Here is a 178,928-nt window from a genome sequence, read left to right on the forward strand (position 1 = left end):
GCCCCCCCCGCGGGGGGCGGCGGGGCGGGCGGGGGCCGGCCCGGGCGGGGCCCCGCGCCCCGCCCGCCGCCCCCGCGCGTGGGCGGCCCCCCCCGCCCCCCCCCCCCCCCCCCCCCCCCCGCCGGTCCGCCGGGCGCCGTGACCGACGAAGAGCGTGACGAAGGGAGTGTTTATCGTCAGGCAGACGACTATGATCACGGCATGCCGCCCTACGACCCGTCGACCTTCCCGCCCTTCGCTGTCACCGTCGATCTGGTCGTGCTCACGGTGCGCCGTCATGCGCTCTGTGCCCTGGTGGTACGCCGAGGTGAGACGCCGTTCCAGGGCAGATGGGCGCTGCCCGGCGGTTTCGTCAGAGCGGACGAGGACCTCGGCGCCGCGGCGGCGCGCGAGCTCGTCGAGGAGACCGGGCTGTGTGCGCACGATCCGGCGACTCCGGCGGTCGGCAACGGAGCTCACCTCGAACAGCTCGCCACGTACGGGGACCCCGCGCGCGATCCGCGCATGAGGGTCGTCAGCGTCGCGCACCTCGCTCTGGCCCCTGATCTGCCCGCTCCGCGGGCGGGCGGTGATGCGAACAGCGCGCGCTGGGCGCCCGTCGAGGACCTGCTCGGGCCGGAGGGGGGCTATGGGCGGGACGGCGAACGCCAGGCGCCGTTGGCCTTCGATCACGCCCGGATCCTGGCCGACGGCGTGGAGCGGGCCCGCTCCAAGATCGAGTACTCGTCCCTGGCCACCGCGTTCTGCCCGCCCGCGTTCACTGTGGGCGAGCTGCGCCGGGTGTATGAAGCGGTGTGGGGCGTAGTGCTCGATCCGCGGAACTTCCATCGCAAGGTGACGGGCACGCCCGGCTTCCTGGTGCCCGAAGGCGGCACGACCACCAGGCAGGGCGGGCGCCCCGCCCAGTTGTTCCGGTCGGGGTCGGCCACGGTGCTGAATCCGCCGATGCTGCGGCCTGAGGTCTGACTCCTGCCAGGCCCGGTGGGGGCGGGTGCTCAGGAACGCCGTGGATCCAGCCTTGCGCTAAAAGTCTGATATGTCGGGTTATCTTGCTGCGGTACCTTCTGCCGTCGAGCGGCCTCACCTCCTGCGAGAGAAGCGATGCTCCAGGCCATCGGACTCACCAGCGCCCGCCACCGCGGACTTCCGCCCGCGGTGGACGACCTCACGTTCGAAGCGGGACCCGGATGCGTGACCGCGCTGCTGGGTCCTCCCGGTTCCGGTAAGACCTCCGCGCTGCGGCTGATGCTCGAACTCGAACCGGGGCGCGGCATCACCTACTTCCGGGGCAGACCGCTGCATCGCGTGGCCCAGCCGGCCCGGGAAGTGGGAGTGCTGCTCGGGGACGTGCCGGGGCACCCCGCCCGCACCGCCCGTGGACAGCTCCGCATGCTCTGCGCCGCTGCGGGAGTGGCCGCGTCCAGGGCCGACGACCTGCTCGACGCCGTCGGCCTCGTCGAGCTGGGGGACCAGCGCATCGGCACGCTCTCGCTGGGCATGGACCGCAGACTGGCCCTCGCCTCCGCGCTGCTCGCCGATCCGCACACGCTGATCCTCGATGAGCCGACGGAAGGGCTCGGCGCACGGGAGGCCGGCTGGCTGCACGGGATGCTCAGGTCCCACGCAGATCAGGGCGGCACGGTCCTGTACACCACGCGGGATCCCAAGGAGGCCGCTCGGTTGGCCGGGCGTGTGGTGACCATCGAGGCGGGACGCCTCGTCGCCGATCAGGGCGTCGCGGACTTCTCCCGCACCCGTCTGCGTCCTCGGGTCGCGGTCCGCTCCCCGCACGCGGCCCGCCTGGCCGCGATCGTCAGCCGCGAGGCGCGGGCCGCCCGGCGCTCCGTCGAAGTCGTCACCGAGGCGAGCAGCAGCCGGCTTTCCGTGTACGGCAGCAGCTGTGCGGAGATCGGGGACGCGGCGTTCCGCCACGGACTTCCCGTTCATCAGCTCGCCGACGAGGTTGGCGACACCGCTTCCGCCTCCGGCCCTCGCGGTGACGGACGCGGTGCCGACGCGGGGATCGGCGCAACCGGCGCCGAACCGGAGGCCGCCGCGGACAGCTCCGAGCCTTCGGCGCATCCGGTTGCGACCTCGGGTGGGGCCGCCCTGCCGCCGCCGATCAGGCGGCGTCCGGCCCGCGGACCGCTGCGTCCGGTGCGTTACGAACTGCGTCGCCTCTTCGGCGTCCGGACCACGACCCTGATCGTCGCCGTCTCCCTGGTCGCCTCGGCCGTTCTGTCCGTCCTGCTCGCACGCGACGGTCGCACCCCGCTGCCGCACGTCCTGGCCGCCTGGCCCTCGCTGCTGCCGCTGCCCCCTGCCGCGCTCGGCGCCGGGCTGCTCGGCGCCCTCTCCTTCGGTGACGAGTTCCGTTACCCGACGCTCGCCGCCGGCCGCGGGACCGTCCCCCGCCGGATGGGGATGCTCCTCGCCAAACTGGCCGTGTCGGCGGGTGTCGCCCTGTTGCTGGCACTGCTTGTCGTGCTCGTCTCGACCGAGTCCCTCCGTCTCGTGTACGGCGGGGACTTGGCCCGGGTCCCCTCGAATGCGGTGTCACTGGCCGTGAGTTGGTCGGGCCTGACGGTCGGCTGCGCCTGGGCCGGGCTGCTGGCTGCCGGGATCTTCCGTGTCACAGCGGCAGGCGTCGCCGCCGTACTTGCCGTACCCGTGCTGATGGTTCCACTCATCCAGGCGGTGCCGAAGGCGCCGACCGCCCGTTCGATGAGCGGACTTCCGGGCCGGCTCAGGGAGCTGGCCTGGCCCCAGTGGCCGCATGAGGCGGACCGGTGGGTGCTGGCCTTGGTGCGGGTCGTGGCACAACCCGTGGGAACCGCGCTGATGCTGTCGTTGTCGGTCCTTGTCTGCGCGTATCTGTTCACGAGCCTTCGCGGCAGAGTGCGTTGGTGATCGCTGAAGGGGCTGTGAACCTGCCGAGATCCACAACTCCATTGGAAATGCCCGTTTTATACCAATAAGGCGTCAATTGGGAGGCAGGTGCCGATCACCCTTTCGTGTGCTTTTCACCAAAGACCTCAAGGGGTGGCTGAGCCGCGCCGACAAAGGATGCGTGAGTACCCTTGCGCACACCATGATGACCGCCGCCCGCACCGCCGACACCGGCCTGGCCGGCCCGGGCGAACTCGACCGTTTCACCCACGGGGATGCTCCGGCCGGCGAGCGTGCCGTCGGCCGGCCCTGGGGCGGCCCCGATACAGAGCTCGGCCGTGTGAGCCGACGGGGATCGGCCAGCCGGGGCCGCGGCCTGCACGGCCAACTTGTTCAGCAGCTGGGCCAGATGATCGTTTCCGGTGACCTCGGCGCCGACCGGCCCCTGGTCCCGGAGGAGATCGGCCAGCGATTCGAGGTCTCCCGCACCGTTGTCCGGGAGTCGCTGCGTGTACTGGAGGCCAAGGGCCTGGTCAGTGCCCGGCCCAACGTGGGCACCCGGGTCCGGCCGGTCAGTGACTGGAATCTACTCGACCCCGACATCATCGAATGGCGCGCTTTCGGCCCGCAGCGCGACGACCAGCGCCGCGAGCTGGCCGAACTCCGATGGACGATCGAGCCCCTTGCCGCCCGGCTGGCCGCCGGTCACCAGCGTGACGATCTTCAGCAGCGGCTCGGGGACATGGTCGAGATCATGGGACACGCGCTCGGACAGGGCGACGTGATCACCTGTGCCCGCGCCGACGCGGAGTTCCACTCCCTGCTCATCCAGGCCGCGGGCAACCGCATGCTGGAACACCTCTCCGGCATCGTTTCGGCCGCCCTTCAGGTCTCGGGCGGCCCGGTCACCGGTTGTGACCGGCCCAACGACGCATCGCTCGGCCATCACGCCCGCATCGTCGACGCCCTGGCGACCGGTGACTCCGCGGGCGCCGAGGCGGCCATGCGCCAGCTGCTCGCCGTCCCGGTGGAGCGAGTGGTGCCGGCGCCGCGCGAGCACTGACTGCGGCGCCGTCAGGGTGTACGGACCACGTGTCGTCGGACCCCCGCGGTCCGGCGGCACAATTGTGGAGGGATGTCACCCCTGGTCTTGTTCGTCGCAAATGAGGTGTGACTCGGGCCACGCGGATCGGGCGTAACACTCCTCGAAACAGCGCGATGACTTAAGAGGTGACCGCCGCAGAAGGAATACAGCAGCCGTTGAGTGCGCTGTGCAGTTCTGAGGCCTAGCCCGCGCCGTCGGTACATACCCAGCCCGACGGTCGTCGGCTCCAGCCCTCTCAGGGCCGGGCCGGAAGCCGTTTCCATCGTTCCGAGAGGTTGTTCGTGTCGGCCAGCACATCCCGTACGCTCCCGCCGGAGATCGCCGAGTCCGAATCTGTCATGGCGCTCATCGAGCGGGGAAAGGCTGATGGGCAGATCGCCGGCGACGACGTGCGTCGGGCCTTCGAGGCTGACCAGATTCCGCCAACCCAGTGGAAGAACGTTCTGCGCAGCCTCAACCAGATCCTCGAGGAAGAGGGTGTGACGCTGATGGTCAGTGCCGCGGAGCCGTCGAAGCGCGCCCGCAAGAGCAGCGTCGCAGCGAAGAGCCCGGTCAAGCGCACCGCCACCAAGACTGTCGCGGCCAAGACGACCGTGACGCGGACCGTCGCGGCCACTGCCGCCCCGTCGGCCGAGACCGTGGACGCGGTGGCCGATGACGCCGCCGCGGCCGCGCCCGCGAAGAAGGCGGCAGCCAAGAAGACCGCTGCCAAGAAGACCGCCGTGAAGAAGACGGCGGCCAAGAAGACCGCGTCCAAGAAGGCCGGCAAGCAGGACGACGAGATCCTCGACGGCGATGACGCGGCCGAGGAAGTCAAGGCCGGCAAGGGTGAGGAAGAGGAGGGCGAGGGCGAGAACAAGGGCTTCGTCCTCTCCGACGACGACGAGGACGACGCACCTGCGCAGCAGGTCGCCGTCGCCGGCGCCACGGCCGACCCGGTCAAGGACTACCTGAAGCAGATCGGCAAGGTCCCGCTCCTCAACGCCGAGCAGGAGGTCGAGCTCGCCAAGCGCATCGAGGCGGGTCTGTTCGCCGAGGACAAGCTGGCGAATTCCGACAAGCTCGCTCCCAAGCTCAAGCGCGAGCTGGAGATCATCGCCGAGGACGGCCGCCGCGCCAAGAACCACCTGCTGGAGGCCAACCTCCGTCTCGTGGTCTCGCTGGCCAAGCGCTACACCGGCCGCGGCATGCTCTTCCTGGACCTGATCCAGGAGGGCAACCTCGGTCTGATCCGTGCCGTCGAGAAGTTCGACTACACCAAGGGCTACAAGTTCTCCACGTACGCCACCTGGTGGATCCGTCAGGCGATCACCCGCGCCATGGCCGACCAGGCCCGCACCATCCGTATCCCGGTGCACATGGTCGAGGTCATCAACAAGCTCGCGCGTGTGCAGCGTCAGATGCTCCAGGACCTGGGCCGTGAGCCCACCCCGGAGGAGCTGGCCAAGGAACTCGACATGACCCCCGAGAAGGTCATCGAGGTCCAGAAGTACGGCCGTGAGCCGATCTCCCTCCACACCCCGCTGGGTGAGGACGGGGACAGCGAGTTCGGTGACCTGATCGAGGACTCCGAGGCGGTCGTTCCGGCCGACGCGGTCAGCTTCACACTCCTCCAGGAGCAGCTGCACTCGGTGCTCGACACCCTGTCCGAGCGTGAGGCGGGCGTGGTCTCCATGCGCTTCGGCCTCACCGACGGGCAGCCGAAGACGCTGGACGAGATCGGCAAGGTCTACGGCGTGACGCGTGAGCGCATCCGGCAGATCGAGTCCAAGACGATGTCCAAGCTGCGCCACCCGTCGCGCTCGCAGGTCCTGCGCGACTATCTCGACTAGGTCGCTCAGTCACGTGGGTCGAGGGCCCGGATCCCATGGGATCCGGGCCCTCGTGCTGTGCGGGTGCAGGTGCGGGTCCGGGGCGACGGAATGACTCTGGGTAGGCAAGGTCCTCCACAGAGTCAGGAGTACGTATGTCCCGTACCGTCGTCCGCACCATGACCGGCGCGCTCGCCCTCACTGCCGCAACGGCTGTGATACCGCTCGCGTCGCCTGCCCCGGCAGTCGCGGACAGCATCGTCATCGGCGGCCAGCCCGCTCATGTCAAGGACAGCCCGTGGGTGGTGGCGCTCTCCAGCCGTGACCGGTTCGGTGGTACCCGCGCCGGCCAGTTCTGCGGAGCCGTCCTGGTCGGACCGAAGAAGGCGCTCACGGCCGCGCACTGCCTGAGCCGGGAGGCGCTGGGCGTCGATGTCGGCCAGGTGCGTGATCTGCGGATCATCTCGGGCCGGGACGAGCTGAACGGCACCGGCGGCAAGGAGATCGCGGTGAGCGGGACGTGGGTCAATCCCGGTTTCGACGCCAGTACCAACAGCGGTGACGTCGCGGTGCTCACCCTCGCCGAGGCGTTGCCCGAACAGAGCGTGATCTCCATGGCCGGGGCCGGTGACTCCGCGTACGACTCGGGTACCGCAGCGACCGTCTACGGATGGGGCGACACGACCGGCAACGGTGACTATGCGTCGTCGCTCCGTTCCGCCAAGGTGACTGTGCTCCCGGACAGCTCGTGCGAGCGGGCCTACCCCGGGGGCGTGAGCGGCGCGTACGACGCCTCTGCGATGCTCTGCGCGGGCGAACCCCAGGGCGGGTACGACGCCTGCCAGGGAGACAGCGGAGGGCCTCTGGTGGCCCAGGGGAAGCTTGTCGGGCTCGTGTCCTGGGGGAACGGGTGCGGTCGCGCGGGCAGCCCCGGCGTCTACACGCGGATTTCCGCCGCCATCGAGTGGATGGAGGCCTCCGGCTGACCGGCGCGGACCGAACGGGTACGAGAACGGGCGACTTCCCCTGGGGGAAGCCGCCCGTCGGCCGGTGCGGGACCGGCCCCTGGCTCGTCGTGGATGCGAGGTGTCAGTGTTGTTCCTCTTCGGCGGCTTGGGCCTGCACGGCCGTCAGTCGGTCCGTCTCATCCTGTATTTCCGCGGCGATCTTCTTGAGTTCCGGCTCGAACTTGCGACCGTGGTGGGCGCAGAAGAGCAGTTCACCGCCGCTGATGAGGACGACGCGCAGGTAGGCCTGGGCGCCGCAACGGTCACAGCGGTCTGCTGCGGTCAGCGGGCTCGCGGGGGTCAGAACAGTAGTCACGTCGCCTCTTCTCTAGCTCGACGAGCTGTCGTACCAGGGTCAACATCCAACCAGGCCGAAAACGTTCCCGCTCGTGGCATTTCTTCGAAACTTCTTCTCAGGATGGCTGTCTGTTGCCGGTTCGCGGCGAATGTGCCGTATTGCGTGGCGCTACGGTTTCGCGTTGCTTGTCTTGGTCGGTCCCACCGGCTGGCTTGCCGGTTGTTCATGAGGACGTGCCCGGAGCCTAAATGGTTCATGCCTGGAAGGGAACGTGATGTGCGCGTCACTCAAAGGAGGGATCGAACGTGTATGCGAGGCTGGACTAGTGTGAGGGTTCTCCGAGGGTGGCGTTACATCCGCTCTACCAGGCCTCGGTACCCTCTCAGCGGCGACCGAAGCCGAGCCCGTTACCCACTGGGCCCCAAATGAAATTCAGCGAGGAGCGAACCGCGTGACCGCCGATACGTCCGTGCCGTCCACTGCGCTGCTGACCGGAGCAGACCGAGACGGTTCCAACTACACCGCGCGGCACCTGCTCGTACTCGAAGGGCTCGAAGCGGTTCGCAAGCGCCCCGGCATGTACATCGGGTCCACCGACAGCCGCGGTCTCATGCACTGCCTCTGGGAGATCATCGACAACTCCGTCGACGAGGCCCTGGGCGGTTACGGTGACCACATCGAGGTGATCCTGCACGAGGACGCCTCCGTCGAGGTCCGTGACAACGGGCGAGGCATCCCGGTCGACGTGGAGCCCAAGACGGGGCTCTCCGGCGTCGAGGTCGTCATGACCAAGCTGCACGCGGGCGGAAAGTTCGGCGGCGGCTCCTACGCCGCCTCGGGCGGTCTGCACGGCGTGGGCGCCTCGGTCGTCAACGCGCTCTCCGCGCGGCTGGACGTCGAGGTCGACCGCAACGGCTCGACCCACTCGATCAGCTTCCGGCGCGGCGTTCCCGGCATCTTCACGGAGCAGGGGGCGGAGAGCCCGTTCGACCCCGCCAACGGGCTCCGCAAGACCAAGCGGATCCCGAAGACCCGTACCGGCACCCGTACGAGGTACTGGGCCGACCGGCAGGTCTTCCTGAAGGAAGCGAAGCTCAACCTGGAGACTCTGTACCAGCGCGCCCGTCAGACGGCGTTCCTGGTGCCTGGCCTCACCCTCGTCGTCCGCGACGAGCGAGCGATCGATGGCGCGCCCGTCAGCGAGGAGACCTTCCACTACGACGGCGGCATCAGCGAATTCTGCGAGTACCTGGCCCAGGACAAGGCGGTCTGCGACGTCCAGCGGCTGACGGGGCAGGGCACGTTCAAGGAGACCGTGCCGGTCCTGGACGAGCGGGGCCACATGATCCCGACCGAGGTCACCCGCGAGCTCGCCGTGGACATCGCACTGCGCTGGGGGACCGGCTACGACACGGTCGTCAGGTCCTTCGTCAACATCATCGCCACCCCCAAGGGCGGCACCCACGTGTCCGGATTCGAGCGGTCCGTGACCAAGACGATCAACGAGACGCTGCGTTCCGCGAAGATGCTGCGCGTCGCCGAGGACGACATCGTCAAGGACGACGCGCTGGAGGGCCTCACGGCCGTCGTGACCGTACGGCTGGCCGAGCCGCAGTTCGAGGGGCAGACCAAGGAGGTGCTGGGCACCTCGGCGGCCAACCGGATCGTCGCCAACGTCGTGTCCAAGGAGCTCAAGGCGTTCCTGACCTCCACCAAGCGTGACGCCAAGGCCCAGGCCAGGGCCGTCCTGGAGAAGGCGGTGGCAGCCGCCCGTACCCGGATCGCCGCGCGCCAGCACAAGGACGCGCAACGCCGCAAGACCGCTCTGGAGTCCTCCTCCCTGCCGGCGAAGCTCGCCGACTGCCGCAGTGACGACGTGGAGCGCAGCGAGCTGTTCATCGTGGAGGGCGACTCCGCGCTCGGCACCGCCAAGCTGGCACGGAACAGCGAGTTCCAGGCGCTGCTGCCGATCCGGGGCAAGATCCTCAACGTTCAGAAGGCATCCGTCTCCGACATGCTGAAGAACGCCGAGTGCGGGGCGATCATCCAGGTCATAGGAGCCGGGTCCGGCCGGACCTTCGACATCGACGCCGCCCGCTACGGCAAGATCGTGCTGCTGGTCGACGCCGACGTGGACGGCGCGCACATCCGGATCCTGCTGCTGACGCTCTTCCAGCGGTACATGCGTCCCATGGTCGAGGCGGGGAGGGTCTTCGCCGCGGTGCCCCCGCTGCACAGGATCGAGCTGGTCCAGCCGAAGAAGGGGCAGGACAAGTACATCTACACGTACTCGGACAACGAGCTGCGCCAGCGGCTGCTGGAGCTCCAGCGGAAGAACGTCCGGTACAAGGACTCGATCCAGCGCTACAAGGGTCTGGGCGAGATGGACGCCGACCAGCTGGCGGAGACGACGATGGACCCGCGCTACCGCACGCTGCGGCGGATCAACATCGGCGATCTGGAATCGTCGGAGAAGGTCTTCGACCTGCTGATGGGCAACGAAGTGGCGCCCCGCAAGGAGTTCATCACCAGTTCCGCGGCCACGCTGGACCGCTCGCGCATCGACGTCTGAGCCCCCGAGCCCCCGCGTTCTCCCCGGCATTCCCGCCGGACCGGGCCGTTGTCTCCACCCACGGGTGGAGACAACGGCTCCACCCGTGCTCCACCCCTGAGCCGATCCCCTGAGGAGGCTGTTTCCGTAGCGTCGGAGTGACAGAACTTTCCGCACTCGGAGGCGTCATGCACGGGCTCGTCAATGTCCTGGTGATCATCGCGGTCATCGCGCTGGTCGTCCTCCGCCAGTGTTCGGCGCAGCAGATCTCGGGTGACCGTCGCTGGTGGGTCCTGCCGGGTGTGCTGCTCGTCATGGCTCTGCGCGAGCCCGGACTCGTGGATCCGCGTCACGAGGCGCTGTCCTTCGTCGTCCTGGGTGCCGAACTGGCGGTGGGACTGGTCACCGGTGCCGGCTGGGCGTGGACCACCCGGCTCTGGCGTGCGGAGGACGGGGTGCTGTGGAGCAAGGGCACCAAGGCGACCGTGTATGTCTGGACCGGAGGGCTGATACTGCGAGCGGCCCTGTACGGGCTCGCCGCAGCCATGGGCATACATCAGGGCGGCCCGGCCCTCATGATGGCTCTCGCGGCCACTCTGCTGGTGCGCAGCGGTGTGCTGGCCCTGCGCGCCGCCGGGATGCCGCAGCCGTACCCCGACCCTGCCGGAGTCGCGTCGTTCCGGCCGGCCTGGAAGGACCGTGTGTGACCCCCGCTGCCTGGACGAGCTGGCCGTCGAGGGAGGCGCTCTCGTGGGAGAGGCACTCCCGTTCACGGGCCGTGATCGGCTGGTCCGTGAGGGTGGGGCTGCTCACTCTGATGCTCTGGGGGACCTTCGCGGGCGGCTCGTTCGGACCGTGGGAGATCGTGGTCGCTCTGGCAGGGGTGGCCGGCTGCGCGGCAATCGCCGTGGCCTTCTTCCGGACCAGTCTGGAGAACCGCCTCGGGCCCTCGCTCGGTCTGCTGTCCCTGCTGATGCTCGCGGCGTTCGGCGCGCAGCAGGCGGGGGCGGGAGTGCCCGCGGCGGTGCTCTGGTGCGGCTGCGCCGTCACCGCGTTGGAGCGGCTGCCGCTCTCGGCAGGGGTCCCCGCCACGGTCGTGGCGCTCGGTATGTACGCCGTGGTGAACACCGACGACTGGATGGGCACGGCCGCGACCACGGCCGGGCTCTGCCTCGCGGGGTACGTGCTGCGTCTGGACGCCGAAGCCCGCGGAAACGCGCAGCGGCTCCTGGCCCAGGAGCGGGCGGCCCGGGCGGCGGAAGCCGAAACGGCGGCGCTGGACGAGCGGTCCCGGATCGCCCGGGAGATCCATGACGTGCTCGCCCACAGCCTTTCCGCGCAGTTGGTGCACCTGGAGGCGGCGAGGCTGCTGATCGAGAGGGAGCCGGCGGGGGAGTTCCGGGACCAGGTCCTGCAGCGGGTGGTCGCGGCGCGTTCCATGGCCCGTGAGGGGCTCGCGGAGACCCGGCAGGCGCTCTCCGCCCTGCGCGGCGAGGTTTCGCCGGTGGAGGATTTCCTGCGGCAGTTGGTGGCTGCCGAGCCGGTCGAGGTCAGGGTGGAGGGTGAACCGCGGACGCTGACCGCCGAGGCCTCGCAAGCGGTCCGGCGCGTGGCGCAGGAGGCGCTGACCAATGTGCGCAAGCACGCGCCGGCGGCCAGGGTGCTGATCAGGCTGGAGTACCAGCCGGACGCGATAGCCCTGGTGGTCAGCGATTCGGGAGGGGACGGTGCCGGGGGAGAGCTCGCTGTCAGTGGCTCCGGCTACGGTCTGCTGGGGATGAGGGAGCGCGCCGAACTACTGGGCGGCAGTCTGGAGGCCGGTCCCGGCGAGGAGGGGTTCGTGGTGAGTCTGCGAGTGCCCGCGTGACCGCGCGGGTGGTGGTCGCCGACGACCAGTCGGTAGTGCGTGAGGGAATCGTGATGCTGCTGGGTCTACTGTCCGGGATCGAGGTGGTCGGATCGGCGAAGGACGGCGAGGAGGCCGTTGCGCTCGTGGCCGAACTTGCCCCGGACGTCGTCCTGATGGACCTGAGGATGCCCCGCTGCGACGGGGTGGAGGCGACGCGCCGCATTCGCGCGGAATTCCCCGGCACGCAGGTCGTGGTGCTGACGACCTTCGCCGACGACGACTCGCTCTTTCCGGCGCTCCGGGCGGGAGCTCGTGGCTATCTGACGAAGGACGCCGGGGGAGACGAGATCGTGAGGGCCGTCCAGGCCGTGCTCTCGGGCGAGGCGGGGCTCTCGCCCACCATTCAGCGCCGTCTGCTCGAGCAGGTGACCGCGGAGCCCCTGACGCGCACGGGGAGCGGTGAGCCGGAGCTGCCCGACGGGATGACTCCGCGTGAGGCCGAGGTGCTCGTCCTGATCGCCGAGGGGATGTCCAACGCGGAGATCGCCCGCAGTCTCCACATCTCGCAGGCCACCGTGAAGAGCCACATCAACAACCTGTTCGCCAAAGCGGGGCTCCGCGACCGGGCCCAGGCGGTGCGCTATGCGTACGTTCGAGGGCTCGCACGGCCATCCGGGACATCCTTCACCTGAAGAGGTGAAGTCCGGGTATTGAAGTGCCCGGGATCTTCCCGATCTGCCCATTCTTGGGTACGCGGCCGAAGTGGTCCGTGGACAAGGGGAGTTGTTCGGTGGAGAAGGAAGCAGGGCGCGAAGCTGCAGGAATGCGGCTCGACGACCCGTGGTACGACGCACTGGCCTCCGGATGGGGGGAACTGGACGGTACGGGAAGCTTCGCGCCCGTCGCGGTGCCCGGCCCCGCCGTACCCGGGCACGGCCACAGCGCGGCGGAGATCTATCTGGAGGTACAGCGCAGCGAAGCCTTCCAGGAAGTGCGCCGCCGGTACCGGCGGTTCGTCGTCCCCGCCACCCTCGCCTTCCTGCTCTGGTACCTCGCCTATGTCGTCACCGCGGTCACCGCTCCCGGTCTGATGGCCCGCCCGGTGGCCGGCGCGGTCAACGTGGCCATGGTCGCGGGACTCGGGCAGTTCCTCACCACGTTCCTGCTCACCGGGGCTTACGCACGCCATGCGCGGCTGCGCAGAGACCGGGCCGCGCTCGATCTGCGCTGGGACACCCAGGAGATGACGCGGGGGATCGGACGTTGAGCGGGAATCACCAGACCCTGGCGCTCCTGCTGTTCAGCGCCTTCATCGCCGTCACACTCGGCATCACGACCTGGGTGGGCCGCAACCGGCAGGGATCGGCCGAGGAGTTCTACGCGGGCGGCCGCCTGTTCTCCCCCATGGAGAACGGTTTCGCCATCGCCGGCGACTACATGTCGGCCGCGTCGTTCCTGGGTATCTCCGGAGTGATCGCCCTCTACGGCTACGACGGCATGCTCTACTCGGTCGGCTTCCTGGTCGCCTGGCTCGTCGTCCTGCTGCTCGTGGCGGAACTCGTCCGCAACTGCGGCCGGTTCACCCTTGCCGACGTGGTGGCGGCCCGCATGGCGGAGCGCCCGGTCCGGATCGCGGCGGGGACGTCGTCCGTCACCGTCTCCGTGCTCTACCTGGTGGCACAGATGGTGGGCGCGGGAAGTCTCGTCGCCCTGCTCCTCGGCGGGACGAGCGGTGCCGCGCGGTCCTGGACGGTCATCGGTGTCGGGGCGCTCATGGTGGTCTACGTGTCGCTCGGCGGAATGCGCGCCACCACGTGGATCCAGATCGTCAAGGCCGTACTCCTGATGGCGGGCACCGTCGTGCTCACGGTGTTGGTGCTGGTCCACTTCCACGGCAACTTCAACGAGTTGCTCAACTCCGCCGCCGACCGCAGCGGCTACGGGAAGGAGTTCCTCTCGCCCGGGCTGCGCTACGGCGGTAGCTGGACGGCACGCATCGACTTCATCAGCCTGGGACTGGCCCTGGTGCTGGGTACGGCGGGTCTTCCGCACATCCTGTCCCGCTTCTACACCGTGCCGACGGCCCGTGCAGCCCGCAGGTCCGTCGTCTGGTCCATCGGTCTCATCGGCAGCTTCTACCTCATGACGATCGTGCTCGGTTTCGGAGCGGCGGCACTGGTCGGATCGGCCGAGGTACGGGAGTCGAATCCCGCCGGGAACACGGCTGTTCCGCTGCTCGCCCTGGTTCTCGGCGGCGGTGAGGGCTCGACGGGGGGAACGATTCTGTTCGCCGTGGTCGCCGCAGTGGCCTTCGCGACGATCCTGGCCGTCGTCGCCGGTATCACCCTCGCCTCGTCCGCCTCCGTCGCCCACGATCTCTACGCCTCGCTCAGGAGGCAGGGCTCCCGGCAGTACAGCGAGGTCGCCGTGGCCCGGGTCGCCGCGGCCGGGATCGGGGTGGCCGCCATCGGGCTGGGGCTGCTCGCCCAGGACCTGAACGTGGCATTCCTGGTGGGCCTGGCCTTCGCGGTCGCCGCGTCGGCGAACCTGCCGGTGCTGCTCTTCTCGCTGTTCTGGCGGAAGTTCACCACGCGCGGGGCGGTCTGGTCGGTCTACGGCGGCCTGATTCCCGCCGTACTGCTCGTCCTGCTCTCCCCGGTCGTCTCGGGCAGCTCCACCTCGCTGTTCCCCGGGGTGGACTTCCAGCTCTTCCCGCTGGAGAACCCCGGTCTCGTCTCCATCCCGCTGGGCTTCCTGGCCGGGTGGATCGGCACGGTCACCTCGACCGATCCGCCGGACGAGGCCAAGCACGCGGAGACCGAGGTGCGTGCGCTGACCGGGGCCGGCGCGGTGTGACGGGCGCGGCCCGCGCAGGCACGTCACCAGGCCGTGGCGAGCCAGGCCGCCACTGCGGCGAGCGCGACCAAGGCGGCGTTGAGACCGGTCTTCTCGGCCTCGTTCCGGGACAGGTGCAGGGCGGCTGCCGACACCTGGAGCACGAGCAGGCCGAGTGCCGCCACCATCGCGAGGACGGGCGCGATTCCCGTCAGCGGCGGCAGCACCAGACCCGCCGCACCAAGAATCTCGACGACGCCGATGACCCGGACCAGCCACATCGGGACCGTGTCCACCCAGCCCATCATGGGCGCCAGTCGCTCCTGGCTCCGGGCGGCCTTCTTGCCCCCTGCGTACAGGTAGAAGGCCGCCAGCAGCCCGGCGACGATCCAGTAGGCGATCTCCATGTTCGACCTCCGTCATGGTTACGTCTTGTAAGCAGGCACATGATCGGTGACTATCGGAAGGCTTACAAAGGCACACGGGTGTGCGTGGCGAACAAGGGACGCCGATGTCGAAGTACCGCCACAGCTGCCTCATCCGCGGCGACGGAGGCCGGGCGATCCGCGGAATCCTGGATCGCATCGGCGACAAGTGGACCCTGCTGGTCGTCGCCACCCTCGACGGCGAACGCATGCGCTTCACCGAGCTCCAGCAGCGCGTCCCCGGCATCTCGCAGCGCATGCTCACCCGCACGGTCCGGCACCTGGAGCGCGACGGCCTGGTGTCCCGCACCGTGTTTCCCGAGGTCCCGCCGCGGGTCGAGTACGAACTCACCGCGAGGGGCCGCACGCTGATCGAGCCCGCCGTGAAGCTGGCGGAGTGGGCCGTCGACAACAACTCCGGCATCGAGCTGAGCCAGAGCGTCTACGACTCGGAGCATCCCAAGACGTAGGGCCCGGACGCCACGGTCATCGGCTCCCGGCAACCCACGCATAACGGTGTTCGGGGCGCCCCGTCTCGCCGTACCGCAGGGTCAGCCGGACGCGTCCGGACCGTTCCAGCAGCTTCAGATAGCGCTGGGCCGTCTGCCGGCTCATCCCGGCGCTCTCCGCGATCTCCTGCGCGGAGAGCGGGCCGCCGGCGTCGCGGAGCGCGTCGCGGACGAGTTCGGCCGTCGTGGCCGAGTGCCCCTTGGGCAGATCGGGCTCGCCCGCCGCCCACAGGGCGCCGAACAGCCGGTCCACCTCCCCCTGCTCGGCCTCGCCGCCGTTCTCCAAGGTGCGGCGCAGCACGGCGTACGCCTCCAGTTTGGTCCGCAGCCCCGCATACGTGAACGGCTTCACCAGGTACTGGAGCGCGCCCTGACGCATGGCCTCCTGGACCGTGGCGACGTCGCGCGCAGCCGTCACCATGATCACGTCGGTGCGGTGGCCTAGGCTGCGCAGCTCCCGCACCACGTCCAGCCCGCTGCGGTCGGGCATGTAGTGATCCAGCAGGATCAGGTCCACCGGGCCGCTTTCGACCGCGGCCAGCGCGTCGGCGGCGCAGTGCGCCTGCGCGGCCACGCGGAAGCCGGGCACCTTCGAGACGTACGCCGCGTTGATCCGTGCGACACGGACGTCGTCGTCGACGACCAGGACCTCGATCACTGCGCCGCACCCGCCTTGTCGGATTCCGCTTCGGTCATGGCATCGGGGAGTACGACGGTGAACGCGGCCCCGCCCTCGTCCGCCGTGTCCACCGCCACGCTGCCGCCCTGCCGCTCGGCCAGCCGCCGCACCAGCGCGAGCCCGAGGCCGCGCTTGCCGTGCGCCGGAAGTTCCTTGGTCGACCAGCCCTCCGTGAAGATCGAGTCACGCTCTCCGGGCGGGACGCCGGGGCCGCTGTCGCGGACCCGCAGCACCACCGTACGGCCCTCGGCGCGCAGACCCACCTCGATCAGGGCGCCCTTCGATCCGGTGGCCGCGTCCGATGCGTTGTCGACCAGGTTGCCGACGATCGTCACCAGCCCCCGCGGGTCGACGAGCCGGTCCGGAAGCAGGCTGCCGGGCGCCATGCGCAGGGCCACACCGCGCTCCGCCGCGACCGTCGCCTTGCCGACCAGCAGCGCGGCGAGCAGCGGGTCACGGACCTTCTCGGTGATCTGTTCCGCGGTGGCCCGGTGGACGCCGACGACCTCGGTGACGAACTCCCTCGCGTCCTCGTGCAGCTCCAGCTCCAGCAGGCCGAGGAGGGTGTGCAGCCGGTTGGCGTGCTCGTGGTCCTGGGCGCGCAGGGCGTCGATCAGCCCGCGGGTGGAGTCGAGCTCGCGGCCGAGGTGTTCGAGCTCCGTGCGGTCGCGAAGGGTGACGACGGCACCTCCGTCGGCCGTCGGCATACGGTTGGCGAGCAGCACCCGGCTGCCGCGCACGGTCAGCAGGTCCTCGCCCGCCACGTCGCCGGCCAGCACATCGGTGGTCCGCCCGGTGCCGAACACCTCGGCCAGCGGACGGCCGGACGCCTCGGGCCCGACCCCGAGCAGTCGTTGAGCCTCGTCGTTCAGAAGGCGGATGCGGCCGCTGCGGTCGAGCGCGACGACCCCCTCGCGGATGCTGTGCAGCATCGCCTCGCGCTCCGTCAGCAGCGCGGCGATGTCGGAGAAGGCGAGGTCGTGGGTCTGCCGTTGCAGGCGCCGGGAGATCAGATAGGCGGCGAGCGCCCCCACCGCGAGCGCCCCGCCCGCGTAGGCGAACAGGCCGGGTATCGCCGCGAGGAGCCGGGCGCGGACGTTGTCGTACGCGATGCCGACGGAGACCGCACCGGCGATGTGCCCGGACCCGTCGCGCAACGGAACCTTGCCCCGGGCCGAGCGTCCGAGTGTGCCGCTGTCGATCTCCATCACGTCCCGGCCCGCGAGCGCCTTTCCTGGGTCGGTGGACACGATCCGCCCGATCCGGGCACGGTCCGGATGCGACCAGCGCACCCCGTGGCGGTCCATCACGACGACGTACTCGGCTCCTGTGGCTCGCCTGATCCGCTCCGCGGCGCTCTGGACAGGGCCCCGGGGCGCCGGGTCCGTGGTGAGCAGCGCCTCGGCGATCTGTGGCTGGGCGGCCGTGCTCTGTGCGATGGCCAGAGCCCGGCGCATCGCCTGGTCGTCCAGTTGTGCGCTGAGGGGTGCCAGAAAGAGCCCGGTGGCGAGTACGGTGACGCCGGTGGCGATGGCCAGCTGCATCAGCAGTACCTGCGAGAAGACCCGCCGGGGCCATCCGAGCCGGCGCGGCCTCCTGGGCGGGGGCGGTGGGGCGCTCATCTCAGAGACGGTAGAGGGCATTCCGGTGCTTTCCGAAATTCGTCTCGTTTCCAGATCCACGCAATCCGCTTGCGCTTCTTGCGCTAATCTTGCGCACATGACGCGACGACTTGCTCAGGTGGCACAGAAGGTTGGAGTCAGCGAGGCCACGGTCAGCCGGGTACTCAACGGCAAGCCGGGTGTCTCCGACGCCACGCGGCAGGCCGTCCTGTCCGCGCTGGACGTCCTCGGCTACGAGCGCCCGACCCAACTGCGCGGTGAACGGGCCCGTCTGGTGGGGCTGGTCCTGCCCGAGCTGCAGAACCCGATCTTCCCCGCCTTCGCCGAGGTGGTCGGCGGTGCGCTCGCGCAGCAGGGCCTCACTCCCGTCCTGTGCACCCAGACCAAGGGCGGGGTTTCCGAGGCGGACTACGTCGAGCTGCTTCTGCAGCAGCAGGTCTCGGGCGTGGTGTTCGCCGGTGGCCTCTACGCCCAGGCCGACGCCCCGCACGATCACTACAAGGTGCTCGCCGACCGGAAGATCCCCGTCGTCCTGATCAACGCGGCCATCGCCCATCTCGGCTTCCCGTGCGTCTCGTGCGACGACTCCGTGGCCGTCGAGCAGGCCTGGCGCCACCTTGTCTCGCTGGGCCACGAACGCATCGGTCTGGTGCTCGGGCCCTCGGACCACATGCCCTCGCAGCGCAAGCTGACCGCCGCCCGGGCGCTCGCCGAGGCGTCGGGCGCGAGCATCCCGGACGAGTGGGTGGCCAGGGCGATGTTCTCGCTGGAGGGCGGGCAGGCGGCCGCCACGCGGCTGCTGGACCAGGGGGTCACCGGATTCATCTGCGCCAGTGACCCACTTGCTCTGGGGGCGGTCCGGGCGGCCCGCCGCCGGGGCCTTTCGGTGCCCCAGGACGTATCCGTCGTGGGCTACGACGACTCGGCGTTCATGAACTGCACCGAGCCGCCGCTCACCACCGTCCGTCAGCCGATCGAGGCCATGGGCAGGGCCGCCGTCGAGCTGCTCTCCGTGCAGATCGGCGGCCGTGCGGTGCCGTCCGACGAGCTGCTCTTCGAGCCGGAGCTGGTGGTACGGGGCTCGACGGCACGGCCTCCGCGCAACGCTTCCCGCTGAGCGTCGTGATTTTGCGCCACGAGGAGCGTCTATTGCGATACGGCGGTGGGTAGCGGCTGGGGCGGCTGGGGGCCGGTGTACTGACCGCTGGGGCGCATCCGCAGCGGGCGCTCCCCGTACTCCTCCAGCGCGTGCGCGATCCAGCCCGCTGTGCGGGAGATCGCGAACACCGTCTCGCCCGCTTCCACGGCCATGCCCGAGGAGACGGACAGTACGGCGAGCGCCAGATCCACATTGGCGTGCAGGGGGGCGTGCCGGGCGGTCGTGGCGACGACGTCGCGGGCGGCTGCCAGCGCGGGCGCGGCCCGCGGGACCTCGGTCAGCAGCTCGAACAGGGTGCGGGCCCGGGGGTCCTCGCCCGGGTACAGCCGGTGGCCGAGCCCCGGTACCCGGCGCCCGGTACGCAGATGGTCCGCGACCACCGGAGCCGCCCCGCCCCGCTCCAGGACCTCGGCCAGCATGCGGTGCGCCAGCCCGCTCGCGGCGCCGTGCAGGGGGCCCTCCAGCACCCCGAGCCCCGCCGAGACCACGGCGTACGGATGGGCGCGGGCGGAGGCGGCGACCCGCGCCGCCAAAGTGGAGGCGGCCAGATCGTGGTCGATCAGCAGCCCCAGCGCCGTGTCCAGTACGGCCAGCGACGCCTCGTCGGCCGGGCGGCCGGTGAGTTTCGGCCAGAGTTGACGTGCGAGGCCGGCGGGCGCGGCCCCTTCCGCCGCCTCCCCGCCGCCCTCCGCGACCGCCGGCAGCGCGGCCGCCAGCGTCGGGATCAGGCTCCGGGCGCCACCGAGCACCGCCTCGCGCGACAGGTCGAAGCGGAGCGGATCTGCGGCCGCCGCCGCGACGACCGCCACGCGCAGCCGGTCCGTCGAGCCGCAGTGCGGCGGCAGCGCGCCGACCGCCCGGCGGGCCGCGGCGAGCGCATCGGCCGGTGCCGTGAAGCGGATGCCGGGCCGCAGCTCCCCGGTCCAGAGCCACTCCGCGACCTCTTCGTACGCGAAGTGCCGGGCCAGCTCCGTGGCGTCCACGCCCCGGAAGAAGTACCGGTCGCTCTCGATGAGCGTGATGCCGGTGGGGAACGACAGCGCGCCGGCCGGGGCGGTGGGCTCCCTTCGCCCTGTGCGCCGCGCCAGGGCCTCGACCTCCGCCGCGTCGAACGTGCTGCCACGCCCGCCCGAGGCGCGATTGCTGCTGAGCTGGCCCCGGCTCACGTACGCGTACACCGTCTCGGGCTTCACTCCCAGGCGTTCCGCCGCCTCCCGGGTGGTGAGCCGCTGCGCCGGGGGCTCGCCGAAGCCGGTCGCGCCTGCTTGATCCGTCATGCTGTCCACCGTATCCATATTGATTCAATCAACATTGACAGAACTCAAGTCAAGCATGGACAGTCAAATCAATGTCAACAGTCGCCGGAATGTCCACGAAATGTGCGTCCACCGGCCTGTCCGTCACCGCACTGTCCATGGAGGAAGCAATGACGACCACCACCACAGCGCCGCTCGACGTCCCCCGGGGCCTCGCGGGTGTCGTCGTCACCGATACCGCACTCGGTGACGTCCGGGGCCGCGAGGGCTTCTATCACTACCGGCAGTACTCGGCGATCGAGCTCGCGCAGACCCGCAGCTTCGAGGACGTCTGGTACCTGATGACCGAGGGTGAGCTGCCCGGCCCGGCTGCCCGCGCCGACTTCGCCGCCCGTACGGCAGGGCTGCGCCGCCTGCCCGCCGAGGTCCGCGACGCCCTGCCCGCCATAGCCCGTGCGGGCGCCGCGGCCGGCCCCCTCGCGGGGCTGCGCACGGCACTCTCCCTGCTCGGCGCCTCGGCCGGCTTCCTGCCGGTGTACGACATCGACGCGGACCGGCGCCGCAGCGACGCCCTGGTCGCCTGCGCCGCCGTCCCCACCGTGCTGACCGCCCTGCACCGGCTCGGCCGGGGCCTCGAACCGGTGGAACCGCGCGACGACCTGCCGTACGCGGCCAACTACCTCTACATGCTGACCGGTTCCGTACCGGACGCCGACCGGGTCAGGGCCGTCGAGCAGTATCTGATCTCCACCGTCGACCACGGCTTCAACGCCTCCACGTTCACCGGCCGCGTCGTGGCCTCCACCGGCGCGGACATCGCCGCCTGCCTGGTGGCCGCCGTCGGCGCGCTCTCCGGGCCGCTGCACGGCGGTGCGCCCAGCCGCGCCCTCGACACGCTGGATGCCATCGGCACCCCCGACCGCATCGACGGCTGGATCCGCGAGCGGGTGCTGGCCGGCGACCGGATCATGGGCTTCGGACACCCGGTCTACCGCACCGAGGACCCGCGGTCCCGCATGCTGCGGTCCATCGCCCAGAGCTTCGGCGGCCCGCTCGTGGACTTCGCCGTCGAGGTGGAACGGCAGGTCGAGGCGATCCTCGCCGAACTCAAGCCGGGGCGCGAACTGCACACCAACGTGGAGTTCTACGCCGGAGTGGTCATGGAGCTGTGCGGGCTGCCCCGCCAGATGTTCACCCCGACCTTCTGCGCGGCGCGGGTCGTCGGCTGGAGCGCCAATATCCTGGAGCAGGCGGAGGACTCGAAGATCATCCGCCCGGCGGCCCGCTACATCGGTCCGCCCCCGCCCCAGCCGGTCCCGGCAGTCTGATACCGCAGGAAGGCCCCCGTTGAACGCGTCGCCCCCGCCCCGCATCCGGCAGATCCCCGTCATCGTCCTCGCGGGATTCCTCGGATCCGGCAAGACGACGCTGCTCAACCATCTCCTGCGCCATCGCGCGGGGAACCGCATCGGCGTGATCGTCAACGACTTCGGGTCCATCGAGATCGACGCCATGACCGTCTCCGGGCAGGTCGGCTCGACCGTCTCGCTGGGCGGCGGCTGTCTGTGCTGCGCGGTCGACGCGAGCGAACTGGACACCTACCTGGAGACCCTGACCCGGCCCGCCGCCCGCCTCGACGTGATCGTCATCGAGGCGAGCGGGCTCGCGGAACCCCAGGAACTCGTCCGGATGCTCCTGGCCAGCGACAACCCGCACATCCTGTACGGGGGACTGGTCGAGGTGGTCGACGCCGCCGAGTTCGGGGCGACCCGGGAGCGCCACCCGGAGATCGACCGGCACCTCGCCGTCGCCGACCTCGTCGTGCTGAACAAGACGGACCGGGCCGGTGAGGAGGAGCGGGCGCGCATCCGCGAGGCCGTCGCGGCGACCGGCAGCACGGCGGCCGTCATCCCCGCCACGTACGGACGCATTGATCCGGAGCTGCTCTTCGACCCGGCGCTGCGGCCCGACGGCGAGGAGAAGGCGCGGCAGCTCACCTTCGAGGACCTCTACCTGGAGGAGCGCGCGCCGGAGACGGGTGAGGAGCACGGAGGTCACCTGCACACGGCGTACGAGAGCATCGACTTCACCTCCGACGTGCCGATGGACCCCCGCCGGCTGATGGAGTTCCTCGACTCCCGGCCCGAGGGCCTCTACCGGATCAAGGGCTACGTCGACTTCGGCACGGGCGACGCGGACCACGCGTACGCGGTGCACGCCGTCGGCAGGTTCCTGCGGTTCGCCCCCAGGCCCTGGACACGTGGCGAGGCGCCCCTGACCCGGCTCGTGCTGATCGGCTCCGGTATCGACGCACAGGCCCTGCGCAAGGAACTGGCAGGCTGTCGCGCACCGGGGGAGCCGTCAGGGGAGCCGTCGCGGGAAACGGCGCAGGACGCCGCACATGAGCGATCCATGTGGGGCGTCCTGCGGTACGTGCGACAGCCCGGCGACGACGAGACGTGACGCCGGGCCGGCTGCCTACACGGGGCCGGCGATCACCGCGACCGGGCTCTCCAGCGGCGTCCCCGAACCGTCGCGCCGCGGATCGGGCTCGGGCAGCGAGGCCGGCGTGCCGTTCTTCTGCGCGGCCCTGGCCGGCGTCGCACCCGCCCAGGCGAACACCAGCACGTCCTCGCCCTTCAGGAACCGCTGGCAGCGCACCCCGCCGGTGGCCCGGCCCTTGCGCGGGTACTGGTCGAACGGCGTGAGCTTGCACGTCAGCACCGAATCGTCCAGCGTGCCGTGCGAACCCGCGACCGTGAACACCATGGCGTCCACCGCCGGATCCACCGCGGCGAACGAGAGCACCTCCGTGCCCTCCGTGAGCTTGACGCCCGCCATACCGCCGGCCGGACGCCCCTGCGGACGCACCTGCGCCGCCGGATACCGCAGCAACTGCGCGTCCGAGGTGATGAAGACCAGGTCCTCCTCGCCCGTCCGCAGCTCCGCCGCGCCGACGATCCGGTCACCGTCCTTGAGGCTGATGACCTCCAGTTCGTCCTTGTTCGCGGGATAGTCGGGCACCACGCGCTTCACGACGCCCTGCAGGGTGCCGATCGCCAGCCCGGGCGAGGACTCGTCGAGCGTGGTGAGGCAGACGACCTCCTCGTCCGCCTCCAGCGTGAGGAACTCCCCGACCATGGCCCCGCCCGACAGGTTGGGCGCCGCATGGGTGTCCGGCAACTGGGGCAGATCGATCACCGCGAGCCGCAACAGCCGCCCGGTCGACGTCACCACGCCAACATCACCGCGCGCCGTGGCCGGCACCGCCGACACGATCACGTCGTGCTTGGCGCGCTTGGCGTCCTCGGCGAAGACGATCGGGTCGTCGTTGGCCGTACGTGCCAGCAGACCGGTCGAGGACAGCAGCACCCGGCACGGGTCGTCCGCGACCTCCAGCGGCACCGAGGCGACCTGCGAACCGGCCGACTCCAGCAGGACCGTGCGCCGGTCGGTGCCGAACTTCTTCGCGACCACGGCCAGTTCCGTGGAGACGAGCTTGCGCAGCTCGGTGTCCGACTCGAGGATCGCGGTCAGCTCGGCGATCTCGGCGTCGAGCCGGTCGCGCTCGCTCTCCAGCTCGATCCGGTCGAACCGGGTCAGCCGGCGCAGCGGCGTGTCCAGGATGTACTGGGTCTGGATCTCGCTCAGCGAGAAGTGCTCGATGAGCCGCTCCTTGGCCTGGGCCGAGTTGTCGCTGGAGCGGATGAGGCGGATGACCTCGTCGATGTCGATCAGGGCGATCAGGAGGCCCTCGACCAGGTGCAGCCGGTTGCGGCGCTTGGTCCGCCGGAACTCGCTGCGCCGGCGCACCACGTCGAAGCGGTGGTCGAGGTAGACCTCGAGGAGCTCCTTGAGACCCAGCGTGAGCGGCTGTCCGTCGACCAGTGCCACGTTGTTGATGCCGAAGGACTCCTCCATCGGCGTCAGCTTGTAGAGCTGCTCCAGCACGGCCTCGGGGACGAACCCGTTCTTGATCTCGATGACCAGACGCAGTCCGTGCGAACGGTCGGTGAGGTCCTTGACGTCGGCGATGCCCTGGAGCTTCTTCGCCGAGACCAGGTCCTTGATCTTGGCAATCACCTTCTCCGGGCCGACGGTGAAGGGCAGTTCGGTGACGACCAGGCCCTTGCGGCGCGGAGTGACGTTCTCCACGGTGACCGTGGAGCGGATCTTGAACGAGCCGCGGCCGGCCGCGTAGGCGTCCTTGATGCCGCCGAGGCCCACGATCCGCCCGCCGGTCGGCAGGTCGGGACCGGGGACGAACCGCATCAGGGTCTCCAGGTCCGCGCCCGGATGCTTGATCAGATGCCGGGCGGCGGCGATGACCTCGCCCAGGTTGTGCGGCGGCATGTTGGTCGCCATGCCGACGGCGATCCCGGTCGCGCCGTTGACCAGGAGGTTCGGGTAGGCAGCCGGCAGAACGACCGGCTCCTGCTCCTGGCCGTCGTAGTTCGACTGGAAGGCGACGGTTTCCTCGTCGATCGACTCCGTCATCAGCGACGTCGCGTCGGCCATCCGGCACTCGGTGTACCGCATGGCGGCCGGCGGGTCGTCGTTGCCGAGCGAGCCGAAGTTCCCGTGCCCGTCGACGAGGGGTAGCCGCATGGAGAACGGCTGCGCCATCCGCACCAGCGCGTCGTAGATCGACGCGTCGCCGTGCGGGTGCAACTTACCCATGACCTCGCCGACCACGCGGGCGCACTTCACGAAGCCGCGGTCCGGGCGCAGGCCCATCTCGTTCATCTGGTACACGATGCGGCGGTGCACCGGCTTCATGCCGTCACGGGCGTCCGGCAGGGCCCGTGAGTAGATCACCGAGTACGCGTACTCGAGGAAGGAGCCCTGCATTTCGTCGACGACGTCGATGTCGAGGATCTTCTCCTCGAAGTCGACCGGCGGCGGGGTCTTCGTGCTGCGGCGGGCCATCGCTGCTGCGACTCCTTCACGGATTCTGTTCGGGCAACCTCAGGTTCTGACGCGCACCATTGTGGACCGCCCCACTGACAACGCGGACCTCGACCCGTCCCAAAGGGCGTTCTCCACCCGTCCCGAGGCGGTCGGAACCCTCTTTCCCGCTAACTTACGCGGCACGGGAACTTCGCCAGGTGCCGGTGCGCTTGCTTACAGTGGCAGGTCTCGCAGTAAAACCAGTATCGCGATCGAAGGGACGTACATGCCCATGGGTCACACGGCCACAGCCCAGGCCGGCTCCGGCGGCTTGACAGCGACCGAGCACCGTCTGGCCAACGGCCTGCGCGTGGTGCTCTCCGAGGACCATCTGACCCCGGTCGCCGCGGTGTGCCTCTGGTACGACGTCGGTTCGCGCCACGAGGTCAAGGGACGCACCGGTCTGGCTCACCTCTTCGAGCACCTGATGTTCCAGGGCTCCGGCCAGGTCAAGGGGAACGGACACTTCGAGCTGGTGCAGGGCGCAGGCGGCTCCCTCAACGGGACCACCAGCTTCGAGCGGACCAACTACTTCGAGACGATGCCGACGCACCAGCTGGAGCTGGCCCTGTGGCTCGAGGCCGACCGGATGGGCTCACTGCTCGCCGCGCTCGACGAGGAGTCCATGGAGAACCAGCGCGACGTCGTCAAGAACGAGCGCCGCCAGCGCTACGACAACGTCCCGTACGGCACCGCGTTCGAGCGGCTGACGGCGCTCGCGTACCCGGAGGGCCATCCGTACCACCACACCCCGATCGGCTCCATGGCCGACCTGGACGCCGCGACACTCGAGGACGCGCGGACCTTCTTCCGTACGTACTACGCGCCCAACAACGCGGTGCTCTCCGTCGTCGGTGACATCGACCCCGAGCAGACGCTCGCCTGGATCGAGAAGTACTTCGGCACCATCCCCTCGCACGACGGCAAGCAGCCGCCGCGGGACGGCGCGCTGCCCGAGATCATCGGCGGCCAGCTGCGCGAGGAGGTCCGCGAGGAGGTCCCGGCGCGTGCGCTGATGGCCGCCTACCGGCTGCCGCACGACGGCACCCGCGAGTGCGACGCCGCGGACCTCGCGCTGACCGTCCTGGGCGGTGGCGAGTCGTCCCGGCTGCACAACCGCCTGGTCCGCCGCGACCGGACGGCCGTCGCGGCCGGATTCGGGCTGCTGCGGCTCGCGGGGGCGCCCTCGCTAGGCTGGCTGGACGTCAAGACGTCCGGTGGCGTCGAGGTGGCGCAGATCGAGACCGCGGTCGACGAGGAGCTGTCCCGGTTCGCCGAGGAGGGCCCCACGCCCGAGGAAATGGAGCGCGCTCAGGCCCAGTTGGAGCGCGAGTGGCTGGACCGTCTCGGTACCGTCTCGGGCCGCGCCGACGAACTGTGCCGGTTCGCCGTGCTGTTCGGTGACCCGCAGCTCGCCCTGACCGCCGTGCACCGCGTGCTCGACGTGACCGCGGAGGAGGTCAAGGCGGCCGCCAGGGCCCAGCTGCGGCCCGACAACCGGGCGGTGCTGGTCTACGAGCCGGTCGAACCCGCCGCCGAAGAGGCGGACGAAGCCGCCACCGACACCGACGCGCACGAAGGAGCGGACAAGTGACCGACGCTGCCGCGACTGGAGTTTCGATGGAGTACCACCCCCAGCCCGCCCCCGGCGTGGCCAGGCCCTGGGCCTTCCCCGCGCCCGAGCGCGGCTCTCTGCCCAACGGCCTCACGGTGCTGCGCTGCCACCGCCCCGGCCAGCAGGTCGTCGCGGTCGAGATCTTCCTCGACGCACCGCTGGACGCCGAGCCCGAGGGCCTGGACGGGGTCGCCACGATCATGTCGCGCGCCCTGTCCGAGGGCACCGACAAGCACAGCGCCGAGGAGTTCGCCGCCGAGCTCGAGCGCTGCGGCGCCACCCTGGACGCCGACGCCGATCACCCCGGCGTCCGGGTCTCCCTGGAGGTTCCGGCCTCCCGGCTGGCCAAGGCCCTCGGCCTGGTCGCCGAGGCGCTGCGGGCACCGGCCTTCGCCGACAGCGAGATCGAGCGGCTGGTGGGCAACCGCCTGGACGAGATCCCGCACGAGCAGGCCAACCCGGCCCGGCGTGCCGCCAAGCAGCTCTCCAAGGAGCTCTTCCCGGCCACGGCCCGTATGTCGCGGCCGCGCAAGGGCACCGAGAAGACCGTGGCCCGGATCGACTCCGCGGCCGTGCGTGAGTTCTACGACGCCCACGTGCGCCCGTCCACCGCGACCGCCGTGGTCGTCGGTGACCTCACGGGCATCGATCTGGATGCCCTGCTCGCCGACACCGTCGGTGACTGGTCGGGCAACACCGCCGAGTCCCGCCCCGTTCCGCCGATCACCGCCGACGACACCGGCCGTGTGGTGATCGTCGACCGTCCCGGCGCGGTGCAGACGCAGCTGCTGATCGGCCGCATCGGCGCCGACCGGCACGACAGCGTCTGGCCGGCCCAGGTGCTGGGCACCTACTGCCTGGGTGGCACGCTCACCTCCCGGCTCGACCGGGTGCTGCGCGAGGAGAAGGGCTACACCTACGGCGTGCGGGCCTTCGCCCAGGTGCTGCGCTCCTCGGCCCCGGACTCCGCCTCCGGGGCGACGGGCGCCGCGATGATCGCCATCAGCGGTTCCGTGGACACGGAGTCCACCGGCCCGGCGCTGGAGGACCTGTGGAAGGTCCTGCGGACCCTGGCGGCCGAAGGGCTGACGGACGCCGAGCGCGAGACGGCCGTGCAGAACCTCGTGGGTGTCGCCCCGCTGAAGTTCGAGACGGCGGCCTCCGTCGCGGGAACCCTCGCCGACCAGGTCGAACAGCATCTCCCGGACGACTACCAGGCGCACCTCTACGCGCGCCTCGCCGACACCGGCACGGTGGAGGCGACGGCGGCCGTGGTCAACGCCTTCCCGGCGGACCGGCTGGTCACGGTGCTGGTCGGGGACGCCGCGCAGATCGCCGACCCGGTCCGGGCGCTCGGCATCGGTGAGGTGTCGGTCGTCACCGGCTGAGCCGAGCGGCCACTTCGCCCGATACCGGGGCAAGCGGAAGAGTGCGCGGAAGCGTGGACGGAAGGTCCTGGCGGAGTGGCATCCACCAGGACCTTCCGTTTTGCCTGCTTTGTGGGAGAGGTTGCCTGTCTGCCCTGTGGGATGCGCGACAAAACGGCCTGTCCGTTTGGTGGGGGGAAGTGCCCCGGCTTAGCGTCGGCCCGGCTGTCCGTCACTCGTATGCCGCATCCGCGACGTACCGGGCAGTCATCGCCGAGTCCCCGTCAGGCGTGAGCCCGGGGAGCCGGGGACCCACGCAGTCCCTGGGGTGAATCGGATGCCGGTGCCTCGTACGAGGCGCAGGGATCCGTAGGAGACCTTCCTGCTCCGAACCCGTCAGCTAACCCGGTAGGCGAGAAGGAAGGAAAGGAACCAGCCACTTCATGGCGTTCACCCGTGCCACCGGGAAGCACCGTGCCCCGGGCCGTCTGACGCGCAGCGGCGCGAAGGCCGTCGGCGTCGCGACCCTGGCCACCACCGGCGTCATCGGCGGACTGGCATCCCCGGCCCTCGCCGCGGACACCGAGACCCCCGCCGCCGGCGAGACCGGCCTCACCCAGGTCATCGCCATCCAGAACGTCCTCGCCGACCGGATCGACGCACAGGCGGCCGCGCAGCAGCACCAGGCCGACGTCGCCGAGAAGAAGGCCAAGGACGAGGCCGAGGCCGAGAAGAAGGCCGAGGCGAGGAAGATGGCGGCCGCGAAGGCCGAGGCCGCAGCGAAGGCGAAGGCCGCCGCCCGCGCCGAGGAGGCCCGCGAGAGCGCCGCCCGCGCGGCCCGTTCCGCCGAGCGCGCCCGGCTCGGCTCCTTCCAGCTCCCCGTCGCCGGTTCGTACGTGAGCACCGGCTACGAGTCCAGTGGCTCGCTCTGGTCCTCCGGCAGCCACTCCGGCATCGACTTCCACGCGGCGTCCGGCAGCTCCGTCGTCGCCGTCGGCGCCGGTACGGTCGTCGAGGCCGGCTGGGGCGGCGCGTACGGCAACAACATCGTGCTGCGGATGACGGACGGCACGTATACCCAGTACGGCCACCTCTCCTCGATCGGCGTGTCCGTCGGCCAGAGCGTCGCCGTAGGCGAGCAGATCGGCCTCTCCGGCTCCACCGGCAACACGACCGGCCCGCACCTCCACTTCGAGGCCCGCACCACGCCCTCGTACGGCTCCGACATGGACCCGGTCGCCTATCTGCGCGCCCACGGCGTCTCGGTCTGACCGATCCGAAGCCCGTTCGGCGAAGGCCCTGGCATCATGCCGGGGCCTTCGCCGTGTCCGATCCGCACCGGTCCGCGAGGCTCCGCACCCGTCGTGCCCGAAGGGCCCCGGGCCAAAAGATATTCATGAATTTCCACCCGCCGTCGGAAATGCGACCGCATTGCAATAGAGTCGCAGGACAGGCGTCGATCGGCCGTGTTTCACGGGGATTAAGGCGGAGGTTCGGACATGCGCATTCCGGCGCATTCGGTATGCACGGCAATCCGTGAAGACATCGTCTCGGGTGTCTTCGAACGCGGCAGCCGACTCACCGAGGAGGTGCTCGCACGTCGTTACGGGGTCTCCCGTGTCCCGGTACGGGAAGCGCTGCGCACCCTGGAGTCCGAGGGGTTCGTGGTCACCCGCAGGCACGCCGGAGCCTGCGTCGCCGAGCCCACCGAGCAGGAGGCCGCCGACCTCCTGGAGGTCCGGACGCTGCTGGAGCCGCTGGGCGCGGCCCGGGCGGCCCATCGCCGTACGGACGCACACCTCAAGGTGCTGCGCGGCCTGGTCAGGCTCGGCCAGGAGCGCGCCCGCCGGGGCGAGGGCGAGGACCTGCGCTCCCTGGGCGCATGGTTCCACGAGACGCTCGCACAGGCATCCGGCAGTCCCGGCCTGATCGCGCTGCTCACCCAGCTGCGGCACAAGACCGCCTGGATGTACGCGATCGAGCATCCGGTCCGTCCGGCCGACTCCTGGGCCGAGCACGGGGCCATCGTGGATGCCGTGGCGCGCGGTGACGCGGAGAGGGCGAGGTCCCTGACCGCCCAGCACGCGGAGCGGGCCACCGCCGCGTACCGGCTGCGCCACCCCGGTCGGGTGAGAACTTCGCAACATGCCGTAAACACCCCGAGCGGCCGGCATTAACAATTGCGCCGTATACAAAGAAGAGGAATTCAGCCGGGTCTTCTTCCTGCTGCCCGAATTCATCTCTGCGGAGCCGTTCGGCGACCCCTGTCGCTTTACGGAACACAAAAGAGCCGCGGCTCCCGGTCAAGGGTGCCGCGGCTCTTTCGCAGGAATTCCCGCGGTCGTGACCTGTCGGGATCAGACGGTCTCCGGAAGCTCGTCGAGCCCCTCGGCGACCAGCTTGGACAGACGGTCCAGAGCGGCTTCGGCGTTGTCCGCCTCGGAGGCGAGCACGATCTCCTCGCCGCCCTGCGCGCCGAGACCGAGCACCGCGAGCATGGAGGCCGCGTTCACCGGGTTGCCGTCGGCCTTGGCGATGGTCACGGGGATGCCGGAAGCCGTGGCGGCACGGACGAAGATGGAAGCGGGGCGGGCGTGCAGGCCCTCGGCCCAACCGACGTTGACGCGGCGCTCAGCCATGGTTCTGCCCTTCACGAATCAATGGTTGTCTAGACCAGTCTCTCATGCAGTGCGCGGTGCTCCGGCCGACCCGCGGACCGCCTTTCCACCCGCGCCGCACCGTCGCCCGGCCACCCTCAGACTGCCCCGGCCCCGGCCCCCACGCGACCGCTGCCGGAGCCGTACGCTTTGCCCATGCAGCCCTCTCCGGAGCAGAGTCCGCATCACGCCTACCCCGATCACTGGGAGGCGGACGTGGTGCTCCGCGACGGTGGCACCGCGCGCATCAGGCCCATCACCACGGACGATGCCGACCGGCTGGTCAGCTTCTACGAGCAGGTCTCCGACGAGTCGAAGTACTACCGCTTCTTCGCTCCCTACCCCCGGCTCTCCGCCAAGGACGTCCACCGCTTCACCCATCACGACTACGTCGACCGGGTGGGACTGGCCGTCACGGTGGGCGGCGAGTTCATCGCCACCGTCCGCTTCGACCGGATCAACGCCCAGGGCAGGCCCGCGTCCGCGCCGGCCGACGAGGCGGAGGTCGCCTTCCTCGTCCAGGACGCGCATCAGGGCCGCGGCGTCGCCTCGACCCTGCTCGAACACATCGCGGCCGTCGCCCGCGAACGCGGCATCCGGCGGTTCGCCGCCGAGGTGCTGCCCGCCAACAACAAGATGATCAAGGTGTTCCGGGACGCCGGGTACACCCAGCAGCGCAGCTTCGAGGACGGCTCGGTCCACCTCACCCTGGACCTCGAACCGACCGCCGAGTCCCTCGCCGTCCAGCGCGCCCGCGAACAGCGCGCCGAGGCCCGGTCCGTGCAGCGGCTGCTCGCCCCGGGCTCCGTCGCCGTCATCGGCGCCGGCCGCACCCCCGGCGGTGTCGGCCGTACGGTCCTGCGCAACCTCCTGGGCGCCGGCTTCACCGGCCGCACCTACGCCGTGAACAGCGCGTTCGCCGCCGATCAGGCCACGATCGACGGCGTGCCCGCCCACCGCTCCCTCGGCGAGATCGGTGAACCGGTCGACCTCGCCGTCGTCGCCGTACCGGCCGACCGGGTGCCCGAGGCCGTCGCGGACTGCGGGGAACACGGTGTCCAGGGGCTCGTCGTCCTGTCCGCCGGCTACGCCGAGTGGGGGGCCGAGGGCCGCGAACGCCAGCGCGAACTGGTGCGCCAGGCCCGCTCGTACGGCATGCGGATCATCGGCCCGAACGCCTTCGGCATCATCAACAACTCCGAGGCGGTCCGGCTCAACGCCTCCCTCGCGCCCGAGCGGCCCGCCTCCGGGCGCATCGGCCTGTTCACCCAGTCCGGCGCGATCGGCATCGCCCTGCTCTCCGGGCTCTACCGGCGTGGCGCGGGCCTCTCCACCTTCATCTCGGCCGGCAACCGAGCCGACATCTCCGGCAACGACTTCCTCCAGTACTGGTACGAGGACCCGGACACCGACGTCGCCCTGCTGTACCTGGAGTCGCTCGGCAACCCCCGCAAGTTCACCCGCCTCGCCCGGCGGACCGCCGCCGTGAAGCCGGTCGTCGTGGTGAAGGGCGCCCGGCACAGCGGCTCCACGCCGCCCGGCCACGCGGTCCCCGTGAGCCGGATCCCGGACGCGACGGTCTCCGCGCTGATGCGGCAGGCGGGCGTGATCCGCGTCGACACGGTGACCGAGATGGTCGACGCGGGCCTGCTCCTCGCCGACCAGCCGCTCCCGGCCGGTGGGCGGGTCGCGATCCTCGGCAACTCGGAGTCCCTCGGGCTGCTCACGTACGACGCCTGCCTGGCGGAGAGGCTGCGCCCGCGCCCGCCCGTCGACCTCACCACGGCCGCCACCCCGCAGGACTTCCGGGACGCGCTGGCCGAGGCGCTGGCCGATGACGGTTGCGACGCGGTCGTCGTGACCGCGATCCCGTGGGTGGGCGAGAACGGCGAGGCGGAGACGGGCGACGGAGAGGTCCTGGCCACGGCCCTGCACGCGGCGGCCGCGACCGGTCCGGCCAAGCCGGTGGCCGTGGTCCATGTGGAGATCGGCGGCCTCGCGGAGGCGCTGGCCGCCGCGACCAGCACGGTGGCGCAGCAGCGTCCGGCAACGGCGTCGCCCGCCATCGGGGTACCGGGGCGCCCCGCGGGCCGTCCGGCCACCGCCCCGGCGGCCCCCGCCCCCGACAAGGCCGCTGACGGCGACAAGGCCGCTGACGACCCCGCCCCCGACGCCCCCCGTACCGTCGGACGGATCCCCGCCTATCCCGCCGCCGAACGTGCGGTCCGGGCGCTCGCCGAAGCCGTGCGGTACGCCCAGTGGCGACGCCAGGCCGCCGTACCCGGAAAGGTGCCCGAGTTCCTCGACGACACCATCGACGAACCGGCCGCGGCCGCCCTCATCGACACCCTGCTCGGCCGGGACCCCGATCCGCGCGGCAGGCCCCTGGAGCACGACGAGGCCCGTGAACTCCTGGCCTGCTACGGCATCACGGTCCGGCCCACCCTCCCGGCCCCCGGCCCGGAGGAAGCCGTGGCCGCGGCGGCGCGGCTCGGCTACCCGGTGGCGCTGAAGACGACCGCACCCCATCTGCGTCACCGGGCCGACCTCGGCGGAGTCCGCCTGGACCTCGACGGCGAGGCCGCGCTGCGCCGGGCGTACGGCGAACTGACCGAGCTGCTCGGCAAGCCCGCCGAGCTCCGGCCCGTCGTGCAGTCGATGGCCCCACGCGGCGTCGACACCGTCGTGCGGGCCACCATCGACCCGGCGGCCGGCGCCGTCCTCTCCTTCGGCCTGGCGGGCGCACCCTCGGAACTCCTCGGCGACACCGCGCATCGCCTGGTCCCCGCCACCGACCGCGACGCGGCCGAACTGATCCGGTCCATCCGGGCGGCTCCGGTCCTCTTCGGCTGGCGCGGCTCGGCGCCCGTGGACACCGCCGCGCTGGAGGAACTGCTGCTGCGGGTCTCGCGGCTGGTCGACGACCACCCCGAGGTGGTCTCCATCGCCCTGGAACCGGTCGTGGTCGCCACCCACGGCCTGACCGTCCTCGGAGCGAGCGTCCGGCTCTCGCCGCCCCCGGCCCGGACCGACCTCGGCCCCCGCCGGTTGTCGAACTACTGACCTGCGCCGCCTGCCGTCCCCGTCCTGCCGGGGGCGGCAGGACGTCCCCGGCAGCCATCAGCCCCCCGTAGGATGGTGCGTATGGCTAAGACCGGTACGACGACCCAGGGGCTGCGCGCGGCGATCGAGCGCAGTGGCTACTACCCGGCCCTCGTGGCCGAGGCGGTGGAGGCCGCCGTGGGCGGTGAGCCGGTCGCTTCGTACCTGGTGCACCAGGAGACGACCTTCGACTCCAACGAGGTGCGCAGGCACGTCACGGTGCTGGTGCTCACGGACACCCGCTTCGTCGTCAGCCACACCGACGAGCAGAACGCCGACACCAGCTCCCCGACGCCGTACGCGACCACCTCCACCGAGTCGGTCAAACTCGACCGGATCTCCTCGGTCGTGGTCAGCCGGGTCGTGGCCAACCCGGAGAAGTACGTCCCGGGCACGCTGCCCCGCGAGGTCGTCCTGACCATCGGCTGGGGCGCGGTCTCCCGGATCGACCTGGAGCCCGCCGCCTGCGGCGACCCCAACTGCGAGGCCGACCACGGCTACACCGGCAGCTCCACCGCCGACGACCTGAGCCTGCGGGTCAGCGAGGCCGGTGACGGCCCCGACACCGTGCGCCAGACCCTCGCGTTCGCCCAGGCACTGTCCGAGGCCACGGCCGCGACCGCGGCGGCCGGCCGCTGATGGCCCACCCGGCCTGGCAGGACCCCGTACTCCTGCCCGTCGATTCCGCCCCCGTGCCGGAGTACGGCAGCGGCTCGCTGGCCGATCTGCTCCCCACCCTCGTCGCGGGACAGGGCGTCCCCGGTTTCACCGCGGCGATCCCCGAGCTGACCCCCGCCGACCGCAACTGCGTCTTCCTGATCGACGGCCTCGGCTGGGAGCAGATCAAGGCACACCCGGACGAGGCGCCCTTCCTGTACTCCCTCCTGCCCACCTCACGCGGTGGCACGGGCCGCCCGGTCACCGCGGGTTTCCCGGCCACCACCGCGACCTCGCTGGCGTCGGTCGGCACCGGGCTCCCGCCGGGCGAGCACGGCCTGCCCGGCTACACGGCCCGCAATCCGGAGACCGGCGCGCTGATGAACCAGCTCCGCTGGAAGCCGTGGACCCCGCCGAAGGTCTGGCAGCCGTACCCGACCGTCTTCCAGCTGGCCGACGCCGCCGGAGTGCGTACCGCCCAGGTCTCCGCCCCCACCTTCGAGCAGACCCCGCTGACCAAGGTCGCGCTCAGCGGCGGCTCGTTCCTCGGCCGGCTCACCGGTGAGGAGCGCATGGACGTGGCCGCCCAGCGGCTGGCCGCCGGTGACCGGTCCCTCGTCTACACGTACTACAGCGAGGTCGACGGCAAGGGGCACCGCTTCGGCGTCGACTCCGACGCCTGGCGCGGTCAGCTGATGTACGTCGACGGACTGGCCCGGCGCCTGGCCGAGCAGCTCCCGCCGCGTTCGGCGCTGTACATCACCGCCGACCACGGCATGATCGACATCCCGTTCGACGAACAGTCCAGGATCGACTTCGACGAGGACTGGGAGCTGCGCGCCGGCGTCGCGCTGCTCGGCGGCGAGGGCCGCGCCCGCCATGTCTACGCCGTCCCGGGCGCCGAGGCCGATGTGCTGACCGTCTGGCGCGAGGTGCTCGGCGAACAGTTCTGGGTGGCGAGCCGTGACGAGGCCGTCGAGGCGGGCTGGTTCGGCCCGCGGGTCGACGACCGGGTGCGGGGCAGGATCGGCGACGTGGTCGCGGCCGCCCACGACGACGTGGTGATCACCGCGTCCGTCAACGAGCCGCACGAGTCCGCGATGGTGGGCATGCACGGCTCGATGACCCCCGTCGAGCAGCTGGTCCCGCTCCTCGAAGTGCGTACCTAGCCCCTGCCGCCCCGTTCCGCCCCCTCCCGGCCCATTCCGAAAGGTGCTCAACCCCTCATGCCCGAGCTTGTGTTCTTCTCCGGAACGATGGACTGCGGAAAGAGCACGCTGGCCCTCCAGATCGGACACAACCGTTCGGCGCGTGGGCTCCAAGGCGTGATCTTCACCCGCGACGACCGGGCGGGGGAGGGGAAGCTGTCCTCCCGGCTGGGCCTGGTGACGGAGGCGGTCGAGGCCTCCGAGGGCATGGACCTGTACGCGTACCTCGTCGGCCAGCTCTCCCAGGGCGGCAGGGTGGACTACGTGATCGTCGACGAGGCGCAGTTCCTCGCCCCGGAGCAGATCGACCAGTTGGCCCGCGTCGTGGACGACCTGGAGATGGACGTCTTCGCTTTCGGCATCACGACGGACTTCCGTACCCGGTTGTTCCCTGGTTCGCAGCGACTGATCGAGTTGGCGGACCGGATCGAGCAGCTGCAGGTCGAGGCTCTCTGCTGGTGTGGAGCCCGTGCCACGCACAACGCGCGGACCATAGAGGGCGAGATGGTCGTCGAGGGGGCGCAGGTCGTGGTCGGTGACGTGAACCGTGCGGTGGGCGAGGTCGGTTACGAGGTTCTCTGCCGTCGCCACCACCGGCGCCGAATGACTGCCGCGTCCGCTCGCGTGGGCGCGCTGTCCCCGGACGTCCTCCCCGTGTCATCCACCTGACCCCAACTCATCGCTCCGGCAACGAAGTGGATCCCCGTCCGGCTCGGCCGTGCAGCCGACCCGCCTACGATCGACCGATCATGTCAAGGCTGTCGATGGCCGCGGGGGACAGTACCGAGTCCGTGAGGTCGGCCAGCGGCATCCAGCGGACCTCGGCAGTTGATCCGTTGCTCTCGGTGACCTGCACCGTGCCGGGCTTGAGGTCGATGCGATAGAAAAGCCCCACGAGGTGCCAGTGCACACCGAGCCGATGGGCTGTGTAGCTGCGCGCATCGACCAGGTCGGAGTCGAGGACTTCGAGTCCGGTCTCCTCGTACAGTTCGCGCACCAGCGTTTCCTGCGGCTGCTCGCCGGGGTCGATCCCGCCGCCCGGGAGGTGCCACAGACCGGGGAGGAACACGGGTGAAGCCTCCGAGAGCCGGGTCAGCAGCAGTTGGTTCTCCATCGTGGCGATTCCGTACGCCGAAATGCGCGAGCGTGCCTGCTCTGCCATGGCCCAACTCCGAGGATGGTGCGGTGTGTCGGTGAACTTCCATTGCCGGAAGTCCTTCTGATCATGGGACTGTACGGGTCGGTGGCGGAGGAGCCTCGCGGCCCGTTGTGGGCAGCGTGCTCAACCGCGATACTCATCCTCGATGTCGGCGATCCGGCGCAGGAGGGTGGCGTCATCCGGGGCCCTGACCACGTAGGAGTCGAGGAAGTCCGTGGAGTGGCGCACACCGCCGTGGCCGTTACCGGCGCCGCCGTGGGTGAGGTGTTCCACGATGCCCGGTGCGGTGAATCGCTGCGGATCGATGGTGCGGTGTGTACCGCCGCCGGGATGGAAGGCGATGAACCCGCAGGTGCCGCCGTCCTGGGCAGCCGGGGCGGAACCCAACGAGATGTCGAGGCCGGCGTCAATCCTGATCTGTGTTTCGGTGATGTTGAAGCCGTACTGCCACTCGGTCACCGGTGGGATGATGCCGCCGGGGGGCGCCCGGCGACCTCGCAGAAGACGAGCCGGTCCTCGGGCGTGTGGAACAGTTCCAGGTGCGTGGTCCCGTCCCTGATGCCCAGCGCCGAGAGGACTGACTCGTTCAACTCGTTGATCCGCTTCGACAGCTCACCCTCGCTTACCAGGACCGTGCCGAAAATGCTGCCCGGCGCATAACTGGCGGGGTCGGCAAGGTACTTGCCGATGCTGGTGAACCTGATCTTCCCGTCCTGCGCGACTGAGTCGCAGTGGTAGATCCGGCCGGTTACGAGGTCCTCCAGCTCGTAGTGCCCGCCGGAGAGGTCGAGGCGAGCGACCACGCGACGGGCATCCTCCAGGGTGTCGACCATGTAGAGATCCTTGGCAGCCAGACCGCGCCGGCTCTTGATGACCTTGCGGCCGAGGCGCCAGTCGAGCCCTGCCAGGTCTTCCGGGGTGTCGAGTGCGATGAATTCCGGAACGGCCGCGGCGTCGGCAGCACGCACGGCCTCCTTCGTCTTCAGTTTGTCGCGGAAGAGCTCAGCGGTCTCGAACGGCATGCCAGGCAGACCGAACCTCGAACGCATCTCGGCCGCCAGCAGTACCGCCCGTTCATGCCACAGGAGCGTTCCGCACCGAGGGTTTCCGTAGCAGCTCGACTCTGACCGTGCCGTAGTCCGCCGGCCGAAGCGAGAGGACGCCGCCGAGGGGCGCCACCGCATGGTCGGCGCGGCCTGTCCGGCCCGCCGGTCTGCTGGTTACCGCCAGGGCGCCCGGGGTGCGTACCCCGGGCCGGTGAACGTACGGCTCAGCGCCCCGCCGACCGCACGATCGTGAACGCCGCGCCCTCCGGGTCCGCGACCGTGGCCACCCTGCCACTGGACCCTTCCCTGGGCGGCTGGAGGATGTGCCCGCCGAGCTCCACCACGCGCTGCGCGGCCGCGTCCGTGTCGTCCACCTCGAAGTACGTCATCCAGTGCGGGCCCCGGTCGCGTGGCAGAGCGTGGCCGACGCCGTGCAGCGAGGCCACCGGACGGCCGTCGAGGTGGAGGGTCTGGTAGTCGAAGTCGGCCGAGACGACCGCTTCGCTCTCGTAGCCGAAGACCGCCTGGTAGAACTTGGCGACCGTTGATGTCTCCCGGGTCACCAGCTCGTTCCACACCGGGGTTCCCGGAGCTCCCGCCAGCGCGCTGCCCACGTGCGCGGCCGCCTGCCAGATCCCGAACACGGCCCCGCCCGGATCGGAGGCGATGGCCATCCGGCCCGCCTCCCCTGCGTCGAGCGGTCCGACACCGACCGTGCCGCCGCAGGCGCGAATCGTCTCCGCGGTGAGGTCGGCGTCGTCGGTGGCCAGATAGGTCGTCCAGGCGATCGGGAGGTGCCGGTCGGGCGGCAGTTGGCCGATGCCGGCGACCTCCTTCCCGTCGATCAGCGCCCGGACGTAGGGGCCGAGCTGTTCGGGCCCGGGCCCGAATTCCCAGCCGAACAGTTCGGCGTAGAAGTTCTGGGTGGTGTGCAGGCCATGCACGATCAGGCTCACCCAGCAAGGTGTTCCGGGTGTACGCCGAGCGGCAGCCTCGGTCATCGTCACACTCTCCTCGGACCATCGTGGTGGCCGTACGGGGGAACGGGGCCGGCGCGCCGTTGTGCGGTACGGGATGTGTACGCCCCGTGCAGATGCTTGCACCACCAGGCGCGTGAAGCGTCCCGGCCGCGCCGCATTTTCCGTGATCTCGACAGAGGATGTCCGGTTTGTGATGATACGTCCGTCTCGGCGTTGTTACGGGTGTGCCGGCCCCTGCGCGCGGATGGCGCGCACGAAGCCCATCATCACCGCATCCGAACGCGCGAGCGAGTCGGCGGGGCTCGTCACAGGTCCCGATCCGCAGGAGGAGGCCGACGGGCCGGCGCGGGGGCCGTCGCTTCCGCCGGGACAGCGCGCGAGGGCCCGTACGCGGCTGCGTACGGGCCCTCGTCATGCTGCTGTCACCCGGACTCTCTCAGTCCTGCTTCTTGCGGCGGGTGCCGAAGACGATCTCGTCCCAGCTCGGCACCGCGGCGCGGCGGCCGGGCCGGACTCCGTCCGCCTCGGCCTGCCGGTCCGTCGTCCCGGTGAGCCGGTCGCGGTGACCGGCTACCGCGCGCGGCATCAGGACGTCCGCGTAGGCGGAACCCGCGCCCGCCGAGGCCGCGGGGGCGGGCGGCTCCTCCGCCTCCGGCTCGTGGACGGCGGGTTCGAGCGCCGGGGGCTCGGGCGGTGCGGGCCGTTCCGGTACGACCATGTCGCCGCGGAAGCTCGGTACCGCTTCCAGCAGGCTGGTGAGCGAATCCCGCTCGCTCGCGGTGACCCCGCCGATGCGCTCCTCCGGCTCCGGCGGCGGAGGCGGCGCGGGGCGCTCCATCTGCCGGTCGAGGGCGCGGTCCAGCGGCCGGTCGCGCGGCAGCCGTGCGATCCGGGGGACGAACGGGAAACTGGGCTCGGGCGCGGCGACGTCGTCGGTCTCGCCGATCAGCGAGCGTGCCTCGTCGTCGACGGCCTGGACCAGCCGGCGCGGCGGGTCGTAGGTCCAGCTCGCCGAGTGCGGCTCGCCGGCGACCCGGTACACCAGGAGGACCTCCCAGGTGCCGTCGTCGCGGCGCCACGAGTCCCACTGGACGGTTTCCTTGTCGGCGCCGCGCAGCAGGAGGCGCTCCTGCACCGCCTCGCCGAGTTGTGGGCCGGTGCCGGTGTTCTCGCCGGGACGGCGCACGGGAGTCTTCCGGGCCCGCTCGGCCATGAAGGCGCGCTCCGCGAGCACAGGGCCCTCAAAGCGGCGGACACGGTCGACCGGAATCCCGGCGAACTGAGCGACCTCCTCCGCGGAGGCACCGGCTCGTATCCGGGCCTGGATGTCGCGGGGGCGGAGGTGGCTCTCCACCTCGATCTCGATCTGGCCGAGCCGCGCGCGGTCGTTGCGCACGGCGGCTCGCAGCCGCTCGTCGATCGGAAGCGTGTACTCCGTGCTGTCCGCAGCCTTGAGCACCAGTCGTGTGCCGTCGTTGGAGACGGCCACGACACGCAGTTCGGGCATGGGGACCTCCCGGGTGGTGCCTGCCGACGTCACGTGCGTCGCTGCTTCCGCTAGTCGAGTGTGGCCTGCCCGGGTGCAGCCTGCCACAACATTGCCGTGTTGCCCGGCGTGTCGGGCGTGAGCCCTTGATCGCCGGTATGACACGGTGACCTCTTGTGCAACGCAAAGTAACCGATGGTCACTCAGCGTAGCTGGCCCCCGTGCGATGCCGCGGCGCCGCCGGATCGAGTGCCTCCTTCGGCCCCCTCCCGAAGGTTCCGGACTTCCGTGCGGGAGTCCGGCCCCAGGGCTCGCCACAGTACTCCATTCGGGCCATGGGGGTGGACCGCCGCGCCGCCGAACTTCTCGTGAAGCACGGGAGTTGAGGTACCCGGTTGGAGGCGGGATGACCGCAATGCGTGTCCTGCTTCACAGAATCACCGCAAGCGGAACTATCCGCTTCGCTCAAATGTCCCTTGTTGTTGCATGGTGGGAGAGATGTCAACCAAGGGCTGGAAATGGTGCAGAAGCCGGAAAGTGACAGAGAACCCAGAGAAAGGCGGATAGATCTGAGCCTGCCCCAGGTGGCGGGCAGTGCGGTGGCGGCGGTCGCGGCGGCGGTGGCGGCCTCCCAACTGGGCGTGTACGGGACGATTCTCGGCGCCGGAGTGATGAGCATCGTGGCCACCTGCGGCGGCTCGGTCTTCCAGCACTTCTTCCGCCGCACGGGGGAGCAGATCCGCGAGGTGACGGTCCAGGTGAAGCACCCGGGCCGTGAGGTGACGGTCCACACGCGTCAGACGCGTGACGGCGGGGACCCGGACGCGGCGTGGGAGAGCGCCGGGACGCGGGTGGCCCTGCGCGAGGCCGCCGGATCCGCCGACGCCACCGCGATGCTGCGACCGCTGGACGCCACGACCGTCCTGCGGCCGGTGGACGCCACGACCGTGCTGCGGCCGGTGGACGCCACGACCGTGCTGCGCAAGGTGACCGCCGACCCGGACCGTACGCAGCTGATCCGGTCCGTCGCCGGAACCCGCCCGGTCGCGGCCGTCCCCGCGGCGCCGTCGCCGCAGGACGACGAGTTCACGGAGGCGACCACACACGGAACCCGGGTCCGCGGCTGGAGGCGCTCGGCCCTCGGGGCGGCCGTGGTGTTCGTCGTGTCGATGATCGGGATCACCACGTTCGAACTGGTCTCCGGCAACGACCTGAGCGGCGGTCAGGGGACCACCGTCGGCTCCGTCGTGCGCGGCGACCGGAGCTCGGGTGGTTCCTCCGACCCGGCGCCGTCCAGCGGCACCGGTCAGGACGAGAACGCCACGGAGCCGGGCCGGGACAACGGCACGGCGCCCGGCGCGGACCCGCAGGACGGGCAGAGCACGAGCCCGGATCCGGACCGGGGCGGCGCCTCCACGGCCGACCCGACGCCCACCCCCACCCCGACGGAGTCCGCCGGGAACGGCACGGCTCCCTCGGCCGAGCCCACTCCGGCGGCCACGGGCGACGGCAACAGCGCCGCCCCCGCCCCGACGGACACCGGCAGCGCCCCGGCACAGGAGGGCGGCGCACCGGCCGGCCCCGACACCGGGGAGTGAGCGGTCCGGGCGGCACCTCTCGCCGGACGCCGTCGGCCTCCGCCCACGACCGGGCGGGGGCCGACAGCGTCCGGCGTCAGTCGCCCAGGACCCGGCGCAGGTAGTCGTTGGCGAACAGCCGGTCCGGGTCGAGCCGGTCCCGTACGGCGGTGAACTCGCCGAAACGCGGATACACCCCGGCGAGGTACGCGGCGTCACGGGTGTTGACCTTGCCCCAGTGCGGGCGTCCGCCGTGCGCGGTCATGATCCGTTCGACCGCCGTGAAGTACGCCTGGTAGGGCGTGCCCCGGTACAGATGGACGGCGATGTACGCGGTCTCCCGGCCCGAGGCCGTGGAGAGCGCGATGTCGTCCGCGGGGGCGGTGCGCACCTCTACCGGGAAGCTGATCCGCAGCGGCGAGCGGTCCACCATCGCCTTGACCTCGCGCAGCGCCTGGACGGCGGCCTCGCGCGGCAGGGCGTACTCCATCTCCACGAACCGCACCCTGCGCGGGCTGGTGAAGACCTTGTACGGGATGTCGGTGTACGTACGTGCCGACAGGGCCCGGCTGGAGAGCTTGGCGATCGAGGGGATCGTGGCGGGAACCGCCCGGCCGAGGGAGCAGGCGACCTGGAAGACGCCGTTGGAGAGGAGCTCGTCCTCGATCCAGCCGCTCACCTTCCCGGGCGGGGCCGCGGGGCCCGCGCTCCGGTTGTTGCGCTTGGTGTTGCAGTTTCCCGTGTGCGGGAACCAGTAGAACTCGAAGTGTTCGTTCTCGGTCACCAGCTGATCGAAGTCCGCCGTGACCGTGTCGAAGGTCATCGGCTCCTCACGGGCCGTCAGCAGGAAGACCGGCTCCACGGCGAAGGTGAGGGCCGTGATGACGCCCAGCGCGCCGAGCCCGATCCGGGCGACGGCGAAGATCTCGGGGTTCTCGGTCTCCGAACAGGTCAGCACCGTGCCGTCGGCGGTGACCAGTTCCAGGGCGCGGATCTGCGCGGATATGGACGCCGAGTCGCGGCCGGTGCCGTGGGTGCCGGTCGAGGTGGCCCCGGCGACCGTCTGCTCCATGATGTCGCCCATGTTGGTGAGCGAGAGCCCCTCGCGGGCCAGCGCGGTGTTGAGCCGCTTCAGCGGGGTGCCGGCCTCGACGGTCACCGTCATCGCCGCGCGGTCGAGGTCACGGATCCCGGTGAGCAGATCGGGGCGGATCAGCAGCCCGTCGGTGGCGGCGGTCGCGGTGAACGAATGGCCGGTGCCGACCGGCTTCACCTTAAGACCGTCCTCGGACGCCCTTCGGAGCGCCTCGGCGAGTTCGTCCACGGAGGCGGGGGACACGGCCCGTACCGGGCGGGCGGTGACGTTCCCCGCCCAGTTACGCCACGCGCTCGTCGTCGTCCGTGCGTAGGTGTCGGTCATCTTCCCCGCGCCCTTCCGTAGGAACCGGCCCTGTGAGCCGGCGGTACCCCAGGATCGCCACCGCGGCCGCGAGCGCTCCCGCCACGGCGGGCACCGCGTACCCCGCCTTCGCCCCGGACGCGTCGACCACCCAGCCGGCGGCCGAGGAGCCGAGCGCCACGCCTACGGCGAGCCCGGTGCTGGTCCAGGTCATGCCCTCGGTCAGTCTGGTGCGCGGTACGTGCTGTTCGACGAGGGCCATGGTCGTGACCATCGTCGGTGCGACGGAGAGACCCGCGACAAAGAGCGCCACGGCCAGGAACGGCAGGTTCCCGGCCAGTTGGAGGGGGATCATACTCACGGCCATCGCACACACTCCCACCAGCCACCGGGTGGACGGCCGGCCCTTGAGATGCAGCAGGCCGAACAGGGCCCCGGCCAGACAGGACCCCATCGCGTAGACCGCCAGCACCAGGCTCGCCGCGGCCTTGTGGCCCTGCTCCTCGGCGAAGGCCACGGTCACCACGTCGACCGCCCCGAAGATCGCCCCGGTCGCCACGAAGGTGACCACGAGCACCTGCAGCCCGCGCGAGCCCAGCGCGGAGCCGGTGGTGTGCCGGGCATGCGGATGCGGCACCGGTTCGGTGGCCCGCTGGGCGGTCAGCCAGAACACTCCGACCAGCAGGAACCCGGCGGCGAGCAGCGGACCGGCCTCCGGGAACCAGGCGGTGGAAAGGCCGATGGAGATGATCGGGCCGAAAATGAAGCAGACCTCGTCGACGATCGACTCCCACGCGTACGCGGTGTGCAACTGCCGCGCCGAGCCGCGGTAGATCTCCGCCCAGCGCGCCCGGACCATCGACCCGACGCTGGGCACACACCCCGCACCCGCCGCGAAGACGAACAGGGTCCAGTCCGGCAGCCGCTGCTGCGCGCAGACCAGCAGCCCGGCCACGGCCGCCAGCGCGACGAGTGTCACCGGACGCAGCACCCGGCGCTGTCCGTACCGGTCGACCAGCCTGGACACCTGCGGCCCGACCACCGCGGCCGACATCGCGAGCGTCGCGGAGAGCGCGCCGGCCAGCCCGTACCGGCCGGTGAGCTGGGAAACCATGGTCACCACGCCGATGCCCATCATGGACAACGGCATCCGGCCGAAGAAGCCGGCCGAGGAGAACCCCTTGGCACCGGGGGCGGCGAAGATCGCGCGGTAGGGACTGGGCAAGAGGGGCTCCGCTACGGCGTGATCACACGCGATGTCAGGGGTGAACGTGGCCGATACAGCTTACGGGCGGGCCGCCGCACCGGACAGCGCCATACCCGGCGGCACCACGGGGCGGATGTCGGTGGGAGTGGGGCCGCGGGCGGGTGGCAGGATCGACGGCATGTCCGATCTGCGCGATCCCGCTCCCTACGACGCCCTGCTGCTGCTCTCCTTCGGAGGCCCCGAAGGCCCGGACGAAGTGGTTCCGTTCCTGGCGAACGTGACCCGCGGCCGGGGAATCCCCGAGGAGCGGCTGAAGGAAGTCGGCAAGCACTACTTCCTCTTCGGCGGCGTCAGCCCGATCAACGCCCAGAACCGGGCGCTGCTCGACGCCCTGCGCAAGGACTTCGCGGAGCAAGGACTCGATCTGCCGGTCTACTGGGGCAACCGCAACTGGGCGCCCTACCTGACCGACACCCTGCGCGAGATGGCCCGGGCGGGGCACCGCCGCATCGCCGTCCTGGCGACCAGCGCCTACGCCTCGTACTCCGGCTGTCGGCAGTACCGCGAGAACCTCGCCGAGTCGCTGGCCGTCCTGGAGGCCGAAGGGCTGTCGGTGCCGCGCGTCGACAAGCTGCGCCACTACTTCAACCACCCCGGCTTCGTCGAGCCGATGGTGGACGGCGTCCTCGCCTCACTGGCCGAGCTGCCGCAGGAGGCGCGGGCCGGCGCGCACCTCGCCTTCACCACCCACTCCATCCCCACCGCGGCCGCGGACACCTCCGGCCCGGTGGAGGCACACGGCGACGGCGGCGCGTACGTCGCCGAGCACCTGGACGTGGCCCGCCTGATCGTGGCGGCCGTGGCGGCACGGACCGGCGTCGAGTACCCCTGGCAGCTCGTCTACCAGTCGCGCAGCGGCGCCCCGCACATCCCGTGGCTGGAGCCCGACATCTGCGACCACCTGGAGTCGCTGCACGGTGACGGCGTCCCCGCCGTGGTGATGGCACCCATCGGGTTCGTCTCGGACCACATGGAGGTCCTGTACGACCTCGACACCGAGGCCACGGCGAAGGCGGCGGAGCTCGGGCTCACGGTGCGCCGGTCGGCGACGGTCGGTGCCGATCCGCGGTTCGCGGCGGCCGTACGCGACCTGGTGCTGGAGCGCGCCGCCACCGAACAGGGCCTCGGCCGGGAGCGGTGCGCGCTCGGGACGCTCGGGCCGAGCCACGACCTCTGCCCGGTCGGCTGCTGCCCGGCCCGGGCGCTCAAGCCGGCCGCCGCGGGCGCCGACAGCCCGTACGCGTAGAGCGATTCGACCCTTACCCCTCACACCCCTGGGAGCGCCGTGACCGACCCCCTGCTGCCCGAACTGCTCGACCTCGCCCTGGACGTCGCCCGCCGCGCCGGTGCGCTGCTGCGCGACGGCCGCCCCGCCGACCTGGGAGTGGCGGCGACCAAGTCCAGCCCGGTGGACGTCGTCACCGAGATGGACATCGCCGCCGAGAAGCTGATCACCGGCTTCCTGTCCGAGCGCCGCCCGGACGACGGCTTCCTCGGCGAGGAGGGTGCCAGCTCCGAGGGGAGCAGCGGTATCCGCTGGGTGATCGACCCGCTCGACGGCACCGTGAACTATCTCTACGGCCTGCCCACGTGGGCCGTCTCCGTCGCCGCGGAACGCGACGGCGAGCGGATCGTGGGCGTGGTGGAGGCCCCGATGCGCCGAGAGACCTACCACGCGGTCCTCGGCGGCGGTGCGTACGCAAAGGGCGGGGCCTACGGGGAAGGCGCCCGGCTGCGCCACCGGCCGGCCCCGCCGCTCGACCATGCGCTCGTGTCGACCGGCTTCAACTACGTCGCCGACGTCCGCGCGCACCAGGCGGACGTGGCGCGCGTCCTCGTCCCGCGGCTGCGGGACATCCGCCGCGGCGGTTCCGCGGCGATCGATCTCTGCGACGTCGCCGCCGGCCGCCTCGACGGCTACTACGAGCGCGGCCTCCACCCGTGGGACCTCGCGGCCGGTGACCTCATCGCCCGGGAGGCGGGCGCGCTGACCGGCGGCCGCCCCGGACTGCCCGCCGACGGCGGACTGACGGTGGCCGCGGCCCCCGGAGTCTTCGAGCCGCTCCAGGCCATGCTGGAGGAACTGGGAGCCTGGCACGACTGACCCCACCCCCGGCCCGCCCGGGCCTGCGAGAGGCGCTGAGCGGGCCGTGGGCGTCACCGGAACCGAAAAGGCCCCGCGGATGCGGATGCGGCATCGCGGGGCCCTCTCGTGACGGCTCAGACGCTTGTGGCGCCGATGTGAACACCGTGCTCGGCAGCGAGACGGTGCAGGTCGTCCAGCTCGCCCTGCTCGACATCCACAAGGAAGTCGTCGCCCGTCTCGCGGGCCTTCGTGAGGTCGGACTCGGTGGTCTGGATGCGTTGCAGCAGACCAGCGGTGAAAGCGTCCATGAAGCGCCCCCTCATCGTGGGTCGGTGGCACGGGGGTGTGCCCGGGTTTCCCTCCGCCGAAGCGGTAGGGCGGGTGATCACGCACTCTCCGGGGGACGGAGGGGCCTGTGGCACGCCACATACGAGACGTGATCGCGGGTGTGAATTCGTCCTCCCCGGCCGAACCCTCAGAGAAACCTCAACTGGCCCGGGAATCCTCCGAATTCCCGGAAGCCGCAGGTCGGGCAGCACCGTCTTACCGCCGGTTTATACGCGTAACGGGCAGGATGGAGCCGCACAGGCCGTGCCGAGACGCGGTCCGGATCATGGATCACGGGTCCGTCCGGACGCTCCGCCGGTCTGCTGAGAGCGTTGTGCAGTCCCGCTTGAAGTAGTTCTGCTGTGAAGTTCCGCTGTGAAGTTCTGCTGTGAAGTTCTAAGGAAGGAAGCGCCGTGCGCGTACTCGTCGTGGAGGACGAGCAGCTGCTCGCCGATGCGGTGGCCACCGGATTGCGCCGTGAGGCCATGGCCGTCGATGTCGTGTACGACGGTGCCGCGGCCCTGGAGCGCATCGAGGTCAACGACTACGACGTCGTGGTCCTCGACCGGGACCTCCCCCTGGTGCACGGCGACGACGTCTGCCGCCGGATCGTCGAGCTGGGCATGCCCACCCGGGTGCTCATGCTCACGGCGTCGGGGGACGTCAGCGACCGCGTGGAGGGACTGGAGCTCGGTGCGGACGACTATCTGCCCAAGCCCTTCGCCTTCAGTGAGCTGACCGCCCGGGTCCGGGCCCTCGGCCGCCGTACGACGGTGGCCCTGCCGCCCGTCCTGGAGCGCGCGGGAATCAAGCTCGACCCGAACCGCCGCGAGGTCTTCCGCAACGATCAGGAGGTACAGCTCGCTCCCAAGGAGTTCGCGGTGCTGGAGGTCCTGATGCGCAGCGAGGGCGCCGTCGTCTCGGCCGAGCAGCTCCTGGAGAAGGCCTGGGACGAGAACACCGATCCGTTCACCAACGTCGTCCGGGTCACCGTCATGACCCTGCGGCGCAAGCTCGGCGAGCCGCCGGTGATCGTCACGGTGCCCGGCTCCGGCTACCGGATCTGACGCCCGTGCCCACCGTCCCGCCGCCCGCGGCGGCGCCCCCCAAGCCCACCTGGGAGCCCAAGCAGCAGGAGCCCCCGTACCCGTGGCTGCGCCCGACCATCCGGATACGGCTCACGCTGCTGTACGGCGGCATGTTCCTGATCGCGGGCATCCTGCTGCTGTCGATCATCTACATGCTGGCCGCCCAGGCCCTGCATGTGGGCAGCGAGCTGCCGTTCAAGATCGCCAACGGGCAGGTGACCAGCGAGGTCTGCAATCTGCCCGACAAGGCGACCCCGGACGACTTCAACGCCGCCATGAACGCCTGCGTCAACCACCAGCGCCAGCAGGCTCTCGACACGCTCCTCAACCGGTCGCTGCTGGCCCTCGTGGGCCTGAGCGTCATCGCCTTCGCCTTCGGCTACGCCATGGCGGGGCGGGTGCTCTCGCCGCTGGGCCGGATCACCCGCATCGCCCGCAGGGTGGCCGGAACCGACCTGTCCCGCCGCATCGAGCTGGACGGGCCGGACGACGAGCTCAAGGAGCTCGCCGACACCTTCGACGACATGCTGGAGCGGCTGGAGCGGGCGTTCACCGCACAGCAGCGGTTCGTGGGGAACGCGTCGCACGAGCTGCGCACCCCCCTGGCCATCAACCGCACGCTGCTGGAGGTCCACCTCTCCGATCCCCAGGCACCCCCGGAGCTCCAGCAGCTGGGCAAGACCCTGCTGGCCACCAACGAACGCAGTGAGCAGCTGGTGGAGGGCCTGCTGCTGCTCGCCCGCAGCGACAACCAGATCGTCGAGCGCAAGCCCGTGGACCTGGCCGAGGTGGCTTCCCGCGCGCTGGACCAGGCGCGGGGTGAAGCGGAGGCGAAGGGCGTGGAGATGCGCAGCGAGCTGGCCCCGGCCGTCGTCCAGGGCAACGGCGTCCTGCTGGAGCGGATCGCGCTCAACCTCGTACAGAACGCGGTGCGCTACAACGTCCCTGCGGACGGCTGGGTGGAGGTCAGCACCGAGCTGATGCCGGGGCAGGCCCTGATGGTCGTCACGAACACCGGACCCGTGGTGCCGGCCTACGAGATCGACAACCTCTTCGAGCCCTTCAGGCGGCTGCGTACGGAGCGAACGGGCAGCGACAAGGGAGTGGGCCTCGGCCTGTCGATCGCACGCTCCGTCGCGCGTGCTCACGGAGGCCGTATCATCGCGGAGCCCCGCGAGGGCGGTGGTCTTGTGATGCGCGTCTCACTGCCCGTCTGAGAGGCCGGGCGGGGCGAGATGCACACAGATTATTTTTGTTCGCTTTGAGCGGAATTTTCGGGACTCGGTCCCGGAGGGGCCGTGTGCGATCGATCACAGGAGCGATTTTCCGTCCATCCACGCTCCGTGATCAGGGATCCCTCCGGAAATCCGGCAAAAGTCGGGTTTTCGGGGGCCGATATCACGGGAAGTACACGGGGTGGTGCTGGCAAACAGCACCGCTGGGACCGTGTACGGTCCCCATCGCCACCCAAGCCGATCACTCTCGAGCGGTCCTTTTGGGTGTCGATTGAGTAACAGACCTTGATGTGAGGCAAAATCTCCGCCTCGGGTCGGGCACAAGTCCGGCCTCTCACGCGTTACGTGCGCTGAGACACCGCAGACACCCAGAGGGGGAGAGCGACAAATGGCAACGGATTACGACACCCCACGCAAGACCGACGACGACGTCGATCAGGACAGCCTTGAAGAGCTCAAGGCTCGCCGGAGCGACAAGACGGCGTCCGCCGTCGACGTCGACGAATTCGACGCGGCCGAAGGACTGGAGCTGCCCGGCGCAGACCTGTCCAACGAAGAACTGGCCGTAAGGGTCCTGCCCAAGCAGGCCGACGAGTTCACCTGCATGAGCTGCTTCCTCGTGCACCACCGCAGTCAGCTGGCCCGCGAGAAGAACGGCCAGCCGATCTGCCGCGACTGCGACTGAGGTCCGGTCGGCCGTGGCAGGGGACACACCGTTCCGGAAGCGGCGCCGCCGGCGCAAGGACGGGCCGGAGGTGCAACAGGGCGGTACAGGCCCGGCAGAGGGCGTAACAGCGCCTGCCGAGCGGTCCGCCCTGCCACCCACGCCGGGCGAACAGGACGACGAGCGAGGCCGGCCGGCCTCGCTCGAAGCAGTCGAAGCAGCTGTCGCGGCCATCGAGGCGGCTGCGGAAGTCGGCACGGCCGACAGGGCCGGACAGGCCGACAGGACGGAGCCCGTGACCGGGGCAGGCCGTCTGAAGTCAGTGAAACGGGGCGTACGCAAGGGCGGGGAGAGCGCCAAGGCGGCGATCGGTCATATCGCCGACCTGATCATCGATACCGCTCCCCGCGTCCCTGTGCGCGACCTCACCACCCTGCGCAGGCAGTTCCCGGGCCTGGGGCCCGATGAGATCGCCGACCGGCTCATCGCCGGTGCGAGCAGGGGTACCGCGACCGTCGGCGCCGGAATCGGCGCGGCGGCCATGATGCCCGTTCCGCCCGCCATGCTCGCCGAGCTGGCCGCGGAGATCACCGGTGTGGCCGCGATCGAGATGAAGCTCGTCGCCGAGCTGCACGAGGTCTACGGGCTGCGCCCGCCGGGCAACGTCGCCCAGCGCTCCACCGCCTACCTCGCGTCCTGGACGGAGGAGCGCGGTATCGACGTCGCCCACCCCACGACGGTCAACACGGCGCTCGGCGGCCAGATGAAGCGCGAGCTGCGCCAGCAGATCATGAAGCGCACCGTGCGCGATCTGCCCAACCTCGTCCCGTTCATGATCGGCGCCGCCGTCGGCGCGATGATGAACCGGCGCGACACCAGAAAACTCGCCGAACGGGTCAGGAAGGACCTGCGCGAGCGGCAGGTCTCCTGGGACCGCCTGACGGAGCTGCCGCCGCTGGAACGGCCCGAGCGCCCGTACAAGGCCCTGCCCGAGAGCCCGGAGAGCCCGGACGATTCGAAGGACTAGGTCCGGGCCCCCTCCCGATCAGGCCGGGTCCGCCGCCTTCAGGGCCGCCGCCAGCGCCTGCGGCTCGCGGGTCGACAGATAGACGTACGGAGTCGGGTCCTCGGGATCCGTGACCTCCACGCGCAACGCCGTGGGGATGTAGCTGCGCAGCAGCATGAAGGCCCGGGTGTCCGCCTTGTGCGAGCGCCAGGCGCGCGCCTCCTCGGCGTCCAGCACCTCGGCCTCGCCGAGGGCCGACACGGGGATCCGCGCGTCGCCCGCGACGAGGGCACCGGCCACCACCCGGATCCGGGCGGAGCCGTACGAACTGACCGCGACCGCCGACAGGGCGGTGCCGCCCGCGAGTCCGGCGAGCAGCGGCAGGGTGCCCAGCGGGAGGAGCATCAGCGCGCAGGCGATGCCGACCAGGGCGGCGATCAGCCACCACGAACGGGGTGCGGTGAGACGTTCGTCGAACGGCGGGGTGGAAGGCTGCATGAACCCAAGCTTGGCACGGCGCGACCTGCGGGTACCCGCGCGGGTAAGGTCTGCGGCTGTGAGTGGAACATCTGCGGCTCTGAAGCCCCCCGCCGACGCGGTGAAACCGGTCCGGCATCCCGACGCCCCGGCACCCGGCGAGCTGCTCGGCGCGCACTACGAACACTGTTTCGGCTGCGGTGACGGACAGCCGCACGGACTGCACCTCCAGGCGCGGGCCGGCGAGGGCGTCGGCGTCACCGCCGAGTTCACCGTGCAGGCCGCCCACCAGGGGGCCCCGGGCCTCGCCCACGGCGGAGTCCTGGCCACCGCGCTGGACGAGACGCTCGGCTCGCTGAACTGGCTGCTGCGCGTGATCGCGGTGACCGGACGGCTGGAGACCGACTTCGTCCGCCCCGTACCGGTGGACACCGTGCTGTTCCTGGACGCCGAGATCACCGCCGTGCACGGCCGGAAGATCTACTCCCGGGCGACCGGCCGGATCGGCGGCCCGGACGGGCCCGTCGCGGTCCGCGCCGAGGCCCTGTTCATCGAGGTCAAGGTCGATCACTTCATCGACAACGGCCGCCCGGCCGAGATCCGGGCGGCGATGGCCGACCCCGACCAGGTCAAGCGGGCCCGCGCCTTCGAGGTGAACCCCTGATGCGCCACCCTGTGGACGTCCTGATCCGCCGGGTCGACCCGGACGTGCCGATCCCGTCGTACGGGCACCCCGGCGACGCCGGGGCCGACCTGGTCACCACCGAGGCCGCCGAGCTGGCGCCCGGCGAGCGGGCCGTACTCCCCACCGGGGTTTCGATCGCCCTGCCGGACGGGTACGCCGCGTTCGTGCACCCCCGATCCGGCCTCGCCGCACGCTGCGGAGTCGCTCTGGTGAATGCCCCGGGGACGGTGGATGCCGGGTACCGTGGAGAGATCAAGGTGATCGTCATCAATCTCGACCCGCGCGAGTCCGTGCGGTTCGAGCGGTTCGACCGGATTGCCCAACTGGTCGTGCAGCAGGTCGAGAAGGTGCGCTTCCACGAAGTGTCGGAGCTTCCCGGTTCGGCGCGGGCCGAAGGGGGCTTCGGGTCCACCGGCGGTCATGCCGCCGTTGATGTTGATGGCTGATGTTGATGGCGTCCGGGGCGGGGTTCCCCAGGGCGGGAACAGCTACGCTTCGGTCGAATCCGACCGGGAAGGAAAGTGACGTGTTCGGACGTCGCAAGAACAGTGGTTCCGCCGATGACACGGCGGACGAAGCGCGCGAGGCCGAGCAGGTCGTCGACGAGCTCGATGACGCCGAGAGCGGATCGCGCCGGACGAACCTTCCGCCCGCGCCGCGGCCGGACGGCCCGTGGGACATCGACGAGGTCTCCCAGCCCGGCGAGGGCCGGGTCGACCTGGGCGGCATCTTCGTGCCCGGTGTCGAGGGCATGGAGCTGCGCGTAGAGGTCGCCGGTGACGCGATTGTCGCCGCCACCGTCGTGCTGCGCGACAGCGCGATCCAGTTGCAGGCCTTCGCCGCCCCCAAGAAGGAGGGCATCTGGGGCGAGGTCCGCGAGGAGATCGCCTCCGGCATCACCCAGCAGGGCGGCATCATCGACGAGGTCGAGGGCCCGCTGGGCTGGGAGCTGCGCGCGCAGGTCCCCGTACAGCTCCCCGACGGGGCGAACGGCGTGCAGATGGTGCGGTTCGTCGGCATCGACGGTCCGCGCTGGTTCCTGCGCGGAGTGATCTCCGGCCAGGGCGCCGTGCAGCCGGAGGCCGCCGGTCTCCTGGAGACGGTCTTCCGGGACACCGTGGTCGTCCGCGGCGACGGCCCGATGGCCCCGCGCGACCCGATCGTCCTGAAGCTCCCCAACGACGCCCAGATGGTTCCCGAGGGCGTTCAGCAGGAGGAGCAGGAGGGCTCGAAGTTCTCCGGTGGCATGGCAGGCCTCCAGCGCGGCCCCGAGATCACCGAGGTGCGCTGACCCGCACCCCGTAAGCAACGGCCGGTGGCCCGTACCCCTTTCGCAGGGGTGCGGGCCACCGGCTTCTTGGCGTCCGGGGGCGGCGCGGCGCATCGGCCGTATGGGGCGCGTATCGGGCACGTACAGGCGCCGTCAAGGCCGGGCCCGTCCCCGTAAGGAAGGCATCAACGCAGGTCACAGGGGCGCCGACGGGCGGTTTGCTCATGAGGTCCGAGAAATCCGCACCTCATCCAGGAGCATCCGATGGCCGACCTGGCCTTCGTCGTCACCACGATCGCGGTCTTCGCGCTGGTGGCACTCATTGCCAAGGGGGTGGCGAAGCTGTGACTGCCGAAAACGTCGCCGGCCTCGTCGTGGCCGTAGCCCTGCTGGGCTATCTCGTCCTCGCCCTTCTGTACCCGGAGAGGTTCTGAGCCCGATATGAGCCCCGTCCTCGCAGGCGTGCTCCAGGTACTCGCGCTCGTCGTGGCGCTCGGTCTGGCGTACCGCCCGCTCGGTGACCACATGGCCCGCGTCTACACCTCGCCCCGCCATCTGCGGGCCGAGAAGTGGATCTACAAGGCCATCGGCGCGAACCCCGACACGCAGATGCGCTGGCCCGCCTATCTGCGCGGTGTTCTCGCCTTCTCCGCCGTGAGCGTCCTCTTCCTGTATCTGCTGCAGCGGCTCCAGGGCTCCCTGCCCGGCTCGCTCGGCTTCGTCTCGATCGACCCCGACCAGGCGTTCAACACGGCGGCCTCGTTCGTCGCGAACACCAACTGGCAGTCGTACTACGGCGAGCAGGCCATGGGCCACGTCGTGCAGACCGGCGGCCTCGCGGTGCAGAACTTTCTCTCGGCCGCCGTCGGCATCGCCGTCGCGGTGGCACTCGTACGTGGCTTCGCTGCCACCCGCAGCGGTGAACTCGGCAACTTCTGGGCCGACCTGGTCCGCGGCACCGTGCGGATCCTGCTGCCGATCTCGGTGATCGGCGCCCTCGTGCTGGTGGCGACGGGAGCGATCCAGAACTTCTCCGGCATCCACGAGGTCGGCCAGTTCACGGGCGGCGCGCAGCAGTGGAACGGCGGCGCAGTCGCCTCCCAGGAGGTCATCAAGGAGCTGGGTACGAACGGTGGCGGCTACTTCAACGCCAACGCGGCCCACCCCTTCGAGAACCCCAACGGGCTCTCCAACCTCTTCGAGATCTTCCTCATCCTCGTCATCCCGTTCGCCCTGACGCGCACCTTCGGCCGCATGGTCGGCTCGCTCAAGCAGGGGTACGCGATCCTCGCCACCATGGGCGTCATCTGGCTCGGCTTCACCGCGCTGATGATGTGGACCGAATTCGCCCACCACGGGCCCGCGTTCGACATCGCGGGCGGGGCTATGGAGGGCAAGGAGAACCGGTTCGGCGTCGGCGGCTCGTCCATCTTCGCGGTGGCCACCACCCTCACCTCGACCGGTGCCGTGAACTCGTTCCACTCCTCGTTCACCGGCCTCGGCGGCGGCATCACGATGCTCGGCATGCAGCTCGGCGAGATCGCTCCCGGCGGCACCGGCTCCGGCCTCTACGGGATGCTGATCATGGCGATCATCGCGGTGTTCATCGCCGGTCTGATGGTCGGCCGCACGCCGGAGTACCTGGGCAAGAAGATCGGTACCCGCGAGATCAAGCTCGCCGCCTGCTACATCCTCGTCACCCCGGCCCTGGTGCTCTGCTTCACCGCCGTAGCGATGGCCCTGCCCACGCCGGGCAACTCGATGACCAACTCGGGTGCGCACGGCTTCTCGGAGATCCTGTACGCCTACACCTCGGGCGCCAACAACAACGGTTCGGCGTTCGCCGGGCTCAACGCGGACACCCAGTGGTTCAACACCACGATCGGACTCGCGATGCTGCTGGGCCGGTTCCTGCCCATGGTGTTCGTCCTGGCCCTGGCCGGCTCGCTCGCCGAGCAGCGGCCCGTATCGGCGACCGTCGGCACCCTCGGCACCCACAAACCGCCCTTCAGCGGACTGCTGGTCGCCACCATCATGATCATCGCCGGTCTGACCTACTTCCCGGCCCTCGCCCTGGGGCCGCTGGCCGAGGGGCTGGCGTCATGACCATCCGTACGAAGCAAACCGCCCGTACGAAGCAAACCATCGGTACGAAGCAAACCGTCCGTACGAAGCAAGAGGACGCGATGTCCACAGTCGATCCGGCCCGCGCACCGCACCAGGACACTCCGGCCGGGCCCGCTTCCGAAGGGCGCGTCGGCGCCGGGCTGTTCGATCCCCGGATGCTGATCGCCTCCTTCCCCGACGCGATACGCAAGCTCGACCCACGGGTGATGGTCAAGTCGCCGGTGATGTTCGTGGTGCTGGTCGGCTCCGTGCTCACCACCGTGCTCGCGGTGCTGGATCCCACCGACTGGTTCGGCTGGGCGATCGCCGTCTGGCTGTGGTTGACGACGATCTTCGCCAACCTGGCGGAGGCGGTCGCCGAGGGCCGCGGCAAGGCCCAGGCCGACACCCTGCGCAAGGCCAAGACCGACACCGTCGCCCGCCGGATCATCGGCACGAACGAGGAGCGGATCCCCGGCACCGAGCTGCGCGTCGGCGATCTGGTCGTCTGCGAGGCGGGCGACATCATCCCGGGCGACGGAGACGTCGTCGAGGGTGTGGCCAGCGTCGACGAGTCCGCGATCACTGGCGAATCGGCCCCGGTCATCCGGGAGTCCGGTGGCGACCGCAGCGCCGTCACCGGCGGAACGAAGGTGCTCTCCGACCGCATCGTCGTCAAGATCACCACCAAGCCGGGGGAGACCTTCATCGACCGGATGATCGCCCTGGTCGAGGGCGCGGCCCGGCAGAAGACGCCCAACGAGATCGCCCTGAACATCCTCCTGGCGTCCCTCACCGTCGTCTTCCTGCTCGCCGTCGTGACCCTGCAGCCGTTCGCGATCTACGCCGGCAGCGAGCAGTCCATGATCGTGCTGGCCGCGCTGCTGGTCTGTCTGATCCCGACCACCATCGGCGCACTGCTCTCCGCGATCGGCATCGCCGGCATGGACCGTCTCGTCCAGCGCAACGTGCTCGCCATGTCCGGACGCGCCGTCGAGGCCGCCGGTGACGTCTCGACGCTGCTGCTCGACAAGACCGGCACCATCACCCTGGGCAACCGCCAGGCGGCGGAGTTCCTGCCGGTCGCCGGCGTGACGGAGGCCGAACTGGCGGACGCCGCCCAGCTCTCCTCGCTGGCCGACGAGACGCCCGAGGGCCGGTCCGTGGTGATCCTCGCCAAGGAGAAGTACGGTCTGCGCGAACGTCACCAGGGCGAGCTCGCACACGCCGAGTGGGTGGGGTTCACCGCCCAGACCCGTATGTCGGGCGTGGACGTCGACGGACACAGGGTCCGCAAGGGCGCGAGCGGATCGGTCGTCGCCTGGGTGAAGGAGCGGGGCGGCAGCGTCTCCCCGGACGCGCAGGCCCTCACCGACCGCATCTCCGCGGCCGGCGGCACCCCGCTTCTGGTGGCCCGCCAGGACGCGGAGGGCGCCCGGGTCCTGGGCGTCATCCACCTCAAGGACGTCGTCAAGGAGGGCATGCGGGAGCGGTTCGACGAACTGCGCCGGATGGGCATCCGTACGGTCATGATCACCGGCGACAACCCGCTGACCGCGAAGGCCATCGCCGAGGAGGCGGGCGTCGACGACTTCCTCGCCGAGGCCACCCCCGAGGACAAGATGGCCCTCATCAAGCGCGAGCAGGCGGGCGGCAAACTCGTCGCCATGACCGGCGACGGCACGAACGACGCCCCGGCGCTCGCCCAGGCCGACGTCGGCGTGGCCATGAACACCGGAACCTCGGCCGCCAAAGAGGCCGGGAACATGGTGGACCTGGACTCCAACCCCACCAAGCTGATCGAGATCGTGGAGATCGGCAAACAGCTGCTGATCACCCGCGGAGCGCTGACGACGTTCTCCATCGCCAACGACGTGGCGAAGTACTTCGCGATCATTCCCGCGATGTTCGCCGTGGTCTACCCGGGCCTGGACAAGCTCAACATCATGGACCTGTCCTCGCCGCGGTCCGCGATCCTGTCCGCCGTGATCTTCAACGCGCTGATCATCGTCGCGCTCGTGCCGCTCGCCCTGAAGGGCGTCCGCTACCGGCCCAGCGGCGCCGACTCGATGCTCCGGCGGAACCTCGGCGTCTACGGGCTCGGCGGCCTGATCGCCCCGTTCATCGGCATCAAGATCATCGACCTGATCATCTCCCTCATCCCCGGAATCGGCTGACCTGCCATGAACAACTCCGTAGGAAACTCCGCCCGACTGCTCTGGGCGGGACTGCGCGCCCTGCTCGTCCTCACCCTGGTCTGCGGCGTCCTCTACCCGCTCGCCGTCACCGGCGCCGCCCAGGGACTCATGCCCGGACGTGCCAACGGCTCCGAGGTCACGGCAAACGGCAAGGTCGTCGGCTCCGAACTCATCGGCCAGCGCTACGACCTGCCCCTGAAGAAGGGCCAGGAGACCGCGGCCCCCGACCTCAGGTGGTTCCAGCCCCGCCCCTCCAACGGCCTGGGCACCAACAGCGTCAACACCCAGTACTCGCTCATCCTCTCCGGCGCGACCAACCGCTCCGGCGACAACGAGGAACTCATCGACTGGGTCACCGCCGCCAAGGCCGCCGTCGTCAAGGACAACTCCGTCCCCGGCCACCCCGTCAGCCCCTCCCAGGTACCGGCCGACGCCGTCACCTCCTCCGGCTCCGGCCTCGACCCGGACATCTCACCGGCCTACGCCCAGCTCCAGGTGAACCGCGTCGCCGCACGCAACCACCTCGGCACGAAGCAGGTCGAGAAGCTCGTCGACCAGCACACCGACGGCCGCATCCTCGGCTTCGCCGGCGAACCGCGGGTCAACGTCCTCCGGCTCAACATCGCGCTGCGCGCCCTCGTGGACGGCACGGGAACGCGCTGAACGCACCGAATGCCCGGGTCCGCCGCCACCGCCGGACCCGGGCATTGCCCGGTCCTCGGTCGCATGCACATACTGGCGGCCGACGGCCGAAGGACACATGGGGGAGCGACATGACCGAGAGCACTGCCGCCACGGGCGCAGGCGGGGACGGCGGCACCGGCGTCGCCGAGCGGCCGATGGTCCGGATCGAGGACCTGCACTGCTCCTACGGCTCCGGCGCCGGAGCCGTGCACGCGCTGCGCGGGGTGTCCTTCGAGGTGCCGCGCGGTGAGCTCGTCGCACTCAAGGGGCGCTCCGGCTCCGGCAAGACGACGCTGCTCAACCTGGTCGGCGGCCTCGACACCCCCGACAGCGGCCGGATCACGGTGGACGGCACGGACCTCTCCTCGCTCGGCGAGAACGGGCTGCTGGAGCTGCGCCGCGACCGGGTCGGCTTCATCTTCCAGTCGTTCGGGCTGATCCCCATCCTGACCGCGGCGGAGAACGTCGGCGTACCCATGCGGCTGCGCAAGGCCGATCCGCGCGAGCGCGAGGAACGCGTCTCGCTGCTCCTCTCCCTGGTCGGTCTCGCCGACCACGCCGCCCAGCGCCCCGGCGAACTCTCCGGGGGCCAGCAGCAGCGCGTGGCGATCGCCCGCGCCCTCGCCAACCGGCCCGCCCTGCTGATCGCCGACGAGCCCACCGGACAGCTCGACGCGGAAACAGGCCTCGCGGTGATGGAACTGCTGCGCGCCGTCGTCCGCGGCGAGGGCGTCACCGCACTCGTCGCCACCCACGACGCACAGTTGCTCGGCCTCGCCGACCGGGTGCTGGAACTCGGCGACGGGCACATCATCGAGCACTGACGGGGCGCCGATCCCCTCCGGTCAGGGCATCAGAATTGCGTCAATACGGACCTCAACCGCACTCCACGCCCGAAATGCCGGAAATCCGAGGAGTAGTTTCGACAGTGGCTGCCGCATGGGCCGCCGTCGGTCCCGGTGGACAGAGCCGGACAGGGAAGACAATGGAGCCATGGCGCGCGGCAAACTTCGGATCTACCTCGGTGCGGCACCCGGCGTCGGCAAGACGTACGCGATGCTCTCCGAGGCGCACCGCCGGGTCGAGCGGGGCACCGACTGCGTCGTCGGCTTCGTCGAGCACCACGACCGCCCGCGCACCGAGGTCATGCTGCACGGCCTGGAACAGATCCGGCGCCATGAGATCGCGTACCGCTCAGCCGTCTTCACCGAGATGGACGTCGACGCCGTCCTGGAGCGGGCCCCGGCCGTCGCCCTGGTGGACGAACTCGCGCACACCAACGTGCCGGGCTCCCGCAACGCCAAGCGCTGGCAGGACGTCGAGGAACTCCTCCAGGCCGGCATCGACGTGGTGTCCACGGTCAACATCCAGCACCTGGAGTCCCTCGGGGACGTCGTCGAGTCCATAACCGGCGTACGCCAGCGCGAGACCGTGCCCGACGAGGTGGTCCGCCGCGCCGACCAGCTCGAACTGGTCGACATGTCGCCCCAGGCGCTGCGTCGGCGGATGGCGCACGGCAACATCTACAAGCCGGACCGGATCGACGCCTCGCTCTCCAACTACTTCCGCCCCGGCAACCTCACCGCCCTGCGCGAGCTCGCCCTGCTCTGGGTCGCCGACCGGGTCGACGAATACCTCCAGCAGTACCGCGGCGAGCACAACATCCGCACCACCTGGCAGGCCCGCGAACGCATCGTCGTCGGTCTCACCGGCGGACCCGAGGGCCGTACCCTCATCCGCCGTGCCTCCCGCATGGCGGCCAAGGGCTCCGGCAGCGAGATCCTCGCCGTCTACATCGCCCGCAGCGACGGACTGACCTCGGCCTCGCCCAAGGAGCTGACCGTCCAGCGCACCCTCGTCGAGGACCTCGGCGGCACCTTCCACCACGTCATCGGCGACGACATACCCGCCGCGCTCCTCGAATTCGCCCGGGGCGTCAACGCCACCCAGATCGTCCTCGGCTCCAGCCGCCGCAAGGCCTGGCAGTACATCTACGGACCCGGCGTCGGCGCCACCGTCGCCCGGGAGTCCGGCACCGACCTCGACGTCCACATCGTCACCCACGACGAGGTAGCCAAGGGCCGCGGCCTGCCCATGGCCCGCGGCGCCAGGCTCGGCCGGGCCCGCATCATCTGGGGCTGGCTCGTCGGCGTGGGCGGACCGGTCCTCCTCTCCCTGCTCCTCAAGGGCATGGAGAACGGCCCGGGGCTCGCCAACGACGTCCTGCTCTTCCTCTTCATGACCGTCGCCGCGGCCCTGCTCGGCGGGCTGCGGCCCGCCCTCGCGTCGGCCGCCGCGGGATCGCTGCTGCTGAACTACTGGTTCACCCCACCGACCCACACCCTGACCGTGCAGGACCCCGAGAACTTCGTCGCCATCGTGATCTTCTTCGCGGTGGCGGTCGCCGTGGCCTCCGTCGTCGACCTCGCGGCCCGGCGCACCCATCAGGCGGCCAGGCTGCGCGCCGAGTCGGAGATCCTCTCCTTCCTGGCCGGCAGCGTGCTGCGGGGCGAGACGACCCTGGCCGCGCTGCTGGACCGGGTCCGCGAGACCTTCGGCATGGAGTCCGTCGCGCTGCTGGAGCGGCAGAGCGACGTCGATCCGTGGACCTGCGCAGGCAGCGTGGGCCCGGCGCCTGTCGCCCGGCCCGAGGAGGCCGATGTGGACATGCCCGTCGGCGACCACATGGCCCTCGCCCTCTCCGGCCGGGTGCTGCCCGCCGAGGACCGCCGCGTGCTCGGTGCCTTCGCCGCCCAGGCCGCCGTCGTCCTGGACCGCCAGCGCCTGGTCGGCGAGGCCGAGGAGGCCCGCAGGCTCGCCGAGGGCAACAGGATCAGGACCGCACTGCTGGCCGCCGTGAGCCATGACCTGCGGACCCCTCTCGCGGCCATCAAGGCCGCCGTCAGCTCCCTGCGCTCCGACGACGTCGCCTGGTCCGACGACGACGAGGCCGAACTCCTCGAAGGCATCGAGAACGGCGCCGACCGCCTCGACCACCTCGTCGGCAACCTCCTCGACATGTCCCGCCTGCAGACCGGCACCGTCACCCCGCTGATCCGCGAGATCGACCTCGACGAGGTCGTGCCCATGGCCCTGGGCGGCGTCCCCGAGGACAGCGTCGAGCTGGACATCCCCGAAACGCTGCCCATGGTTGCCGTCGACCCCGGACTGCTGGAGCGGGCCGTCGCCAACATCGTCGAAAACGCCGTCAAGTACAGTCCCGACGGCGTACGCGTCACCGTGGCCGCCAGCTCCCTGGGCGCCCGGGTCGAACTCCGGGTGGCCGACGGCGGCCGGGGCGTTCCCGACGAGGCCAAGGAACGCATCTTCGAGCCCTTCCAGCGCTACGGAGACGCCCCGCGCGGTGCGGGAGTGGGCCTGGGCCTGGCGGTGGCCCGCGGTTTCGTCGAGTCCATGGGCGGCACGCTGGACGCCGAGGACACCCCCGGCGGCGGCCTCACCATGGTCCTGACCCTCAAGGCGGCCTCTGGATACGTTCCGGTCAGCCCCGACCTGCCCGCACGCGTCACCTCATGACCGCCTCACGATCCACTCACGATCCACCTCACGAACCGCCTCACGATCCGCCTCATGATCCGCGGAGAACTCGGCATGTCCACGTACAGCAGAAAGGCAGGACCGCGATGACCCGGGTGCTTGTGGTCGACGACGAGCCGCAGATCGTACGCGCCCTCGTGATCAACCTGAAGGCGCGCAAGTACGAGGTCGACGCGGCGCCCGACGGGGCCACCGCGCTCCAGCTCGCCGCCGCGCGCCACCCCGACGTCGTCGTCCTGGACCTGGGGCTGCCCGACATGGACGGCGTCGAGGTGATCAGGGGCCTGCGCGGCTGGACCCGGGTGCCCATCCTGGTGCTCTCGGCCCGTCACACCTCCGACGAGAAGGTCGAGGCACTGGACGCCGGGGCCGACGACTACGTCACCAAGCCGTTCGGCATGGACGAGCTGCTGGCCCGGCTGCGCGCCTCGGTGCGCCGCGCCGAGCCCGTCGGCCAGGACGGGGGCGACGAGGTCGTGCTCGTGGAGACCGAGGGATTCACCGTCGACCTCGCCGCCAAGAAGGTCCACCGCGAGGGGCGCGACGTGCGGCTCACCCCCACCGAGTGGCATCTGCTGGAGGTCCTGGTCCGCAACAGCGGCCGGCTGGTCAGCCAGAAGCAGCTGCTCCAGGAGGTCTGGGGGCCCTCGTACGGTACCGAGACCAACTATCTGCGGGTCTACATGGCCCAGCTGAGGCGCAAGCTGGAGGCCGACCCCTCGCACCCCCGGCACTTCGTCACCGAGCCCGGTATGGGCTACCGCTTCGAGCGCGCCTGAGGGCCCGAGGACGGCCCCCGTGTAACCCGTTCGAGTGAGACGGCGGCCACCCTCCAGGACCTCCGGAGACCGGTACCCTTCGGGTATGAGTGCCGTACCCCGATTCGAGAAGACCCAGAAGGCCGAGCGGCCGTCCGGGCGCTTCCGGCGCATGCTCGACCGGCTCTCCAGCTCCCAGGAGGACCTGGAGTGCGAGGAGCTGGAGGAGGACTCGCAGGCATCGGGATGCACCCGGATCTCCGAGTGCACCGACCGCCAGATCGTGAAGGTCACTGGTACCTTGCGGACGGTCACCCTGCGACCGCGCGCCGGAGTGCCCGCCCTGGAGGCGGAGCTCTTCGACGGCACCGCGCCGCTCGACGTGGTCTGGCTCGGCCGCCGCTCCATCGTGGGCATCGAACCGGGCCGCAAGCTCATCGCCTCCGGCCGCATCGCCATGAGCCACGGGCGCCGGGTGCTGTTCAACCCCAAATACGAACTCCGACCGCTCGGCAAGGAGTAGCCGGTGACGTCTCTCGACAAGCCGACGTCCGATACGGACCGCACCACAGACCAGCAGGAGGCCGACGCCAAGGCGGTCACCGAGGCCGCGCTCTTCGAGGCCTTCGGCGGCATCCGGGGCATGGTGGAGACGGTCCTGCCCGGACTGCTCTTCGTCACGATCTTCACCATCGACAAGAACCTCACGAACTCGGCCATCGCGGCCGTCGCGGTGTCGCTGGTGCTCGTGGCCGTCCGGCTGATCCGCAGGGACACCGTCAAGCACGCCTTCAGCGGCGTCTTCGGTGTGGCCTTCGGTGTCGTCTTCGCGAAGATGACCGGCAACGCCAAGGACTTCTACCTCCCGGGCATGATCTACACGCTCGGACTGGCCCTGGCCTACCTCGTCACCACGGTCGCGGGCCTCCCGCTGATCGGACTGATCCTGGGCCCGGTGTTCAAGGAGAACCTCTCCTGGCGCACCCGGAACCCCGGCCGTAAGAAGGCCTACGCCAAGGCCAGCTACGCCTGGGGACTGATCCTGCTCGCCAAGTGCGCGATCCTCTTCCCGCTGTACTGGTGGGCCGACACCACCCAGTTCGGGTGGGTCCTGATCGCCCTGAAGATCCCGCCGTTCCTGCTGGCGGTCTACCTCACCTGGGTCTTCCTCGCCAAGGCGCCGCCGCCCATCGACGTCTTCGCCGAGATGGAGGCCGAGGAGCAGGCCGAGAAGGCCCGTAAGGCGGCCGCCGCCGAAGCGGCCCGCGGCCAGGACTTCTGAGCCACGCACCGGATGTGAGAGGGGCCTGTCACCGCCACCGGCGGTAACAGGCCCCTCGTGCGTGGAGCGTCGCTGCTCAGCTCTCCGGGTCGCCCCGGCGCACCGACAGCAGGTCCTCCAGCTGCTCCTCGCGCGCCTGGGCGGCCACGAACAGCAACTCGTCCCCGGCCTCCAGGGTCTCCTCGGTGCTCGGCGTGAGCACGCGCTGCCCGCGGATGATCGTGACCAGCGAGGTGTCCTCGGGCCAGGCGACCTCCCCGACCTGCGTGCCCGCCAGCGCCGACTCCGGCGGCAGCGTCAGCTCGACCAGGTTGGCGTCGCCGTGGCTGAAGCGCAGCAGTCGGACCAGATCGCCGACGCTCACCGCCTCCTCGACCAGGGCCGACATCAGACGCGGCGTGGAGACCGCCACGTCGACGCCCCAGGACTCGTTGAAGAGCCACTCGTTCTTCGGGTTGTTCACCCGGGCGACGACACGCGGCACGCCGTACTCCGTCTTCGCGAGCAGCGAGACGACCAGGTTCACCTTGTCGTCGCCGGTCGCCGCGATCACGACGTTGCACCGCTGCAGCGCCGCCTCGTCCAGCGAGGTGATCTCGCAGGCGTCCGCCAGCAGCCACTCGGCCATCGGCACCCGTTCCACCGAGATGGCGGTCGGCGCCTTGTCGACGAGCAGCACCTCGTGCCCGTTCTCCAGCAACTCGCCCGCGATGGAACGGCCCACCGCGCCGGCCCCGGCAATCGCGACACGCATCAGTGACCGCCCTCCTCGGGGCCCTCGGCGAAGGCCGCCTCGACCTTCGCGATCTCGTCCGTACGCATCATCACGTGGACGAGGTCGCCCTCCTGCAGCACCGTCTGCGACGACGGCAGTATGGCTTCGCCCAACCGGGTGAGGAAGGCCACGCGCACGCCCGTCTCCTCCTGGAGGGTGCTGATCTTGTGGCCGATCCAGGACGGCGTGGTGTGCACCTCGGCGAGCTGCACCCCACCACTCGGATCCCGCCACAGCGGCTCGGCGCCCGAGGGCAGCAGCCGGCGCAGCATCTGGTCCGCGGTCCAGCGCACGGTGGCGACCGTGGGGATGCCGAGGCGCTGGTACACCTCGGCACGACGGGGGTCGTAGATCCTGGCCGCGACGTTCTCGATGCCGAACATCTCGCGCGCCACGCGGGCCGCGATGATGTTCGAGTTGTCGCCGCTGCTCACCGCGGCGAACGCGCCGGCTTCCTCGATACCCGCCTCGCGAAGGGTGTCCTGGTCGAAACCGACCCCCGTGACGCGACGGCCGCCGAAGCCGGATCCGAGGCGCCGGAACGCCGTGGGGTCCTGGTCGATGACGGCGACCGTGTGCCCCTGCTGCTCCAGGGTCTGCGCGAGAGCGGCCCCCACTCGCCCGCAGCCCATGATGACGATGTGCACCTTGCGCCTACCTCGCAGTCCTGATCGTCCGGCTGACCTGCGAAAACACCCTGCTCACACTCATTTCTCGGCTGGCCGGGCAAACAATGGGGCAACGGTTCGTCCCGTTGCCCAGGATGAGCTTAAGCGGCGCCGGGTGCGTTGCCTCATTCGAGTGTGCTCATCCCGTGGGCACTGTGGCAAAGGCGACGTCCCCCAAAGTGTTCGGGCAGGCCTTCGAAGAACGTTCGACGAGTGTTCGGAGGGCGTTCGGAGTGCGATTGAGGGGCTTTTGAGAGGCCGCAGGTGCAAGGATTCCGTTAAGGATTTCGTGGCCTTTCCGGCCGAGTGCAGGAGATTGCGGGGCCACGGGGGTGGTGCGTGGGCTGCTCCCATACGGAACCCTTACGATCCTCAGCGTGTCCAAACTGACCGACGTGCCCAAACGGATCCTGATCGGCCGGGCTCTGCGCAGCGACAAACTGGGGGAGACGCTTCTCCCCAAGCGCATCGCCCTCCCCGTCTTCGCGTCCGACCCGCTGTCCTCGGTGGCGTACGCACCCGGGGAAGTCCTCCTGGTGCTGTCCATCGCGGGCGTGTCGGCGTACCACTTCAGCCCGTGGATCGCGGTCGCCGTCGTGGTCCTGATGTTCACCGTCGTCGCCTCGTACCGCCAGAACGTGCACGCGTACCCGAGCGGCGGCGGCGACTACGAGGTCGCCACCACCAACCTCGGCCCGAAGGCCGGACTGACCGTGGCCAGCGCCCTGCTGGTCGACTACGTCCTGACCGTCGCGGTCTCCATCGCCTCCGGGGTGGAGAACCTCGGCTCCGCGATCCCGTTCGTCGTCGAGCACAAGACGGCCTGCGCCGTCGCCGCCATCGTGCTGCTGACCCTGATGAACCTGCGCGGCGTCAAGGAGTCCGGCAAGCTCTTCGCGATCCCGACGTACCTCTTCGTGGCCGGCGTGTTCATCATGATCATCTGGGGCGCGTTCCGCGGACTGGTGCTCGGCGACACCATGCACGCCCCGACCTCCGACTACACGATCAAGGCCGAGCACGGGGGCCTGGCGGGTTTCGCCCTGGTCTTCCTGCTGCTGCGCGCGTTCTCCTCCGGCTGTGCGGCCCTCACCGGTGTCGAGGCCATCAGCAACGGCGTGCCGGCCTTCCGCAAGCCCAAGAGCAAGAACGCCGCCACCACCCTCGCGGCGATGGGCCTGCTGGCCGTCACCATGTTCTGCGGCATCATCGGGCTGGCCATGGCCACCGACGTCAAGATGGCCGAGAACCCGGCGAAGGACCTGATCAACAATGGCTCCCCGGTCGGCTCGTCCTTCGTCCAGGACCCGGTGATCTCCCAGGTCGCCGCCGCGGTCTTCGGCGACGGGACGTTCTTCTTCGTGATCCTCGCCGCGGCCACCGCCCTCGTCCTCTTCCTGGCCGCCAACACCGCGTACAACGGCTTCCCGCTGCTCGGCTCGATCCTGGCCCAGGACCGCTATCTGCCGCGCCAGCTGCACACCCGCGGCGACCGGCTCGCCTTCTCCAACGGCATCGTGCTGCTGGCCGGCGCCGCGATCCTGCTGGTCGTCATCTACGGGGCCGACTCGACCCGGCTGATCCAGCTCTACATCGTCGGCGTGTTCGTCTCCTTCACGCTCAGCCAGACCGGCATGGTCCGGCACTGGAACCGGCACCTGCGCGCCGAGAAGGACCCGCTCAAGCGCCGCCACATGATCCGCTCCCGCGCGATCAACACCTTCGGCGCCTTCTTCACCGGCCTGGTGCTCGTCGTCGTCCTCGCCACCAAGTTCACCCACGGCGCCTGGGTCGCGCTGCTCGGCATGGTGATCTTCTACGGCACGATGACCGCGATCCGTAAGCACTACGACCGGGTCGCCGCGGAGATCGCCGCCGACGAGACCCCGTCCGACGAGACCGTCCGGCCCTCCCGGGTCCACTCGATCGTCCTGGTCTCCAAGCTCCACCGTCCGACGCTGCGCGCACTCGCGTACGCGAAGCTGATCCGCACGGACCACCTGGAGGCGCTCTCCATCAGCGTCGACCCGGCCGAGACGAAGGCGCTGAAGGAGGACTGGGAGCGGCGCGGCATCAACGTCCCGCTGAAGATCCTCGACTCGCCCTACCGCGAGGTGACCCGCCCGGTCATCGAGTACGTCAAGGGCCTGCGCCGGGAGAGCCCGCGCGACGTCGTGAGCGTCTACATCCCGGAGTACGTCGTCGGCCACTGGTACGAGCACCTGCTGCACAACCAGAGCGCCCTCAGGCTCAAGGGCCGGCTGCTCTTCACCCCGGGTGTGATGGTCACCTCCGTCCCCTATCAGCTGGAGTCCTCCGAGGCGGCCAAGAAGCGTGCCCGCAAGCGCGCGGACTGGAGCGCTCCGGGCTCGGTGCGACGCGGCCCCGTGGAGCGCAAACACAAGGAGCCGACGCAGAAGGGCTGACCCGCGGCATCCTCTGCTCCTGGTAAGCGGCGGGACGACACCCACGTAGACTCGTAGGTTGTTGTCCGGCCGCTTTTCCTTTTGCGCCGTTGTCTTGATCACCTTCTCTCTCTGGAGCCACCCCCTCATGCAGAACGAATCCACTTCGCCGCAGACCGGGGAATCGCAGGCCGAGGAGACGCAAGCCGACGGGACGCAGGCCGACGGGACGCAAGCCGACGGGACGCAGGCCGAGGAGGCGCAGGCCGAGGAGGCGCAGGCCGGGGACTCGCTCGTGGGGCAGGAGTGCGAGGTCGAGGTCGGCCCGGTTGCCCACGGCGGCCACTGCATCGCCCGCACCGCCGAGGGCCAGGTCCTGTTCGTACGCCACGCGCTGCCCGGCGAGAAGGTCGTCGCCAAGGTCACCGACGGCGCCACCGACTCCCGCTTCCTGCGCGCCGACGCGGTGCGGATCATCGAGGAGTCCAAGGACCGGGTGAAGGCCCCGTGCCCGTTCGCCGGCCCCGGCAAGTGCGGCGGCTGCGACTGGCAGCACGCGAAGCCCGGCGCCCAGCGACGGCTCAAGGGCGAAGTGATCGCCGAGCAGCTCCAGCGGCTCGCGGGCCTCACCCCCGAGGAGGCGGGCTGGGACGGCACCGTCATGCCGGCCGAGGGCGACAAGCTCCCGCCGGGCGAGGTGCCCGCCTGGCGCACCCGCGTCCAGTACGCCATCGACGAGGACGGCCGCGTCGGCCTGCGCAAGCACCGCTCGCACGACATCGAGATCATCGATCAGTGCCTGATCGCCGCCCCCGGCGTCTCCGAGCTCGGCATCGAGAAGCAGGACTGGCCCCAGATGGCCACGGTGGAGGCCATCGCCGCCACCGGCTCCAACGACCGCCAGGTCATCCTCACCCCGCGCGAGGGCGGCCGCCTCCCGCTGGTCGAGCTCGACAAGCCCGTCTCGGTCCTGCGCGTCGACGAACGCGACGGCGGAGTCCACCGCGTCCACGGCCGCGGCTTCGTCCGCGAGCGCGCCGACGACCGCACCTACCGCGTCGGCTCCGGCGGCTTCTGGCAGGTCCACCCGCAGGCCGCGGACACTCTCGTCCGCGCTGTGATGCAGGGCCTGCTGCCCCGCAAGAACGACATGGCGCTCGACCTCTACTGCGGTGTCGGCCTGTTCGCCGGCGCCATCGGCCAGCGCATCGGCGAGAAGGGCGCGGTGCTCGGCATCGAGTCCGGCAAGCGCGCGGTCGAGGACGCCCGCCACAACCTCAAGGACCTGGAGCGGGTCCGCATCGAGCACGGCAAGGTCGACCAGATCCTGCCCCGCACGGGCATCACCGAGTGCGACCTGATCGTCCTGGACCCGCCGCGCGCGGGAGCCGGCAAGCAGGTCGTCAAGCGCCTCTCGACCCTCGGGGCACGCAAGATCGCGTACGTGGCCTGCGACCCGGCGGCGCTGGCGCGGGACCTGGCGTACTTCGCGGAGGGCGGCTACAAGGTGCGGACGCTGCGGGCGTTCGATCTGTTTCCGATGACGCACCATGTGGAGTGCGTCGCGATCCTTGAACCGGTCGCGAAGGGTGCCTGACCTGCGGGTTTGGTTGATGTGCGTTATGCGCGCTGTGGGCGTTACGGGCGATATCTTGACGCTGAAATGACGCTCTGCGGGGTGTCTTGACGCTCGCCTGCCGCTCGTTCTGATGGGCCATCAGGTGCATTGCACCGCTGGTCAGGCGGCCTCCTGACTGTGCGGGAGGGGCAACGTGCCGGAAATTTCGTGGTGCTGAGCGGTCCCACTCAGCCACCTGTGCAGAGTGCCAGTAGGTTCTTCGTCTGCCGGTGGTAGACAGCGTCCACCGCTTCTGAAATGCAGAAACGACTGGAAGTGCTAGGCGGGCCCGGCCGCCCGGCCCACGCACGGCACGCACGGCACGGTCGGCCTGGCGGACGGGACGGAGGCCGAGACCAACCAACTCCCCGCTGCCCAGCGGCCTGCGCTGGGGCGGGCCGTCGCTGGCGTGCTGGGAGCACCCTGCCGGGCGGCCGCCGCCGCCGCGTCGCCACCGTGGTGATCGCCGAGGTAGTGGTGGGCGCCACGCTGCACCGGACTCTGTGGTTCGTGCGGCTGCGCGAGGACCTCCTCCCGCTCTCGGACAGGTGGAGGGGGCGCCACGGTGAATGTGCTGCCCTTTTTCTCTTCTTGCGATCGAAGGACTGTGCGCGGGGCCGCGTCTGCGAAACGAAGGCCGAGCCCCGGTTAGCCGGCCGGATCGGCCTCCGGCCGCAGCTGCTGCAGCTCCGTAATGGCTTTGGATCGCCGGTCGTTCGCCTTCTTGCCCGCGCGTCGCCGACCGATCTTCCGGTACTTCTCGACCTGCTCGGTGGAAGACCAGTCGTTGGTGATCTCCTTGATCTTCCCCGGCCGAGTACCCGAGCCGGCCGAGGTCGGTGGGGACGCCGGCGCGCAGCCCGTGCGACGTCACGTCGCCGGCCACGTCCAGCTTCACGCGCCGCGCCAGGTGCTTGACCGCCTCGTTGACGGCGTGCGGCGTCATGCCCCACGCCTTTTTGCTCACCGGCCCGATGGTGCCCCACTGGTCCACCCGACGCAGCAGCGGCAGGTGCGGCGCGCGCTGGCCATGCTCCTGCAGAGCGGTGATCCACCGGTGCAGCGCGGACACCGCTTTCGGTTCGTCGATTTCGTACTCGCGGCCGGCGTCGGTCTTGTCGTTCTTCGACGTCCACTTCCGTACGACCGCCAGTTCGTCGCTGACGAACTCCACGCTGGCGATGCTGAACTTGGCCAGCTCCGAGCGACGCCCGCGGCAGTAGTAGCCCGGGTAGCAGATGACCTCGTCGCGCAGCCCGCCCAGGGTGTCTGGGCAGCCGTCGACCATCTGGATGAGGCGATCCATGTCGATGGGCGGAGCCGACCGCGGGCTTCGGCCGCTCTCCGCCTGCTCGTGCCGGGCGTCGGCGTAGATCTTCAGGGCCTTCGCGGTGGGCGGCCACTTCTCGTGCCCGGCCCGGGCGTTCATGTCGACGATGGCCGCGATCGACAGCCGGATCGTGTCGTGCCCGATCTGCTTCCGGCGGAGTTGAGAGACGTACGAGACGAGGTTCACCTCCGTGGTGCGCGGCCCCGGTTTACGGCCGCGGGCGACGCACCAGCCCTGGCCCGTCCCGCTACCTGCGTGAGGCCGATCGCATCCACATAGCCGACCGGCTGCGGGAGAAGGCCACGGTCCGCGCGATCGCCGCCGAGCTGGGCCGCAGCCCGTCCACCATCAGCCGCGAGATACGCCGCAACCGGCACCTGGGCAACGACCAGTACCGGCCGCACGCCGCCCAGGCCCGCGCCGGTACCCGCCGGCCCCGCCCCAAGACGGGGAAGATCGGCCAGAACCCCGAACTGCGGGACTTCATCCAGGACCACCTGACCCTGCGCTGGAGCCCCGAGCAGATCTGCAACGCTCTTCGCACACGGTTCCCCGACCGCCCGGAGATGCACGTGACCCACGAGACGGTCTACCAGGCCCTCTACGTCCAAGGACGCGGCGAACTACGACGCGAGCTCACCCAGGCCCTGCGGACCGGCCGCGCCCGTCGCCGCCCTCACCGCCAGGCAGCCAAGCGCCAGCCCCGGTTCACGACCCCGATGGTCATGATCAGCGACCGTCCGGCAGAGGCCGACGACCGGGCCGTCCCCGGCCACTGGGAAGGAGACCTCATCATCGGCAAGAACAGCGGATCAGCGATCGGCACCCTGGTCGAACGCAGCACCCGCTACCTGATGCTGGTCCACCTGCCCGGCGACCACAGCGCCGAAAGCCTCCGCGACGCCCTGACCGACACCGTGAAATCCCTGCCGCCACACCTGCTACGGTCCCTCACCTGGGACCAGGGCTCCGAGATGGCCGCCCACCACGCCTTCAGCATCGCCACTGACATCCCGGTCTACTTCTGCAACCCCGGCAGCCCCTGGCAACGCGGCTCGAACGAGAACACCAACGGCCTGCTCCGCCAGCACTTCCCCAAGGGCACCAACCTCGCCACCCACAGCCGCGAGCATCTCGACACCGTCGCCGCCGAACTCAACAGCCGCCCACGCAAAACGCTCGGCTGGGAAACCCCAGCCGAGCGCCTGTCTAAACTGCTCGCGGCCTGATCAACCGACCACGTGTTGCAACGACCCCTCGAATTCGCCACCAGGGTGGGGCCTTCCCGTGGCCGCCGCGCTGTCGCTGGACCGGTACAGCCGAAGTTCTGCACTGCTTCAGGATCTTGATGGCTGGGCTCGTGTCGTAACGAACGAAGAGTGCTGATCAGTCGCCGGACTTCACGGGCTCCAGCTTGATGCTGAAGTGTCGGAGGATCGGGGACTGGCCCGTAACCCGGTAGCCATGGACCGATTCAGGATTCTTCGCGATATCTGCCAGGGTGGCGGCAACGTGGTCGTAGTGGCTGCGGGTGTAGACCCGTCGGGGGAGAGCCAGCCGTACAAGTTCGTAGGGCGCCGTCTTGACAGGGTTGCCGTTCTCGTCCTCTTCACCGAGGTACAGCGACCCCAGCTCTGCCGAGCGGATGCCTCCGCGCAGGTAGAGCTCGCAGACGAGTGCGGTGCCGGGGTACTGGTGCGCGGGGATGTGGGGCAGGAGGCGCCCGGCGTTGACGTAGAGGGCGTGCAGACCGGCGGGTTCCACGATGTCGACGCCGGCCTCGCGGATGCGCGCGGCGAGATGGGCGGCTATGTCGGCACGCTCGGCGAGGTAGGCCGGCTCGGTCACTTCGAGGAGGCCGCGGGCCATCATCTCGAGGTCACGTCCGGACAGACCGCCGTAGGTGGTGAATCCTTCGGTGGCGATGAGCAGACCGCCGCACCGCTCGGCGAGTTCGGCGTCCTTCAGGCCGATGAAGCCGCCGATGTGGACGATCCCGTCCTTCTTCGCGCTCATGACGCAGCCGTCGGCGAGGCGGAAGGCTTCCTCGGCGACCTGGCGCGGGGTGCGGTCGGCGTAGCCGGGCTCGCGCTGGGTCACCAGCCAGGCGTTCTCCGCGAACCGGGCCGCGTCGAGGATCATCGGCACGTGGTGACGGCGGCACAGTTCGGCGGTGCGGTGCAGGTTCTCCATGCTGACCGGCTGGCCCCCGCCACCGTTGTTGGTGATGGTCATCAGCACGGCCGCAACGGGCGTCCGGTCCGCGTTCTCCAGGGCCTGTTCGAGGGCGATCAGGTCGATGTTGCCCTTGAACGGAAAGTCGCTGTCGAGGTCCTTCGCCTCGGCGCAGGGCAGGTCGTACGCCGTGCAGCCGGTCAGTTCGACGTTGGCGCGGGTGGTGTCGAAGTGCGTGTTGGACAGCACACTCGTGCCAGGCCGCAGGAGCGAGGAGAAGAGGATGCGCTCGGCCGCGCGGCCCTGGTGGGCCGGCAGGATGTGGGGGTAGCCGGTGAGTTCGGAGACGACCTCGTGCCACCGGTAGAAGGAGCGGCTGCCGGCGTAGGACTCGTCGCCCTGCATTCCGGCGGCGAGCTGGTCTGCGGAGATGGCACCGGTCCCGGAGTCGCTCAACAGGTCGATGGTGACTTCGTCGGCCCGCAGCTCGAAGGGGTTGTAGGCGACCCGCTTCAGTGCGGCCTCGCGCTCCTCCCGGGTGGTGAAAGCAAGAGGTTCTACGACCTTGATGCGGTAGGGCTCCACGTGACTTCCTTCTGTGCGGTGTGCGGGTTGATGTGGCCGATGGACTGGTGACCGAGGTCCAGGACGCTCTGGGAGCGTTGCGCAGGCATCGAGGTACCCCGCGGGTACTGCTCCTGCGGTGGCCGGACGCGGTAGGCCTCGGAACTCAGGTAGGCGGTGAGCCGGGGCGGCCGGTTGCGCTCGTACACGAGGGCCAGGTAGGCGATCAGCCCCACGCCGTCGGCGAGGGTCCGCTGTGTGAGCGCATCCAGGCTTCGGTTCAGGACGGTGGGGTCCAGGCCGGCCCGGGTCAGCAGGGCTGTGGCGCGAGCGAGGGTCTCCTCGTCGTCGCGCACGTAGTCGCGAACGGGAATGTGGAGCGTGAAGCCGCTCGGGTTGCTGTCGCCTTCGGTGAAGGAGTGGCAGGTGAGCGCCGGCCGCCGCACCAGCCGCAGGGTGTCGTTTCCGCCGCGCCCGGACGGCGCGAGGGAGCCCGCGGCCGCGTGGAAGAAGTGGCGGATGTCGGCCGCTGTGGCTCCGGAGGTACGGCTGAGCGCGCAGGCGTCATCGGCTGACATACGCGGGTGTCTCACGTAGACCTTGACGCGGGGGGACGTCCAGGCGCCCAGGTCCAGGGCGAGGAACGGATAGCCGGCTGCCGGGGGCAGTTGCTCGAAGGCCTGGTCGTAGCCGAGCCGCCGCAGTGCCTCGCGCACGGTGCGGGCCGCGTTCTCCGGGCCGGAGGCGGAGGGGTTCAGGTAGACCTTGACCCCTGGGACCCCTCCGGCGCGCAGATCGAGCGCATACCACAGGGCCAGGGGGCCCTGGGCCGCAGCGGGGAAGAACAGGTCGGCGAGGGCGTCGAGCTGGTCGGTGGCGAAGCCCCAGCGGGCGCCCATTGCGCGGATGGCCGCAAGCCCGGCGCGGCCGCTGTCGACCATGTCGCTGTGGGCCCACCCGGGATCCACGAGCACGCGCAGGGCCGGGGTGGCGTCCGCAGCGCCGGCGAGGGAGAACTCGACGGGGGTGTGGTCATCGGAGAGGAAGGTGGGCGAGGCCGGCGGCAGGGACAGCGGCCGGTGGGCGGCGCCTGCGAGGGAGTCGGTCAGGACCTGTCCGTACAGCTCGGTGTCCGCCTCGCTCAGGCCCACCGTGGCGCCCAGGCGCCGCAGTTGACCGAGTACGTGGTCGCCGAGCGTCGTCTCACCGGGGCTGGTTACCGGTATGCCGGGGCCCGGGCGGGAGGTCATCGTGTGCCTCGCACGTCGTGGCGCGTAACGCGTCTGGACGGTGAGGGAGTACGGGGACGTGCTCCGCCGACAAGGGAGGGGACGAGGGAGTATCTGCTGCCGGGAGCAGCGGGTATTCGGTCCTGCGTCCGGTCGGGGTCGCCGCCCCCGCACGGGTTCCGTCTGCTGGGGGTGGTGCGCCGTGGGCCCGGTCGGGCGCTTGCGGATGGGGGCGCGGAGATGCTTGCGAGGTCCACTGGCTCTCCTTCATCTTGTGTCACTCCAGACACTCCGCGCCGTCCTACCCAGGAAGTTGATCTTTCATGCAGGCTGCGTCAACTGCCTGTGTCACATGCATCACAGGGTGTGGGCTACTGGCCCGTCAGCCAGTTCATGAAGCTGCTCCAGCGCCCCGCTTTGCCGGTGGGCTGCGGCGCCGCGGGCGCGGGTGCGGCCGCGACGGGGGGTGCCTGGTAGCGGGGCACGGCCGTCGGCTCCGGTGCGGCCGCGGCGCGTGGGGTGACTGCGCTGAACCGGACGGGCAGGGAGGCCAGGGCCCGGTTGAAGGGGCCGGGCCGCCAGGCGAGGCTGTCCGCGGGGACGGCGAGTTCAACGTCGGGCAGGGTGTTGAACAGCGTCTCCAGGCCCGTCAGGGCGATCAGCCTGGCCGGCTCCTTCGACGGGCAGGCGTGCGGGCCCGCGCTCCAGGCGAGGTGACCGCGGGTGTCGGCACCGCGGTCCGCGAGCGCCGTGTTGGCGGCGCCGAAGGACACCAGCACCAGGTCACCGGCGCGCACCTTGTCGCCGGCCACGTCCGTGTCGACCACCGGGTAATGGGGCGCATAGTTGGACATTGGCGCATTGCGCCACAGAGTGTCGTCCACAGCCTTGTCGAACTGCCCCAGGCGCGCGAACTCCTCGTTGGTCAGCATCGTGTAGAAGGCGTTGCCGATCAGGTTGCCCTCCGGCTCGCCGCCCGCACCGAGGAGCAACACCAGCGTGTGCGCCAGTTCCTCGTCGTTCAGCTGCGCCGGATGCTGCATCAGGTAGGACGTGACGTCCTCCCTGGGCTGGGCGCGCTTGAGCGCCACCAGCTCGCTGACCGCTCCGAGCAGGACCTGGCTGGCTGCCTCGGCGTTGACTCCGTCGAACATGCCGGAGATGCCGAACAGCACCCGGTCGCCGATCTCTGCCGGGCAGCCGAACAGCTCGTTGAACACGTACAGCGGGAGCTGCTGGGCGTAGTCGCGGAGCAGGTCGGCGCTGCCGCGGGCGCTGAACTGGTTGATCAGGTACTGGGCTGCCTGGCTGACGATCCGGCTGAGCCGCTTGTTGCTGACGCGGGCGAAGGAGTCGGTGATGGCCTGCCGCAGCCGCACATGCTCGGCGCCGTCGGTGAACATCGCGTTCGGCCGGTAGCCCAGCAGCGGCAGGACCGGGCTGTCGGGGCGGATGCAGCCCTCAGACAGTGCACGCCAGCGGCGTGAGTCCTTGCGAAAGGTCGTCGAATCCTGCAGCAGTTCCAGAGCCGCGTTGTAATCGGTCACCAGCGTCGCCTCCACGCCGGGGGCGATGGTGACCGGAGCGGTGGGGCCGAGCTCGCGCATGTAGCGGTAGTACGCGTGCGGATTGGCAGCGAACTCCGCGCTGTCCAGGGGTATGCGCTGCCCGCTGCCGTGTGCGGGGCAGCCGGGCGGAGGTACAGAGGGGGTTGTCATGCGTGCTCCAGGTCGGCGCGCTCGTGCAGATAGCGGACCAAGGTGATCAGGGCGTCGACGGACGACTTCTCGTCGCGTGCGTCGACGGTGACGACGGGGGTGTCGGGCAGCAGGTCGAGCGCCTCCCGGACTTCCTCCGGGGTGTGGACCGTACTGCCGTCGAAGTGATTGATGGCCACGGCGAAATCGAGGCCGTAGCTCTCGACCAGATCCATGATGTCGAAGGAGTCGGCCAGGCGCTCGGGGTCCACCAGGACCAGGGCGCCCAGTGCTCCGCGGGCCGTGTCGTCCCACAGACTCACGAAGCGCTGCTGTCCGGGGGAGCCGAACAGATACAGAACGATGCGCTCGCTCAGCGTCAGCCGGCCAAAGTCCAGGGCGACGGTGGTGGTGGTCTTCCCCTGAACCCCTTTGAGGTCGTCGACGCGCTCCGAGAGCGTCGTCATCCGCTCCTCGGTGGACAACGGCGTGATCTCTGAAAGTGAGCCGATCAGGGTGGTCTTGCCGACGGCGAAATGCCCGACGACCAGGATTTTCACTGCAGTCTGCTGAGCGCCGCTGGGCACGTAGGCATCCTCAGACAGGGAGAGCCTTGAGGCCATCGAGCACCTCCTTGAGCAAGGCCTTGTTGGTGGGACGGGCCGAGGGCACCGGCGCCCGGGTCACGAGATAGCCCCCCTCGGCGAGGGAACTGAGCAGCACCCTGACCACCCCGAGCGGCAGCTGGGAGTGCGCGGATATCTCAGCGACCGAGAGGTAGCCAATAAGGCACATCTCCAGGATCTGCTGCTCCTCGGGCGAGAGCCGCTGGGGGCGTTGCTGCTTGTCGTTGGCCGTCGTAACGAGAGTGATGAGGGCGAACTCGCCCTCATCAGGCAGGTCACGGCCACGGGTGATGACGTAGGGGCGGACTAATTCTCCGGCCTCGGACACGAACTCGGGCTCGGGACGGCCGGGTTCCGTCATGAGGTGACCGTGTCGCCGCGAGGGCCGGTCGACATCGCCTTGCCCAGCCGGCTGACCAGCTGCTGCATCCGGTACGTGATGTCCTGCATGTCGACCTCGGCCGACGCGGCCACGGCAAGGTAGCTGCCGCCGCCCGCAGCGTTCAGGAACACCCAGCCCCCGTCGAACTCGATGAGGGTCTGGCGCCAGTTCGCTCCGTGCTCACCGCAGAAGAAGCTGACAGCCCGGCTGAGTGACTGCAGGCCGGAGACGGCGGCGGCCACCTTGTCGGCATCGCCCCTGTCAATCTCCGCAGTACGGGACATCTGGAGGCCGTCGCCAGAAATCAGGACCGCGTGGAGAGCATGCGGAATCTGCAGCGCGTCCTCAAGCATCCAGGACAGTTCGTCGCTCACGGGGCATCGAATCCTTCGTGTGAATCGGCAGTGCTATCACCTTCGGCGGCCGGTACCCCCGCACCTCGGCCGCTGAGAGTGCCGCGCTGAAACGCACCCATGGCCGCCACCCGTGCCTCTGCTGACCGGGCCGGCGGCGCTTCATCAGACCTGCGGCCGCCGTCCGGCACGAGCGCCATGCCGCGCTTGTTCCGTCGCCGGGGCAGCCCGCCCTCTGTCGCCGCAGGAGCCGAACCGCGGCTCGCGGCAGCGGCATTGACTTCTTGCGTGGTAGTGGGCGTCTTGGGCTCGGGCATCTCGGTCAACAACTCCTTCGGCACCATCACCACTGCGCGGACGCCGCCGTAGGGAGAGGTGCTGTCGATGGCGACCGTGAACCCGAACCGCGCACACAGGGCACCGATCACCGCGAAACCGAACGCGGGAGGGTTGCCGAGCTCCGAAACGCTCACCGCAGACCCGCTGGAGAGCAGAGCGGTGGCGTTTGTCCGTTCTTCCTCGCTCATGCCGACACCGGCGTCGTCGATCACGATGCAGATGCCCCGGGGCACCGTCCGCACCTCGACCTCGACCATGGTGGACGGCTCGGAATAGCTGGTCGCGTTGTCGAGCAGCTCGGCCACCGTCAGCGCGATCGGTTCGACGGCACGGCTGGTCACCGCGAAATCGACCCGTGAGGCGATTTCGATGCGCTGGTAGTGCCGGATACGGCCCTGCGCTCCGCGGATCACGTCATAGACCGACGCAGCCTCCCGCTGCCGGCCAAGCCACCCGCCGCACAGCACAGCAATGGACTGTGCACGCCGGTTGAATTGCGAGTTCATGTGGTCGATGTCCAGCATGTCCCGCAACAGGGCCGAGTCGCCGTACTTCTTCTGCAGCCCGGAGATGGCCCGCTGCTGCTCCGCGGCGAGGCCTTGAAGGGTCCGCATGGCCGACTTCAGTACGGTGTTCGTGGCCTCCTCCGCCTCTTCCTTAGCCTGGCGGACCACCTCGTCGTAGCCGCTGCGCAGCTCGGTGACGGTGGACTCGAGGTCGGCGGCCCTGCCCTGCGATGCGGTCAGCTCACCCTGAAGGCCCAGCTTTTGACGACGTAGCGCCTTGATCGTTTTTCGCTGGCGAGTGATTACCGTGGCGGCGACAGCGACGCCGACGGCAAGCGCCCAGACTGTCGGATCCTGCCAAAAATTCGTCATGTGACTCTCTATTGAGCGGCTGTAGTCCAGCTCTAGAAATCTGTCCAAGCGGACCCTCGGCTGTGGGCAGACGTCACCGCCCGGAGAGCCCCCCTGGCTGTAGCCATGCCAAGGCGAAAGCTCACGTGGCATGTGCACGCGAGCGTATCACCAGACGATCATGAGGCTCTGTCAAGTCCGCCACGTCGTTGTCCCGTTGGTGAAAAATGCATGTTCATGCCAGTGAGGAGGGTGTGCCTGCGAGGTGGAGGCCCACAGTGGCGGAGCGCGCACCATGCCGCTCAGTCGTGTGGCACCTGGGTTCTTGCAGCTCTGCGGCGCATCTCGCCTTGTAGCGGGCTGACGCGGCGATACAGGGCAGGGCGAGTGCCATCCGACCAGTAAGCGTTCCCAGGGCACAAGATGGCCGATTCGAGAGCGGGCTACGGACAGCGACGCGAGCTGCGACTCAGGGCAGGTGACCGCATTCCCGCCCATGGCCCGCCCCGGCGGGCGCAGCGCACGCGTACAGCAGTCCGTCCATGCGGCGGTAGGTGCACTCGTAGGGGAGGTGGGCCGCGACGCGCTCACGGTCCCGATGGTGGCCACTCGGGCGGGCGTGACCCCCTTCACGATCTACCGTCGCTGGGGCGACCTGCAGGAACTCCTGTCCGACATGGCCGTCGAACGACTGCGCCCGGAAACGGATCCGGCCGCTCTCGGAAGCCTGCGGGCCGATCTCGACGCGTAGGCGGAACAGTTCCTCGACGAGATGGCCTCGACGCCCGCGCGCGCCTACATCCGGGACGCCCTGCTCGGCGACCCGGACGGCACCAATGCCGGTCGGTGTTCGGCGTATGCCGCAGAGCAGATCGACGCTGTGTTGGCCCGTGCGGTGCAGCGGGGGGAGCCGGTGCCCGAGAGGGAACTGCTGATCGACCGTGTCGTGGCGCCGATCATGTACCGCATCCTCTTCCGCCCGGGCCGGCTGGACGCCGCATACGCGCGCGAGCTCGTGACGAATGCCGTGTGCGCGCTGCAGATCGAGGCCAGCGCTCGCCCCACCCGGGCCGCAGCCCCTGGTCGCTCGAAGAAACCCGACAGCTGACCACTTCGCCCATCGGGCGGTCTGGCCATGACGCTCGACGTGCGTCGGCCGTCTCGATGCAGCTCTGCAGGCTGCCGGACGGAATCCTGGGTGCGCTACGTGCTGCGGCCTGGGGAGGGCGTTACCGCCTCTCGACGACAGGAGCAGATACCGAAAGAGGTACGGGGCGAGGGGGCTTTGGGGTACACCCGATGAAGCGTCGGAGCAAGTCGGAACGGAGTCGGCGCTGTGCTGGGATGGGGCAGCTCGCCTCTCGCCCATGCCGGCGGGCTCGACCTCAAGGGCTTGCTCGCATATTCACTGCCATACGCCGCCCTTCTTCTCCTGCGCGGCATGTGGCAGAGCCTGTCCGGTCGGTTCCGGGTGGGCGTGGCGGTCGTCGTGGTGGGGGCCGTGCCAGTCGAGGCACAGCACGGTGGCGTCGTCGGCCAGGCGGCCGTCGAAGGCGTCGGTGACCGCTGTTGCCAGGACGCGCACGACCTCGCGGGGGTGTTCGCAGGCGGTGTCAAGGATCAGGCGGGACAGATCGACGGAGTCGGCCTGTCGCTCCTGCATGCCGTCGGTGTAGAGCAGGAGACGGTCGCCGGGGTGCAGGTCGAGGTCCTGGATGCGGTAGGTGGTGCCGCCGGGTGCGCCGAAGAGCAGGTCGACGTCCAGGCGCACCTCTTTCACTGCGCCGCCGCGCAGGAGCAGGGGTGGGGGGTGTCCGGCATTGACGAGCTGTGCGCCGGTTCCGTCCAGGGCGACGCGCAGGAGCTGGCCGGTGGCGAGAGTGTGGTTGCCGTGCCGGAGGAGGGCCTGGTCGATCCGGCGGGCCTGCTCTGCCAGGTCGGCGCCGTCTCGGCGGGCGCCGCGTGAGGCGTTGACCAGGAGGGTGGCCATGAGTGCTGCGTTGACGTCGTGGCCCATGGCGTCGGTGATCGACAGGTGCAGGGTGTCGTGGTCGAGGGTGTAGTCGTAGGTGTCCCCGGCGGCGGATTCGGCGGGTACGAGGGACGCGGCGAGCGTGAACTGTGCGGCTTCGCAGGATGGTGCGTCGGGCAGGAGCTGTCGCTGGATTTCGGCGGCCAGGCTGAGCGGGGTGGCGCGCTGGCCCAAGCGGTAGAGGTCGGTGAAGCGGCGGTCGGTGACGATGATGTACGCCAGCGCGTGAGCGGCCTCGCGGACCTCTTCCAGGATCTCCTCGCTGACGTGCGGCAGGGACAGCTCCAGCACCCCGATGGTGTCGCCGCGATTACTCACCGGGGCAAGTACCCGCTTTCGGTGACCGGTGTCAGGGACCTGCACCAGTTCCTGGGCCTGCAGCACTCGGTCGTACACGCTGCCGGCCAGTTGGATACGACCGGCGTGGCGGTCGGACTGCGAAGCGGTCTCGTCGCTGACCCGTACCACCTGCTGGCCGACGACATCGACGAACAGGAACGACACCGCCCGCGCGTAGAACCGGTCGCGCAGATTGCGTGCCACCACAGCGAGAGACGCCCCCGGCGCTGCGTCCTCCGCTGCGGCGAGCAACTTAGTCAGCCCGGACGAGTCTCTCGGCATCGTCACCTCCCAAACGTTCCCATACGCACGCTCCACCCCTGACCGTGGGCACCGCGCGGCGAATCTCTCACCAGTTCCACCTTGCGCCCTTTCAGGACAGCAGGCGCGCTCAGCCCCTCGCATACGAGAGCAACTGCCCGCCTGCCTGCTCGCGAATCGGCGGGACACGAGCACTGGGCGGGCATCTCCCGCTGCCCTGGTCCAGGCGGCCGGCAGAGGCCGCTGAGGGAGTCCCGAACGACGGCAAGGCGCGGATGGTGGAAGCGGGGCGGGGCGGAGGGTGGCCTGGATCTACTCCGCCGGCGCCCCGGAGTCAGAGTCCTGCTCCGTCTTCCGTTGCGTCGAAGGCTGCGCGTGCGCGTGCGATGGCGGGCAGGTTCGCCGAAGCCCACGCCAGCAGCACGTCGATGGGAGGCCGAAGAGACTTGCCGAGTGGCGTGATCCGGTACCTGACCGCCACTGGGCGGGTGGAGAGGACCTCGCGCTCGATCACACCGTTTCGTTCGAGTCGCCGAAGTGTCGCGGTCAGCGACTTCTGCGTGACCTGGGGGATGGCCCGGCGTAGTTCGTTGAAGCGGCACGGGCGCTCGCAGAGCTCGTTGAGGACGCTGAGCGACCATTTGTCGAGGACCTGGTCGAGCAGTTCGCGGTGCGGGGCGTCGATGCGGAGTTCGTCGTCGGTATCCATGGCGAAACCTGGTCTCGTTGAAGTGTCCTTTTTCTACTAGGTAGCTTACGGATACCTAGTTGAGGAGAAGCAGCCATGACTGTTCAGCACTTCACGCCGGAAGGCATGCTCCAGCCGGCCCCGTACCACCACGTCGCTGTGGGCACAGGGACGAAGCACGTCCACGTCAGCGGGCAGATCGCACGCCAGGCCGACGGGACTCCGGTCGCTCCCGGCGATCTGGCCGGGCAGGTCGCCCAGGCGCTGCGCAACACGTCCGTCGGGCTGGCGGCCGCGGGCGCGTCATTCGCGGACGTGCTGCGCCTGACGTTCTATGTAACCCGGTGGAGCCCGGAGAAGATCGGTGACTTCATGACCGGCGTGGAATCCGTTGCCGATGAGATCGGGCTCCGGCTTCCTATGCCGCCGGCGTCCCTGATCGGGGTCGATGTCCTCTTCGAGTCCGATGTGCTCGTCGAGGTCGAAGCAACGGCGCTGCTCGACTGATTCCGAGGCAGGTGCATTCCGGGTTCGTCCGGGTTCGTCTTGACGCGGTTGCCCTGAAAGGGGAGGCGGTGGCCGGCCCGGTCTCTCGGACCATCCCGAATCCGTTATTGACCCCGCAGGACTCGGGCGAGCCATTCGGTTCGGGTTCGCCGGGCCGCGGCCGAGATGTGTGCCTGCGGATACAGGGCATCGAATCCGTGGAAGCCGCCTGCCCGGACGTGGAGTTCGGCCTGGCCGCCGGCAGCCCGGATGCGAGTGGCGTAGTCCGTGTCCTCGTCGCGGAAGACCTCGGCGGAGCCGGTGTCGATGTAGGTGGTCGGCAGGCCCGCGAGATCGTCGGCCAGGGCGGGTGAGACATATGCGGGTACCTCGTCATCGGTGAGGTCGCCGAGGAGGCAGCGCCATCCGAATCCGTTCATCTCGCGGGTCCGGACACCGGGCGCGTTCGAGTACTGGAGGCTGGATGCGGTGGTGTTGCGGTGGTCAAGCATGGGGCCGATCAGGACCTGGGCGGCGATCGCCGGGGTGCCGAGGTCTCGGGCCAGCAGGGTGACGCCGGCGGCGAGGCCGCCGCCCGCGCTGGCACCCGCGACGATGATCCGGTCGGGATCGATGCCCAACTCGGCGGTGTGGGCGGCGATCCAGAGCAGTCCCCGGTAGCAGTCGTCGACCGGGACGGTGCCGGTGGCCTCGGGCGCGAGCCGGTAGTCGACGGAGACCACGACGGCGCCGAACTCCTCGCCGACTGCTCGGCCCCGGGGCTCAGCCGGCGAATTCCTTGACGCCGAGGGCGAAGTCCCAGTGGCCGACCCCGTTGCCGGCGAGGGCCACTGTGACCAGGCCCATTCCTTCCAGCCAGTGCGCCATATTCAGGGCGCCGACGTCCAGTGGGCGCAGCCCGAGGCTCTCGATGAATGCCGCCACGCCCGCCTTGGCCTGCGCATCGTCGCCGGCCATGAAGACGTTGGGGCTGCCCTTCTCCAGGACGTTACGGAAGATGGTGTTGAACGCCTTCACCACGGCGGTGCCGGCCGGGGCCACCTTGGCGACTTCCTGCGCGATCGAGGTCTCCTCGCTGTGGGCCAGTCCGTCGAACGTGGAGTTGAAGGGGTTGCTGATGTCGACGATGACCTTGCCTTCCAGAGCGTCTCCGTACGCGGTGACGACCGGGACGACGCTGTCGTACAACAGGGCCGTGATGACGAGGTCCCCGGCCGGGACGCCGCCCCACTTGCCTGTCGTCGCGCCGCCGCCCAGGGCCTTGGCCAGGGCATCGGCCTTGGACTGATCACGGCCCATGACCTCGACGGTATTGCCGCCCGCCACCGCGAGCGTGGCGATGGTCCGGGCCATGTTCCCCGTACCGATGAGAGTGATGCTGCTCATGATGTGTGCTCTCTTCCTGTACTTGTGGTGTCGCTCTGTCTCGCACCTCCGGCTTGTCCTGCGCCGGTGGGCCGGACTGCGTGAACCTGGTCAGATGGCGGTGGTGCCGCCGTCGGCGACCAGTTCCAGGCCGTTGACGTAGCTGGAGTCGTCGGAGGCGAGAAACAGGGCGACGGCGGCGATTTCCTCGGGGCGGCCCATCTTGCCGCGGGGGATGAGGGACTCGAATGCGGCCTTGGTCGCCTCGTCGAACAGTTCTTCCTGTTTGGCGGTGGAGACCTGGCCGGGGGTCAGGACGTTGACCCGGATCCTGCGGTCGCGCAGTTCGTTGAGCCAGACGCGGGCCCAGGCCTGCTGGACGGCTTTGCTTCCCGCGTAGAGGCTCCAGCCGGGGAAGGCACCGAGGGAGGCGTTGGATCCGGTCATGAGGATCGAGCCGTTGTCGTTGATCAGCGGCAGTGCCTTCTGCACGGTGAACAGGGTGCCGCGCGCGTTCAGCGAGAATGCGCGGTGGAACTGTTCCTCGGTGATCTCGCCGAGGACGGCAGGTTCGCCCATCCCGGCGCTGGCCCACAGCACGTCGATCGAGCCCTTTTCCCGCTTGACGGTGTCGTACAGGCGGTCCAGGTCGTCGAGGTCGGCCGCGTCACCCTGGACGGCGGTGACGTTGCGGCCGATCAGTTGGACGGCCTCGTCCAGTGCTTCCTGCCGCCGGGCCTGGATGAAGACGTGCGCTCCTTCCTCTACGAACAGTTTGGCGCCGGCCAGTGCCATGCCGGTGGATCCGCCGGTGATCACCGCGACCTTGCCTTCGAGCTTTCCCACGATCACTCCGTTGAATTGATGGGTGTCCGGAACGGTCCGATTCTTAGGTACACCAAGTTGTGTATTTAACGTACTCGGCGGCCGGTCGGGGCGCAAGCTACGTATACCGATCGGTACCGAAGCTGTCGTGGGGCGAGCGGTGCGCCACGCCTGGGGCGCCGACGGTCATCTGGGCCGCTCTCGCCTTGCGGAACTGTCCGCCATCGCGGTGGGTGCACGGTTCAGGCGCACGTACGCTGCGCTGTTTGCTCATGGCGGCGGACGGCCGACCCGGCGCGGGCTATGTAGACCGATCTGTACCGAACGGTCTAGGGTGGAGGCATGACGGAGTTGGAGAAGGGCCCTCTGGGCCGGCGCCGCGGCAGGGGTGCACGCGAGCGCATCCTCGGCGCGTCACAGCAGCTGTTCCGCGATCAGGGCATCAACCGCACCGGCATGGACCAGCTCTGCGCCGTGGCCCAGGTGTCCAAGCGCACGGCCTATCAGCACTTCACCAGCAAGGACGAACTCGTCGCCGAATACCTGCGCCGATTCGATCCCGAAGTCATGCCCGGAGTGTTCGACCGCACCGATCTCACGCCCCGCGAACGACTCCTCGCCGCCTTCGAGATACCCGCGTCCACGCCCCTGTGCCCCTACATCGCGGCGGCCGTCGAACTCCACGACCCCCAACACCCCGCATCGCAGTACGCACGCGACTACAAGGCCGCCATCGCCGCGCGGCTCACCGAAACCGCCCGCGAAGCAGGCGCCGCCGACCCCGAACAACTCGGCGAACAACTGGCGCTGCTCATCGACGGCGCCTCGGCCCGCACCCGAGTCCTGAACAGCGACTCCTTCCCGACCGCCGCCGCCATTGCCGCCGTCCTCATCGACAACGCCATCCCCGCATCATCTCCTCGATAGCCAAGCGCTGACCGCGGAGCCGGCGGATCTGCTCCCGTTCCGGCGGGAGGTCAACGACGGCCCGATCGTGCCGGAGGGGCCGGTGGATCCGGCCGTTGCGCCGGAAGGGGGCGAAGCGAGGGAATTGGCCAATGACTCACTCGCCCGGCTCAGCCGTGCGCCGCCTCCGGCAGCAGCAGTCCGGTCGAGCTCGTCCACTGCCGAGCTTTCGGTGAGCAGCGCACCCGGTCCGCGTACCGGCCGCGACCGCTTCGTGGGTCACTGACGCAGGTCTGGCCCTCTCCGTCCACCCCGGCGCACAGCAGGGTGAGGCTCTCGTGGCCGGTGACCCGGTCGAGCGCGCCGGTCGGCTCGTCGGCGAAGACCACCAGGCCCGCCGCCTCGGCGCCGTCCGCGGTCACACGGCTTCGGACGATCGCGCGGGCGCCGTTGAAGGCGGACCGGAACAGCCATGGCCACACCAGGTCAGCGACAGCGAGAAGGGTCGCCGATGGCCGGGAGTCACCATTCAAAGACCGTCGGCTCACCACATAGTGGCACTAACCAGACAACTGCTCTGGTTCCTGTCCGGGAGCACCGCCGCCACGGCACAATGGCGGGCGATGACCAGCACCACCGCTCCAGGCTCCGGGCCGGACGGGTTCAGCCCCTTCGCCCACCTCACCGTGCAGAACACCGCCCTCTACCGTCAGGTGATGCGGGCGTTCGTCATGGCCAAGGAACACTTCGCCGTGCATCTGCGCCCCGAGGACGTGTACGCCGCACTGCCCGGGGAGGTGCGGCCGGCTGAGCTCGACGGGGTCGTCAAGGCACTGGACAAGCTGGTCGAGTGGGGGAACCTGCGGGCCGACCCCGACACCGGACGGGTCAGCGCCGTCGAGGACTTCTACCGCAAACGCTTCATCTACCAGCTGACCCGGGCCGGGGAGGCGGCCGAGGAAGCCCTTGCCGCCTATGACGAGGCGCTCGGGCGGCGGGGCGCCCTCCAGGCCATCGCTCTGCACGACATCGTCACGCAGCTGCGAGCCCTTCTCGTGCTCACCGCCGACGAGCAGCCGGACCCCGGCAAGACGTACCTCGCGTTCGACGCGCTGGCGAGCCGGTTCGCCGCGCTCGCCGACAACGCGCGCGCGTTCATGAGCTCGTTGCAGCGCACCATCGACCTGCACGAGGTGGAGGAAGCGGTCTTCCTCGCGTACAAGGACCGCCTCATCCAGTACCTGGAGCGCTTCATCCAGGACCTGATCACCCTGGGCGGGCGCATCGCCCAGCTCATCCTGGAGCTGGAGGACTCGGGCAGGATCGAGGTCCTGCTCAGGGCCGCCGCCGGTCGGGAGGCGGCCGACGCCGCACCCGAGGACGCGGAGCCCGCCGCACAGCAGGCATACGCTCACTGGGCCGGACGCTGGGACGGGCTCGCGGTGTGGTTCCTCAGCCGCAACGGCCGCGAGTCGCAGGCCAGACTGCTGCGTGGCCGTGCGCTGGGCGCGATTCCGCAGATGCTGGCCGTCGTCCGTGTGCTGGGGGAACGCCGAGCCGGCCGGTCGGACCGTTCCGCCGACTTCCGCACACTCGCCCGCTGGTTCGCCGAGGCCCCCGACGACGCCTCGCGGCACCAGCTGTGGCGGGCGGCCTTCGGGCTCCACCCCGCCCGGCACCTCACGGCCGACGCGGACACGCTGGCCGCCCGCCTGGCCGCACCGGTGCCCGCAGCCACTGCCTGGTCCGCCGCGGAGCCGCTGCGGATCAGCCCCCAGCTGCGCCGCACCGGAAGTTACGAGCGTCGCGGCAAGCCCCGCAAGGTCGAGGACCGCCAGGAGCGACGTCGCCACCTCGCCGAGGTGGCGGCCAAACAGGTGGCCGAGATCGCCGCCGCCCGGGACCACCTCGTCACCGACGGCGCGGTCAGGCTGTCCGAACTCGGTGAGCTCGACCCGGTGTCCTTCGGGCTCTTCCTCCAACTGCTCGGTGACGCAATGGCCACCTGGCGGCCCGGTATGCGGCAGACCGTGGCCACCAGCAACGACGGCTCCATGGAGATCAGGCTCAGCGCTCTGGCCGAGGGACCGGCGGCGGAGATCCGTACGCCGTCGGGAACGTTCCGCGGGCCTGACCACCTCATCGAAATCATCGACCTGACCGACGGCGACGGGCCGGTGTACGGAGGAAGCGCACGATGACCACGCCACCGGCCGAAGTGCTCGACGGGCAGCGCGCCGCCGAGCTCCGCAAGGCCGCCCGCGCCCTGCTGAAACAGCCACTGCTCCTGGCCCATGGCAAGCACGCGGATGAGTTCCGGCTCGTGCGACGGCACGCCTCCGAACTCCGCGAGTGGTTCGACCGCAACACCGGCTGGCCGCTCCACGTGGACGCCGAAACCGCCCGGCTGCGCAAGATCCCCGGCGTGCTCCACGACTCCACACACCCCGCACGCGAGGTGACCCGCGCCGCAGCCCCCTTCACCCGTCGCCGCTACGTCCTGCTCTGTCTGGCCCTGGCAGCCCTGGAGCGCGGCGAGTCCCAGATCGCTCTCGGCCGTCTCGCCGACCAGGTCGTCCTCGACGCCACCGATCCCGGGCTGGTCGCGGCGGGCATCCACTTCACCCTCGACCGCCGGGACGAGCGCCTCGACCTCGCGGCCGTCGTACGGCTCCTGCTCGACCTCGGCGTGCTGCGCCGGGTCGCCGGAGACGAGGACGCGTACGTGAACGGGGCGGGCGACGTGCTCTACGACGTCGAACGCCGGGTACTGGCGGGGCTGCTCGCGACCCGTCGTGGGCCCTCCACCGTGCAGGCAGAGGCCACCGCCGACCGAATGGCGCAGCTCGTCGCCGAAACCGCCCTCGACAGCGAGGAGCTCCGCTTCCGCGCGATGCGGCACGCACTCACCCGCAGACTTCTGGACGACCCGGTGCTCTACTACGACGAGCTGAGCGACACCGAACTCAGCTATCTCACCAGGCAGCGGGGGTTCCTCACGGCCCGGGTGGCCGAACTGACCGGCCTGGTACCAGAGATCCGGGCCGAAGGCATCGCCATGGTCGACCCCGAGGACGACCTCACCGACGTACGGATGCCCGAGCAGGGCACCCACGGCCACATCACCCTGCTGCTCGCCGAGTACCTGGCGCGGGCGGACCGGCCGGTCACCACCCACCAGCTCACCCAGCGGGTGCGGGAACTCGCCCTCGTGCACGGCACGTTCTGGTCGAAGGCCGCGCGGGAGCCGGGCGCGGAGGCCGAGCTCGTCGAGCAGGCCGTCGCCCGGCTCGCCGCCCTCGGCCTGGTCTCCCGGACCGCCGACGGGGCCGAACCCCGCCCCGCGCTCGCCCGCTACGCGGTCGGCGAACCCGTCGTACTCGAACCAGGCACACCCGGCAGCACACGCATGCCGGCACAGCGAAAGGCCGGTCAGGCGTGACCAACCCGCTTCCCGAGCCCCTCCGTACCCGCTGGCAGCCCCTGCGGATCGGGCTCGTCGACCTCTTCCACTACGACGTGGAGGAATTCCACTTCCGTGACGGACGACTGCTGCTGCGCGGTAACAACGGCACCGGCAAGTCCAAGGTGCTCGCGCTCACCCTGCCCTTCCTGCTCGACGGCGACCTGAGCCCGCGACGGGTGGAACCGGACGGTGACCCCGGAAAGCGGATGGAATGGAACCTCCTCCTCGGCGGTGAACACCCGCACACCGAGCGCCTCGGCTACACCTGGATCGAGTTCGGCAGACTCGACGCGAGCACCGGGGAGAGCCACTTCCGAACCCTGCTGTGCGGACTGAAAGCGGTGAGCGGACGCGGGATCGCCCGGCACTGGTACGCGGTCACCGACCGGCGCGTCCAGCACGGAACCGGTGCACCCGTGGAGGGGTTCCTCAGCCTGGTCGACGCCACCGGCACAGCCCTGACCAGGGACCGCCTCGTCGAAGCCGTCGCCGGCCACGGCATGGTGTACGACCAGGCCAAGACCTACCGCAGAGCTGTGGACGAGGCCCTCTTCGGGCTCGGCGAGCAGCGGTACGGCGCCCTGGTCGACCTGCTGATCCAGCTGCGCCAGCCCCAGCTGTCCAAGCGCCCCAACGAGGCGGCCCTTTCCCGCGCACTCACCGAGGCCCTGCCACCGGTGGACCAGGCCGTGATCGCCGACGTGGCCGAGGCGTTCCGCTCACTCGACGAGGAGAAGACCGAACTGGCGGCCGCCTCCGCGGCGGAACGCGCCGCCGCCGGCTTCCTGGAGCACTACCGGCGCTACGCACGCGTCGCCACCCGCCGCCGCGCCCGGCTGCCACGCGCCGAGCACTCCCGCTACGAGCAACGCCAACGGGACCTCGCCGAGGCGCAGGCCCAGCAGGCCGGGGCCGAGGAGGAGCGGCAGGCGGCAGCCGACCTCATCGCGAGGCTGGAGGAGCAGCAGAACCGGCTTCGCGCCCAGGACGCGGCCCTGCGGGAGAGCCCCGAGATGCGCAGCGCCAGAAATCTGGAGCAGGCGCACTACGAGGTGGAGCGCACGGCGCGTGCGGCCGAGCGGGCGGACAGCGACCGGGACCAGGCGGCGCGGCTGCACCACAAGGGCCTGGAGCGCCTCGGCGCCGCCGAGAACCGGCTACGGGCCGCTGACCGGCACGCGCAGGACACCTACCGGCAGGCGGCCAAGGCCGCGGACGCCGCCCGGGTCGTCCTGCCAGGTGACGGCCTGTCCGACGACGGACTCGCCCCGAGTGAACTGCGAAGCGCCGTCGACGAGTCCGTGGAGCGGGGCCGGCGTGCGCTCACCCATGTGACGGGTCTCGCCCGGACCGCAGCGCGCGCCTCGCAGGAGCGGCGCTCGCTGGCCGTCCGGCTGGACGAAGCCGATGCCGACCATTCCACGGCTGCGGCGGAGCTCGGCCTGGCCGAGGAGGACGTGGTGCGCGCCGGACGGGCGCTGCTGGACGAGGTCCGCACCCGCGCCCGTGGCTGGACCGAACTCGCCTATGCGGATGAACCCGGCCTGCTGGACGAACTCCAGGAATGGGTGGGCCGTCTCCACGGCCCGTACCCGGCGCGGGCCGAGGCCGCGCGCGCCCACAGCGCGACATCCGCGCGGCTGGCCGAGCAGGCTGCCGCCGCCGACCGGCGCCGGGCCGAACTCACCGGGCAGGCCGACGGGCTGCGACAGGAACTGACCGCGCTGGTGGCCGGCGGGCGACGTCCGCCGCAGCCGCCGCGCACCCGCACCCCCGGTCTGCGCGAGCGACTGACGGGCGCCCCCCTTTGGCGGCTGGTGGACTTCGAGCACGGGCTCTCCGAGAAGGACCGCGCCGGTCTTGAGGCCGCCTTGGAGGCGTCCGGGATGCTGGACGCCTGGGTGCTGCCCAACGGCACGGTTCTCACCGCCGACAGCCACGAGGTGCTGCTCGCTCCGGCCGGAGCTCCGCTACCGGGCGCGTCGCTCGCGCACCTGCTGCGTCCGGCCGTGGACCACGGGGACTCCGGGGCCGCGGCCGTGGGCGAAGAGACCGTGGCCCGGCTGCTCGCCTCGATCGGCACAGGGCGGGAAGCCGGTGCGGTGGGCGCCGGGCAGGGGGGCGCCGGGCCGGAGAACGAAGCCGCAAGCTGGGCCGCGGTCGACGGGCGCTTCCGGGTCGGTGCGCTGACCGGCCGGTGGGCCAAAGCCGCCGCCGAGTACATCGGTGAGGGCGCGCGGGAAGCTGCACGGCGGACCCGTATCGGCGTCATCGAGGCCGAACTCGGCGTCATCCAGGGCGAACTGGAGACCCTCGCGGAACTGGCCGCCACGGTGGCCGCTCGCCGCAGGGTGCTGGACGCGGAGGTGGCGGACGTACCCGACGAGACCGCCCTCACCCGCGCGCACGCGCGGGCGGCCGCCGCCGCAGACTCCCTGCGACGGACCGGTGAACGGCGCGAGGAGCGGGCCGCCGCCCTTCTGGAGGCGGCCGAGCGGAGCGAGTCGGCCGCGGCGGGGCTCGCCCGGACCGCCGAGGACCTGAGGATGCCCGCCGACGAGGAAGGTCTGACTGCGGTACGTGAGGCACTCGGCGCCCTCGCCGAGGTGCTGGCCGCCCTCTGGCCCGCCCTGCGGGAACGCGGCGAGGCCGGCGGCCAGGTCGCGGACGAGCGTACCGAGGCCGGGCAGGCCGCCGAGCGCGCCGCAGAACTCACGGAGCGCGCGAAGGAGGCGGAGCAAGAGGCGGCAGCGGCCGACGAACGCTTCACTACCTTGCGTTCCACGGTCGGCGCCGCCGTTGATGAACTCCAGCGCCTGCTGGCGCAGACCGCGGAGGCGTCGCGCACGTGCGAGAGCGAGCAGCAGGCCGCCCGCCGGCGCCATGCCGAGGCCGACCGGGCGGCGGGCAAAGCCGAAGGCCGTATCGAGCAGTTGCATGAAGGGCTCCGGGAGGCGGCCGAGGCGCGTACGGAGGCGATTGCCGCACTCCAGCGGTTCACCGCTACCGGGCTGATGGCCGTGGCGGTGCCCGACATCGAGGTGCCCGCCGTGGACGACGGCGCATGGGCCGCCACCCCCGCCATCGCGCTGGCCCGCGCCATCGACGCGGCACTGGCCTCCACCGACGACTCCGACAGCGCCTGGGAACGGGTGCAACGCCGGCTCAGCGAGGAGTTCAAGACCCTCCAGGACACCTTGTCCCGGCACGGTCACCGGGCGTCCGCCCGGATGGTGGAGGACGGCATGGTCGTCGACATCACCTACCAGGGCCGCGAACACGCCGTACCGGACCTGGCCGCGGCACTGGCTGTCGAGGTCGGCGAACTGGCCCGCATCCTGTCCGCACGGGAACGGGAGATCCTGGAGACCCACCTGGTCACGGAGGTCGCGGGGACGCTCCAGGAGCTGATCGGCGCGGCCGAGCGGCAGGTGCGGGACATGAACGTCGAACTGGAGGAGCGGCCGACCTCCACCGGCATGCGGCTGAGGCTGGTGTGGCGCGCATCCCGCAAGGCCCCCGCCGGGCTCGCCCCGGCCAGGGAGCGGCTGCGCCGGTCGGCCGACGTCTGGACCGCCGAGGACCGCGCGGCCGTGGGTGAGTTTCTCTCGGAGCAGATCGCCCGCCAGCACACCGACGACGCCTCGGGTAGCTGGCTGGACCACCTCACCGCCGCACTCGACTACCGGACCTGGCACGAGTTCGGCGTCGAGCGGCACCAGCAGGGCCGCTGGATCCCGGCCACAGGACCCGCCTCCGGAGGCGAGCGGGCGCTCGCCGTGTCGGTGCCGCTGTTCGCCGCCGCGTCCTCCCACTACGCGAGTGCGGGCAGCCCTTACGCACCACGCCTGGTCACCCTCGACGAGGCGTTCGCCGGAGTGGACGACGACTCCCGCGCCAAGTGCCTGGGCCTGCTGCACGCCTTCGACCTCGACGTCGTGATGACGAGCGAGCGCGAGTGGGCCTGTTACCCGCAGGTGCCCGGCATCGCCATCGCCCAGCTGTCGCGGATCGACGAGGTTGCGGCGGTGCTCGTCACCCGGTGGGAGTGGGACGGCACACGGAGGTGGCGCGGTGCGGATCCGGTGGGGCGGGAGCACGCGGTTCCCGCACCCCGTGCCGAGGCGGCCGACGCGTCGGAGCCCCTGTGGAACTGACCCCCGCGAGCCCCGTGACGGCGGCCGTGACGGTGACGGTCGACGACGTACGGCTTCGCAGACTCCTCGGCGCACCCGGACTTGCCTGGCTGGTCGACCGTGCGCGCCGACGCCTGGAGCGCGGGCAGCCACTCACCGGACCGGTATCGCTGAGCTCGCCCACGGCGGACCAGCGGATGGCGGCGGAAAGGCTGTTGGGGCGAGCTCCGGGTGGTGGGCGGTCCTTGTCCGTGCGCCTCGACACGGTGGACGACCTGCTGCGCCGCTCCGGCATCAGCCCGGAGGGACTGGCCGCCGCCGTGGTGGCGCTCACCGGCCCGGTCACCCTCCTCGGCCAGGCGCGCGCCGAGGAGCAGCGGGCCTGGGCGCAGGCGTACGCCCCGCTCGAAGCCCTGGCGGACGAGGTCCCCGCACTCCGGGGCTGGGCCGAACGGCTCCGCAACGACGGGCTGGTACGGCGCCTCGCGGGCACCCCCACCGCCGCCGCCGAGCTGCTCGGTTGGACCACCACCATCATCCGGGCCCTGCCGGCGGAGCCGCCGGTGTCGCTCCCCGCGTTCGCCTCCCGGCTCCTGGGCAGTGCCCACGCCCTGGACGACGGGACTCCGCTCAGCACCCTCACCCTCTCCGGCATCCGGGCGCTGACAGGGGCCCTCGACGCAGGCGGTGCGCAGGGGCGGCGCGAGGCGTGGGCATCGGTGGGCCTGCTGCGCGACGAGCTGTCCTCGACCGTGCTCGCCCTGAATCTGCGGGGCACTCCCGCCCTGGACTGGATGGCGGACGCCGGCGAGCCGGCCGTACTCACTCTGCGGCAACTGACCCGGTGCCCGCCCGGCTCGGCGCCGCCGACGGTCCGGATCTGCGAGAACCCGGCGGTGCTCGCCGCGGCCGCCGACACGTACGGCACGCGGTGCGCGCCGCTGGTCTGTCTCCAGGGCCAGCCGTCTGCCGCCGCCCTCGTCCTCCTAGGCCATCTCCACGTGCACGGCAGCCGCTTCCGCTACCACGGCGACTTCGACTGGGGCGGCCTACGGATCGCCGCCGCCCTGCTGCGTCGGATCCCCTGGACCCCGTGGCGCTACACCGCGGCGGATTACCGCACCGCCGTGTGCAACCTGCCATCCGGCCCGCCCCTCACGGGGGTGCGGGCCGACGCCCCGTGGGACCCGGATTTGCCGGACGCGTTGCAGGAGGCGGGGGTGCGGGTGGAGGAGGAGGCGGTGTTGGGGGATCTGCTGTTCGACCTCGGGTGAGATGAGCCACGGCTCCCGACCGTGCTGCGACGCGGTAGGCGCGCACCGGTTATGCATGCACCCCGCATCATGGGGCGTCTTCTTCAGCCCGGTCGGCCTGTGGGGATCCTCGTATGTCGCCGACACTGAGGCCGGTACGGCTGCGGGCGTTGGCCTCGGCGACGCGGGCGCTCAGCAACTCGGCGGGGCCGAGCAGCCGTAGGCGGGCCGGGTCCGCGTCCCACTCGCGGCCACCGCCGAGCGGGCGGAGCTGGAGGTAGGGACCCTCGTGGCCCATCACCAGGCCCACCCGGCCGCTCCCCACGTCACGCACGGCTGTTCCGACGCGAGGGACGCCGTCGTCGGTCACCTGGTCGCTCCGTTCCTGATCACCGCGGCGAGGGCGTGTGCCACGGGGGCGGAGCAGACGCCGAGGTGGACGAGTGCGTAACCGGCCGGCCGGGCGCTGCCGTCGCCCTCCACGTCCCGCCACGGGGTGCGTACATCCATGGCGGGCAGCTGGATTCCGGCTCCACTCAGCGCAGTGGCGAGTGCGTCGCGGGCATCGACGGCCTCCTGGATCTTGGCCGTTGTCACGTCGCCCGAGTGGGGGACGGAGGCGTTGGCCCGGGGCGTCCTGCGGGGGAGGGACGGCTGCGGCGAGAGCGGCGTCATGGGGGCTCTTCCTTCGGTTGTTCTTTCGTGGATTCCTCTGCCTGGCCACGCACCCCGGTATTACGGTGCGTGAGGGGCTCGATACGAGAATGGCCCGGTCAGGGGTGGGACACACCGAGAGCGCGGGGTGCTTCCCCGGCCGGTGAGCCACGTTCCACACGTTCCACGGAGGACGCGATGCCGACGAGGCGGGCGGTCACAAGCCGCAGCAGGGAACCACGGGCACGGTTCGCGGAGGAGCTGCGGCGCCTGCGTACCGCGCGCGGCGACAGTCTGCGGCAGCTCGGCGAACGGCTGGGCTGGGACTGGTCGTTGTTCGGGAAGATGGAGAAGGGCGAGACGGTCGGCGGCCCGGAGGTGGTGCAGGCGCTGGACCAGTACTACGAGACCCCGGGGCTGCTGCTGGCCATGTGGGAGCTGGCGATCAGCGACCAGTCACAGTTCAAGGAGCGGTACCAGCGCTACATGGCGCTGGAGGCGGAGGCTACGAGCTTGTGGCACTTCGCGGTGAGCGTGCTGCCGGGGCTGTTGCAGACGCCGGGGTACGCGCGGGAGCTGCTGGCGTCCGGCGGATTCAGCGGGGTACGGCTGACGCAGCAGGTGGAGGCGCGGATGGGGCGGCGGGGCCTGCTGGAGGGAGAAGGTGCGCCGCCGTTCCGGACGATCCTGTCGGAGGCGGCTCTTCGGACCGCATTGCGGAGCACGGAGGAGTGGCGAGACCAGCTCGAGTATCTGTCCGAGATGACAGAGCGGCCGAACCTGACGCTTCAAGTGCTCCCGCAAAGTGCCGGGTTGCATGGGTTGTCGAGTACTGACGTCTGGTTTCTTCGACTGCCGGACAGTCGTACTGTGGCGTACACGGAACATGGGTACGGAGGGGAACTCCACGAGGAAAGCGTTGCGGTGGAGCGCATGCAACGTGCGTACGATGCGACGCGTGACCTGGCGCTTTCCCCAGCCGAGTCTCAGAAATTCGTCCTGCGCATGTTGGAGGAACTGCCGTGCGATCCATCGACCTGAGCGCCGCGACCTGGCGCAAGAGCAGCTATAGCAACCAGGATGGTGGCGCCTGCCTCGAGATCGCTGATGACTTCGCAGCCGTTGTCCCCGTGCGTGACAGCAAGAACCCTCACGGCCCCGCCCTCACCTTCACCGCGACCGACTGGTCGTCCTTCGTGTCCGCAGTGAAGGACGGCTCCGTGGGCGCCTGAGCCGCCCACCGCGCGAGACGGCCCCGTTGGCCGGTGACCCGTCGACGGGGCCGTCGGCATTTCGGCGCGAATGCCCTCCTCGCGGGGCAGGCAGGTCGAGTTTCGGCCCGCTCCCCGTATTCGCGCATGTCAAGCGGCACAAGCCCCTGACGGTCTCCTATCCGGAGCGTTAGAGTGAACCTTCTGTGAAGGCGTGACGCGCCCCCACGAGAGCGGCGCGAGAGGGTGACGCGGAAAACATGACTGAGGTGCCCACGCAAATCGGCCGGTACACGGTCGAGCGGGAGCTGGGCGCGGGGGGCATGGGGCAGGTGTACCTGGCCTACTCGCCGGGCGGTGACCCGGTCGCCGTGAAGGTGATCAGGAACGACAGGCTCGACCAGGCGACCCGAGCGCGCTTCGAGAAAGAGGCGCTGATCGCCCGGACGGTCGTCGGGACCAACCGGGTGGCCCGTTTCCTCGACGCCGATCCGTACGCCGACCGGCCATGGATGGCCGTCGAGTATGTGCCCGGCCGTACCGTTCAGGAGCAGGTGGAGAGCGCCGGAACCCTGTCGGTCCCGCTCGTGGCCAGTCTCGGCGCGCTGCTGGCCGAGGGCCTGGAGGCGGTACACGCCGTCGACCTGCTGCACCGCGACCTCAAGCCGCAGAACGTCATGCTCGGTGAGTACGGCCCCATCCTGATCGACTTCGGTCTCGGGGCTTTCATGGACGCGGGCAAGAACACGCTCACCCAGGAAGGCATGATCGTCGGCACGGTGCGCTGCATGCCGCCCGAGCAGGCGCTCGGCCGCTCCCGGGTACAGGCTCCGGCCGACGTGTACGGCCTGGGCACGGTTCTGTTGTACGCGGCGACCGGCCGCTACCCGTACGAGGGCAACGGCTGGCCCGCGATCGTCGCCAAGGTGACCGACGAGTCCCACCCGCCGGACCTCTCCGGGCTGCCGGGGGTGCTCGTCCCACTGGTCACAGGCATGTTCGCCCACGCTCCGGAGGACCGGCCCAGCCTCACCGAAGTCACTGCCCAGTGCGTGGAGCTGATCAAGGGCTCAGGGTTCACGCCGATCGAGGCGCGGTATGCGCTGATCGACGTCTCGGCCCAGCCCGGGAAGGCCGGGGAGAGCTGGCCGGGTCCTTCGCCGGCAGTGTGGGAGCGCATCACCACGCAGTACGTCGACGTGCTCGACGTGCACACCCCGGTCGTGGACGAGGAAGGTCTGGACAGCCCGCTGGACCGCCCTGATCGCATCGACTCGCCTGACGACGAGGAGCAGCCGTCGTCTCCGGTCCCGGCGGGGGGCGACGCCGAGCTTCCCGTCGCGCCGCCGGGCAAGGCCCGAGCCGGTGAGCAGACGCCCCGCCCCACGGATCGGATGTCACCCGAGCCCCGCCGCAGACCCGGCCGGAAGCCGGCCTCGCAGAAGGTGGCCGAGGAACTGAGGGCCAGATACGCGATGCAGGCGGCCCTGTAGCGGGTCCGAGCGGGCGGCACCGGTGTGCGCCCGCATTGCTAGGGGGGAAGTGGGCGGGACGCCCGGCGCCGCTGCGCCGCCGCCCGTGGCACGCGAGAACTATGTGGAAGAAGCGGTGGGGAGCGGTATGCGGGACATCAGGGACGATGAGGAAGCGGAGCGGTTCGTGAGCGGTTCGGCGGCGGTCGGTGTCGCGGCCACGGGGCAGGGGACCTTCGACTCGGTGTCCCGCGAGCTGGTCGCGGAGGATGCTTCCGCCGACACCCCGGCCGGTTCCGTGCCGGGCTCGCACCGCCCCAGGTTCGCCCCCGGCTCCCAGGTACTGGTCCGCGACGAGCAGTGGCTGGTGAAGAAGGTCGCCGACACACCGCACGACGGCTGGATGGTCGAGGTCACCGGCGTCTCCTCCCTCGTGCGCGGCACGGACGCCGTCTTCTACGAGAAGCTCGACCACATCGAGCCGCTCGACCCGGACCGGACGCGTCTGGTCCCCGACTCCTCCCCGAACCACCGCAAGGCGCGCCTCTACCTGGAGGCGGTCATCCGCAAGACCGCACTGTCGCAGACCGAGCAGGGGCTCGCACTGGCCGACAACTTCCTCATGGACCAGCAGACGCACCAGCTCCGCCCCGCTCAGCTGGCCCTGTCCATGGAGAACCCCCAGCCCCGCGTGCTCGTCGCGGACGTGGTGGGCCTCGGCAAGACCCTGGAGATCGGCATCATCCTTGCCGAGCTGATCCGCCGGGGCCGTGGCGAGCGCATCCTCGTGGTGACCCCGGCGCATGTCCTGGAGCAGTTCCAGCGCGAGCTGTGGACCCGCTTCTCCATTCCGCTCGTCCGCCTCGACTCCACCGGCATCCAGCGGATCCAGCAGGACATCCCGGCCGGCCGGAACCCGTTCGCCTACTTCAAGCGGGCGATCATCTCCGTGGACACCCTCAAGAGCGACGTCTACGCCCACCACCTGGAGAACACCGAATGGGACGCCGTCGTCATCGACGAGTCCCACAACCTGGTCAACAAGGGAACGAAGAACAACGCCCTTGCCCGCCTCCTGGCCCGCCGGACCGACGCCCTCGTCCTTGCCTCCGCCACCCCGCACAACGGCGAAGGGGAGTCCTTCGCCGAACTGATCGGCATGCTGGACGAGGCGGCGATCGCGGACCACTCCGCTTACGACGTGAAGGACCTGGGGCACCTCTACATCCGGCGCACCAAGACCGACCCCGAGGTACGCGATTCCCTCAAGGGCGTCTGGGCGGACCGCGGCCCGTCCCAGCCGGTGATCGCCAAGGCCACCGCGAAGGAGACGGCCGTCCTGGAGGAGCTGGCCGCGCGCTGGATTCCGCGCGACCGGGCGGCCTCGTCCGTGTGCGTGGACTCGATGGTCGCCTACAACCTGCTGAAGGCGTTCCTCTCCTCCCACCGGGCCCTACAGGTCTCGATCGAGGCACGAGTGAAGACCCTCGACAAGCCCCTGAAGGGCCGCAGGGGTCAGGACCCGGCCAAGCTGGAGGCCGCGCGAAAGATCGAGCGCGCGGCGATCGTCGACCTGGCGCGCGTCGCGGGCGATCTCGGCGACGACGACTCGGCGAAGCTCGACGCCCTGGTCGAGGCGCTGAAGGAGATCGGTGTCGGCCCCGGATCGGACACCCGGGTCGTGGTCTTTTCCGAACGCGTCCCCACCCTGAAGTGGCTGGCCGAGACCGTCCCGGCCCGCCTCGGCTTCCGCCCGGCGAAGCAGCTGGAGCAGGGCGAGAAGAAGACCAAGCCGTGGAAGGCGTACGGCGGGGTCGTCGAGGTCATGCACGGCGACGCGACGGGCGAGGACGAACAGAAGCGCATCGTCGAGGACTTCGGCCTGCGCACGACACCCGTACGGCTCCTGTTCACCGGCGATGTCGCCTCCGAAGGCGTCAACCTGCACCAGCAGTGCCACCAACTGATCCACTACGACCTGCCCTGGTCGCTGATCCGCATCGAGCAGCGCAATGGCCGCATCGACCGGTACGGGCAGGAGAAGAAGCCCCAGTTCCGGGCCCTGGTGCTCACCAGTGACGTGGAGTGGCGCACCGACGACGAGACCGGTGAACCGCTGCCGCTGGACGACCGCCTGGTCGGCGCCAAGCTCCTCGCCCGCGAGGAGGAGGCCCACCGCATCGAGGGCACCGCGGAGGCGGTCACCGGGATCTACCGGGCGAAGGAGGAGGACGACCGGCTGACCCGTGACCTCATCGCCGGTCGCACCGTCGAGGAGTCGATCAAGCAGTCCTCGGCGGGCGGAGGCGTCAAGGCCGTGCTCGGTCGTCTGATGGGCAACGTCGGGGCGAAGAAGAAGACGGACGACGTGCCGCGTGCCACCGTCCCCAGCCTGTTCGGCACGGGCGGCGGTACAGACGCGACGTCCGGCTACTTCGACGAGGCCCTCCGACAGGTCTGCCATCCCATCAGCCCGGACATCGCGCTCAAGCTGCGGCGTGAGAAGGACGGCACGATCGCCTTCGAGCCGCCGTCGGATCTCCTTCACCGGCTGAAGGCCCTTCCCAAGTCGTATCTCACCGAGCAGCAGATCCTCCCCACGGCGAACAAGGAAGGCCGCATCCGCCTCACCTTCGACAAGGGCCTCGCCGCCAAGCGGCTCAAGGTGGCCCGTGAGGACTCCGCCAGCCAGTGGCCCAACGTCAGTTACGTCTCCGACGTGCATCCCGTCCTGGACTGGGTCACCGACAAGGCGCTCGCGGCGCTCCGCCACGACGAGGCGTTCGTGCTCGCTTTCGATCCCGACCACGACAAGGCGGCCGATATCGATCCGGAGCTGGCCGCCGCACTCGACGGCCCCGTCTATCTGCTCCAGGGCATCTACTCGAACAAGGCCGGGCGTCCCACCGTCGTGGAGTGGATGGCCGTCACCGGTCTCCCCGACGCCCCCCGCGTCCACCGGATCGATGACGCCTTCCTCGCTGCCTGCCGGGTGGGCCCCAGCATGCCGGGCCGTGCCACCCCGGTGAACCTCGGGCTCCTCCAGTCGCGCGTGCCGGACGCGGTCGCCGAGGCCCGGCGCTTCCTGACCGACCGCGAGGGCGCGTACGCGCGGGAGATCGATGCCGTTCTCGCTCCGTACGAGAAGCGCGTCACGGAGTGGCAGCAGACGGCGCTGTTCACGCCGGCTGCCCGCCGATCGTCCAAGGTCAAACAGGACGTCGACCTCACAGCGAGCAGGCGCAAGACGCTGGTCCGGTCCCTGCGAACCTCCGGCGCGCCGCTGCTGCGGCTCCTCGCCGTCCTCGAACCTCTTGCCGCCACGTCGGCATCGCGGCCCACCGCCGTACCCGCCGAGACCGCCACGCCCGACGCCGGAGAGACGACCGCCCGATGAGCACCGACTTCGATTCCTTCTCCAACCGCGGCGAGTACCTGTCCGCGCACTACTTCGCCGAGCAGCTCGCCGACGGCCTGAAGAAGGGCGTCTTCGCGGCCTGGGCGGACCGTGAGTCCGACGAGAACGACGACCGCGTCACGCCGCGCGTCGCCCTGCGTGGCCTGCGGTCCGTCTACCTCGACGAAAAGTACCGCGGGTTCTTCGCTGAGCAGGCCAAGGCGGACACCGAGGAGGACGAGCGCCCCGACGCAGTGGGCTACGAGAAGTTCTTCCACACCTACCAGGACGAGGAGTGGAGCGAACGCGTCGAGGACTGGCACCGCAAGGTGCTCGCCGCCCTCGGATATGCACAGGCGGGTGCCGAGTCCGGTCCGCGCGAGCTGACCGTCCACCGGGCCGGGCGCGAACACACCGTCCCCGTCGCCTGGCACGGCGACGGCATCGTCGCCGTCGACTGCGGCTGGTCCGCGAGCAACGACACCGCCCTGGACGCCGACTCCTACGGCCGTTTGCTGCACCCGGTGCGGACGGTGGGCAGCGGCGAGACCTACGAGTCGGGGTACGCACTCGCCACCTGGCTGTTCCAGAGCGAGCTGGGCGGCGAGGGCGGCAGCGCCCCGCGCTTCGTGCTGCTGCTCTGCGGCGGCGTGATCGTCCTCGCCGACCGGCAGGCGTGGGGCGAGGGCCGCTACCTGGCCGCCAATCTCGACGCCGCCCTGGAGCGCTACGACCGCAGGCAGTCCGGCGAACTCGCCACGATCGCTGGCCTGTTCAGTCACGACGCACTCGCACCGGCCGAGGACGGCAAGGGCCCCGCCATCGACGCCCTCGTCAAGGCGTCCCGCGACAACGCGGTCGGCGTCTCCGGCGAGCTGCGCCAGGGCCTCCAGAAGTCCGTCGAGATCATCGCCAACGAGGTCCTGGCCCGCCTGGAGGAGACGGGTCTCGAACCGCGCGACCTCGAAACGCCCGGAGACCCCTTCGCACGGCAGCTCACCCGCGAGGCCCTGCGCTACCTCTACCGGGTCCTGTTCCTCCTGTACGCCGAGGCCCGCCCCGAACTGGGCATCCTCCCGGCCGACGACGGGACCTACGAGGCCGGTTACTCGGTGGCCCGCCTCCGCGACCTCGTCGAGCGGGACGCGCAGCTGACGGACGAGACGGCTCGCCAGGGATTCCACCTGCACGCCTCCCTCGACCTCCTGTTCAACAAGGTCAACTACGGCCACCGGCAGTACGGCACCGAGCCCTGGGACGAGCATCCCGAAGACGACGCGGAGACCCGCAAGAAGAAGGCCCGGCAGCGCAGCGAGGGCCGCGGCCTGCGCTTCGAACCCCTGCGCAGCGAACTTTTCGAACCGGCATCGGTGAGACTCATCGGCCTCGGCACCCGCGACCCGCGCCGCGACGAGGAGGGCCCCGAAGGCCCGGCCTGGCTCGACCTGCGGCTGCGCAACAGCGCCCTGCACGAGGTGCTGCGCCTGCTCACCATGAAGAAGGCCAAGCGACGCGGCGAACGCGGCGGCTTCATCTCGTACCGCAACCTCGGTATCAACCAGCTGGGTGCGGTCTACGAGGGCCTGATGTCGTACACCGGCATCATCGCCGAGGAGGAACTGAGCGAGGTCGCCAAGGGCGGTGACCCGGAGAAGGGCTCCTGGCTGGTCCCCTCGCACCGGCTCAAGGAGTACCCGGAGAACACCCGGGTCGAGTACGACGAGCGGGACCGGGAGGAGAAGGGCCTGCGCGGGCCGAAGAAGTACCCGGCCGGGACCTTCGTCTACCGTCTCGCCGGCCGCGACCGGGAGACCTCGGCCTCGTACTACACCCCTGAGTCGCTGACCCAGGTCACCGTCGAGCTGGCGCTCAAGCACCGTCTGGACCAGGAGAAGGACGCCGAGGGGAACGTCGTAAAGACGCGGGCCTCGGAGCTGCTGAAGTACCGCATCTGCGAGCCGGCACTCGGTTCCGGGGCGTTCCTCAACGAGGCGATCAACCAGGTCGCCGAGGAGTATCTGCGGCGACGGCAGGACGAGTTGGGTACGTCGATCCCGACATCCGAGGCGCTGACGGAGAAGCAGAAGGTCAAGGCGTACATCGCGCTACACAACGCGTACGGCGTAGACCTCAACTCGACGGGAGTCGAGCTCGCCGAGGTGTCGTTGTGGCTCAACACCATGCACCCGGGGATGCGGGCCCCGTGGTTCGGGCTTCACCTGCGGCGGGGCAACTCGCTGATCGGTGGGCGTCGTTCGGTGTACGCGGCGGGGGATGTCGCGCCGTGGAAGGGCAAGGCGCTCTGGCTGAACGCCAAGGGCACCCAGGCGCCGACCCCGCTGCCGTTCCGGAACAACGAGGCGGGCGGGGAGTGGCAGCCGTTGCCGGACGGGGCGGTGCACCAGTTCCTGCTGCCCACGCCTGGTTGGGCGGCGGTGACGGGTGCGAGCGGCGACGCGAAGAAGCTGCTGGGTCAGTTGGCGGGGGACGGTGTCGACCGGCTCAAGGACTGGAAGAAGGGCATCCTCCAGAAGCCGAAGCGGCGGCTGAACGCCAAGACGGGCGAGCCGATCCTTGTGGGGAAGACGGGCCGCGAGACGACCTCCCAGTACACGAAGTTGAGGGATGCGGCACGACGTGCGGAGTTCCTGTGGTCGCTCGTCGTCAAGCGGATGGAGCTGTCGGAGCGGGAGATCGCCCGGACCGTCGAGGTGTGGGGAGCGGAGCCGGAGAAGGACGGGGAGTTCTCGTTCCTGCGCCAGGCTGCGGGCGGCGCGGCGGAGGACAGCGGCGCCCGGCTGTCGAAGGAGAAGGTGTACGCCGAGCTCTTCAAGGCCGTGGGGTCACCGTACTGGCGGCTGAAGCAGGTCATGGACGCCTGGTGCGCGCTGTGGTTCTGGCCGACGGGTGAGGCTGCGCTGCTGGATGGCAGTGCGTCGGAGTACGACCCGAAGGAGGCGGTGAACGCTGCCGAGCTCCTGGGGGAGATGTTCGGGGCCGCGGGGCCGGTGGGCGGCGATGAGGAGCTTGTGACGGGGGAGCGGCCTGAGGCTGGTGCGGTGGATGAGCCGACGCGCCTGGACGTTGTTCCGGTGGCGCGTTTCACCGAGCAGACCACGCTGTTCGCGACCGAATCCGGCGTGCAGGAATCGCTGCTCTTCGCGGACGCCGGGGGCGACGTGGGGGCGAGCAAGCCTGCCCCGGCGAAGCCGAGGAAAGCGTCCGCGAAGCCCACCCCGCGCGCCTGGCGGGACGCCATTCCGTTGGTGGACCTCGATGACTGGATCGACTTCCTGGAAGCGATGCTCGGCACGGTCGAGATCGACGAGAACGACCTGCTCACGGATTTCGCCCACCTCGATGCGCTCAAGGACTTTGAGCTGAGCCTTCCGTACCTGCTGGGGATGGACCTCAAGCATCCGGAGGAGCGGTTCCCGTGGATGCGGGTGGTCACCGACATTGCGGAGGAGCAGGGCTTTCTGCACTGGGAGTTGGACTTCGGGCTGGCCTTCGCGGAGGGCGGAGGGTTCGATCTGCACGTGGGCAACCCGCCGTGGGTCGAAGTCTCGTGGAACGCCGAGGCCAGTTTTGCTGAGTTTGAGCCGATCATGGCCCTTGGCGACAAGCTGACCCAGGAGCAACAGGAGAAGATCGAGTCGAAGGTCCTTGCCGAAACGCGACAGCGGAATCAGATTCTTTGGGAACTTTGTAGCGACGACGCTGTGGCCGCTTTTTGCGCCTCCGGTGCAACATTCCCCTTGCTCGCAGGAACTGCTGCTCACCTTCATACTCGCTTTATGGTGCAGACGTGGAACCACTCGAGCGAGCACGGGACGGTCGGCCTCGTACATCCCGATGGGCATTTGCGTGGCAAGCGGACTGGTCCGATGCGCGCTGAGGCCTACCACCGGCTGCGTGTTCACGGAGCATATGTAAACGTCGGCAACTGGGCTTTCCCGCAGCCGGTCGGGCACAAAAAGGACTTCGCGACAAATATCTATGGTCCCCGGCAGGGAATCAACTTTAAGCATCTGAGTTACCTGTACCGGGCCGAGGTCCTCACCGAGTCCCTGCGTCACGATGGCAGCGGCCCCGAACCGGGTATCAAGCACGACGGCGGATTCGACCGGCGCCCCCATCGCGCCCGCATCATCGACGTCAACCTCGACACACTCGCCCGTTGGCATGTACAGCAGGGCAACACGCTGCCGGTTGAGCAGACGGACGTCATGTACCCGCTCACGAGGAGTGAGGAGCAGGCAATCGAAGCCATGATCAGCTACCCGGTACGGTTGAAGCCTGGCGAGATCAGTATGAGTACTGGTTACCACGAAGCCAACGACCGTGACGCCGGATTCGTGGAGTGGGGCAATGGGCGCCCCGAAGGTTGGGGCGAGGCAATCATGCACGGCCCGCACCTTGGGCCTGCCAACCCGTTCCACAAAGAGGATCCGAATCTCAGCTCTAGCGGCAAGCGCATCGACCTCACAAATATTTCCGTCTCCTTTATCCCGGCTACCAAGATGATCCGTAACTGCAGCAGAGAGAAGTTCGAGTCGAAGGAGAGTGCGTGGAAAGACTGGCAGGGAACTTCGCATGCGCAGCACTATCGCCTAGCCTTTCGTCGTCGTAACGACGGGAAGACGGAACGCGTTCTCAACGCGGCAGTTATCCCCCCCGGTTCGACGCACGTGAACGCTGTGCACACCTTGGCGTTTGCGGACTATGCGCAGTTGCTCTTGACTTCGGGTTTCTGGGCGGCCATTCCCCAGGACTATGTGCTAAGGGCATTCGGCATCGGAGATCTCTACGAGAGTGCCGCTCTGCGACTGCCTGCGCCTGGCATTGAGGATCACCCGCTACGTACAGCACTCCTCCTCCGCGCAGCCCGCCTGAACTGCTTGTCGGACGCTTATTCCCCTCTGTGGGGGAATCAATTTAATTTGGAATGGTTGCAGGAGCAGTGGGTCTGCAAATGGCCTGGCCTCGCACCTCTTTCTGGTGTCAACGAGACTTGGACTAAGCGCACTGCACTGCGCACGGAGTACGCCCGCCGCGCGGCTCTCGTTGAGATCGATGCTCTTGTGTCTGTATGGATCGGCATGACCGCCAATGCTCTTGTTGCGGCCTACCGTGCACGCCTCTCGGTGCTGTCGGAGCGGGAGGATCAACTCTGGTTCGATGCAGAGGGGCGTCAACTGGCCGCTAATGCCGGTGCGTACGGGATCGGTCAGGTCAAAGAGAACTGGCAACAGTACGAGGCCTACATGGCCGACCCCGCCTTCAAAGCCCACCAGGAAGACCCCACCACCAACCCCGCCCCCCAGACCCCCGTCCCCGACGGCTACACCGCCCCCTTCTACAAGGCCGACCGCGAGACCGAGATGCGTGCGGCGCACGCCTACTTCCAGAAGCGCCTCGACGCCGCCGTGGCCGCCGGCGAATGGGACCCGGTCACCCAGGAGGTGCCCAAGCCGTGAGGCCGACGCTCGAAGCGGAAGGGCTCAAGGAGAGCCTGCTCCAGTACCTGTCCACCACCTACGCGCTCACTGACGAGGGCGCGCGGCAGGCGTTGCACCGATTCCTGGGGGACGACAACTCCGGCATGTTCCGGGGGCCGTTCCTTCGGCTGCGTACCCCGTTTGTCGATGCGGACCCGTCCTGGGAGGAGTACCTGGACTGGCGGCGCACCGACGGCTGGAAGCCGTACGCGCATCAGGCTGTCGCCTTCGAGCGGCTGTCCTCCGCCGGCGGCCGTACGCCCCGGCCGACGCTCGTCACTACCGGTACCGGGTCCGGCAAGACGGAGTCGTTCCTCTACCCCGTGCTCGACCATTGCGCGCGCGAGCGGGCGGCAGGGCGTGGCGGGGTGAAGGCCGTGTTCCTGTACCCGATGAACGCGCTCGCCACCGACCAGGCGCAGCGCATCAACGGCCTGCTCAGCGAGCACCCCGAACTGGGCAAGGTGCGGGCCGGGTTGTACATCGGTGACCGGGCGTCCACCCGGTACGGGCGGGTGTTCACCGACCGGTCCGACATGCAGGTGACGCCGCCGGACATCCTGATCACCAACTACAAGATGCTGGACCTGTTGCTCCAGCGCGCTGCCGACGCCTCGCTGTGGGCGGACGCCGACATCCGCTATGTGGTGGTCGACGAGTTCCACACGTATGACGGCGCTCAGGGCACCGACGTGGCGATGCTGCTCCGTCGGCTCGCCTCCGCCGTCGGGGCCTCGGAGAAGGGGCGCCCGCTGGGGCGCATCTGCCCGGTTGCCACCTCGGCGACCCTCGCGTCGGGGACGGACGCCGACGGAGTGCGGCAGCTGCTCGACGTGGCGACCGAGGTGTTCGGTACCGAGTTCCTCGCCGACTCGATCATCGGGGAACAGCGGCTGACCGTCGATGAGTTCGTGCCGCGTGCCGATTACGACCCCCTCGTTCCCACTCCGACTCCCGACGAGCTGGCGGCGCTGCCCGACCCCACGCTCGGCGAGGAGGAGTTCGCCGCGCTCGCCGAGGCCGTCACCGGTAGCAGGGACACCGACCCGCACGCGCTCGGCCGGGTCCTGAAGCGGCACCCGCTGACCTCGGCCGTGCTGCACGCCCTGGACGGGCAGGTGCGTCCCGTGCCCGAGGTCCTCGACCTGATGTGGCGCAGTGGCGCGCAGTCCTGGGGGCGGACCATCACGCTGCGTCCCGAGGTGGCGGCGAAGGCGCTCGCCCGCTTCGTCGCCCTGCTGTCCGTGGCCCGTGACCCGGCGTCCACGCCTGAGAAGCCGCGCCCCTTCGTGCAGGTCGAGGTGCACCAGTGGGCCCGGTCCGTGTCCCGCCTCGTACGGGGCGTGTTGCCGTGGCCGAAGGCCGAGTTCCAGTGGGACGCGGCCGGCACGCCGGAGACCTCCGAGGGTGGAGCGGTGCACACCGCGCCGGTGACCACGGCGACCGCCGGGCAGACCGCGAACCTGTTCCTGCCCGCCGTGTACTGCCGTGACTGCGGTCGCTCCGGCTGGGCGGTCTTCACTCCGGAGTCCGACGACCTGGACGTTGAGGTCGACACGCACAAGATCCGGCGGGCCTCGGTCAGCCAGGACAAGATGCGGGTCCGCAACCTGATCGCCGCCACCGAGGGGGAAGCGAAGGAGGGATCCGGGGCCTCGCCCATGGAGGGCGCGGGCCGCGCCGCCGGGCGGGCCGACGCGAACGCGCTCAGCGTGTCCGGGGCCGGGCAGCTCCGTGTCCTGGACGGACCCAAGCGCAGGCTGCGGCTGCCGGACCCGGTGGGGGACTACGACCCTGAGACGGGCAGCCCCCGCCTCGCCGGATCCGACTCCGCGTTCGTCCTCGTGTTCCTGGGAGAGACCGCGACCCGCGCCGCCGAGGACGACTGGTGCCCGGCCTGTGGCTCGCGCAACACGATCCGCTTCCTCGGCACCGGCGCCGCCGCCCTGGCCGCCGCCTCCGTCACCCAGCTGTTCACCGGCGGGGAGCTCGACGAGGAGCAGGGTGAGACGAAGACCCTGATGTTCAACGACTCGGTGCAGGACGCCGCGCACCGGGCGGGATTCGTGGCGAGCCGTTCGTACACCTTCTCGCTGCGCGCCCTGTTCAAGAGCCACCTGTCCGAGGACAGACCGACCGCGCTGAACGACCTGATCGCCGACGTGGTCGACGCGACCACCGACCGTACGACGCTCGCCGCCGTCGTTCCCACCGACCTGCACGACTTCAAGGGCGTGAAGCGGCTGTTGTCCGGCGAAGGCCAGGGTGGTGACCACAAGACCTGGGAGCTGATCGGGGAGCGGTTCGCGTTCGAGGCGCTGATGGAGTTCGGGTTCCGGTCCCGTAACGGCCGCACCCTGGAACTCACCCGGACCGCCGCCGCCCAGGTGCGCATAGCCGATCCGGCCGCCGCCATCGAGCTCGTACGTACCGCGCACACCTCGCCGTACGGAAAGGGCGGCCAACTGCCCGTTCCCGACGCACTGGAAGACGCGCGGTACCTCGGCTTCCTGCGGATCTTCCTGGAACGGCTGCGGACCCGGGGCGCCATCGGCCACCGCTGGCTGGACGGATACCTGAGGGAAGCCGGCACCAGCCGTTACTACATCTGGGGCAAGCGGCCCGCCGGTATGCGGGCCTTCCCCAAGGGCATCGCCGCACCCGTGTTCCTGCTGAGCGCGCCGAAGACCAAGAGCGAGTTCGACTTCGCCACCGGACGGCTCTCCTGGCCCGAGCGGTGGGCGCAGCGCAGCCTCGGGCTGCCGCGCGAGCAGGCCGCCGAATTCTGGTCCCGGCTGCTGCCCGAACTCGTCGCCGCCGGACTGCTCGCCGTACGCACGCCGGAGGACAGCAGCCTGCGGATCTACGGGCTCAAGCCGGGCGCCGTCGACGTACAGCTTCTGAAGGACGGCGAGGTCAACGAGGCGTTCGTCCGCTGCCCCTCCTGCTTCTGGGAACAGACCGTCCACCCCGGGCTGCTGCCCCAGTGGGACGGCCAGAAGTGCCCCGCCTACCGCTGCCGCACCGGACGCCTCGTCGCCGGAAACCGGCCCGAAGGACTCGGCCGGCACCAGCGCGACCGCGACTACCGCGAGGACTACTACCGCAGGCTCTACCGCAAGGCCGGCACATACCAGGTCATCACCGCCGAACACACCGGCATGCTCACCCGGCCGGAGCGCGAGCGGGTCGAAGCGGCGTTCCGTGACGGCAGCGGGTTCAAGGACCCCAACGTGCTGTCCTGCACCCCCACCCTGGAGATGGGCATCGACATCGGCGACCTGTCGGCCGTCGTGCTCGCCGCGCTGCCCCGCCGCGCCGCCAACTACGCCCAGCAGGTCGGTCGCGCGGGCCGGCGCACCGGCAACGCCTTCCTCCTCACCATCCCCGACCGCAGCCGCCGGGACCTGTACTACCTCGACCAGCCCCGCGACATGATCGCCGGGCAGATCGTGCCGCCGGGCAGCCACCTGTCCGCCATCGAGATCCTGCGCCGCCAGTACCTCGCCCACCTCCTCGACCTCGCCGCGCGGGGCCGGCTGAAGCGGGCCGACGGACGGCCGCTCGCGGCGATCCCGCACGACGCGCCCGCACTGTTCGGCCCCTCCGGATACCTCGCCGATCTTGTGGAGGCCGCGCTCAGTGGTGCCGACGAACTCGTCGAGACGTTCCTCGGCCTCTTCCCCACCGGCGTCAGCCCCAAGGCCGCCGACGATCTCCGTGCCTACGCCGGACGCGGGCTGCGCGGCGCCGTAGAGGAAGCCGGACGGCAGTGGAAGCGCGGCGAGGACGAACTCCGGCGCAGGCTGAAGTTCATCGACGAGGCCGTCCACGAACTCCACGAGAACGACGACGAGCAGCGCATCCGCAAGGTCGAGCTCGAAGCGGAACACCGGGCAGTCGGCAAACGTCTGATGAAACGCGGCCTCACCACCGCACAGCAGGCCCTCTGCGACCTCGGGCTGCTGCCGAACTACGCGCTCATCGACTCCGTCACCACCCTCAACGCCACCCTGTACTGGCCCGACGGCACCGACCCGAAGACCGGCCGGGAACGCTTCGACTCCAAGATGCGCCCCTACGACCGGCCCCGCCGCTACGCGCTGTCCGAACTCGCGCCGGGCAACACGTTCTACGTCAACGGCTACAAGCACCAGATCACCGGCATCGAGATCGGCAGCTCCACCCGGCCCGACTGGACGCCCTGGCGCTTCTGCCGGGATTGCGGCTACGTCCGCACCGAGAACGCCGCCGACGACCGCACCCCGTGCCCGCGCTGCCACAGCACCGGCATCGCCGACGACGGGTCCTGCCTCCACCAGGTGATCGAACCCACCGTCGTCACCTCCCGCGACAAGCGCGACGACGCGCGGATCGGTGACGACAGGGACGACCGCGAACAGCGCTTCTACACCGTCGTCGACGCGGTCGACATCCCGGCCGAGCACATCGAGGCCGGGGCGTCCTGGCGGCACACCCGGGAGACCTTCGGCGTCGACTACTCCCGTAAGGCCGTCATCCGGAAGATCAACGTCGGCCCGCTCCGGTTCGACGCACGCGCCGAGGACGAGCTCGCCGGACACGACATCCGACTGGCGCCCTTCCACGTCTGCACCGCCTGCGGAGCGGCCACCGCCGACGGCAAACCCGTCTTCGACCACGACACCGACGCCCTCGACACCTCCGCCGTGCACAACCCGGCCGTCAAGCACCACCAGCCCTGGTGCCCGCTGCGCCGGGGCAAGAAGGGGCCGGACGCCCCGAAGCAGGAACCGGTGCTCCTCGCCCACCAGCTCACCACCGAGGCCCTGCGCATCCTGCTCCCGGCCGCGACCGTGCTCGTCGACGAGAAGGTCCACTCCTTCCGGGCCGCGCTGCGCCTCGGTGTCGACCGGCACTTCGGCGGTGACCCCGCCCACCTGGACACCACCCTCGCCAGGATGCCCGACAAGGCCACCGGTGAGAAACGACACTTCCTCGTCCTGTACGACCGCCTCCCCGGCGGTACCGGCTACCTTGACCGGCTCACCCGCCCCACCGCCTTCCGCGACACCCTCGCCGAAGCGCGCGCCGTGCTGTTCAACTGCCCCTGCAAGAACGAGGGGCGCCGCGCCTGCCACCGCTGTCTCCACCGCTACGCCGAGGAACGTCACCAGGACGAGGTCTCGCGCCGCGAGGCCCTGGAGATCATCAACAGCCTCCTCGGCCCCGTCGACGAGAACGGCCGCCCGCTGACCGACGACGAGGGCCGGGCCATCGACCACTGGCAGGTCGCGGACGTCCCCACGACCGAGGCGATCGGCCTGGACAAGCAGGTCGAGTCCGACCTGGAGGCCCGCTTCCTCACCGCCCTCCGTACCTGGAGCGACGGCCAGGACGACGCCTCCCTGGAGGAGAGCGGCACACACAGCGGCAACCTGCGCTTCACCGGATCCACGGCGTGGCGGCTGACCGCCCAGCGGGACGAGGAGTTCACCCGCACGGACTTCACCTTCGAAAAGACCAACGGCACTCCCCAGAAGGTGCACGTCTTCCTCGACGGTCACCGCTACCACGCCACCCGTGCGCACAACCGCATCGCGCCCGACTGCAGGAAGCGGGACGAGCTGCGGGCCGGCGGAGCACTCGTCTTCCAGATCACCTGGGACGACATCGAGCTCTTCGAGACGGGCGAACGCGCCAAGGCCCGTCCGGTATGGCCGCCCTACCGACGCACCGGGCAGGACGCCGCCAAGGACCTGTACGAGCAGCTCGGGGGTGAACGCGCCGAACTCGCCGGGGTCGTCTTCGGCAATCCCATCGACACGCTCCTCGGCTACCTCCGCGACCCGTCCCGCACCCGGTGGGGGCGGCGGGCCGAAGCTCTGGTCGGCGGGCTCCTCAGCGACCCCGAACCCCTGGCGCAGAACGTCGACCGCGCGCAGGCCCGCGCAACGCTGCGCGGCGCACTCCGTTCCCTCGCGAGGGGCGCGAGCCCGGAGGACGACGTCGAACCCGTTGCCGAGAGCGGGGAGATCCTCGTCCTCCACGCCACGGACGAGCACGGCCTGCCGCTGCTCTACACCGTCGACCCCTCCGGCGGACCGGACGGGACCGCCGGAGTCGGCTGGGGCGCCATCGCCGTACTCGACGACCACGACGGCGACCAGCTCGGCACCGCCACACACAAACTCCGCTGGCGGTCCTGGCTCTACTGGTCCAACCTCCTGCAGTTCCTCGCCTTCACCGGCGGCGACGGCGTACAGCTCGCCACCAGCCTGGCCGCCGACTTCCCCGTGGACATCCTCCGCGTCGGAGGCGGCGTCGGCGAACTGGAGACACTCATTACCCGGCTGCACCCCGATACGGCTGCGGCAGACCGGGCGGAGAGAGGCCCGACGGCTCCGGCGGAGACCACGGGGCCGGCGGCAGAGGCCGGCCGCTTCCCGGCCACCTCGTCCCCAGGATCCTCTGTTGCCGAGCAGGCACTCGAAGGCCTGCTCCGGGACGCGGCCTGGGACGAGGACATCCTCGAACTCCTCGAAGAGGACGAGCCCGAATCCGACCTCACCCGGCTTGCCAGGAAGCTCGCCGCACGAGGCAAGAAGGCCCCGGTGTTCGGCTACGAACTGGGGGAGCGCGGCTGGCAGGCCGACTTCGCCTGGTCCGGCCATGGCATCAAGATCGCGGTGGTGGTGGACGCCGACGGCCACGACGGCGAGGAACGCCGCAAGCGGGACGATGCGTACACCGGGGACGGCTGGACCGTACGCACGGCCGCCGACTGGCTCGACCACCTCGACACCCTGCTCACCCTGCTCCCCGACACGGAAGGTCCGACCCGCCGATGACCGCACGGCTCAGCCTGTACGAGAAGGCCGAACAGGAGCTGTACAAGCTCGATCGCTCGGTCAAGGGCAAGTTCTACGACTTCTCCCACCGCTTCCGGCAGAACCCCGATCACCCCGGCCTCGACCTCAAGCCGCTCAAGGGCGACGGCCGCGTCTACCGGGCGAAGATCGACCAGTCCTACCGGGCGCTCCTCGCCAAGATCGGCATCGACGGCGACGGCCATGAGAAGTGGCTCGTCGTCGCCGTACGACACCGCAGGCACGTCTACGAAGAACTCTCCGTCGCGATCAACCGCATCACGGGGGAGATCGAGTTCGTCGACCTCTCGGTGGTCGGCCAGAGCGTTCTCCAGCGGGCCGGAATGACGCTCACCCCGGCTGAGCGACCCGAAGCCGGAGACGAGCCGGAGACGCCCGCTCCTGTACCGGCCACGGCAGAACCGGCGGCGATCACGCCCGAGGTGCCGGAGGCCGAGCCACTCCTGGCCGGTCTCGCCCCGGACGACCTCCGGAAGCTCGGCGTCGCCGAACAGCTCATCGGTCTCGCCCTCGCGGTCACCGGGAGCGAGGAGCTCGACGCCCTCGTTTCCGGTGCCCCGCTCCTCACCAAGGACATCCTGTACGGTCTCGCCGCCGGTCTCACCCTCGACGAGGTCCGCAAGGAGATCACCGCACCCGTCGAAGTCGAACTCGACGAGTCCGAGCGGCAGGACCTGGACGCGGCGCTCGCCCGTACCACCGTCACCACCATCGACGACGCCCTCAAGGACGTCCTCGAAGAGGGCGACTTCCGCGCCTGGAAAGTCTTTCTCCACCCCGCCCAGGCCAAGCTCGTCGACCGCCGCCACAGTGGCCCCTTCCGCGTCTCCGGCGGGCCCGGCACCGGCAAGACAATCGTCGCCCTGCACCGGGTCAAGCACTTGGCCGAGAGGCTGCCCCCCGGCCACAACAAGCCGATCCTGCTCACCACCTTCACCAAGAACCTCACCACCGACCTGCGTGCCCGCCTCGCCTCACTCCTCGAACCCGAGCAACTCGCCCGCATCGACATCACGCACATCGACCAGCTCGCCGCCCGTGTTCTCAGCGAGAACACGCTTTCCGGCGCAGGGAAGCAGCGCATCTCCGACAGCGTCGCCCTGAACACCCTCCGCCAGATCCTCGTCGAACTCGACGAGAAGCGCTGGGACGCCGAATTCCTCTACGAGGAATGGGAGCAGGTGATCCTCGGCCAGTCCCTCGGTACCCGCAAGGCGTACTTCGACGCCCGTCGAGCGGGACGCGGCCACTCCGTCAGCCGTCCCGACCGCGCCCGGATCTGGAAGATCCTGGAGCAGTTCACCGCCCGCCTCGACAAGGACAACCGCGAAACCTGGGGCCAGGCCGCCGAACGCGCCGCCCGCTTCGAGATGCAGCGCGCTTTCAAGATCAACGACCGTCAGGAGCACAAGGAAGAGATCGGCGGGAGGGATCTCATCCATCGAGACGACAGCTCCGGCATGTACTACCTCGGTCACCGCTACCAGCACGTCGTCGTCGACGAGGCGCAGGATCTCCGCCCCGCTCACTGGAAGATGCTGCGAGCCATGGTCGCCTCCGACGAGGACGACATGTTCATCGCCGGCGACACCCACCAGCGCATTTACGACCAGCAAGTCACCCTGGGCACCGTCGGAGTCCACATCCGGGGCCGCGCCGCCCGACTCACCCTCAGCTACCGCACCACCCGCGAGATCCTGAACCGCGCCATGGAAGTGGTGAACCCCAAGAGCGCCCAGATCACCTTCGATGACCTCGACGACGGCACGGACAACCTCGACGGCTACCGCTCGGTCCTCCGCGGCCCGGCTCCGGAGCTCGTCCCCTGCGATTCCTGGGACGACGAACTCGTCCAGCTCGCTGCCGCGCTCAAGACCTGGCGAGACGAACTCGCCACCGGCGGAGTCAACGGCAGACCTCGCGACCCGCGCGGCACCATCGCCGTTTGTGTCGCCGACCGCGAGGCCGCCAACCAGGTCATGTACTACCTGGCGACCGAGGCCGGCCTCACCGTCGCCGAACTCACCAAAGACGGCGTCAAGGGCGACGGCGACATCCACGTGGGCACCATGCATCGCTTCAAGGGCCTCGAATACCAGAAACTCGCCATCATCGGTGCGCGGGACGGCGTCATCCCCCGCGCCTCCCTTGTCCAGCGCTACCGCGATACCGATCCGAAGCGTCTTGCTCGCGAGGAACTGAAGGCGCGCTCCCTGCTCTTCGTGGCCGCCACCCGAGCCCGCGACACCCTGCGCATCAGCTGGCACGGGAAGGCGAGTCCGTATCTGCCGAGGTAGTAGGTGAACGCGCTCCGTCGGCGGATTCGCCGTGCGCAAGAAGGCCGCTGCTCCGCCGCGTGCGCGAGAATCGCTCTGGCCAAGCATCGGCAGGCACTGCCCGTACACACCGTTCCACTTCGGTGCAGCCTGCAAAGGAAAGAGAGGATCCGGCGGACGCTGGGCTTCTTCCGGGAGCGGGGCCGGTCAAGGAGCCTAGGAGCCGCCGAACCTGTCGTTCTTGCCGCATGAGGTTCGCGAGAGCCTGTGGGAGACCACGGAGCGCCGGATCACGGCCGGTAGGGTGAGGAGCCAGGACGGACGGACAGAGTGACCCGGCACGACACGAGGGCGAGGGCGACGGACGACATGGCCGCGCTGGAGGACAGCAGCCAGAGGCGCACGCGGGACCAGCGGTCGGTCTACGAGCGTTACCAGGAGGTGCCGGGGGATCTCCCTACCCTGGACGAGCTTTTCGGTCGGGAGACTGCCTCCGACGGGCAGCCCACGGACGTCGAGCGGGAGGCCACCGAGGGTGGTGTCGACGAGATCACTTCGCCTTTCGACCCCGAGCACATCGACATCGAGACCCGCACGACCACAGTCGACCTGCTGATCTCTCGGCTCCGCAACGAGATGATCGACCTCGCGCCCGACTTCCAGCGCCGGGCCGGTATCTGGACCGACGAGAAGCAGAGCCGCTTGATCGAGTCGCTGCTTCTGCGCATTCCCATCCCGTCCTTCTACGCCGCCGAGCAGAAGGACGGCAGCTGGGCCATCGTGGACGGCATCCAACGCCTCACCTCCATCGCTCGCTTCTTCGACGCCGAGACGGTGAACGCGGCACCGTTGACGTTGAAGGGGCTGGAGTACCTGCGTAATTTTGCGGGGGCGGGCTTCCACGACCTCTCCGGCAAGCTTCAGATCCGGCTGCGCGAGACCGAGGTCGTCGTCCACGTCATCAGGCGCGGCACCCCCGAGCCGGTCATGTTCAACGTCTTCGCCCGTATCAACACCGGCGGTGAACCGCTCACCCGCCAGGAGATCCGGCACGCCCTCATCCCGGGCCGCTCCAGAACCTTCCTCGCGGAACTCGCGGCGTCCGAGGAGTTTCGCAGCGCCACCGGTTACAGCGTGGTCGGGGACCGGATGGCCGACCGCGAGATGGTGCTTCGCTTCCTGGCCTTCCGGCTCACACCTCCGGATGGATACCAGAACGGCGACTTCGACGGATTCCTGGGCAAGGCCATGCACCGCATCAACCGCTTCGTACCCGCGGAAGAGGCACAGCTGCGGAACGAGTTCACCCATGCCATGGACGCAGCCCAGGCGATCTTCGGCGTTCATGCCTTCCGCAAGTACCGAGCGGGGCAGCAACGCAAGTCCCCCATCAACAAGGCCCTGTTCGAGACCATTGCGGTGAATCTGGCCGGTCTCGCCCCGCCCCAGCATGATGTGCTGAGGCAGCTGACCGTGCTGGACGCCTTTGCGGACCTGATGGAGGACACCGAGTTCGAACGGTCCATCTCCGTGGCCACCGGAGACCCTAAGAAGGTACAAAAACGGTTCGAAGCCGTACAGGAACTCTTCGAAGACCTCCTTGAACACGGAGATGCCTGACAGTGATCACTCGGCTCACCCTGGTCAACTTCAAGGCGTTCCGCCGCCTCGAACTCCCCATGGGCCCCTTGACCCTGCTCACCGGACTGAACTCCTCCGGCAAGAGCAGTGTCGTCCAGTCCCTCGCCCTGCTTCGCCAGTCGTTCGGGCCCGACCGGGCGACGGCCCCCCGAGGGGGGCTGCTGCTCAACGGCGAGCTGGTGGAGCTCGGAACCGCACGCGACGTCCTGCACGACGACTTCGGTCCCGCTGACGACCTGCTGGCCACCCAAGCGCCTGTGGTGGGTCTCGTTGTCGAAATGGGTGACGCGGTCCGCGTCGCCGCGTTGTACGACGCGGAGCAGCCCGATGAAGACGTGATGGAGGTGCGGGTGTCGCCGGAGCTTCCCCAGTTGCTCGACACGCCGTTCCAGTACCTGCACGCCGATCGCATCACGCCGGCTGTCACCTACCCGCGATCACGGCAGGTAGCCATCGACCGCGGGTTCCTTGGTGTCCGGGGCGAACACACGGTCAACTACCTGCGCCACTTCACTGAGAGAGAGGTCCCCGAAGGGCCATTGCGCCATCCGGGCGCGGCCTCCCCTCAGCTCCTCGATCAAACGGTTGCCTGGATGCAGGAACTCTGCCCCGGTGTGAACCTCCAGGCTTCCGCGATCGAGGGCACCGACTTCGTCCGTCTCTCCTACGGCTTCGGTGGCACCGCCGGTATCAACGCCACCCGGCGTCGCCGACCCACCAATGTCGGCTTCGGCCTGACCTACGCCCTGCCGATCGTGGTCGCCTGCCTCACCGCCACTCCCGAGAGCCTGATCCTGCTGGAGAATCCCGAGGCCCATCTCCACCCCAAGGGGCAGAGCAGGATGGCGGCACTGATCTCGGCGGCCGCTGCTACCGGGGCACAAATGATTGTCGAGACCCACAGCGACCACGTCCTCAACGGAGTCCGCCTTGCCGTCAAACGGGGAGACCTGCGGCCGGACGACGCCCTCATCCACTTCTTCCAGGGCAACGGCTCGGGTGCAGAGGTCATCAGCCCCCGGGTCGACGAGGACGGCATGCTGGCCCAGTGGCCCGAAGGGTTCTTCGACGAGTGGGAGAACTCACTGGATCAGTTGCTGGACTGACGAAGAATAGCCAACGGTTGAGGGGGAAGCGTGCCTCTGTTGTTCCTGAACGAGAAGTCCTGCGGCGTTGCCTGTGACCCGGACCGCGCCGATGCGGCGATGGCCAACCTCGTCGACGCCGTGCGCGCCGTCGCCAAGGAGGACCCGGGTGAGACTTCTCTTGTCAGCGAGGTCGCGCTCAAGTCACTGGAAATTGCCGAAGGTTATCCGGTCGGCAAGTGGATCGGGGCCAGTCCGAAGAATCATGTCCGCTGGCAGCGTCTTCTCGGCCTGCGGAACAGGTCCCCGGTCCGCAGCGTCTTTCCGGAACCGGATGCGGACGGCCATCTCGACTACCGTCACCAGGGCGAAGAAGTCCGGGCCCTGGGCGCCGCGCACTTCATGGATGGCGTCGCGGTCAGTCTTCCGGTCTCCCGTGAGTGGCAGACGTCGGCAGTCAGTATCGAACGCAGCGAACTCGTCGAACTCGACGACGGTTCCTTGGAGTTCGAGCACGACACGGTCGACGTACGGCACATCTCGGCCCTGCCGCACGTCGAGGAACACCTCGGCTGGATCAGGGAGTCGAGCCTGGCCCGGGCAGTGACCGGCCGACAGATCTGGGAACGCAGGGCCGACCTCTACCCGAGCCTCCAGTTCTTGCCCCGTACTGAGGCGCAGTTCAGCAACCTCGACCCGCGCTGGGTCGTGCCCGTGCGACGTTGCCTGGAGCGGTTGGATGCCACAGCCGCCGCATGGGACCCTGCCACGGCGCATGAGCCGGAATGGCGGAGCAAGGTGACTCCGGAGGGCGAGACGCGCAAGCGGGTATGCCGGTTCGAAGACCTGGACGGGCAGTGGGAGACGTTCCACCTCCATGCCCGCTTCACCCCGGGGGCCGGCCGAATCCACTTCCGCCCCGTCGGGGAAGACAGCAAGCTCCGCATTGCGCACGTCGGTAGCAAGATCCGCCCAGACCTCTGACTGAACTCCCGGACAGGCCCCACGGACGTCCGACCGAAGGCCACCCGGCACGCGCCGAGGCGGCGGCGGACCGCACCCGCTCCGGTCCGCCGCCGCCCCCATCAGTCCGTCACGTCAGGGGCGGAACGACATCATCTGGGCCGCGTCCGCGCGCTGCGGTTCGGTCGAGACCGAGCCGTGGCTGTCGATGCTCAGGGCGAGGCCGCTGTGGCGGTTGACCAAGCGGTACGCACCTGTGGCCGTCGAGGCGCCGCCCGCGGCGGGGGACTTCACGACCTTCTGGAGGTACCACTCGGAGGTGGCCGACGCCTTGGCGCCCTTGGGACTGAGCGAGACCGCCGCGCCCCAGGCCCGGCCCTTCGCGCCGTCCGCGACGCTCAGCGCCCGCCCGTTGTTCCCGGTGACCGTGTAGAAGCCGTCGCCGGTGCCGGTGACCTTCCACTTTCCGGCGCTGCCGCCGGACAGTGCGAGCGACTTGCCGCTCGCGGCCCTGATCTCCCGGGCCTTGTCGCCGGCCGGGGAGGCGGGCAGCGCGGTCTTCGACGTGGGCTCGATGGTGATGTCGGCGTACTCACCCGTGTACGTGTCGCAGTAGAAGGAGCAGTACGACCGGAACGTCTTGCCCACCACGCTGGACGTGGTCCTGCTCCCCGAGTCGAGGAACCACCGGTACCACGACGCGTTCTGGTTCTCCGCGACGCTGCCGATGTCCTCCCACTTCTGGGTGGCCAGGTCGTCCGTCGCGTAGAAGTGCAGCGGGGACTTGGTGTCGGTGGCCTGGGCGATGTTGTTCTGCGGGGTGCCGATGTACTTGCCCAGGTAGGCACTCCAGGTGATGTTCATGACGGTCAGCTGGGAGTTGTCCGGCATGGTGCCCTGCGCGACCTGCTCCGCGGCGCTGCCACTGGTGGAGGGCTTGTACTCGTCGGCGGGCGCGGTGTAGCCGGTGCCGTTGCCGTCCGCCGGGATGATGTTGGATTCCTCGCCGCCGGTGCCCGGCGAATCCCATCCGCCGTCATGCCACTTCTTCCACGAGGAGGGCGCCATCTTCTCGGCGATGGGCGCCCGCGCCACATGCTGGTGCCAGACGCTGCCGCCGCCGGACTTGTTCAGCACCCGGTCCGCGTAGAAGACGTAGAAGTATCCCGAGGCGTTGTCCACGTACAGGCGGGGGTCGCCGTCGCCGTAGTTGTACGTGGCGTTCGGGAACGCGGCCGTGTCGTCGCGCTTCGTGCTGTACGGCGAGGTGATGACGTGGTCCTCGATCGACCAGGTCCTGCCCTCGTCGGTGGAGACCGCGTAGTCGATCCCGTCGTAGTGCATGCCGTCACCGAAGGGCTGCGGCGTGAACTCGTTGTGCACCAGCCCGTACCAGTGGCCACTGTCCGGGTCGACCCACACGCCTGCCAGGTCGCAGTAGTTGGGATGAGCGTAGCCCGAGGTGTTCGGGGCCGACGTGGACTCCTTGCCGGTGGGGCTGTTGTTGCAGCGCCACGTCGTGTCGTCGTTGCGGTCCTGGTCGTTGGAGGGGTTCACCGCGCCGGATATCGGGTCGAGCTGCGCGGAGTCGAAGTCGTCGCCGCTGAAGAAGCTCCACTTGCGCGGGTCGTTCGCGCTGTACAGCGCGTGCGCCTGCTGGTAGTAGAACTGGCCGTCCTTCGCCGTGAACACTCCGGCCGGGGTGTCATCGGGGTTGCCGTACTCGACGGGGGCGCCGGCCGAGAGGCTGTACTTCGGGCCGGGCGCCGAGGCGGCGGTCCAGTTCTGCACCGCCTTCTTCGGGTCGCACGGGGCGAGGCCGACCCGTGCGTAGTTCACGATCTCGCCCTGCACGGCCAGGCACTTGCCGGACTTGGCACTGTAGATCGTGCCGTCGGGAAGGTACTTGAACTTCTGCTGTTCCACCTGTGCGCAGTCGTAGATCTGGGTGAGTGCGCCGTTGGCGTCTGAACCCCCGGTCACGTCCAGGCACTTGTCGAGAACTGTGACGGTGCCGTCGTCCCCCCAGCTGAACTGCTGGGCGGTGCCGCCGTTGCAGTCGAACAGCTGGATGGCGGTGGTGTTGGCGGAGCTGCCGTCGGTGACGTCCAGACACTTCCCTCCGATGGTCACCGTCCCGGAGGATCCGGCGGCACTCGCGGCACTCGCGGTCGGAAGACCCACCGCTGCGGGCGCCGCTGCCATGATGAGCGCCGATGTGACCGCGAGGCCGGCCCGTCGTCCTGTTCTCTGCTTCACTATTTCTCCCTTGGAGAGATGGGGAATTGCAGGTGCGTGCATGGAAATGTCCGGAGCGTTCCTGAGGGGACGCTCAGACCTTGATGGAGGCCACGAGCCCGTCGATGAGCTCGGCCCAGTCGGCCCGTGTCGCCGGTTTGCCGGGGATGCCGGGCCGCGTCTGCCAGGGCCGCGGACCGTCTTCCCTGCGGTACTCGACGCCGAGGGCATCGAGCCGGGCCAGATGGGTGCGCAGCCGTACGAGGAAGTCGTCGAAGTCGCGCTCGCCACGGCTCCACAGCACTTCCGCGATGGCGCACAGGCGCGGGAAGACGTAGTAGTCCACGGTCCGGGGCGAATCCATGTGCTCCGTCCAGACGTTGGCCTGCCCGCCCAGGATCCGGGCCGCCTCGTCCCCGGTGAGTCCGTCGGGTACGGGATCGAAGCCGTACGCGTCCGCAAGCGTCAGCGGCACCGCGAACGGGATCGGCTCGCGCTCCAGCTCGGACTGCCGGTAGTCCAGGTACGCCTGGTCGTCGGGGCAGGAGACCACGTCGTACCCCCGCCGTGCCGCCGTACGGGCGCCGGTCATGCCACGCCAGGAGGCGACCGCGATGCCTTCGGGGACATCGCCCTCCAGGATCTCGTCCCACCCGAACACCCGGCGCCCGCGCGCCGCGACATGCGCGCCGATCCTGCCCAGGAACCACGCCTGGAGCTCCTTCGAACCGGCGAGGCCCCGCTCCCGGATCAGTTCCTGGGTACGCGGATCGGCGTCCCACTGCTCCGTGGGGCACTCGTCGCCGCCGATGCCGATGAAGGGGCCGGGGAAGAGGTCCATCACTTCGTCGAACACCCCGAGGAAGAAGCGGAGCGTCGACTCCTCGGCGTTCAGGATGTTCGTGTTGATGCCCCACCGCGGACTCGTCTCCAGCAGCTCGCCCCGTACGCCCAGTCCGGGGTAGGCGGCGATGGCGGCCTGCGAGTGACCCGGTACGTCGATCTCCGGCACGACGGTGATGTGCCGCTGGGCGGCGTACGCGACGATCTCGCGCAGATCGTCCTGGGTGTAGTAACCACCGTGCGGACGCCCGTCGTTGGGCGCGTCCGGTGCCGCTCCGAGCTGGGACTCGCGACGCCACGACCCCACTTCGGTCAGCCGGGGGTGGCGCAGGATCTCCACTCGCCAGCCCTGGTCGTCGGTCAGGTGCAGATGGAGTGTGTTGATGCGGTGCATCGCCAGCAGGTCGAGGAAGCGCAGCACCCCGTGCTTGGGCATGAAGTGCCGGGCCACGTCCAGCATCGTGCCGCGCCAGCGGAAGCGCGGTGAGTCCTCGATGTTCCCGTACGGCACCTCCCAGCGCACCCCTGCCGCCTCGGCGGCGCGGTAGATCTGTGGGGGCAGGAGTTGGCGCAGCGCCTGGCAGCCGTAGAACACGCCCGCGGTGTCGCCGCCCGTGATGGTGACACCGCCCGGACCGCAGGTCAGCCGGTAGCCCTCGGCGGGCAGGTCCGGATCCAGGTCCAGCGCGAGCGTGGAGCCGTCGGGAGTGGGGGTGGCCATGCCGGTCACCGGCAATGGCAGGCCTGTCGCCGGACGCAGTACCGACTGCAGCCAGCGGGCCGTCGGCGCCAGTTCGCCGGGCGCGGTGATCCCGGTGGACGTGTCCAGCGGAAACATGCCGTTGCCGGACGCGACCGAGTCGGGGCGGGGGAGGAGCATGGTGGGGGTCATCCCTTCACGGCTCCGGCGGACATGCCGGACACCAGCTTGCGTTGGATGATCAGGAAGAAGACGACCACCGGCAGCGAGAAGATCACCGAGCCGGCCATCTGGCCGCCGAAGTCGGTTCCGGTGGCAGGAGTGGTGAACGACGCCAGCCACACGGGCAGCGTGTAGTGGTCCTGCTCCTTCATGAAGGTGTAGGCGACCAGGTAGTCGTTCCACGCCGTGATGAACGCGAAGATGCTGGACGCGATCACGCCCGGTGCGACCAGCGGAAAGAGGATCCGGGTCAAGGTCTGCCAGGTGGTCGCGCCGTCGAGCTGCGCGGCCTCCTCGATCTCGGCCGGGACCGCGATGAAGAACCCGCGCATCACCCAGATCGAGAAGGGCAGCACGGTGGCCACATAGGCGAGGATCAGCCCGAAGTACGTGCCCAGCAGCCCGATCTCGTTGAAGATCAGGAAGGTCGGGATGAGCAGGGCCGTGACCGGCAGCATCTGCACGATCAGGATCGACACCATGATCGTGCGACGGCCCCGGAAGCGGAACCGGGACAGCGCCGCCGCGGCGAACATCCCCAGGACCACGGCGAGCAGCACGGCACCGCCGACCACGATCAGGCTGTTGCGCAGGTTGGTCAGGAAGCCGGTCTGGTTCATCGCCGCGTCGAAGTTGCGCAGCGTGGGGGAGAACGGCCAGAAGTGCGGTGTCGGCGTCATCGCCTCGGAGCGTGGCTTGAACGCGGTGTTGACCATCCAGTAGACAGGGAAGATCCACACGAGGCAGAACACGACGGCGAGGGTGTTGTTCAGCCAACCGCCCCGGCGGCTCCCCGCCCGGTACGGGCGGTTGTGCACCCGGTGTCCCGTAGGGCTTCTCACAGGTCCTCCCCCGAGCGCAGCAGATTGCGGATGTACACGGCGGTGATCCCCAGGAGAATTGCGGTGGTGATGACCGACAGGGCCGCGCCCTGACCGATTCGGAAGGACACGAACGCTGTCTTGTACGCGAAGATCCCGAGCGTGCTCGTCGCGTTCTCCGGACCGCCGGCCGAGACCAGCCAGATCTGGTTGAAGATGTTGAAGTCCCAGATCACCGACATGATCGTGACGAGCATCAGGGTCGGCCGCAGGAACGGCAGCGTCACCGACCACCACACCCGCCACTCGCCCGCCCCGTCCAGCCGCGCGGCCTCCGGCAGCTCTCCGGGCAGTTGGGTGAGCGCCGCGTACAGGGTCAGTGCGATGAAGGGCACCGCCTGCCACACCACCAGCGACCAGATCGAGAGATACGCGAGAGAGGCGTCCTGCCCCCAGTCGGTGTTGGTCATGTCGCCGAACACCTGCGCCTGGGTCAGCAGCCAGTTGACGACCCCGTAGCCGGGCTGGAACAGCCACTTCCACACCAGGGAGGAAGCGACGTTCGGCATGGCCCAGGCGAAGATCAGCACGACCGTCACCGTCATGCGCATCGCGGTGCGCAGCCGGGTGAGCAACTGCGCCATGCCCACGCCCGTCACGATGCTGCCCGCGACCATCGCCACCGTGAACAGCACGCTGCGCACCAGGGACTTCCAGAACTCCGGGTCGTCGAACATGTCGGCGTACTGCTGGGTGCCGACCATGCTGAACTCGCCGGTGAACAGGGTGCGCTGGTTGTAGTCCGTGAACGAGGTGAAGAGCAGGAACAGGACGGGCGCCACACTGAACGCGGCCATCACCAGCCCGGCCGGTGAGAGCAGCCACACCACCGCCCACTGCCGTCGGCGTCTCACCGGCGGTGCCCCGGTCTCAGGTGGACGAGCCACAGCATGCGGCTTGTTGCCGAGTGCCGGTATCGCGTGGTCCGGGTCCGGGTCCTTGGTGAGCGTGCGGGAGCGTCCCGTTTCGTCAGCCTGCCGCATTGAGGGCCTTCTCCGCCGCCGCGTCGAAGATCTGTGCCGCCTCGGCCGGCGTCTTCTTGCCGGAAGCGATCGTCGAGAACAGCTGGTTGATGGACTTGTCGGCCTCCAGCGCCGCCCATGCGGGACTGGCGGGAGTGGCCCGGGAGTTCAGGGCCGCCTCGAAGAAGCCCTTCTTGACCGCGGTGGCCTTGCCGGCGGCCTCGGTGTTCCCCTCGGCGCTGATCGGGCTCCAGCCGTCGTGTCCGCCGATCCAGGTGCCCTGGATGTCGGGGCTCGCGGCCACCTTCGTCCACTGGAGCGCCAGGTCCGACTGCTTGCTCTTGGCCGCCACGCCCCACACGGCGCCGGCCAGCATCACCGGCTGCGCCTTGCCGGAGGTGCCCGGCAGCGGGAAGGACCCCAGATCGGCGTCAGTGAGGTCGGGGTTGGCCTTCTCGATCTGGGCGATCTGTCCGCTGGTCCCGGTGATGGCGCCGGCCTTGCCGTCGGCGAAGACCTGGACCTGGTCGGGCTGTTGCGTGTCAGCGGTACGGGAGGCGGTCCTCGAGTACGCGTTCTGGAACTTCTTGAACGCGGCGAGACCGGCCTGACCTTCGGTGGAGCTGAAGCCGCCTGTCCACTTGTCGCCCTTCCGGGTGGCTATCTCGGCCCCCGCGTCCCAGGTGAACTGCAGTCCGGCGTACCAGTTCTGGCCGGGGAGGTAGCACGCCGAGAAGTCGGACGCCTTGTTGGCCGCCTTGACCTTGTCGAGGTCCGCGGTCAGCTCGGCGTAGGTCGTGGGCGCCTTCGCCACACCGGCCTCGGCCCACAGGGTCTTGTTGTAGATCACCGCGCGGGCGGCGGCGAAGCCCGGAACGGCGTACAGCTTGCCGTCGACCGTCGAGGGATCCTCCAGACCGGCCAGCCACTTCTGGCCCTGCCTGAGGTCCTTGGCATACGGGCTCAGGTCCATCAGGCCGCCGCTGGCGGCGTAGCTCGCGACCTGGGTGTTGCCGAGGTCGATGACGTCCGGCGGGGTGTCGGTGGCCAGCGCCGTCGTGAGCTTGGTGGCGATGCCGTCCCAGCTCTGGGTCTCCATCGTGACCTTGGCGCCGGTCTTCTTGGTGAACTCCTTCTCCATCGCGGCGAGCGACTCGGCGGAGTAGTCGTCCTGCATGACCCAGACCGTCAGGTTCTTGCCCTCGCTCTTCGCGTCGGAGACCTTCTGCTCACCGCCGGAGCTGCTTGTTCCGGATCCGTTGCAGGCCGTCAGAGTGAGAGCACAGGCCAGACCGAGGGCGCCGACCGCGGCGAACCGTGAGTTTTTCATCGCAACTCCTGTGAGTAAGGGGAAGGACTGAGCAGAGGGGCGGGGCGAAGAGTGAGCAGAGGGGCGGGGAGAGGGGCGAGGCCAGGGGTAAGGCCCGGTTCACAGCACCCCCAACTCCCCGGCGAGGACCAGGCAGGCACCACCGAGCAGGGTCAGATCGGTGTCCCCGGCGAGGGAGCGGAGGTCGAGAGCGACGTTGACCGGGCCCAGGGTCCGTGCCCGTACGACCTCCAGTACGGCGTCGAGGAACTCGCCTTCGACCAGCTCGGGAGGGCCTGTCAGCACGATCTCGTTCAGGTTCAGGACACTGATGATCGGGGCGAGCGCAGCGCCCAGCGCCCGGCCCGCCTCTGCCCGCAGAGCCGGCCACCGCTCCTCGGCCGCCTGCGCCAGGCGCCGGTTCAAGTGCCATGCGTTGACGGCCAGATCGAGGCAGCCGTGCCGTCCGCACCTGCACAGTTCGCCGCGTTCGTCGACGGTGACATGCCCGATCTCGCCCGCCGCGAACTGCTCGCCCTCGACCAGCTTGCCGCCGACGACCAGCGCCGCGCCGACGCCGTGCTCGATCGAGATCACCATGAGGTTCTGTGTCCGCGCGTCCCGGAAGTGCAGCACCGCCAGCGCCGCCAGGTTCACGTCGTTGCCGACGTACGCCGGGACGCCGAAGCGTTCGGAGAGCTCCGCCGCCAACGGCAGATCAGTCCAGCCGAGATGGGCGGCGAGCCGGATGACCCCGGTGTCGTCGATGATGCCCGGCGAGCCGACACCGATCCCGAGCACCCTGCGGGGCGCGGCCTCGATCAGATCGGCGGTGAGCCGGAGCACCAGATCGTGGGCGGCCGTCCCCAGGGACTCACCGAGCGGGATGTCCCGGCGCTCGACGATCTCGCCCCGAAGGTTGAGCACCGCGCCGCTGAACCGGTCGCTGTGCGACAGGTCCAGCACCACGAGGTTCACCGCGTCGTCCTCGATACGAACGAGCTGCGCGGGTTTGCCGAGCCGGGCGCCCTGGCGGGGGCCGATGTCGGCAACGAGCCCGTCCTCCTCCAGGTCGGCGACCAGTGCGGAGATCGTCGGTGCGGACAGCCCTGATTCCCGTGCGATCTCCGAACGGCTCTTCGGCCCGTCGTGGTACAGCGTCGCCAGCACCAGCGACCGGTTGTGCACCCGGCTGTCCAGGGTGCTCGCCTTCGTCCGCTCCGGAGGCCGGCGCTGCAGCGCGGGAACCTGAAGCAGACCGCGCTGCGGTCGGCGGGGTCCGGCAGGGGGGACGGTGGGTTCGGCCATGGCGTGAAACTGCTTCCTAAAGGGTCTTTACTTAAGATGCTTTAGATATTCAGTCGCATTCACGCCACGGTCAAGGGGTGTCGCTGGGTGACTTTCGGCCATCGCCCCTCAAGAGCCTGTCGGCACAGGGTTGTTGGTCAAGGCAGTGGAGGCTCTGATGGCGCCGAGTCGTGCGCTTCGAGGGTCGGTATGCGGCCGTATATGCAGATCAATTGGGAGTAAATTGCGCTGAGTGTGGGTGCTTTCGGCTCGTTCCCGCTCATCGCGAGAGGGGAGCCCATCCACGGGCTGTGAATCGTCTGCATGGCTGAAATAGCCCCCCTGTCGTCCGCAGGTGTGGGGCCGGCGGACGGTCAAGGAGGCGTCGGCGCGGGCGGGCCGGGCCGGTGTCAGGACGACTGGAGCACTTCGCAGGAAGCGGCGGAGGCGGTGGTGGGCTGGAGGGGGAGGAGGGCAACTTGAGCGACCAGCAGAGTGGGAACCACGCGGCGGGCCAGCGAACGCAGAGTGTTCATTGACATGCGCTCATCGTTCGGCAGACCACCACGAGACCGAGGCATGGCGAGGCCGAAGTACCCCCCCCGCGGGCGGCGGACTCCACTCCGCCGAGTGAAGCGAGCGCACCGGCGGGGCCCCCGGTCCGGCCGGCTCGTCAGGGGTGAGCCGGCCGCGGGGCGCCGGTCAGACGGGCAGGCGTGCGAGCAGCCCGTCGAAGTCCGTCCCGGCCGGCAGGGTTCCGAACGCCAGCCCGCGGTCACCGGCCAGCCGGGAGGCGCAGAAGGCGTCGGCGACGGCGGCCGGTGCGTGGCGTACGAGCAGGGAGCCCTGGAGGACGAGTGCCGCGCGCTCGATGACGCGGCGGGCACGAAGGGGGGCGTCCTCGGTGAGGGCGAGCTCGCCCTGGAGCTCCCGCCAGGCCGAGTCCAGACGGCGGTCGGCGCCGGCCGCCGACTCGATCTCCGTGCGCAGGGCCTGGAGCGACTCCGGCTCACGGGACAGGGCGCGCAGCATGTCGAGGGCGTTGACGTTGCCGGAGCCTTCCCAGATGCCGTTGAGCGGAGCCTCGCGGTAGAGGCGGGGCATGCCGGACTCCTCGTCGTACCCGTTGCCCCCCAGGCATTCGAGGGCCTCGGCGACGGCGGCCGGCTGGCGCTTGCACACCCAGTACTTGCCGACCGCGGTGGCGAGCCGGAGGAACGCGCGCTCCTGGGTGTCGCCGTGCTGCGCGCGGTCCGCCGCCCCGGCCAGGCGCAGGGCCAGCGTGGTCGCGGCCTCGGACTCCAGGGCCAGATCGGCGATGACGTTGCGCATCAGCGGCTGGTCGATGAGCTTGGCCCCGAACACGGACCGGTGGCGTACGTGGTGCGTGGCCTGAGCGAGGGCCGCGCGGGTGCCGGCGGCGGAACCCAGGACGCAGTCCAGGCGGGTCATGGTGACCATGTCGATGATGGTGCGCACGCCCCGGCCCTCGTCCCCGACGAGCCAGGCCACGGTGTCGTCGAACTCGGGCTCGCTGCTGGCGTTGGAGCGGTTGCCGAGCTTGTCCTTGAGGCGCTGGATGCGGAACGTGTTGCGGCTGCCGTCCGGCAGGATCCGGGGGACCAGGAAGCAGGACAGACCGGCCGGGGCCTGGGCGAGCACGAGGAAGAGGTCGTTCATCGGGGCGCTCGTGAACCACTTGTGCCCGCGCAACCGCCAGGTGCCGTCCGCCTGTTGCACAGCGGCGGTCGTGTTGGCGCGCACATCGGTGCCGCCCTGCTTCTCCGTCATGCCCATCCCCGCGAGCAGCCCGGGCTTCTCGGCCGGGGTGCGCAGGCCGGACTCGTACACACGGCTGGTCAGCAGGGGTTCGTACGTCTTGGCGAGTTCGGGGGAGTGACGCAGTGCGGGAACCGCCGCGTACGTCATCGAGACGGGGCAGCCGTGGCCCGCTTCCGCGCTGCTCCACACCATGAAGCCCGCCGCGCGCGCCACGTGGGCCGCGGGCCGTTCGTCCGCCCAGGCGGCGCCGCCGAGACCCTCGCTGATCGCCACGTCCATGAGGGCGTGGTACGAGGGGTGGAACTCGACCTCGTCGACGCGGTGGCCGTAGCGGTCGTGGGTGCGCAGCCTCGGTTCGTGGCGGTTGGCCTCGTCCGCCCAGCGCTGTACCTCCTCGCTGCCGGCGCGGCGGCCCAGCCTGTGCAGGTCGTCCAGATACCACTGGGCACCCTCACGGCGCAGGCCCTCGATCAGCACCGGGTCGTCGGCGACGTCGTGGCCGGTCAGCGGCGGCGGCTGGTTCGTCACCTCGTGGGTGGTGGCGGTGGGACGGCTGTGGGGTGCTGGGGTGGCAGGCATGAAGAGCCTCCTGGGCAGGGGCGGTTGGCGGATCAGGGGCGAGGGTCGGGGGCCGCGCCCGCGCAGCGCAACGCCATGGCGGTCAGTTCGGCGAGGAGTTCGGCCGCGTCGTTCTCCTCCGGGGCGCCCAGCGGCGCCACGAGGACCTCGCCGACCGCGCCGGTGAGCGCCGCGGCGGTGACCTCCCCGTTCTGGGGCGGCAGCAGTCCTTCGTTCATGCCCTCGCGGATCACCTCGGCGAAGAGCGCGCGGTAGCGGCGACGGAAGACGAGACGTTCCGCGCCGACCGCGGCATCGGCCGGCGCGGCGAGCAGCGCATAGGCCAGACCGCGGTTCTCGAGGGCCCGTCGGGCGAAGACCCCGACGCCGGCGGTGAGCCGCTCGACCGGGGTTCCGGGGCCGCCCAGCACGGATTCGAGGACGTCCACCTCATGTCCTGCCGCCCGTCGGAAGACCTCGACCGCGAGGGCGGCCTTCGACGCGAAGTGCTGGTACACCGAGCCCGCCGCGATACCGGCGGCGTCGGCGACCGCGGTCACGGACGCCCCTGACCAGCCCACTTCGGCGACGACGTCGGTCGCCCGGCTGACGAGATGCTCACGGGCCGATTCGAGGCGCTGAATCTCGGCCGGGGTCTTGCGGTAGGCCATGAAAGAAGTGAACCATCATTCATAGTTTCCCGACAAGAGGGCGGCGTCCCGGCCCGCGGCGCGAACAGGCCCCCTGCTCCGCGCCCTGGTGCTGCAGCGTGTACAGGTCCGCTGAGTCGGGGTCGCCGATGAAGACGTAGAGCTTCGGATGCTCAGGAGTACCGAGCACCTCCCATACGTCCATGGAGCACGCGTCGATGGATACGTTCACCGTCTGGGACCACGGTCCGGCCGGTGAAGTTCGGCCAGCCGGCCGTGGAGTGGCAGGCCCGCGGTCTGCGCCGCCGGACCTTCGGCTTCCGCGCCGCCCCGGAGACAGCCCGTCGCCGCGACAGGTTGTCACAGGGCGGCTCTAGGGTGACCGGATGGACGGACAGGATGCAGGGAGTTCCCGGGCGGCGCTGCCCGCGTACGACATCGAGGTCGGAGCCGGTCCGCTGGACCGGCCGGCGCGTGACTCCGTGGGAGGGTGGCCCTTCCTCGACACCGGGCAGGAGTGGCCCGCGTGCTTCTGCGGGGAGAAGCTGGCCCTGCTCTTCCAGCTCGACGTACCTGCGGACCTGAAGCCCTTCGGCGGGGACCATCTGCTGGTCTTCCACTGCCGTGCGCACAATGACGCGGCTGAGCCCGAGTCCGCCGGTGGCCGGCTCGTGCCCCGGTACTGGGACGCTCCGCAGCTGCCCTACCCCCGGCCGTTCTGGCGCATCCTGCTTCAGCGGCAGGCGGCTCTGGCGGCTGAGGAGGCCGAACCGGCCGTACGCGCACTGCCGTTGACGCTTCGGCCCTTCGTCGACGCCCCCGACTCGCGCGGGATCGGAGCCCAGGCCTTCAAGCTGGGCGGAACGCCGTCCTGGGCGCAGGACCCCGAGTACTACACCTGCGCGTGCGGCGCCGATCTGGAGTACCTCTGCCAGGTGCCGGAGGGCATGGAGTTCGCGGTGCGTCCCGGCCTGCCGGAGCAGCCCTACAGCGTGCGGGCCGACACGTACGGAATGTTCCTCGGCAACGAGGTCTACCTGCTGGCGTGCCCGGCCCACTGCGACCCGGCGGCGGTCTGGCCGGTGAACCAGAACTGAGCGCCGCGCGGCGCGGGCGGGACGGAACGCGTGCTGTCTCCGGGTGCGCGTTCCGTCCCCGTCCGCGGTGTCACGCCGGGCGCAGGCCGAACCAGTCGAAGGCCGCGCTGCCCCGGGTCGCGTACATGCCGACGACCCGGCCGGTGAAGCCGCCGGCCACCTCCGTGGTGAGGTAGCGGCCGTCGAGTGCGGCCAGGATCTCGAAGTCGCCCTCGGCCGTCTCGTACCCCAGGTGCAGGGTGTCGGGCCCGCCGACCCGGAGCCCGGGCGGGACCGCCGCCCCCGGGTCCGTGACCGAGGGGGGCAGGGTCACGGTGGTCGTGGTGTCGATCCGCAGGGTCAACGGGCCGGGCGGCACCGTGCGTTCGGCCACGCTGTGGCACAGCGGGCCGATCCGGGCGAGGACATGGACCGTTCCGGCGCCGTCCGTCTCCACCCGGTAGTGGTGCGCCTCGTCGAGCCGTACCGCGAGCCCGCCCAGGCCTCCCGGGGCGACCTCGATCCGCGTACGGGCGGTGCAGTCGGGGTCCCGCTGGCGTCGCCCCACGAAGAGCGCGCCGGGCAGGTCGAGGCTGTCCGCGCGGGCGTGGAGCACCAGGTGCCCCGGCCGCTCGTCCAGGCGGGCGGCGGCCGGGTCCTGCCGCCTCGGCGACACCCAGCACGGCGCGAGCGCGGAGGAGTCGAAGTCGTCCCGGTCCGCCTCGTCCGGCCACGGGTGCGGCGCCAGGGCGGGAGCCTCGGCCCGCAGGTCCACCGGCCCCGGCAGTGGCCACCCGTCCTCCCAGCGGACCGGCGCCAGGAACGTCTCCCGGCCCAGGCCGTGGTACTTCGGGGTGTCGCCGCGGGGGCGGGTGCCCAGCAGCACCATCCACCAGGTGTCGTCATGCGCCTGCACGAGGTCTCCGTGGCCGAGGTTCTGCACGGGATGACTCGTGCTGCGGTGGGAGAGCACGGGGTTGTCCGGGTGCGGTGCGAACGGCCCCGGCAGGCTGCGGGCCCGGGCCACCGACATCGCGTGGCCGCGTTCGGTGCCGCCCTCCGACAGCAGCAGGTACCACCAGTCGCCGATCCGGTACAGGTGCGGCCCCTCGGGGTACTGCAAGCCGGTGCCGGACCACAACGCCACCGGCTCGTCCAGCACTTCGCCCGTCGCCGGATCGATGCGCACCGCACGGATGCCGTCGTCCGAGTACACGCACCAGCAGTCGCCGTTCTCGTCCCAGGCCAGGTCGGGGTCGATGCCGGGGATGCCGACCGGCACCGGGTCCGACCAGGGCCCGGCGGGGTCCTTCGCGGTCACCAGGACGGTGCCGGCTTCGGTGACCACGGTCGTGATCATCCAGAAGCGGCCGTCGTGGTGCCGCAGGGTGGGCGCGTACACACCGCACGAGGCCGGAACGGTCTCCGGCAGCTCCAACTGGCCCGGCCGGTCCAGCGCGTGCCCGATCAGCCGCCAGTGCACCAGGTCGCGGCTGTGCCACAGGGGCACCCCGGGCACGTACTCGAAACTGGACGTCGCCACGTAGTAGTCCTCGCCCACCCGGCAGACGCTCGGGTCCGGACTGAAGCCGGGAATCACGGGGTTGTCGAAGAGCGCCATGTCCGTCCCAGGGGTGTGGCCGGGTGGCGGAACGGCTGCCCGCCGTACCGTCACGATCGTCGAAGCGCTTCGACGCTCGCATGGTGAGGGTGCGCTGTCAACGGACAGGCGGGCGGTCCGCCGCGCCAGGCGTCCGATTCAGGCCGCCGGCGCCCGGGGCCGCACGCACGACGCATCCCTGCACACCACCGGATGCGGCGGCGGACCGGGGGCGTGAACAGGTCATCGGTCCGCCGCGTTCGAGCGGAACGCGAGCGGGGATCGTCACCTTGCGCCGGAGGAAGGCTACTCACGGTCAGGAGGCGTAGGTGCCGTATGCCAAGTGGTGGAAGAGGCGGGCAGCTCTGGAGAGGGCGCTGGGCGGAATCGGTGACGCCCTGGTGGCGTTGGGGGCGATCCATCTGCATGGCGAGGCACAGGAGGTCCTCGCACGCCGGCTGGCCGGCCGGAACGCGCGGAAGCTTCCCGGACGCTATCTGCACGAGCCCCCTCCGGGGCACCCCGAGCGGCTGCGTCCCGACGTCCCGCTCAGTCCGCTGGAACTCGAACTGGGGCGGCAGTTGATGGCCGCCTATCACCACGAGCGCGAGGAGGAGGGGAGGAGCGGAGCCGTCTGAACAACGCCTGCCCGGGGCCACCCGGGCAGGCACCCACCGCCGTTCGAGTACCTGTCGAGCCCCGGAGCGCACGCTTGCGCCACGAGTGGACGCCCATGGCGTCCCGCGGCCGCGAAGGGTGGAGGAGCTGACGATGGGGGAGCAACGGGGGCCGATGGGTCTCGCGGACCGGGTACAGGCGTACGCGGAGGACCGGTCGGAGCGGGACGCCGTGATCCATGTACGGGGCGAACACGAGCGCCGCATCACGTACGGGGAACTCGCCCTGCGGGCACGGCGGCTGGCGTCATGGCTGGGCAGGCGCGGCGCCGCGGGCCGGCGGGTGGTCATCGCGGCGGAGGACGGCCCGGTGATGGCCGTCGCCATGCTGGGCTGTCTGCTCGCGGGCGCCGTCGCGGTCCCCGTACCCCCGCCCTCCGCGTCACGCGCCGCCGCCCAGCGCACCGCGGCGATCGTCAAGGACGCCGCGGCACGTCTCGCCCTCACCGAGCGGGCGTACGCCGCCGAACTGACGCAGAGCCTGTCCCTCGCGGGGTTCGGCGGGATCGAGTGCCTGGCGCTGGACGACCGGGTCCCGCGAGCGGACGGCACACCACCACCCGCTCCGCGGACCGGACCGAAGGACCCGGCGCTGCTCCAGTACACCTCCGGGTCCACCTCCGTGCCGCGCGGCGTGATCGTGACCCACGGAAACCTCGCCGCGACCATGGAGAGCGTGCGCGAGGCGATCGGCACCGACGCGGACTCCCGGGTGGGTGGCTGCCTGCCGCTCCATCACGACCTCGGCCTGATCGGGCAGTTGCTCCATCCGTTGTGGCTCGGGGCCACCGCCGTACTCATGCCGCCCGCCCTGCTGGTCCGTGACCCCGTGCGGTGGCTGGAGGAGATCGGCCGGCTCGGGGTGACCGACACGGCCGCACCCGACTCGATGTACGCCCGCTGCGCCGCGCTGGTCACCGAGGAGCGGCTCGCCGGGCTCGACCTGTCCCGCTGGCGGACCGCGGTGAACGCCGCCGAACCGGCGTCCGGAGCCACACTGCGTGAATTCGCCCGCGTCTTCGCCCCGGCCGGCCTAGACCCCGCCGCGCTCGCCGTCGGGTACGGGCTCGCCGAGGCGACCCTCCTGGTCGCCGTGTCCGCGCCCGGGGAAGCGCTGCGCCGTGCCGCGGGACGGGCCCCTGTCAGTTGCGGGACGCCGCGCGGTGTGGAGGTGCACATCGTCGATCCGGACTCCCGCGCCCCGGTGCCCGACGGAGGAGTGGGCGAGATCTGGGTGCGGGGCCCCGCCGTCGCCGCGGGGTACTGGAACAGGCCGCTGGAGAGCGCCGACACCTACGGCCGGCGTACGGCGGCGGGCGAGGGCGGCTTCCTGCGCACCGGCGATCTGGGCGTCCTGTCCGCAGGCGAACTCGTCGTCACCGGCCGGCTCAAGGACGTCATGCTCGTCGAAGGCGCCTCCGTGCACCCCCATGACGTGGAGCGCGCGCTCCTCGGCAACGGCCGCCCCTTCGCCTCCGCCGCCGTCTTCGCGGTCAGCGAACCTCCCGTGCCCGACCGCGTCGTGGTCGTCCAGGAGGTACGCCATGACCGCCTCGCCACCCCGGACCTGCTCGCCACCACCGTCCGGCGCAGCATGACCGAGGAGTTCGGCGTCACCCCCGACGAGGTACTGCTCGTGCGCCCCGGCACCGTCCGCCGCACGACCAGCGGAAAGATCCGGCGCACCACCATGCGCACCCTGTACCTGCGCGACGAACTGCGTCCCCTGTACGTGTCCGGGCGGTCGCGCGGATGAGGGGTGAGGACGGCCTCCTGGACCGCGCGGACCTCCAGGACTCCTGGGCGCGGGCCGACCGGCTCGACCTGCTGCTGGGCGACCCCGGCGACCCGGGCAATCCGGCGGGGCTGCGCGCACTGCTCGCGGCCGACCGGCAGGGCTCGCGGTCCGACGCGGCGGAGCGGGTGCTCGACGGATTCGGGCTGGGGGCGGAGTTCGTCCCGGTGGCCGACGGCGGTCGGCTGGACCGGGCCGACGGGCTCGCGGCCGTGCTGGGAGCCGTCTTCCGGCGGGACCTCGCGCTGGGCTTCGGGCACGGCATGACCTCGCTGTTCGCGGCGACGCCGGTGTGGGCGGCCGGAGACGCGCGCCAGCGCGCCGAAGTGGCCGGAATCCTCTGCGGGGGCGGCCAGATCGCGATCGTGCACCACGCGCTGGCCCGGGGGAACGCCCTGCTCCGGGGCGAGATGAGGATCAGGGACGACGGTACCGGGCACGGGTTCGTCCTCAACGGCCGCAAGGAGGCCGTGCTGAACGCGGGGCGTGCGCGGATGTTCACCGTGTACGGCAGGGCAGGGGACGCCACCCATGGGCCGGGCAGCCTCTCCGTCGTCCTGCTCGACCGGGAGGGCTTCGCGGCGGGCGGCGCGCGCGTGCTGCCGCGCCGTCCGACGACGGGCCTGCGGGGCGGGCATGTCGGCGGCCTCGAACTCGACGCGCACCCGGTGCCGGACAGTGTGCTGGTGGGCCAGCAGGGCCAGGGCATGCGCCTCGCCCTGCAGACCTTCCAGCTGAGCCGTGCGCTGATTCCCGCCGCACTGGTGGCCGGAGCCGACACGGTGCTGCGCGCAGCTGTCGGCGCAGCGCTGAGAGGTGGCCTCGGACCACGCCAACGGGGCGTGATCACCCGCGCGTTCGCCGAACTGCTCCTGTGCGACAGCCTGACGCAGTGCGCGCTGCGGGCCCTGCACCTCCAGCCGCACAACGCCCACCTGACGTCCGCGACCACCAAGTACCTGGTGCCGGAGCTGGTCAGGGACACGCTGGAGGACCTGGTCACGACCCTTGCTCCGGCGGGCGATCTCTCCGCGGAGAGCGCGAGGGCCACCGAGCAACTCCACAAGTTCCTGCGGGATATGGCCGCCGCGGGCCTCGGCGCCGTGGGCGCCGCCACCTGCCAGGCGGTGTTGGTCCCCCAGTTGCCGCGGCTCGCCGCCCGGTCCTGGTTCACCGCCGTCGAGCCGCCCCGGGAGCTCTTCGTCGCCGAACAGGGTCTGCGGCTGCCCTCGCTGGACCTGGGGTCCCTCGCGGTCGCGGGCGGGGACGACATCCTCGCGGCGGCCCTGGTCCATGGCGCGCGACGGCTCCTCGACCGGGACGGCTACGGGCCGTACGGCCCCGCCCTGCGCGCGCTGGTCACCGCCTTCGTGGGTGAACTCGGCAGGCTGCGCCGGCGGCTCGGCGTTCTCTCCCCGCGGGGCCGCCCGGCCGCGCCCGGCCCCGCGATCCTCTCCCTGAGCGAGCGCTACGTACTCGTGGCGGCCGCGGGCGCAGCGGTGTCCACCTGGCAGTGGCGAGGCGGTTCGGGCTCCGCCTGGCTGGTGGTGGCCCTGCGCGGGCTCGCCCGTCGGCTCGGACTCCCGGACCTGCCGGAACTTCCGCCGGGCGCCGCCGGTGAGGTGCTGGAGGACGCGATCGCGCGGTGGCGCGGCGGACGCGCGTACGACCTGAGGGCGGGGGCACTGCCCTCCCTCACGGCACCGGAGCGGCGGTGATGCGCGAGGCGATCGGGGTGCCCATCGAGGTGCCGGGGCCCGGCGCCTCGTGGGGGCCGGTCGAGGCGGCTCTCATGGATCGGGGGACCGTGGCCGTGTTCGCGCGCTGGTCCGGCTGGCTGCCGCCCGACTGCGGCGCGCCCGGCCTCGTGGACCGCCTCGGGGCGCACGACTGGCGCCGCTCGGGTGCGATGACGAACCCGGCCGCCCGCGCCCGCTTCGTGGCGACCCGTCTGCTGACCCGGTACACCGCGGCGGCGGCGCTCCGGATCGCACCGGAGGAGGTGGACCTGGCCTACCGCCCCGGCGGCCGCCCCTATCTGCGCGGCTGCGGGCATGTGGAGGTCGCGCTCACCCACACCGGAGACACCGCGGCCGTCGCGCTGAGCCGGCTTGGGCGGGTCGGCGTCGACATGGAGCCGCTGGACCGCCACATGTCGTACGACGGGGTCCGCCGTCTGCTGTGCACGCCGGCCGAACGCGATGCGGTGGGCGGTCTGCCCGAGGCCGAGCGTTCCCGCGCGCTGCTGAGGCTGTGGACGCTCAAGGAGGCGTACGCGAAAGCCATGGGGCAGGGCATGCGGATGGGGTTCGCCGGCTTCGGGTTCGCCCTGGACGGTCTTGAGCTGCTGGCACGGGACGGGACGCCGATCTCACCGGGGGAGTGGGCCTTCGGCGTGTACGAGGTGGGCGGACGTCATCTGCTGAGCGTGGCCAGGCACGCCGCCGGCTGGGAGCCGTCGGCGCGGACGGGCGTGCAGGACCTGTTGGACGCGGATTTTCTCGATGAAGTGACGCGAGCGCAAGAGCTGTCCGAGCCTCTGTTCGAGTAGACTGGCTGATCTGTCAACTTCCCTGTGGGGCAGTGGGGGTAGGGGGCCGGACGCCGGCCCGGCAGGTTGAGGCAGTGGGGCGACGGGGGAACTGTGGTCAGTGTTTTGATAGCCGAGGACATGCTCATTCTGCGCAGAGCATTGGTGTCCCTGCTCGAACTGGAAGAGGACATCGAAGTCATCGCGGAGGTCGCCAACGGCCTGGACATCCTTCCGGAGGCGCAGAAACACCGGCCCGATGTCGCGGTCCTCGACATCGATCTGCCGGGACTGGACGGGATCTCCGCGGCGAGCCAGATCAGCAGGGAACTGCCGGGCTGCGGCATCATCATGCTCACCAATCTGCACCGCTCAGGAAATCTGCGCCGGGCCCTGGCCGCCGGTGCCTCGGGATTCCTGCACAAGGACACCGACCCCGACCGGCTCGTCGCCTCGATCCGGGCAGTGGCCGAGGGCCGCCAGGTCGTCGACCCCGAACTTGCGCTGGCCGCGCTGCAGGACGGCCCCGAGCCCCTGACCCCCCGCGAGTTGCAGGTGCTGCGGCTCGCGGCGGAGGGCGAGGGAGCCGCGCAGATCGCGAGTCGGCTCTTCCTGTCCGCGGGGACCGTGCGCAACTACCTGACGAACGCGGTGACCAAGCTGGGGGCCCGCAACCGGGTGGACGCCGTACGCATCGCACGTGATGCGGGCTGGCTCTAGGGCCTCTCGTTCGGATCATGCCGGGCTCGCGGGGTCGGGCACGCACATCTGCGGCGTTGTCGTCGGTCGCCAATGCTCCGCGGTGACTCCCTCCTCCGCCTTGCAGCTGCACGCACCGGACCCCGCTCCCTGATCCGGCCTGTCAGTACACCTCGACCGTTTCGTCCACCGCCCCTCCAGAGCGTTTCGAGGAGGCGGGGAGATGCTCGGCCCATTCTTCGCCCCGTTCGAAAGGCGGCAGTGATGGCCGAGCTCTTCACCGTGATCAACACCTTCACCCTCAAGGACCCTGCGCAGGCAGGGGAGTTCGAGGCGCGGTTCCTGACCCACGTCGCATGGATGCGGGTCCAGGACGGCTTCGACTCGCACCAGGCCGTGCGGCTCACCGAGCGTCCCGGCGTGTACGTCAACATCGGGCGCTGGCGCTCCCCGCAGGACTTCAAGCAGGTGCTCGGCAGCGAGGTCTTCCAGGAGCACGCGAAGGAGTTCCACCGGCTGGTGGATGTCGTGGCCGCGCCGTCCCTGAACGTGCTGCGGGCCGGCGACAAGGGCGCGTACGCCCCGGTCGTCGTCGTGGAGTCGATCGAGACCTCCGACGAGCCGGAGACCTTCGAGAAGGCCTGGTCCGGGTATGTCGACGAGTTGGCTGCGCGGGAGGGTTTCCGGCACGCCGAGCTGAGCCGGTCCCTGGTCAAGCCCGGTGCGTACACCTTCGCCGGCTGGTGGACCACGGCCGAGGCGTACAGCGCGGCCCGCGCCGCCGTGCAGGCGCCGGCCGAGGGCGCCGCCGACCTGGCGGCCCATGTGACCGCCCACCCCACGGACGCTGCCGCCGCCTGACGCGGGCGCCGCCTCGTGCGGTCCTCAAGAGAGCGAAGCCGGCCGGCCGCGCGGCGTGCACCGCCGTCCCGCGGCCGGCCCAGTAACGGGAGGGAGAACCGTGAAAGTCCTCATGATCGCCCTGGTGCAGAGTCACCTGCTGCCCATGGTGCCCACGGCCTGGGCGCTGCAGGCCGCGGGTCACGACGTGGTCCTGGCCGGGGCCGGCGATGTCACCGAGGCCGGAGCCGCGGCCGGCCTGTCCACCATCACCGTGGGCCGGGAACAGGCCGGCTTTCAGACCTGGCACCGCCGGGTGCACGACCGTACGGCCGCGCCAGGTGGCCCGGGCGGCCCGGGCGGCCCGGAAGCCTCCGGCACGCCGGACGCGCCGGGCCCCTGGGCTGACCTCGCCGTGGCCTGGCGCACACGTGTGGCGGGAGTGATCGAGGAGTACCTGGGCATAGCCGAGGCCTGGAAGCCGGACCTGGTGCTGACCGATCCCATCGAGTTCTGCGGCCTGATCACCGGTGGCGTCCTCGGCATCCCCACCGTGGCGCACCGCTGGGGCCCCGACGCCATGGAGACCATCCTGCGCGAGCCGGTCCGGGCGGCACTCGGCGATCTGTGCGCGGGCCTCGGCCTCCGCACGGGCATGCCGGCCGCCGACCTGATCGTGGACCCGTGCCCGCCGGGCCTGCAGGTCCCGGGCCTGGCCCCGGCGTCACCGATGCGGTTCGTCCCGTACAACGGCACCGGTGAGATACCGCAGTGGACCACGCGGCGCGCCACCGAGGAGCGCCGGATCCTGGTCTCCCTCGGCCGGTTCGGGATGAAGAGCGTCTCGGACCCAGGTCAGGACGGCTGGGCGGTGGTCCGTTCCCTGCTCGCGGCGGTGCGCGACAGGGGTGACACCGAGGTGCTGCTGCCGGTCCCGGCCGAGGCCAGGTCCGGGCTCGGCCCCGTACCCGACGGGGTCCGGGTCATTGACCCCGTCCCGCTGAGCAAGGTGCTGCGAACCTGCGACGCGGTCGTGCACCACGGCGGCACGGGCAGCGCGTTGACGGCGACCTGGGCGGGGCTGCCCCAACTGGCGCTTCCGCTCGCCCACCCTGCGCTGATCGGCTGCGCGCAGCGGATCGCGGCCACCGGCGCCGGCATCGCCCTGACCGAACCGGAGCGGCAGGGTGACCCGGACGAGCTGCGGGCCGCCCTGGCGGCCGTGCTGGAGGAGCCGGAGTACCGGGAGGGCGCGGTCCGGCTCCGGGAGGAGATGCGGACGCAGCCGTCCCTGGCCGCCGTCGTGGGTGAACTGGAGCAGTTGGAAGCCGGATCGGCGAACCGGCGGGAGAGGCGGTTGGCATGCGCGTCCTGATGACGACGTGGGCCGCCCCGTCCCACTTCTACCCGATGGTGCCGCTGGCCTGGGCGCTGGAAGCGGCCGGCCACGAGGTGCGTATCGCCGGTCTGCCCAGCGTGGTGCCGTCGATCCTGCGCAGCGGCCTGACCGCGGTGGAGGTGGGAACGGAACCCGACCTGGCGGGCATGGCGACCCGGGGCGGTCTGGCCGACTGGCACCGTCAGCCGTCCTGGGCCGTCGACTGGCCCTTGAGGCCCGCCGAGTTGAACCCGCGCCAGCGCGAGCTGAACGCGGCACTCGCCGGCAAGAACATGCGGATCGCCGCGGCCATGACCGAGGACCTGGTGGCGTTCGCCCGGGGTTGGCGCCCCGACCTCGTGGTCCATGACGCGGTGACCTTCGCGGGCCCGGTGGCGGCGGCCGCGGTGGGGGTTCCCGCGCTTGCGCACGGCTGGGGGAGTCCCGCCGTGCTGCGGATGGAGCTGGAGAACTTCTGCGGCGAGCCGCTGCCGGAGTACCTGCGCCTGTTCGAACAGGCCGCGGTCGCACCCAGGTTGGCGCCGGACGGCTGGATCGACGCCTGTCCGCCGAGCCTGCGGCTGCCCAGCCCGCAGGAGAGGCTGCCGGTGCGCTTCGTGCCGTTCAACGGGCCCGGGGTGATGCCCTCGTGGCTGCTGGAGGAGCCGGAGAGGCCGCGGGTGTGCGTCACCTGGGGCCAGACCATGGCGCAGTTGCGACCGGGGCAGCTGCCCGATCTGCTCGCCCCCACCGTCGCCGCGGTCGCGGGCCTCGACGTGGAGGTGGTGCTCGCGGTCACCGGCGGCCAGCGCGAGCTGCTCGGTGAACTGCCGCACAACGTCAGGGCCCTGGAGCAGTTCCCGCTGCACATGCTGCTGCCGGTGTGCGACGCGTTCGTCCACCCGGGCGGCGGCGGGTCCACGCTGACCGCCGCCGTCTCCGGGGTGGCGCAGCTGATCATCTCGCCGCGTCCGGAGCAGATGGTGGCGGGCGGCCGGGTCGAGGCGGCAGGGGTCGGCCGTCACCGGGTCCACGGCGAACTCTCCGCCGTCGGCGGTGCGGAGGCGGAGACGCTGATCCGGTCCGACGTGGTGGCCCTGCTGGACGAGCCGGGATACCGCAAGGCGGCGGCGGACCTGCGCGAGGAGATACGCGAGCAGCCCTCCCCGGCGGAGCTCGTACGGACCATCGAGGAGAGGTACGGGGTGCGAGGGGGCCGGTAACCGGCCCTCTCGCCCGAGAAGAAGGGCCGCCCGCGGCGAGCGGGTGGCCCTTCCTGTCTGTCGGCCCTGCTCAGGCGCCGCGCGCGGCGAGCGCCTCGATCACGCCCACGATCTCTGCGGGTGTGGGCAGTTCGGCCATCTCGGCACGCAGCCGGCGCGCGGAGGCCGCGTAGGACGGGTCTGCCAGCAGCGCCCGGCAGGCGCCGAGGACCGCCGCCGGGTCGATCTGTACGTCGGGCAGTTCCAGGGCCGCCCCGTACGCCGCCAGCCGGCGCGCGGTGTCGTACTGCTCGGCGATCCGCGGGATGAGGAGCTGCGGCACCCCGGCGAGCACGGCCGAGAGGGTGGTGCCCGCGCCGCAGTGGTGGACCGCGAGGTCGCAGGAGGCGAGGACCGAGCCGAGCGGTAGCCAGCCGGCCGCCCGGACCGCTTCGGGCAGCGGGCCCAGCTGGTCGACCACGTCGTCGGCGACGGCGATCACCAGCTCGACGCCGAGTTCCGGGAGGGTCCTGATCAGCTCCTGGAAGAGCGGGAGTCCGCCGCCGACGGGCACCCGCGTGCCCAGGGTGAGCAGCAGCCGCGGGCGGTCGCGCTTCTCGAACACCCAGGACGGGACGGTCCCGGCGGCGTCGTAGGGGACGTACCGCATCGGCTGCACGGGGCGCGTGTTCTCGGGGCGGATGCCCGGCGGGCAGGTGTCGAGCACCAGGTCGGCCTCGGGCAGGCCGGTGAGCCCGTGCCCGCTCAGCTCCGGCTCGAACTCCTGCGCGCCGAAGGCGTCGATCGTGGGCAGGTAGCCCGCGCCGAGACCGTGCTCGACCCACGGCACGCCGAGTATCCGGGCGGCGGTGCCCGCGGAGTAGGCGTGGGACTCCCCGATCACGACGTCGGGCCGCCACTCCTCGATGATCCGCAGCATGCCGTCCAGCGTCCGGGCGGCCAGCCGTCCGAAGCCGCGGCCGATGTGCGGCAGCAACTCCTCCTCGGTGTCGGGGCGCTGGAGCAGCCGTCCGGCGCGGTCGTACATCATCACATCGGCCATGCCCAGGGGGCCGCTGGACGGTACGAAGGGCAGGCCGGAGCCGTTGACCGTCGCGGCCATGCCCTCGGGCGCGGCCATGAGCACGTCGTGGCCGGATGCGCGCAGTGCCCAGGCGAGGGGCACGACAGGGTTGTAGAGCCCGAACGAGGGGCCCGTACTCAGCAGGATCTTCATGGCGCGACTGTAGGAACGGCCCGTCGAGTGCCGCTTGAGGCGCCGGACCCCGGGAGTCGAGGGGGACACGAGTGCCCACTGCCAGCATCGCTCCTCGTAGGGGAGAGGAGACCCGCATGGACTACACGAGGCTCGGTTCGAGCGGCCTTAAGGTCAGCCGCATCGGCTACGGCAACTCACAGACGCACGGCGGCCAGGTCGACGACGGTACGGCGCACGCCTGTGTGCGCGCGGCCCTCGATCTGGGGATCACGGTCTTCGACACGGCGGACGCGTACGCCCGTACGCGCGCCGAGGAGGTGCTGGGCGCCGCGTTGAGCGGAGTGCGGCGCGAGGACCTGGTGCTGAGCACCAAGGTGTACTTCCCGACGGGCCCCGGAGCGAACGACCGCGGGCTGTCGCGCAAGCACGTCATGGAGGGGGCCGAGGGGTCGCTGCGCAGGCTGCGTACCGAGTACATCGACGTGTACCAGGCGCACCGGTTCGACCACGAGACCCCGCTGGAGGAGACGCTGACGGCCTTCGCGGACCTGGTGCGGTCCGGGAAGGTCCTGTACGTCGGCGTGTCCGAATGGCGGGCCGAGGAGGTCGCGGCCGCGGCTCCGCTCGCCCGTGAACTGCGCATCCCCCTGGTGTCGAATCAGGTGCAGTACTCGTTGCTGTGGCGGGTGCCGGAGGCCGGGGTCGTGCCGGTCTGCGCGGAACAGGGCATGGGCGTCATCGCGTTCTCGCCGCTGTACCAGGGTGTGCTGACCGGCAAGTACCGGCCCGGCGCACAGGCGCCGCCCGACTCCCGCTTCGGGCTCAGCGGCGGCCGGCCCGACGCGGACGTGGTCGAGCGGGTCGCGGAGGCGGGAGCGCTGGCCCGCGAGGCGGGTCTGACGACGGCTCAGCTCGCGCTGGCGTGGCTGCTGGGCCGGGACCTGGTGGCCACGGCGCTCGTCGGGGCGTCCCGGCCCGAGCAACTGGCGGCGAGTGCCGGTGCTGTCGACGTCGAGCTGCCGCAGGACCTGGTCGAGCGGGTGGACAAGGTGCTCGCTCCCGTCGTCGTACGCGATCCCGAGCCGATCCGCAGTCCTGCCCGCCGGCCGTGACCGGGCGCCGGCCGCGCCTTCAGCGGACCGCGTACCCGCCGAAACCGGACTCCAGCAGGCCGAAGGCCCGTACGGCCTGCGCGAGAGCGTCCGGGTAGAGCGAGGCGGGGCTCGCGCCCTCGGTCAGCCGCCGGTAGTTCTCGGCGACCAGGGCGCGCCGTACGCCGAGGGCCGCAGCCGCGAACACCCGTGCGTCGACGGCGCCGGGACCTCCGGTCTCCTCGGCGAGGGCGTCGGCCAGCGCCTGCTCGCGGTCGGCCTCGATGGCCAGGAGGCGGGCGCTGAGGGAGGGGGTGGTGAGGATCATCCGGACCAGCGGGGCGGCGGCCTCGAACATGCCGGCCTGGGGCGCGTGGGCGGCGAGGTCGTCCAGGAAGGCGTCGCGCAGGGCGTCCAGCGGCGAGGTTCCCGCAGGGCGCTCGCGGACCGCCCGGACCTCGTCGCCGGTGTGCTCGGCCAGCGGGGCCAGGGCGAGGTCTTCCTTCGTCGGGAAGTAGTTGAAGACGGTCACCTTCGAGACGTCGGCGGCCTTGGCCACCTCGCCGACCGAGACGTGGTGGAAGCCGTCACGGAGGAAGAGGCGGGCGGCGGCGCGGGAGATCGCGGCACGGGTCTCCAGCCGCTTGCGTTCGCGCAGACCGAGGGGCGCGGTCGTGGTGGTCTCTGCCATGACGCCAATGTACCTTACTCGAACCAATTTTTGTCTTGATAAAAAATTTCACCTGGTATAACTTTGTTCTCGGTTCAGCCCAAGACCACGAGGGAGACCCCCATGGCCTCGACCACGATGCCCACCGCAGAACAGCCCGCACGGGGTGGCTCACAGAGCCACTGGCTGCTTCTGTTCGTCCTGCTCGGCGCCAACTTCATGGACCTGCTGGACGGCTCCGTCATCAACGTGGCCATGCCGGCCATCCGCGCCGACCTCGGCGGCAGCTACACCGCCCTGCAGTGGATGGCCGCCGGCTACGCGCTGGCCTTCGCCGTCCTGCTGGTGACCGGCGGCCGGCTCGGCGACATCTTCGGCCGCCGCCGCACCTTCCTCGTCGGTCTCGCCGCGTTCACCGCCATGTCCGCCCTGTGCGCGGTGGCGCAGAGCCCCGCGGAGCTGATCACGGCCCGCGTCCTGCAGGGTGCCTCGGCGGCCGTGATGGTGCCCCAGGTCCTCGCCGTCATCAAGAACGTCTTCCCGCCCGAGCAGCGGGCAGCGGCCTTCGGCGCGTCCGGCCCGTTCATGGGACTCGCCGCCGTCGGCGGCCCCGTACTCGGCGGCGCACTCGTGGACTGGGACCTCTTCGGCACCGGCTGGCGCTCGGTCTTCCTGCTGAACGTCCCCGTCGGCATCGCGGCCTTCGTCCTCGCGCTGCGCATCCTTCCCGAGTCCCGCTCCCCGCGCCGCGCCGGCCTCGACATCGTCGGCATGCTGCTCGCCACCACCGGCCTGTTCCTGCTCGTCTATCCCCTGGTCCAGGGGCGTGAGCAGGGCTGGCCCGGCTGGATCCTGGCCATGCTCGCCGGCTCGGTCCCGGTGCTCGCCCTCTTCGCCCGGTACGAGATCCGGCTGCAGCGCGCCGACCGCACGCCGCTCGTCGAGATGAGCCTGCTGCGCAACCGCACCTTCGTCGTCGGCCTGTTCATCACCCTGGCCTTCTTCTGCGCCATGGCCGGCTACCTGATGGTCCTCGCCCTGCACCTGCAGATCGGCCTCGGCTTCTCCGCCCTCAAGGCCGGCCTGACCGAGATGCCCTGGGCCGTCGGCGTCGCCTTCGGTTCCGCGTGGTCCGGCATGGCCCTCGTGCCGCGGTACGGCGGCCGCGTCCTCAAGTGGGGCCTGATCGCCCTGCTGGCCGGCACCGCGGGCGCCTGGCTGACGCTGCAGCTCGCCGGAAACGGCCTGAACCCCTGGGAACTGATCCCGTCCGGCCTGCTCTGCGGCACCGGCATGGGCTTCGTCCTCACCCCGCTCACCAGCCAGATCCTCGGTGGCGTCTCCGACCGTGAGGTCGGCTCCGCCTCCGGCCTCCTGAACGCGTTCGACCAGCTCGGCGGGACCCTCGGGGTGGCGGTACTCGGCACCCTGTTCGTGGCGCTGCTCGGAGGCGGGGCCGACCACGCGGCCGACGACTCCGTGCCTCGAGTCCGTGCCGTCGCCGTCGCCTCCGGCCAGGATGCGGGCCCGCTGCTCGCGGACTTCCGGGGCTGTGTCCGCGAGCGGGTCGCCACGGACGAGGGCCCGTCGGCGGCCGGCGACTGCGCCCGGCTCATGGCGCGGGGCGGTGACACCGCGGCCGTGGCCGGCCAGGAGGTGGAGAAGTCGGCGCGGACCGCGTTCACCGACTCGACGAAGACGATCACCTGGGCCTCCGGTGCCCTGCTCCTCCTCGCGCTGCTGCTGGCGGGCCTGCTGCCGCAGGCGATCAGGGACGAGGACTGGCGCACCGAGGAGGAGATCCTCGCGGAGCAGGAGGGCAACGCCGGGACGGCGGACGACGCCGAGAAGCCGGACGACGCCGGGGCGTCGGTCAGCACCGAGAAGTCGGACAACGCCGAGGCGAACGCCTGACCCGCTCCCCGTCGCGAGCACGGACGGAAAGGCCCACGGCCGGTGTACGCACCGGCGGTGGGCCTTTGGCGTGCCCTGTTCCGACCCTCCGGCCCCGTGCCCGCCGGCGTTCAAGCCGCCTTCCACGCCCCGTCGAGCGCTCGCCCCCACCGTGGAGGCGAGCAACCCGACAGGAGGAGCGGACAGTGCGTACAGGCAACGTGTACATCGCGGGAGTGGGCGTACACCTTCCCGAGACAGTGAGTGCGACGACGGCGGTCGACGAGGGCGCGTACTCGGCGGAGGAGATCGAGCGGTACGGGCTCACGGCGGTGACCGTCGCGGGCGACGTACCCGCCCCCGAGATGGCGCTGTCGGCAGCGCGCCAAGCCCTGGAGCGGTCCGGCCTCGCACCGGCGGAGATCGACACCCTCCTCTACGTATCCGTGTGGCACCAGGGCCCCGAGGGCTGGTGCCCGCAGTCCTATCTGCAACGCCATCTGCTGGGCGGCGACTGCCTGGCCGCGGAGATACGCCAGGGCTGCAACGGCGTCTTCGGCGCTCTCGAACTCGCCGCCGCCCGGCTGAGCGCCGGGGCCGAGGGACGTGGCGCGCTCATCGCGGCCGCCGACAACTTCGGCACCCCTGGTGTCGACCGGTGGCGGGCCAACCCCGGCTTCCTGCTCGGTGACGGCGGCAGCTCCCTCGTGCTGAGCAACCGGGCCGGGTTCGCCCGGCTGCTCAGCGTCGGCACCCGCACCGTGCCCGAGCTGGAGGAGCTCCACCGCAGCGGAGCCCCGATGTTCCCGCCCGGCGCGACCACCGGGGAGCAGCTGGACTTCGGCACCCGGGCCGCGCACTTCTTCCGGTCCGGGGAGATGCCGGCCGACGGCGGGCTGCGACTGCTGAAGGCGCAGGAGGAGCTCATCGGCGGCTGCCTGGAGGAGGCCGGCCTGCGGACCTCCGACATCACGCGCGTCGCCTACATGAACACCGAGCGCGCCATGACCGAGGAGCGCCTGCTCGCCCCCCTCGGCCTGACGCTGGATCAGTCGACCTGGGAGTACGGCAGGGGAGTCGGCCATGTCTCGGCCGGCGATCAGGTCATCTCCTTCGACCACCTGCTCACGACCGGCGGGCTCCGGGCCGGCGACCGGCTGCTGGCCCTCGGGGTCGGTCCCGGGGTGGGCATCGGCTGCGCGGTCATCGAGGTCACGGAGACACCCCGATGGGTGCGCTGACCCCGCATCCCGCCGCTCACCGCCCCACCAAGTCAAGGAGTACCCATGGAATTCGGCTGGACGTCCGCGCAGCGAGCCGACTACGACCGGACCCTCGAAGCGGCCCGCTCGATTGCCCCGCCGGACTCCGGGGCTGCCGCCTACTACACCCGTGACGAGTGGCGCCGGCTCGGCGGAGCGGGGCTGCTCGGGACGAGCGTCCCCGCCGAGTACGGCGGTTCGGGCCGACCCGCGGTGGACACCGCGCTGATCTACGAGGCCTTCGGCAAGGGCTGTGCCCGTACCGGAATGGTGTTCGCCGCCGCGGCACACCTGTTCGCCTGCGCCATGCCGCTGGCCGAGTTCGGCTCCGACGCCGTACGCAAGGACCTGCTGCCCGGCATGTGCGAGGGACGGCTCGTCGCGGCCAATGCCATGACGGAGCCGGAGGCGGGTTCCGACATCTCCAAGCTGGCGACCACGGCCCGCAAGGTGCCCGGTGGCTACCTGCTCAACGGCCTCAAGAACTTCGTGACGAACGGCCCCGTCGCCGACCTCTGCGTCACCTACGCCACCACCGACCCCAGCGCCGGGCACCTTGGGTCGACCGGCTTCGTGGTCGACACCGGCACACCCGGCCTCGTGGCGAGCGAACCCTTCGCCAAGATGGGCCTGCACGACTGTCCGGCCGGCACGGTCGAGTTCCGCGACTGCTTCGTCCCCGACGAGCGGGTCCTCGGCGCTCCGGGCCTGGGCGGGGTGATCTTCCAGCACTCGATGGGCTGGGAGCGCGCCTGTCTGTTCGCCCTCTATCTGGGGGTGCAGGACCGGCTGATCGAGCAGGTGGTCGCGCACGTCCGCGCACGCCGCCAGTTCGGGAAGCGGATCGCCGAATTCCAGTCCGTGGCCGACCGCGTCGTCGACATGAAGCTGCGCCTGGAGAGCGGCCGGCTGCTCCTCCACCGCGCCTGCTGGGAGATGGACCGGGGCGGCCGGTCAGTGCTGCCCGTCGCCCTGTCCAAGCTGCAGGTCTCGGAGGCCGCCGTGGCCTCGGCCCTCGACGCGGTCCAGCTCTTCGGTGGCCGCGGATATTTGACGGAGACGGGCGTCGAAGCGGCGCTGCGCGACGCGGTCCCGGCCACCGTCTTCTCGGGCTCCTCCGAGATCCAGCGTCGTCTCGTCGCCGCCGAGCTGGGGCTCTGACCCCGGCGCCGCCGGCAAGCAGGACACGGATCCCCGCACCCCACCCCGCACCCGGACAGAGAAGAGGCCCAACCATGGACGCGAACGCGGAGCCGGAGGGCTACGCGCTGCACCGGCTCGTCGCCCGGGCGGCCGAGCAGCATCCCGACGCACCGGCCGTCATCGACGACTTCGGGACGACCGGCTACGGCGAACTCGACCGCATGGCCGACCGGTTCGCCGCGGCGTTCACCGCCAGGGGAGTGCGAGCGGGAGACCGCGTCGTCCTGTGGGCCGCCAAGTCCGCCCAGGTGGTGGCGGCCATGCAGGGAGCGCTGCGCATCGGAGCGCTGTACGTGCCGGTGGCCCCGAGCAATCCGGTCGCCCGCCTCCTGCGGATCAGCGACAGCTGCTCCCCGGCCCTGGTCGTCACCGACGAGCGCGGCGCACTTGCCGCGAAGGCGTCCCATTCCGGTGACGGCGCGGCCGCCTCCCTCGTCACCACGGCCGAACTGCTCGCCGAGGGGGCCCCGCTCCCGGCGCCTCCCGTCCACCCCAACGCGCCGGACGACCCGGCGTACATCCTCTACACCTCCGGTTCCACCGGCGAGCCCAAGGGTGTGTGCATCAGCCACCGCAACGCGCTGGCCTTCGTGCGCTGGGCGGCGCGGTCCACCGGACTGACGCCGGCCGACCGCCTCGCCAACCACGCGCCGTTCAACTTCGACCTGTCGGTCTACGACCTGTACGGGGCCTTCCTGGCCGGCGCCTCCGTCCGGCTGGTACCCGCCGACCTGGCCTACGCCCCGGACCGCCTCGTCGACCTGGTCCGCGACGAAGAGATCACCGTCTGGTACTCCGTCCCCTCCATCATCCTGCTGATGATGCGCGAGGGCGGCTGGCTCACGAAGCCGCCCACCCTGCGCGTGTGCGTCTACGCGGGGGAGCCCTTCCCGCTCCAGCAGGCCAAGGAACTGCGCGCCGCCTGGCCCGGAGTGCGGATGTTCAACTGGTACGGCCCGACGGAGACCAATGTCTGCACCGCCTACGAGGTCACCGGCGCGGACCTCGACCGGACGGGTCCGCTGCCCATCGGCACCGCCTGCTCCGGCGACACCGTCGTCCTCGACGGCGCCGACGAGGACGGCACGGGCGAGATCGTGGTGTCCGGACCCACCGTCATGCTCGGCTACTGGGGCCGCCCCCCGCACCGGGGCGCGTACCGCACAGGTGACCTGGGACGCCGGGACGAGCGGGGCGAACTCGACTACGCGGGACGCCGCGACCACATGGTCAAGGTCCGCGGCCACCGGATCGAGCTGGGCGAAATCGAGGCGGCCCTGGGCACCCTCGACACCATCGCCGAGGCGGTGGTGATCGTACGGGGCGCCGGTCTTCAGGCGCGGCTGCACGCCGTCGTCGTCGGCCGGGACGGCAGGCGTCCCGGCCTGCTCGACGTGAAACGGCACTGCGCGCAGCGGCTGCCCGGCTACATGGTCGTCAACTCCCTCGAAGTGGTCGAGGAGCTCCCGCGCACCGCGAACGGCAAGACGGACCGGGCCGCGCTCCGGGCCGCACCGCACCGGGTCTGACCCGCGCCGAGGCACGGCGCCTGCCGCACTCCCCTCCCTCATCCCCATGCGAACCAGGAGAGAACATGCTCACCACGGTCGACCGCGACGCACTGCTGTCGCGCATCCGGGACTACATCGTCGACGAGCTGCTCGGAGACTCGGACGGGGTCGAACTCGCCCCCGACACACCGCTGCTGGAGTGGGGGATCCTCGACTCGCTCTCCACCGTGCGGCTGCTCAACTTCCTGCGCCAGGACCTGAAGGCGCCCATCACGACGTCGGACCTCGTCGGGGACAACTTCCGTGACCTCGACTCCCTCGTCGCCTTCCTCCTGTCCGCCCACGCGGAGCGGGGGGCCGGCTGACAGCCCGCGCGCTCCCGGGGACGGCCCGTCTCCTGTCGTACGTCGACAGGGGGCGGGCCGTTCCCCGTTCGCGCGTCCCGGGCTGCACCCCGGTTCGAGGGCGATGCGACCGGGCGCCCGCATGCTCCGGCTGCCAAAGGCCCCGTCACCCCTTTCAGCGAGAAGAGGTCTCTCCATGAAAGCCCTGGTTCTGTCGGGCGGTTCGGGCACGCGTCTGCGCCCGTTCAGCCACTCCATGCCGAAGCAGCTCCTCCCCATAGCGAACCGCCCTGTTCTGGAGCACGTCCTGGACGGGATCCGGCAGCTCGGGATCACGGACATCGGGATCGTGGTCGGTGACCGCGCGCCGGAGATCGAGGCGGCGCTCGGCGACGGCTCACGACTCGGAGCCCGTATCACGTACATCCGCCAGGACCTGCCGCTCGGCCTCGCCCACTGTGTGCGGATCGCCCAGGACTTCCTGGGGGACGACGACTTCGTCATGTACCTCGGCGACAACATGCTGCCCCAGGGCATCGTCGAGGTGGCCGAGGACTTCCGGGCCCACGGCCCGGCCGCCCAGATCGCCGTCTGCAAGGTCGCCGACCCGCGGGCCTTCGGCGTCGCCGAGACCGAGCCGGACGGCACGGTGACCGCCCTGGTCGAGAAGCCGGCCCACCCGCGCTCCGACCTCGCCCTGATCGGGGTGTACTTCTTCACCCCCGCCATCCACGAGGCCGTCGCCGCCATCGTGCCGAGCGCCCGCGGCGAACTGGAGATCACCGACGCCATCCAGTGGCTGGTGTCCCGGGGTGCCCCGGTGCGGGCCACCCAGTACTCCGGCTACTGGCGCGACGCCGGCCGGGTGGAGGACGTACTCGAATGCAACCGCGAGATCCTCAACGGACTGGCGCGTGACGTCGCCGGTGAGGTCGACGAGGCCAGCACGATCGTCGGCGCGGTGGTCGTCGAGCCCGGAGCCCGCATCGTCCGTTCGTACATCGAGGGCCCGGCCGTCATCGGCGCGGACAGTGTGATCGTCGACAGCCACATCGGACCGCACACCTCCGTCGGCCGGGACTGCGCGATCAGCGAGGCCCGCATCGACTACTCCATCACCCTCGACGGCTCCTCCGTCGTCGGCGCCAAGGGCCTGCACGGCTCCGTCATCGGCCGGGCGGCCACCGTCACCACCGCCGACCACCCGTCGGGCCTGCACAGCCTGATCATCGGCGACCACGCCCGGATCGAGGTCGCGGCATGAGGATCCTCGTCACCGGCGGCGCCGGCTTCATCGGATCGCACTACGTACGCACCCTGCTCGAAGGCGGCTACCCGGGTTACGAGTTCGCCCGGGTCACCGTCCTCGACGCACTGACCTACGCGGGCAACCGGAGCAATCTGCCGGCGTCGCACCCGCGCTTCGAATTCGTCCACGGCGACATCTGCGACCTGCCGCTCCTGCTGGATCTCCTGCCCGGTCACGACGCGGTGGTGCACTTCGCCGCCGAGTCGCACGTCGACCGGTCCGTCGCCTCCTCCGCCCCCTTCTTCCGCACCAACGTCGTGGGCACCCAGACCCTGCTCGACGCCTGCCTGGCCACCGACGTCCAGCGCTTCGTGCACGTCTCCACCGACGAGGTGTACGGCTCGATCGAGCAGGGCTCGTGGACCGAGGAGTGGCCGCTCCTGCCCAACTCCCCCTACGCGGCCTCCAAGGCGGGCTCCGACCTGGTGGCGCGCTCCTACTGGCGTACCCACGGGCTGGACGTCTCCATCACGCGCTGCTCCAACAACTACGGCCCCTACCAGCACCCCGAGAAGCTGATCCCGCTCTTCACCACCAACCTGCTGCGCGGCCTGCCCGTCCCGCTCTACGGCGACGGCCGCAACATCCGCGAGTGGCTGCACGTCGACGACCACTGCCGCGCCATCCAGCTCGTCCTGGCCGGCGGGCGGGCCGGTGAGGTCTACAACGTCGGCGGCGGCAACGAGCAGACCAACGTGGACATCACCCAGCGGCTGCTGCGACTGTGCGGGGCCGACCCGTCCCTCGTCCGGCGGGCCGCCGACCGCAAGGGCCACGACCTGCGCTACTCGCTCGACGAGTCGAAGATCCGCGACGAGCTGGGCTACGCCCCGCGCATCGGCTTCGAGGAGGGGCTGGCCGCGACGGTCGCCTGGTACCGCGACAACGGCGCGTGGTGGCAGGCCGGCCGGACCGCCGAGAGCCCGGCCGGAAGGGCCGCCTGATGAACGACCCGGCACAAGGCCGCATGGACGGCTCCCCCCGGACGACGGGGCCTCAGGTACTGGTGGTCGGAGCGGGCCCGGTCGGCCTGACGGCCGCACACGAACTCGCCCGGCACGGGGTGCGCGTACGCCTCGTCGACGCGGCGGCGGGACCCGCCGTGACCAGCCGGGCGCTGGCCACGCACGCGCGCACCCTGGAGACGTACGACCACATGGGCGTCATCGGCGACCTGCTGCCCCGGGGGCAGCGCGTCGAGCACTTCACGCTCCACCAGAACGGTCGCAGGCTCATCCGCTTCGACACCGACTACAGCCGGCTGCCGACCCGGTTCCCCTTCACGCTCATGGTCGACCAGGTCATCACGGAAGAGGTGCTGCGCACCGCGGCCGCGAAGCGCGGCGTCGACGTCGAATGGGGGGTACGGCTCACCGCGTTCGAGGACACCGGCGACGGGGTCCGGGCGGTCCTGGAGCACCAGGACGGCCAGGTGGAGGACGTGGCGGCCGACTGGCTGCTGGGCACCGACGGTGGTCACAGCACGGTCCGCAAGGGCCTCGGCCTGCAGCTGACGGGCGAGTCCTCGGAGACCTGGCTGATCGCCGACGCCGTGGTCGAGTGCGACCTGCCGCGCGACAGCATCCACTGGATGCGCACCCCCGCGGGCACGGTGATGATGGTGCCCTTCCCCGACCCGGGCAAGTGGCGGCTGCTCGACACCGCCGATGTCGATTACGACGCGGACCGGCCGGGGGACGGGGCGAGGATCGCCCGCCGCTTCGCGGACAAGATCCACGCGGGCATCGGGCACAGCGTCCGGGTGGAGGAACCGACCTGGATCTCCGTCTTCACCATCCAGCAGCGCATGATCGACCGGATGCGCGTCGGGCGCTGCTTCGTCGCCGGAGACGCCGCCCATGTGCACAGCCCGGCCTCGGGGCAGGGCCTGAACACCGGTGTCCAGGACGCCTTCAACCTCTCCTGGAAGCTCGCGGCGGTGCTGCGGGGCGAGGCCGAGGAGACCCTGCTGGACAGCTACGGCGCCGAGCGGGTGCCCGTGGGCGCCGAGTTGCTGCGCTCGACGAAGTTCGCCACGGCACTGGTCCAGCTCAGGAGCCGCTTCTTCGCCGGGCTGTTGCGTGCGGCGTTCACGGTGCTCCGCCGGACCGGCCCCGTCAAGGGCCGGGTGCAGCGCAAGATCATGGGCGGGATGTCCGCCCTGGGTCTCGCCTACGAGCACGGTGCCGTGCACCCGGCGGCCGGTCCCGGAACCGGGCCGGCGCCGCTGGCCGGGCCGGGCATGAGGGCGGCACGGGTGACCGGAGCGGGGTACGAGCGTTCCGCCGGCTGGAGGGAGTTCCTGGCCCAGTTGCGCGAGCCGGGGTGGACGCTGCTCACGACGCCGGCCGCCGCCGACGAGGAGCTCCGTGCGCTGGTGCGGGCACTTCCGCAGATCACCGTACGGACGGTGTCGGCGGTGCTCGGCGCCGAGGGTGGGGACAGTGCGGGCGACGCGGCCGCGGTGCCGCTGGCGGACCCGGACGGAGCGCTGCGCGCCGGTCTCGGACTGGCGGCGGCGGAGTGGCTGCTGATCCGGCCCGACGGCTATGTCGCGGCCGCCGGCCCGGCTGACGTCGGGCAGGCGCTGACCGCTCTGGGCCTGACCGCGCGCGGTGTCAGGGCAGCGGCCTGAGGACCGAGGGGGTTCCCGGTCACCGGGGCGGCTGCGGACGTGCTCCCCGGTGGGCACCCCGGCACCCCGGCGTCGATTTCCCGACAACTGCCCGGGCACGGTCCCGGGCACGGACACGGAGGAGGTGCGCGCGATGGCGCACGAGGAGCCGAGAGACGAACAACCGCCCCTGGCAGGCCGGTCGGTCGTGGTGTTCGGGGCCACGGGGTTCGTGGGGCGGCACATCTGCACGGCGTTCGAGGAGGCCGGCGCCGCCGTGTTCCGCGTCGCGCGCGGCGGCGGTCACACGGCCCCGGACCTCGCCGTCGACCTCCTCTCCGCGACCCCGGCCCGGATCGCGGAGGTGCTCGCCCGGGCCGGGGCCGACATCGTGGTCAACGCCGCGGGGGCCGTCTGGGGCGTCACCGAGCGGCAGATGCACCAGGCGAACGCGGAGCTGCCGGGCCGGGTCGTCGAAGCCATCGGCCTGCGGCCCCGGCCGCCCCGGCTGGTCCACCTGGGGTCCGTGCACGAGTACGGTCCGACCGCGCCCGGAGTGCGGATCACGGAGGACCTGCCGCCCGCGCCGGACGGGCCGTACGGCCGGACGAAACTGCTGGGCGCGCGGGCCGTCCTGGAGGCCGCGGACGCCGGAACCGTGGACGGCGGGGTCCTGCGGATCTCGAACGTCTCGGGGCCGGGCGCCCCACGCGAAAGCCTCCTCGGCACCGTCGCCGCCCATCTCGCCGCCGCCCACCGGTCCGGCTCCCGCGCCGGCGGCCGGGCGGCGCCCCCGCTGCGCCTCGCCCCGCTGCGGGCCCGCCGTGACTTCGTCGACGTGCGCGACGTCGCCGACGCCGCGGTCGCGGCGGCTCGCGCGGACACCCGGGGCACGGTGGTCAACATCGGAAGCGGTGAGGCCGTCGGCGTACGGAAGGTGACCGACCGGCTCATCGAGCTGAGCGGGCTGCCCGTGGCCGTCGTGGAGGAGTCCGGGCAGGGCCGGGAGGCGGCCGTCGCGGGCGGGCGCGGCGGCGCGGAGTGGCAGCGACTCGACATCTCCCGCGCCGCGCTGCTCCTGGGCTGGCGGCCGCGCCGCACGCTCGACGACTCCCTCGGCGATCTGCTGGCCCAGGCCGTCTTCGGCACGGCCGCCCCAGTTGGCGTCGAGGAGTGTTCGAGCGTCGTGTCCGAGGGTCGAACCAGTGAACGCCTGACATCACGGGAGACGAGAGAGCGATGAAGGAACACAAGGAACTTGTTCTCGACCACGTCCGCAAATACCACCAGGAGGCGCAGCCGGACGGCCGGTTCGTCCCGGGCGTCTCCGAGATCTGGCCGTCCGGGGCCGTGCTCGACGAGGAGGACCGGGTCGCCCTCGTCGAGGCCGCGCTGGAGATGCGGATCGCGGCCGGCCGCAGCTCGCGCAAGTTCGAGTCGGCTTTCGCCCGGCGGATGAAGCGCCGCAAGGCGCACCTGACCAACTCGGGCTCCTCCGCGAACCTTCTCGCCGTCTCGGCCCTCACCTCCCACCTGCTGGAGGACCGCCGTCTGCGGCCGGGCGACGAGGTCATCACCGTCGCCGCCGGCTTCCCCACCACCGTCAACCCGATCCTGCAGAACGGGCTCGTACCCGTCTTCGTGGACGTGGAGCTGGGAACGTACAACACGACGGCCGCCAGGGTGGAGGCCGCGATCGGTCCCAGGACCCGGGCCATCATCATCGCGCACGCCCTCGGAAACCCCTTCGAGGTCGCCGAGATGGCGCAACTCGCGGAAGAGCACGACCTGTTTCTGATCGAGGACAACTGCGACGCGGTCGGAGCCACGTACAACGGGCAGCTCACCGGCACCTTCGGCGACTTCACCACCGTCAGCTTCTACCCGGCGCACCACCTCACCATGGGCGAGGGCGGTGTGGTCCTCACCTCGAACCTGGCGCTGGCACGCATCGTCGAGTCACTGCGCGACTGGGGCCGCGACTGCTGGTGCGAGCCCGGCGAGAGCAACAAGTGCCTGAAGCGATTCGACTACCAGATGGGCACTCTGCCGGCGGGATACGACCACAAGTACATCTTCTCGCACGTGGGGTACAACCTGAAGGCCACCGATCTCCAGGCGGCACTCGGACTCAGCCAGCTCGCCAAGCTCGACGGCTTCATCGACGCCCGGCGTCACAACTGGAGCCGCCTGCGCGCGGGGCTGGAGGGCGTGCCGCACCTGATCCTTCCCGAGGCGACCGCGGGCAGCGACCCCAGCTGGTTCGGCTTCGTCCTCACCGTGGACCCCGGGGCGCCCTTCACCCGGGCCGCCCTCGTGGACTTCCTGGAGTCCCGCAAGATCGGCACGCGGCGGCTGTTCGCCGGGAACCTGACCCGCCACCCGGCCTACATCGACCAGCCGCACCGCACCGTCGGCGACCTCACCAACAGCGACATCATCACCGAGCAGACGTTCTGGGTCGGGGTCTACCCGGGCCTGACGGACGAGATGATCGACTACGTCGCCGAGAGCGTGCGGGAGTTCGTGCAGACCCACACGTGAGCGCCGGCCCCGGCCCCACGGACGCATCCCCGTCCCGTGACCGGCGGACGCCGGCCACGGGACCCCCTCGACTGGAGGCACCGCATGACCACCATGACCGCCCCGCCCGCGCTCAAGCCGCGCACGGACCCGGACCTGGCGGTGCGGCTCGCCCGGTCGGCCGCGGCCCGCGCGGGGGCGCACCTGGCGACCGGCGACTTCGCGGACTGGCTCGACGGGCGACGCAAGGCCCACTCCTTCCGCATCGAGCGTGTTCCCCTGGACCGGCTCGACGGCTGGTCCTTCGACCCCGTCACCGGCAACCTCGGCCACCGCAGCGGCCGCTTCTTCACCGTCGAGGGACTGCACGTCACCACTGACGACCACACCCGGCGCGAGGAGTGGTACCAGCCGATCATCAAGCAGCCCGAGGTCGGCATCCTCGGCATTCTGGTCAAGGAGTTCGACGGGATCCTGCACTGCCTGATGCAGGCCAAGATGGAGCCCGGAAACCCGAACCTGCTCCAGTTGTCGCCCACGGTCCAGGCCACCCGCAGCAACTACACCAAGGTCCACAAGGGCGCCGACGTGAAGTTCCTGGAGTACTTCACCGACCCCGGCCGCGGGACGGTCGTCGCGGACGTGCTCCAGTCCGAACACGGGTCGTGGTTCTACCACAAGAGCAACCGCAACATGATCGTCGAGGCGTCGGGGGACGTGCCCGAGGACCCCGACTTCTGCTGGCTCACCCTCGGCCAGATCGGCGAACTCCTGCTGCGGGACAACGTCGTCAACATGGACTCGCGCACGGTACTGGCGTGTGTACCGCCCGAGAGCGGAACAGGCGGGCCCGGGGGACTGCACACCGACACCGAGGTGCGTTCCTGGTTCACCGCGGAGCGCTCCCGGCACGACGTGACCGCCGAGCGGGTCCCGCTGGCGTCACTGCCCGGCTGGGCGCGCGGGGAGACGGCGGTGTCCCAGGGGCAGGGCCGCTACTTCGACGTCGTCGGTGTGAACGTGTACGCGGGCAGCCGGGAGGTGACGCGCTGGAGTCAGCCGCTGTTCGAGCCGGTGGCCCGGGGCGTCGCCGCCTTCCTGGCCCGTGACATCGCGGGTGAGCCGCACGTACTCGTGCACGCGCGCGTCGAGGGCGGATTCCTCGACACCGTGGAGCTGGGCCCGACCGTCCAGTACACCCCGGCCAACTACGCCCACCTGAAGGGCGACGACCGGCCCCGCTTCCTCGACGAGGTCCTCGCCGCCGGCCCCGACCGGATCCGCTACGAGGCCGTCCACGCGGAGGAGGGCGGCCGCTTCCTCAACGCCGAGGCCCGCTACCTCGTCGTCGACACCGACCTGGCCGAGGAGCCCGACGGCTACCTCTGGGTCACGCCGGGCCAGCTCAGCACCCTGGTCCAGCATTCCCACTACGTCAACGTCCAGGCCCGCACCCTGATCGCCTGCCTCCACGCGATGTCCCGCGGGACGGCGGCGCCGGCAGGGACCGGGGGGTCCTCGCGTTGACCTCCCCCGTCCGCATCGGGGTCCTCGGCTGCGCCGACATCGCCCGCCGCCGCATGCTGCCGGCCATGGCGGCCCTGCCGGAGACGGTGCCGGCCGCCGTCGCGAGCCGGGACCCGGCGAAGGCCGAGGCGACCGGCAGACCCTTCGGGGCCCGGCCCGTCTCCGGGTACGGGGAACTCCTGGACCGTGACGACATCGACGCCGTGTACGTCCCGCTGCCCGCGGCCCTGCACGAGCAGTGGACCGAGGCGGCCCTGCGCGCGGGCAAACATGTCCTCGCGGAGAAGCCCCTCACCCTCGACCCGGCCCGCACCCGCCGTCTCCTCGCACTCGCCCGCGCCCGCGGACTCGTGCTCATGGAGAACGTCATGTTCGTCCACCACCCCCAGCACGAGCGCGTACGGGAACTGGTGGCATCCGGAGCCATCGGTGAACTACGCGCCCTCGACACGGAGTTCGCCATCCCCTCGCTGCCGCCGCACGACATCCGGCTCCGGCCGGAGCTGGGCGGCGGCGCCCTGTGGGACGTGGGCGTCTATCCCGTACGAGCCGCGCTCCACCTGCTCGACGAGAATCCGCGCCTCGTGGGCGCGGCCCTCGTACGGGCCCCCGGAGACGAAGTCGACACCGGCGGATCGGTCCTGCTGCGCACCGGCTCCGGTGTCGTCGCCCACCTCGCCTTCGGAATGAAGCACGCCTACCGCAACGCCTACACCCTGTGGGGGAGCGAAGGGAGGATCACCGTGGACCGGGTCTTCACACCGCCCGCCGACCACCGGCCGGTCGTGCGGCTGGAGCGCGCGGGGGGCTGCGAGGAGATCGTCCTCGAAGCGGCGGACCAGGTGACCGCCACCCTGCGGGCCTTCGCCCACGCCGTCCGCGCGGGCCACCAGGACGATACGGCCGCGCCGCTGCGCCAGGCGCTGCTGCTCGACGCCATCCGCCGCCAGGCCTGTTGACCCGTCGCGTCGCCGTGTCCGGCGTCTGCGCTCAGCCGGGGCATTCCTGCGGTTCGGTCCGCCCGGCCCGCGCGCACGATTCGGCGGCGTCCAGCCGCACTTCGGCGACCAGGGCGAAAAGGCCGTCGGCCCGCACGCCCGCGTGCAGCCGGCCGCGGAGCTCCTCGACGCGCACCGTCAGATTGGTGATGCCACTGCCGGGGGTGAGGCCGGCGCCGGGAATGCGGCCGATCCGGCCCACCCCGTCGTTGACCACGCTCAGGCGCACCACATCCCCCTCGCGGTGTGCCTCGATCTCCAGCGCCTCGGCCTTGCTGTGCCGCAGCATGTTGGTCAGGCCCTCGCGAAGCACGGTGGCCAGCACGGTGTCCGCTGCGGTCGGCAGGGGACCGCAGTTCAGCCGGACAGTGGTCTGCACGCCCAGCGTGGAGAGCATCGACTCGGCGGTGGCCGCCTCCGCCGACAGGGACATGTCGCGGTAGCCGCGCGTCACGGCGCGGACGTCGGTCAGGGCCTGGCGCGCGGTCTGCAGGATCTCGGTGAGCTCCTCCTGCGCCCGCTCGGGCTGCTTCGGCACGAGCCGGTACGTCAGCTCGCACTTGAGCGTGATCGCCGAGAGGCTGTATCCCAGCAGGTCATGCAGGTCGCGGGCGAAGCGCAGCCGTTCCTGAGCGATCGCCAGACGGGCCAGTTCGGCCCGTGACCGGTGCACTTCGGCGACCAGTTCACTCAGGCGCGACAGGCCGTACACCACGAGCGCCGTCAGGATCGTGGCGACGGTCGTGTAGGCGACGTCCGGAAGCGTGGTGCCCATCTTGAGCTCGATGAGGTCCGTGGCCACGACTTCCAGGGCGAACGCCGGCCAGGCCAGTGCGGCGGGAAGCAGGAGCAGGGTGGAGGCCGCGAGGAACCCGGGCATCCCGAGCCAGGCCTTCCCCAGGAAACTGAATGGCGCATAGGTGAGCGCGGTCTGGGCCACGAGCGTCACCCTTTTCGGCCGTAATGAGGCCACCAGTGGGCGCGCGAAGGAATGCAGCAGCTGAACGGAGAGTGTGGCGAGCAGCAGGGCGAATGCTCCTGCGACCATGGTCGGGCCGGGACGAGCTGCGAGTATGTAGGTGGAGGCAATGCCGAAGAATCCGCACAGGACGACCGCGGTGATGCCGGTAGCGACACGTGGGGCCAGATCGCGGCCCAACTGATGTTCCTCCATGGATGATTCGATTGGGTTGATCCCAGTCATACTTGTCCCCCCAGGCAGCGGGGTGTCCGCTGCTGAGTGTGAGCATAGAGGAAAGGTTCGAACGGCAGGGGTGGGAGAATTCTGATTGCCTGGGGCGACGATGGAATCGGAATATTGGATTCACTTATGCCGGAGCTGTGTGCCGCGGTCCGCCGTCGAGATCGATGACAATTCAATTTTCTGTGGAAAGCCGGGCGGGCAGGCCCAGGATGATTTCCCCGACGCTCGGCTCGGCCAGCCAGTCGAGTCCGAGTGCCTGTGCTACGGCCTCCACACCCCCCGCCGTCAGGACGTGTGCCCCCAGACCCATCGCCGTGCAGGCGAGATGGAGCGTCTGCTGGAGCGCGCCCACCTCCTTCAGCACCTCGGTGTACGCGCCGGGACGGTGACGGTTCGGCCCCTCGGGCACTCGTGTCGTCAGCACCAGGAGAAGAGGCGGGAGCTGGTCGAGGCCGGCGGTCGTACGGGCGTCCGCCAGCAGGGCGTCGGCTGCTTCCCGGTCGCCGGGGACCGGCTCCAGCCGGTGCGTGTGCGGGTGGTAGCGGTAGGCGCCCGGCAGCAGGTCGCGGCAGTGCACGGAGATGACGTAGATCTCCAGGGTGCGGACACCGCCCTGGCCCGGGTGGGGGCGGCCCCCGGCCCGGGCCCGCGCCGTCCGGTAGAGCAGTTCGCCGAGCTGCTCGAGTGTGGGCGCCGTGGTGGCGAACTCCCTTGTGAGGCCCTGCTGTTCAAGCACCTCGGTCAGTGAGGGATCCGTGTCTCTCAGCCGGCTCAGGACGGGCCTGGGGAGCTGCACCCCGGCCGGCTCGTCCCGGGCCGGGGCGGCCGGCGCCGTCCGGTCCTTCGGTGCGAAGGTCAGCCCGGGCTCCTGGCCGGGCTTGCCGATCCGGCTGCGTGTGTGCACGAACAGCTCGGCGGCGGACCAGCCGCTCAGCGCCGGATCGGTGTCCTCGGCATACGCGTTGCCGTACTGCGGCGTCACCATGGCTGCCGCGGCCAGGTAGGCGTGGGTCATCTCGACCGCGTCGGCCGCCAGTGGCCGCTGCTCGGCGTACCGGACCGCCCCGGCCCGGCCGTCCCCGAGCTCGCCCAGCAACCAGCCCACCCCGGGGTGTTCCACCTCGACACGGTGGTGCGACAGCGGGGACTGCAGGCACAGCCCGCCCGGAACGCTGTGCAGCACGGCGAACCGGGAGAGCCGGCGAGGCCGGCCGGGCGGGAGCAGCCGCGGGTCGAACCGTGCGCCCGGTCCGGTGGGGACCACCGAGAGCAGCGGCGTCGCCCCCAGCACCAGGGTGCGCACCACGCTTCCCTGGACCTGGGCCAGCTCCTCCTCCAACGCCGCCGCCTCCACGGACAGGCTCTCCGCGGTGGCCAGCACGGCGGGGAACGAATCCACCACGTTGGCCGGGGAGACGGGGCCGAACTGCATCCGGCGCAGCAGCTCCACGAACTGCGGGCTGGGAGCCTCGACCCGGGTGGTCTCCCAGCAGGTACGCACCAGCAGCACGGAGACCCGGCCGGCCGGATCCGGCGGCTCGGCGGGGTGGACCGTGGTGTCCGTACGCAGCGACCACAGCTCAGTGAGGGCGTTGCCGGCGAGCTGGGCGATGCGCATAGGGGAGGGCCGTTCGGGATGGGGGACGGGAGATGCGATTCAGAGGAACAGCGGTACGGGGTTGAGTTCGTCGTACGACAGCGGGGCACTCAGCCTGCCGAGCCGGACCGGTACGTCGTAGAGGCGGCCCGGCGCGTACCGCGCCCAGTGGGGCCGCAGCCCCGGGACGACGACCTTGGCCACGGGCAGACCGATGTCCGGCCGGGTCTGGTCCAGGACGAGGAGGTCGAGGCCCTGCTCGGTGAGCAGGTTCTGCACCGCGGTGATGTCGTCGGCCACGTTCCGGGTGGGCGCGGTCCTGCGCCGTGCCACGGGCGCGTCGTGGTCGGGACGCAGGTGCGGCTCGCTCGCGAGGGTGGCCGTGCGGAACCAGCGCAGCGCGGACGGATCCGTGGTGCCGTACCCGCTTCCGTCGGTCCTCGACTCGACGACGTACGGCAGGAGTTGGTTGAGTTCGGTCAGGGAGCGGCGCAGGGCGACCGCCGGGTCAGGGTGCGCGCCGAAGCCGAGCACGATGTCCTCGGCAGCGGCGCCCGTACGGCGCGAGAGGGCGGCCACGACCGGGATGCCGAGGTCGGAGGTGAGGTCGAGCGCCCACACCTCGCGGCCCATGTCGCCGTGCAGCGTGAGGAGTTCGCCGGTCCACGGGTCCGTCGAGGCGCGCAGGCCGATGCCTGGTTGCCGTGTGCGGTTGTACCACCACTGCGCGACCGCGTCCCGTTCGACGAGTTCGAGAGTGCCCTGCAGGACGGCGTCCTCGAGCGTGGCGCCCGCGGCAGCCCCGTTGGAGTTCGCCCAGCAGAAGGCGCGGCCCGGAGGCTGGGGAGCGTTGAAGTAGAGGAGCGACGTGGGCAGCAGGCGCCGGCGGCCCTCGGTGAGGGACCACACGGGCGTCCAGTCGATGGCCGCGTCCTCGTCGAACGGATCGCACACCTGGTGGAAGGCGCCGTGGGCGGCGTTCCAGCCGGCACGGCCCTCGAACTGCCGCGGGTGGAAGAGCTGAACACTGTCGGGGTGCACGGCATCGGCGTCCAGCGCGCGGTAACTGCCGCGCTCCACCGGCTCGTCGCCCTGGTGGAACCCGGAGTGGCGCTCCAGCGCTTCGCACAGAGCGCTCACCTTCGCGTGCAGAGGAGTCACGCCCTTGCCCGAGCTGGTGTGGCGCAGCCCGGCGCGCAGCGCGTCGAGCCCGGCCGCGCCGACCACCGGGTTGTGTCCGGCATGGAAGCAGTTGAGGGCCTCGGGCCCGCGCGGATCCCGGCGGATCTCCGCGACCGGACCGGTCAGCGGGTCGACGAGGTGACCGAAGCGGTCCATGACCTCGCGGGGCGACGCGGAGCGGTGCCCGCCGCCCGAGGTGTCCCGCTTGGGCCGTGAGACCAGGCGCACGGGCTGCCGGACCTGCCGGCCCACCAGGCCCGGATCACCGCAACCGGCGCACTGCGGGCGGCGTTTCACCGGGTGGTGACCGGTTTCGAGCGTCAGCGTGTCCAGGGTCCACAGGGCGGACTGGTGCGCATCGCGGTGCCCGGCCAGCCACTTGGCGGCCTCCAGCGCGGCCAGGTGCAGCCCGGTCGCCAGCGCGGCGGGCAGGGAGCAGTCGGGGCGCGGCGCCGGACCCGGCCGCGACAGCAGCCGTTGCACATGGGCCTCCGCCTGCCGGCCGCGCCAGAGCCGGTCGGTGAGGCAGTCGAGGCAGGGGCCGTCCCCGGACCCCGGTGGCCCGAACACCGGGCCGGCCCAGATCTCCGGGCCACTGACCTGCACCGGGAGCCAGCTGGCCCCCGCGTCCTTGAGGGCCTGGGCCGCGGACGCGAGCTCGGGACTGAGGTAGTCGTCGCACAGGACCAGCGTCAGGGCGGCCTGCGTCGCATCGTCGGTGAGGAGGAGACCCGCGGCCCGCAGGGCGGAACGCAGCCGCCCGACGTCCGTGCGGCCGACGGAGAGGGCGCGCACGGACCGGGTGTCCAGGCTGCGGGCGGCCTGCGGGCCGTCGATGCCCGCCAGATCCCAGTACGCCTGCCGGCCCTGAGATCCGTCCTGCTCGTGGCGGCGCAGCAGGCCGGCCCCGTCCAGCCGGGCCACCAGGCGTTCCACCTGCTCCCCGGCGAGCAGCCCGGCGCACGCGGAACGCAGTTCCGGCAGATCACGGGTGCCGTCGAGCAGCGGCGCGAGGATGGAGACGGCTGAGCCGTGCAGAGCGGTCACCCGGCGGCCGGAGATCAGATACGCCGCCTCTCCCGCCACCGTCTCCACCTGGAGATGGGGCTTGAAACCGATCAGTGACGCCGTGGACGCGTGCTGCACGGCCGCCGTCACAGCGCGCGGGTGGCCGAGACGGCGGAGTCGGTCTGTCCCTGGTGAACGGAGGTGACCCAGCAGATGCACAGGCTGGCTTCGGTGACCGGCTGTGCTTCCTGGACCAGGTCCTCGATGACGAGGTCGTCGTGGCGGTCGGTGTGCAGCGAGGTGATGCCGTTCATCGGAGTCGCTCCTGGGTGTGAAGGGATGGGACGAGGAAGTGACGGGAATGCGTCACGGGTGGTGCGGATGAGCGGTGCCGCGTCCGCCTGCTGAGCCGTCTGCGAGGCGATGTCCGCAGTCTGCCGGGGGCCGGCCCGAACGAGCCAGTGCCGCTGTCACGAGTGGAGACATGAAAGATTCACGGCTTCTCCCGGTACCGATCCAGGCCAGGGAAAGGGACGAGGGCACTGGCTCGGGGACCCCCGCCGGGGACATCGTCGGAGTGCCTCGAAAGGACCATCACCGGTCCCGGTCCCGACGGACCATTGGAGGCACTCACGGAGGAAGACATGGACATCAAGGTCCTTGGACCGCTCACCGCGGAAGCGTGCGGCCGGTCCATCGTTCCCACAGCGGCCAAGCCCCGGCAGATACTTGCCCTGATGGCCGTGCACGCCAACCAGGTGCTGCCGGTACCGACCCTCATGGAGGAGATCTGGGGTCACGCCCTGCCGCGCAGCGCCCTCACCACCCTGCAGACGTACATCCTCCAGCTGCGCCGCAAGCTGGTCGCGGCACACGGGGTCACCTCGGCGGAGATCTCACGCGACGTGCTCATCACCCGGCACGGCGGGTATCTGCTGCAGATCCAGCCCGGCGCCGTCGACGTCCACGAGTACGACAGGCTGGCCGCCGCGGGGCGGGACGCCTTCGACCACGGCGACGACGAGGCCGCCTGCGCCTACCTCGGCGAGGCGCTCGGTCTGTGGAACGGCCCGGCCCTCGTCGACGTACGGACCGGCCCGATCCTGGAGATCGAGCTCGCACGTCTCGAGGAGAGCCGGCTCTCCACCCTGGAGCGCCGGATCGAGGCGGAGCTGCGCCTCGGGCGGGACGGTGTCCTGCTCACCGAGCTCAGCGAGATGACGATCCGTCACCCCATGCACGAGGGCCTCCATGCCCAGCGCATGGTGGCGCTGTACCGCTCGGGCCGCCCCTGGCAGGCCCTGGAGGTCTACCAGCAGCTGAGGGGCAAGCTCGTCGAGGAACTGGGCCTCGAGCCCTCGCCCCGGCTCAAGCGGCTCCAGCAGGCGGTGCTCTCCGGCGATCCGGCCCTGGAGCACAACGGTTCCCAACGGCGCCGCGTGCTGGACCTGTTCGCCGCCTGAGGGACGCGTCACCGAACGGGCGGGTACCCCCTCCAGCCCGCCCCTCCCGGTCGAAGCATCCAGGTCCAGGCGGTCCCACGGCCCCGTGTCCGGTCCCCCGGACACGGGGCCTCACCGCGGCTGCCCGCCGGGGCCGGATTCGAGCGGCCGTCCACCGGTCGTCGAGGCCACCTGGTCAAGGTGCGGCGGCGGTCCGACCGGGCCGCGGGTCCGAACGGCCTTGGGGGTCGCCTTGTCCGACGTACGCCTCATCGATCTGTCCTCCCCGGTGGACGCCTCCTTCTGGGAGCCCGACCCGGTGATTCACGAGATCCTCACGCCCGCCGAGGGCGCCCGGCACATGGCCGAGGAGATGAAGAGCCACTTCGGCATCGACTTCGATCCGGCCGACCTGCCCGGCGGCGAACTGCTCTCGCTGGACACCCTGACACTGACCAGCCACACCGGCACGCACGTCGACGCCCCCTCCCACTACGGCTCCATGGGCGAATACGGCGTGCCCCGGCACATCGACCGGATGCCGCTCGACTGGTTCCTGCGGCCCGGCGTGGTTCTGGACCTCACCGACGCCCCCGTCGGAGCCATCGGCCTGGACCGCCTGGAGAAGGCGATCGCCGAGGCCGGCCACGACATCCGGCCCTTCGACATCGTGCTGCTCAACACCGGTGCGTCACAGCATGTGGGAACGCCCCGCTACTTCACGGACTTCGCCGGCCTCGACGGACCCGCCACCGATCATCTCCTCGACCTCGGAGTGCGGGTCATCGGCACGGACGCGTGGAGTCTGGACGCCCCGTTCGGCCACATGCTGCGCACCTTCAAGGAGACCGGAGACCGCGGCGCGCTGTGGCCCGCGCACTTCGCCGGCCGCCGCCGCGAGTACTGCCAGGTCGAGCGGCTCGCCAACCTGTCCGCACTGCCCGCGGCGTCCGGTTTCCAGGTCTCCTGCTTCCCGGTCAAGATCGCGGGCGCGGGCGCCGGCTGGACCCGGGCCGTGGCGCTGGTCCAGGAATGAGCACCCTCCCCGGACCACCGCTCCTGTTCTGCTTCCATCACGCGGGTGCCGGAGTCTCGGCCTTCGCACGCTGGCAGGAGCGGTTCGGTGCGGCGCTGGAGGTCGTGCCGGTACTCCTGCCGGGCCGCGACGCACGGGTCAGGGAACGCCGGATCACCGACCGGGACGCGCTGCTCGACGAACTGGAGAGGCTCACCGCCCGCGCGGACGACCGCCCGTACCTGTTGTACGGGCACAGCCTGGGCGGACTGGTGGCCTACACCCTCGCCGCCGCGAGGGAAGCCGCAGGCCGGCCGGCCAGGGCCCTGGTGATCGGAGCCGCGCTTCCGCCGCACCTGCGGTCCTCCCTGGCGGGCGGCGCCGAGCTCCCTGACGACCGGCTTCTCCAACTCCTCGTACACCTGGGCGTACTGCCGCGGGAGGCGGCCCTGGAGCCGGAGAGCGGCGGGATCTGGCGGCGGCGGGTACTGCCACCCCTCCGGGACGACCTGCGCCTGGCACGCGACCTCATCCGGAGCGCCGGTACCGCGCTGCACACCCCGGTCCTGGCCCTCGCCGGCCACAGCGATCCGGTGGCGCCGCCCGCCGGGATGGACCAGTGGGCGCGCTACGCCTCCGGTGACTTCCGCCGCCGGACCGTGCAGGGCGGCCATCTCTTCGTACGGGACAAGGCCCTGCCCGCAGTGATCCGCCGGGAGGTCGGAGCCGTACTGCGGGATCTCCGGCCCGAGTCGAGCGCGGTTTGAGCCAGGGCGTGCAGGGTCGGCACATCAGCTCGATCGGACAGTCCAAGGCACAGCAGAAAGGCCGTGACGACGTGACGGGACAGCATCTCCGCCGCCCCGAGGCGGACGCAGACCAACGAATGAGGAGGCAGCGATGAGCCGGCGCGTGGTCATCACCGGAATCGGCGTGGTCGCTCCCGGCGGGGTGGGGGCCAAGGAGTTCTGGTCCCTGCTGACCAGCGGGCGCACCGCCACCCGGGCCATCAGCCACTTCGACGCCTCCTCGTTCCGTTCCCGGATCGCCGCCGAGGCGGACTTCGACCCGGCCCGCGAGGGGCTCGGCCCGCAGGAGATCCGGCGCATGGACCGGGCCGCGCAGTTCGCGGTCGTCAGCGCTCGCGAGGCGGTCGCCGACAGCGGCCTCGACCTCTCGGCGGCCGACCCCTTCCGTACCGGAGTCACCATCGGCAGCGCGGTCGGCGCCACCACCAGCCTCGACACCGAGTACGAGGTGGTGAGTGACGGCGGGGCCAAGTGGCTGGTCGACCCCGCGTACGCGGTACCGCACCTGTTCGACTACTTCGTGCCCAGTTCGTTCGCGGCCGAGGTCGCATGGAGCGTGGGCGCCCAGGGCCCCGCCTCCGTGGTCTCCACCGGCTGCACTTCGGGCCTCGACTCCGTCGGGCACGCCGTGGAACTCATCCGCGAGGGCACCGCCGACGTGATGGTGGCCGGGGCCAGCGACGCACCCATCTCGCCGATCACCGTCGCCTGCTTCGACGCGATCAAGGCGACATCGCCGCGCAACGACGAACCGGAGACCGCCTCGCGCCCCTTCGACGCCTCCCGCAACGGCTTCGTGCTCGGAGAGGGTTCCGCGGTCTTCGTCCTGGAGGAGCTGGGCGCGGCCAGAGCTCGCGGCGCCCACATCTACGCGGAGATCGCCGGGTTCGCATCGCGCTGCAACGCGTACCACATGACCGGACTGCGCAAGGACGGGGCGGAGATGGCCGAGGCCATCCGTGTCGCCCTCGATGAGTCCCGGCTGGACCGCACCGCGATCGACTACATCAACGCCCACGGCTCGGGCACCAAACAGAACGACCGGCACGAGACCGCCGCCTTCAAGCGCAGCCTCGGCGACCACGCGTACGCGACACCGGTCAGCTCCATCAAGTCCATGATCGGCCACTCCCTGGGTGCCATCGGATCGCTGGAGATCGCCGCCTCGGCGCTCGCCATCGAGCACGGTGTCGTGCCGCCCACCGCCAACCTGCACGAGCAGGACCCGGAGTGCGACCTCGACTACACCCCACGCGAGGCCCGTGAGCGCGCCATCGACACGGTGCTCAGCGTCGGCAGCGGATTCGGCGGATTCCAGAGCGCGATGGTGCTCACCCGTCCCGAGAGGAGGACCGCATGAGCGGCGAGGTCCTGGAGCACACGGCCGTGCCGGCCCGCTCGGCACGCGGCACGGCGAAGGCCGTGTTCACCGGCATCGGCGTCACCGCCCCCAACGGCCTGGGCACGCGGGCCTGGTGGGACGCCACCCTGCGGGGCGAACACGGCATCGGGCCCGTCTCGCGCTTCGACGCCTCCGGCTACCCCGCCACTCTCGCCGGTGAGGTGCCCGGGTTCGACGCCACCGAGCACATCCCCAGCCGGCTGCTGACCCAGACCGACCACGCGACCAGGCTCGCCCTCGTCGCCGCGCAGGAGGCCCTCGACGACTCGGGGCTCGACACCGGGGCGCTCCCCGACTACGCGGCCGGCGTCGTCACCGCGAGCTCCGCGGGCGGCTTCGAGTTCGGCCAGCGGGAGTTGGAGGCCCTGTGGTCCAAGGGCGGTCAGTACGTCAGCGCCTACCAGTCGTTCGCCTGGTTCTACGCCGTCAACTCCGGTCAGATCGCCATCCGGCACAAGCTGCGGGGGCCCAGCGGGGTCCTGGTCAGCGAGGGAGCGGGTGGCCTCGACGCGGTGGCACAGGCCCGGCGCCAACTGCGCCGCGGCAGCAGCGTCATCGTCACCGGTGGCGTCGACGGAACGGTCTGCCCGTGGGGGTGGACCGCCCATCTGTCCGGCCGGCGGCTCAGCACCTCGGGCGACCCCGCGCGGGCCTTCGTGCCGTTCGACGCCGGGGCCCGCGGACATGTGGTGGGCGAAGGGGGCGCGATCCTCGTCCTGGAGGACGCGATCTGCGCACAGGAGCGCGGTGCCCGCGTCTACGGACAACTGAGCGGCTACGCCTCGACGTTCGATCCCCGACCAGGCACCGGCGGGGAGCCGGGACTGCGGCGCGCCATCATGCTGGCGCTGGCCGAGGCCGGTGTGGAGCCGGGCGCCGTGGACGTCGTCCTCGCCGACGCGGCGGGCGTTCCCGGCCTCGACCGGGCGGAGGCGGACGCGATCACGGCCGTGTTCGGTCCGGGAGGCGTCCCCGTCACCGCGCCCAAGACGATGACGGGCCGGCTCGGCGCGGGCGGAGCCTCGCTCGACCTGGCGGCCGCCCTCCTCGCCATCCGCGACTCGGTCCTGCCGCCCACCGTCCACGTGGACCGGCTCGCGGACGGCATCGACCTCGACCTCGTCACGGGAGCCCCCCGCGAACGCCGCGAGGTGCGCACGGCCCTCGTGCTCGCACGCGGGGTGGGCGGATTCAACGCGGCGGCCGTCGTCGAGGCGCCGTAGGGCCTGCGGAGAACCGCCGTCCGCCGCGCGGCGTCCGGCACGCACGCCACAGGGACGGCGAGGCACGCGCACACGGACGGCTTGGTACGACCAGTTCGGTACGGCCGATTGCGAGACCCCGGGGGCAGACCGCCCGCCGGGCACGGGAAGAAGACTGCGGGAGATGGGAACAACCATGGCTGACATGACACTCGACGAGCTGACCGCGCTGCTGCGGGAGTGCGCGGGCGAGGACGAGACGGTCGACCTGGCGGGGGACGTGCTGGACACCCCCTTCGACGACCTCGGCTACGACTCGCTGGCGGTCCTCCAGACCACCGGGCGCATCGAGCGGGACTACGAGGTCCAGCTCTCCGACGACACGGTCGCCGAGGCGGGAACTCCTCGTCTCCTGCTCGCCTTCATCAACGAGGCGCTGGCAGCACGGCCGGCCGCGGCGGCCGCCTGACCGGCTCCGCGTACGACGCCGGCCGTGGCACCCGACGGGGTGCCACGGCCGGCGTCGTCGTCGCGCGGCCATGGCGGAAGGGCGACGACCGCGGCAGATCGTACGACCGCGGAAGGGCAACGACGCGGAAGACCGTACGACCGCGGAAGGGCATGCGACTGCCCCCGTCCGCCGGGGGAATGCGGACGGGGGCAGTCGGTCGGTGGGCGGGCACCCGGCCCGCAGCGGTCAGATCAGGTCGTCGCGGGTGACGCTGCGGTGCTCGACGAGCCACGAGGACCCCTCGCGCACCAGCCGGTCCTCGCACAGGGTGCTGACCCGGAGCGCGGCCTGCCCGCCCCGGGGGGTCTCGATGACCTGCGCGTAACAGCGCGCGGTCGCCGTCAGCGGTCCGGTCCGCTCGACGGTCAGCATGCCGAGCCAGTGCCGGCGCTGCACACCCTTCGCCGCGTACTCGGCCGTCGCCTTCGCCGCCGCGGCCGTGATCGCGTCGCGGCCCTCGGCGGGCACGGGGTGCGCGTTGGCCGCGAAGACGCCGTCCTCGGTGAAGGTCAGGGCCCATTCCTGGACCCGGCCGTCATCGAGCAGCTGCATCTGCCGCGCGTAGAACTGCTGGACCTGGAGGTGGAGCGTCCCCTCGCCGACGGCGGTCGCCTCGTCCGTCACGGTCATGGTGTTCCCTTCTGCCCGGTGAGCTTCCTTGTCTGCCGAGGATGCTGGACCACGCCCCTCGCGCTGCTCTCGACCGCCGGTCGACCGCCGCGCGTCCAGCGCTGCTCGATCCCGCTTCGAGCCCGTACGCGGATGCTCCTGCCCGGTCCACCTCACCGAGGTGCCACGGGCTTGAGAGGAGCACGCAGCATGACGGGCAAGGAGCAGAAGGTCGCGCTGATCACCGGCGCCACGAGCGGGATCGGTCTGGCGTCCGCACGTGCGCTGGGCAGCGCGGGACTGCAGGTCTTCATCTGCGCGCGCACCGCGGAGAGCGTGGCTCTCACGGTCAAGCAGCTGCGCGAGGAGGGTTACGACGTCGACGGCGCAACCGCCGACGTACGCAGCGCCGAGAGCGTCGCCGCGCTGGTGGACGCCGCAGTCGAGCGCTTCGGGCGGATCGACGTCCTGGTCAACAACGCGGGCCGGTCGGGCGGCGGAGTCACCGCCGACCTGGACGACGAACTGTGGGACGACGTCGTCGCGACCAACCTCACCTCCGTCTTCCTGATGACCCGGGCCGTCCTGCGCAAGGGCGGCATCCGGGAACGCGGCTGGGGCCGGATCGTGAACATCGCCTCGACCGCGGGCAAGCAGGGCGTGGTGCTGGGCGCCCCCTACTCGGCGTCGAAGCACGGCGTGGTCGGGTTCACCAAGGCGCTGGGCAACGAGCTCGCACCGACCGGGATCACCGTCAACGCGGTCTGCCCCGGTTACGTCGAGACGCCGATGGCGCAGCGGGTCCGTCAGGGGTACGCGGCCGCGTACGACACCTCCGAGGACGCGATCCTCACGAAGTTCCGGTCCAAGATCCCGCTGGGCCGCTACTCCACGCCGGAGGAGGTGGCCGGCCTGGTCGGCTATCTCGCCACGGACACCGCCGCTTCCATCACCGCCCAGGCCGTCAACGTGTGCGGCGGTCTGGGCAACTTCTGACCTGCCGCAGCACGCCCGTACCAGCAGAGGAGAGTGTTTCAGGATGACCGTACGCGAGGTCGAGCACGAGATCACCGTGCACGCCCCGGCCGCCGACGTCTACCGGCTCATCGCCGACGTCACCAACTGGCCCCGCATCTTCCCGCCCAGCGTCTACGTCGACCAGGTCGAACAGGGCGGGCACGAGGAGCGCATCCGCATCTGGGCCACCGCCAACGGAACGGCCAAGAACTGGGTTTCGCGCCGCACCCTCGACCCGGACGACCTGCGGATCACCTTCCGGCAGGAGATATCCGCCCCGCCGGTCGCGGCGATGGGCGGCACCTGGGTCATCGAGCCGCTCGCCGGCGACCGGTCCCGGGTGCGCCTCCTGCACGACTACCGGGCCGTCGACGACAACCCCGACGACCTGAAGTGGATCGACGAGGCCGTCGACCGCAACAGCGGATCCGAGCTCGCCGCGCTCAAGGAGAACGTGGAACGAGCCACCCACCAGGCCGAACTGAGCTTCTCCTTCGAGGACACCGTCCGGATCGACGGCGACGCGAAGGACGTCTACGACTTCCTCAACGAGGCCGGCCGGTGGACCGACCGGCTCCCGCACGTGACCCGCGTCGAGCTGACCGAGGACACCCCCGGTCTCCAGACACTGGAGATGGACACGCTGGCCAAGGACGGCTCCGCCCACACCACCAAGTCCATCCGCGTCTGCTTCCCCGACGAGTCGATCGCGTACAAGCAGATCACCCTGCCCGCCCTGCTCCAGCTGCACACCGGGCGCTGGACCCTGGCCGCCGAGGGGGACGCCACCCTCGCCACCTCCCAGCACACCGTCACGCTCAACACCGCCAACATCACCGCGATCCTCGGGGCGGACGCCGGAGTGGCCGAGGCACGCGAGTTCGTCCGGACCGCGCTGAGCACCAACTCCCGCGCCACGCTGGGGCACGCGAAGGACTTCGCGGAGGGCCGCCGTGGCTGAGCCGGACGGACAGACGCTCGACGGCCTGGTCGCCGAAGCCGCCCTGGCACACCCGGAGCGGACCGCGATCGCCGCGGGGGAGCGGAGCCTGGACTTCGCCGCACTGGAGCAGCAGGTCGACGCGGCAGCCGGCGTCCTGCGGGGGCTGCTGCCCGAGGCCGGATCCACGATCGCCGTCGCCTCGGTCCTGGACCCCGACTTCGCCGTCGCCTACTACGCGTCGGTGCGCGCGGGCCATGTCACCGCAGTGATCAACCCGCTGCTGCGCGAGGAGGGCCTGCTGCATGTGCTCGCCCTCTGCGAGGCCCAGGCCGCCCTGGTCGACGCGGCCCTGTACGCACGGCTGCGGCCGCTGCGCGGGAAGCTGCCGCACCTGCGCCACGTCATCCTCATCGGAACGGTGGAGGAAGGCGCCGTCCCGGGCGTGCAGACCCTGGCAGGACTTGTCGAACGGACCGGCCGCACCAGCGGAGGGGCCCGGCGGGCCGGTCCTGACGACGTCGCCTGCGTCCAGTTCACGAGCGGCACCACCGGACTGCCCAAGGGAGTGCGCCTCACCCACCGCAACCTCACCGCGAACGCCGCCCAGATCGCCGAGACCCACCTTCTGGACAGCACATCGGTGACCCTCAACCACCTTCCCACCTACCACCCGATGCACCTCAACTCGGCGGTGCGGGCCGGTGCCACGCAGGTCCTCTGCGCCGCACCCGACCCGGTGGACGCCGTCCGCACGGCCGGCCTGGCGGGCGCCACCCACTTCTACAGCCTTCCGGTACGACTCGCCCGCCTGGCCGGCGCACCGGCCGACGACGACGTCAGACCGGCGAGCCTGCGGTACTTCGCCTCCGGAGGGTCGGCACTCCCCGTATCCGCCGCGCGTGCGCTCACCGCACGCTTCGGCGTCCCCGTCTTCCAGGGCTACGGGCTCGCGGAGACCTCGCCGCTCACCCACTGCGACGACCCGCGCGAGCCGGTGCACGGTTCGGTCGGGCGGCCCGTGCGCGGCACCGGATGCCGGATCGTCGACACCGGCACGGGCGAGGTCCTGCACGGGGACGCCGTGGGGGAGGTGCAGGTGCGGGGACCGCAGATCATGAAGGGGTACCTCGGCCGGCCCGACCACACGGAGACCGACGCGGACGGCTGGTTCACCACCGGTGACGTCGGCCGCGTCGACGCGTCGGGGCGGCTCTTCGTCGTCGACCGGCTGCGTGACGTCTTCAAGTGCGACAACTTCCTCGTGGCACCGTCCGAGATCGAGCAGGTCACCGCACGCCATCCGCTGGTACGCGAGAGCGTCGTCGTCGGCCTGCCGGACGCGGCGCACGGTGCCGTCGCGGCGGCCTACGTCGTCCTCGCGGACGGCGCGGGCGACCCCGCGGCCGCGGCCGCGACGATCACCGCGTACGTCGCCGAGCACGTCCCGTACTACCAGCACCTGCACCACGTCGAAGTGGTGGACGGCATCGAGCGCTCCGCCAACGGGAAGATCCAGCGCCGCACGCTCAGGGACGCCCTGGCAGCACGGCTGCGGACGGCGGTGGCCTCATGACCGCGGCGGAATCCGGCACCGGCGTGGGGCCGGCGGCGGGCTCGTTCGAGGGACGGACCGCCGTCGTCACGGGCGCGAGCCGGGGCGTCGGGTTCGCCGTCGCCCGGAAACTCTGCGCCGCGGGAGCCCAGGTGATCGTCAACTGGGCGCACGACGAAGCGGACGCGGACCGTGCCGTCGCGGCCCTTTCGGGCCTCAAGGGCGGCGCCGTCGCCCTGCGCGCCGACGTGACCCGACCCGACGAACTGGCCGCTCTGCTCGGCCGGGTGCGTGACGAGCACGGCGGGCTCGACATCTTCGTGCACAACGCGGCCTCCTGGCACCCCTCGCCGGCCGTCGGCGCCGACCCGGCCCTGGTGCGCGCCGACATAGCCGCCGGCATCGACCCGCTGCTCGTCGCCGCGCCGCTGCTCGCCGAGGCGATGGGGGAGGGCGGGGGCCGCATCGTGGCGGTCTCCAGCAGCGGGGCGCGTTCGGTGATCCCGCAGTACGTGGGGCAGGGTCTGGCCAAGGCGGCGCTGGAGAGCCTCGTCCGCTATCTGGCGGTCGAGCTGGCGGGCCGCGGCATCACGGTCAACGCCGTCGCCACCGCGAAGATCGACAAGGGTGCGCAGACCCCCAACCCCGGGGCGATCAAGGCCCTGGCGGCTCGCACCCCGGCCGGGCGGCTCACCACTCCCGAGGACATCGCGGACGTGGTCGCGCTGCTCTGCACCCCCGAGGCCCGCTGGATACAGGGCCAGGTCATCACCGCGGACGGTGGTCTCGGCCTGCTCTGAGCCGGCCGGGTGCGGCATGCATCGGCGACAGGCGCCGAAAAGGGGCCGGCACGGACCGGCGGACGGACAGCAGACCGGCGGACGGACAGAGGAGAAAGAGGACGATGACTGACGAGGACGAGGTAACCACCGACGTCTGTGTCGTGGGGGCGGGCCCCGCAGGCCTGGTGCTCGCGCTGTTGCTGGTGAAGTCGGGGCTGCGCGTCGCCGTGGTCGAGAAGAACGGCAGCGGACAGCGGGAGTTCCGCGGGGAGATCCTGCAGCCCGGCGCCATGCGGCTGCTCGACCGGCTGGGCGTACTCGCCGGCGCCCGCGCCCGGGGCTGCCACGAGCACGCCCGCTTCCGGCTCGTCGAGCAGGAGCGTGTGCTGCTCGACATCGACTACCGTGCCCTGCCGACGCCGTACGACCACCTGCTGAGCATTCCGCAGGCCCATGTGCTCGACGAACTCCTGCTGCACTGCGGCGCGTTCGAGGGCTTCACCTACCTGGACCGGCGCAGGGTCTCCGGACTGGTCCGCGAGGACGGCCGGATCGCGGGGGTGCGGGCGGACGGTGCGGGCGGGCCCGTCGTGGTGCGGGCGAAGGCCGTCGTCGCCGCCGACGGCCGGTTCTCGAAGGTCCGCCGGCTCGCGGGCATCGACGCGGGACGCACGGAGGCGTTCGACCTGGACGTCCTCTGGTTCAAGCTGCGCGCCCACGGGAAGACGGAGCCTGAGCGGAGCCTCAGGGACGTGCGGGTGTTCCGTTCGCAGGGCAGCCCGGTCCTCGTGTACGACTCCTACCCTGACCTGATCCAGGTCGGCTGGACCTTGCCGCACAAGGGCTACCAGCAGATCGCGGCGAAGGGGATCGACCATGTGAAGGCCGAACTCGCCCGTGCCGTACCGCCGTACGCGGATCTCATCGCGGAGCAGATCAGCTCTCCCCGCGACCTGAGCCTGCTGGATGTCTTCTCCGGGCGGGCCGAGCGCTGGACCGCCGACGGGCTGGTGCTGATCGGGGACGCCGCGCACACCCACAGCCCCATCGGGGCCCAGGGCATCAATCTCGCCGTCCAGGACGCGGCGCTTCTCCACCCGGTCCTGACGGACGCGGTACGGCGCGGCGACACGAGCAACGCGGTCCTCTCCGCGTTCGAGCGGCGCCGGGCACCCGACATCGCCCGGGTGAACAGAGTGCAGACGATGCAGAGCCGGGCGATGCTCTCGCACGGCGCGTTCGCCTCCCGCGTCCGTCCGAAGCTGGCCGCGGCGCTGCGGCACACACCGGTGTACGGCAGGATTCTCAACCAGATCGCGTACGGCAACCGGTCCATCCGCGTCGCCGAGGAGCTCTTCACCGGCTGAGGCCACGGCTGTTGCAGGAACCGGGGGGGGGGGGGGGGGGGGGGGGGGGGCGCCCCCCCCCGGGGGGGGGGGGCCCGACCGGGGGGGGGGGGAAAAACACACGGGGGGGGGTCCACGGCCCAGAACGCCCCCAAAAACA

Annotated in this window: 141 protein-coding genes, 4 pseudogenes and 1 riboswitch; of the genes and pseudogenes, 95 read left to right on the forward strand and 50 right to left on the reverse strand. The window is 70.6% G+C overall.

What is annotated here, in order from left to right:
* Nucleotides 1-201: 201 nt before the first annotated feature.
* The 5 genes from ACIBJG_RS00230 (at nt 202) to ACIBJG_RS00250 (ending at nt 6,791) form a co-directional block, all read left to right on the forward strand.
* A complete protein-coding gene (locus tag ACIBJG_RS00230) occupies nt 202-966 on the forward strand; it encodes an NUDIX domain-containing protein (RefSeq protein WP_399302303.1) in 765 nt (254 codons plus the stop codon).
* 135 nt (nt 967-1,101) lie between these two features.
* Entirely contained in the window at nt 1,102-2,910 is a 1,809-nt protein-coding gene (locus ACIBJG_RS00235) for an ATP-binding cassette domain-containing protein (protein ID WP_399302305.1), read from the forward strand.
* Between the two features lie 181 nt (nt 2,911-3,091).
* Complete coding sequence (locus ACIBJG_RS00240; RefSeq protein WP_399303246.1) at nt 3,092-3,952, forward strand: FadR/GntR family transcriptional regulator; 861 nt, start codon at nt 3,092-3,094, stop codon at nt 3,950-3,952.
* Between the two features lie 323 nt (nt 3,953-4,275).
* Nucleotides 4,276-5,826 (forward strand): RNA polymerase sigma factor, encoded by a 1,551-nt coding sequence (locus ACIBJG_RS00245; protein WP_399302307.1) that lies wholly within the window; start codon nt 4,276-4,278, stop codon nt 5,824-5,826.
* Nucleotides 5,827-5,960: 134 nt separating this feature from the next.
* Nucleotides 5,961-6,791, forward strand: a complete 831-nt coding sequence (locus ACIBJG_RS00250; RefSeq protein WP_399302309.1) for a S1 family peptidase — start codon at nt 5,961-5,963, stop codon at nt 6,789-6,791.
* 103 nt (nt 6,792-6,894) lie between these two features.
* On the opposite strand, the gene ACIBJG_RS00255 is transcribed toward ACIBJG_RS00250, so the two are convergent.
* A complete protein-coding gene (locus ACIBJG_RS00255) occupies nt 6,895-7,128 on the reverse strand; it encodes a hypothetical protein (RefSeq protein ID WP_024489001.1) in 234 nt (77 codons plus the stop codon).
* 433 nt (nt 7,129-7,561) lie between these two features.
* Here ACIBJG_RS00255 and ACIBJG_RS00260 point away from each other — a divergent pair, with 433 nt between their 5' ends.
* From ACIBJG_RS00260 to ACIBJG_RS00285, 6 genes are all read left to right on the forward strand, one after another.
* Entirely contained in the window at nt 7,562-9,682 is a 2,121-nt protein-coding gene (locus ACIBJG_RS00260; RefSeq protein ID WP_399302311.1) for a type IIA DNA topoisomerase subunit B, read from the forward strand.
* Between the two features lie 167 nt (nt 9,683-9,849).
* On the forward strand, nt 9,850-10,368 hold the full coding sequence (locus ACIBJG_RS00265) for a DUF1453 domain-containing protein (protein ID WP_399303248.1): 519 nt from the start codon (nt 9,850-9,852) through the stop codon (nt 10,366-10,368).
* Entirely contained in the window at nt 10,365-11,528 is a 1,164-nt protein-coding gene (locus tag ACIBJG_RS00270) for a sensor histidine kinase (RefSeq protein ID WP_399302313.1), read from the forward strand. The genes ACIBJG_RS00265 and ACIBJG_RS00270 overlap by 4 nt, the downstream gene beginning before the upstream one ends.
* Complete coding sequence (locus ACIBJG_RS00275) at nt 11,525-12,202, forward strand: response regulator (protein ID WP_399302315.1); 678 nt, start codon at nt 11,525-11,527, stop codon at nt 12,200-12,202. The genes ACIBJG_RS00270 and ACIBJG_RS00275 overlap by 4 nt, the downstream gene beginning before the upstream one ends.
* 131 nt (nt 12,203-12,333) lie before the next feature.
* Nucleotides 12,334-12,777 (forward strand): DUF485 domain-containing protein, encoded by a 444-nt coding sequence (locus ACIBJG_RS00280; protein ID WP_399303250.1) that lies wholly within the window; start codon nt 12,334-12,336, stop codon nt 12,775-12,777.
* Nucleotides 12,774-14,366 carry a cation acetate symporter gene (locus ACIBJG_RS00285; protein WP_399302317.1) on the forward strand — a complete coding sequence of 531 codons (1,593 nt, stop codon included), beginning with the start codon at nt 12,774-12,776 and terminating at the stop codon, nt 14,364-14,366. Before ACIBJG_RS00280 ends, ACIBJG_RS00285 begins: the two co-directional genes overlap by 4 nt.
* Before the next feature lie 23 nt (nt 14,367-14,389).
* Here the strand turns inward: ACIBJG_RS00285 and ACIBJG_RS00290 are convergent, their stop codons facing one another.
* Nucleotides 14,390-14,752: a DoxX family protein gene (locus tag ACIBJG_RS00290; protein ID WP_399302319.1), complete on the reverse strand. Its 363-nt coding sequence runs from the start codon at nt 14,750-14,752 to the stop codon at nt 14,390-14,392.
* A gap of 104 nt (nt 14,753-14,856) precedes the next feature.
* Between ACIBJG_RS00290 and ACIBJG_RS00295 the strand changes: the two genes are divergently transcribed.
* On the forward strand, nt 14,857-15,240 hold the full coding sequence (locus ACIBJG_RS00295) for a winged helix-turn-helix transcriptional regulator (RefSeq protein ID WP_399302321.1): 384 nt from the start codon (nt 14,857-14,859) through the stop codon (nt 15,238-15,240).
* Nucleotides 15,241-15,256: 16 nt separating this feature from the next.
* Here ACIBJG_RS00295 and ACIBJG_RS00300 read toward each other — a convergent pair whose 3' ends face one another.
* Both ACIBJG_RS00300 and ACIBJG_RS00305 read right to left on the reverse strand, forming a co-directional pair.
* Nucleotides 15,257-15,937, reverse strand: coding sequence for a response regulator (locus tag ACIBJG_RS00300; RefSeq protein ID WP_399302323.1), 681 nt, complete (start codon nt 15,935-15,937; stop codon nt 15,257-15,259).
* Nucleotides 15,934-17,580, reverse strand: coding sequence for an ATP-binding protein (locus ACIBJG_RS00305; RefSeq protein WP_399302325.1), 1,647 nt, complete (start codon nt 17,578-17,580; stop codon nt 15,934-15,936). The genes ACIBJG_RS00300 and ACIBJG_RS00305 overlap by 4 nt, the downstream gene beginning before the upstream one ends.
* Before the next feature lie 97 nt (nt 17,581-17,677).
* Here ACIBJG_RS00305 and ACIBJG_RS00310 point away from each other — a divergent pair, with 97 nt between their 5' ends.
* Nucleotides 17,678-18,697, forward strand: coding sequence for a LacI family DNA-binding transcriptional regulator (locus tag ACIBJG_RS00310; protein ID WP_399302327.1), 1,020 nt, complete (start codon nt 17,678-17,680; stop codon nt 18,695-18,697).
* A 29-nt stretch (nt 18,698-18,726) separates the two neighbouring features.
* Here the strand turns inward: ACIBJG_RS00310 and ACIBJG_RS00315 are convergent, their stop codons facing one another.
* On the reverse strand, nt 18,727-20,016 hold the full coding sequence (locus tag ACIBJG_RS00315; protein WP_399302329.1) for a citrate/2-methylcitrate synthase: 1,290 nt from the start codon (nt 20,014-20,016) through the stop codon (nt 18,727-18,729).
* A 149-nt stretch (nt 20,017-20,165) separates the two neighbouring features.
* Here ACIBJG_RS00315 and ACIBJG_RS00320 point away from each other — a divergent pair, with 149 nt between their 5' ends.
* Together ACIBJG_RS00320 and ACIBJG_RS00325 are read left to right on the forward strand one after the other, a co-directional pair.
* On the forward strand, nt 20,166-21,323 hold the full coding sequence (locus tag ACIBJG_RS00320; RefSeq protein WP_399303252.1) for a citrate synthase: 1,158 nt from the start codon (nt 20,166-20,168) through the stop codon (nt 21,321-21,323).
* A gap of 19 nt (nt 21,324-21,342) precedes the next feature.
* Nucleotides 21,343-22,458 (forward strand): CobW family GTP-binding protein, encoded by a 1,116-nt coding sequence (locus ACIBJG_RS00325; protein ID WP_399302331.1) that lies wholly within the window; start codon nt 21,343-21,345, stop codon nt 22,456-22,458.
* Nucleotides 22,459-22,473: 15 nt separating this feature from the next.
* Here ACIBJG_RS00325 and ACIBJG_RS00330 read toward each other — a convergent pair whose 3' ends face one another.
* Complete coding sequence (locus ACIBJG_RS00330; protein ID WP_399302333.1) at nt 22,474-24,924, reverse strand: DNA topoisomerase (ATP-hydrolyzing) subunit A; 2,451 nt, start codon at nt 24,922-24,924, stop codon at nt 22,474-22,476.
* A 247-nt stretch (nt 24,925-25,171) separates the two neighbouring features.
* On the opposite strand from ACIBJG_RS00330, the gene ACIBJG_RS00335 reads away from it, so the two are divergent.
* From ACIBJG_RS00335 to ACIBJG_RS00350, 4 genes are all read left to right on the forward strand, one after another.
* Nucleotides 25,172-26,539, forward strand: a complete 1,368-nt coding sequence (locus ACIBJG_RS00335) for a M16 family metallopeptidase (protein ID WP_399302335.1) — start codon at nt 25,172-25,174, stop codon at nt 26,537-26,539.
* Between the two features lie 26 nt (nt 26,540-26,565).
* A complete protein-coding gene (locus tag ACIBJG_RS00340) occupies nt 26,566-27,948 on the forward strand; it encodes a M16 family metallopeptidase (protein WP_399303254.1) in 1,383 nt (460 codons plus the stop codon).
* A 240-nt stretch (nt 27,949-28,188) separates the two neighbouring features.
* Nucleotides 28,189-28,357: riboswitch (cyclic di-AMP (ydaO/yuaA leader) on the forward strand.
* A 13-nt stretch (nt 28,358-28,370) separates the two neighbouring features.
* The gene (locus tag ACIBJG_RS00345) at nt 28,371-29,198 is read left to right on the forward strand and encodes a M23 family metallopeptidase (protein ID WP_399302337.1); all 828 of its coding nucleotides are present in this window, start codon (nt 28,371-28,373) and stop codon (nt 29,196-29,198) included.
* A gap of 228 nt (nt 29,199-29,426) precedes the next feature.
* Entirely contained in the window at nt 29,427-30,104 is a 678-nt protein-coding gene (locus ACIBJG_RS00350; protein WP_399302339.1) for a GntR family transcriptional regulator, read from the forward strand.
* 180 nt (nt 30,105-30,284) lie between these two features.
* Here ACIBJG_RS00350 and ACIBJG_RS00355 read toward each other — a convergent pair whose 3' ends face one another.
* Entirely contained in the window at nt 30,285-30,566 is a 282-nt protein-coding gene (locus ACIBJG_RS00355) for an HPr family phosphocarrier protein (RefSeq protein WP_123462851.1), read from the reverse strand.
* Nucleotides 30,567-30,740: 174 nt separating this feature from the next.
* On the opposite strand from ACIBJG_RS00355, the gene ACIBJG_RS00360 reads away from it, so the two are divergent.
* The 4 genes from ACIBJG_RS00360 to ACIBJG_RS00375 all read left to right on the forward strand — a co-directional run bounded on the left by ACIBJG_RS00360 (nt 30,741) and on the right by ACIBJG_RS00375 (nt 36,220).
* Nucleotides 30,741-33,647 carry a GNAT family N-acetyltransferase gene (locus tag ACIBJG_RS00360; RefSeq protein ID WP_399302341.1) on the forward strand — a complete coding sequence of 969 codons (2,907 nt, stop codon included), beginning with the start codon at nt 30,741-30,743 and terminating at the stop codon, nt 33,645-33,647.
* An 81-nt stretch (nt 33,648-33,728) separates the two neighbouring features.
* On the forward strand, nt 33,729-34,325 hold the full coding sequence (locus ACIBJG_RS00365; RefSeq protein ID WP_399302343.1) for a DUF5998 family protein: 597 nt from the start codon (nt 33,729-33,731) through the stop codon (nt 34,323-34,325).
* Nucleotides 34,325-35,512, forward strand: coding sequence for an alkaline phosphatase family protein (locus ACIBJG_RS00370; RefSeq protein ID WP_399302345.1), 1,188 nt, complete (start codon nt 34,325-34,327; stop codon nt 35,510-35,512). The genes ACIBJG_RS00365 and ACIBJG_RS00370 overlap by 1 nt, the downstream gene beginning before the upstream one ends.
* Before the next feature lie 57 nt (nt 35,513-35,569).
* A complete protein-coding gene (locus ACIBJG_RS00375) occupies nt 35,570-36,220 on the forward strand; it encodes a thymidine kinase (protein WP_399302347.1) in 651 nt (216 codons plus the stop codon).
* A 64-nt stretch (nt 36,221-36,284) separates the two neighbouring features.
* Here the strand turns inward: ACIBJG_RS00375 and ACIBJG_RS00380 are convergent, their stop codons facing one another.
* From ACIBJG_RS00380 to sepH, 5 genes are all read right to left on the reverse strand, one after another.
* Nucleotides 36,285-36,713, reverse strand: coding sequence for an NUDIX domain-containing protein (locus ACIBJG_RS00380; RefSeq protein ID WP_399302349.1), 429 nt, complete (start codon nt 36,711-36,713; stop codon nt 36,285-36,287).
* Nucleotides 36,714-36,833: 120 nt separating this feature from the next.
* A complete protein-coding gene (locus tag ACIBJG_RS00385; protein WP_399302351.1) occupies nt 36,834-37,169 on the reverse strand; it encodes a hypothetical protein in 336 nt (111 codons plus the stop codon).
* Nucleotides 37,166-37,732, reverse strand: a complete 567-nt coding sequence (locus tag ACIBJG_RS00390; RefSeq protein ID WP_399302353.1) for an acetyl-CoA carboxylase biotin carboxylase subunit family protein — start codon at nt 37,730-37,732, stop codon at nt 37,166-37,168. Before ACIBJG_RS00390 ends, ACIBJG_RS00385 begins: the two co-directional genes overlap by 4 nt.
* A 248-nt stretch (nt 37,733-37,980) precedes the next feature.
* On the reverse strand, nt 37,981-38,757 hold the full coding sequence (locus ACIBJG_RS00395) for a VOC family protein (RefSeq protein WP_399302355.1): 777 nt from the start codon (nt 38,755-38,757) through the stop codon (nt 37,981-37,983).
* 415 nt (nt 38,758-39,172) lie between these two features.
* Nucleotides 39,173-40,243 (reverse strand): septation protein SepH, encoded by a 1,071-nt coding sequence (gene sepH / locus ACIBJG_RS00400; protein ID WP_399302357.1) that lies wholly within the window; start codon nt 40,241-40,243, stop codon nt 39,173-39,175.
* Nucleotides 40,244-40,740: 497 nt separating this feature from the next.
* On the opposite strand from sepH, the gene ACIBJG_RS00405 reads away from it, so the two are divergent.
* Nucleotides 40,741-41,820, forward strand: a complete 1,080-nt coding sequence (locus ACIBJG_RS00405; protein WP_399302359.1) for a hypothetical protein — start codon at nt 40,741-40,743, stop codon at nt 41,818-41,820.
* Nucleotides 41,821-41,896: 76 nt separating this feature from the next.
* On the opposite strand, the gene ACIBJG_RS00410 is transcribed toward ACIBJG_RS00405, so the two are convergent.
* Nucleotides 41,897-43,219 (reverse strand): D-arabinono-1,4-lactone oxidase, encoded by a 1,323-nt coding sequence (locus ACIBJG_RS00410; protein ID WP_399302361.1) that lies wholly within the window; start codon nt 43,217-43,219, stop codon nt 41,897-41,899.
* The gene (locus ACIBJG_RS00415) at nt 43,176-44,423 is read right to left on the reverse strand and encodes an MFS transporter (protein ID WP_399302363.1); all 1,248 of its coding nucleotides are present in this window, start codon (nt 44,421-44,423) and stop codon (nt 43,176-43,178) included. Before ACIBJG_RS00415 ends, ACIBJG_RS00410 begins: the two co-directional genes overlap by 44 nt.
* A gap of 160 nt (nt 44,424-44,583) precedes the next feature.
* Here ACIBJG_RS00415 and ACIBJG_RS00420 point away from each other — a divergent pair, with 160 nt between their 5' ends.
* Together ACIBJG_RS00420 and ACIBJG_RS00425 are read left to right on the forward strand one after the other, a co-directional pair.
* Nucleotides 44,584-45,711, forward strand: coding sequence for a ferrochelatase (locus ACIBJG_RS00420; RefSeq protein ID WP_399303256.1), 1,128 nt, complete (start codon nt 44,584-44,586; stop codon nt 45,709-45,711).
* Between the two features lie 39 nt (nt 45,712-45,750).
* Entirely contained in the window at nt 45,751-46,569 is an 819-nt protein-coding gene (locus tag ACIBJG_RS00425) for an inositol monophosphatase family protein (protein ID WP_399302365.1), read from the forward strand.
* 116 nt (nt 46,570-46,685) lie between these two features.
* Here the strand turns inward: ACIBJG_RS00425 and ACIBJG_RS00430 are convergent, their stop codons facing one another.
* Nucleotides 46,686-46,859, reverse strand: a complete 174-nt coding sequence (locus tag ACIBJG_RS00430; protein WP_399302367.1) for a hypothetical protein — start codon at nt 46,857-46,859, stop codon at nt 46,686-46,688.
* Nucleotides 46,860-47,291: 432 nt separating this feature from the next.
* Here ACIBJG_RS00430 and ACIBJG_RS00435 point away from each other — a divergent pair, with 432 nt between their 5' ends.
* The 4 genes from ACIBJG_RS00435 to ACIBJG_RS00450 all read left to right on the forward strand — a co-directional run bounded on the left by ACIBJG_RS00435 (nt 47,292) and on the right by ACIBJG_RS00450 (nt 50,892).
* Complete coding sequence (locus tag ACIBJG_RS00435) at nt 47,292-47,945, forward strand: response regulator transcription factor (RefSeq protein ID WP_399302369.1); 654 nt, start codon at nt 47,292-47,294, stop codon at nt 47,943-47,945.
* Between the two features lie 5 nt (nt 47,946-47,950).
* Nucleotides 47,951-49,183 (forward strand): sensor histidine kinase, encoded by a 1,233-nt coding sequence (locus ACIBJG_RS00440; RefSeq protein ID WP_399302371.1) that lies wholly within the window; start codon nt 47,951-47,953, stop codon nt 49,181-49,183.
* Between the two features lie 406 nt (nt 49,184-49,589).
* Nucleotides 49,590-49,886 carry a DUF4193 domain-containing protein gene (locus ACIBJG_RS00445; RefSeq protein ID WP_003965732.1) on the forward strand — a complete coding sequence of 99 codons (297 nt, stop codon included), beginning with the start codon at nt 49,590-49,592 and terminating at the stop codon, nt 49,884-49,886.
* A 13-nt stretch (nt 49,887-49,899) separates the two neighbouring features.
* Nucleotides 49,900-50,892 carry a hypothetical protein gene (locus ACIBJG_RS00450; RefSeq protein ID WP_399302373.1) on the forward strand — a complete coding sequence of 331 codons (993 nt, stop codon included), beginning with the start codon at nt 49,900-49,902 and terminating at the stop codon, nt 50,890-50,892.
* 18 nt (nt 50,893-50,910) lie between these two features.
* Here ACIBJG_RS00450 and ACIBJG_RS00455 read toward each other — a convergent pair whose 3' ends face one another.
* The gene (locus tag ACIBJG_RS00455; RefSeq protein WP_399302375.1) at nt 50,911-51,369 is read right to left on the reverse strand and encodes a DUF3093 domain-containing protein; all 459 of its coding nucleotides are present in this window, start codon (nt 51,367-51,369) and stop codon (nt 50,911-50,913) included.
* 58 nt (nt 51,370-51,427) lie between these two features.
* On the opposite strand from ACIBJG_RS00455, the gene ACIBJG_RS00460 reads away from it, so the two are divergent.
* The 12 genes and pseudogenes from ACIBJG_RS00460 to ACIBJG_RS00515 all read left to right on the forward strand — a co-directional run bounded on the left by ACIBJG_RS00460 (nt 51,428) and on the right by ACIBJG_RS00515 (nt 63,889).
* Entirely contained in the window at nt 51,428-52,012 is a 585-nt protein-coding gene (locus ACIBJG_RS00460; protein WP_326657385.1) for a PaaI family thioesterase, read from the forward strand.
* Nucleotides 52,012-52,558, forward strand: a pseudogene (dut, locus tag ACIBJG_RS00465) (dUTP diphosphatase). Before ACIBJG_RS00460 ends, dut begins: the two are co-directional and overlap by 1 nt.
* A gap of 1 nt (nt 52,559) precedes the next feature.
* Nucleotides 52,560-53,324, forward strand: coding sequence for a DUF3710 domain-containing protein (locus tag ACIBJG_RS00470; protein ID WP_399302377.1), 765 nt, complete (start codon nt 52,560-52,562; stop codon nt 53,322-53,324).
* Between the two features lie 323 nt (nt 53,325-53,647).
* Nucleotides 53,648-53,737, forward strand: a complete 90-nt coding sequence (gene kdpF, locus ACIBJG_RS00475) for a K(+)-transporting ATPase subunit F (protein ID WP_147971349.1) — start codon at nt 53,648-53,650, stop codon at nt 53,735-53,737.
* 7 nt (nt 53,738-53,744) lie between these two features.
* A complete protein-coding gene (kdpA, locus tag ACIBJG_RS00480; protein ID WP_399302380.1) occupies nt 53,745-55,409 on the forward strand; it encodes a potassium-transporting ATPase subunit KdpA in 1,665 nt (554 codons plus the stop codon).
* A gap of 80 nt (nt 55,410-55,489) precedes the next feature.
* Nucleotides 55,490-57,586 carry a potassium-transporting ATPase subunit KdpB gene (gene kdpB, locus ACIBJG_RS00485; protein ID WP_399302382.1) on the forward strand — a complete coding sequence of 699 codons (2,097 nt, stop codon included), beginning with the start codon at nt 55,490-55,492 and terminating at the stop codon, nt 57,584-57,586.
* Between the two features lie 6 nt (nt 57,587-57,592).
* Nucleotides 57,593-58,270 (forward strand): potassium-transporting ATPase subunit C, encoded by a 678-nt coding sequence (locus ACIBJG_RS00490; RefSeq protein ID WP_399302384.1) that lies wholly within the window; start codon nt 57,593-57,595, stop codon nt 58,268-58,270.
* Between the two features lie 110 nt (nt 58,271-58,380).
* The gene (locus ACIBJG_RS00495; protein WP_399302386.1) at nt 58,381-59,115 is read left to right on the forward strand and encodes an ABC transporter ATP-binding protein; all 735 of its coding nucleotides are present in this window, start codon (nt 58,381-58,383) and stop codon (nt 59,113-59,115) included.
* 169 nt (nt 59,116-59,284) lie between these two features.
* On the forward strand, nt 59,285-61,828 hold the full coding sequence (locus ACIBJG_RS00500; protein WP_399302387.1) for an ATP-binding protein: 2,544 nt from the start codon (nt 59,285-59,287) through the stop codon (nt 61,826-61,828).
* Between the two features lie 107 nt (nt 61,829-61,935).
* Nucleotides 61,936-62,628, forward strand: a complete 693-nt coding sequence (locus tag ACIBJG_RS00505; RefSeq protein WP_148021380.1) for a response regulator — start codon at nt 61,936-61,938, stop codon at nt 62,626-62,628.
* 85 nt (nt 62,629-62,713) lie between these two features.
* Nucleotides 62,714-63,130 (forward strand): OB-fold nucleic acid binding domain-containing protein, encoded by a 417-nt coding sequence (locus tag ACIBJG_RS00510; protein WP_359085391.1) that lies wholly within the window; start codon nt 62,714-62,716, stop codon nt 63,128-63,130.
* A gap of 3 nt (nt 63,131-63,133) precedes the next feature.
* On the forward strand, nt 63,134-63,889 hold the full coding sequence (locus ACIBJG_RS00515) for a DUF3159 domain-containing protein (RefSeq protein WP_399302390.1): 756 nt from the start codon (nt 63,134-63,136) through the stop codon (nt 63,887-63,889).
* Nucleotides 63,890-63,965: 76 nt separating this feature from the next.
* Here ACIBJG_RS00515 and ACIBJG_RS00520 read toward each other — a convergent pair whose 3' ends face one another.
* The gene (locus ACIBJG_RS00520; protein ID WP_359085389.1) at nt 63,966-64,643 is read right to left on the reverse strand and encodes a TrkA family potassium uptake protein; all 678 of its coding nucleotides are present in this window, start codon (nt 64,641-64,643) and stop codon (nt 63,966-63,968) included.
* Nucleotides 64,643-65,311 carry a TrkA family potassium uptake protein gene (locus ACIBJG_RS00525; protein WP_026242838.1) on the reverse strand — a complete coding sequence of 223 codons (669 nt, stop codon included), beginning with the start codon at nt 65,309-65,311 and terminating at the stop codon, nt 64,643-64,645. Before ACIBJG_RS00525 ends, ACIBJG_RS00520 begins: the two co-directional genes overlap by 1 nt.
* A gap of 398 nt (nt 65,312-65,709) precedes the next feature.
* On the opposite strand from ACIBJG_RS00525, the gene ACIBJG_RS00530 reads away from it, so the two are divergent.
* The 3 genes and pseudogenes from ACIBJG_RS00530 to ACIBJG_RS00540 form a co-directional block, all read left to right on the forward strand.
* Nucleotides 65,710-67,758 (forward strand): APC family permease, encoded by a 2,049-nt coding sequence (locus tag ACIBJG_RS00530; protein WP_399302392.1) that lies wholly within the window; start codon nt 65,710-65,712, stop codon nt 67,756-67,758.
* 127 nt (nt 67,759-67,885) lie between these two features.
* Nucleotides 67,886-69,334 carry a class I SAM-dependent RNA methyltransferase gene (locus ACIBJG_RS00535; RefSeq protein WP_399302393.1) on the forward strand — a complete coding sequence of 483 codons (1,449 nt, stop codon included), beginning with the start codon at nt 67,886-67,888 and terminating at the stop codon, nt 69,332-69,334.
* Between the two features lie 1,596 nt (nt 69,335-70,930).
* Nucleotides 70,931-71,914: pseudogene (locus ACIBJG_RS00540) on the forward strand (IS30 family transposase); the annotation flags it as partial.
* Nucleotides 71,915-72,071: 157 nt separating this feature from the next.
* Here ACIBJG_RS00540 and ACIBJG_RS00545 read toward each other — a convergent pair.
* From ACIBJG_RS00545 to ACIBJG_RS00575, 7 genes are all read right to left on the reverse strand, one after another.
* Nucleotides 72,072-73,445, reverse strand: coding sequence for a tryptophanase (locus ACIBJG_RS00545; RefSeq protein ID WP_399302395.1), 1,374 nt, complete (start codon nt 73,443-73,445; stop codon nt 72,072-72,074).
* Nucleotides 73,418-74,674 carry a tryptophan dimethylallyltransferase family protein gene (locus ACIBJG_RS00550; protein ID WP_399302397.1) on the reverse strand — a complete coding sequence of 419 codons (1,257 nt, stop codon included), beginning with the start codon at nt 74,672-74,674 and terminating at the stop codon, nt 73,418-73,420. Before ACIBJG_RS00550 ends, ACIBJG_RS00545 begins: the two co-directional genes overlap by 28 nt.
* A gap of 350 nt (nt 74,675-75,024) precedes the next feature.
* Nucleotides 75,025-76,371: a cytochrome P450 gene (locus ACIBJG_RS00555; RefSeq protein ID WP_399302399.1), complete on the reverse strand. Its 1,347-nt coding sequence runs from the start codon at nt 76,369-76,371 to the stop codon at nt 75,025-75,027.
* Complete coding sequence (locus tag ACIBJG_RS00560) at nt 76,368-76,973, reverse strand: GTP-binding protein (RefSeq protein ID WP_399302401.1); 606 nt, start codon at nt 76,971-76,973, stop codon at nt 76,368-76,370. Before ACIBJG_RS00560 ends, ACIBJG_RS00555 begins: the two co-directional genes overlap by 4 nt.
* A complete protein-coding gene (locus tag ACIBJG_RS00565) occupies nt 76,948-77,337 on the reverse strand; it encodes a DUF742 domain-containing protein (protein ID WP_399302403.1) in 390 nt (129 codons plus the stop codon). Before ACIBJG_RS00565 ends, ACIBJG_RS00560 begins: the two co-directional genes overlap by 26 nt.
* Nucleotides 77,334-77,732, reverse strand: coding sequence for a roadblock/LC7 domain-containing protein (locus ACIBJG_RS00570; RefSeq protein WP_399302405.1), 399 nt, complete (start codon nt 77,730-77,732; stop codon nt 77,334-77,336). The genes ACIBJG_RS00565 and ACIBJG_RS00570 overlap by 4 nt, the downstream gene beginning before the upstream one ends.
* The gene (locus ACIBJG_RS00575; protein ID WP_399302407.1) at nt 77,729-78,928 is read right to left on the reverse strand and encodes an ATP-binding protein; all 1,200 of its coding nucleotides are present in this window, start codon (nt 78,926-78,928) and stop codon (nt 77,729-77,731) included. Before ACIBJG_RS00575 ends, ACIBJG_RS00570 begins: the two co-directional genes overlap by 4 nt.
* 475 nt (nt 78,929-79,403) lie before the next feature.
* Here ACIBJG_RS00575 and ACIBJG_RS00580 point away from each other — a divergent pair.
* Nucleotides 79,404-80,015: pseudogene (locus tag ACIBJG_RS00580) on the forward strand (TetR/AcrR family transcriptional regulator C-terminal ligand-binding domain-containing protein).
* Nucleotides 80,016-80,312: 297 nt separating this feature from the next.
* Here the strand turns inward: ACIBJG_RS00580 and ACIBJG_RS00585 are convergent.
* Complete coding sequence (locus tag ACIBJG_RS00585) at nt 80,313-81,560, reverse strand: PP2C family protein-serine/threonine phosphatase (protein ID WP_399303258.1); 1,248 nt, start codon at nt 81,558-81,560, stop codon at nt 80,313-80,315.
* Nucleotides 81,561-81,873: 313 nt separating this feature from the next.
* The gene (locus ACIBJG_RS00590) at nt 81,874-82,248 is read right to left on the reverse strand and encodes a winged helix-turn-helix transcriptional regulator (RefSeq protein ID WP_399302409.1); all 375 of its coding nucleotides are present in this window, start codon (nt 82,246-82,248) and stop codon (nt 81,874-81,876) included.
* 75 nt (nt 82,249-82,323) lie between these two features.
* On the opposite strand from ACIBJG_RS00590, the gene ACIBJG_RS00595 reads away from it, so the two are divergent.
* Nucleotides 82,324-82,734 carry a RidA family protein gene (locus tag ACIBJG_RS00595; protein ID WP_399302411.1) on the forward strand — a complete coding sequence of 137 codons (411 nt, stop codon included), beginning with the start codon at nt 82,324-82,326 and terminating at the stop codon, nt 82,732-82,734.
* Between the two features lie 104 nt (nt 82,735-82,838).
* Here ACIBJG_RS00595 and ACIBJG_RS00600 read toward each other — a convergent pair.
* From ACIBJG_RS00600 to ACIBJG_RS00610, 3 genes and pseudogenes are all read right to left on the reverse strand, one after another.
* Nucleotides 82,839-83,474: pseudogene (locus tag ACIBJG_RS00600) on the reverse strand (alpha/beta hydrolase fold domain-containing protein); the annotation flags it as partial.
* A gap of 22 nt (nt 83,475-83,496) precedes the next feature.
* Complete coding sequence (locus ACIBJG_RS00605) at nt 83,497-84,120, reverse strand: NADPH-dependent F420 reductase (protein ID WP_399302413.1); 624 nt, start codon at nt 84,118-84,120, stop codon at nt 83,497-83,499.
* A 90-nt stretch (nt 84,121-84,210) separates the two neighbouring features.
* Nucleotides 84,211-84,945, reverse strand: a complete 735-nt coding sequence (locus ACIBJG_RS00610; RefSeq protein ID WP_399302416.1) for an SDR family NAD(P)-dependent oxidoreductase — start codon at nt 84,943-84,945, stop codon at nt 84,211-84,213.
* 321 nt (nt 84,946-85,266) lie between these two features.
* Here ACIBJG_RS00610 and ACIBJG_RS00615 point away from each other — a divergent pair, with 321 nt between their 5' ends.
* On the forward strand, nt 85,267-85,851 hold the full coding sequence (locus ACIBJG_RS00615) for a TetR/AcrR family transcriptional regulator (protein ID WP_399302418.1): 585 nt from the start codon (nt 85,267-85,269) through the stop codon (nt 85,849-85,851).
* A gap of 149 nt (nt 85,852-86,000) precedes the next feature.
* Here ACIBJG_RS00615 and ACIBJG_RS00620 read toward each other — a convergent pair whose 3' ends face one another.
* Nucleotides 86,001-86,252, reverse strand: coding sequence for a hypothetical protein (locus ACIBJG_RS00620; RefSeq protein ID WP_399302420.1), 252 nt, complete (start codon nt 86,250-86,252; stop codon nt 86,001-86,003).
* A gap of 201 nt (nt 86,253-86,453) precedes the next feature.
* On the opposite strand from ACIBJG_RS00620, the gene ACIBJG_RS00625 reads away from it, so the two are divergent.
* The 4 genes from ACIBJG_RS00625 to ACIBJG_RS00640 are packed head-to-tail and all read left to right on the forward strand — an operon-like array spanning nt 86,454 to nt 94,706.
* Entirely contained in the window at nt 86,454-88,031 is a 1,578-nt protein-coding gene (locus tag ACIBJG_RS00625; RefSeq protein ID WP_399302422.1) for a TIGR02677 family protein, read from the forward strand.
* Nucleotides 88,028-89,272 carry a TIGR02678 family protein gene (locus ACIBJG_RS00630; protein WP_399302424.1) on the forward strand — a complete coding sequence of 415 codons (1,245 nt, stop codon included), beginning with the start codon at nt 88,028-88,030 and terminating at the stop codon, nt 89,270-89,272. The genes ACIBJG_RS00625 and ACIBJG_RS00630 overlap by 4 nt, the downstream gene beginning before the upstream one ends.
* On the forward strand, nt 89,269-93,453 hold the full coding sequence (locus ACIBJG_RS00635) for a TIGR02680 family protein (protein ID WP_399302426.1): 4,185 nt from the start codon (nt 89,269-89,271) through the stop codon (nt 93,451-93,453). The genes ACIBJG_RS00630 and ACIBJG_RS00635 overlap by 4 nt, the downstream gene beginning before the upstream one ends.
* Nucleotides 93,444-94,706 (forward strand): TIGR02679 family protein, encoded by a 1,263-nt coding sequence (locus ACIBJG_RS00640; RefSeq protein ID WP_399302428.1) that lies wholly within the window; start codon nt 93,444-93,446, stop codon nt 94,704-94,706. Before ACIBJG_RS00635 ends, ACIBJG_RS00640 begins: the two co-directional genes overlap by 10 nt.
* Before the next feature lie 67 nt (nt 94,707-94,773).
* Here the strand turns inward: ACIBJG_RS00640 and ACIBJG_RS00645 are convergent, their stop codons facing one another.
* The gene (locus tag ACIBJG_RS00645) at nt 94,774-94,983 is read right to left on the reverse strand and encodes a hypothetical protein (RefSeq protein ID WP_399303260.1); all 210 of its coding nucleotides are present in this window, start codon (nt 94,981-94,983) and stop codon (nt 94,774-94,776) included.
* A gap of 68 nt (nt 94,984-95,051) precedes the next feature.
* Entirely contained in the window at nt 95,052-95,360 is a 309-nt protein-coding gene (locus tag ACIBJG_RS00650; protein WP_399302430.1) for a hypothetical protein, read from the reverse strand.
* Between the two features lie 177 nt (nt 95,361-95,537).
* Between ACIBJG_RS00650 and ACIBJG_RS00655 the strand changes: the two genes are divergently transcribed.
* The 10 genes from ACIBJG_RS00655 to ACIBJG_RS00700 all read left to right on the forward strand — a co-directional run bounded on the left by ACIBJG_RS00655 (nt 95,538) and on the right by ACIBJG_RS00700 (nt 119,775).
* A complete protein-coding gene (locus tag ACIBJG_RS00655) occupies nt 95,538-96,380 on the forward strand; it encodes a helix-turn-helix domain-containing protein (protein WP_399302432.1) in 843 nt (280 codons plus the stop codon).
* Nucleotides 96,362-96,571: a DUF397 domain-containing protein gene (locus ACIBJG_RS00660; RefSeq protein ID WP_399302434.1), complete on the forward strand. Its 210-nt coding sequence runs from the start codon at nt 96,362-96,364 to the stop codon at nt 96,569-96,571. Before ACIBJG_RS00655 ends, ACIBJG_RS00660 begins: the two co-directional genes overlap by 19 nt.
* Nucleotides 96,572-96,810: 239 nt before the next feature.
* Nucleotides 96,811-98,043 carry a protein kinase gene (locus ACIBJG_RS00665; protein WP_399302436.1) on the forward strand — a complete coding sequence of 411 codons (1,233 nt, stop codon included), beginning with the start codon at nt 96,811-96,813 and terminating at the stop codon, nt 98,041-98,043.
* 85 nt (nt 98,044-98,128) lie between these two features.
* Nucleotides 98,129-101,419, forward strand: a complete 3,291-nt coding sequence (locus tag ACIBJG_RS00670) for an SNF2-related protein (RefSeq protein WP_399302438.1) — start codon at nt 98,129-98,131, stop codon at nt 101,417-101,419.
* Complete coding sequence (locus tag ACIBJG_RS00675) at nt 101,416-106,899, forward strand: hypothetical protein (RefSeq protein WP_399302440.1); 5,484 nt, start codon at nt 101,416-101,418, stop codon at nt 106,897-106,899. Before ACIBJG_RS00670 ends, ACIBJG_RS00675 begins: the two co-directional genes overlap by 4 nt.
* The gene (locus ACIBJG_RS00680; protein WP_399302441.1) at nt 106,896-113,750 is read left to right on the forward strand and encodes a DEAD/DEAH box helicase; all 6,855 of its coding nucleotides are present in this window, start codon (nt 106,896-106,898) and stop codon (nt 113,748-113,750) included. Before ACIBJG_RS00675 ends, ACIBJG_RS00680 begins: the two co-directional genes overlap by 4 nt.
* Entirely contained in the window at nt 113,747-116,086 is a 2,340-nt protein-coding gene (locus tag ACIBJG_RS00685) for a UvrD-helicase domain-containing protein (RefSeq protein WP_399302443.1), read from the forward strand. The genes ACIBJG_RS00680 and ACIBJG_RS00685 overlap by 4 nt, the downstream gene beginning before the upstream one ends.
* 309 nt (nt 116,087-116,395) lie before the next feature.
* Entirely contained in the window at nt 116,396-117,685 is a 1,290-nt protein-coding gene (locus ACIBJG_RS00690) for a DUF262 domain-containing protein (RefSeq protein ID WP_399302445.1), read from the forward strand.
* Nucleotides 117,686-117,687: 2 nt separating this feature from the next.
* A complete protein-coding gene (locus tag ACIBJG_RS00695; RefSeq protein WP_399302447.1) occupies nt 117,688-118,812 on the forward strand; it encodes a DUF3696 domain-containing protein in 1,125 nt (374 codons plus the stop codon).
* A gap of 30 nt (nt 118,813-118,842) precedes the next feature.
* Nucleotides 118,843-119,775: a hypothetical protein gene (locus ACIBJG_RS00700; RefSeq protein ID WP_399302449.1), complete on the forward strand. Its 933-nt coding sequence runs from the start codon at nt 118,843-118,845 to the stop codon at nt 119,773-119,775.
* Nucleotides 119,776-119,889: 114 nt separating this feature from the next.
* On the opposite strand, the gene ACIBJG_RS00705 is transcribed toward ACIBJG_RS00700, so the two are convergent.
* The 9 genes from ACIBJG_RS00705 to ACIBJG_RS00745 all read right to left on the reverse strand — a co-directional run bounded on the left by ACIBJG_RS00705 (nt 119,890) and on the right by ACIBJG_RS00745 (nt 131,207).
* Nucleotides 119,890-122,013, reverse strand: a complete 2,124-nt coding sequence (locus tag ACIBJG_RS00705) for a ricin-type beta-trefoil lectin domain protein (protein ID WP_399302451.1) — start codon at nt 122,011-122,013, stop codon at nt 119,890-119,892.
* 73 nt (nt 122,014-122,086) lie between these two features.
* Nucleotides 122,087-123,727: a beta-N-acetylhexosaminidase gene (locus tag ACIBJG_RS00710; RefSeq protein ID WP_399302453.1), complete on the reverse strand. Its 1,641-nt coding sequence runs from the start codon at nt 123,725-123,727 to the stop codon at nt 122,087-122,089.
* Entirely contained in the window at nt 123,724-124,599 is an 876-nt protein-coding gene (locus ACIBJG_RS00715) for a carbohydrate ABC transporter permease (RefSeq protein ID WP_399302455.1), read from the reverse strand. Before ACIBJG_RS00715 ends, ACIBJG_RS00710 begins: the two co-directional genes overlap by 4 nt.
* Nucleotides 124,596-125,621: a carbohydrate ABC transporter permease gene (locus ACIBJG_RS00720; protein WP_399302457.1), complete on the reverse strand. Its 1,026-nt coding sequence runs from the start codon at nt 125,619-125,621 to the stop codon at nt 124,596-124,598. The genes ACIBJG_RS00715 and ACIBJG_RS00720 overlap by 4 nt, the downstream gene beginning before the upstream one ends.
* Nucleotides 125,608-126,930, reverse strand: coding sequence for an extracellular solute-binding protein (locus ACIBJG_RS00725; RefSeq protein ID WP_399302459.1), 1,323 nt, complete (start codon nt 126,928-126,930; stop codon nt 125,608-125,610). The genes ACIBJG_RS00720 and ACIBJG_RS00725 overlap by 14 nt, the downstream gene beginning before the upstream one ends.
* 99 nt (nt 126,931-127,029) lie before the next feature.
* Nucleotides 127,030-128,217, reverse strand: coding sequence for an ROK family protein (locus ACIBJG_RS00730; RefSeq protein WP_399302461.1), 1,188 nt, complete (start codon nt 128,215-128,217; stop codon nt 127,030-127,032).
* A gap of 389 nt (nt 128,218-128,606) precedes the next feature.
* A complete protein-coding gene (locus ACIBJG_RS00735; protein WP_399302463.1) occupies nt 128,607-128,738 on the reverse strand; it encodes a hypothetical protein in 132 nt (43 codons plus the stop codon).
* Nucleotides 128,739-128,898: 160 nt separating this feature from the next.
* Nucleotides 128,899-130,557 carry an acyl-CoA dehydrogenase family protein gene (locus tag ACIBJG_RS00740; RefSeq protein ID WP_399302465.1) on the reverse strand — a complete coding sequence of 553 codons (1,659 nt, stop codon included), beginning with the start codon at nt 130,555-130,557 and terminating at the stop codon, nt 128,899-128,901.
* Nucleotides 130,558-130,589: 32 nt separating this feature from the next.
* Nucleotides 130,590-131,207: a TetR/AcrR family transcriptional regulator gene (locus tag ACIBJG_RS00745; RefSeq protein ID WP_399302467.1), complete on the reverse strand. Its 618-nt coding sequence runs from the start codon at nt 131,205-131,207 to the stop codon at nt 130,590-130,592.
* A gap of 365 nt (nt 131,208-131,572) precedes the next feature.
* Here ACIBJG_RS00745 and ACIBJG_RS00750 point away from each other — a divergent pair, with 365 nt between their 5' ends.
* Nucleotides 131,573-132,283 carry a hypothetical protein gene (locus tag ACIBJG_RS00750; RefSeq protein WP_399302469.1) on the forward strand — a complete coding sequence of 237 codons (711 nt, stop codon included), beginning with the start codon at nt 131,573-131,575 and terminating at the stop codon, nt 132,281-132,283.
* A 70-nt stretch (nt 132,284-132,353) separates the two neighbouring features.
* Here ACIBJG_RS00750 and ACIBJG_RS00755 read toward each other — a convergent pair whose 3' ends face one another.
* A complete protein-coding gene (locus tag ACIBJG_RS00755) occupies nt 132,354-133,883 on the reverse strand; it encodes a glycoside hydrolase family 43 protein (protein WP_399302471.1) in 1,530 nt (509 codons plus the stop codon).
* A gap of 308 nt (nt 133,884-134,191) precedes the next feature.
* Here ACIBJG_RS00755 and ACIBJG_RS00760 point away from each other — a divergent pair, with 308 nt between their 5' ends.
* From ACIBJG_RS00760 to ACIBJG_RS00795, 8 genes are all read left to right on the forward strand, one after another.
* On the forward strand, nt 134,192-134,500 hold the full coding sequence (locus tag ACIBJG_RS00760) for a DUF6059 family protein (RefSeq protein ID WP_399302473.1): 309 nt from the start codon (nt 134,192-134,194) through the stop codon (nt 134,498-134,500).
* A 133-nt stretch (nt 134,501-134,633) separates the two neighbouring features.
* Complete coding sequence (locus ACIBJG_RS00765) at nt 134,634-136,295, forward strand: fatty acyl-AMP ligase (RefSeq protein ID WP_399302475.1); 1,662 nt, start codon at nt 134,634-134,636, stop codon at nt 136,293-136,295.
* Nucleotides 136,292-138,052 carry an acyl-CoA dehydrogenase gene (locus ACIBJG_RS00770; RefSeq protein ID WP_399302477.1) on the forward strand — a complete coding sequence of 587 codons (1,761 nt, stop codon included), beginning with the start codon at nt 136,292-136,294 and terminating at the stop codon, nt 138,050-138,052. The genes ACIBJG_RS00765 and ACIBJG_RS00770 overlap by 4 nt, the downstream gene beginning before the upstream one ends.
* Nucleotides 138,052-138,885 (forward strand): 4'-phosphopantetheinyl transferase family protein, encoded by an 834-nt coding sequence (locus ACIBJG_RS00775; RefSeq protein WP_399302479.1) that lies wholly within the window; start codon nt 138,052-138,054, stop codon nt 138,883-138,885. Before ACIBJG_RS00770 ends, ACIBJG_RS00775 begins: the two co-directional genes overlap by 1 nt.
* A 93-nt stretch (nt 138,886-138,978) precedes the next feature.
* Complete coding sequence (locus ACIBJG_RS00780; RefSeq protein ID WP_399302481.1) at nt 138,979-139,584, forward strand: DNA-binding response regulator; 606 nt, start codon at nt 138,979-138,981, stop codon at nt 139,582-139,584.
* Nucleotides 139,585-139,827: 243 nt separating this feature from the next.
* On the forward strand, nt 139,828-140,424 hold the full coding sequence (locus ACIBJG_RS00785) for an antibiotic biosynthesis monooxygenase family protein (RefSeq protein ID WP_399302483.1): 597 nt from the start codon (nt 139,828-139,830) through the stop codon (nt 140,422-140,424).
* A gap of 100 nt (nt 140,425-140,524) precedes the next feature.
* The gene (locus ACIBJG_RS00790; RefSeq protein ID WP_399302485.1) at nt 140,525-141,778 is read left to right on the forward strand and encodes a nucleotide disphospho-sugar-binding domain-containing protein; all 1,254 of its coding nucleotides are present in this window, start codon (nt 140,525-140,527) and stop codon (nt 141,776-141,778) included.
* Nucleotides 141,766-143,004 (forward strand): nucleotide disphospho-sugar-binding domain-containing protein, encoded by a 1,239-nt coding sequence (locus tag ACIBJG_RS00795; RefSeq protein WP_399302487.1) that lies wholly within the window; start codon nt 141,766-141,768, stop codon nt 143,002-143,004. The genes ACIBJG_RS00790 and ACIBJG_RS00795 overlap by 13 nt, the downstream gene beginning before the upstream one ends.
* A gap of 70 nt (nt 143,005-143,074) precedes the next feature.
* Here ACIBJG_RS00795 and ACIBJG_RS00800 read toward each other — a convergent pair whose 3' ends face one another.
* Nucleotides 143,075-144,220 (reverse strand): glycosyltransferase, encoded by a 1,146-nt coding sequence (locus ACIBJG_RS00800; RefSeq protein ID WP_399302489.1) that lies wholly within the window; start codon nt 144,218-144,220, stop codon nt 143,075-143,077.
* A 116-nt stretch (nt 144,221-144,336) separates the two neighbouring features.
* Between ACIBJG_RS00800 and ACIBJG_RS00805 the strand changes: the two genes are divergently transcribed.
* Nucleotides 144,337-145,314: an aldo/keto reductase family protein gene (locus ACIBJG_RS00805; RefSeq protein WP_399302491.1), complete on the forward strand. Its 978-nt coding sequence runs from the start codon at nt 144,337-144,339 to the stop codon at nt 145,312-145,314.
* A 19-nt stretch (nt 145,315-145,333) separates the two neighbouring features.
* Here ACIBJG_RS00805 and ACIBJG_RS00810 read toward each other — a convergent pair whose 3' ends face one another.
* Nucleotides 145,334-145,984 (reverse strand): TetR/AcrR family transcriptional regulator, encoded by a 651-nt coding sequence (locus ACIBJG_RS00810; protein WP_399302493.1) that lies wholly within the window; start codon nt 145,982-145,984, stop codon nt 145,334-145,336.
* A gap of 102 nt (nt 145,985-146,086) precedes the next feature.
* Here ACIBJG_RS00810 and ACIBJG_RS00815 point away from each other — a divergent pair, with 102 nt between their 5' ends.
* The 12 genes from ACIBJG_RS00815 (at nt 146,087) to ACIBJG_RS00870 (ending at nt 161,108) form a co-directional block, all read left to right on the forward strand.
* Complete coding sequence (locus ACIBJG_RS00815) at nt 146,087-147,877, forward strand: DHA2 family efflux MFS transporter permease subunit (protein ID WP_399302495.1); 1,791 nt, start codon at nt 146,087-146,089, stop codon at nt 147,875-147,877.
* 185 nt (nt 147,878-148,062) lie between these two features.
* Nucleotides 148,063-149,097, forward strand: a complete 1,035-nt coding sequence (locus tag ACIBJG_RS00820) for a ketoacyl-ACP synthase III family protein (RefSeq protein WP_399302497.1) — start codon at nt 148,063-148,065, stop codon at nt 149,095-149,097.
* Nucleotides 149,098-149,142: 45 nt separating this feature from the next.
* A complete protein-coding gene (locus ACIBJG_RS00825; RefSeq protein ID WP_399302499.1) occupies nt 149,143-150,279 on the forward strand; it encodes an acyl-CoA dehydrogenase family protein in 1,137 nt (378 codons plus the stop codon).
* 74 nt (nt 150,280-150,353) lie between these two features.
* Nucleotides 150,354-151,850 (forward strand): amino acid adenylation domain-containing protein, encoded by a 1,497-nt coding sequence (locus ACIBJG_RS00830; protein ID WP_399302501.1) that lies wholly within the window; start codon nt 150,354-150,356, stop codon nt 151,848-151,850.
* A gap of 65 nt (nt 151,851-151,915) precedes the next feature.
* A complete protein-coding gene (locus ACIBJG_RS00835; protein ID WP_399302503.1) occupies nt 151,916-152,197 on the forward strand; it encodes an acyl carrier protein in 282 nt (93 codons plus the stop codon).
* A gap of 175 nt (nt 152,198-152,372) precedes the next feature.
* On the forward strand, nt 152,373-153,440 hold the full coding sequence (locus ACIBJG_RS00840; protein ID WP_399302505.1) for a glucose-1-phosphate thymidylyltransferase: 1,068 nt from the start codon (nt 152,373-152,375) through the stop codon (nt 153,438-153,440).
* On the forward strand, nt 153,437-154,429 hold the full coding sequence (rfbB, locus tag ACIBJG_RS00845) for a dTDP-glucose 4,6-dehydratase (RefSeq protein WP_399302507.1): 993 nt from the start codon (nt 153,437-153,439) through the stop codon (nt 154,427-154,429). Before ACIBJG_RS00840 ends, rfbB begins: the two co-directional genes overlap by 4 nt.
* Nucleotides 154,429-156,120 (forward strand): FAD-dependent oxidoreductase, encoded by a 1,692-nt coding sequence (locus ACIBJG_RS00850; protein WP_399302509.1) that lies wholly within the window; start codon nt 154,429-154,431, stop codon nt 156,118-156,120. The genes rfbB and ACIBJG_RS00850 overlap by 1 nt, the downstream gene beginning before the upstream one ends.
* A 133-nt stretch (nt 156,121-156,253) precedes the next feature.
* The gene (locus ACIBJG_RS00855; protein WP_399302511.1) at nt 156,254-157,342 is read left to right on the forward strand and encodes an NAD-dependent epimerase/dehydratase family protein; all 1,089 of its coding nucleotides are present in this window, start codon (nt 156,254-156,256) and stop codon (nt 157,340-157,342) included.
* Nucleotides 157,339-158,643: a lipopolysaccharide biosynthesis protein RfbH gene (gene rfbH / locus ACIBJG_RS00860; protein WP_399302513.1), complete on the forward strand. Its 1,305-nt coding sequence runs from the start codon at nt 157,339-157,341 to the stop codon at nt 158,641-158,643. Before ACIBJG_RS00855 ends, rfbH begins: the two co-directional genes overlap by 4 nt.
* Before the next feature lie 93 nt (nt 158,644-158,736).
* A complete protein-coding gene (locus tag ACIBJG_RS00865) occupies nt 158,737-160,149 on the forward strand; it encodes an NDP-hexose 2,3-dehydratase family protein (RefSeq protein ID WP_399303262.1) in 1,413 nt (470 codons plus the stop codon).
* Nucleotides 160,146-161,108 (forward strand): Gfo/Idh/MocA family protein, encoded by a 963-nt coding sequence (locus ACIBJG_RS00870; RefSeq protein WP_399302515.1) that lies wholly within the window; start codon nt 160,146-160,148, stop codon nt 161,106-161,108. Before ACIBJG_RS00865 ends, ACIBJG_RS00870 begins: the two co-directional genes overlap by 4 nt.
* A gap of 31 nt (nt 161,109-161,139) precedes the next feature.
* On the opposite strand, the gene ACIBJG_RS00875 is transcribed toward ACIBJG_RS00870, so the two are convergent.
* From ACIBJG_RS00875 to ACIBJG_RS00890, 4 genes are all read right to left on the reverse strand, one after another.
* A complete protein-coding gene (locus tag ACIBJG_RS00875; RefSeq protein ID WP_399302517.1) occupies nt 161,140-162,321 on the reverse strand; it encodes a sensor histidine kinase in 1,182 nt (393 codons plus the stop codon).
* 202 nt (nt 162,322-162,523) lie between these two features.
* On the reverse strand, nt 162,524-163,969 hold the full coding sequence (locus tag ACIBJG_RS00880; RefSeq protein ID WP_399302519.1) for a SagB family peptide dehydrogenase: 1,446 nt from the start codon (nt 163,967-163,969) through the stop codon (nt 162,524-162,526).
* 39 nt (nt 163,970-164,008) lie between these two features.
* Nucleotides 164,009-166,288, reverse strand: a complete 2,280-nt coding sequence (locus ACIBJG_RS00885; RefSeq protein ID WP_399302521.1) for a TOMM precursor leader peptide-binding protein — start codon at nt 166,286-166,288, stop codon at nt 164,009-164,011.
* A complete protein-coding gene (locus ACIBJG_RS00890) occupies nt 166,285-166,452 on the reverse strand; it encodes a hypothetical protein (RefSeq protein ID WP_399302523.1) in 168 nt (55 codons plus the stop codon). The genes ACIBJG_RS00885 and ACIBJG_RS00890 overlap by 4 nt, the downstream gene beginning before the upstream one ends.
* Before the next feature lie 330 nt (nt 166,453-166,782).
* On the opposite strand from ACIBJG_RS00890, the gene ACIBJG_RS00895 reads away from it, so the two are divergent.
* From ACIBJG_RS00895 to ACIBJG_RS00920, 6 genes are all read left to right on the forward strand, one after another.
* Nucleotides 166,783-167,601: a BTAD domain-containing putative transcriptional regulator gene (locus ACIBJG_RS00895; RefSeq protein ID WP_399302525.1), complete on the forward strand. Its 819-nt coding sequence runs from the start codon at nt 166,783-166,785 to the stop codon at nt 167,599-167,601.
* 232 nt (nt 167,602-167,833) lie between these two features.
* On the forward strand, nt 167,834-168,616 hold the full coding sequence (locus ACIBJG_RS00900) for a cyclase family protein (RefSeq protein ID WP_399302527.1): 783 nt from the start codon (nt 167,834-167,836) through the stop codon (nt 168,614-168,616).
* A complete protein-coding gene (locus ACIBJG_RS00905) occupies nt 168,613-169,362 on the forward strand; it encodes a thioesterase II family protein (RefSeq protein ID WP_399302529.1) in 750 nt (249 codons plus the stop codon). The genes ACIBJG_RS00900 and ACIBJG_RS00905 overlap by 4 nt, the downstream gene beginning before the upstream one ends.
* A gap of 133 nt (nt 169,363-169,495) precedes the next feature.
* Entirely contained in the window at nt 169,496-170,764 is a 1,269-nt protein-coding gene (locus ACIBJG_RS00910) for a beta-ketoacyl-[acyl-carrier-protein] synthase family protein (RefSeq protein ID WP_399302531.1), read from the forward strand.
* Nucleotides 170,761-172,029: a ketosynthase chain-length factor gene (locus ACIBJG_RS00915; RefSeq protein WP_399302533.1), complete on the forward strand. Its 1,269-nt coding sequence runs from the start codon at nt 170,761-170,763 to the stop codon at nt 172,027-172,029. Before ACIBJG_RS00910 ends, ACIBJG_RS00915 begins: the two co-directional genes overlap by 4 nt.
* 175 nt (nt 172,030-172,204) lie before the next feature.
* Nucleotides 172,205-172,477 (forward strand): acyl carrier protein, encoded by a 273-nt coding sequence (locus ACIBJG_RS00920; RefSeq protein ID WP_399302535.1) that lies wholly within the window; start codon nt 172,205-172,207, stop codon nt 172,475-172,477.
* 228 nt (nt 172,478-172,705) lie between these two features.
* Here the strand turns inward: ACIBJG_RS00920 and ACIBJG_RS00925 are convergent, their stop codons facing one another.
* Complete coding sequence (locus ACIBJG_RS00925; RefSeq protein ID WP_399302537.1) at nt 172,706-173,149, reverse strand: nuclear transport factor 2 family protein; 444 nt, start codon at nt 173,147-173,149, stop codon at nt 172,706-172,708.
* Between the two features lie 189 nt (nt 173,150-173,338).
* On the opposite strand from ACIBJG_RS00925, the gene ACIBJG_RS00930 reads away from it, so the two are divergent.
* The 5 genes from ACIBJG_RS00930 to ACIBJG_RS00950 all read left to right on the forward strand — a co-directional run bounded on the left by ACIBJG_RS00930 (nt 173,339) and on the right by ACIBJG_RS00950 (nt 178,789).
* Nucleotides 173,339-174,124, forward strand: coding sequence for an SDR family NAD(P)-dependent oxidoreductase (locus ACIBJG_RS00930; RefSeq protein ID WP_399302539.1), 786 nt, complete (start codon nt 173,339-173,341; stop codon nt 174,122-174,124).
* 43 nt (nt 174,125-174,167) lie between these two features.
* Complete coding sequence (locus ACIBJG_RS00935; protein ID WP_399302541.1) at nt 174,168-175,106, forward strand: aromatase/cyclase; 939 nt, start codon at nt 174,168-174,170, stop codon at nt 175,104-175,106.
* Nucleotides 175,099-176,661, forward strand: coding sequence for a class I adenylate-forming enzyme family protein (locus ACIBJG_RS00940; protein WP_399302543.1), 1,563 nt, complete (start codon nt 175,099-175,101; stop codon nt 176,659-176,661). Before ACIBJG_RS00935 ends, ACIBJG_RS00940 begins: the two co-directional genes overlap by 8 nt.
* Nucleotides 176,658-177,440, forward strand: coding sequence for an SDR family oxidoreductase (locus tag ACIBJG_RS00945; RefSeq protein WP_399302545.1), 783 nt, complete (start codon nt 176,658-176,660; stop codon nt 177,438-177,440). Before ACIBJG_RS00940 ends, ACIBJG_RS00945 begins: the two co-directional genes overlap by 4 nt.
* Nucleotides 177,441-177,544: 104 nt before the next feature.
* Complete coding sequence (locus ACIBJG_RS00950) at nt 177,545-178,789, forward strand: FAD-dependent oxidoreductase (RefSeq protein WP_399302547.1); 1,245 nt, start codon at nt 177,545-177,547, stop codon at nt 178,787-178,789.
* The last annotated feature ends 139 nt before the right edge of the window (nt 178,790-178,928 follow it).

The sequence above is a fragment of the Streptomyces sp. NPDC050422 genome, from assembly GCF_044458665.1.
GTDB lineage: Bacteria > Actinomycetota > Actinomycetes > Streptomycetales > Streptomycetaceae > Streptomyces.

What these genes read in the sequence shown, in the direction of transcription:
- ACIBJG_RS00315 (WP_399302329.1), bottom strand. Translation starts at nt 20,016, where the DNA reads ATGACGGATCAAGCAGGCGCGACCGGCTTCGGCGAGCCCCCGGCGCAG.
- ACIBJG_RS00595 (WP_399302411.1), top strand. Translation starts at nt 82,324, where the DNA reads ATGACTGTTCAGCACTTCACGCCGGAAGGCATGCTCCAGCCGGCCCCG.
- ACIBJG_RS00340 (WP_399303254.1), top strand. Translation starts at nt 26,566, where the DNA reads ATGGAGTACCACCCCCAGCCCGCCCCCGGCGTGGCCAGGCCCTGGGCC.
- ACIBJG_RS00510 (WP_359085391.1), top strand. Translation starts at nt 62,714, where the DNA reads ATGAGTGCCGTACCCCGATTCGAGAAGACCCAGAAGGCCGAGCGGCCG.
- ACIBJG_RS00930 (WP_399302539.1), top strand. Translation starts at nt 173,339, where the DNA reads ATGACGGGCAAGGAGCAGAAGGTCGCGCTGATCACCGGCGCCACGAGC.
- ACIBJG_RS00615 (WP_399302418.1), top strand. Translation starts at nt 85,267, where the DNA reads ATGACGGAGTTGGAGAAGGGCCCTCTGGGCCGGCGCCGCGGCAGGGGT.
- ACIBJG_RS00330 (WP_399302333.1), bottom strand. Translation starts at nt 24,924, where the DNA reads ATGGCCCGCCGCAGCACGAAGACCCCGCCGCCGGTCGACTTCGAGGAG.
- ACIBJG_RS00345 (WP_399302337.1), top strand. Translation starts at nt 28,371, where the DNA reads ATGGCGTTCACCCGTGCCACCGGGAAGCACCGTGCCCCGGGCCGTCTG.
- ACIBJG_RS00950 (WP_399302547.1), top strand. Translation starts at nt 177,545, where the DNA reads ATGACTGACGAGGACGAGGTAACCACCGACGTCTGTGTCGTGGGGGCG.
- ACIBJG_RS00750 (WP_399302469.1), top strand. Translation starts at nt 131,573, where the DNA reads ATGGACGGACAGGATGCAGGGAGTTCCCGGGCGGCGCTGCCCGCGTAC.
- ACIBJG_RS00405 (WP_399302359.1), top strand. Translation starts at nt 40,741, where the DNA reads ATGGTGCAGAAGCCGGAAAGTGACAGAGAACCCAGAGAAAGGCGGATA.
- ACIBJG_RS00560 (WP_399302401.1), bottom strand. Translation starts at nt 76,973, where the DNA reads ATGGCCTCAAGGCTCTCCCTGTCTGAGGATGCCTACGTGCCCAGCGGC.
- ACIBJG_RS00455 (WP_399302375.1), bottom strand. Translation starts at nt 51,369, where the DNA reads ATGCAGCCTTCCACCCCGCCGTTCGACGAACGTCTCACCGCACCCCGT.
- ACIBJG_RS00365 (WP_399302343.1), top strand. Translation starts at nt 33,729, where the DNA reads ATGGCTAAGACCGGTACGACGACCCAGGGGCTGCGCGCGGCGATCGAG.
- ACIBJG_RS00310 (WP_399302327.1), top strand. Translation starts at nt 17,678, where the DNA reads ATGACGCGACGACTTGCTCAGGTGGCACAGAAGGTTGGAGTCAGCGAG.
- ACIBJG_RS00850 (WP_399302509.1), top strand. Translation starts at nt 154,429, where the DNA reads ATGAACGACCCGGCACAAGGCCGCATGGACGGCTCCCCCCGGACGACG.
- ACIBJG_RS00370 (WP_399302345.1), top strand. Translation starts at nt 34,325, where the DNA reads ATGGCCCACCCGGCCTGGCAGGACCCCGTACTCCTGCCCGTCGATTCC.
- ACIBJG_RS00360 (WP_399302341.1), top strand. Translation starts at nt 30,741, where the DNA reads ATGCAGCCCTCTCCGGAGCAGAGTCCGCATCACGCCTACCCCGATCAC.
- ACIBJG_RS00590 (WP_399302409.1), bottom strand. Translation starts at nt 82,248, where the DNA reads ATGGATACCGACGACGAACTCCGCATCGACGCCCCGCACCGCGAACTG.
- ACIBJG_RS00495 (WP_399302386.1), top strand. Translation starts at nt 58,381, where the DNA reads ATGACCGAGAGCACTGCCGCCACGGGCGCAGGCGGGGACGGCGGCACC.
- ACIBJG_RS00240 (WP_399303246.1), top strand. Translation starts at nt 3,092, where the DNA reads ATGATGACCGCCGCCCGCACCGCCGACACCGGCCTGGCCGGCCCGGGC.
- ACIBJG_RS00320 (WP_399303252.1), top strand. Translation starts at nt 20,166, where the DNA reads ATGACGACCACCACCACAGCGCCGCTCGACGTCCCCCGGGGCCTCGCG.
- ACIBJG_RS00745 (WP_399302467.1), bottom strand. Translation starts at nt 131,207, where the DNA reads ATGGCCTACCGCAAGACCCCGGCCGAGATTCAGCGCCTCGAATCGGCC.
- ACIBJG_RS00305 (WP_399302325.1), bottom strand. Translation starts at nt 17,580, where the DNA reads ATGAGCGCCCCACCGCCCCCGCCCAGGAGGCCGCGCCGGCTCGGATGG.
- ACIBJG_RS00810 (WP_399302493.1), bottom strand. Translation starts at nt 145,984, where the DNA reads ATGGCAGAGACCACCACGACCGCGCCCCTCGGTCTGCGCGAACGCAAG.
- ACIBJG_RS00630 (WP_399302424.1), top strand. Translation starts at nt 88,028, where the DNA reads ATGACCACGCCACCGGCCGAAGTGCTCGACGGGCAGCGCGCCGCCGAG.
- ACIBJG_RS00410 (WP_399302361.1), bottom strand. Translation starts at nt 43,219, where the DNA reads ATGACCGACACCTACGCACGGACGACGACGAGCGCGTGGCGTAACTGG.
- ACIBJG_RS00295 (WP_399302321.1), top strand. Translation starts at nt 14,857, where the DNA reads ATGTCGAAGTACCGCCACAGCTGCCTCATCCGCGGCGACGGAGGCCGG.
- ACIBJG_RS00685 (WP_399302443.1), top strand. Translation starts at nt 113,747, where the DNA reads ATGACCGCACGGCTCAGCCTGTACGAGAAGGCCGAACAGGAGCTGTAC.
- ACIBJG_RS00920 (WP_399302535.1), top strand. Translation starts at nt 172,205, where the DNA reads ATGGCTGACATGACACTCGACGAGCTGACCGCGCTGCTGCGGGAGTGC.
- ACIBJG_RS00710 (WP_399302453.1), bottom strand. Translation starts at nt 123,727, where the DNA reads ATGACCCCCACCATGCTCCTCCCCCGCCCCGACTCGGTCGCGTCCGGC.
- ACIBJG_RS00735 (WP_399302463.1), bottom strand. Translation starts at nt 128,738, where the DNA reads ATGTCAATGAACACTCTGCGTTCGCTGGCCCGCCGCGTGGTTCCCACT.
- ACIBJG_RS00265 (WP_399303248.1), top strand. Translation starts at nt 9,850, where the DNA reads ATGCACGGGCTCGTCAATGTCCTGGTGATCATCGCGGTCATCGCGCTG.
- ACIBJG_RS00720 (WP_399302457.1), bottom strand. Translation starts at nt 125,621, where the DNA reads ATGCGGCAGGCTGACGAAACGGGACGCTCCCGCACGCTCACCAAGGAC.
- ACIBJG_RS00650 (WP_399302430.1), bottom strand. Translation starts at nt 95,360, where the DNA reads ATGACGCCGCTCTCGCCGCAGCCGTCCCTCCCCCGCAGGACGCCCCGG.
- ACIBJG_RS00725 (WP_399302459.1), bottom strand. Translation starts at nt 126,930, where the DNA reads ATGAAAAACTCACGGTTCGCCGCGGTCGGCGCCCTCGGTCTGGCCTGT.
- ACIBJG_RS00730 (WP_399302461.1), bottom strand. Translation starts at nt 128,217, where the DNA reads ATGGCCGAACCCACCGTCCCCCCTGCCGGACCCCGCCGACCGCAGCGC.
- ACIBJG_RS00875 (WP_399302517.1), bottom strand. Translation starts at nt 162,321, where the DNA reads ATGGAGGAACATCAGTTGGGCCGCGATCTGGCCCCACGTGTCGCTACC.
- ACIBJG_RS00925 (WP_399302537.1), bottom strand. Translation starts at nt 173,149, where the DNA reads ATGACCGTGACGGACGAGGCGACCGCCGTCGGCGAGGGGACGCTCCAC.
- ACIBJG_RS00755 (WP_399302471.1), bottom strand. Translation starts at nt 133,883, where the DNA reads ATGGCGCTCTTCGACAACCCCGTGATTCCCGGCTTCAGTCCGGACCCG.
- ACIBJG_RS00420 (WP_399303256.1), top strand. Translation starts at nt 44,584, where the DNA reads ATGTCCGATCTGCGCGATCCCGCTCCCTACGACGCCCTGCTGCTGCTC.
- ACIBJG_RS00390 (WP_399302353.1), bottom strand. Translation starts at nt 37,732, where the DNA reads ATGCCGTTCGAGACCGCTGAGCTCTTCCGCGACAAACTGAAGACGAAG.
- ACIBJG_RS00445 (WP_003965732.1), top strand. Translation starts at nt 49,590, where the DNA reads ATGGCAACGGATTACGACACCCCACGCAAGACCGACGACGACGTCGAT.
- ACIBJG_RS00505 (WP_148021380.1), top strand. Translation starts at nt 61,936, where the DNA reads ATGACCCGGGTGCTTGTGGTCGACGACGAGCCGCAGATCGTACGCGCC.
- ACIBJG_RS00770 (WP_399302477.1), top strand. Translation starts at nt 136,292, where the DNA reads ATGAGGGGTGAGGACGGCCTCCTGGACCGCGCGGACCTCCAGGACTCC.
- ACIBJG_RS00880 (WP_399302519.1), bottom strand. Translation starts at nt 163,969, where the DNA reads ATGCGCATCGCCCAGCTCGCCGGCAACGCCCTCACTGAGCTGTGGTCG.
- ACIBJG_RS00430 (WP_399302367.1), bottom strand. Translation starts at nt 46,859, where the DNA reads ATGGACGCTTTCACCGCTGGTCTGCTGCAACGCATCCAGACCACCGAG.
- ACIBJG_RS00825 (WP_399302499.1), top strand. Translation starts at nt 149,143, where the DNA reads ATGGAATTCGGCTGGACGTCCGCGCAGCGAGCCGACTACGACCGGACC.
- ACIBJG_RS00535 (WP_399302393.1), top strand. Translation starts at nt 67,886, where the DNA reads ATGCAGAACGAATCCACTTCGCCGCAGACCGGGGAATCGCAGGCCGAG.
- ACIBJG_RS00835 (WP_399302503.1), top strand. Translation starts at nt 151,916, where the DNA reads ATGCTCACCACGGTCGACCGCGACGCACTGCTGTCGCGCATCCGGGAC.
- kdpA (WP_399302380.1), top strand. Translation starts at nt 53,745, where the DNA reads ATGAGCCCCGTCCTCGCAGGCGTGCTCCAGGTACTCGCGCTCGTCGTG.
- ACIBJG_RS00890 (WP_399302523.1), bottom strand. Translation starts at nt 166,452, where the DNA reads ATGAACGGCATCACCTCGCTGCACACCGACCGCCACGACGACCTCGTC.
- ACIBJG_RS00605 (WP_399302413.1), bottom strand. Translation starts at nt 84,120, where the DNA reads ATGAGCAGCATCACTCTCATCGGTACGGGGAACATGGCCCGGACCATC.
- ACIBJG_RS00665 (WP_399302436.1), top strand. Translation starts at nt 96,811, where the DNA reads ATGACTGAGGTGCCCACGCAAATCGGCCGGTACACGGTCGAGCGGGAG.
- ACIBJG_RS00230 (WP_399302303.1), top strand. Translation starts at nt 202, where the DNA reads ATGCCGCCCTACGACCCGTCGACCTTCCCGCCCTTCGCTGTCACCGTC.
- ACIBJG_RS00550 (WP_399302397.1), bottom strand. Translation starts at nt 74,674, where the DNA reads ATGACCTCCCGCCCGGGCCCCGGCATACCGGTAACCAGCCCCGGTGAG.
- ACIBJG_RS00855 (WP_399302511.1), top strand. Translation starts at nt 156,254, where the DNA reads ATGGCGCACGAGGAGCCGAGAGACGAACAACCGCCCCTGGCAGGCCGG.
- ACIBJG_RS00500 (WP_399302387.1), top strand. Translation starts at nt 59,285, where the DNA reads ATGGCGCGCGGCAAACTTCGGATCTACCTCGGTGCGGCACCCGGCGTC.
- ACIBJG_RS00765 (WP_399302475.1), top strand. Translation starts at nt 134,634, where the DNA reads ATGGGGGAGCAACGGGGGCCGATGGGTCTCGCGGACCGGGTACAGGCG.
- ACIBJG_RS00675 (WP_399302440.1), top strand. Translation starts at nt 101,416, where the DNA reads ATGAGCACCGACTTCGATTCCTTCTCCAACCGCGGCGAGTACCTGTCC.
- ACIBJG_RS00775 (WP_399302479.1), top strand. Translation starts at nt 138,052, where the DNA reads ATGCGCGAGGCGATCGGGGTGCCCATCGAGGTGCCGGGGCCCGGCGCC.
- sepH (WP_399302357.1), bottom strand. Translation starts at nt 40,243, where the DNA reads ATGCCCGAACTGCGTGTCGTGGCCGTCTCCAACGACGGCACACGACTG.
- ACIBJG_RS00805 (WP_399302491.1), top strand. Translation starts at nt 144,337, where the DNA reads ATGGACTACACGAGGCTCGGTTCGAGCGGCCTTAAGGTCAGCCGCATC.
- ACIBJG_RS00935 (WP_399302541.1), top strand. Translation starts at nt 174,168, where the DNA reads ATGACCGTACGCGAGGTCGAGCACGAGATCACCGTGCACGCCCCGGCC.
- ACIBJG_RS00555 (WP_399302399.1), bottom strand. Translation starts at nt 76,371, where the DNA reads ATGACAACCCCCTCTGTACCTCCGCCCGGCTGCCCCGCACACGGCAGC.
- ACIBJG_RS00395 (WP_399302355.1), bottom strand. Translation starts at nt 38,757, where the DNA reads ATGACCGAGGCTGCCGCTCGGCGTACACCCGGAACACCTTGCTGGGTG.
- ACIBJG_RS00355 (WP_123462851.1), bottom strand. Translation starts at nt 30,566, where the DNA reads ATGGCTGAGCGCCGCGTCAACGTCGGTTGGGCCGAGGGCCTGCACGCC.
- ACIBJG_RS00350 (WP_399302339.1), top strand. Translation starts at nt 29,427, where the DNA reads ATGCGCATTCCGGCGCATTCGGTATGCACGGCAATCCGTGAAGACATC.
- ACIBJG_RS00335 (WP_399302335.1), top strand. Translation starts at nt 25,172, where the DNA reads ATGCCCATGGGTCACACGGCCACAGCCCAGGCCGGCTCCGGCGGCTTG.
- ACIBJG_RS00625 (WP_399302422.1), top strand. Translation starts at nt 86,454, where the DNA reads ATGACCAGCACCACCGCTCCAGGCTCCGGGCCGGACGGGTTCAGCCCC.
- ACIBJG_RS00490 (WP_399302384.1), top strand. Translation starts at nt 57,593, where the DNA reads ATGAACAACTCCGTAGGAAACTCCGCCCGACTGCTCTGGGCGGGACTG.
- ACIBJG_RS00585 (WP_399303258.1), bottom strand. Translation starts at nt 81,560, where the DNA reads ATGCCGAGAGACTCGTCCGGGCTGACTAAGTTGCTCGCCGCAGCGGAG.
- ACIBJG_RS00840 (WP_399302505.1), top strand. Translation starts at nt 152,373, where the DNA reads ATGAAAGCCCTGGTTCTGTCGGGCGGTTCGGGCACGCGTCTGCGCCCG.
- ACIBJG_RS00565 (WP_399302403.1), bottom strand. Translation starts at nt 77,337, where the DNA reads ATGACGGAACCCGGCCGTCCCGAGCCCGAGTTCGTGTCCGAGGCCGGA.
- ACIBJG_RS00800 (WP_399302489.1), bottom strand. Translation starts at nt 144,220, where the DNA reads ATGAAGATCCTGCTGAGTACGGGCCCCTCGTTCGGGCTCTACAACCCT.
- ACIBJG_RS00290 (WP_399302319.1), bottom strand. Translation starts at nt 14,752, where the DNA reads ATGGAGATCGCCTACTGGATCGTCGCCGGGCTGCTGGCGGCCTTCTAC.
- ACIBJG_RS00235 (WP_399302305.1), top strand. Translation starts at nt 1,102, where the DNA reads ATGCTCCAGGCCATCGGACTCACCAGCGCCCGCCACCGCGGACTTCCG.
- ACIBJG_RS00785 (WP_399302483.1), top strand. Translation starts at nt 139,828, where the DNA reads ATGGCCGAGCTCTTCACCGTGATCAACACCTTCACCCTCAAGGACCCT.
- ACIBJG_RS00645 (WP_399303260.1), bottom strand. Translation starts at nt 94,983, where the DNA reads ATGGGCCACGAGGGTCCCTACCTCCAGCTCCGCCCGCTCGGCGGTGGC.
- kdpB (WP_399302382.1), top strand. Translation starts at nt 55,490, where the DNA reads ATGTCCACAGTCGATCCGGCCCGCGCACCGCACCAGGACACTCCGGCC.
- ACIBJG_RS00740 (WP_399302465.1), bottom strand. Translation starts at nt 130,557, where the DNA reads ATGCCTGCCACCCCAGCACCCCACAGCCGTCCCACCGCCACCACCCAC.
- ACIBJG_RS00830 (WP_399302501.1), top strand. Translation starts at nt 150,354, where the DNA reads ATGGACGCGAACGCGGAGCCGGAGGGCTACGCGCTGCACCGGCTCGTC.
- ACIBJG_RS00795 (WP_399302487.1), top strand. Translation starts at nt 141,766, where the DNA reads ATGCGCGTCCTGATGACGACGTGGGCCGCCCCGTCCCACTTCTACCCG.
- rfbB (WP_399302507.1), top strand. Translation starts at nt 153,437, where the DNA reads ATGAGGATCCTCGTCACCGGCGGCGCCGGCTTCATCGGATCGCACTAC.
- ACIBJG_RS00815 (WP_399302495.1), top strand. Translation starts at nt 146,087, where the DNA reads ATGGCCTCGACCACGATGCCCACCGCAGAACAGCCCGCACGGGGTGGC.
- ACIBJG_RS00655 (WP_399302432.1), top strand. Translation starts at nt 95,538, where the DNA reads ATGCCGACGAGGCGGGCGGTCACAAGCCGCAGCAGGGAACCACGGGCA.
- ACIBJG_RS00905 (WP_399302529.1), top strand. Translation starts at nt 168,613, where the DNA reads ATGAGCACCCTCCCCGGACCACCGCTCCTGTTCTGCTTCCATCACGCG.
- ACIBJG_RS00520 (WP_359085389.1), bottom strand. Translation starts at nt 64,643, where the DNA reads ATGCGTGTCGCGATTGCCGGGGCCGGCGCGGTGGGCCGTTCCATCGCG.
- ACIBJG_RS00380 (WP_399302349.1), bottom strand. Translation starts at nt 36,713, where the DNA reads ATGGCAGAGCAGGCACGCTCGCGCATTTCGGCGTACGGAATCGCCACG.
- ACIBJG_RS00910 (WP_399302531.1), top strand. Translation starts at nt 169,496, where the DNA reads ATGAGCCGGCGCGTGGTCATCACCGGAATCGGCGTGGTCGCTCCCGGC.
- ACIBJG_RS00915 (WP_399302533.1), top strand. Translation starts at nt 170,761, where the DNA reads ATGAGCGGCGAGGTCCTGGAGCACACGGCCGTGCCGGCCCGCTCGGCA.
- rfbH (WP_399302513.1), top strand. Translation starts at nt 157,339, where the DNA reads ATGAAGGAACACAAGGAACTTGTTCTCGACCACGTCCGCAAATACCAC.
- ACIBJG_RS00375 (WP_399302347.1), top strand. Translation starts at nt 35,570, where the DNA reads ATGCCCGAGCTTGTGTTCTTCTCCGGAACGATGGACTGCGGAAAGAGC.
- ACIBJG_RS00280 (WP_399303250.1), top strand. Translation starts at nt 12,334, where the DNA reads ATGCGGCTCGACGACCCGTGGTACGACGCACTGGCCTCCGGATGGGGG.
- ACIBJG_RS00575 (WP_399302407.1), bottom strand. Translation starts at nt 78,928, where the DNA reads ATGACGAATTTTTGGCAGGATCCGACAGTCTGGGCGCTTGCCGTCGGC.
- ACIBJG_RS00895 (WP_399302525.1), top strand. Translation starts at nt 166,783, where the DNA reads ATGGACATCAAGGTCCTTGGACCGCTCACCGCGGAAGCGTGCGGCCGG.
- ACIBJG_RS00250 (WP_399302309.1), top strand. Translation starts at nt 5,961, where the DNA reads ATGTCCCGTACCGTCGTCCGCACCATGACCGGCGCGCTCGCCCTCACT.
- ACIBJG_RS00945 (WP_399302545.1), top strand. Translation starts at nt 176,658, where the DNA reads ATGACCGCGGCGGAATCCGGCACCGGCGTGGGGCCGGCGGCGGGCTCG.
- ACIBJG_RS00865 (WP_399303262.1), top strand. Translation starts at nt 158,737, where the DNA reads ATGACCGCCCCGCCCGCGCTCAAGCCGCGCACGGACCCGGACCTGGCG.